The sequence below is a fragment of the Occultella gossypii genome (assembly GCF_019947135.1).
GTDB classification, from domain to species: domain Bacteria; phylum Actinomycetota; class Actinomycetes; order Actinomycetales; family Beutenbergiaceae; genus Occultella; species Occultella gossypii.
Genome location: NZ_JAGSHT010000018.1, coordinates 56434 through 234944, shown reverse-complemented (window position 1 = coordinate 234944; position 178511 = coordinate 56434). Strand labels below are relative to the sequence as shown.

168 protein-coding genes and 2 pseudogenes (1 of these 170 running past the window's edge) are annotated in these 178511 nt (G+C 71.1%); 95 read left to right on the top strand and 75 right to left on the bottom strand.

Annotated elements, in window-relative coordinates; genetic code table 11:
• Window positions 1–127, top strand: a pseudogene (locus KCQ71_RS19965) (IS630 family transposase); the annotation flags it as partial.
• 492 nt (window positions 128–619) lie between these two features.
• On the opposite strand, the gene KCQ71_RS19960 reads toward KCQ71_RS19965, so the two are convergent.
• The 3 genes from KCQ71_RS19960 to KCQ71_RS19950 form a co-directional block, all read right to left on the bottom strand.
• The gene (locus KCQ71_RS19960) at window positions 620–1111 is read right to left on the bottom strand and encodes an SgcJ/EcaC family oxidoreductase (RefSeq protein ID WP_223409236.1); all 492 of its coding nucleotides are present in this window, start codon (window positions 1109–1111) and stop codon (window positions 620–622) included.
• A complete protein-coding gene (locus KCQ71_RS19955; RefSeq protein WP_223409227.1) occupies window positions 1108–1614 on the bottom strand; it encodes a MarR family winged helix-turn-helix transcriptional regulator in 507 nt (168 codons plus the stop codon). Before KCQ71_RS19955 ends, KCQ71_RS19960 begins: the two co-directional genes overlap by 4 nt.
• 153 nt (window positions 1615–1767) lie before the next feature.
• Window positions 1768–3198 (bottom strand): ankyrin repeat domain-containing protein, encoded by a 1431-nt coding sequence (locus tag KCQ71_RS19950; protein ID WP_223409225.1) that lies wholly within the window; start codon window positions 3196–3198, stop codon window positions 1768–1770.
• A 369-nt stretch (window positions 3199–3567) separates the two neighbouring features.
• Between KCQ71_RS19950 and dnaK the strand changes: the two genes are divergently transcribed.
• From dnaK to KCQ71_RS19890, 12 genes are all read left to right on the top strand, one after another.
• Window positions 3568–5433: a molecular chaperone DnaK gene (dnaK, locus tag KCQ71_RS19945; protein ID WP_223409223.1), complete on the top strand. Its 1866-nt coding sequence runs from the start codon at window positions 3568–3570 to the stop codon at window positions 5431–5433.
• A complete protein-coding gene (locus KCQ71_RS19940) occupies window positions 5430–6062 on the top strand; it encodes a nucleotide exchange factor GrpE (protein WP_223409215.1) in 633 nt (210 codons plus the stop codon). Before dnaK ends, KCQ71_RS19940 begins: the two co-directional genes overlap by 4 nt.
• Before the next feature lie 25 nt (window positions 6063–6087).
• Entirely contained in the window at window positions 6088–7095 is a 1008-nt protein-coding gene (locus KCQ71_RS19935; RefSeq protein ID WP_223409213.1) for a DnaJ C-terminal domain-containing protein, read from the top strand.
• Window positions 7096–7101: 6 nt separating this feature from the next.
• Window positions 7102–7518 carry a heat shock protein transcriptional repressor HspR gene (locus KCQ71_RS19930; RefSeq protein ID WP_223409203.1) on the top strand — a complete coding sequence of 139 codons (417 nt, stop codon included), beginning with the start codon at window positions 7102–7104 and terminating at the stop codon, window positions 7516–7518.
• A 101-nt stretch (window positions 7519–7619) separates the two neighbouring features.
• The gene (locus tag KCQ71_RS19925) at window positions 7620–8297 is read left to right on the top strand and encodes a DUF4282 domain-containing protein (RefSeq protein ID WP_223409201.1); all 678 of its coding nucleotides are present in this window, start codon (window positions 7620–7622) and stop codon (window positions 8295–8297) included.
• A gap of 93 nt (window positions 8298–8390) precedes the next feature.
• Complete coding sequence (locus KCQ71_RS19920; protein ID WP_223409199.1) at window positions 8391–9503, top strand: LacI family DNA-binding transcriptional regulator; 1113 nt, start codon at window positions 8391–8393, stop codon at window positions 9501–9503.
• Between the two features lie 266 nt (window positions 9504–9769).
• Window positions 9770–11434, top strand: coding sequence for an ABC transporter substrate-binding protein (locus tag KCQ71_RS19915; RefSeq protein ID WP_223409197.1), 1665 nt, complete (start codon window positions 9770–9772; stop codon window positions 11432–11434).
• A 129-nt stretch (window positions 11435–11563) separates the two neighbouring features.
• Window positions 11564–12544 carry an ABC transporter permease gene (locus tag KCQ71_RS19910; RefSeq protein WP_223409195.1) on the top strand — a complete coding sequence of 327 codons (981 nt, stop codon included), beginning with the start codon at window positions 11564–11566 and terminating at the stop codon, window positions 12542–12544.
• Window positions 12541–13536: an ABC transporter permease gene (locus KCQ71_RS19905; RefSeq protein ID WP_223409194.1), complete on the top strand. Its 996-nt coding sequence runs from the start codon at window positions 12541–12543 to the stop codon at window positions 13534–13536. The genes KCQ71_RS19910 and KCQ71_RS19905 overlap by 4 nt, the downstream gene beginning before the upstream one ends.
• On the top strand, window positions 13533–15233 hold the full coding sequence (locus KCQ71_RS19900) for an ABC transporter ATP-binding protein (protein WP_223409191.1): 1701 nt from the start codon (window positions 13533–13535) through the stop codon (window positions 15231–15233). Before KCQ71_RS19905 ends, KCQ71_RS19900 begins: the two co-directional genes overlap by 4 nt.
• A 35-nt stretch (window positions 15234–15268) precedes the next feature.
• Window positions 15269–16474 carry a glycoside hydrolase family 1 protein gene (locus KCQ71_RS19895; RefSeq protein WP_223409189.1) on the top strand — a complete coding sequence of 402 codons (1206 nt, stop codon included), beginning with the start codon at window positions 15269–15271 and terminating at the stop codon, window positions 16472–16474.
• Window positions 16475–16507: 33 nt separating this feature from the next.
• Entirely contained in the window at window positions 16508–18091 is a 1584-nt protein-coding gene (locus KCQ71_RS19890) for a glucoamylase family protein (protein WP_223409187.1), read from the top strand.
• A gap of 109 nt (window positions 18092–18200) precedes the next feature.
• Here the strand turns inward: KCQ71_RS19890 and KCQ71_RS19885 are convergent, their stop codons facing one another.
• On the bottom strand, window positions 18201–19193 hold the full coding sequence (locus tag KCQ71_RS19885; RefSeq protein WP_223409186.1) for a GlxA family transcriptional regulator: 993 nt from the start codon (window positions 19191–19193) through the stop codon (window positions 18201–18203).
• Window positions 19194–19287: 94 nt separating this feature from the next.
• Between KCQ71_RS19885 and KCQ71_RS19880 the strand changes: the two genes are divergently transcribed.
• From KCQ71_RS19880 to KCQ71_RS19865, 4 genes are all read left to right on the top strand, one after another.
• Complete coding sequence (locus tag KCQ71_RS19880; protein ID WP_223409184.1) at window positions 19288–20052, top strand: NAD(P)H-dependent oxidoreductase; 765 nt, start codon at window positions 19288–19290, stop codon at window positions 20050–20052.
• A 131-nt stretch (window positions 20053–20183) separates the two neighbouring features.
• Complete coding sequence (locus tag KCQ71_RS19875; protein WP_223409182.1) at window positions 20184–20753, top strand: TetR/AcrR family transcriptional regulator; 570 nt, start codon at window positions 20184–20186, stop codon at window positions 20751–20753.
• Window positions 20750–21427, top strand: a complete 678-nt coding sequence (locus KCQ71_RS19870) for a pyridoxine/pyridoxamine 5'-phosphate oxidase (RefSeq protein WP_223409180.1) — start codon at window positions 20750–20752, stop codon at window positions 21425–21427. Before KCQ71_RS19875 ends, KCQ71_RS19870 begins: the two co-directional genes overlap by 4 nt.
• On the top strand, window positions 21424–22233 hold the full coding sequence (locus KCQ71_RS19865) for a maleylpyruvate isomerase family mycothiol-dependent enzyme (protein ID WP_223409178.1): 810 nt from the start codon (window positions 21424–21426) through the stop codon (window positions 22231–22233). The genes KCQ71_RS19870 and KCQ71_RS19865 overlap by 4 nt, the downstream gene beginning before the upstream one ends.
• A 7-nt stretch (window positions 22234–22240) precedes the next feature.
• On the opposite strand, the gene KCQ71_RS19860 is transcribed toward KCQ71_RS19865, so the two are convergent.
• The gene (locus KCQ71_RS19860; RefSeq protein WP_223409176.1) at window positions 22241–22828 is read right to left on the bottom strand and encodes a TIGR03086 family metal-binding protein; all 588 of its coding nucleotides are present in this window, start codon (window positions 22826–22828) and stop codon (window positions 22241–22243) included.
• A gap of 122 nt (window positions 22829–22950) precedes the next feature.
• On the opposite strand from KCQ71_RS19860, the gene KCQ71_RS19855 reads away from it, so the two are divergent.
• Window positions 22951–23352 carry an MmcQ/YjbR family DNA-binding protein gene (locus tag KCQ71_RS19855; protein WP_223409174.1) on the top strand — a complete coding sequence of 134 codons (402 nt, stop codon included), beginning with the start codon at window positions 22951–22953 and terminating at the stop codon, window positions 23350–23352.
• 72 nt (window positions 23353–23424) lie between these two features.
• The gene (locus tag KCQ71_RS19850; protein WP_223409172.1) at window positions 23425–23985 is read left to right on the top strand and encodes a DUF402 domain-containing protein; all 561 of its coding nucleotides are present in this window, start codon (window positions 23425–23427) and stop codon (window positions 23983–23985) included.
• An 85-nt stretch (window positions 23986–24070) separates the two neighbouring features.
• On the opposite strand, the gene KCQ71_RS19845 is transcribed toward KCQ71_RS19850, so the two are convergent.
• On the bottom strand, window positions 24071–25390 hold the full coding sequence (locus KCQ71_RS19845; RefSeq protein ID WP_223409170.1) for an FAD-binding oxidoreductase: 1320 nt from the start codon (window positions 25388–25390) through the stop codon (window positions 24071–24073).
• A 147-nt stretch (window positions 25391–25537) separates the two neighbouring features.
• Between KCQ71_RS19845 and KCQ71_RS19840 the strand changes: the two genes are divergently transcribed.
• A complete protein-coding gene (locus KCQ71_RS19840) occupies window positions 25538–26416 on the top strand; it encodes a sigma-70 family RNA polymerase sigma factor (RefSeq protein WP_223409168.1) in 879 nt (292 codons plus the stop codon).
• Between the two features lie 7 nt (window positions 26417–26423).
• Here KCQ71_RS19840 and KCQ71_RS19835 read toward each other — a convergent pair whose 3' ends face one another.
• Both KCQ71_RS19835 and KCQ71_RS19830 read right to left on the bottom strand, forming a co-directional pair.
• Entirely contained in the window at window positions 26424–27329 is a 906-nt protein-coding gene (locus KCQ71_RS19835) for an aminoglycoside phosphotransferase family protein (RefSeq protein WP_223409166.1), read from the bottom strand.
• Window positions 27330–27332: 3 nt separating this feature from the next.
• Window positions 27333–29363 carry a prolyl oligopeptidase family serine peptidase gene (locus KCQ71_RS19830; RefSeq protein ID WP_223409164.1) on the bottom strand — a complete coding sequence of 677 codons (2031 nt, stop codon included), beginning with the start codon at window positions 29361–29363 and terminating at the stop codon, window positions 27333–27335.
• Window positions 29364–29452: 89 nt separating this feature from the next.
• On the opposite strand from KCQ71_RS19830, the gene KCQ71_RS19825 reads away from it, so the two are divergent.
• From KCQ71_RS19825 to KCQ71_RS19805, 5 genes are all read left to right on the top strand, one after another.
• A complete protein-coding gene (locus KCQ71_RS19825) occupies window positions 29453–29863 on the top strand; it encodes a VOC family protein (RefSeq protein WP_223409162.1) in 411 nt (136 codons plus the stop codon).
• Window positions 29864–29978: 115 nt separating this feature from the next.
• On the top strand, window positions 29979–30188 hold the full coding sequence (locus KCQ71_RS19820) for a dodecin family protein (RefSeq protein ID WP_223409160.1): 210 nt from the start codon (window positions 29979–29981) through the stop codon (window positions 30186–30188).
• Window positions 30189–30343: 155 nt separating this feature from the next.
• Entirely contained in the window at window positions 30344–31252 is a 909-nt protein-coding gene (gene thpD, locus KCQ71_RS19815; RefSeq protein WP_223409158.1) for an ectoine hydroxylase, read from the top strand.
• Window positions 31253–31322: 70 nt separating this feature from the next.
• Window positions 31323–31715, top strand: a complete 393-nt coding sequence (locus KCQ71_RS19810; protein ID WP_223409156.1) for a YciI family protein — start codon at window positions 31323–31325, stop codon at window positions 31713–31715.
• On the top strand, window positions 31702–33015 hold the full coding sequence (locus KCQ71_RS19805) for an RNA polymerase sigma factor (protein ID WP_223409154.1): 1314 nt from the start codon (window positions 31702–31704) through the stop codon (window positions 33013–33015). The genes KCQ71_RS19810 and KCQ71_RS19805 overlap by 14 nt, the downstream gene beginning before the upstream one ends.
• Window positions 33016–33032: 17 nt before the next feature.
• On the opposite strand, the gene KCQ71_RS19800 is transcribed toward KCQ71_RS19805, so the two are convergent.
• Together KCQ71_RS19800 and tdh are read right to left on the bottom strand one after the other, a co-directional pair.
• Window positions 33033–34238 carry a glycine C-acetyltransferase gene (locus tag KCQ71_RS19800; RefSeq protein WP_223409152.1) on the bottom strand — a complete coding sequence of 402 codons (1206 nt, stop codon included), beginning with the start codon at window positions 34236–34238 and terminating at the stop codon, window positions 33033–33035.
• 44 nt (window positions 34239–34282) lie between these two features.
• On the bottom strand, window positions 34283–35335 hold the full coding sequence (gene tdh, locus KCQ71_RS19795; protein ID WP_223409150.1) for an L-threonine 3-dehydrogenase: 1053 nt from the start codon (window positions 35333–35335) through the stop codon (window positions 34283–34285).
• A 76-nt stretch (window positions 35336–35411) separates the two neighbouring features.
• On the opposite strand from tdh, the gene KCQ71_RS19790 reads away from it, so the two are divergent.
• From KCQ71_RS19790 to KCQ71_RS19765, 6 genes are all read left to right on the top strand, one after another.
• Window positions 35412–36095: a hypothetical protein gene (locus KCQ71_RS19790; protein WP_223409148.1), complete on the top strand. Its 684-nt coding sequence runs from the start codon at window positions 35412–35414 to the stop codon at window positions 36093–36095.
• A gap of 46 nt (window positions 36096–36141) precedes the next feature.
• Window positions 36142–36816, top strand: coding sequence for a hypothetical protein (locus KCQ71_RS19785; protein WP_223409146.1), 675 nt, complete (start codon window positions 36142–36144; stop codon window positions 36814–36816).
• Window positions 36813–37184 (top strand): hypothetical protein, encoded by a 372-nt coding sequence (locus KCQ71_RS19780; RefSeq protein ID WP_223409144.1) that lies wholly within the window; start codon window positions 36813–36815, stop codon window positions 37182–37184. Before KCQ71_RS19785 ends, KCQ71_RS19780 begins: the two co-directional genes overlap by 4 nt.
• Window positions 37185–37208: 24 nt before the next feature.
• On the top strand, window positions 37209–38651 hold the full coding sequence (locus KCQ71_RS19775) for an amidase (protein ID WP_223409142.1): 1443 nt from the start codon (window positions 37209–37211) through the stop codon (window positions 38649–38651).
• A gap of 122 nt (window positions 38652–38773) precedes the next feature.
• Complete coding sequence (locus KCQ71_RS19770; RefSeq protein WP_223409140.1) at window positions 38774–39289, top strand: NfeD C-terminal domain-containing protein; 516 nt, start codon at window positions 38774–38776, stop codon at window positions 39287–39289.
• Window positions 39290–39391: 102 nt separating this feature from the next.
• Window positions 39392–40957: a flotillin family protein gene (locus KCQ71_RS19765; RefSeq protein ID WP_223409138.1), complete on the top strand. Its 1566-nt coding sequence runs from the start codon at window positions 39392–39394 to the stop codon at window positions 40955–40957.
• Between the two features lie 87 nt (window positions 40958–41044).
• Here the strand turns inward: KCQ71_RS19765 and KCQ71_RS19760 are convergent, their stop codons facing one another.
• The 4 genes from KCQ71_RS19760 to KCQ71_RS19745 all read right to left on the bottom strand — a co-directional run bounded on the left by KCQ71_RS19760 (window position 41045) and on the right by KCQ71_RS19745 (window position 43868).
• Window positions 41045–41845 carry an LppM family (lipo)protein gene (locus KCQ71_RS19760; protein ID WP_223409136.1) on the bottom strand — a complete coding sequence of 267 codons (801 nt, stop codon included), beginning with the start codon at window positions 41843–41845 and terminating at the stop codon, window positions 41045–41047.
• A gap of 190 nt (window positions 41846–42035) precedes the next feature.
• The gene (locus tag KCQ71_RS19755; RefSeq protein ID WP_223409134.1) at window positions 42036–42506 is read right to left on the bottom strand and encodes an HIT family protein; all 471 of its coding nucleotides are present in this window, start codon (window positions 42504–42506) and stop codon (window positions 42036–42038) included.
• The gene (locus tag KCQ71_RS19750; protein ID WP_223409133.1) at window positions 42503–43075 is read right to left on the bottom strand and encodes a GNAT family N-acetyltransferase; all 573 of its coding nucleotides are present in this window, start codon (window positions 43073–43075) and stop codon (window positions 42503–42505) included. The genes KCQ71_RS19755 and KCQ71_RS19750 overlap by 4 nt, the downstream gene beginning before the upstream one ends.
• Window positions 43076–43094: 19 nt before the next feature.
• Window positions 43095–43868 (bottom strand): alpha/beta fold hydrolase, encoded by a 774-nt coding sequence (locus KCQ71_RS19745; RefSeq protein WP_223409132.1) that lies wholly within the window; start codon window positions 43866–43868, stop codon window positions 43095–43097.
• A gap of 206 nt (window positions 43869–44074) precedes the next feature.
• On the opposite strand from KCQ71_RS19745, the gene KCQ71_RS19740 reads away from it, so the two are divergent.
• The 3 genes from KCQ71_RS19740 to KCQ71_RS19730 all read left to right on the top strand — a co-directional run bounded on the left by KCQ71_RS19740 (window position 44075) and on the right by KCQ71_RS19730 (window position 47601).
• On the top strand, window positions 44075–45340 hold the full coding sequence (locus KCQ71_RS19740) for a sigma-54-dependent transcriptional regulator family protein (protein WP_223409131.1): 1266 nt from the start codon (window positions 44075–44077) through the stop codon (window positions 45338–45340).
• Between the two features lie 241 nt (window positions 45341–45581).
• A complete protein-coding gene (gene exaC, locus KCQ71_RS19735; protein ID WP_223409130.1) occupies window positions 45582–47108 on the top strand; it encodes an acetaldehyde dehydrogenase ExaC in 1527 nt (508 codons plus the stop codon).
• A gap of 85 nt (window positions 47109–47193) precedes the next feature.
• Window positions 47194–47601 carry a DUF779 domain-containing protein gene (locus KCQ71_RS19730; protein ID WP_223409129.1) on the top strand — a complete coding sequence of 136 codons (408 nt, stop codon included), beginning with the start codon at window positions 47194–47196 and terminating at the stop codon, window positions 47599–47601.
• Here the strand turns inward: KCQ71_RS19730 and thrS are convergent.
• Entirely contained in the window at window positions 47592–48866 is a 1275-nt protein-coding gene (thrS, locus tag KCQ71_RS19725) for a threonine--tRNA ligase (protein ID WP_223409128.1), read from the bottom strand. The two genes, KCQ71_RS19730 and thrS, sit on opposite strands and share 10 nt — an antisense overlap.
• Before the next feature lie 269 nt (window positions 48867–49135).
• Here thrS and KCQ71_RS19720 point away from each other — a divergent pair, with 269 nt between their 5' ends.
• On the top strand, window positions 49136–49579 hold the full coding sequence (locus KCQ71_RS19720; protein ID WP_223409127.1) for a CHRD domain-containing protein: 444 nt from the start codon (window positions 49136–49138) through the stop codon (window positions 49577–49579).
• Between the two features lie 25 nt (window positions 49580–49604).
• Here the strand turns inward: KCQ71_RS19720 and KCQ71_RS19715 are convergent, their stop codons facing one another.
• The 4 genes from KCQ71_RS19715 to KCQ71_RS19700 form a co-directional block, all read right to left on the bottom strand.
• Window positions 49605–50012, bottom strand: a complete 408-nt coding sequence (locus tag KCQ71_RS19715; RefSeq protein ID WP_223409125.1) for a DUF1801 domain-containing protein — start codon at window positions 50010–50012, stop codon at window positions 49605–49607.
• A 110-nt stretch (window positions 50013–50122) separates the two neighbouring features.
• Window positions 50123–50302, bottom strand: a complete 180-nt coding sequence (locus KCQ71_RS19710; RefSeq protein ID WP_223409123.1) for an antitoxin — start codon at window positions 50300–50302, stop codon at window positions 50123–50125.
• A gap of 200 nt (window positions 50303–50502) precedes the next feature.
• Entirely contained in the window at window positions 50503–51717 is a 1215-nt protein-coding gene (locus KCQ71_RS19705; protein ID WP_223409121.1) for a lanthionine synthetase LanC family protein, read from the bottom strand.
• Entirely contained in the window at window positions 51708–52643 is a 936-nt protein-coding gene (locus KCQ71_RS19700; protein WP_223409119.1) for a T3SS effector HopA1 family protein, read from the bottom strand. The genes KCQ71_RS19705 and KCQ71_RS19700 overlap by 10 nt, the downstream gene beginning before the upstream one ends.
• 294 nt (window positions 52644–52937) lie before the next feature.
• On the opposite strand from KCQ71_RS19700, the gene KCQ71_RS27735 reads away from it, so the two are divergent.
• The 4 genes from KCQ71_RS27735 to KCQ71_RS27395 are packed head-to-tail and all read left to right on the top strand — an operon-like array spanning window position 52938 to window position 58305.
• On the top strand, window positions 52938–54587 hold the full coding sequence (locus tag KCQ71_RS27735; RefSeq protein ID WP_223409117.1) for a S8/S53 family peptidase: 1650 nt from the start codon (window positions 52938–52940) through the stop codon (window positions 54585–54587).
• On the top strand, window positions 54584–55195 hold the full coding sequence (locus KCQ71_RS19690; protein WP_223409115.1) for an RNA polymerase sigma factor: 612 nt from the start codon (window positions 54584–54586) through the stop codon (window positions 55193–55195). Before KCQ71_RS27735 ends, KCQ71_RS19690 begins: the two co-directional genes overlap by 4 nt.
• A complete protein-coding gene (locus KCQ71_RS19685; RefSeq protein WP_154796076.1) occupies window positions 55192–55695 on the top strand; it encodes a carboxypeptidase regulatory-like domain-containing protein in 504 nt (167 codons plus the stop codon). The genes KCQ71_RS19690 and KCQ71_RS19685 overlap by 4 nt, the downstream gene beginning before the upstream one ends.
• Window positions 55696–55722: 27 nt before the next feature.
• On the top strand, window positions 55723–58305 hold the full coding sequence (locus tag KCQ71_RS27395) for a CHAT domain-containing protein (RefSeq protein WP_308116666.1): 2583 nt from the start codon (window positions 55723–55725) through the stop codon (window positions 58303–58305).
• Between the two features lie 16 nt (window positions 58306–58321).
• On the opposite strand, the gene KCQ71_RS19675 is transcribed toward KCQ71_RS27395, so the two are convergent.
• The gene (locus tag KCQ71_RS19675) at window positions 58322–59119 is read right to left on the bottom strand and encodes an SDR family NAD(P)-dependent oxidoreductase (protein WP_223409113.1); all 798 of its coding nucleotides are present in this window, start codon (window positions 59117–59119) and stop codon (window positions 58322–58324) included.
• 122 nt (window positions 59120–59241) lie between these two features.
• On the opposite strand from KCQ71_RS19675, the gene KCQ71_RS19670 reads away from it, so the two are divergent.
• Window positions 59242–60108: a helix-turn-helix transcriptional regulator gene (locus KCQ71_RS19670; RefSeq protein WP_223409104.1), complete on the top strand. Its 867-nt coding sequence runs from the start codon at window positions 59242–59244 to the stop codon at window positions 60106–60108.
• Window positions 60109–60191: 83 nt separating this feature from the next.
• Window positions 60192–62789, top strand: coding sequence for an ATP-dependent chaperone ClpB (gene clpB / locus KCQ71_RS19665; RefSeq protein ID WP_223409102.1), 2598 nt, complete (start codon window positions 60192–60194; stop codon window positions 62787–62789).
• Window positions 62790–62883: 94 nt separating this feature from the next.
• Here the strand turns inward: clpB and KCQ71_RS19660 are convergent, their stop codons facing one another.
• Window positions 62884–63687, bottom strand: a complete 804-nt coding sequence (locus tag KCQ71_RS19660; protein ID WP_223409100.1) for a septum formation family protein — start codon at window positions 63685–63687, stop codon at window positions 62884–62886.
• Between the two features lie 89 nt (window positions 63688–63776).
• Window positions 63777–65027 (bottom strand): DUF4190 domain-containing protein, encoded by a 1251-nt coding sequence (locus KCQ71_RS19655; RefSeq protein ID WP_223409097.1) that lies wholly within the window; start codon window positions 65025–65027, stop codon window positions 63777–63779.
• Between the two features lie 119 nt (window positions 65028–65146).
• Between KCQ71_RS19655 and KCQ71_RS19650 the strand changes: the two genes are divergently transcribed.
• Together KCQ71_RS19650 and KCQ71_RS19645 are read left to right on the top strand one after the other, a co-directional pair.
• Entirely contained in the window at window positions 65147–66427 is a 1281-nt protein-coding gene (locus tag KCQ71_RS19650) for a metal-dependent hydrolase family protein (RefSeq protein WP_223409095.1), read from the top strand.
• 67 nt (window positions 66428–66494) lie between these two features.
• Entirely contained in the window at window positions 66495–66926 is a 432-nt protein-coding gene (locus tag KCQ71_RS19645; protein ID WP_223409093.1) for a GNAT family N-acetyltransferase, read from the top strand.
• Between the two features lie 12 nt (window positions 66927–66938).
• On the opposite strand, the gene KCQ71_RS19640 is transcribed toward KCQ71_RS19645, so the two are convergent.
• Window positions 66939–67733 (bottom strand): exodeoxyribonuclease III, encoded by a 795-nt coding sequence (locus KCQ71_RS19640; RefSeq protein WP_223409091.1) that lies wholly within the window; start codon window positions 67731–67733, stop codon window positions 66939–66941.
• Window positions 67734–67789: 56 nt separating this feature from the next.
• On the opposite strand from KCQ71_RS19640, the gene pyrE reads away from it, so the two are divergent.
• Both pyrE and KCQ71_RS19630 read left to right on the top strand, forming a co-directional pair.
• Entirely contained in the window at window positions 67790–68365 is a 576-nt protein-coding gene (gene pyrE / locus KCQ71_RS19635) for an orotate phosphoribosyltransferase (protein ID WP_223409089.1), read from the top strand.
• Between the two features lie 87 nt (window positions 68366–68452).
• Window positions 68453–69250: a LemA family protein gene (locus KCQ71_RS19630; protein WP_223409088.1), complete on the top strand. Its 798-nt coding sequence runs from the start codon at window positions 68453–68455 to the stop codon at window positions 69248–69250.
• A gap of 199 nt (window positions 69251–69449) precedes the next feature.
• On the opposite strand, the gene KCQ71_RS19625 is transcribed toward KCQ71_RS19630, so the two are convergent.
• Together KCQ71_RS19625 and KCQ71_RS19620 are read right to left on the bottom strand one after the other, a co-directional pair.
• Window positions 69450–70223 (bottom strand): HAD-IIA family hydrolase, encoded by a 774-nt coding sequence (locus KCQ71_RS19625; protein WP_223409086.1) that lies wholly within the window; start codon window positions 70221–70223, stop codon window positions 69450–69452.
• 38 nt (window positions 70224–70261) lie between these two features.
• A complete protein-coding gene (locus KCQ71_RS19620; RefSeq protein WP_223409084.1) occupies window positions 70262–70927 on the bottom strand; it encodes a GrpB family protein in 666 nt (221 codons plus the stop codon).
• Between the two features lie 95 nt (window positions 70928–71022).
• On the opposite strand from KCQ71_RS19620, the gene KCQ71_RS19615 reads away from it, so the two are divergent.
• A complete protein-coding gene (locus KCQ71_RS19615) occupies window positions 71023–71640 on the top strand; it encodes a TrmH family RNA methyltransferase (RefSeq protein ID WP_308116665.1) in 618 nt (205 codons plus the stop codon).
• Between the two features lie 115 nt (window positions 71641–71755).
• Entirely contained in the window at window positions 71756–72778 is a 1023-nt protein-coding gene (gene fbaA, locus KCQ71_RS19610; RefSeq protein WP_223409080.1) for a class II fructose-bisphosphate aldolase, read from the top strand.
• 122 nt (window positions 72779–72900) lie between these two features.
• On the opposite strand, the gene KCQ71_RS19605 is transcribed toward fbaA, so the two are convergent.
• On the bottom strand, window positions 72901–73236 hold the full coding sequence (locus KCQ71_RS19605) for an STAS domain-containing protein (protein WP_223409078.1): 336 nt from the start codon (window positions 73234–73236) through the stop codon (window positions 72901–72903).
• 141 nt (window positions 73237–73377) lie between these two features.
• On the opposite strand from KCQ71_RS19605, the gene KCQ71_RS19600 reads away from it, so the two are divergent.
• The 3 genes from KCQ71_RS19600 to KCQ71_RS19590 all read left to right on the top strand — a co-directional run bounded on the left by KCQ71_RS19600 (window position 73378) and on the right by KCQ71_RS19590 (window position 77884).
• A complete protein-coding gene (locus KCQ71_RS19600; protein ID WP_223409077.1) occupies window positions 73378–75522 on the top strand; it encodes an ATP-binding SpoIIE family protein phosphatase in 2145 nt (714 codons plus the stop codon).
• 267 nt (window positions 75523–75789) lie between these two features.
• Window positions 75790–76638 (top strand): DUF222 domain-containing protein, encoded by an 849-nt coding sequence (locus KCQ71_RS27045; RefSeq protein ID WP_223409075.1) that lies wholly within the window; start codon window positions 75790–75792, stop codon window positions 76636–76638.
• A 4-nt stretch (window positions 76639–76642) separates the two neighbouring features.
• Entirely contained in the window at window positions 76643–77884 is a 1242-nt protein-coding gene (locus KCQ71_RS19590) for a hypothetical protein (RefSeq protein WP_249423260.1), read from the top strand.
• A 298-nt stretch (window positions 77885–78182) separates the two neighbouring features.
• On the opposite strand, the gene KCQ71_RS19585 is transcribed toward KCQ71_RS19590, so the two are convergent.
• Entirely contained in the window at window positions 78183–78497 is a 315-nt protein-coding gene (locus KCQ71_RS19585) for an STAS domain-containing protein (RefSeq protein WP_223409071.1), read from the bottom strand.
• A gap of 116 nt (window positions 78498–78613) precedes the next feature.
• On the opposite strand from KCQ71_RS19585, the gene KCQ71_RS19580 reads away from it, so the two are divergent.
• Together KCQ71_RS19580 and KCQ71_RS19575 are read left to right on the top strand one after the other, a co-directional pair.
• On the top strand, window positions 78614–79024 hold the full coding sequence (locus tag KCQ71_RS19580; protein ID WP_223409069.1) for a DUF3151 domain-containing protein: 411 nt from the start codon (window positions 78614–78616) through the stop codon (window positions 79022–79024).
• Window positions 79025–79081: 57 nt separating this feature from the next.
• Complete coding sequence (locus KCQ71_RS19575; RefSeq protein ID WP_223409067.1) at window positions 79082–80368, top strand: adenylosuccinate synthase; 1287 nt, start codon at window positions 79082–79084, stop codon at window positions 80366–80368.
• A gap of 59 nt (window positions 80369–80427) precedes the next feature.
• On the opposite strand, the gene KCQ71_RS19570 is transcribed toward KCQ71_RS19575, so the two are convergent.
• A complete protein-coding gene (locus KCQ71_RS19570; RefSeq protein ID WP_223409066.1) occupies window positions 80428–82065 on the bottom strand; it encodes a carboxylesterase/lipase family protein in 1638 nt (545 codons plus the stop codon).
• 307 nt (window positions 82066–82372) lie between these two features.
• Here KCQ71_RS19570 and KCQ71_RS19565 point away from each other — a divergent pair, with 307 nt between their 5' ends.
• Window positions 82373–84082: a BCCT family transporter gene (locus tag KCQ71_RS19565; RefSeq protein WP_223409064.1), complete on the top strand. Its 1710-nt coding sequence runs from the start codon at window positions 82373–82375 to the stop codon at window positions 84080–84082.
• Between the two features lie 31 nt (window positions 84083–84113).
• Here the strand turns inward: KCQ71_RS19565 and KCQ71_RS19560 are convergent, their stop codons facing one another.
• On the bottom strand, window positions 84114–85568 hold the full coding sequence (locus KCQ71_RS19560; RefSeq protein ID WP_223409062.1) for a helix-turn-helix transcriptional regulator: 1455 nt from the start codon (window positions 85566–85568) through the stop codon (window positions 84114–84116).
• A 141-nt stretch (window positions 85569–85709) separates the two neighbouring features.
• On the opposite strand from KCQ71_RS19560, the gene aceA reads away from it, so the two are divergent.
• The 5 genes from aceA to KCQ71_RS19535 all read left to right on the top strand — a co-directional run bounded on the left by aceA (window position 85710) and on the right by KCQ71_RS19535 (window position 93003).
• Window positions 85710–87047: an isocitrate lyase gene (gene aceA / locus KCQ71_RS19555; RefSeq protein WP_223409060.1), complete on the top strand. Its 1338-nt coding sequence runs from the start codon at window positions 85710–85712 to the stop codon at window positions 87045–87047.
• A 137-nt stretch (window positions 87048–87184) separates the two neighbouring features.
• Entirely contained in the window at window positions 87185–88759 is a 1575-nt protein-coding gene (gene aceB, locus KCQ71_RS19550) for a malate synthase A (RefSeq protein WP_443683128.1), read from the top strand.
• Window positions 88760–88844: 85 nt separating this feature from the next.
• Window positions 88845–90098 carry a phosphoribosylamine--glycine ligase gene (gene purD / locus KCQ71_RS19545; RefSeq protein WP_223409056.1) on the top strand — a complete coding sequence of 418 codons (1254 nt, stop codon included), beginning with the start codon at window positions 88845–88847 and terminating at the stop codon, window positions 90096–90098.
• Between the two features lie 312 nt (window positions 90099–90410).
• A complete protein-coding gene (locus KCQ71_RS19540; protein ID WP_504739607.1) occupies window positions 90411–92228 on the top strand; it encodes a bifunctional metallophosphatase/5'-nucleotidase in 1818 nt (605 codons plus the stop codon).
• A gap of 43 nt (window positions 92229–92271) precedes the next feature.
• The gene (locus tag KCQ71_RS19535) at window positions 92272–93003 is read left to right on the top strand and encodes a class I SAM-dependent methyltransferase (RefSeq protein ID WP_223409053.1); all 732 of its coding nucleotides are present in this window, start codon (window positions 92272–92274) and stop codon (window positions 93001–93003) included.
• 73 nt (window positions 93004–93076) lie between these two features.
• Here KCQ71_RS19535 and KCQ71_RS19530 read toward each other — a convergent pair whose 3' ends face one another.
• The 10 genes from KCQ71_RS19530 to KCQ71_RS19485 all read right to left on the bottom strand — a co-directional run bounded on the left by KCQ71_RS19530 (window position 93077) and on the right by KCQ71_RS19485 (window position 102762).
• Window positions 93077–94021, bottom strand: coding sequence for a GNAT family N-acetyltransferase (locus KCQ71_RS19530; RefSeq protein WP_223409051.1), 945 nt, complete (start codon window positions 94019–94021; stop codon window positions 93077–93079).
• A 119-nt stretch (window positions 94022–94140) separates the two neighbouring features.
• The gene (locus tag KCQ71_RS19525) at window positions 94141–95829 is read right to left on the bottom strand and encodes an AAA family ATPase (RefSeq protein ID WP_223409048.1); all 1689 of its coding nucleotides are present in this window, start codon (window positions 95827–95829) and stop codon (window positions 94141–94143) included.
• Window positions 95830–95860: 31 nt separating this feature from the next.
• Window positions 95861–96364, bottom strand: a complete 504-nt coding sequence (locus tag KCQ71_RS19520) for a hemerythrin domain-containing protein (protein WP_223409046.1) — start codon at window positions 96362–96364, stop codon at window positions 95861–95863.
• A gap of 28 nt (window positions 96365–96392) precedes the next feature.
• Entirely contained in the window at window positions 96393–96932 is a 540-nt protein-coding gene (locus KCQ71_RS19515) for a hypothetical protein (RefSeq protein WP_223409044.1), read from the bottom strand.
• 162 nt (window positions 96933–97094) lie between these two features.
• On the bottom strand, window positions 97095–97976 hold the full coding sequence (locus KCQ71_RS19510; RefSeq protein ID WP_223409042.1) for a hypothetical protein: 882 nt from the start codon (window positions 97974–97976) through the stop codon (window positions 97095–97097).
• Between the two features lie 83 nt (window positions 97977–98059).
• Complete coding sequence (locus KCQ71_RS19505; protein WP_223409040.1) at window positions 98060–98632, bottom strand: GNAT family N-acetyltransferase; 573 nt, start codon at window positions 98630–98632, stop codon at window positions 98060–98062.
• Window positions 98633–98732: 100 nt separating this feature from the next.
• Window positions 98733–99677: a 3-oxoacyl-[acyl-carrier-protein] synthase III C-terminal domain-containing protein gene (locus KCQ71_RS19500; protein WP_223409037.1), complete on the bottom strand. Its 945-nt coding sequence runs from the start codon at window positions 99675–99677 to the stop codon at window positions 98733–98735.
• Window positions 99664–100923, bottom strand: coding sequence for a F390 synthetase-related protein (locus KCQ71_RS19495; RefSeq protein ID WP_223409035.1), 1260 nt, complete (start codon window positions 100921–100923; stop codon window positions 99664–99666). The genes KCQ71_RS19500 and KCQ71_RS19495 overlap by 14 nt, the downstream gene beginning before the upstream one ends.
• Window positions 100924–101048: 125 nt before the next feature.
• Window positions 101049–101813, bottom strand: coding sequence for an MBL fold metallo-hydrolase (locus KCQ71_RS19490; protein WP_223409033.1), 765 nt, complete (start codon window positions 101811–101813; stop codon window positions 101049–101051).
• The gene (locus KCQ71_RS19485) at window positions 101803–102762 is read right to left on the bottom strand and encodes an NAD-dependent epimerase/dehydratase family protein (RefSeq protein WP_223409032.1); all 960 of its coding nucleotides are present in this window, start codon (window positions 102760–102762) and stop codon (window positions 101803–101805) included. The genes KCQ71_RS19490 and KCQ71_RS19485 overlap by 11 nt, the downstream gene beginning before the upstream one ends.
• A gap of 32 nt (window positions 102763–102794) precedes the next feature.
• Between KCQ71_RS19485 and KCQ71_RS19480 the strand changes: the two genes are divergently transcribed.
• Entirely contained in the window at window positions 102795–104012 is a 1218-nt protein-coding gene (locus tag KCQ71_RS19480; protein WP_223409029.1) for a glycosyltransferase, read from the top strand.
• Window positions 104013–104051: 39 nt separating this feature from the next.
• On the opposite strand, the gene KCQ71_RS19475 is transcribed toward KCQ71_RS19480, so the two are convergent.
• The 4 genes from KCQ71_RS19475 to KCQ71_RS27730 all read right to left on the bottom strand — a co-directional run bounded on the left by KCQ71_RS19475 (window position 104052) and on the right by KCQ71_RS27730 (window position 107433).
• Window positions 104052–104654, bottom strand: a complete 603-nt coding sequence (locus KCQ71_RS19475; RefSeq protein ID WP_223409027.1) for a hypothetical protein — start codon at window positions 104652–104654, stop codon at window positions 104052–104054.
• On the bottom strand, window positions 104651–105184 hold the full coding sequence (locus KCQ71_RS19470; RefSeq protein WP_223409025.1) for a sigma-70 family RNA polymerase sigma factor: 534 nt from the start codon (window positions 105182–105184) through the stop codon (window positions 104651–104653). Before KCQ71_RS19470 ends, KCQ71_RS19475 begins: the two co-directional genes overlap by 4 nt.
• Before the next feature lie 99 nt (window positions 105185–105283).
• Window positions 105284–106402, bottom strand: a complete 1119-nt coding sequence (locus KCQ71_RS19465) for a TNT domain-containing protein (RefSeq protein WP_223409023.1) — start codon at window positions 106400–106402, stop codon at window positions 105284–105286.
• Window positions 106403–106554: 152 nt separating this feature from the next.
• Window positions 106555–107433 carry a DUF2249 domain-containing protein gene (locus tag KCQ71_RS27730; protein ID WP_308116664.1) on the bottom strand — a complete coding sequence of 293 codons (879 nt, stop codon included), beginning with the start codon at window positions 107431–107433 and terminating at the stop codon, window positions 106555–106557.
• A 130-nt stretch (window positions 107434–107563) separates the two neighbouring features.
• On the opposite strand from KCQ71_RS27730, the gene KCQ71_RS19455 reads away from it, so the two are divergent.
• The 7 genes from KCQ71_RS19455 to KCQ71_RS19425 all read left to right on the top strand — a co-directional run bounded on the left by KCQ71_RS19455 (window position 107564) and on the right by KCQ71_RS19425 (window position 114122).
• Window positions 107564–108283 carry a helix-turn-helix transcriptional regulator gene (locus KCQ71_RS19455; RefSeq protein ID WP_223409021.1) on the top strand — a complete coding sequence of 240 codons (720 nt, stop codon included), beginning with the start codon at window positions 107564–107566 and terminating at the stop codon, window positions 108281–108283.
• A gap of 2 nt (window positions 108284–108285) precedes the next feature.
• A complete protein-coding gene (locus KCQ71_RS19450; RefSeq protein ID WP_223409019.1) occupies window positions 108286–111006 on the top strand; it encodes a multicopper oxidase domain-containing protein in 2721 nt (906 codons plus the stop codon).
• Window positions 111007–111054: 48 nt separating this feature from the next.
• Window positions 111055–111954: a phosphoribosylaminoimidazolesuccinocarboxamide synthase gene (locus KCQ71_RS19445; RefSeq protein WP_223409017.1), complete on the top strand. Its 900-nt coding sequence runs from the start codon at window positions 111055–111057 to the stop codon at window positions 111952–111954.
• Window positions 111955–111962: 8 nt separating this feature from the next.
• Complete coding sequence (locus tag KCQ71_RS19440; protein WP_223409015.1) at window positions 111963–112514, top strand: TOPRIM nucleotidyl transferase/hydrolase domain-containing protein; 552 nt, start codon at window positions 111963–111965, stop codon at window positions 112512–112514.
• A gap of 101 nt (window positions 112515–112615) precedes the next feature.
• Window positions 112616–112870, top strand: a complete 255-nt coding sequence (gene purS, locus KCQ71_RS19435; RefSeq protein WP_223409013.1) for a phosphoribosylformylglycinamidine synthase subunit PurS — start codon at window positions 112616–112618, stop codon at window positions 112868–112870.
• Window positions 112870–113553, top strand: a complete 684-nt coding sequence (gene purQ, locus KCQ71_RS19430) for a phosphoribosylformylglycinamidine synthase subunit PurQ (protein ID WP_223409011.1) — start codon at window positions 112870–112872, stop codon at window positions 113551–113553. The genes purS and purQ overlap by 1 nt, the downstream gene beginning before the upstream one ends.
• A gap of 14 nt (window positions 113554–113567) precedes the next feature.
• A complete protein-coding gene (locus KCQ71_RS19425) occupies window positions 113568–114122 on the top strand; it encodes a GNAT family N-acetyltransferase (protein ID WP_223409010.1) in 555 nt (184 codons plus the stop codon).
• On the opposite strand, the gene KCQ71_RS19420 is transcribed toward KCQ71_RS19425, so the two are convergent.
• Genes KCQ71_RS19420 through KCQ71_RS19410 form a run of 3 tightly spaced genes read right to left on the bottom strand, consistent with a single transcriptional unit; the run spans window position 114106 to window position 115741 of the window.
• Entirely contained in the window at window positions 114106–114387 is a 282-nt protein-coding gene (locus KCQ71_RS19420; RefSeq protein ID WP_223409008.1) for a DUF6510 family protein, read from the bottom strand. The two genes, KCQ71_RS19425 and KCQ71_RS19420, sit on opposite strands and share 17 nt — an antisense overlap.
• Complete coding sequence (locus KCQ71_RS19415) at window positions 114387–115127, bottom strand: ferredoxin reductase (protein WP_223409006.1); 741 nt, start codon at window positions 115125–115127, stop codon at window positions 114387–114389. The genes KCQ71_RS19420 and KCQ71_RS19415 overlap by 1 nt, the downstream gene beginning before the upstream one ends.
• Window positions 115097–115741: a molybdopterin-dependent oxidoreductase gene (locus KCQ71_RS19410; RefSeq protein WP_223409004.1), complete on the bottom strand. Its 645-nt coding sequence runs from the start codon at window positions 115739–115741 to the stop codon at window positions 115097–115099. The genes KCQ71_RS19415 and KCQ71_RS19410 overlap by 31 nt, the downstream gene beginning before the upstream one ends.
• A gap of 111 nt (window positions 115742–115852) precedes the next feature.
• Between KCQ71_RS19410 and rnhA the strand changes: the two genes are divergently transcribed.
• From rnhA to KCQ71_RS19395, 3 genes are all read left to right on the top strand, one after another.
• Window positions 115853–116314, top strand: a complete 462-nt coding sequence (gene rnhA, locus KCQ71_RS19405; protein ID WP_223409002.1) for a ribonuclease HI — start codon at window positions 115853–115855, stop codon at window positions 116312–116314.
• A 163-nt stretch (window positions 116315–116477) separates the two neighbouring features.
• Window positions 116478–117266 carry a TMEM165/GDT1 family protein gene (locus tag KCQ71_RS19400; RefSeq protein WP_223409000.1) on the top strand — a complete coding sequence of 263 codons (789 nt, stop codon included), beginning with the start codon at window positions 116478–116480 and terminating at the stop codon, window positions 117264–117266.
• A 125-nt stretch (window positions 117267–117391) separates the two neighbouring features.
• A complete protein-coding gene (locus KCQ71_RS19395) occupies window positions 117392–118669 on the top strand; it encodes an AI-2E family transporter (RefSeq protein WP_223408998.1) in 1278 nt (425 codons plus the stop codon).
• Window positions 118670–118694: 25 nt separating this feature from the next.
• Here KCQ71_RS19395 and KCQ71_RS19390 read toward each other — a convergent pair whose 3' ends face one another.
• The 7 genes from KCQ71_RS19390 to KCQ71_RS19360 all read right to left on the bottom strand — a co-directional run bounded on the left by KCQ71_RS19390 (window position 118695) and on the right by KCQ71_RS19360 (window position 122044).
• Complete coding sequence (locus KCQ71_RS19390; RefSeq protein WP_223408996.1) at window positions 118695–119387, bottom strand: class I SAM-dependent methyltransferase; 693 nt, start codon at window positions 119385–119387, stop codon at window positions 118695–118697.
• Between the two features lie 90 nt (window positions 119388–119477).
• Window positions 119478–120284 (bottom strand): class I SAM-dependent methyltransferase, encoded by an 807-nt coding sequence (locus KCQ71_RS19385; protein ID WP_223408994.1) that lies wholly within the window; start codon window positions 120282–120284, stop codon window positions 119478–119480.
• 63 nt (window positions 120285–120347) lie between these two features.
• Window positions 120348–120470, bottom strand: coding sequence for a type B 50S ribosomal protein L36 (gene ykgO, locus KCQ71_RS19380; protein ID WP_223408992.1), 123 nt, complete (start codon window positions 120468–120470; stop codon window positions 120348–120350).
• A 10-nt stretch (window positions 120471–120480) separates the two neighbouring features.
• The gene (gene rpsN / locus KCQ71_RS19375; protein WP_223408990.1) at window positions 120481–120786 is read right to left on the bottom strand and encodes a 30S ribosomal protein S14; all 306 of its coding nucleotides are present in this window, start codon (window positions 120784–120786) and stop codon (window positions 120481–120483) included.
• Complete coding sequence (gene rpmG / locus KCQ71_RS19370; RefSeq protein WP_223408980.1) at window positions 120786–120953, bottom strand: 50S ribosomal protein L33; 168 nt, start codon at window positions 120951–120953, stop codon at window positions 120786–120788. The genes rpsN and rpmG overlap by 1 nt, the downstream gene beginning before the upstream one ends.
• Window positions 120953–121189, bottom strand: a complete 237-nt coding sequence (rpmB, locus tag KCQ71_RS19365; RefSeq protein ID WP_223408978.1) for a 50S ribosomal protein L28 — start codon at window positions 121187–121189, stop codon at window positions 120953–120955. Before rpmB ends, rpmG begins: the two co-directional genes overlap by 1 nt.
• Before the next feature lie 48 nt (window positions 121190–121237).
• Entirely contained in the window at window positions 121238–122044 is an 807-nt protein-coding gene (locus KCQ71_RS19360) for a hypothetical protein (protein ID WP_223408976.1), read from the bottom strand.
• On the opposite strand from KCQ71_RS19360, the pseudogene KCQ71_RS27920 reads away from it, so the two are divergent.
• Window positions 122012–122212, top strand: a pseudogene (locus KCQ71_RS27920) (CobW C-terminal domain-containing protein); the annotation flags it as partial. The gene KCQ71_RS19360 and the pseudogene KCQ71_RS27920 overlap by 33 nt on opposite strands.
• 159 nt (window positions 122213–122371) lie before the next feature.
• Here KCQ71_RS27920 and KCQ71_RS19350 read toward each other — a convergent pair.
• Window positions 122372–123391: a GNAT family N-acetyltransferase gene (locus tag KCQ71_RS19350; protein WP_223408974.1), complete on the bottom strand. Its 1020-nt coding sequence runs from the start codon at window positions 123389–123391 to the stop codon at window positions 122372–122374.
• A 264-nt stretch (window positions 123392–123655) separates the two neighbouring features.
• Here KCQ71_RS19350 and KCQ71_RS19345 point away from each other — a divergent pair, with 264 nt between their 5' ends.
• The 5 genes from KCQ71_RS19345 to KCQ71_RS19325 are packed head-to-tail and all read left to right on the top strand — an operon-like array spanning window position 123656 to window position 131621.
• Entirely contained in the window at window positions 123656–127357 is a 3702-nt protein-coding gene (locus KCQ71_RS19345; protein ID WP_223408972.1) for a TIGR03773 family transporter-associated surface protein, read from the top strand.
• A gap of 52 nt (window positions 127358–127409) precedes the next feature.
• Window positions 127410–128936 carry an anchored repeat ABC transporter, substrate-binding protein gene (locus KCQ71_RS19340; RefSeq protein WP_223408970.1) on the top strand — a complete coding sequence of 509 codons (1527 nt, stop codon included), beginning with the start codon at window positions 127410–127412 and terminating at the stop codon, window positions 128934–128936.
• 8 nt (window positions 128937–128944) lie between these two features.
• The gene (locus KCQ71_RS19335; protein ID WP_223408968.1) at window positions 128945–129922 is read left to right on the top strand and encodes a choice-of-anchor M domain-containing protein; all 978 of its coding nucleotides are present in this window, start codon (window positions 128945–128947) and stop codon (window positions 129920–129922) included.
• Window positions 129919–130689: an anchored repeat-type ABC transporter ATP-binding subunit gene (locus tag KCQ71_RS19330; RefSeq protein ID WP_223408966.1), complete on the top strand. Its 771-nt coding sequence runs from the start codon at window positions 129919–129921 to the stop codon at window positions 130687–130689. Before KCQ71_RS19335 ends, KCQ71_RS19330 begins: the two co-directional genes overlap by 4 nt.
• Window positions 130689–131621: an anchored repeat-type ABC transporter permease subunit gene (locus KCQ71_RS19325; protein WP_223408964.1), complete on the top strand. Its 933-nt coding sequence runs from the start codon at window positions 130689–130691 to the stop codon at window positions 131619–131621. The genes KCQ71_RS19330 and KCQ71_RS19325 overlap by 1 nt, the downstream gene beginning before the upstream one ends.
• Before the next feature lie 53 nt (window positions 131622–131674).
• On the opposite strand, the gene KCQ71_RS19320 is transcribed toward KCQ71_RS19325, so the two are convergent.
• From KCQ71_RS19320 to KCQ71_RS19290, 7 genes are all read right to left on the bottom strand, one after another.
• Complete coding sequence (locus tag KCQ71_RS19320) at window positions 131675–134257, bottom strand: family 78 glycoside hydrolase catalytic domain (protein WP_223408962.1); 2583 nt, start codon at window positions 134255–134257, stop codon at window positions 131675–131677.
• 61 nt (window positions 134258–134318) lie between these two features.
• Window positions 134319–135791, bottom strand: coding sequence for a DUF8769 domain-containing protein (locus tag KCQ71_RS19315; RefSeq protein ID WP_223408960.1), 1473 nt, complete (start codon window positions 135789–135791; stop codon window positions 134319–134321).
• Window positions 135788–137701 (bottom strand): heparinase II/III family protein, encoded by a 1914-nt coding sequence (locus KCQ71_RS19310; RefSeq protein WP_223408958.1) that lies wholly within the window; start codon window positions 137699–137701, stop codon window positions 135788–135790. The genes KCQ71_RS19315 and KCQ71_RS19310 overlap by 4 nt, the downstream gene beginning before the upstream one ends.
• Before the next feature lie 68 nt (window positions 137702–137769).
• Window positions 137770–138477, bottom strand: a complete 708-nt coding sequence (locus tag KCQ71_RS19305) for a polysaccharide deacetylase family protein (RefSeq protein WP_223408956.1) — start codon at window positions 138475–138477, stop codon at window positions 137770–137772.
• A gap of 108 nt (window positions 138478–138585) precedes the next feature.
• Window positions 138586–140205, bottom strand: coding sequence for an extracellular solute-binding protein (locus tag KCQ71_RS19300; RefSeq protein WP_223408954.1), 1620 nt, complete (start codon window positions 140203–140205; stop codon window positions 138586–138588).
• Window positions 140206–140268: 63 nt separating this feature from the next.
• Window positions 140269–141195, bottom strand: a complete 927-nt coding sequence (locus KCQ71_RS19295; protein ID WP_223408952.1) for a carbohydrate ABC transporter permease — start codon at window positions 141193–141195, stop codon at window positions 140269–140271.
• Window positions 141192–142187 carry an ABC transporter permease gene (locus tag KCQ71_RS19290; protein WP_223408950.1) on the bottom strand — a complete coding sequence of 332 codons (996 nt, stop codon included), beginning with the start codon at window positions 142185–142187 and terminating at the stop codon, window positions 141192–141194. The genes KCQ71_RS19295 and KCQ71_RS19290 overlap by 4 nt, the downstream gene beginning before the upstream one ends.
• A 131-nt stretch (window positions 142188–142318) precedes the next feature.
• Between KCQ71_RS19290 and KCQ71_RS19285 the strand changes: the two genes are divergently transcribed.
• Window positions 142319–143317 (top strand): LacI family DNA-binding transcriptional regulator, encoded by a 999-nt coding sequence (locus KCQ71_RS19285; RefSeq protein WP_223408948.1) that lies wholly within the window; start codon window positions 142319–142321, stop codon window positions 143315–143317.
• A 23-nt stretch (window positions 143318–143340) separates the two neighbouring features.
• Here KCQ71_RS19285 and KCQ71_RS19280 read toward each other — a convergent pair whose 3' ends face one another.
• Window positions 143341–143946, bottom strand: coding sequence for a HEAT repeat domain-containing protein (locus tag KCQ71_RS19280; protein ID WP_223408946.1), 606 nt, complete (start codon window positions 143944–143946; stop codon window positions 143341–143343).
• 107 nt (window positions 143947–144053) lie between these two features.
• Here KCQ71_RS19280 and KCQ71_RS19275 point away from each other — a divergent pair, with 107 nt between their 5' ends.
• On the top strand, window positions 144054–144827 hold the full coding sequence (locus tag KCQ71_RS19275; protein ID WP_223408944.1) for a sugar phosphate isomerase/epimerase family protein: 774 nt from the start codon (window positions 144054–144056) through the stop codon (window positions 144825–144827).
• Between the two features lie 205 nt (window positions 144828–145032).
• On the opposite strand, the gene KCQ71_RS19270 is transcribed toward KCQ71_RS19275, so the two are convergent.
• The 3 genes from KCQ71_RS19270 to KCQ71_RS19260 are packed head-to-tail and all read right to left on the bottom strand — an operon-like array spanning window position 145033 to window position 148612.
• Window positions 145033–145953 carry a MaoC/PaaZ C-terminal domain-containing protein gene (locus KCQ71_RS19270; RefSeq protein ID WP_223408942.1) on the bottom strand — a complete coding sequence of 307 codons (921 nt, stop codon included), beginning with the start codon at window positions 145951–145953 and terminating at the stop codon, window positions 145033–145035.
• Window positions 145950–147299: a 3-oxoacyl-ACP reductase gene (locus tag KCQ71_RS19265; protein ID WP_223408940.1), complete on the bottom strand. Its 1350-nt coding sequence runs from the start codon at window positions 147297–147299 to the stop codon at window positions 145950–145952. The genes KCQ71_RS19270 and KCQ71_RS19265 overlap by 4 nt, the downstream gene beginning before the upstream one ends.
• Window positions 147296–148612, bottom strand: coding sequence for an acetyl-CoA C-acetyltransferase (locus tag KCQ71_RS19260; RefSeq protein ID WP_223408937.1), 1317 nt, complete (start codon window positions 148610–148612; stop codon window positions 147296–147298). The genes KCQ71_RS19265 and KCQ71_RS19260 overlap by 4 nt, the downstream gene beginning before the upstream one ends.
• 162 nt (window positions 148613–148774) lie before the next feature.
• Between KCQ71_RS19260 and KCQ71_RS19255 the strand changes: the two genes are divergently transcribed.
• Window positions 148775–149476: a TetR/AcrR family transcriptional regulator gene (locus tag KCQ71_RS19255; protein ID WP_223408935.1), complete on the top strand. Its 702-nt coding sequence runs from the start codon at window positions 148775–148777 to the stop codon at window positions 149474–149476.
• Window positions 149473–151560, top strand: a complete 2088-nt coding sequence (locus KCQ71_RS19250) for an acyl-CoA dehydrogenase family protein (protein ID WP_223408933.1) — start codon at window positions 149473–149475, stop codon at window positions 151558–151560. The genes KCQ71_RS19255 and KCQ71_RS19250 overlap by 4 nt, the downstream gene beginning before the upstream one ends.
• Window positions 151561–151677: 117 nt before the next feature.
• Here the strand turns inward: KCQ71_RS19250 and KCQ71_RS19245 are convergent, their stop codons facing one another.
• Entirely contained in the window at window positions 151678–152496 is an 819-nt protein-coding gene (locus tag KCQ71_RS19245; protein ID WP_223408931.1) for an MBL fold metallo-hydrolase, read from the bottom strand.
• An 81-nt stretch (window positions 152497–152577) separates the two neighbouring features.
• Here KCQ71_RS19245 and KCQ71_RS19240 point away from each other — a divergent pair, with 81 nt between their 5' ends.
• Window positions 152578–153435 (top strand): siderophore-interacting protein, encoded by an 858-nt coding sequence (locus KCQ71_RS19240; protein WP_223408929.1) that lies wholly within the window; start codon window positions 152578–152580, stop codon window positions 153433–153435.
• 44 nt (window positions 153436–153479) lie between these two features.
• A complete protein-coding gene (locus KCQ71_RS19235) occupies window positions 153480–154508 on the top strand; it encodes an LLM class flavin-dependent oxidoreductase (RefSeq protein ID WP_223408927.1) in 1029 nt (342 codons plus the stop codon).
• 52 nt (window positions 154509–154560) lie between these two features.
• Here KCQ71_RS19235 and KCQ71_RS19230 read toward each other — a convergent pair whose 3' ends face one another.
• Together KCQ71_RS19230 and KCQ71_RS19225 are read right to left on the bottom strand one after the other, a co-directional pair.
• Window positions 154561–155547 carry an aldo/keto reductase gene (locus KCQ71_RS19230; protein WP_223408925.1) on the bottom strand — a complete coding sequence of 329 codons (987 nt, stop codon included), beginning with the start codon at window positions 155545–155547 and terminating at the stop codon, window positions 154561–154563.
• Between the two features lie 30 nt (window positions 155548–155577).
• Window positions 155578–156906, bottom strand: coding sequence for a hypothetical protein (locus KCQ71_RS19225; RefSeq protein ID WP_223408923.1), 1329 nt, complete (start codon window positions 156904–156906; stop codon window positions 155578–155580).
• Between the two features lie 182 nt (window positions 156907–157088).
• Between KCQ71_RS19225 and KCQ71_RS19220 the strand changes: the two genes are divergently transcribed.
• On the top strand, window positions 157089–157955 hold the full coding sequence (locus KCQ71_RS19220; RefSeq protein ID WP_223408921.1) for an alpha/beta fold hydrolase: 867 nt from the start codon (window positions 157089–157091) through the stop codon (window positions 157953–157955).
• A gap of 54 nt (window positions 157956–158009) precedes the next feature.
• Window positions 158010–159056 (top strand): Rv2578c family radical SAM protein, encoded by a 1047-nt coding sequence (locus KCQ71_RS19215; protein WP_223408919.1) that lies wholly within the window; start codon window positions 158010–158012, stop codon window positions 159054–159056.
• A gap of 36 nt (window positions 159057–159092) precedes the next feature.
• Here the strand turns inward: KCQ71_RS19215 and pdxR are convergent, their stop codons facing one another.
• Entirely contained in the window at window positions 159093–160526 is a 1434-nt protein-coding gene (gene pdxR, locus KCQ71_RS19210) for a MocR-like pyridoxine biosynthesis transcription factor PdxR (protein ID WP_223408917.1), read from the bottom strand.
• A 68-nt stretch (window positions 160527–160594) separates the two neighbouring features.
• Here pdxR and KCQ71_RS19205 point away from each other — a divergent pair, with 68 nt between their 5' ends.
• The 5 genes from KCQ71_RS19205 to KCQ71_RS19185 all read left to right on the top strand — a co-directional run bounded on the left by KCQ71_RS19205 (window position 160595) and on the right by KCQ71_RS19185 (window position 166261).
• Window positions 160595–161563, top strand: a complete 969-nt coding sequence (locus KCQ71_RS19205; RefSeq protein ID WP_223408915.1) for an aldo/keto reductase — start codon at window positions 160595–160597, stop codon at window positions 161561–161563.
• 83 nt (window positions 161564–161646) lie between these two features.
• Entirely contained in the window at window positions 161647–162840 is a 1194-nt protein-coding gene (locus KCQ71_RS19200; RefSeq protein ID WP_223408913.1) for a pyridoxal phosphate-dependent aminotransferase, read from the top strand.
• Between the two features lie 4 nt (window positions 162841–162844).
• A complete protein-coding gene (locus KCQ71_RS19195) occupies window positions 162845–163705 on the top strand; it encodes a phosphotransferase family protein (RefSeq protein ID WP_223408911.1) in 861 nt (286 codons plus the stop codon).
• Window positions 163706–163725: 20 nt separating this feature from the next.
• Window positions 163726–164739: a GDSL-type esterase/lipase family protein gene (locus tag KCQ71_RS19190; protein WP_223408909.1), complete on the top strand. Its 1014-nt coding sequence runs from the start codon at window positions 163726–163728 to the stop codon at window positions 164737–164739.
• 34 nt (window positions 164740–164773) lie between these two features.
• On the top strand, window positions 164774–166261 hold the full coding sequence (locus KCQ71_RS19185; protein WP_223408907.1) for a gluconokinase: 1488 nt from the start codon (window positions 164774–164776) through the stop codon (window positions 166259–166261).
• A 31-nt stretch (window positions 166262–166292) separates the two neighbouring features.
• Here the strand turns inward: KCQ71_RS19185 and KCQ71_RS19180 are convergent, their stop codons facing one another.
• Genes KCQ71_RS19180 through KCQ71_RS19160 form a run of 5 tightly spaced genes read right to left on the bottom strand, consistent with a single transcriptional unit; the run spans window position 166293 to window position 168681 of the window.
• Window positions 166293–166850, bottom strand: a complete 558-nt coding sequence (locus tag KCQ71_RS19180) for a pyridoxamine 5'-phosphate oxidase family protein (protein WP_223408905.1) — start codon at window positions 166848–166850, stop codon at window positions 166293–166295.
• Between the two features lie 8 nt (window positions 166851–166858).
• Complete coding sequence (locus KCQ71_RS19175; RefSeq protein ID WP_223408903.1) at window positions 166859–167326, bottom strand: spore germination protein GerW family protein; 468 nt, start codon at window positions 167324–167326, stop codon at window positions 166859–166861.
• A 7-nt stretch (window positions 167327–167333) separates the two neighbouring features.
• Window positions 167334–167720 (bottom strand): fluoride efflux transporter FluC, encoded by a 387-nt coding sequence (locus KCQ71_RS19170; protein WP_223408901.1) that lies wholly within the window; start codon window positions 167718–167720, stop codon window positions 167334–167336.
• Complete coding sequence (locus KCQ71_RS19165; RefSeq protein WP_223408899.1) at window positions 167717–168154, bottom strand: fluoride efflux transporter FluC; 438 nt, start codon at window positions 168152–168154, stop codon at window positions 167717–167719. The genes KCQ71_RS19170 and KCQ71_RS19165 overlap by 4 nt, the downstream gene beginning before the upstream one ends.
• Window positions 168151–168681 carry a universal stress protein gene (locus tag KCQ71_RS19160; RefSeq protein ID WP_223408897.1) on the bottom strand — a complete coding sequence of 177 codons (531 nt, stop codon included), beginning with the start codon at window positions 168679–168681 and terminating at the stop codon, window positions 168151–168153. The genes KCQ71_RS19165 and KCQ71_RS19160 overlap by 4 nt, the downstream gene beginning before the upstream one ends.
• Window positions 168682–168843: 162 nt before the next feature.
• On the opposite strand from KCQ71_RS19160, the gene KCQ71_RS19155 reads away from it, so the two are divergent.
• The 4 genes from KCQ71_RS19155 (at window position 168844) to KCQ71_RS19140 (ending at window position 175017) form a co-directional block, all read left to right on the top strand.
• Window positions 168844–169068: a hypothetical protein gene (locus tag KCQ71_RS19155; protein ID WP_223408895.1), complete on the top strand. Its 225-nt coding sequence runs from the start codon at window positions 168844–168846 to the stop codon at window positions 169066–169068.
• Window positions 169069–169296: 228 nt separating this feature from the next.
• Window positions 169297–170118 carry an HAD-IIA family hydrolase gene (locus KCQ71_RS19150; RefSeq protein ID WP_223408894.1) on the top strand — a complete coding sequence of 274 codons (822 nt, stop codon included), beginning with the start codon at window positions 169297–169299 and terminating at the stop codon, window positions 170116–170118.
• Window positions 170119–170157: 39 nt separating this feature from the next.
• Complete coding sequence (gene purL, locus KCQ71_RS19145) at window positions 170158–172482, top strand: phosphoribosylformylglycinamidine synthase subunit PurL (RefSeq protein ID WP_223408893.1); 2325 nt, start codon at window positions 170158–170160, stop codon at window positions 172480–172482.
• Between the two features lie 102 nt (window positions 172483–172584).
• On the top strand, window positions 172585–175017 hold the full coding sequence (locus KCQ71_RS19140) for a polysaccharide lyase 8 family protein (RefSeq protein WP_223408892.1): 2433 nt from the start codon (window positions 172585–172587) through the stop codon (window positions 175015–175017).
• Window positions 175018–175092: 75 nt separating this feature from the next.
• On the opposite strand, the gene KCQ71_RS19135 is transcribed toward KCQ71_RS19140, so the two are convergent.
• Window positions 175093–175596 (bottom strand): FBP domain-containing protein, encoded by a 504-nt coding sequence (locus KCQ71_RS19135; RefSeq protein ID WP_223408891.1) that lies wholly within the window; start codon window positions 175594–175596, stop codon window positions 175093–175095.
• Window positions 175597–175937: 341 nt separating this feature from the next.
• On the opposite strand from KCQ71_RS19135, the gene KCQ71_RS19130 reads away from it, so the two are divergent.
• The 3 genes in view from KCQ71_RS19130 to KCQ71_RS19120 are tightly spaced (at most 3 nt apart) and all read left to right on the top strand, a layout consistent with a single transcriptional unit that may run on beyond the window.
• Window positions 175938–177491: an SDR family oxidoreductase gene (locus KCQ71_RS19130; RefSeq protein WP_223408890.1), complete on the top strand. Its 1554-nt coding sequence runs from the start codon at window positions 175938–175940 to the stop codon at window positions 177489–177491.
• The gene (locus KCQ71_RS19125; RefSeq protein ID WP_223408888.1) at window positions 177488–178327 is read left to right on the top strand and encodes a TspO-related membrane protein; all 840 of its coding nucleotides are present in this window, start codon (window positions 177488–177490) and stop codon (window positions 178325–178327) included. Before KCQ71_RS19130 ends, KCQ71_RS19125 begins: the two co-directional genes overlap by 4 nt.
• A gap of 3 nt (window positions 178328–178330) precedes the next feature.
• Window positions 178331–178511 carry the 5' end (the start) of a pyrimidine dimer DNA glycosylase/endonuclease V gene (locus KCQ71_RS19120; protein WP_223408886.1) on the top strand. Its footprint extends 272 nt past the window's final position, so the window shows 181 of its 453 coding nt (coding positions 1–181); it begins with the start codon at window positions 178331–178333; its stop codon lies off the right edge, out of view.

Genomic DNA, 178511 nt, shown 5'->3' with positions numbered 1-178511 from the left:
CAACGGCAAGCTCCGCGCCTACATCGAGGGCTGGAACAAACGCGCCCACCCATTCGTGTGGACCAAGACCGCAGACGAGATCCTCAAGAAGGCCAACCGTCCAACAACTTCAAATCCGCGCCACTAGGCGCGACCTTCGCGATTGGCGAGTAGATAAGGCTCCCGAGCTGACGCACCCTCCTAGCACTCACTTCGAGATGTTCCTCGGCGCCTGTGGCATCACGTTGGGTGAGTGCTGCGGCGATGAACCCGAGATCGGGTACGAGGTGGACCGGGCTCACCGGGGGATGGGATTCGGCCGCGAGGCGGCCGCTCGACTGCCACCTGCGAACGGCCGGTGCCGAATCCCAGAGTCGGGGCCAGGGTCGGAACCGACGGAACTCATGAACTCTTCCGAATCGTCGCAACAGGGCGCCGCCAAGGTTGCTCGTGGTCACGAACGAGACCGTGGCCAGGTGGAGCCTTGAGAGCGGGTCGGCATTGCGTTGCTGCGGCGGGCGGGAGCTCTCGGCAGACGGGTTGGAGCGGCGCTGTCTCGGCCTCTCCGAGCAAGCATGAGAAGCCGGGGCCAGAGAGGGCCCAGGACTTCCCGCGCGAAGGGCGACGCGCCCGACCTGGGTCAGCCAGAGGCCGTGGCCCGACCGATGCCGACGGCTCGCGCGATCCGGGACATCGTGCGCGATGCCTTCGACGGGAAGGAGTCGGGCTGAGGGACGGTGATCGGCCGGACCCTGCCATTGTGCAACGCCGCGATCCGCCAGCCGTTGTCCCCGTGCACCGCGACCAGAGTCTGTCGAGACAGGCGCCGCTTGGGTAGCGAACTGCGCCACGGCATCAGGACCGACCCTGTGGCATGCACCACCGCCACTTCGTTACCCACATAGCGGATCGACTCGATCTCCCCGACCAGCGCGGACCCGGCCAGCACGCCACGGAACAGCTTGTGGTGCGCGTCGACCATGGGCTGCCTACCTTCGGCACGTGTCCCGTCGTACGAGACGTAGTCGGAGTCTTCGGTGAAGCACGCGCCGTACCCGGGTGCATCGCCCCTGGTCCACGCCGCGAGCATGCCGTCGAACAGGTTCTGGATCTGGATGTCGTCGGTGGTCATGGCTCTCCTTGGGTCTTCCTGGTGCGGCCGCCACGGCCGAGCACCTCGGCGCGCAGCACGGCCGCACGTTCGCGGGCGAACTCGGTGGATCTGGTCAGGAACGTTGCGATGGCTTCCAACTGCTGGTCGTCGAAACCGTCGAGCAGGCCGGCCGCGGAGACCGCGATGCCCTTGAAGAGCCGCTCCGCCTCACCGAACCGCTCCGGCACCGGCCTGAGCAACTGCCGACGCCCATCCTCTGGGTCCGGCTCGCGCCGGATGTAGCCGGCCTGCTCGAGCCGGTTCACCACGCCGGTGACCGCACCGGACGTCAGCCCGGTCATCGCGGCCAGCTCGCTGCCGGTGACCGTCTGGTGCTCGACGACCAGGTCGAGGCACTTGTGGTCCGTGGGTCCGAGCCCGAGCCGCTCGGCCACCGCGTGATGGAACAGCACGGTTGCGGTGCTGTGGCGGCGCGCCAATGTACCCAGGATCCGCTCCGTCAACTCGTCCCGCCCGCTCATCGAATACCCCTTAGTAGGTTCCTTAGTTGCTAAGGTATATGCCTCGGTGTCGTAGGTCAACTGTGATCGAGATCCACACGGTGCTCATAAGGCCTGCGCCGTCGAGAGTGCCACCGACCTCGTTGCCTCGACCGGCTCGGCGTCGCGCGATGTTCACGAAACGCGGAGCTCCTCCGCTAGTTCCGCATGCCCGGCGTGCGCGGCCCAGTCCGATGGGGTGCCGGAGAAACGTTCGTCCTCGGCGGTCCGGTCAGCGCCATGGTCGACGAGCCACCGACATGCCACTGAATCGCCGCGGAGAGCGGCCTCGTGCAGTGCCGTGGCGCCCCACTGGCCGCGTGCGCTGACGTCGTACCCGAGGTCGATCAATCGGGCCAGGGCGGCGATCCCGTGCTGCGCGGCGGCCAGACGCATGGCGTCAGGCCGCCTCTCCGGTAGATCTGGCAACCGTCTGACCCTGTGCGTGTCACCGGCGAACGCCGCGGCCAGGGCCAGGTCGTAGTCGTCGAGTCGGTCGCTGCGGCCGCCCGCCGCCGCAAGGAGCTCGGCCGCCTCGCGGTGACCGTTGCGCACCGCGATCTCGTAGGCGGTCTGGTCTCCGAGGCTCGGGTGGTAGCCGACGGTGTTGGGGTCGACGCCGTGCTTCAGCAGCAGACGGACCCGTTCGGTGTAGCCGCGCTCAGCTGCCCTGCGCAGGTGCTCACCGACCATCTGCTCGGGCGTCGGGTAGGCCGCGCCGAGACGGTCGCGCCACACGCTTGGATGAGGGTGTCCGGCGCCGTGGGACAGCAGAGGTGGCAGATGGGAGTCGTCGCGGGTGAACATCCTGTTGTAGAACGCCTGGTTGTCGTTGGGGTCGGCACCCGCATCGAGCAGTGTCTTCGCCAGTGCGACGGCTGCCTGGTGTGGCGGCTCGCCGCGCTCACCGCCTCCGAGCACGCCGGTGAGCGCCGTGAACGGCGACGGGAACCGGCGCCACAGGAACCCGGCGTTGGGCTCGGCGCCGGCGTCGAGCAGCACCTGCACCGTCCGCACGGCATCGCCGGTCCCGAGCCGTGAGTAGCACGCGTACAGCAGCGGCTCCCAGCGGTGTGGCCCGCCCTGGCGGTCGACCTGTGCTGGGTCATCGCGCAACAGGTCTGCGAGTTCGTCAGCGCTCCCGCACGCGGCCATCGTGTACACGGAAGCCACGGCCAGGGTTGGATCCTCGGCCAACAACGCTCGGGCATCGGAGCCGTCGGACCATTGGCTGTAGTTCAGTGTGCCGAGGCGCAGCAGCCGGTCCTCGGGGCTGTCGTCCTCGGAGGTTGCTGCCATCGGTCGCCCGAACGTGGTCAGCGTCTCGAGGTGCTCACGCAGCCGTGACCATCCCGGGAAGCCGAACGCACGAGCGAGCACGCGTTGAGCCCGCGAGAGCTGGATGGCCTCGGTCGGCGGGCCCGGATCGAAGGCGTCGACGAGCTCAACGGCCAGAGCGTGTTCGTCGGCGTCTGGATTGCCGAACGCGCGGCGCAACTGCTTGGCCCGGGACTTGAGCCACTCCAGGCTCGGATCGTCGGGCAGATTCCATCGGACTTCGGGCATCACGCCCTCCTTCGCGTCGATCCCGATGTCCGCGCCGTCGGGGCGAAAGAGGCTAGGTGCTGCTCAGGTCTTGCAGATCAGGTGGGCTGTGCCCTGCCCGCGGACCGGAGGCGCCCTGAGCGCACTCCGACCGTACCCTCGGCCGGCGGTGTCCCGCTAGCCGTTGTCCCGGAGGGTTGGGTAGCGGGTCGGGCGAAGTGTCCATGTCCCGGCCGGGAATACTCTGCCAGCGGACATAGTTGAGCCATACAGACTCAAGTCTTGCCACTCTGGTTTGACAACCTCGGGCCGGCGAGGAAACTTGAGTGCGGAAGACTCAAGCAGATGTGGTCGTACCCACGGGGGGCGGCCCGGAAGGAGCACACGAACATGGCACGATCGGTCGGTATCGACCTGGGCACCACCAACTCCGTGGTCGCCGTTCTGGAGGGTGGCGAGCCCACCGTCATCGCCAACGCCGAGGGTGCGCGCACCACGCCCTCCGTCGTGGCGTTCAGCAAGACCGGCGAGGTACTCGTCGGCGAGGTGGCCAAGCGCCAGGCCGTCACCAACGTGGACCGCACGGTCGCCTCGGTGAAGCGGCACATGGGCACGGACTGGTCCGTCTCCATCGACGACAAGAAGTACACCGCGCAGGAGATCTCCGCGCGGGTGCTCGGCAAGCTCAAGAAGGACGCCGAGGCCTACCTCGGCGAGCCCGTCACCGACGCCGTGATCACGGTGCCCGCGTACTTCAACGACGCCGAGCGCCAGGCCACCAAGGACGCCGGGCAGATCGCCGGCCTGAACGTGCAGCGCATCATCAACGAGCCCACCGCGGCCGCGCTCGCCTACGGCCTGGAGAAGGGCAAGGAGGACGAGCTCATCCTGGTCTTCGACCTCGGTGGTGGCACGTTCGACGTGTCCCTGCTCGAGGTGGGCAAGGACGACGACGACTTCTCCACCATCCAGGTCCGCGCCACCAACGGCGACAACCGTCTCGGTGGTGACGACTGGGACCAGCGGATCGTCGACTGGCTGGTGACGCAGGTCAAGAACAGCTCCGGCGTGGACCTGGCCAAGGACAAGATCGCCGTCCAGCGCCTGCGTGAGGCCTCCGAGCAGGCCAAGAAGGAACTCTCCTCGGCCACCAGCACGAACATCTCCCTGCAGTACCTGTCGATGTCCGAGAACGGTCCGATCCACCTGGACGAGAAGCTCACCCGGGCCCAGTTCCAGCAGATGACCTCGGACCTGCTCGACCGCACCAAGGAGCCGTTCCACAACGTCATCAAGGACGCCGGCATCAGCCTGTCCGAGATCGACCACGTGGTGCTCGTCGGTGGTTCCACCCGGATGCCCGCCGTGACCGAGGTGGTCAAGGAGCTGACCGGTGGCAAGGAGCCCAACAAGGGCGTCAACCCGGACGAGGTCGTCGCCGTCGGCGCCGCGCTGCAGGCCGGCGTGCTCCAGGGCGAGCGCACGGACGTGCTGCTCATCGACGTCACCCCGCTGTCCCTCGGCATCGAGACCAAGGGCGGCGTGATGACGAACATGATCGAGCGCAACACGGCGATCCCGACCAAGGGCTCCGCGGTGTTCTCCACAGCCGAGGACAATCAGCCGAGCGTGCTCATCCAGGTGTTCCAGGGCGAGCGTGACTTCGTCAAGGACAACAAGCCGCTGGGCACCTTCGAGCTGACCGGGATCGCTCCGGCCCCCCGCGGCGTCCCGCAGATCGAGGTCACCTTCGACATCGACGCGAACGGCATCGTGCACGTGTCCGCCAAGGACCGCGGCACGAACGCTGAACAGTCGATGACGATCACCGGTGGGTCCGCCCTCCCCAAGGATGAGATCGACCGCATGATCAAGGAGGCCGAGGCGCACGCGGCCGAGGACGCCGCCCGGCGCGAGGAGGCCGAGACCCGCAACACCGCGGAACAGCTCGCCTACTCGACCGAGAAGCTCCTCACCGACAACGCCGACAAGCTGCCTGAGGACGTCGCCACCGAGGTGCGCGCCGCCGTCGACAAGCTCAAGACCGCGCTCGCGGGTGAGGACATCGAGGCCGTGAAGACGGCCCAGACCGAGCTCGCTGCCGTGAGCCAGAAGATCGGCGAGGCGCTCTACGCCCAGCCCGATGCCGCCCCCGCCTCGGGCGAGGGTGCGCCGGCTGCCGAGGAGACGGCCCCGGCCGCCGACGAGGACGACATCGTCGACGCCGAGATCGTGGATGAGGAAGAGAACAAGTGACGCCCGAGAACGAGTCCGAACCGGTCATCCGCGACAAGCGGCGACTCGACCCGAACACGGGCGAGGTCCGTAGCGAGGGAGGCGCCGCCGTCGAGCCCGACGGCGGTGCCTCCCGGGCGGACGCCTCGCCCGTCGAGCCGGTCGCCGAGGGCGACGCTGCGCCGTCGGTCGATGACGAACTCGCCAAGGCGAAGGCCGAGGCGTTGGACCTCGCCGACCAGGTGGCCCGCGGCAAGGCGGACCTGTACAACCTGGACCAGCGGTTCAACAACTTCGTCAAGCGGTCTCGCGCCGAGGCCGAGGCCGAGAAGACCCGCGGGGCGCACTCCGTCGTCGAGGCACTGATCCCGGTGCTCGACGACATCGCCGCGGCCCGTCAGCACCAGGCGCTCGAGGGTCCGTTCGCGTCCATCGCGGACAAACTCGAGACCACGCTGACCACCCGGTTCGGGGTGGAGCGGTTCGGCGCGGAGGGGGAGGAGTTCGACCCCAACGTGCACGAGGCCCTCATGCACAACCAGAGCCCGGACGTCACGGTGGACACCATCACCACCGTGCTCCAGCCGGGCTACCGTGCCGGTGACGTGGTCATCCGCCCCGCGCGGGTAGGGGTCACCGGCCCAGAATGACAGCACACGATCGAGGAGGTGAGGCATGACCGGACAGGACTGGCTCGAGAAGGACTTCTACAAGATGCTCGGCGTGTCCAAGGATGCCGACGCCGCCGAGGTCAAGAAGGCCTACCGCAAGCTCGCCCGCACCTGGCACCCGGACCAGAACCCCGGTGACGCCAAGGCCGAAGCGAAGTTCAAGGAGATCGGCGAGGCCTACGGTGTGCTCTCCGACGCCGAGCAGCGCAAGCAGTACGACGCGCTGCGGGCCATGGCCGGAGGCGGACCGCGGTTCGCCTCCGGCACCGGGGGCGCGAACACCGGCGGCTTCGAGGATCTCTTCGGGGGCATGTTCAACCAGGGCGCTCCTGGTGGCGGCACCCGGGTGAGGTACTCGACCGACGGTGGCGGCATGCCCGGCGGCGGCTTCGAGGACATCCTCGGTGGCCTGTTCGGCGGCGGCATGCCGGGCGGTGCGGGCGCCGGTTTCCGAGCCCCGCAGAAGGGTGGGGACATCACCACGTCCGCCACGCTGCCGTTCCGAACGGCGGTGCAGGGCGCCACGGTGTCCCTGACCATCGACGGTGGCAAGTCGATGAACGTGCGGATCCCCGCGGGTGTCACCGACGGCCAGAAGATCCGTCTGGCCGGCAAGGGGCAGGCCTCCATCAACGGCGGCAGCCCCGGTGACCTGGTGGTGACCGTGCGCGTCGAGCCGCACCCGGTGTTCGGCATCAACGGGCGCAACCTGACCATCACGGTGCCGATCACGTTCCCGGAGGCCGTCAACGGAGCCACCATCTCGGTGCCCACACTTGACGGGTCCTCCGTGAAGCTGAAGGTCCCGGCGGGCACCCAGTCCGGCGCGCGGCTGCGCGCCAAGGGCAAGGGTGTGGCCACGAAGAATGGCACCGGTGACCTGATCGTCACCCTCGAGGTCGCCGTCCCGCGCAACCTCAACAAGGACGCCCGGGCCGCCCTCGAACAGTTCGAGGCGGCCAGCGACGGTACCGACCCGAGGGCCGGGCTCGCCGCAGCAGCCAGGAGTTGATAGGTCATGGCCGCGACGTATGACGCACCGGTACTGGCGATCTCGATCGCGGCCGAGGCCGCCGGGATGCACCCGCAGACGTTGCGTCAGTACGACCGACTGGGGCTGGTGGTCCCGCGCCGCACGAGCGGGCGGGGCCGCCGGTACTCCCAGCGCGACGTCGACGTGCTGCGTGAGGTGCAGCGCCTCTCCCAGGAGGAGGGCATCAACCTCGCCGGCATCAAGCGGATCCTCGAGCTCGCTGCGGAGAACGAGCGGCTCGAGGCCGAGGTCGACCGCCTCAACCAGCTCCTCGGCGGCGGCCGCCGCGTGTTCCACGCCAGCCCCGGTGGCGACGTGGTCGCGGTGCCGCTGGGCACCCGGCTGCGCCGCGTGCGCTCGTCCGCGGGCGCACTCGTGGTCTGGCAGCCGCCCCGCCGCTGAGTCCGGGATCGCCCGGCTCGAGCGGCGGACTCACCGGCGGTTGGCTAGCGTGAGTCCCCGACGCAACCGATCCGCGGTCAGTCGATCAGATGGGGACTCAGATGACGCAGCAACCGCCGAGTGGATATGAACAGCCCGACCAGGAGCCGGAAGCCCGGTCCGGGCCGGGTGGCCAGCAATCGCCGCAGGGCTCGGCCGCAGGAGGCCAGGAGCAGCCGTACGGCCAACAGCCGCCGCAGGCGCCGGCCGGAGGCGGCCAGGAGCAGCGCTACGGCCAGCAGCCGCCGTACGGACAGCCCGCACCGTCAGGTCAGGCCGGCCAGCAGTTCCCGCCGACGCCACCCGCGGCGCCCGGCGGCCAAGCGGGTGCCTACGGTCAGGGCCAGGGGTACGGCCAGGGACAGGCGTACGGCCAGACCCAAGCCGCGGCCCAGTGGGGCGCACCGCAGCAGCGTGATCCAGGATTCTTCGCCTCGCTGTTCGACCTGAGCTTCTCCCACTACATCACCCTCCGCTTCGCGAAGGTCCTGTTCATCCTCGCGATCATCTTCGTCGCGCTCGGCTGGCTGGGTGCCGTGGTGTCCGCCTTCAACTTCGACCCGTACGGCGGCTTCTACGACGACGACGGCGGCGCCGGAGCGGTCCTCGGCGTGCTCACGTTGCTGTTCGGCTGGATCCCCGGGTTCATCACCCTGCTGCTGGTGCGGGTGGGCCTGGAGTTCGCGGTCGCGACGATCAAGACCGCCCAGAACACCTCCAAGCTGGCTGATCGCTCCTGACCCTGCCCGTAGGGCACGTCGGGCACCGGGCACCGCGCTATCGTCAAATGGCCGCGGTGCCCGTGTCCTGGCTGAGGGGGGTGATGGTGCCCGATGGTGGAGAAGACCCCGACGGTCTACGACGTCGCCGAGATGGCGGGCGTGTCCATCGCGACCGTCTCGCGCTACTTCCGCAACCCCGCCGCCGTCCGGGAGACCACCCGCGAACGCGTCCGGGAGGTGGTCCGGGAGCTCGGCTACGTGCCCTCGGGCAGCGCCCGCGGCCTGGCCGCCCGGCGCACCGGCACCATCGGCGTGTGCTTCCCCAGCTTCGACGACGTCGCCCAGATCGACGCCCGCCGGCTCGAGGGCGGACCGCCGGTCCAGGTGCGGGTGGACGCCGATGCCCACGTGGACACCGGCAGTGACCTGTACATCGCTGAGGTGGTCCGCGGCACCGAGATCGAAGCGTGGCGGCACGGGTTCGCGGTGATGATCGCGGTCCCGCGGGGTGCCGCCGCGCACAACGTCGTGGAAGGACTGGCCGGACGGGTTGACGGTCTCGTCACCCTCGCCCGAGCGATCGATGCCGACCAACTCGCGCACATCGCCCGCCGGCTCCCGGTGGTCGTGGTCGCCGGGCCACGCGAGGGTGACGTCTACGACCACGTCACCGCGAACAACCACGGCGGCATGGTCGCGCTCACCGACCATCTGATCGACGATCACCGGCTCACGCGGCTGGAGTTCGTCGGCGGGCCCGAGGACTCACCCGACGCCCAGACCCGGTTCGAGGGCTTCACCGAGGCAATGCTGCTCGCGGGGCTCGGTGTCCCGGAACGCCCGATCGCACGGTGCGACTTCACCCGTGCCGGCGGCCGCGAGACCGGCCGGCGGCTGCTCGCCGAGGGACTGCTCGACGACCTCGACGGACTCGTCTGCGCGAACGACCAGAGCGCGCTCGGCGTCCTCGACGAGCTCACGGCAGCCGGCGTGCGGGTGCCCCAGGACCTGGCCGTCACCGGGTTCGACGGGATCGAGGCGAGCAACGTCGCCACCCCGCGGCTGACCACCGTTCGGCAGCCGATGGTCGAGCTCGGACGGCTCGCGGTGGCGCAGGTCCTGCACCGACTGAACGAGCCGATGACGGAGCCGACCACCCGGGTCCTGCCCGTCGAGGTTCTGCTCCGGGACAGCTGCGGCCCCCACGCGGGCGACGTCGCCTGACCCATCGCCTGACCATCGGCTACTCCGGCCCGGCCTCTCGAACGTGCACCTACCCCGGGTCGGCTCGGAGTTGGAACGTGGCAAGTGCGCGTTCGTCGAGTGCAGACCGGGCCGGAGGGGTACTGGCCGGAGCCAGGGGCCACGGCCGGGTCGGGCGGGGCGTGCGGCCGCTTCGGGTTGCGGACCGAAATGTATGCGCATACAGTCGAACCCGGCGGCTGGGTGCCCGCCCGCCACGTGACGATGAAGACACGAAGGAGACCACCATGCAACGCCGACGCAGGTCCCGCTGGCCACTGTTCGGATCGGCCCTCGGGGTGGCAGCGCTGCTCGCCACGAGTGCCTGCACCGTGGACGTGCCGACCGAGGACGACAACAACGACGGCGGCGGGGCGGACGGCACGTCGATGCTGCTCGCCGCGGACAACGGCTCACCCACGTTCGACCGCAACTTCAACCCGTACTCGCCGGGCAAGCGGACCACCACCACGCTGATCTACGAGCCGCTGTTCGTCACGAACACCCTCGACGGCACCGAGACGCCGTTCCTGGCCAGCGAGAAGGAACAGCCGGACCCGGCCACGGTGATCTTCACCATTCGTGAGGACGTCACCTGGTCCGACGGCGAGGCGTTCACCCCCGACGACGTGGTCTTCACCTTCGACCTGCTCAAGGAGTTCCCCGCCCTGGACACGAACGGCGTCTGGGCCCTGATCGAGTCCATCGAGGTGGACGGCCAGGACGTGGTCATCCACCTCACCGGTGACAACGTGCCCGCCGCGGCGATCATCCAGAAGACGATCATCGTCCCGGAGCACCTGTGGGCCGACGTCGAGGATCCCACCACGTACACGAACGAGGATCCGGTCGGCACCGGACCCTACGCGCTCGGCGAGTTCACCCCGAACGAGTACACCCTCGAGCGCAACGAGGAGTACTGGCAGGTCGAGAACGTGGCCGCTCAGGAACTGATCCTGCCCGCCTCGAACACCCAGCTGGACGTCGTCAACAACGGATACGACTGGGCCTACGCGTTCATGTCCGACGTCGAGAACACCTGGGTAGCCGCGGCCGAGGGCAATACGTTCTGGTTCCCGCCGGGCGGCACCATCGCCCTGTTCCCGAACCTGACCATGGCGCCGTTCGACAACCCGGAGTTCCGGCTCGGCCTCTCGGCCGCACTGGACCGGGACCGGATCGCCGACGTCGCCGAGGAGGGCTACGTGGACGCGGCCGGGATGTCCGGCCTGCTGCTGCCGAACCAGGAGGCCTTCCTGAACCCGGACCTGCCCGACGGCGGCGCCGTCGCCCAGGACGTCGACGCCGCCCTGACACACTTCGAGGCCGCCGGGTACACGATGTCCGGCGACCAGCTCGTCGACTCCGCCGGCACGCCGCTCGCGCTGACCCTGACCACTCCGAACGGCTGGACGGACTGGCTGCGCGGCGCCACCGAGGTGCAGACCCAGCTCGCCGCGGTCGGCATCGAGGTCACCCTCAACCAGCCGCAGCCGGCCGCGTACCAGCAGGAACTCCAGAACGGGAACTTCCAGCTCTCGATGGGCTCCTTCGGTGGCACCGGCTCGATCTACGAGGACTTCAGCCGGCTGCTCTCCAGCGAGTTCCTGCAGCCCGTCGGCACCACCACCACGGCGAACTTCCAGCGCTACTCCGACCCGGACACCGATGCGCTGCTGGCCGAGCTCCGCGTCACCCTGGACGAGGCCCGACAGCTGGAGATCGCGCAGGAGCTGCAGACCGTCATGTTCGAGCAGGCGCCGGTGATCTCGATGTTCTACGGCGGCCTGTGGGGCCTGTTCAGCGAGGCCAACTTCACCGGCTGGCCCAGCGAGGAGGACCCGTACGCCTCGCCGGCCACCTGGGACGCGAACCCGCTCCTGGTACTGACGAACATCGAAGCCGCGGGCTGACCCCGGGGCCGTTCGGATGCGGTCCCGGGACGCCCGCCGGGGCCCGCATCCGCCCACCCCGGCCACGGCCCGGGCCGGGACGACCCGCAGCACCCACGTTCCGCCGTCGACCACCGAAGGAGGTGACCCATGCGCTACGTGCTCCGCAAGATCGGCCTGCTCCTGCTGACCCTGTGGGCGGCGGTGACCCTGAACTTCTTCCTGCCCCGGATGATGCCCGGCTCGCCCACCGACGCCGCGATCGCGAAGCTCGCTCAGAACGGCCCGGTGAGCCCGGCCACCCGCGCCGCGATCGAGGCCCAGCTCGGGGTGCCGACCGGCAACATCTGGGACCAGTACGTCACCTACCTCGGCAACGTGCTCACCCTGGACTTCGGCGTCTCGTACACGTTCTTCCCGCAGTCCGTCTCCGACCTGGTGCTCACCGCGCTGCCGTGGACGCTGGTGATGGTCGGCGTGGTCACGATCGTCGCGTTCGTGCTCGGGACCCTGCTCGGCGTGCTCGCCGCCTGGAAGCGGGGCACGTTCCTGGACTCGCTGCCGACGCTCACCGGCACGTTCACCTCCGCGTTCCCGTACTTCTGGACGGCGCTGCTGCTGCTGTTCTTCCTCGGCTACGTGCTGCAGTGGTTCCCGACCTCGGGCGCCTACTCCGCGCGCGCCACCCCGAACCTGTCCGCGGCGTTCATCGCCGACGCCGCGTACCACGCGGTGCTGCCGGCCGTGACGATCCTGATCACCTCCCTGGGCGGGTGGATCCTCGGCATGCGCAACACGATGATCAACACCCTCGGCGACGACTATGTGACCTTCGCCGAGGCCAACGGGCTCAAGCCAAGGGCCGTGGCGCTGAAGTACGCCGCCCGGAACGCGATCCTGCCGAACCTCACCGGCTTCGGGCTCGCCCTCGGTGGCGTGGTCGGCGGGTCCCTGCTCGTGGAGCGGGTGTTCAACTACCCGGGCGTCGGGTACCTGCTCTACAACGCGGTCACGAACCAGGACTTCCCACTGATGCAGGCGCTCTTCCTGATGATCACCGTCAGCGTGCTCGTCGCGAACTTCATCGTCGACGTGCTCTACGGCTACCTGGACCCGAGGACGCGGCGATGACCGAGAAGGAGGCCACCGCCCAGGGCGAGGCGCCCGAACCGACCCAGCCCCCGCCGTCGGGTCGGAAGAACGCCTACAACACCACGGTCGACGGCGGAGGTGGCCTCGTGCGGGTCGGCGCACCTCCCAGCCCGCTCACCGTGCTCGGCCGTGCGGCCGGCACGATCTGGTCGGTGCCGAAGGCGCGGGTCGGGCTGATCCTGCTCGCCGTGTTCGTCCTGGCCGCCGTGTTCGCACCGCTGCTCGCGCCGTACGCGCCCACGGACAACAGTTTCGCCCGCGCCGAGGGCGGCAGCCCCGCGCACCCGCTCGGCACCACGACCGCGGGTGAGGACGTGCTCTCCCAACTGATCTACGGGTCCCGGGTGTCGGTGCTCGTCGGCATGGTCGCGGGCTTCGGGGCAACCCTGATCGCGGTGCTGCTCGGGATGTCCTGGGGGTACACGCGCGGGTTCGCGGCGGACGTCATCAACTTCTTCGTGAACCTGTTCCTGGTCATCCCCGGGCTGCCGCTGATGATCGTGCTGGCCGCGTACCTGCAGGGCGGCGGGCTGGCGATGATCATCTTCGTCGTGGTGATCACCGGCTGGGCCTGGGGTGCGCGGGTGCTGCGCTCGCAGACCCAGTCGCTGCGCAGCCGCGACTTCATCACCGCCGCGCAGTTCAGCGGCGAGTCCTCGTTCCGGATCGTGTTCCGGGAGATCCTGCCGAACATGACCTCCCTGATCACCGGGAGCTTCTTCGGGGCAGCCACCGCGGCCATCCTCGCCGAGTCGGGCCTGTCCTTCCTGGGCCTGGGCGATACCGCCATGGTCAGCTGGGGCTCGATGCTGTTCTGGGCGCAGAACTCCAACGCGATCCTCACCGGCCAGTGGGTGCTGCTGTTCGCGCCCGGGCTGTGCATCGCGCTCCTGGCCACCTCCCTGACACTGATCAACTTCGGGGTGGACGGGCTGTCCAACCCGCGCCTGAGGGAGGGCAAGGGCCGATGACGCTGCTCGACGTGCAGGACCTGTCCATCGTCTACGAACCCCACGGGGCCGAGCCGGTCACCGCCGTCCGCGGCGCCACGTTCCGCCTGGAGCAGGGCGAGTTCGTCGGGCTCGTCGGCGAGTCCGGGTCGGGCAAGTCGACCCTCGGGTTCGCGCTCACCGGGCTCGCGAGGGCACCGGCCCGGATCAGCTCCGGGCGGATCGCGTTCGACGGCACCGACATCGCCCACCTCGACGGCGAGGATCTGCGCCGGCAGCGCCGCGGCGGGTTCGCGATGGTGCTCCAGTCCGGCATGAACGCGCTAAACCCGGTGCGCACCATCGGCAACCACTTCGCGGACATCTTCGCCGCGCACGAGCACGTGCCGCGGGGCCGGCGCCGCGACCGTGCGGTCGAACTCGTGGAGAAGGTCAAGCTGCCCGCCTCGGTACTGGACCGGTACCCGGGCGAGCTCTCCGGCGGCATGCGGCAGCGGGTCGCGATCGCGCTGGCGATGTCCCTCGACCCGCGGCTGCTGGTCTTCGACGAGCCCACCACCGCCCTGGACGTGCTCGTCCAGCGGGCCGTGATGGAGACGATCATCGAGTTGCAGCGGGAGGAGAACTTCACCGCGATCCTGGTCAGCCACGACCTCGGCGTGGTCCTGGAGTCCACCGCACGCGTGCTCGTGATGCACGAGGGTGTCATCGTCGAGGACGGTCCGGCGGCCCGGATCCTGCAGGACCCGCAGGACGACTACACGAAGATGCTGCTCAGCCACTACGCGGACCCGCGTGCCGAGGTCGTGGAACTGCCCGGGCTGCGCGTGGCCGGTTCGCAGATCAGCACCACCGGCGAAGGGCCGGCCGGGCCCGGGACCGACGCTGCGCCGTCGGGCGGTGCGAAAGCCCGGACCGGGCGCACCCGCGAGGCCGTGGTGCTCGAGGGGGTCGGCAAGGTCTACCCGCCGCCGCGCCGCGGCGAGGACCCGGTGGTCGCCGTCGACGACGTCTCGTTCACGATCGAGCCCGGCGACGCGCTGGCCCTGGTCGGCGCGAGCGGGTCCGGGAAGTCGACCATCGCGAAGCTGATCACCGGCGTCGAGAGGCCCACCGCCGGCACCGTGCGCCTGGGGGAGACCGACGTCGGGTCGCTGCGCCGGGCCGGGCTGCGCCGGCTGCGCCGCGACGTGCAGATGGTCTTCCAGGACCCGTACTCGGCGCTGAACCCGCTGCACAGCGTCGAGTACACGCTGATGCGGCCGGTCGTGAACTTCGGTGGGCTGCGTGGGCTGGAGGCCCGACGGCGGGTGCTGGATCTGCTGGACATCGTCGGCCTGACGCCGGTGGAACAGTTCGCGGCGAAACTGCCGCACCAGCTCTCGGGTGGGCAGCGTCAGCGCGTCGTGATCGCGCGCGCCCTGGCCTGCGACCCGCAGGTGATCATCGCCGACGAGCCGGTCTCGATGCTGGACGTGTCCCTGCGCGCCGGGGTGCTCGCGCTGATCGAGGGTCTGCGTGAGCAGTGGGGCGTGAGCCTGCTGTTCATCACCCACGACCTGCTCAGCGCGCGTCTGGTCACGGACAAGATCCTCGTGCTCAACCGTGGCCGGGTGGTCGAACGCGGCGAGACCGCGCAGGTGCTGCGGTTCCCGGAGGACGCCTACACCGTCGAACTGCTCGACGCCGTACCGCAGCCCGGCCGGGCCGCCGACTGACCCGCGCCACTCGTCGATCCTGGAGGCCGAAGACCATGACCGCAGCCGAAACCACCCCGCCGCTGGTGTTCCCCGAGGGGTTCCGCTGGGGTGCGGCCACCGCCGCCCACCAGATCGAGGGCAACAACATCAACAACGACTGGTGGCCGCGCGAGCACGCCCCGGGCACCTCGATCGCCGAACCCAGTGGGGATGCGTGCGACTCCTACCACCGCTACGGGGAGGACATCACGCTGCTCGCCGAACTCGGCCTGGACACCTACCGGTTCTCCATCGAGTGGAGCCGGATCGAACCCGAGGAGGGGTTCGTCTCCCGTGCCGAGATCGCGCACTACCGGCGCATGGTCGAGGCCTGCCAGGCGGCCGGGCTGACCCCGATGGTCTCGCTCATGCACTTCACCGTGCCGCGCTGGTTCGCCGACGACGGCGGGTGGCGCTCAGCGAAGGCGGTGGACCGGTTCCGGCGGTTCACCGAGTTGGCGCTTCCGATCGTGGCCGACGGGGTCCCGTGGGTGTGCACGATCAACGAACCGAACATCGCGGCCATGATCGCCGGTGGCGAGGACCCGGCGAACCTGGTCGCCTACGGGCTGCCGGCACCGGACCTGGCCGTCGCGGACACCCTGCTCGCGTGCCACCGGGCCTCCCGCGAGGTGCTCGCCGAGCACACCTCGGTCGCGTCCGGGTGGACCGTGGCGACCCAGGCGTTCCAACCCGAGCCGGGCTGCGAGGACGTCGCCCGCGAGTACGGCCACCAGCGCGACGACTGGTACCTGGAGGCCGTCCGCGGCGACGACTGGGTGGGCGTGCAGGCCTACACCCGCACCATCATCGGACCGGACGGGCCCCGGCAGGTGCCCGACGGCGTCGAGACGACCCTGACCGGGTGGGAGTACTACCCGCCCGCGCTCGAGATCGGGGTCCGCTCCGCCTGGGAGCTCACCGGCGGGGTGCCGGTTTTCGTCACCGAGAACGGCATCGCCACTGCCGACGACACCCGCCGCATCGACTACACCGCCGGCGCGCTCGCCGGCCTGCACGCCGCCATGGCCGACGGCGTCGACGTCTGGGGCTACCTGCACTGGAGCGCCCTGGACAACTACGAGTGGGCCAGCGGCTTCCGGCCCACGTTCGGGCTCATCGGGGTGGACCGGCAGACCTTCGAGCGCACCCCGAAGCCGAGCGCCGCCTGGCTGGGGGAGGTGGCCCGCACCAACACGCTGAGCACGCCACCGCAGTGATGGCAGCTGATGCATCGAGATGGGAGAGAACGCATGCGAAAGCGACTACTCGCCGCAGTCACCGGCGTGGTCCTCGTGGCCACCCCGGCCGCCGTGGCCACCGCGGCACCGCAGCCGACCGGACCAACGGGACCTGCGCCGTCGGGCATCGACGCCGACCTGACCCGCGCGGACCGCCAGGAGCTACGCCGCTGGGCCGCGGACACCTGGGCCTCGTTCGAGGCCATGACGGATGAGACCACCGGCCTGCCGGCGGACAACATCGAGGGCGACCTCGACCCGGCCACCCGCTCCGGGTACACGTCGCCGACGAACATCGGCGCGTACCTGTGGAGCACCGTCGCCGCCCGGGACATCGGCCTGATCTCCCGGACCGAGGCGCGCGACCGGATGGCGCAGACTCTCGACACGCTCGCCGGGATGGAGCGCCACGAACCCAGTGGCATGTTCTACAACTGGTACGACGAGGCCACCGGCGCCAAGCTCATCGAGTTCCCCGGCAGCGGCGAGGTGATCAACCCGTTCGTGTCCACGGTGGACAACGGCTGGTTCGCCGCGGCGCTGATGGTGGTCCGCAGCGCCGAGCCGCGGCTGCGCGCCCAGGCGCAGGACCTCCTGGACGGGATGGACTTCGCGTTCTTCCACAACCCGGACGCGCGCGGGGGAGACCTGCCTGGCTGGAACCGGGGCGGGTTCTGGGTCGATGAGCCCCCGGCGGAGCAGTGCAACGTGCCCGGCAACTACGGCGACCCGCAGGAGCCGCTGTACTACACCTGCCACCACTACGACCTGCTGAACTCCGAGACCCGGATCGCGGTCTACGTCGGCATCGCGCTCGGCCAGATCCCGCAGGAGGCCTACTACTCGCTGTGGCGGACGTTCCCGGACACCTGCGACTGGGACTGGGCGGAGCAGCAGCCCATCGGGACCACCCGCAGCTACCTCGGTATCGAGGTCTACGAGGGCACGTTCGCCTACGAGGACCTGCACATGGTGCCCACCTGGGGCGGGTCCATGTTCGAGGAGCTGATGCCGGACCTGTTCGTCCCCGAGCAGCGATGGGCGCCGGACAGCTGGGGCGCCAACCACCCGCTCGCCGTGCAGGCGCACATCCGGCACGGGCTGGACGAGGCCGGCTACGGGTACTGGGGCTTCTCGCCCGCGTCGAACCCGTTCGGTGGGTACAACGCCTACGGCGTGGACGTGATCGGGATGCAGTCGGACGGCTACTTCTCCGACGTCGAGGGCACCGACGTGGACGGCGGCTTCGGCGACTGCCGGGAGGGCACCAACCCCGAGCCGGAGTTCGGCGACGGCGTGGTCACCCCGCACGCGGCCTTCCTCGCCATCCCGTACGCACCGCGGGAAGCGGTGGACAACCTCGCCGGCATCGAGGACGAGCTCGGTGCCTACGGGCCGGGCGGGTTCTTCGATTCCGTCGCCGTGAGCGGGACCGCCGCCGAGCGGTACCTCTCGCTCGACCAGGGCATGATCCTGGGCGCCCTCGGCAACGTGCTCGGCCACGACGCCCTGCACCGGTACTTCGCCCGCGGCGAGGTGCAGCACGTGATCCGGCCCCTGATCGGGATGGAGGAGTTCTCCTCAGGAGTGTTCTGACCCGGCCGAGCGCGACATTGTTGGTCCCTCGCGCGACGATGGGGCCAACAATGTCGCGTTCGCGGCGGGGCTGCCGTGGCTGGGTCAGGCGCGGGCCCGACGGCGGAGGTCAGGCCGGCAGGGCGGGCTCGCTTCCGCGGAACGTGCGCCGGTAGGCGCTCGGGGAGACACCGAGGCTGGCATGCAGGTGTGCGCGCAGCGACGTGGCGGTGCCGAACCCGGCGGCGCCGGCGATCCGGTCGACCGGCAGGTCGCTGTGCTCGAGCAGGTGCCGGGCGTGCTCGAGGCGCTGTCGGGTCACCCACTGGCCGGGGGAGAGGCCGAACTCGGCCCGGAAGGCTCGGGTCAGGGTTCGCACGCTCACGGCCGAGCGCTCGGCGAGCTCGGCCAGCGTCAGCGGCTGGTCAAGGTTGGTCAGCGCCCAGTCCCGTGCGCCGCTCGTGACCGATCGGGGGCCGACCGGGACCGGTCGCTCGATGAACTGGGCCTGGCCGCCGTCGCGGTGCGGTGGGACCACGAGGTGCCGCGCGGCGGTGTTCGCGACCGCGACGCCATGGTCACGGCGGACCAGGTGCAGGCACAGGTCCAGCCCGGACGCCTCGCCCGCGGACGTGAGCACGTCCCCGCTTTCGACGTAGAGCACGTTGGGGTCCAGGTCGACGGCCGGGAACCACGCCCGGAACTGCGCCGCCGACTTCCAGTGCGTGGTGGCCTTGCGCCCGTCCAGCAGTCCGGCCGCCGCGAGGACGAACGAGCCCGTGCAGATCGAGGCGATCCGGGTGCCCGGGCGGATCCGGGCCAGCGCGGCGGCGAGCTCCGGCCCGAGGCGGCCGGTGCTGTCCGTCTCGGCAGGGGAGTGGGACGCCGGCACGATCACCGTGTCCGCCCACTCGAGGGCGGCCGGACCATGGGCCACCGTGATCGGGAAGTCGGCGTCCGTGCGGACCTCGCCGGGAACCGGGGCGAGGGTGCGGACCTCGTAGAGCGCCTCGCCGTCAGGGGTCTTCGCCTCGGCGAACACCTGGTGCACGAGGCCGAGTTCCATGGGGAGCACACCGTCGCGGACGAGCACGGCGACGCGATGGCGGGCACGAGTAGTCATGGCCCGATTCTTGCGCATATCGTCCAAAAGGTCACTGGTGCCTGTCCGAGCGAACCGGCAACGTGGGTGGTCCGCAACGAAAGGGACCGACCAGATGAACGTGCTGTGGGTACTCGCCCATCCGGAACAACGCTCGCTCGCGGGCGCGCTGCACGCCGACGGCGTGGCCACGCTGCGGGCCGCCGGCCATGCCGTGGAGGTGGACGACCTGTACGCGATGAAGTGGAAGGCGGTTCTGGACGCGGAGGACTACCCGGAGGTCGAGCCGGGACCAGTGCTGGAGGCGTCCGGCGAGGCCTACGCGCGCGGCCTGCTCAGCCCGGACATCCTCGCCGAGCACGAGAAGATCGCGCGGGCGGATGCGATCGTGCTGCAGTTCCCGCTCTGGTGGTTCGGCATGGCCGCGATCCTGAAGGGCTGGTTCGACCGGGTCTTCGTGCGTGGCTACGCCTACGACATGCCCGACCCCGACCGGCCCGGCCACACGATGCGCTACGGCCGCGGGAACCTGGCCGGCAAACGTGCGCTCGTGGTCGTGACCACGGGCGCGGGGACCGGGCCGTTCGGTCCGCGCGGCATCCACGGCGACCTCGACGAGGTGCTCTTCCCGCTCCTGCACGGCACCCTCTGGTACGCGGGGATCTCCGCGCTGCCGCCCGTCGCGATCCACGGCACCTCGGCCTTCAGCGAGTCCGACCACGCCGCCGCGGTCGAGCTCCTGCGGGGCCGGCTCGACGATCTGGCGACGATCGAGCCGATCCCGTACCGGTTCCAGGGCCCCGAGGACTACGACCGCGACCTCGCGCTCCGGCCCGAGCTCGCTCCCGGCCGGACCGGGCTGGGTGTCCACCGACACTGACCGCCCACCGTCCACCCGCGGCACGAGCGCGACATTGTTGGCACCACCCGCGACGACGGAGCCAACGATGTCGCGTTCGTGTGTCGGCCCAGCCCTTGTGACCATACCTAGAGGTAGGTAGGGTGCCCCTTATGGGCATCCCGAACGAGAGTCGCGAACGTCTCGTCGCCGCCGCCCGCGACCTCTACGCGAGCCAGGGCGTCGGCGCGACCAGTCCCCGCCAGGTCCTCGCGGCCAGCGGTGTCGGCCAGGGCAGCCTCTACCACCACTTCCCGGCCAAGCACGATCTTGCCCTTGCCGCGATCTCGGCCACCGTCGCCGACTCGCTGGCCGCCGCTGCCGGCGAGCTCCGCGGCGACCGGCCGGCCCTGGACCGGTTGCGCGCCTACCTCGAACGTCCGCGGGACACGACGAACGGATGCCGCATCGGCAGGCTCACCAGCGATCAGGCCGTGATGTCCGACGCCGAGCTGGCCGCCGAGGTCGGGTCCTACTTCTCGGGCTTGGTGGAGCGCCTCACCGAGGTCTTCGGCGAGGCAGGACTGCCCGACGGCGCAGCGTCCGATCGCGCGTACGCCGCCCTGGCCATCGTGCAGGGCGGGTACGTGCTCTCGCGCGCGCTCGCCGACCCGACCGCGATGCAGCGCGCCGTGCGCGGCTTCGTTTCCATGCTCAGCCCGGCCCTCGAGGAGAGGCAATGATCGCCGACCCGACCGACCTGCGCACCTGGCTGCGCGGCCTGCCCAGCTTCGAACGCGACCGGCTGCCGCCGTTCGACCCCGACGACGCCCCGGCGGACCCGGCCGACCTGTTCCTGGCTTGGCTCCGCGACGCCGTCGGGGCCGGCTCCACGGCGCCGCACGCGATGAACCTCGCCACCGCGGACGCGTCCGGTGCCGTGGCCGCGCGGACGCTCATCCTCAAGGACCTGGACGCCCGCGGCTGGCATTTCGCCACCGGTTCGCACAGCCCCAAGGCCGCTGCCCTCGCGCAGAACCCGAACGCCGCGATGACGTCGTTCTGGCCGGCGCTCGGACGTCAGGTCCGGCTCGCCGGGACCGTGCAGGACCTCGGCGAGGAGGCGGGCACGGCGGACTTCCTGGCCCGGCCGCCCCCTTCGCGGGCTGCTGCCCTGGTGGGCCGGCAGAGCGAACCGTTGGAAGACCGCCAGGACTACTGGGACGCCTACGCCGCTGCCCTGGCCCGGGTCGAGGCGGACATCGACGGCGTCCTGATCGCCCCTGAGTGGCGCGTCTACGCGCTGGCGCCGCACACCGTCGAGTTCTGGGCGGCCACGCCCGATGCCGGTCAGATCCGGCTGCGCTACCGACGATCCACGGACCAAGCCTGGACGAAGGGACTGATCTGGCCATGATCGACCCCACGCAGGACCCGAAGGAGGTGGCCGTCCTTGCGGCGACCGAGGGCGGCGACGCACTCACTCGGGTGATCGATGCCCTGGCGACCTTGGATGACCAGGCCGTCCGAGCGCCGTCGGCCCTTCCGGACTGGACCCGCGGCCACCTGCTCGCGCACCTGGACGGCGTCGGCAACGCGTTCGCCCGCCAGCTCGAGTTCGCCGCGCGCGGCGAGCTGATCGAGGTGTACGAGGGCGGCCGGCCGGGTCGCAACGCCCGCATCGAGCAGCTCTCGGTGCGCTCCCGTGATGAGCACCTGGTGGGGCTGGGGTCGTTGCGCGACCGGTTGGCGGCGGCGTGGCCCGCCCCGGGATCGCCGGGCTGGGATGCGTCCGTCACCTACTACGACGGCACGGTCGTGGACGTCGCGCTCGCCTGGTGGCGCGAGGCCGGGGTCCATCAGGTGGACCTGGTCGCCGGGATCGGCGTCGAGTCCTGGTCCGTCGCCCTGTGCGAGCACCTCCTGGACTTCCTGGGCGTGCGCCTGCCCGAGGGGGAGCCGGTGGTCATCAACGCCGACGACGAGGGCCTGCGGTACGCCGTCGGCCCCGGACTCGACGAGTTGGACGTCGAGGGCGGCGGCACGGGTGCGGATGACGAGACGGCCGTCGAGGTGACCGGTGCCCTGCGTGACATCACGTCCTGGCTCGCCGGCCGTGCCCCCGCCGTGGCGCCCGTCGCGACCAGGGCCGGCGCCGCCGTCGACCTCCAGGAGCTCGGCCCGTGGCCCTCGCCGCCCACGTCGGACCCGCCGCGCAGCTGACCGGCGCTCAGCCGGGCGGCGACCACCCCGGATCGCGACCGGCAAGCCCGAGCACGCGGTCGAAGAGCGGCGCGTCGGAGGGCACGGACACCGGCGGCCCGAACATGCCCTCGCGCTCGGCGGCGGCGACCTGCGGGTCCGGGTCCGGCGTGACGATCGGCAGCACCGCCTCCGCCTCGGCATCGGTGGGCCGGTAGTTCTGACCGGTGGCCCGGGCGAGGTCCCAGCCATGCAACAGCACCTCGTCGAGGGCGACCAGCCCGCACGCCTGTGCGGGGAACCGGACCGAGCCGGCCATCGTCATCCCGTCCCAGGCGGCCGGGTCCTGCCAAGCCACGGCGAGTTGCCCCAGCTGACCGGTGAGACTCTCGCGCCAGTCCTCGGGCAACGGGTCCAGGATCGGGGCGGGCGGTGTGGACGTCGTGGGTCCTTCGATCTTCGCGGCGGCGTCCCGGAACGCCACGGTCAGGCCGAGGAGATGGTTCAGCAGCTGCAGCACCGGCATGCCGATCGGCGTCGTCACGTCTAGGTGCTCATCACGTACGGCGGGGATCAGTGCGGCCACGCGAGTCGTGCTCGGGGTGAGATCGATCATCGGGCTCTCCTGGCTCGGGGTCATAGCACCGGTACCGACCTCCCCCGCCGCCGGAATTCATCGGTCGAGCAGGTCCACAGACGTGACGCGTCCGTGTCGCACGTGGATGGCACGATGGTCCGATGACCAGGACCGGCGCGTGGGCGCAGGCCGCCACGTGGTGCCACGGAGTGTGCCTCGACCTGCCGTCGGCCACGCTCGACCACCCGTTCGGCCCGGACTCGGACGTGCTGCGCGTGCACGGCAAGATGTTCGCTCTGGTCATGGGTGTGCCACACATCAGCGAGCACCTGCTGGTCAACCTCAAGGCCGATCCGGTCGAGGTCCCGCTGCTGATCGGCACCCACGACTACGTGCTTCCGGCCTATCACATGAACAAGAAGCACTGGATCAGTGTGGCCCTCGCCCCGGACGCTGACCGGGACCTCGTGGCCGGTCTGATCGAGGACTCCTACGACACCGTGGTCTCCAAGCTGCCGGCGCAGGCGCGGCAGTCCCTGAACTGGGCGCGGGACCGCGCGTGAGCCCGGGGGCCGAACCCGCTGACCTCGACTCGGCGGCGGCGATGACCCGGTCGGCGTGCAGAATGGGCCCTCGTGAGCACGCAGCGACCGGACCCGGGCACCCCGATGATCTTCCATTGGCGCAAATGGGACGGCACGCCACACTGGCGCCACGAGTGCGTCTACCTCGGCTCCGACGAGTGGGGCGACTGGATCGGCCAGCCGGTCGGCTGGCACAGCGCGCGTCCGGGTGCGGAGTTCCATGCGGAGGGACCGAACGTCGCGCTCCTGCCTGCGGGCGGCCCCGCCGCGGACTTCGCGCTCACGGTGAACCGTCACCACCCGCGCGGGCTGCGCATCTACATCGATCTCGGCTGGGACGTGCGCTGGACGAGCGACCCGCTGCTGGCCACGGGCATCGACATGGATCTGGACGTGGTCCGCGTCGAGGGTCCGCGTGGCACCTGGGTCGACGACCGCGACGAGTGGGCCGAGCACTGCGAGCAGTTCGGCTACCCGGTCGAGGTGGTCACCCGTCTGGAACTACTGGCACTCGACCTGGAGCAGCGCGTGCGTGCGCAGGTCCCGCCGTTCGACGACGCCACCCCCGATCTGTGGCTGGACCGACTGGAGGCCTTCGGGCTGCACCGCTGAGGGCGTTGGGTGAGGCCCCGGCTCGATGTTCTCGTGGTGGTCGCGTCCTTGGTCGGGTGCCATGGTTCGAACCTACTCGCCGGGATCAGTCCAGGATCCCGAAGTTGCCCCGGATGATCCCGTCGGGGTCGCGGTCTTCTTTCAGCTGGCGAAGGCGTCGCATCGAGGCGTCCGGCAGCGCGTCGGACAGGCGTTCTCCCGGGTTCAGGAACGTGATCGGCTTGCGCCCGCTGGTCGGCAGGGCGTCGGCGAGCGCTGCCTGCTTTCCTGCGATCGACTCCGCCACCTGAGCGGTTGCCGGAACCCCGAACATATACACGGCGTACGGCTCCGCGAGTGCGCCGTGCGGACTGTCGCTGGGCTGGGCCAGGGCGCCTCCGAGGTGCCGGATCTGCACCGTCATCAACGGCGCGATCGGATCGTCGACCAGTGCAGCCAGCGCGCTGTCGTCGAGGTGGGTGAGGAGTTCCCCGCGTGAGGCGCCAGGTCCAGGGTCCGTGGGTTCTGCGGTGATGGTGCCGAGGTCGGCGACGCTGATCGGTGCTCGGGTGTCGGACAGCGGCACCGGCAGCAGGCTGGTCTCGTGCATGAGGTTGCGGGCGGTCGCCTCGTCGCCGAGGAAGGTCGAGTCGATCGCGACCAGCGGTTCGGCTCCGGGGAAACTGAGCAGTTCGAGCCACAGGGTGAGCGCGCCTGGCGCCGTCTCGGTCATCGACCGGAAGACGGCCGCGACCTGGCCCGCGTGTGTCGCAGGCCAGAGCTGGCGGCCGCCGAAGACGCTGGGCGCCGGGCGCAGCTGCAGCTCCAGAGCGGTGACGATGGCGAGGTCGCCTCCGCCGCCGCGCAGGGCCCAGAACAGTTCGGGGTCGATAGCGGGGGTGACGCGCTGGGTGGTGCCGTCTGCTGCGACGATCTCGGCGGCGAGGATGCTGTCGGCCATCCACCCGAACGCTCTTCCGAACCAGCTCAGGCCACCGCCGAGCGCGGCGCCGGTCACGGTCACGGCGGGGGAACTGCCCGGGAGGGCGGTGAGGCCGTGCGCGGCGGCGGCGCGTTGCAGTTCACCGGAACGCACACCGGCGCCGATCCTCGCCGTCATCCGGATGGGGTCGATGTCGATGGTGTCGAGGCCGGCGGTGCGCAGCAGGATGGCATCGCTCGCGCGTCCGGTCGCGCCGTGGCCGCTCGGCTGGGTGGCGACCGGGATGTTCCGCTCCGAGGCGAATCGCACGAGCCGGGAGACGTCCGCGGCGTCGGCGACCTCCACGACGGCGCGCACGCGCTGTTCGATGGCGAGATTCCAGGGGCGGTGCACCTCGTCGAAGCCGGCATCGGCGGGCAGCCAGACGCGCCCACGGACACTGGCGCGAAGTTCTTCGGTGGTGGTCTGCGGGAGAATGGTCACAGTGACTCCTTCACTTTGGTGATGCGGGGGAGACGGGCCGGAACGTCCGTCTCACCCATGAGTCGGATCTGTGGACCGAAACGTGACCAGCGCTCGCCTGGAAGGAGTCCCGTGCTACCGCTACCGCCAACCCGCACCCTCGACGACGTGGCGGAGCAGTTCGTCACCCATCGCCCGAAGCTGTACGCGATCGCACACCGTGCCCTGGGGTCGCCGTGGGGCGCCGACGACGCCGTCCAGGAGGCCTGGCTCCGACTGCAGCGCACCGACATCGCCACCATCAAGAACCTCGAGGCCTGGCTGACGACGGTCATCTCCCGCGTCTGCATCGACATGATCCGGCAGCAGGCGAGCCGGCGCGAGGATCTGGACCGTGACTCCACCCCGGAGGCGGAATCTTCGGTCCGAACGCCTGCCGACGGCGACCCATCGGACAGCCTGATGCGCATCGACGATCTCGGTCTGGCGATGCAGGTCGTGCTGGACAGCCTCGGACCGCTCGAACGCCTCGCGCTCGTGCTGCACGACGTCTTCGCCCTGTCCTATGACGACATCGCCCCCATCGTCGAACGCACCCCCACTGCCGCCCGCCAACTCGCATCCCGCGCCCGAGCCCGGCTGCGAGCCGTCGACGTCGGCGGCATCCGCGAGCGACAGGACGCCGCGATCGGCGCGTTCCTCGACGCGGCCAGGAACGGCGACTTCGGCGGGCTCCTGCAACTCCTCGACCCAGAGATCGAGCTGCGCAGCGATGGCGCGGCCGTCGAGCTCGCCACCGCAGGCGCCGACCACGGTGCCCCGCTCCTCGAAGACAGCATCCGTGGCGTCGACGCGGTGGCGAGAGTGTTCGCCGGGCGCGCCGAGCTCACCCGCCTCGTGTCCATCGACGGCGCCCCCGCGGCCGCGTACGTCGCCGACGGCACGGTGCACGCGGTCTACCTGATCACCTTCGTCGACGACCGGATCGCCACCCTGGATGTCCTCGCTGACGCCGAACGACTGGCAAGCCTTCAGACGGTCATCTGAGCAGGGCTCAGACCCGCGCGAACGCCTCCAGCAGCCGTACGCATCGCGGCGGATCCTCGGTGAGACCGTGCGCGAGGCCCCAGAGCAGGTAGTCGAACGAGCGGTACACGATCCACGCCTGCGCGCGCTCGGCCTCCAGCCCGGCGGCGGCGATGACCCGGTCGGCGTGCCGGTGCATCGCGGCCGCGTCGTCCATCTCGTCCACCCGTGTCCACAGCACCCGGGCCAGGTCGTAGCAGGCATCCCCGCGCAGCAGCGCCGGGTCGAACAAGAGCCACGGCTCCCGGGTGGCGCGGTGCACCTGCGCGCCGTGCAGGTCCCCGTCGACGGCGGTGCTCGCCTCGGTCCGCCCGCACACCTCGGCCGCGGCGAGCGCCGCGCGCAGGAACTCCTCGCCGACGACTCGTCCGAGCCGGTCCCACTCGCCGGGGAACTCGGTGGCCCGGTGCCGCGCGATCTCGTCCGTGCGCGGCACATCCGGCGGCGCCGGGACCGCGAGGCGGCGCATGAGGTCGCCCGTCACGGTGGCCGCCTCGTCCAGCGGCACGGAATCGAGCGGCTCTCCGAAGAGCCGCTCCAGGAGCGTGACCCGGCGCGGCACGTCCGCCTCGAACAGGCGGACCACACCGCGTCCGTCCCAGAACGTCAGCGCCCGGACCTCGGCGGCGACGTCGTCACCCGGCGGCGCGAGCCGCAGGATGAGTTGCTCGCCGCCCCGGTGCACCGGCACGGCGAGCGCGTTCGACCCATGGCGAGCACCGCCGTCGGGTTCCAGACCCCACGCCGTGCACGCCTGCGCGACCAGACGCGGCAACTCGTCGAGCCACTGCACCAGCGGCGGCTCGCGGTTCCAGAACCGCGGCATCGACCGCAGCGAGGAGACCGCTGGGGCGACACCGTCGGGTTCCGGCATGGTTCAGGTGAGGCGCTCGGACAGGAACCGGTACGCGAGCGACGTCATGTGCGCCTGCTGCCCGTTCGTCGCGGCCCCGCCGTGACCGCCCTCGATGTTCTCGTAGTAGGTGACGTCCTTGCCGGCCGCGATCATCTGCGCAGCCATCTTCCGCGCGTGCCCAGGGTGCACCCGGTCGTCCCGCGTGGACGTGGTGAACAGGACCGGCGGGTAGTCGGCGTCGGCGTCGAACAGGTGATAGGGCGAGAAGTGCTGGATGTACTCCCACTGCGCCGGGTCGTCCGGATCGCCGTACTCGGCCATCCAGGACGCGCCGGCGAGCAGGTGCGAGTACCGCTTCATGTCCAGCAGCGGCACCTGGATCACCACCGCCCCGAACAGGTCCGGGTACTGGGTGAGCATGTTCCCGGTGAGCAACCCACCGTTCGAACCGCCCTGCACCCCCAGGTGCGCGCTGGCGGTGATGCCCCGCTCCACGAGGTCCTTGGCGACTGCGGCCATGTCCTCGTACGCCCGGTGCCGGTTCTCCTTCAGCGCAAGCTGGTGCCAGCGCGGGCCGTACTCGCCGCCACCCCGGATGTTCGCGAGCGCGTACACCCCGCCCTGCTCCAGCCAGGCACTGCCGAGCACCCCGGAGTAGGTGGGGGTCAGCGAGATCTCGAACCCGCCGTACCCGTACAGCAGGGTGGGCGCGGTGCCGTCGAAGGCGAGGTCCTCGCGGTGGATGAGGAAGTACGGGACCCGGGTGCCGTCGTCGGAGGTGACGAAGTGCTGCTCGGCGACGAGGCCGGCGGCGTCGAAGAAGACCGGCATCGACTTCAGCGGCTCAGGGGCCGAACCGATCTCCGCGATCGAGAGGGTGGTGGGGGACAGGAAGTCGGTCGCGTACAGCCAGACGGCGTCCGAGAGCCGCGAGTCGACGGCGCCGACGGCGACCGTGCCGACCTGGGCCGCACCCACGAACGCCGACCGCTCGAAGGTGCCGTGCGCCGTCGGCGTCAACACCTCGAGGCGGTTCTTGACGTCCTCGAGGATGTTCAGGACGAGGTGCGAGCGGGTCCACGTGGCCGAGGCGAGAGAGCTCGTCTCGGTGGGGGTGTAGAGCGCCTGCAGGTCACGCGAGCCGGCGAGGAACTCCTCGAGCCGGATCGCGAGCAGGGCACCGGCCGGGTAGGTGACGTTTGCGGGCGTCCACTCCTCACGCAGCTCCACGGTCAGCCACTCCCGCTTGATGTCCGGTTCGGCGGAGTTCGGTACGTCGATGCGGGTGAGCTCGTCGCCCGCGCCGAGCAGGTACAGCTCGCTGTTGTAGAACGCGATGGAACGGCTCACGAAGTCCCGCTCGAACCCCGGCGTGGAGTCGTGGTACGCGGCGATGTACATGTCCTCCGCGGCGCCCTCGTACACGGTCTCCGCCGCCTCGAGCGGGGTGCCGCGGTGCCAGCGCTTGGCGATCCGCGGGTAGCCCGACGGGGTCATCGTGCCCTCGCCGAAGTCGGTGAACACGAACAGGGTGTCCGCGTCGATCCAGGACGTCCCGCCCTTGGACTCGGGCCGGAAGAACCCGCCCTCCACGAAGGACCTCGTCTGCAGATCGAACTCGCGGGAGACGTCGGCGTCCGCGCCGCCGCGGGACAGGTCGATGATCGCGAGCCGGTACTCCTCGTCGCCGCGGAGCACACTCGCGCCGTGCCAGACCCAGTTCTCGCCCTCGGCCTCGTTGAGCGCGTCCAGGTCGAGGACGGTCTCCCACTCCGGTTCGGCGGTGCGGTATGACTCCAGCGTGGTGCGCCGCCACAGGCCGCGCTCGTGGTCGGCGTCCCTCCAGAAGTTGTAGTAGAAGTCCCCGATCTTGGAGACGTCCGGGATCTTCTCCTCGGAGTCGAGGATCCCGAGCGTGCGTGCCTTCATGGCTGCGAACTCGGGTGTGCCGGCCAGGGTGGCGGCCTGTTCGGAGTTGCGGGCGCGGACCCAGTCGAGTTGCTGCTCGCCCTCGACGTCCTCCAGCCAGGCGTACGGGTCCTCGTGGCTCACGCGCGTTCCTTCCGTTCGTAGGTGTGCCAAAGAACCCTAACCCGGCAAAAGCCTCGACGGCGGGGGCCGGGTCGACCATCGTGGTCGCCATGACCTCACGTCTGTCCCACACCAGCGTCGACGCGCGCGACGCGTACGCACAGGCCGCGTTCTGGGCCCAGGTCCTCGGCTACACGGGGGACCCCGACGACCCGGACGAGCCCGGCGACGAGGAATGCCTGATCGTCTCGCCCGACGGCCGCACCAAGATCCTGTTCATCGAGGTTCCCGAGGGCAAGAGTGTGAAGAACCGCCTGCACCTCGACCTCGTCCCGACCGACCTGACCCGCGACGACGAGGTCGCCAGGCTCCTCGGTCTGGGCGCCACCGTGGTCGCGGACCGGCGCGTCGCCGAGGGTAAGGGCTGGTTCACCCTGGCGGACCCGGAGGGCAACGAGTTCTGCGTGCTTCGCGGCGACCTCGAACGGCCCGACCCGTGGGCGCACCTGATCCGCACCTGATCCCGCGGCCGAGCCGCGACTGGCCAGGGGTCCGTGCTGTTGCGGGGCCCCCGCGACCGGTCCACCATGGCAGGGCTGCATCGGCAGCGGATCGACTTCAACGAGGAGGACGAACATGACCGCATCTGTCGCACGGGTCACCACGATCACCGCCCGCTCGGACACCAGCTTCGATGACGCCGTGAAGGCGGGCGTGGAGCGTTCCGCGAAGACCCTGCGCAACGTCTCCGGAGCCTGGGTCAAGGACCAGAAGGTCGAGCTCACCGACGGTGTGGTGACGGCGTGGCAGGTCGTGCTCGAGGTCACGTTCGTCCTCGACGACTGAGAACTGCCCGACGGCGGCGCTCGGCCGAGCGCGTGTGACGGCCTTGCGTCGGGCGCGGCTCCCGGGTGAGGGTGGGGTGGGTGCCGGGCGGGCAGTTCGCCCGGCGCCCGGGCGGTGCGAGCCGCTATGACAACTCAACGGATAGGAGAAGACCGATGACTGCCGCAGACGTGCAGAACAGAATCGACGCCTACCCCACCCGGAACAACGGTGAGGTCAAGGTCATACCCCGAGGAGCCCCGGTGGTCTGGGGGACGGCCGCCACGGGTCCGATGGACCAGGCGACCCTCGACGGTTTCGACACCAAGGGGTACCTGTCGATCGACCAGCTGGTCGGGGCGGACGAGGTCGCCGCGTTCCATCGTGAGCTCGAGCGGCTCTCGAGCGACCCCGACGTCCGGGCCGACGAGCGGTGCGTCATCGAGGCGAGCAGCCAGGAGGTTCGCTCGATCTTCGACGTCCACCGGATCAGTCCGGTGTTCGCGAAGATCGCCAACGACCCCCGCGTGGTGGACCGAGCCCGCCAGTTGCTCGGGTCGGACGTCTACATCCACCAGTCGCGCGTGAACTTCAAGCCGGGCTTCGAGGGCAAGGAGTTCATGTGGCACTCGGACTTCGAGACCTGGCACGCCGAGGACGGCATGCCGCGGATGCGCGCCGTGAGCATCTCGATCTCGATGACTGACAACCACTCCTACAACGGCCCGCTGATGATCATGCCCGGGTCGCACCGGGAGTACATCTCCTGTGACGGCGCCACCCCGGAGGACAACTACCGGAAGTCCCTGGTCATGCAGGGGGCCGGCACCCCGAGCAAGGAGGTCCTGCGGGACTTCTACGACCGCTACGGGATCGACGTGCTCGAGGGGAAGGCCGGCGGTGCCGTGATGTTCGACAGCAACTGCATGCATGCCTCCAACGGCAACGTCACGCCGACGCCGCGCTCGAACGTGTTCATCGTGTACAACTCCGTGGAGAACACCCTCGAGGAGCCGTTCTCCGCACCGAGGCCGCGCCCGGAGTTCGCCGGCTCGACGGACTTCACGCCCGCCGGCCGGGTGTAGAAATACTGATCGCGGCTCCGACGTCTCCTGTGACGGGCCCGCACCGAGGCCCCGATGAGAAGGAGAAGTCATGAAGTACGTCATCCTGATCCACTCGAACCCGCAGCCGTGGGGTCACCCGACCGGTGACTTCATCGCCGAGAGCCAGGCTCAGCCGGCCGCGCAGCGCGAGCAGCAGAACGCCGAGTTCGAGGCCGTCCTCACCGAGATGCAGGAGTCGGGCGAACTCGTCACGGGCGAGGCGCTGGGCGATCCGAGCACGTCCCGCCTGTTCCGGTGGAACGCGGGGGCCCCGGTCGTCACCGACGGCCCGTACTCGGAGTTCAAGGAGCACCTCGCCGGGTTCTTCCTGATCGACGTGGTGGACCAGGCCCGGGCCGAGGAGATCACCTCGAAGTTCTCCGGCCCAGGCGAGACCGTCGAACTGCGGCCCGCGATGTGGCCCGGCGGTGACGATCAGTGAGCCGTTCGAGGACGTGTGGCGCCGCGAGGTGCCGCACGTCCTCGGGGCGCTGGTACGCCGCTACGGCGACTTCGCGGCCTGCGAGGATGCCGTCCAGGAGGCCCTCCTGGCGGCGTCGCAACAGTGGCAGCCCGGGGCGGGGCCCGACAGCCCGCGTGGCTGGCTGCTGCGGGTCGCCTCCCGGCGGCTGATCGACGCCCACCGGTCCGAGACCGCCCGCACGGCGCGCGAGATGCGCGCGGCCGTCCGGGACCGTGTCGACACCGAACACGCTCCGGCCGCCGATCAGGAGATGACCGGCCCCGTTGCCGGGATCGCACTCGGCGCCGGGACGGCGGAGGACGACCAGGCGGGTGGGACCGGTCCGGAGGGTCACGATCCCGAGACCCTCCACCTGCTCCTGCTCTGCGCGCACCCGGCCCTGACCCCCACGGCGCAGGCCGCGCTCACCCTGCGGGCCGTCGGCGGGCTCACCACCGACCAGATCGCCTCGGCGTTCCTGGTTCCGTCGGCCACCATGGGCCAACGCATCAGCCGCGCGAAGGCGACGCTCGCGGCGGCGGGCGCGCGGTTCGCCGCACCCACGGCGAGCGACCTGCCGGACCGCCTCACCGCCGTCGGGCAGGTGCTCTACCTGATCTTCAACGAGGGCTACACCGCCAGCTCGGGCGAGCGGCTCATGGACGTCGCGCTCGCGAGCGAGGCGATCCGGCTCACTCGCGAGCTGCGCGCCGTGGTCCCCGACCACGCCGAAACTGCCGGGTTGCTCGCGCTGATGCTGCTCACGCAGTCCCGGGCGGCCACGCGCGTCGACGCCGGCGGCGACCTGGTGCCGCTCGAACACCAGGACAGGTCCCGGTGGGACCGCACCATGATCGCCGAGGCGACGTCGATCCTGGAGGTCGTGCTGCCACACGCCACCGTGGGGCCCTACCAGCTCCAGGCCGCGATCGCCGCCGTGCACGCCGAGGCGCCCACGTGGGCGGACACGGACTGGCTGCAGATTGTGATCCTCTACCGGATGCTCGACGGGATCGCGCCCGGCCCGACGGTCCGGCTGAATCTGGCCGTCGCCGTCGGGATGGCGCACGACCCGGCCGCGGGACTTGAGGTGCTCGAGCCGCTGCGGGATGATCCCGCCCTCCGGCGCGGCCACCGGATCCACGCGGTGCGCGCGCACCTGCTGGAGATGGTCGGGGACCGCCGGGCGGCGCGCGAGGAGTACCTCACGGCGGCCCGGATGAGCACGAGCGTGCCCGAGCAGCGGTACCTGAACGCACGCGCCCACCGCCTGATCTGACCGCCGGGGGCCGGGGCTCAGGCAGTGGCGGCGGCGCGGGCGGCCACGAACGCGGCCACACAGGTCTCCACGTCCTCGGGGCTGTGTGCCGCGGACAGCTGGACGCGGATCCGGGCCTTCTCGCGCGGTACCACCGGGAAGCTGAACGCGGTGACGTAGACGCCGTGGTCGAGCATCAGCGCGGCGACCCGGGAGGCGAGCACGGCATCGCCGAACATCACCGGCACGATCGGGTGCTCGCCGTCGAGCAGGTCGAAGCCCTCCTCGGTCATCCGGCGCCGGAACGCCTCGGCGTTGGCGAACAGGCGCGTCCGCAGGTCCGCGCTGCCGGCCACCAGGTCCAGCGCGCGCAGCGTCGCGGCCACGATCGACGGCGCCAGCGAGTTCGAGAACAGGTACGGGCGCGCGCGCTGGCGGAGCAGGTCCACGATCTCGGCGCGGCCGGAGACGTACCCGCCGGACGCGCCGCCGAGGGCCTTGCCGAACGTGCCGGTGTAGATGTCGATCCGGCTCCCGACGCCCGCGTGCTCGGGGGTGCCGGCGCCGGTGGCGCCCATGAACCCGACGGCGTGGGAGTCGTCGACCATGACCAGCGCGCCGTAGGCGTCGGCGAGGTCGCAGATCGCGGCGAGCGGGGCGAGGTAACCATCCATGGAGAACACGCCGTCGGTGACGATGATGGTCCGGCGTGCCCCGCCGTCACCCTGGGCCCTGGCCGCCCGGAGCTGGGCCTCGAGGTCGGCCATGTCACGGTTGCGGTAGCGGTACCGGACCGCCTTGGACAGGCGGATCCCGTCGATGATCGAGGCGTGGTTCAGCTCATCGGAGATGATCGCGTCCTGTGGCCCGAAGAGGGACTCGAACACGCCGCCGTTGGCGTCGAAGCAGGATGAGAACAGGATTGTGGCGTCGGTGCCGAGGAACTCCGAGACCCGGCGCTCCAGGGTGAGGTGGGTGTCCTGGGTGCCGCAGATGAACCGCACGGACGCCATCCCGAAGCCGCGATCGTCCAGTGCCTGCTTCGCGGCGGCGATGATCTCCGGGTGGTCGGCCAGGCCCAGGTAGTTGTTCGCGCAGAAGTTCAGCACGTCACGCGGGGGTCCGCCGGCCGCGGCGCTGATGTGCGCGGACTGCGGGCTGGTGATCTCCCGCTCCTGCTTGTACAGGCCGGCCTCGCGGAGCTCGGCGAGCTCGCCGGTCAGATCGCTGGAGAACGTGAACATGGTGCCTCCTACCTGGAAGGTGTCTGTGCGGGTGTCCGACGTGCCTAGTCGAACACGGTCCAGTCGAGCACGACCTTGCCCGAGGTGCCGCCGGCGGCGACCTCGAAGCCGTGCTCCCACCGGGTCGCGGGCAGCCGGTCGGTGATCACGCTGGAGATCGCGTTGTGCAGCCGCGGGCTCGAGGAGAGCATCGCGGCCATCGTGTTCCACGTCTCGAACATCTCCCGGCCGTAGATGCCCTGGAGCGTGAGCATGTGCGTGACCACGATGGACCAGTCGATGTCGATCGGGGTGCTCGGCAGCCCGAGCATCGCGATCCGGCCACCGTGGTTCATGTTCCGGATCATCTCCGGCAGGGCTGCGGCGTGCCCGGACATCTCCAGGCCGACGTCGAAGCCCTCCTTCAGGCGCAGCTGGCGCTGGGCGTCGGCGATCGGCGTGGTGGCCACGTTGAGGGCCAGGTCGACGCCCATGTGCCGGGCCAGTTCCAGGCGCGGCTCGGACACGTCGGTGATCGCGATGTACCGGGCCCCGACGTGCCTGACCACGGCCGCAGCCATCAGCCCGATCGGCCCGGCGCCGGTGATCAGCACGTCCTCGCCGACCACCGAGAACTTCAGGGCTGTGTGCACGGCGTTGCCGAACGGGTCGAAGATCGCGCCGAGGTCCGGGCCGATCACCTCGGGTCCCGGGTGCACCCAGACGTTCTCCTCGGGGATCACCACGTACTGAGCGAACGCACCGTTGCGCTGGACCCCGACGCTGGCCGTGTGGATGCAGAGCTGGCGCCGGCCGGCTCGGCAGTTGCGACAGATCCCGCACACCACGTGACCCTCGCCGGACACCCGGTCACCCGGGCGGACCTCGCGGACGTCGGCACCGACCTCGACCACCTCGCCGTAGAACTCGTGGCCCGGGATCAGTGGGGCGGCGACGGCGCCGGCGGCCCAGGTGTCCCAGTTCAGGATGTGCAGGTCGGTGCCGCAGATCCCGGTGGTCAGTACCCGGATCTTCACGTCCCGCGAACCGGGCTCCGGCTCGGGTGCATCGACCAGGTCCAGGCCCGCGTGTGGGCCGGCCTTGAGCAGCGCCTTCATCTGCACCGATCCCTTCGGTTCTCGTCTCGGATGGTGGAACGGTAACAGGGGAACGGGCTCCGGTAGGTTCGGCCCCATGACGCTGCAGGGGGCCGGCGGGCCGGGCGCTCACGGGCACTACCCGGCGCCCACCGTGAAGACCTCGACCAAGGGGCCGAAGATCCTCACGGTCGCCGGGATCGGCTGCCTCGCGATCGTGATAGCGATCGTGTGTGTCGTCGTCTTCGCATTCACGTGGAACCAGTCGGTGCTGTCCACCAACGGGTCCCCGGGGCCGACCGTCACGCTGGCGGTCGACGCGCCCGGTGAAGGGCTGGCGGAGGTGACCACCACCGATCGGCAGCGGGTCTACCTCACCTATCCCACGGGTGACCCGGCGCCCGGGCTGGACGGTGAGATCGTCGTCCACGCCCCGACCGGGCAGACCGTCGAGGTCCTGGTGCCCGATGGCGGCAGCGAGGTGAGCGAGGGCGGCACGACCGCCCACCTCATCGGCCTCTTCGACCCGACCGCCCCCGGCGAGTACCGGATCGAGGTTCCCGCTACCGCAGACGGCTCCGCGGCCACCGTGCTCATACAACCCACCACCAGCGACTACGAGGGTTTCGGCCAGGTCGTCTTCGCCGTGATCGCGATCCCGGTCGCGATCTTCCTTGGCGCGGTCGGTGTCGTGATGAGCATCTGCGGCGGCATCTGGTGGAACCGGCGTGCGGTCGCACGCCGACACCTCAGCGGCGGCGGCTCCGGCCGGCATCCCTGAGCCATTTCAGAACGACCGGGAATCACCGCCGCCTACGCTGGGCGCCATGAGCACGCCCCCGGTCAAGACAGCCGTACGCGGTCCCATCATCCTGACGGTGACCGGCGCGGTCGTGCTGATCGCCGCCATCGTCATCGGGGTGATCGTGGTGCGGCTGTTCCTGTCCGTGCTGCCGCTCGGTCTCGTGGGCTCCGACGGTGGTCCCGGCCCGGATGCGGCCGGCGGCGCCGAGGTGCCCGGGACCCTCACCCTCGACCTCGAGGCGGACTCCACGTACGTGGTCCTGCTCAGCTACCCGAGCAACGCGCCGGAGCCCGAACTCAGCGACTCGGTCACGGTCATCGGTCCCGATGGCGAGCCGGCGGCTCCCGCAGCCGGCGCGTCCCTGACGGTCACCACCGGTGGTGTCAGCGCGCGTGACATCGAGTACGTCCAGACCGGTGCGGCCGGGCCGTACACGATCGAGGTGCCCCCGCTCGCCGACCCGGCTGCCACGCCCTGGGCCCGCATCGTCGTTGCCGAGGTGGACGCGCTGCCCGGCTTCTTCGCGGGGGTCGCCGGCAGCATCGCGGGGGTCTTCCTGGTGTTCGGGCTCGGGATCGCCGGCGTCGCGATGGTCATCGGGGGCGCGGTGTGGTGGTCCAGCCGGGCCCGGGCCGGTCGCGCGCAGGCTGCCGGGCCGGGCCAGGGCGGATACCCGTCGGGTAGGTTCGGCCCATGACACAGCCGTGGCAGGGCCCGTACACCCCGGAGCCCTACCGTCCGCTGCCGGTGAACACCTCGACAACCGGACCGAAGGTCGTCACCTTCATCGGGATCGGCTGCCTGGTGCTCACGATCGCGATCGTGGCGCTCATGGTGTGGGCGTTCGCGAGCCTCTCGTCCAACGGCGACACCGAGTTCTACTGGTGGCTCGGCATCTCCGGTGCCGCGTTCGCGATCCCGGCCGCCATCCTGCTCGGAATCACCGGGCTCGGCCTGAGCATCGGCGGGGGCATCATGTGGGCAGTCCGGGCACAGGCCCGGCAGGCCTACGGCACCCAGGCGGACCACCCCGGCCCGCCGCCGGGCGGATACCCGCCCTTGTAGAGGTTCGCCGATACGCTCGCTCTCATGGCCGACCTGCATGATCTGACCGCACTCGAACTGGCCGCCGCGATCCGGTCCGGCCAGACGTCGCCGACCGAGGTCCTCGACCACACGCTGGACCGGATGGCCGCGCTCGACGAGACGGTCGGGGCGTTCATCACCCGCACCCCCGACCTCGCTCGCGAGCAGGCCCGCGCGGCGGAAGGACTCCTGGCCGCGGGCCGCGACGATCCCGGCACGCTGCCGCCGCTGCTCGGGGTGCCCTGCCCGATCAAGGACCTGAACCTGGTGGCCGGGGTACCGACCAGCTTCGGAAGCGCCGCGCTCGCCGGCTACCTCCCGGACGTCGATGACGGCGTCGTGATCCGGCTGCGCGAGGCCGGCACCATCATGGTCGGCAAGACCAACACCCCGGAGATCGGCCTGCCCAGCTACACCCAGCCGGACATCGCGCCGCCCGCGCGCACCCCGTGGGACCTGACCCGCTCCGCGGGCGGGTCGTCCGGCGGGGCGGCTGCGGCCGTCGCCTCCCGGATCGTGCCGATGGCCCAAGGGTCCGACGGCGGAGGCTCGATCCGTATTCCGGCTGCGGCGTGCGGGCTGGTCGGGTTGAAGCCCAGCCGGGGCCGGATCAGCACTGGTCCGTACGGCGTGCCCGGCCCGGGCCTGGGGACGAACGGCGTCCTCACCCGGGATGTCCGGGACACCGCGGCCGCGCTCGACGTGCTCGCCGTCGGCTGGCCGGGCGACACCTACTCCCTGCCACTGCCCGACGGCGGCTTCCTCGCCGCGTGCGACGCGGACCCGGGTGCCCTACGGATCGGTGTGCTCACCCAGCCGATCATCACCCCGGACGCACCGGTGCACGCCGAGGCGATCCGCGCCGTCGACCACGCCGTCCGGGTCCTGGAAGGGCTCGGACACCACGTGGACACCGCGCCCGTGCCGTTCCCCGCCGAGAAGTGGGAGCCGTTCCGGGACTTGTGGTCGGTGCTCGCGGCGAGCGCCCCGATCCCGCCCGAGCGCGAGCACCTGCTCGTCCCGTTGAGCCGCTGGATGCGCGAGCGGGGCCGCGGGGTCAGCGGCATCACGTACGCGAACGCCGTCAGTGCCGGCCAGCAGCTCACCCGCGATGCCGCCCGTACCTGGGCCGAGTTCGACGTGATCCTGATGCCGTCCCTGGCCCAGCCCGCGGAACTGGTGGGCAGTTCCCGCAACGACGACGACCCGGCCGCCGACTTCGAGGCGCAGATGGCGTTCACCCCGTGGACGAGCACCTGGAACATCATCGGGGCGCCGGCGATCTCGGTGCCGCTGCACTGGGCACCGGTGGAACCGGACGGACCGGTGCTGCCGTTCGGCGTCACGCTCGGCGCCCGCACCGGGCGCGAGGACCTGCTGCTCGCGCTCGCGGCCACGATCGAGCGCGCCGAGCCGTGGCTCGACCGCGTGCCCCCGATGGGCTGAGCGGCACCGCCGAACCCACGCTCCGCCGTCGGGCAGTAGTGCCCATACCCACGCACCCGGCTTTTCCAATTGATTGGTAAACTCCGGACAAACATCCGTCCTAAACCAGCAAGGCAGCGCACATGCTCGTATTCCTGATCATCGGCGGGGTCGGTATCGCCCTGCTCGTGGTCTCGCTCCTCCTCGGTGAGGTTCTCGACGGGCTCTTCGACGGGATCGGCGGGGACCTGTTCTCCGGGGCCGCGCTGGCCGGGTTCCTCGGCGTGTTCGGGTTCGCCGGTGCGCTCACGCTCAGCCTGACCGATTCGGTGGGTCTGTCGATCCTGTTCGGCCTGCTCGCGGGCGGTGTCGTCGGGTCGTTGACGGGCTGGGCGACCCTCAAACTCAGGGAGGGTGGCGACGAGGCGAACGTCCGCACGGGTGATCTCGTGGGGTCGAAGGCGTCCGTGGTCACCGCGATCCCGGAGGGCGGATACGGCGAGATCACGCTGGTGGTCGCCGGCCACATCACCCGCCTGAACGCTCGGGCACCTGGACCGGTCCGGTCCGGGGCCGCGGTCACCATCACCGCGGTGCTCTCCGCGACCGCCGTGATGGTCGAGGCGGACCTGCCCACCAACCCCTATCCGTATCCGTAGTCCGAAGCACCCCAGCAAAACGTAGTTCCGACCAGTACATCCATCGGGCCGGGCGAAACAGACGCGCCGGTCCCACGCCAGACGACCCGAAGGAAGATTCGCATGGACTTTGCTTCCCCAATCGTGCTCGTGATCGCCATCGTGGTGGTGATCGTGCTCATCGGTGGCCTCATCAGCTCGCGGTACAAGGTCGCCGGACCGGACCAGGCCTTCATCGTCACCGGCCGCAAGGGCAAGGCCGTCAAGAACCCCGAGACCGGAGTCATCTCCACCGACCTGTCCGGCCAGAAGGTCGTCATGGGTGGCGGTGTCTTCGTCTGGCCGTTCGTGCAGCGGATCCACACCCTCGACCTGTCCAGCCGCCGCATCATGGTCCAGATCCGGGGCGCGGTCTCCGGTCAGGGCATCAAGCTGAACCTCGACGGCGTCGCGATCGTCAAGGTCGGCGGCAACGTGGACTCCATCCGTGCCGGCGCGCAGCGCTTCCTGAGCCAGCAGAACGAGATCGACATCTTCACGCAGGAGACCCTCGCGGGTTCGCTGCGGTCGATCGTCGGCTCGCTCTCCGTTGAACAGATCATCCGCGACCGCGCGGCGTTCGCGCAGCGGGTCGCCGACGAGGCCGAGTCCTCCCTCACCGGGCAGGGCCTGGTGCTGGACACGTTCCAGATCCAGGACATCACCGACGACGGCTCCTACCTCGCCGACCTCGGTCGCCCCGAGTCCGCCAAGCTCCAGCGCATCGCCTCCGTGGCCGAGGCGGAGGCCCGCCAGGCCGCCGAGCAGGCCCGGATCAAGGCCGAGGAGGAGATCGCGATCGCGCAGCGGACCCTGGCCCTGAAGCAGGCCGAGATCCGCTCCGAGACCGACGCCGCGCAGGCGCAGGCCGCCGCGTCCGGCCCGCTCGCCCAGGCCGACCGGGACCAGGCCATCCTCGCCGAGCAGGAGAAGGTGGCCGTGCGGCAGGCGGCGCTGAAGGAGCGCCAGCTCGACACCGAGGTCCGCAAGCCGGCCGACGCCGAGCGGTACCGGGTGGAGACGGCCGCCGAGGCGAACCGCAACGCGGAGATCTTCGAGGCCGAGGCGAACAAGGCAGCGGCCATCGCCGCCGCCGAGGCCGAGTCCGAGAAGTCCCGCCTGGTCGGTGTCGGTGAGAAGTCCCGCCGGTCCGCCCTGGCCGAGGCCGAGGCGATCGAGGGTCAGAACCGCGGTGCGGCCGAGAAGGCGCGCCGTGTGGCAGAGGCCGAGGCGACCCGCGCAGAGGGTGACGCCGAGGCGGCCGCGATCCTGGCCAAGGGTCACGCCGAGGCCGAGGCGATGGACAAGCGTGCCGACGCGTTCGCCCGATACAACGACGCGGCCGTGCTGCAGATGCTGGTGGAGGTGCTCCCGCAGATCGCCCACGAGGTGGCCGCGCCGATGGCCAACATCGACAAGCTCACGGTGGTCTCCACCGACGGCGCCGGCGCGCTGCCGAAGCAGGTCACGAACAACATGGTCCAGACCATGGAGCTGCTGAAGAACACCACGGGCATCGACATCAACGCGCTCCTGGAGTCGTTCGCCGTCAAGATCACCCCGGACGGTGTGGAGCCGACCGACGAGGAACCCGCACGGGGCATCGTCCGGCAGGTTCCCACGGAGACCGACGGCGTCGGATCCCTCTGATCGGCCCGACCGGTCCGGTCACCGGCTGACGCGAAGGGCGGGCACCGACACGGTGCCCGCCCTTCGTGCGTCCGCGCTCGGCCGGATCTAGTCCTCGGTGTCGGGCGTCGCGGTCCGCTTCGGCTTGGCGTCGGTCTTGCCGGACCCGCCGAGCATGCTCTCGACGTCCGTGCTGGAGGGTTCCCGCGCGGCCTCACGGCGGGCCCGGAACCCGGCAGTGCGCCCCGCGGCCTCATCGGCCCGGCGCCGGCGCCGGCTCAGCCAGGTCAGGAGCACCGCGGCCGCGATGATCACGATGAGGGCCGGCACGATGAACCCGATCCGTTGCAGGAGCGGCGTGGTGGGGGCCGGGCCGACGGCGTGCATCGAGGTGGTGCCGGGCCCCAGTTCCCAGGTGACGGTATCGCCCGAGAGGGTGCCGTCGTGCTCGGTCACGCCACGGGGGAACGTCACGGACATGCGCACCGACCACGGGACCTCACCGGCCTCCTCACCGAGCACGGTGGGATCCAGTTCGGAGAAGTCACCGGTGACCACGTAGGTGCTGCCCACCCGTTCGATCCGGAGTGCATCGGAGGTGGCGGACCGGACCCGCTCGATCGGCACGTCCGTCAGCGTCATGCGGACCCCGGCGAACTCGCCGTCGTCGTAGCGCTCCCCGCTCACGCCGGAGTCGGGCGCCGCGGCCAGTTCCTCCTCGATCGAGTCGACCAGGCCCTCGGGGTCCTGACCGCTCGAGATCGCCCACGCGGTGCTGAACGCCACGAGGACCTCCCCGGAGACGGTGTCGCCGTCGTTGATCTGGAGGTCGCCGTCGATCTTCAGACAGCCCGTCAGCAGGGCCAGGCCGCCGAGGGCCACGAGCAGGCGCAGGAGGGTCTTCGTCACCGTACGAGTCTGGCATCGAAACCTGGTGAGTGACGTTCTGCAAAGGCTTGTGATGATCTCGTCGACGAGATCCAGCACCGTGAACCGACGGGTTGCCACCGATCGCATCCGGCCGATGCGCGACCCAGGCACGTTTTGACCTGGTGATCGCGCCGATCGCCGACACGCCGCGCGGAGCCGTCGGTTCGGTTCAGCCCGGGCAGGCCATCACCGCGCGCAACCGCTGCGCGTGGGCCGCGGCATCGCCGTCGTCGGCGTACTTCGTCCGGGGCCAGAAGAACCCGCGCAGCCCGTCGCCCTTGGTGCGCGGCACCACGTGGGCGTGCAGGTGCGGCACGGACTGGCTGACCACGTTGTTCATCGCCACGAACGTGCCCTGCGCGCCGAATGCGGCCGGCACCGCGGCGGCGACCCGTTGCACCGCCGTCAGGAACGGCTCGGCCAACGCCGTCGGGAGGTCCGTCAGGGTGACCACGTGCCGGGTCGGGACCACGAGCGTGTGCCCCTTGAACAACGGGCGGATGTCGAGGAACGCGACCGTGTCCTCGGTGCGGGCGACGACGTGCGCGTCCTCGGTGCCGGCGACGATGCGGCAGAACAGGCAGCCACCGGCGTCCGGCGCGCCGGCGGACCGATCCGCGCCGGTCTGCGCGGGGCTCATCGGGCTCGCCACTCCTCGGCCAGCAGGGCGTAGCCATAGCCGTCCATCCAGCCGCCGGTGCGGTGCAACGAGTCACCCACGTTGTGACTCTCGCGGCGCATCCCGACCCGCTCCATCAGCCGCCAGGACGGCGCGTTCTCCGCGAAGCAGAGCGCGACGACCCGCCGCAGGCCGAGCCCTTCGAAACAGATCCGGATCAGCGCGGTCACGGCCTCGGTGGCGTAGCCGTGGCCCTGGTGGGCCGGGTCCATGCTCCAGCCGAGCTCCGCCTGGACCTCCTTGGCGTCGGCGGCCACCTCGGTCTGGGCCCAGGCGTCCTCAGGGGCGAGCATCAGGTCGCCGATGACCTGCCCGTCACGCTCGATCATGAGGGTCTTGGCGAGGCGGCTGGGTTCGGTGAAGGACGCGGTGAAGCCCTCCTCGTCGGCGTGCAGCGTGGTCATCCAGCGGGCTACCTCCTCAAGGCGCCGGTACGCCCAGGCGCTCGGGGCATCCGCGGCGGTGGCCGGCCTGATGAGCAGGTGCTCCGTCCGGACCGGCCAGGTGAGGTTGTGGAGTGGGGAACTCATGGCGGCCATCCTGCCGTACCTAGCTCGGGTCGGACTGGAGCATTTCGGCGACCGCGCGGCCTTGGACCGGCGTGATCTCGTGCGGGCCGAGCAGCGTCTCGTAGCGCACATGGCGACGGTTGCGACGCGCGATCGCCTTCAGGTTCCGCTTGATCACGAACACATCGAGACGCCCGTAGACGAGCAGGGTGGGCACGGGCAGCCCCATCAGGTCGCGGTAGGTGCGCGTCTGCATGATCGTGTGCTGCAGGCTGGACCGGAACGCCGGCCAGGTCTCCTCGGTGATCTCCATCCCCTTCACCAGTGGCGCGAACACGTCGAGCCCCTTCGCGGCGGTGATCGTCAGGTCCGGGCTGTCGGCGATGGCGTTGAAGATCGCCGAGTAGCGGTCCTCGGCGACCCGGCTGCGGAAGCGACGCCGGGTGCGCCGGATCCGGCGGAACGTCGGTGCCCCGAGCAGCACCAGGCGGCTGACGAGATCGGGGCGCTTGCGGGCCACCTCAGCCGCGACGATGCAGCCCATCGAGTGGCCCGCGACCACGGCCGTGCTCACGCCGAGCTCGTCGAGGGTGGCGATCACGGCATCCGCGTGCTGCCCTGGCGTGTAGTCGACCTGTGGCTTCGGTGCGTCGCCGAAGCCGAGCAGATCCGGCGCGATGATGCGGTTGCGGCTCTCGTCGATCTCCCGGAGCACGTACGTCCAGCTCTCGTGGTTGTTGCCGAGGCCATGCAGCAGCACGAGCGCCGGCCCATTGCCCCGGTCGACCTTCACTGGGAGCGTGGGAGCAGTCATCACGGGCCTTCTCGGTCGGACCGCGCGGCGGCGGACGCAGGGAGCAGTTCGCCGCTCATCGTAAGGGGCCGCCCGGTGACGCCGCCGCTGCCGCCCCGGATGCTCGCCGTGCGGTGTTGCCCGACGAGACCGCCGAAGCGCCGCGGAGCACAGGCCCCGGTTACGCTGGGACCGTCGGGTGATGGCGCCCGGGCAGGGGGTGGATCGTGGATCGAAGCGCATGGGCCGCGTGGCCGAGCGGTTCCGACCCGATCGAGTTGGAGCGGGACGTGCACCGCGCCCGGGAGGTCTTCCTGACCACCGGTGCTCCCACCCCCGGCGTGCGCCGGCTCGTCCTGGAGTCCTGGCGCCGGTCCCTGCGCTCCGGGGTGGACCCGGACCGGGCCCTGCCGCGGGCGGACATCGCCGGTGCGGATCTGGCGGGCTACCGGCGCGAGCACCGGCTCTCCCTTGCGATCCCGGTGATCCGCCGGCTGCTGATGGACGGGCTCGGCTCCGACGGGATGGTCGTCGCTCTCGGGGACACCCGTGGGCGGCTGCTGTGGATCGAGGGGGACCGGGCGGCCCGCGCGGCGCTGGAGGGGATCGGCTTCGCGGAGGGCGCGAACTGGGCCGAGAACGCCACCGGAACCTCGGCGCCGGGGATCGCCCTGGCCCTGGACCACGAGGTGCAGGTGTTCGGCGCCGAGCACTTCGCGACGTCGATCCAGCCGTGGAGCTGCACGGCCGCACCGGTGCACGACCCGCGCACCGGGCAGCCCCTCGGGCTCCTGGACATCACCGGCGGCCCTTCGGTGGCAGCGCCGCACATGCTCGCGCTGATCCGGGCCACGATCGCCGCGATCGAGGTGGAGCTGCTGGCCGCACCGCTTCGTGAGCCGGCCGTCCGCGAGGTCGACCTGCGCGTGCTCGGGCGCCGCCGGGCCGGCCTGCGCCGCGGGCACGAGTGGGTGGACCTGTCCGCCCGGCACGGCGAGATCGTCCTGGTCCTCAGCGAGTCCACGGAGCCGCTCGGCGCCGCGGAGCTGGCGGCCGCGGTGTACGTCGAGGACACCGCGGAGGTCACCGTGCGGGCCGAGATCTCCCGGCTGCGCCGGGCGCTGCCCGGACTGCTGGCCGACGGCGGACCGTACCGGCTGCGCACGTCGTCCCGTTCCGATGTGGGACAGGTCCGTGACGCGATCCGCGCGGGGGACCTGACCGGGGCCCTCGCCGCCCACGGTGGGCCGGTGCTGCCCACGTCGGTCGCCCCCGCCGTTGAGGAGCTCCGCGCGGACCTGACCGGGCAGATTCGGTCCGCGGTGCTCGCGAGCTCCGACGCGGCGGCCGTGGAGCGGTGGACCTCGGACGCGTCCGGCCGCGACGACTGGGAGGCCTGGGCGCGCCTACGCGACCTCGTCCCGGCCGGCAGCGCGACCTGCCTGCGCGCGGACCTGCGCCTGGCGGCGCTCGACCTCGAGTTCGGGATCTGACCCGCCCGGGCTGATACCGCCGGCACCCCTGCCCTGGAACCACCCGAGCCTCCCCACCCAGCCCTACCCGTTGCGGTGTGGTTCCGACGTGCCGGGGACGTCGCAATCGCACCATTGACGCACAGGGGGCTGCCCGAGCGGCGTCGGTGCGTTGCAACGTGAATGCAACGCACCCGTTCGTAACGTGGCTCCCACGACCACCCGATGGCGGGTGGCGACCAGAACGCAAGGAGGCGCAGAGGTGACCGTCTACAGCGCACCGGGTCGTGAGGGCAGCCTGATGAGCTACCGCGACCGTTATGACCACTGGATCGGTGGCGAGTACGTACCGCCCGTTGGTGGCGAGTACTTCGAGAACGTGACGCCGGTGACCGGGCAGCCGTTCACCCAGGTGGCCCGCGGCACCGCGGAGGACATCGAGAAGGCCCTCGACGCGGCACACGCGGCCGCCAGGACCTGGAACAGGACCACGGCCGCCGAGCGCGCCGCGGTGCTGAACGCGATCGCGGACCGGATGGAGGAGAACCTCGAGAAGATCGCCGTCGCCGAGACCTGGGAGAACGGCAAGCCGGTCCGGGAGACCCTGGCCGCGGACATCCCGCTCGCGATCGACCATTTCCGCTACTTCGCGGCCGCCATCCGGGCCCAGGAGGAGCACGCCACCCAGATCGACAACGACACGGTGGCCTACCACTTCAAGGAACCCCTCGGCGTGGTCGGGCAGATCATCCCGTGGAACTTCCCGATCCTGATGGCCGTGTGGAAGCTCGCCCCGGCGCTCGCGGCCGGCAACACCGTGGTGCTCAAGCCCGCGGAGCAGACCCCCACCTCGATCCTGTACCTGATCGAGCTGCTCGGCGAGATTCTGCCCAAGGGCGTCATCAACGTCGTGAACGGGTTCGGCGCCGAGGCCGGCAAGCCGCTCGCGTCCAACCCGCGGATCGCGAAGATCGCATTCACGGGCGAGACCACCACCGGCCGGCTGATCATGCAGTACGCCAGCCAGAACCTGATCCCGGTCACCCTCGAACTCGGCGGCAAGAGCCCGAACGTGTTCTTCGAGGACGTCGCCGCCAAGACCGACGACGCGTACTACGACAAGGCGCTCGAGGGCTTCACCCTGTTCGCGCTGAACCAGGGCGAGGTCTGCACCTGCCCGTCCCGGGCGCTCATCCAGGAGTCCATCTACGACTCCTTCCTCGGCGACGCCATCGCGCGGACCGAGGCGATCGTGGCCGGCAACCCGCTGGACACCACCACGATGATCGGCGCGCAGGCCTCCAACGACCAACTCGAGAAGATCCTGTCCTACATCGACATCGGCAAGGCGGAGGGCGCGAAGCTGCTCACCGGAGGCGGCCGGGCGGACCTCGGCGGAGAACTGAGTGGCGGCTACTACGTGCAGCCGACCATCTTCGAGGGCAAGAACTCGATGCGGATCTTCCAGGAGGAGATCTTCGGGCCGGTGGTGTCGGTGACCTCGTTCGCCGACTACGACGACGCGATCGCAACCGCGAACGACACCCTGTACGGCCTCGGCGCCGGCGTCTGGAGCCGCAGCGGCAACGTCGCCTACCGGGCCGGCCGGGACATCCAGGCCGGCCGGGTCTGGACGAACAACTACCACGCCTACCCCGCGGGGGCCGCGTTCGGTGGTTACAAGAACTCGGGCATCGGGCGGGAGAACCACCAGATGATGCTCGACCATTACCAGCAGACGAAGAACCTGCTGGTGTCCTACAGCGAGAACAAGCTCGGATTCTTCTGAGCGGACCCGCTGCGCCCCACGTCCGGGCACCGGTGGTCCCGTCCCCACCGGTGTCCGGACGGCTCGCATCCAAGGAGAGGCGTCGATGACCGAGACGACCGGGCCCGCCGAACGGGTGGCCCTGACCCCCGCGGCCGGCGAGTTGCTCACGTCCCTGCGCCGACGCCACGGCGAGTTGATGTTCCACCAGTCCGGCGGGTGCTGCGACGGGTCCTCCCCGATGTGCTTCGCCGATGGCGACTTCATCACCTCCGACGCCGACGTGCGCCTCGGCGACCTCACCGTGACCGCCCCGGACGGCGAATTCACCGTCCCGGTGTGGATGAGCCGGTTCCAGTTCGACTACTGGAAGCACACCCACCTGACCATCGACGTCGTCCCCGGGCGCGGCGCGGGCTTCTCGCTCGAAGCCCCCGAGGGCGTGCGGTTCCTGATCCGGTCCCGGCTGCTCACCGACGACGAGCTGGAGCGGCTCGAGGCCGCTCAGTTGTGAGACTCGGTCCGGGCGCCCTCGTGATGGGGAACCATCCACTCCGCGTCCATGGCCGCCGCCGGTGACCGCCGGCCGATCTCCGCTGTCACGGACGCGATGAACGCCGCCACCCCGAGGGTGGTGCGAGCACCGGATCCCGGTGCGGTGACGGTCAGGGAGTCGGCCGCCACCTCGCTGTCGCCGAGCACTGCGAGGTAGGGCTCGCGGCGTTCCCGGGCGGCGCGGATACGCGCACCGAGGGAGGAGGCCAGGGAGACCTCGGCCCGGATCCCGGCGTTTCGCATCCGGTCCATCACGCGCGCCGCAGCCGGCCCGTGGGCGTGTTCGGCGACCGGCAACAGGCGCACCTGGACCGGAGCCAGCCAGGTGGGCAGGCGACCGTCATGCCGTTCCAGCAGCAGCGCGGTCATCCGCTCCATCGAGCTGAGCAGACCGCGGTGGATCAGCACCGGGCGGTGCTTGCGACCGTCCGGCCCGATGTAGGTCAGGTCGAAGCGTTCCGGGAGGTTGTGGTCCACCTGCACGGTGGAGAGGGTCTCCTCCCGCCCGGCTGCGTCGCGGACCTGGACGTCGACCTTCGGGCCGTAGAACGCGGCCTCCCCGATGCCGACCTCGTACTCCAGGCCCTCCGCGTCCAGGGCCTCACGCAGCTGGGCCTCGGCACGCTCCCACTGCGCATCGTCACCGAGGTAGGCGCCGGCCGGCCCGCGCACGGACATGCGCAGGTGGTCGATCTCGATGCCGAGGACGTCGTAGCAGCGCCGGATCGCCGCCAGCGCCACCCGTACCTGTTCGCCCACCTGATCGGGCCGGGCGAACACGTGCGCGTCGTCGAGGTTGATCTGGCGCACCCGGCTGAGCCCACCGAGCACGCCGGACAGCTCGCTGCGGAACATTGAGCCGAGCTCGGCGTAGCCCACCGGCAGGTCCCGGTAGCTGTGTTCCCGGGCGGCGAACACCTGGGCGTGGTGGGGGCAGTTCGCGGGCCGCAGCACGAAGCTCTCGCCACCCACGATCATCTCCGGGAACATGTCGGCGGAGAACTTGCCCCAGTGCCCGGACCGTTCGAACAGCTCACGTTTGGCGAGCACCGGGGTGTAGATGCGCCGGCACCCGGAGGCGAGCGCCTCCTCCAGGGCGAACGCCTCCAGCTCGCCGCGGATCACGGCGCCGTCCGGCAGCCAGAGCGGGAGCCCGGCGCCGACGGCGGGGGTGGTGTCGAACAGGTCGAGCCGGCGTCCGAGGACGCGGTGGTCGTGCGACATGCTGTCTCCTTCGTGGGTTGGGGAGCGCCCACGGAACGAGAAAGCCCCGGGGTGTTCTCCCCGGGGCTGGTGCGCTGACGGCTACGCGACGATCCGGAGAGTCTCCGGCGTCGTGGTGAGCTGTGCCTGGCGCATGGACCCACCCTAGGCCGCACCGACCCGTGGACGCGAGCAGATTTCCCTGGGCCTCGCGACCGCTGTCACAGTGGGCGGGCCCGGCGTACCCTGGAGGACGACAGAGTGGTCTGGAACTTCCCGTGAGGTGCGCCATGAAGCGTCAACTCGTCTCTCTCCTGTCCGTGGCCGCCCTCGGCGCGTCCACGATCGCGTTCGCCTTCCCAGCTGTCGCGGCCGACGGTGGGCGCCCGATCCTGGTGGAGCTGACCGGTGCGGCCGAGCGGCCCGGTCCCGGCGACCCCGACGGTACGGGCATGGCATCCTTCCAGGTCAACCCGGGCCAGGGCCGGGTCTGCTACACGCTCTCCGTCGAGAACATCGATGCCGCCACGGCCGCGCACATCCACGTGGCGGGCACGGACGTACCGGGACCGGTGGTGGTGCCGCTGGCGGCGCCCACCGACGGATCCTCCTCGGGCTGCGCGGACGTCTCACGCGAGCTGGCGAAGGATCTCGTCCAGCATCCCGAGGACTACTACGTCAACGTGCACAACGTCCTGTTCCCCGGCGGGGCCGTGCGCGGGCAGTTGGGCTGACCGCGGCGCACCACCCCCGGGGCCCTCATCCGCGGGCGGCCCGCACTGCCTCCTCCAGCAGTTGGCGCAACACGTCACCGTCCACCTCCGCCAACCGCTTGATGTACAGGCAGCCCTTGCCGGTGCTGTGCGGGCCGAGCTCGGCGAGCAGGTCCGCGGACGAGTCCAGGACCGCGTCCAGGTAGAGGGTGGTGGCCGCCTTCCGAGGGGAGAAGCCGACCTCGAAGTAGTCGATCTCCCGCCCGCTGGAATAGACGAGGTGGCGCTCGCCGAAGCCGATGATGCTGGGGCCCCAGAGCACGGGCTCGGTGCCGCTGACCGAGCGCATCAGCTCGACGAGACGCTCGGCGTCGGCGCGGCGGACGGGATCCGGCACGGACGCGATGAACGCATTCACGTCACCCGGACCGGGGCGGGTCTTCAACTCGGCCATGCGTGGATCCTGCCACCGCGGACCGACTTCCGCGCGGGATCCGCCCGGGCCGGGATCACACAGCACAACGGCCGGCCCCGTCCGGGACCGACCGTCGTTCGGACCAGCGGTCAGGCGTTCTCGTCGCCGACCTTGCCGTCCGCGAAGTCACGCCCCTGCTGGATCTTGTCGTCGTACTTGCCGCCGGTCCTCTCGTTGGCGAAGTTCGCTGCCTGGTCGAGGGCGTTGTCCGTCTGCTCCTCGTTGCCGAGCAACTCGCTGGCCTTCTTCCTCAACTCGTCGAAACCCATGAGCCTGCCCTCCCGATCGCCGAGCCGGGCAATCGCCCGGTCGGCCCCGATTCTGGTCCGGTTCGGCAGCGGGCGCACCCCGAGACGGCGCCGCGGTGTTGACGGAGTGTGACCGGTCGCGTGCGCGCAACCGGACCCTCACGCGCGCGGACGCGGGGTTCGTCGGACCGGACGACGTCGGTGTCCAGCGGCCACGGCACTCACCTCCCCGCGAGGAACAGGCGGCTCGCGGAGCCGGCCCGAGGGGTTGCCACTGCGGTGAGAGCGAGCGCGGTACCGGCGATGCCGGAGAGCAGACCGGGGCCGCCGTCGTCCCCCTGGTCCGGTGCCGCAGCGTCGTGCGCGGCGAGGGCCTCGTGCGCCAGGTCGACGGCGGCGCTGCGGTATTCCTGAGCGTCCAGACCGACTGCGGTCGAGGCGAGCAGGTCCCAGGTGCCTGCGGCGCCGCGGCCGAGGCTCAAGTCCGTGGTGGCCCGCGCGGCGCGGGTGCCCGCGCGCACCGCGGCGTGGACGTCGGCCACCAGGTTGGTCCGTGGCGTTGCCAGGTCGAGTCCCTGATCGCGCAGGGCGAGCAGGCGCAAGCGGGTCAGCCCGATGCCCACCGGCCCGGTCCACGGGTCGCCGGCCGCCTGCGCGTCGCGCTCGCCGGGTCCTGCCGACCCGCCCGACGGTCCTGACCCGGACGTGGCCCAGGCGTCGGTCTCCGGCTCGAACCAGGCCGACTCCCAGCGCAGGCCCCCGTCGATGAGCGGCACCAGGTCGGTGGCCAGCACGGGGTGGCGGGCGGCCGCCTCGGCCAGGGCGAGGATGACGCCGGAGGTCCCGTGGGCGAGTCCGGTCCGCGCCCGACCGTCGGCGTCCGGCCAGCAGACGGTGTCCACGCTCAGGTGTCGGGCTGCGGCACGCAACCGGCGGGTGGCCGCCGAGACGGCGGCGGCCGGGGCCTCGCAGACCAGCAGTCCGAGCAGGTGCCCGGCCGTGCCCGCGGCGAGGTCGTGCCGCCGCACATCGGTCCGTACGGAGGCCACGGCTCGGCGGGCCCGCTGCCGCAGCTCGGGGGAGGCCGCGGCCGACCCGATCCGGTGGGCGGCGCAGGCGACGCCGGCAAGACCGGTGAGCAGGCCCGGTCCACCACCCCGGACCGCGCCGTCCAGGGTGCGGTTCGAGGCGTCCACGGCCAGGTCGAGCAGTTCGGACCGGTCGAGTGTGCGGCCGAGCTCGGCCAGCGCCCAGGCGATCCCGGCGTCACCGTCCTCGACGGCGTGCGGCGAGCGGCCGCGGCCGGTGCGCCCCCGGGACGAGCGATCGCGCCAGGTCGGCCCGGTGCCGCCGCGCACCACGCCGGCGTGGAGTTCGTCCGCGAGATCGCCGGCGTAGGCCAGCAGGTCCGGTTCGGCGAGTGCTGTCACAGCCATGGTGCATCCCAATCCTGGGTGTCCCGGACCCGGTGGGGCCGGCGGGCGTCGATGCCCTCACGGGCGAACGCGGTTCGTGTGCGTCGGGTGAGTTCCGCGGTGGGCGGGAACGGGTCAGCCATGAGCGTCTGCGCCAGGAGGTGGCAGCGGAGTTCGCCGAACGTGGGTCCGGTGGCCGCCGACTGGCCGACGCCGACGCCGGGGCCGAGCCGCAGCGTCAGCGCCGGTACGGCCGGCCGGAGCAACGGGGTGAGGACGTCCACGAGTTCGCGGAGGAGGTCGGTGCCACGCATGAACGCGCCGACCGGGAGGATCAGGTGGGTGGCGTCCGGACGTGCGGTCGCCGACCGGTCGGTCGGGGCGTCCAGGGCCCACGGCTCGTCCCAGGTGCTCGTGCGGAGGGTGACGGCCCGCACCAGTTCGGGCAGGTTGTCCGCCGGGCAGTTCAGGTGGATCCGGAGCAGGTTCGTGCCCGAGCCCTGCAGCCGGGGCACCCAGCCGGACCCCCAGGTGCGCCAGCGCCCGCCCGCGGCCCGGGTTGCCAGCTCGCGTATCTCGACCCGGTCGGTGGGCGCCAGGTCGTCGTGGGCACCAGCACCCACGATGTTCGCGGCGACGGTGGTCCGGGGCCGGCCGCCCTCGGCGTGCCGCCAGGCATGGCCGGCGGACGTCGTGCGCCATCCGCTGGACGTCTCCCACCGCTCGAAGCCCGCGTGTGCGACGCGCAGCAGACCGGCCAACGGAGACTCCGCGGGATCGGCCGGCGGGACGGGGGTCGCCGGCGCGTACCAGTCCCGGAGCAGCTGCCCGGTGAGCTCGGCGGCGCTGCGCACCCGGCCGAGGATCAGCGTCCGGCGGACCAGCGTGATGGCAGCCTCGACCTCGTCCGCAGCGGTGGTCCGCGGCATCACGTCCGTGGTGTGCATCGCGTGCTCCCCTCGGGCCCCGGGTGGGACCGATGCCTAGCGATGAGGCACGCGACGTGGTCCTGATACACACCCTTCCGGCAACACCCCTCGGGCGCCTCGATCCCGGAAGATCCATGCCCGACGACGTGTATCAGGACACCGTGGTGCACCTCTTCGGCCATGAAGGTCCAGAGCCCGCTCAGACCCTGGTCGGCCACCCGGTGCCGCACTAGGCTCGAACTGCGAGCGTCCCCGGACCGCGGAAGACCCTGCCCGTCGCACCGCCCGTCGAAACAACAGGAGAACAAGGACGTGAGTCAGAACACCCCAGGCGAGGCCAACGTTCCGCTGGTATCGGAACCACCGATCGGTCTGCCGAACGCATCCTGGGAGCGCTACCGTGCCCGCGTCCTGGACCCCTCCAGCGCGGTCCAGCGAGCCGAGGAGGTGGCCCTGCACCCGACCGTCTACTCGGTGGACTCGGTCCTGATCCGCGGCGGCGCCGTCGAGGGGGCCCTGAAGGCCCTTGGCAGCATCGCCAGGGAGCTGGGCCTCGGCCTGGTCGAGGACGACGAGGCGAGGGCCGAACGTGAGTTCCTCGGCCGGCCCGAGTTCGGGCCCGAGGAGCGCGGCCTGATCGAGGAGAACTGGGTGGAGAGCGCCCGGGTGGTCCGACTGGACCCTGCCGCCCCCGCGGAACCCGTGGACGCGTGGCGCCTGGTGCAGGCGTACCGGGCCGCGACCGGCCGCGCCGATGAGGTGTCACTGGACCACCTCGTGTTCTCCGCGACGGACATCGGCGGCACGCCCTATACGATCCCGCACGTCGCCGGCGGCGCGCCGCACGACATCTCCTCCAGCGGCGGCGGCACGCCCTACACGATCCCCCACTCCAACAACGGGCTCTCGACCTATGCGATGCCGGGTTCCGGCGGACGCCAGCCGGTGGCCTGGCTCGGTCCCGAGCCCGCACCGCGCAACGATCCGAAGGTGCGCCGGCCGGTCGTGGCCGTGCTCGACACCGGGGTCGGCGAGCACCCCTGGCTCGGCTCGGACGTCGTCATCCGCGACCCCGAGGTCCTCGGTCTGCCCCTCGGTCTGCCCCGGCTCGTGCCGGACACCGAGGAGACCGGCACCGCGAACCCGCTCGTCGGCGGGCTCGAGGCGGACGCCGGGCACGGCACCTTCATCGCCGGGCTGATCCGCCAACAGTCCGCGGATGCGCGGATCCTCTCGGTCCGGGTGTTCCGGGGCGACGGCGTGGTGGCCGAGTCCCAGCTGGTGCGCTCGCTGCGCCGGCTGGTGCTGTGGCAGGTGGTCGCCATGGCGGCCGGCGACCCGGAGATGCCGCCCGTCGACGTGTTGTCCCTGTCTCTCGGCTATTACCACGAGCAGCCGGCGGACCTCGCTTTCGACCCGCTCCTGTGGCTGCCGCTGAAGGCGCTCGGAGCCCTCGGCGTGACGGTCGTGGCGGCCTCGGGCAACGACGCCACCACCCGGGAGATGTTCCCCGCCGCGTTCGCCGACTACCCGGGCGGCCCCCCGCGCACGGCACCGGAGGCGCTACCGCTGCAGGCCGTCGGTGCCCTGAACCCGAACGGCAGCACGGTTGCACTCTTCTCGAACGAGGGCCCCTGGGTGCTGCACCGCCGGGTCGGGGCCGGGCTGGTCAGCACCTTCCCGACCACGATCAACACCTCGCTGAACCCGGTGGCGTCGTTGGCCCACGAGGGCAGGACCAGGGCCAGCATCGACCCCGACGACTTCGCGTCCGGGTTCGCCACCTGGAGCGGTACGTCCTTCGCTGCGCCGGTGTTCGCCGGCGAGGTCGCGGCCGCCCTGGCCGACCTGTACGCGGGTGGCGCCGACTCGACCAAGGCGGCCGACGCCGTCGAGCGGGGTCGTAAAGCCCTCGCGAACCTGCCCGGGGCGCGCGCGGCGGACGGCGGGGGTTCGCGATGATCGAGGCCAGTCCGGGCGAGACCCTCGTGGTCCGAGCCAGCGCGGCGTTCGAGCGGTTCCGTGGTGGCGACCGGACGGCGTTCGACGACCTGGTCGGCATGCTCACCCCGTTGCTGTGGCACACGGCGCGCGGGCAGGGGCTCGACCGCACGGAGGCCGAGGACGTGCTGCAGACGGTCTGGTTGAGCCTGGTCCGCAGCGCGGCGTCGGTGCGAGACCCACGCACCGTCGTGAAGTGGCTGCTGGTGACCACCAAGCGGGAGTCCTGGCGGGTCTCCCGGGCGCGTGGCAACGAGCTGGCGCACACCTCGACGCCGCGGCCGGACGCCGAGACGGACGAGCTCGACCGGATCGCGGTGCCTGCCGAGGACCTGCCCGAGCACGTCGCCGTCCGCAACGAACGCGACCTGCGGCTGTGGGACCACGTCCGCGAGCTCTCCGACCGATGCCGTGAGCTTCTGCGCGTGATCGCCTTCGCCGACCGGCCCGACTATGCCGCGATCGCCGAGGCGCTGGGCATGCCGGTCGGCAGTATCGGACCGACGCGCGGCCGGTGCCTGGCCCGGCTGCGCGCGAAGCTCTCGACCGACCCGGGGTGGGCATCATGACCGACAAGGAACGCTGGACCGCCGCGGAGGTGGCCTCGGCCGCCGAACCACTCGACGACCGGGACGCGGCGATGCTCGCCGGCCTGCGCCGGTTCTACGAGGAGCAGGACCCGGTCCCGGACGGGCTCGTGGACCGGCTCAAGTTCGCCGTCGCGCTCTCCGAACTGATGACCGAGGTGGCGGAACTGACCAGGGTGCCCACCGTCGGAGCCGGGGTCCGCTCGGAGATGGCGGTGACCCGCACGCACACACTGACGTTCTCGGCCGAGTCCCTGACGGCGATGGTCACCGTGGGCCACAGCGGTACCAGTGCCCGCCTCGATGGGTGGATCGCGCCGCCGCGCGAGCTGGCGGTGCGTCTGCGGATGGACGGTCGCGAGCTGAGCACCCGGAGCGAGCCCACGGGCCGGTTCGTCTTCGACAACGTCCCCGAGGGCTTCGTGCAGCTCGTATTCGAGATCGGCACCACTACGGTGGTGACACCGCTCTTCGAACTGTAGGAGCCGAACCCCTCCGGAGGCCCGCAGGTGCTCGACCTGGACCTGGCTGAGCAACGACTCGCGGAGGGGCTCAGGCGCAACGCCGAGGGCCACTCCGCGGCTGCCGCGCGGATGCTCCGGGAGCTGGTCCGCACGGTCGAGACAGCCGCGGACGGGCGACCGGGTGCCGAGCTCGTGCTCGCCCGCGCGTACGTCGGCCTGGCCACCTCCACGTTCGACACCGATGCCGACCTGTCCGCGGCCCAACAGCACCTGCGCCGGGCCGCCGAGCATGCCGAGGCGGCTGGCGCGGACGCCGTGCGGGCCGCGATCCGTGGACAGCAGGCGCTGCTGCTGATGCGTTCCGGGCGGCTGGCCGATGCCTCTGACGCCTTCGGGCACGCGATGGAACTCATCGACGTCGCGCTCCCCCGGGATCAGGTCCGGATCCTGGTCAACAGGGGCACGCTCGCCCTCGAGTTCGGCCGGCTGGACCAGGCTCGCACGGATCTGCGCGCCGGCGTGGAGATCGCCGCCGCCGAGGGTGACGTGCTCGTCGAGTCGATGGCCCGCCACAACCTCGGCTACACCGACTTCCTCGCCGGGAACCTCCCGCGGGCGCTGGCGGAGATGTCCGCCGCGGCGGACATCGCGCCGGGCGGGCGCAACCCGGTGTTCTACCTGGACCGTGCCCGGGTGCTCCGGGAGGCCGGCCTGGTCCGCGACGCGGACGTCGCCCTCACCTCCGCGGCGGAGGAGTTCCGGGCGGACCGGCGCGGCCAGGAGCTGGCCGAGGTGGAACTGCTGCGCGCCGAGTGTGCGCTGGTCGAGGGGGCCCCCGACCGGGGCCGCACCCTTGCCCTGGGGGCAGCCCGGCGGTTCCGGCGCCGGGGCAACGTCATGTGGCAGCGGCGCAGCGAGTTCGTGGCGCTGCGCTGTGAGCGTGGGCTCGCCGCCGAGTCCCCGGCCCGGCTGTCCCGCCTGGCGACCCGGATCACGGAGTTCGTCGAGACGGTCGCCGGGGAGGGCCGGCAGGACCTCGCCGATGCCGGCGGGCTGCTGCTGGCCGGCACCCTGCTCGCCGCGGGCGAGGACCCGGCCGGTGGCGGGTCCGAGAGGCCTGCGGGGACCGCGGGGGTGCCGTCGCTCGACGCGGTGCTCCGGCTGCGCCCGGATGACACGTTCCGGACGCGTATCGAGCGGCGTGAGGTGCGGGCCCAGCTCGCCCTCGCGCGTCACGATGCCACGCGGGCGCGGCGTGAGGTGCGGGTGGGCCTGGCCGAGCTGACCGACCACCGGGCCAGGTTCGACTCCCTCGACCTGCGCACCGCGGCGGCCGTGCACGGGTCCCGCCTGGCCGGCCTCGGCACGGCCCTGGCCCTGGCCGATGGCGGCGCGGCACGACTGTTCGACAGCCTTGAGCGGGCCCGGTCGGTCCTGGTCCGGGTGCCGGGCGTGAGCGGGCCGGCGGACCCGGAGGGCGCCGAGCTCCTCGGAGCGCTGCGGCGCGCGGAGGAGGAGTCCCGGGACCTCATCGGCGAACCCGAGCACGCCACCCAGCGGGCCCGGCTGCGCGAGCGGGTCGCCGACCTGCAGCGGCAGATCCGGTCCCGGGCCTGGGAGCGCGACGGCGCGGCACCGGTCGACACCGACGTCGTCACCCTCGGCCGGGTCCGCGAGGTGCTGCGGACCGACCCCGGCGCCACGCTCGTGAACTTCGGCGCGTACGGCGGGCGGTGGTACGCCGTCGAGGTGTCCGCGGGCCGGTCCCGGGTCCGCGAGCTCGGGCCCACCGTGCGGGTGGCCGAGCTGATGCGGCGGGTGCGGGCCGACCTCGACGCGTTGGCGCTGCCAGTGCTGCCCGAGCCGATCGCGAGCACGGTCCGGACCGCGCTCGCTGACGAGCTGGCACAGCTGGACGAGATCCTGCTCGCCGGCTCCGGGGCCGGCGGCCCTCTCGTGCTCGCCACCGGTGGGAATCTCGCGGCGGTGCCGTGGACGCTGCTGCCGTCCCGGCGCGGCCTGCCGACCGTCGTCGCCCCGAGCGCGACGATGTGGTGGCGGGCCTGGCGGGCCGGGGTACGCCCGGACCGGCCGACGGTGCTGGCCGTCGCCGGGCCCGGCCTGGACCGGGCCGAGAACGAGGTCGCCCGGGTCGGCGCGGCCTGGCCCGGTGCCGAGGTCCTCGGTGGTGTCGGCGCCACCGCCGGCCGGGTGCGCACGGCCCTGGCCGATCACGACGTGGTGCACGTGGCCGCCCACGGGGTGCACCAGTCCCAGAGCCCGCTGTTCTCCTCGCTGCGGCTGGCGGACGGCCCGTTGTTCGCGCACGAGCTCGAGGACCAGCACCTGCGCGGCGGCTGCGTCCTCATCTCGGCCTGCGAGGCAGGCCTGGTCAGCGTCCGGCCCGGCGACCAGCCGATCGGCCTTGCGAGCGTGCTGCTGCAGTTGGGCACCCGCGCCGTGGTCGCAGGGGTGGCGAACGTGAACGACCGCGCCGCGGCGGACGTGATGGCGGACGTGCACACGCGCCTCGCGGCCGGTGCGGACTCCGCCACCGCGCTCGCCGCGGCCCTTGCCGAACACGACGGTCCGCCCGCCCCCTTCGTCTGCTACGGCAGCGCCTGGTAGCCGGCAGGCCGCCCCCTCACCACGGCACCACGCCGTGGCGGTCCGTGAACGTTCCGGTCACCCCGGGTCGGACCTGAGCCGCAGCCACGATGGCGTCGGTGCCCTCCATGACGGTCTGGGTGCCCTCGGGGCTCATGTCGGTCGCCGTGTACCCGGGGTCCACCAGATTGAACTGCACCTGCTCGATGGCGCGGGCGTACTGGGTGGTCACCATGTTCAGCGCCGCCTTGGACGAGGTATAGGCGAGCGCCTGGATCGCGTGCTCCATGCGCTCGGGGTCGGACGTGATCGCGATCGAACCCAGGCCGCTGGAGACCATGACCACCCGGGGGTGCCGGGCGGCGCGCAGCAGCGGCAGGAAGGCCTGGGTCACCCGGACCGGCCCGAGCACGTTCACGCCATAGGGGGCGAGGAAGTCCGCGGCGGTGGTCCGCGCCGGGTCGCCGATCGCACCGAGGACGCCCGCGTTGTTGATCAGGACGTCGAGGTGATCGTGGCTCCCACGCACCTGCTCGACGGCGGCCAGCACCGAGTCCTGAGATGTCACGTCGATCGCGACTGCGCTCACGTCGAGGCCCGTGGCAGCCAGGTCCGCCGCAGCGGCCTCGCCCCGGCCGGCGTCGCGGGCGCCGAGCAGGACCCGCCAGCCCAACTCGCCGAGGCGGCGGGCGGTGGTGAGCCCGAGGCCTCGGTTGGCGCCGGTGATCAGCACGGTGGTCGGCTCGTGCGCGGAGTCGCCCGCGCCCGTTTCATGGTCGACGGCGGAGGTCGGGTCGGTCGGTCGGCTTGCGGTGTTCGATTCGGTGGTTGTCATGGCTCCACGGTGGCTCCAGGTGCCAGGTCCTTCCAGGTAGAGCGGACCCTGGGACCCGCGATACCAGGATCCGCGGCCGCCGACCCTCGCGGCGGTGGCCGCCGGAGGGCATGCTGGAGGGCGTGAACCGCAATGAGTTGGCTGCCCTGCTGCGCCGAGCGCGAGAACGGGTGCGCCCCGAGGACGTCGGCCTGCCTGCCGGATCCCGGCGCCGGGTGCCGGGCCTGCGCCGGGAGGAGGTCGCACAGCTCGCCGGCCTGAGCGTGGAGTACATCGTCCGGCTGGAGCAGGGCCGAGGGCCACACCCCTCCACGCAGGTGCTGCAGGCGCTCTCCCGTGCCCTACGGCTGCCCGATCCTGAGCGCGATCAGTTGTACGTGCTCGCGGATGCGGCGCCGCCTCGACCGGGACAGATCCAGATGACCGTGCGTCCCGGCCTGCTCCGGCTGCTCGACCGGCTCACGGACCTACCCGGCCTCGTTCTCTCCGCGAAGAGCGACGTACTGGCCTGGAACCCGATGGCCACTGCGCTGCTCGGAGACCTGTCCCGGTGGCCCGACCGGGAGCGCAATATCATCTGGCAGCGGTTCATGGGCGCCGAGGCCGGCCGGGTCGCGATGGCCCCGGAGGAACTGGAGGCGGTGAAGGTCACGTCCGTGGCGACGCTTCGCACGGCGATGGCTCGCTATCCCGAGGACCTGCCACTGCATCGCCTCATCAAGGGCCTGCGCCGCGGCAGTGCGGAGTTCGAACGGCTGTGGGGCGAGGGACACACCTGCGACTGGCAGTCGCTGACGACCACGGTGGACCACCCGGACCTCGGCCGGATCGTGCTCGACAGCGACACCGTGTCCATGCCCTGCGCAGACCAGAGCATGGTGATCTACTCCGCGACCCCCGGCACGCCCGCGGCCCAGGCGCTCGCACTGCTGCGGGTGACCGGATCCCAGGACCTCGCGCCGACCGGTGCCTCGTACGGAACCCACTGATCAGGTTCAGAGTTGAGTGGAATAGACTCAACCTTGGGTGGCGTTGTCACTATCAGACACAGCACTGATATCCGGAGGTTCCCTTGGACACCAAACTCACCACGAAGTCGCAGGAGGCGGTCGCCGCTGCCCTGCAGGCCGCGACCGCTGCCGGCAACCCGCAACTGGAGCCCGCACACCTGCTCCAGGCATTGATCGAGCAGGAGGGTGGCGTCGCCGCGGCACTGCTCGACGCCGTCGGCGTGGACCGGGCCGCGGTCGCCGACCGCGTGCGCGCCATCGTGGTGGCCCTGCCGGCGGCATCCGGTTCGTCGGTGAACCAGCCCCAGATGTCCCGCTCCCTCGCGACTGCCGTCAAGGCGGCCGGTGACGAGGCGACCGCGCTCGGGGACGCCTACGTGTCCACCGAGCACCTGCTGCTCGGCCTCGCGAAGGACACCGGTGCCGTCGGGGATCTGCTCCGCTCCGCGGGTGCCGACCGGGACCGGCTGCTGGACGCCCTGCCGCGGGTGCGCGGCAGCGCGAAGGTCACCTCGGCGGACCCGGAGGGCACCTACCAGGCCCTGGAGAAGTACGGTCAGGACCTCACCCAGGCGGCCCGGGAGGGCAAGATCGACCCGATCATCGGCCGGGACGCGGAGATCCGCCGGGTGGTCCAGGTGCTGTCCCGGCGCACCAAGAACAACCCGGTCCTGATCGGCGAGCCCGGCGTCGGCAAGACGGCCGTCGTCGAGGGCCTGGCCCAGCGGATCGTGGACGGTGACGTGCCGGACTCGCTGCGGGACAAGCGGCTGATCGCCCTCGACCTGGCCGCGATGGTCGCCGGCGCGAAGTACCGGGGCGAGTTCGAGGAGCGACTCAAGGCCGTCCTCGACGAGATCAAGGACTCCGACGGCGAAGTGGTCACCTTCATCGACGAGCTGCACACCGTGGTTGGTGCGGGCGCGTCCGAGGGGTCCATGGACGCCGGCAACATGCTCAAGCCGATGCTTGCCCGCGGCGAGCTGCGGATGGTCGGCGCGACCACGCTCGACGAGTTCCGTGAGCACATCGAGTCCGACCCGGCGCTGGAGCGCCGGTTCCAGCAGGTGTTCGTGGGGGAGCCGTCCGTGGCGGACACGGTTGCGATCCTGCGTGGCATCGCACCCAAGTACGAGGCGCACCACCAGGTGACGATCTCCGACGGCGCCCTCGTGGCGGCCGCGCAGCTGTCCGACCGGTACATCCCGGGTCGGCAGCTGCCGGACAAGGCGATCGACCTGATCGACGAGTCCGCCTCCCGGCTGCGCATGGAGCTCGACTCCTCGCCGATCGAGATCGACGAGCTCCGCCGCGCCGTCGACCGCTTGAAGATGGAGGAGTCCTACCTCTCCGAGTCCGACGACGAGGCCTCCCAGGCACGGCTGGAGAAGCTCCGCGCGGACCTCGCCGACCGCTCCGAGGAGCTCGCCGCGCTGAACGCCCGGTGGGAGGCCGAGAAGGAGGGGCACAACCGCGTCGGTGACCTGAAGTCGCGCCTGGACACCCTCCGCACCGAGGCTGAACGGGCCCAGCGGGAGGGTGACCTGGAGAACGCCTCCCGGTTGCTCTACGGAGAGATCCCCGCAGTCCAGCGGGACATCGCCGCGGCCGAGGCGGCCGAGGCGAACGCCTCCGCCACCGCCGCCGAGCCGATGATCGCGGACCGCGTCGGCCCCGAGGAGATCGCCGAGGTGGTCGCCGCCTGGACCGGTATCCCGACCGGGCGGCTGCTCGAGGGCGAGACCCAGAAGCTCCTGCACATGGAGGACGTCGTGGGGGAGCGGCTGATCGGTCAGCGGGACGCCGTCCGCGCCGTCTCCGATGCCGTTCGGCGCTCGCGGGCCGGTATCTCCGACCCGGACCGGCCCACCGGCTCGTTCCTGTTCCTCGGGCCCACGGGGGTCGGCAAGACGGAGCTGGCGAAGTCCCTGGCGGACTTCCTCTTCGACGACGAGCGCGCCATCGTGCGCGTGGACATGAGCGAGTACTCCGAGAAGCACTCCGTGGCCAGGCTGGTCGGTGCCCCGCCCGGGTACGTCGGCTACGAGGAGGGTGGCCAGCTCACCGAGGCGGTGCGCCGGCGGCCGTACTCGGTGGTGCTCCTGGACGAGGTGGAGAAGGCGCACCCGGAGGTGTTCGACATCCTTCTGCAGGTGCTCGACGACGGCCGGCTGACCGATGGCCAGGGCCGCACCGTGGACTTCCGCAACGTGATCATGGTGCTCACCTCGAACCTCGGCTCGCAGTTCCTCGTGGACCCGGGCATGTCCGAGGAGGCCAAGCGCGAGGGCGTCATGGCCGCCGTGCGCGCCTCGTTCAAGCCGGAGTTCCTGAACCGGCTCGACGAGGTGGTCATCTTCGATGCGCTCACCGTCGCCGAACTCGGCGAGATCGTCGACCTGCAGGTCGCCCGGCTCGCGGACCGGCTCGCCGAACGCAGGCTCGCTCTCGAGGTGAGCCCGGCCGCGCGCGAGTGGCTGGCCCTGGACGGGTTCGACCCGGCCTATGGGGCGCGTCCGTTGCGCCGGCTCATCCAGCGGCAGATCGGCGACCCGCTCGCCCGGATGCTCCTGTCCGGGGAGGTCGCCGACGGCGATCGCGTCCTCGTGGACGTCTCCGACGATCCCGAGGCGCCGGGTCTGGTGCTGACCGCGGCCTGAGCGGAGCGAGACCGCACGGCCGCGCAACACGCGAACGCCGGTGGGTCGGCACTGCCGACCCACCGGCGTTCGGTGGTTCTGGGAGCGGGAGCGCTCAGCCGATCGCGGCATCCCCGGCGATGAAGCTGCCGGTGAACTCGAGCCCGTCCGTGGCCGAGGCCAGGCAGGTCAGCTTGCGGTCCCCGGCGTCCCAGGTGTCCTGGGACGGGTAGAACGTGTGATAGCCGACGTGCTCGGTGTCGAACTCGCTGGGGATGATCTCGCGGAGGGAGTCGTAGCAGAACTCGTCCGCGCGGTCCGGGAACTCATCGGAGAACTCGGTGTCGTCGACGACCTGCTCGGCGACGACCTCGAAACCGTGCACGTCCGCGCACGGGACCTGGTCCAGGAGGCGGTTGTCGTTGTAGTCCAGCGTCGCCAGGCAGTTGCCGGGGAGCAGGTCGACGTCGGCGATCTCGGTCGGCTCGGAGACGTCGTTCGGGTTCGCCTCGGTGCCACCACCGCTGTTCAGGCCCCGCACCACGAAGAAGCCGATCACCAGCAGGACCACGACGCCGATCGCGATACCGACGATCGCACCGGTGTTCCGGGCCGGCGGCGTCGGCCCGCCGTAGTAGTTGCCGGACCCGCCGGGCTGGCTGAAGTTGCCGAAACTCGGTTGGGAGGCCTGCCCGTAACCGGTCTGGGGCTGTTGCCCGTAACCGGGCTGGGATGCCTGTCCGTAGCCGCCGGCCTGGGGCTGTTGTCCGTAGGCACCGGGCGTGGGTTGTTGTCCATAGCCGCCCGGTTGGGGCGGCTGCCCGTAGCCTCCCTGCTGCGGGTGCTGGCCGTAGCCGGGTTGTTGCCCGTACCCGGGCTGCTGACCCTGCTGCTGGTAGGGGTCCCACGAGGTGCTCATGTTGCGAATTTTAGGGCTTCCGCGCTGATGCGTCATACGCGTTCCATGGGCACTTCGGCCCATTCGGGGCCGGCCGGCTCACGGGCGCCTCAGCCGTTGACCAGATCCCCCTCGACGGGTCCGGTCGCGCCACGCACCAGGCACACCACGGTGGTGTTGCCCTGTTCCCAGCCCTCCGCGCTCGGGGCCAGGTGCCAAGGCGTCACGTCCAGATCACCGGCGTCGATCCCGGCCGCGTCCGCGTCGCACATCTCGGTCGCCTGGGCCGCCACCTCCTCCGCGCCCGGGAAGTCCCCGGTGAGCTCGTGCGTGGAGATCACCTGCGCGATGTGGCTCTCCGCGCAGGGTACGAGGCGCACCTCGCCCACGGACTGCGCCGGCGGAAGGGTGTAGATGCAGTTGCCCTGGGCCAGGTTCGCGGCGGCAACGCTGCGCGCCGAGTCCACGTCGCCGGCGACCGGACGCTCGGTGGCCCGGGCGATCGTCCCGTTCAGGGTGAGCGTGACGGCGACCAGGATCCACGCGACGGTGAACGCGCCGCCGAGGACGATCCCGGCCCAGGCCAGGTTCATGCTGCGGCGGCGGGTGCGCCGTACCCGGGGCCGCGCGAGCAGTCCCAGCACCAGGCCGACGGGTCCGAGTGGGGAGGTCGCGACGGCGGCCACCGCCATCGGCTCGAGCTTCTGCTTCTCGAAGGCCGGGAACGTGAACTGGCCGTAACCGCCGGTCCCGGTCGGCTGCTGCTGGCCGGGTGCTCCCGGGGCCGGCCGGCTGCCGTACGGGCTCTGACCACGAGGCTGGGCCGGTGCCTGCGGACCCGCCTGCGGGATGGCCGGGATCGCATGGTCGGCGCCTGGCCCCGCGGGAACGCCGCCGGGCTGGGGGATGTAGTAACCGCCCTGCTGGGCAGTGCCGCCTGGTTGCTGTGGTGCGTAGCCGCCTTCTTGGGGCGTGCCGCCTGGCTGCTGCGCGTAACCGCTCTGTTGGGGCGTGCCGCCTGGCTGCTGCGCGTAACCGCTCTGTTGGGGCGTGCCGCCTGGCTGCTGCGGTGCGTAGCCGCCCTGTGGTGCGGATCCGCCTTGCGGCGTATACCCACCTTGCAGTGCGTACCCACGTTGCTGCGGCGCATAGCCGCCCTGCTGTGGCGCGGAACCGCCGGCCGGCGCGGCCGATGGCCCGCCCGGGTTACCCCAACCCGAACCAGGCTCCGCCCACCCGCTCGGCTGCGCCGTCGGGCTCTGCGGGCTCGACTGCGCCGGTGGGCCCTGCGGGTCTGGTTGCACCGCCGGATCGGGGGCGGCCGGCTGGGTGCCGTCGGGCCACGGCGGTGTCTGCGTCATGGACCGACTTTAACCGCCCCTCCCGGTGGTCTTCCCACCCGATGGCGGTGCTACTAGCGTCGGGTGTGCCCGGGGCCGGGCCGATCGTCGGCAGCAAGCCGACCGTACAGAGGGGTGCCATGACGGCTGTGACGAGCGAGACCCTGTTCCGCAATGTCCGAGTATTCGACGGGGTGTCCGCCCAGGTGTCGGAGCCTTCCGACGTCCTCGTCCGCGACGGCGTGATCGAGGCGGTCTCCAGGTCGCCGGTGGCGGCAGTGGCAGACGGCGCAACGCGAGCCGAGCTCGACGGCGGCGGTCGGGTGCTTATGCCGGGCCTCATCGACGCCCACTGGCACTCGATGTTCGCGACCCTGCCGCTGCAGGCCCTCACCACCGCGGACGTCGGCTATGTGAACATCGTGGCCGCGCGGGAGGCCGAGGCGACCCTCCAGCGCGGGTTCACGACGGTCCGGGAGGCTGGCGGGCCGGTCTTCGGGCTGAAGCTGGCGATCGACCAGGCCCTGGTGGCGGGGCCCCGGATCTACCCGGCTGGGGCGATGATCTCCCAGACCTCCGGCCACGGCGACTTCCGGTTCCCGTTCGAGCTCCCGCGCGGGGTCTGCGGCAATCTGGCCCACACCGAACGGATCGGTGCGGCTGTGATCGCGGACGGCGTCGCCGAGGTGTTGCGCGGGGTGCGTGAGCAGTTGCGGCTCGGGGCCACTCAGATCAAGGTCATGGCCGGGGGCGGGGTCGCCTCGTCCTACGACCCGATCGACGTCACCCAGTACACCGAGGCCGAACTGCGGGCGGCCGTCGACGCCGCCTCGGACTGGGGCACGTACGTGATGGTGCACGCCTACACGCCGGCTGCGGTCCAGCGTGCCCTGCGTGCAGGTGTGCGCTCGATCGAACACGGCCATCTCCTCGACTCCGAGACGGTCGCGATGATCGCCGAGCGCGATGCGTGGTGGTGCCCGCAACCCTTCCTCGACGACGAGGACAAGGTGTCGGTGCCGCCGACGAGCGAGTGGAAGCTGGAGCGGATCCTCGAGGGGACCGAACGCGCCTACGGCCTGGCCCGCACGCACGGCGTCAACCTTGCCTGGGGCAGTGACACCCTCTTCGACGCCCGGCTCACGACCCGCCAGGGCGCGCAGCTGGCGAAGCTCACCCGGTGGTTCGGGGCCGCGGAGGTGCTCACCCTGGCGACGTCGGCGAACGCGCAGCTGTGTGCGCTGAGCGGCGAGCGCAACCCCTATCCCGGCGTGCTGGGGGAGGTCCGGGCCGGCGCGATCGCCGACCTCCTGCTCGTGGACGGCGACCCCGTCGCCGACATCGACCTGCTCGCGGACCCGGCCGCCAACCTGGTGGCCATCATGAAGGGCGGCGTGATCCACAAGAACACGCTCGCCTGACCGGCCGGCACGAGGTTCCCGCGGCTTCGGTGGATACAACCGGACTCGCGCGCCTACCGTAGGCGGCATGCTGCGCGCCGGGATCGCCCTCGAATCGTCTCCAATGCTCGACATCGGCGAGGTCACGGCGCTCTATCGAGCGGTCGGCTGGACGGCGTACGCCGACGATGTCGCGACGCTCGAGGCTGCTCTGGCTGGTTCATCCCGCGTGGTGGCGGCTCGGCGCGATGGCCGCCTCGTCGGACTGGCGCGAGTGATCTCCGACGGCGCCACGATCTGCTACCTGCAGGACGTGCTGGTCCACCCCGACGCGCAGCGGGCGGGGGTGGGCCGAGCCCTCATCCTCAGCGCGTTGGAGCCCTACGCGGCCGTTCGCCAGAAGGTGCTCCTCACCGATGACGAGCCGGGCCAGCGGGCCTTCTACGAGTCGCTGGGATACCGCGAGACTCGAGATTACGACGCCGGCTCCCTGCGGGCGTTCGTTCGGTTCGACACCTGAGCGCCCGGGGGGTCAGGCCGGCGGGGCGTCCACCTCGAGCACCACGGGCACGTGGTCGGAGGCGCCCTTGCCCTTGCGCTCGTTCCGGTCCACGGCGACGCCGCGCACCCGCTCCGCCAACGCCGTCGACGTGAGCGCGAAGTCGATCCGCATGCCCTCGTTCCGGGGAAACCGGAGCCGCTGATAGTCCCAGTACGTGTACACCTGCGGCAGGTGCGAGCGGGTGACCTCGGCGAACCCGGCCGCCTCGATGGCGGCGAACGCAGCCCGCTCGGGCGCGGAGACGTGGGTGGCGCCCTGGAACACGGCCATGTCCCACACGTCCTCGTCGTGGGGCGCGATGTTCCAGTCCCCGAGCAGCGCGATGGGCGCCGTCGGGTCGGTGGCCAGCCAGTCCGTGCCCGCCTCGCGCAGTGCGGCCAGCCAGGCCAGCTTGTACTCGTAGTGGGGATCCCCGAGCGTGCGCCCGTTCGGGATGTACAGGCTCCAGATCCGCAGTCCGGCGCAGGTGGCTCCGATGGCCCTTGCCTCGACCGTGGGCGGATCCGCCCAGCCGGGCTGGCCGGGGAACGAGCGTTGCACGTCGGTCAGCCCGACCCGCGACGCGATCGCGACCCCGTTCCACTGGTTCAGTCCGTGGTGGGCCACCTCGTAGCCGAGGGCCTCGAACGGCAGGTACGGGAACTTGTCGTCGGCGCACTTGGTCTCCTGCATGGCCAGCACATCGGTGCCGGTGCGCTCGAGCCAGTCGGTGACCCGGTCCACGCGGGCCCGGATCGAGTTCACATTCCACGTCGCCACTCGCACGCCTCCCACCGTATCCGGCGGGGACCACCGGTCGGCGCGCCGATACACTCACGCCCGTGACCACCGAGACCACACCCCTGCAGCGACTGGCCGAACTCATCAACGAACTGGCCGTGGTGCACGGCCGGGTCACCCTGAGCAGCGGCCGCGAGGCCGACTACTACGTCGACATGCGCCGGGCCACCCTGCATCACGAGGCAGCACCCCTGATCGGACACCTGCTCCTGGACAAGCTCGAGGAGGCCGGCTTTGGGCCCGGCGAGATCGACGCCGTCGGCGGCCTGACGCTCGGCGCGGACCCGGTGGTGTGCGCGGTCCAGCACGCCGCGGCGAGCCGCGGGCTGGACCTGGACGCGTTCCTGGTGCGCAAGGAGGCCAAGGGGCACGGCATGAAGCGGCAGGTCGAAGGGCCGGACGTCGCCGGGCGCCGCGTCGTGGTCCTGGAGGACACCTCGACCACCGGGGGCAGTGCCCTCACCGCGGTGGCCGCGGCCCGGGCGGCCGGTGCCGAGGTGGTGGCCGTGGCGTCGATCGTGGACCGGGACACCGGGGCCCGCGAGGCGGTGCTGGGGGCAGAACTGCCCTATCTCTGGGTGCTCTCCGCAGCCGATCTCGGCCTCGCTCCCCAGTAGTATCGAACGCACGGGGGCCGCACAGGTACCTCGCCGCGGAAGGGGTCGGACCCCCTCCGGCATCGACGAGTACAGGAGGTGAGCGCCATGGATGCAGGCTTGATCGTCATCCTCATCGTGGTCGTCCTGGTTCTGATCGTGGTCTTCTGGGCCGTAGGCACCTACAACGGCTTCGTGAAGCTGCGGAACCTGGTGCAGGAGGCCTGGCGTCAGATCGACGTCGAGCTGCACCGGCGCTATGACCTGATCCCGAACCTGATCGAGACCGTCAAGGGCTACGCCGCGCATGAGCGCAGCGTCTTCGACGAGGTCACTCGGGCCCGCGCCGCGGCCGCTACGCCGGGCGCCACGCCGGCCCAGCAGGCCATCCAGGAGGACCAGCTCTCGAACGCGATCGGCCGGCTGTTCGCCGTCGCCGAGGCCTACCCGCAGCTGCGCGCGGCCGAGAACTTCACCCAGCTCCAGAACGAGCTGACGAACACCGAGGACCGGATCGCCGCAGGTCGCAGGTTCTACAACGCGAACGTGCGGGACCTGAACACCAAGGTGGAGACGTTCCCGCCGAACATCATCGCGAACATGTTCAAGTTCTCCCGCGCCGAGTACTTCGAGGTCACCGACCCGGCCGTGCGGACCGCGCCGCGGGTGTCCTTCCAGGACAACCAGGGCAATGTGGGCCACTACAACCAGAACACCCCGGCCGCGCAGCCGCGCCCCACGGACTCGCCGGTGCAGCCGGGGACCCAGCCTGGCGGCCCGGGCGGCTACCAGCCGAACAGCTACCAGCCCGGCCAGCCGTTCCAGCAGGGCCCCGGTCAGGGTGGCCAGTACCCCGGTCAGGGTGGCCAGTACCCCGGTCAGGGTGGTCAGCCCCCGCAGCAGTGACCCGATAGCAGTCCGAACGCCCCAGCACCCGCGCGGTGCTGGGGCGTTCGCTGCCTCCGGACCTCCCGCCGTGACCCAGTACCTCCCGCCCGAAGCAGGACTCTAGAATGTCCTTCCTCAGGCGTAGGGGACTTGATCACGGGCGAGTGGGCGCCGCACCCGCCCGTGTGCGGTCGGCGCAGGGCAACTGCCGCGGGCTCTAGAGCAGGCCGATCAGGTCGGCGATGCCGTCGTGCACCTCGCTCGGTTGGAACGGGTAGCCCTCCACGTCGGCGCGCTTCGTGGACCCGGTGAGCACCAGGTACGTCCGCAGGCCCGCCTCCATACCGGCCACGATGTCGGTGTCCATCCGGTCACCGATCATCGCCGTGTGCTCGGAGTGGGCCTCGATCCGGTTCATCGCGGTCCGGATCATCACCGGGTTCGGCTTGCCGACGAAGTAGGGCTTGCGGCCGGTGGCGGCCGTGATCATCGCGGCCACGGACCCGGTGGCCGGCAGCGGGCCCTCGGCCGAAGGGCCGGTCACGTCCGGGTTCGTGGCGATGAACCTGGCCCCGGCGGAGACCAGCCGGATGGCTCGCGTGATCGCCGAGAACGAGTACGTGCGGGTCTCCCCGAGCACCACGTAGTCCGGGTCGGTGTCGGTGAGGGTGTAGCCACGCTCGTACAGGGCCGTGGTCAGGCCCGCCTCCCCGATCACATAGGCGCTGCCGCCCGGGATCTGATCGGCCAGGAACGTCGCCGTCGCGAGGGCGGAGGTCCAGATCGAGGCCTCCTCCACCTCGATCCCGGACACACGCAGCCGGGCCGCGAGGTCCCGCGGCGTGAAGATCGAGTTGTTCGTGAGGATCTGGAACGGGATCTGCTTCTGGCGCAGCGTCGCGATGAACTCGGCAGCGCCCGGCAGAGCCGACTCCTCGTGCACGAGCACGCCGTCCATGTCGGTGAGCCAGGTGGTGATCTGTTCGGTCATCTCGGTCTCCTCGGCGCGCAGGGGCGGACGGCCTCAGCCTAGGCGTAGCCGCCCGGCTCCCGAGCCGTCCGGCCGTCGCCCTGTCCCGTCGCCGAGTCGGGTCGTCGCACGCCGAGGCCGAACCCTTCGCGCTCGTGCAGGACCTCCGGCCCGATAGCGGGCGTTCTGGAGGGACTGTGCGTGCTCCAAAGCCTCGCCCGCTCCATCAGTTCCGCGATCAGCGGCGCCTTGCCCGCCCGGTACCGAACCCGGTCGCGGTGGTCTGCGGCGGCAAGTTCCCTCTTCAACTCGGCGTATCGCCTCGCCGCCTCGACGTTGGTCCGGAGGTAGTCGCGGAACAGCAGCCAGTCGCGCCAGGCGCTGGAGTTGCGCTCGACGACATGCAGGTGGTGCGTGCGATGCTCGGCCGTCGGGAAGCAGGCGGACCACTTGCGCAGGTCTTCGTCACCGGGCTCCGGCGCCACGACCCAGTGCACCTGTTCGAGCTCCTGGCGTGCAGGCCCGAATGTGTCGTAGTCGTCGATCAAGGCGAGCATGTCAATGATCGGTTTGGCGGGAAGCCCTGGTACCGATGTTGATCCGATGTGTTCTACCCGGGCGACCAGCCAGCTTGCGAGTGCACCTTCGACTGCGGCCCGCTGCGTCTCGAATGCCTGTCCCCACTCAGGGTCGTGGGACTGGATGACGATCAGGTCCTGGCGCACCTCCGCAGCCTTTCACGTCATCGGTCGTCGAGCATGGCGTCGAAGGCGCTGCGTGGGCAGCCGGGGCGGTCGTGGCCCGGGGGATACTGCCTCACGTGGAGGACAACGAGGCGGTCGGGGTCGGGCCGTGGCCCGGCGACCCGGCGGAGTGGCCGGACGACCCGCGGCTGGACCCGGAGCTGCTGGCCGCGGGCGACGCTCGCAATGTGGTGGACGCCTACCGGTACTGGCGGCTGGAGGCGATCGTCGCGGACCTTGACACCCGCCGGCACCCGTTCCACGTGGCGATCGAGAACTGGGGCCGCGACTTCAACATCGGGTCCGTGGTCCGCACCGCGAACGCCTTCGCCGCCGCGCAGGTGCACATCATCGGACGACGGCGGTGGAACCGTCGCGGGGCGATGGTCACCGACCGCTACCAGCACCTGCGCCACCACGAGGACGTCGGGGCGTTCGCCGCGTGGGCGGCCGCCGAGGCGCTCCCGATAGTCGGGGTGGACAACATCGAGGGGTCGGTCCCGATCGAAGGGCGGCCCCTGCCGCCCGCGTGCGTCCTGCTCTTCGGTGAGGAGTCGCAGGGGCTGACGCCGGCCGCGCAGGAGGCCAGCGAGGTCATCGTCCACATCACCCAGTACGGCTCCACCCGGTCCATCAACGCCGGCGCCGCGGCGGCGATCGCGATGCATCAGTGGATCGTCCAGCACGCACACTGACGGCCCTCCCGAGCACGCGCCCGGGCGGGCGTCCACGGGAAGGGCGCGACCGCCGTCGGGCATGGGATCCGTGGGAGACTTCAGCGACAGCAGAAATCAAGACACAGGAGAGACCATGGGTATCGCCACCCCCGAGGTATACGCCGAGATGATCGATCGGGCGAAGGCCGGCAAGTTCGCCTACCCCGCCGTGAACGTCACCTCCTCCCAGACCCTCACCGCCGCGCTGCAGGGCTTCGCCGAGGCCGAGAGTGACGGCATCATCCAGGTGTCCGTCGGCGGTGCCGAGTACGCCTCCGGCTCCACCATCAAGGACCGCATCGCCGGCTCGCTCGCGCTGACCGCCTACGCCGCCGAGGTCGCGAAGAACTACCCGGTGACCGTCGCGCTGCACACCGACCACTGCGCCGAGGGCAACCTGGACAGCTGGGTCCGCCCGCTCCTGGCCATCGAGGCCGAGCAGGTCAAGTCCGGCAAGCTGCCCTCCTTCCAGTCGCACATGTGGGACGGCTCCGCCGTGCCGCTGGACGAGAACCTGGTCATCGCCGAGGAGCTGCTCGAGCTCTCCCAGGCCGCCCGCACCATCCTCGAGATCGAGGTCGGCGTGGTCGGTGGCGAGGAGGACGGCGTCTCCCACGAGATCAACGACAAGCTCTACACGACGGTCGAGGACGGCCTGGCCACGGTCCGCGCCCTCGGCACCGGTGAGAAGGGTCGCTACCTGACCGCTCTCACCTTCGGCAACGTGCACGGCGTCTACAAGCCGGGCGCCGTGAAGCTCCGCCCGGAGATCCTCGGCGAGATCCAGCGGGCCGTCGGCGCCGAGGTCGGCAAGGAGAACCCGTTCGACCTGGTGTTCCACGGTGGCTCCGGCTCCAGCGCCGACGAGATCGCACTCGCCGTTGACAACGGTGTCATCAAGATGAACATCGACACCGACACCCAGTACGCGTTCACCCGCCCCGTGGTCGGCCACATCTTCAGCAACTACGACGGTGTGCTGAAGGTCGACGGCGAGGTCGGCAACAAGAAGGCCTACGACCCGCGCGCCTGGGGCAAGCTGGGCGAGGCCGGCATGGCGGCCCGGATCGTCGAGGCGGCGCAGCAGCTGCGCTCGGCGGGCCAGAAGCTGAGCTGACCGCTCACGTCGACCCGCGATCCCTCGTCGATCCACCGGTTCGGTGGATCGGCGAGGGATCTCGTGCTTCCCGGCCCGACGGCGGAACTGGCCCGGTCCGGACCTGTGCGTCGGGCGGTGGCTCAGGCCGGGTCCGGCGGCGTCGCCGCCGAGGCCGGCACGGGCTCGTCGGTGTCGATGACGTCCACCATCTCCCCGATCCGGGTCACCTCGAGCAGGAACCGGACCACGTCCGGCGGCTTGATCAGGACGAGCCGGCCCGGGGTGCGGCTCGCCAGCCTGGCCAGCAGGGCGATCCCGGACGAGTCCATGAACGTGACGTGCCGTGCATCGACCTGCACCGGCAAGCCGGCCGCCTCCGCGTCGGCGACCGCCTCGGTCAGTTCGGCGTTCAGGGTCAGGTCGATCTCCCCGGAGAGCACCAGGCGGGTGCAACCGGACTCGAGCAGCGCATGCACCGATCCACTGTGATCGGGCACGGCAGGCGGGCGAGAGTCGCTGCTGTTAGCGTCTGCCACACGTGCCTCCTCAGGCCGAATTAGGACGCGCCCGTGCGCGCTCCTCCCAACAGGTCACACCGTAGACGATGGAGGATCCACGTGACGAACATCCCGGCGCCTTCCGCGGGTGTGGCTGCCGGGGCGACGGGCCCGGCCTCGATCTCCAAGGGCATGGTCCCGGCCGAGCGGGAGGCCGCGGCGGCGGCGGCCGAGGTACTCCTGACCGGCGACGTTGCGGTCGTCGTGCTGAACGTGACCAGCGTCGGCCCCGTGTTCACCTGGGGCAACGCGGCGTTCGAGCGAGCGAGCGGCTACACCCTGGCGCAGGCGCGGGAGCGGTACGGGCAGATCCTGAGCCCCGGCTACCAGCCGGTGGTGCGGGCCCAGTTCGCCGAGCACGCGATCGACGGCCAGCCGTTCACCATGACGCTGCCGCTGGTGCGCCGCGACGGCAGCGAGATCTCCGTGCCGGTGACCATCACACCGATGCGGGACGAGACCGGCACCCTGGTCCGGTTCGTCGCGGTGCAACAGGGCGGCCTCGAGCCGGTCGCGACGCCACCACCGGACCTCGGATATCACTCGCGCAACGCGCTGGAGACCGTGGCCCGCGTCTCGGACATCCTCGCCGAGGTCAATGACGAGCAGGCACTGGACGCGATCGTCCGCCTGCTCACCCGGCACCTGTACACGTGGTGCGGCTTCTTCGCCGACGACGGCGTGCTCAAGCCGATCGGCGGCCTCACCGCGGTCGGTCGTGGCGCGAAGCAAGGACCCCGGGGGCGTTCCGCAGCCGATCCCGAGGACCCGGTGGGGCGGCTGTTCGCCGCGACCTCGATGCGTCGGGCACGGATCGCGATGGACGCGGTCGAGGTCCCCGGCAGCGCGAGCGCCCAGCTCGTCGACCACGTGCGCACGCAGATGGGCGCCTCGCTGAAGCCGGGCGGCGAGCTGCTGGTGCTGCCGCTGCTGGTCCGGGGTCGTGCGCTCGGGCTGTTGGCCGTGCTGGTCGGGGGACTCGACGACGCGGAGGGCTCGGAGGCGGTCCTCGAGCTGGTCGCCCGGCGGGTCGGTCAGGCCATGGACCACCGTCAGCTCTACGAGGCCGAGCACCGGGTGGCCGAGGCCCTGCAACGGGCGATGCTGCCGGAGCAGGACCAGATCGAGGGCCTGGACGTGTGGACCTACTACGCGCCGAACGCCGAGCACGCCCAGGTGGGCGGGGACTGGTACGACGTGGTGCACCTCGACGACCGCACCGTCGGGACCGTGGTGGGGGACGTCGTCGGGCATGACGTGGAGGCGGCCGCCGCGATGGGGCAGCTGCGTTCGGTGGTGCGGGCGTTCGCGACCGAGCTCGTCGACCCAGGGCGGGTACTGACGAAGGTGGACCGGATCCTGGAGAACATGCGGATGCGCCGCCCGGCCTCCCTGGTCTACGCCAGCCTCACCCCGTGCGACGAGGACGCGGGCACCTGGTCCCTCGCCTACAGCCGGGCCGGCCACCTGCCCGGGCTGTGGATCAGCGACGGCGAGGTCCGCGAGCTCGACGGTGCGCCCGGGCGGCTGATGGGGTTCGGGATCGAGGAGCGCCAGACCGCGACGGTCCGGGTCAAGCCGGGCGACGCGGTGATGTTCTACACGGACGGGCTCGTCGAGCGTCGCTCCCGCACGATCCAGGAAGGCGTGGGTCTGGTCCGGGAGATCCTGGTGGACGTGGTCGCAGCCTCGTCCTCGGCCACGACGGCGGCGGACGTGGGCGAGGCGTTGCTGAGCCGGCTGTCCGAGCCGCCCGAGGACGACATCGCCGTCGTCATCATCCGGTTCCCGCAGCCTGCCGGGCAGGACGGCGCCGACGTGCCCCGGGAGGCCTACTGGCGGCTTGCGGCGGACGTCGACTCGGTGCGGATGGCCCGGCGCCTCACGGTGAGCACGTGCGAGGTGTGGGGTCTGGCGAACACGATGGCGGCCGAACTGGTGGTGGCCGAGCTGATCACCAACGCCGTCGTGTACGGGTGGGGCTCGGTGGGTCTGACGCTCAAGGACGCCGGTGACGGCCTCCGGATCGAGGTGCAGGACAACAACCCGGTGCCGCCCACGCCGCTCGAGGTGCATCCGGCGCGGGTCGGCGGTTACGGCATGCACATCGTCACCCGGCTAGCCGACTGGGGCTGGCGACCGTCCGGGGTCGGCAAGGTGGTCTGGGCGCGGATGCGCCCGGAGATCCCGCAGGATCTCGTCTAGACCCGTCCCGACCGGTCGCGTCGCCGTACCGTCTCCCACCGACATCTCCGCCAGCCGTCCGGGCACCCTGTGGATTGGCTGTCATCGGGGTGTCCCAGAGGCCTGGTTTGGGTGGTTGGGGATTGGCTGATGTCCCTGTATCCACAACGGAAATCGGGGTTCTTGCGCTGTCGGTGGGGCGTCCTAGAGTGGAGGTCAAGCAGGCGAACATACGTACGAAGCGGTAGGCGTTTCGGACCCGGGACTTCGATGGGGAGGTGAGCACACGTGGACGACACCACCACGACCACCGGCGGCCCCGGCAGCCCGAGCGGCGCCGGCAGCAGCGGTGGTGGCGCGGGTAGCGGTGGCGGGGGTGTGGCGCTCGCGTCCCGGATGCATCTGTCTCTGGCGGAGTTGATGTCGGGGTCGTTGGACCAGCTCATCGCGATCGATGCCCTGACCTGTTCGATCGCTGCCGGTGATCCGATCACCGAGTCCGACCGGTACGGGACCGCGTTCCTGGGCCAGGCGGCGCTGCGTGCGCACGTGTTCGCCGAACGCCTCACCGGGGCGAAGCTGGACTGGATGGGCATCGAGGAAGAGGCCGGTGCCTGGGATACCAGCAAGGGGTTCCGTACCTACGCCAATTACGTGGCCAAAACCCACGGCATCTCCGCCGCCAATGCCCGCCGCCAGGTGAACCTCGCCAAAGGGCTGCGTAACAGTCTGCCCGCGACCCGGACGTGGTTGCGGACCGGGCAGATCGGCCTCGACCAGGCCCAGATCCTGCTCAAGGCCACCACCACCCAAGCCGCCGTCGACGGCCTCCAGTACCCCGCCACCCCCACCGCCCCCGCCGGGGACAGCGGGACTTCCGAGGTCACCGAGGCCGAGGGCGGCACGGGCGGCACGGACGGCACCGAGGGCACGGACGGCACGGACGGCACGGACGGCACGGACGGCGATGGTGCTGCCGGCGCGGGTGGTGGGCGGGTGCAGACGGTGGAGGAGTTCCTCCTGAGTAATGCCGCCACGCGGTCTCCGGAGGACCTGCGCAGGCTGGTCGATCACTTCGTCGCGATCGCCGACCCCCGACGCCACCGACAAGACTCATCGGGCTGCGGCCGACCGTGAGTTCTTGAACATCGACCGGACCATGGACGGCTACCACGTGGCCGGGTTCCTCACCATCGAACACGGCCAATACATCCGTACCGCCCTCGAAGCGATCATGGGCAAGCCCGCCGCCGGTGAGACCCGCACCTCCGGTCAGCGCCGCGCCCAAGCCCTCAGCGACCTCGCCCACATGATGTTGGACCAAGGCAAGGTCGGCACCTCCGCCTCCGTCCGCCCCCACCTCGGCGTCCTGATCAGCTACCCCGAATTCCTCGACGCCATCAAGACGACCGAAACAGCAGCTGGCGACAATGCAGCGGAAGCCGCACCGGGCAACTCAGCGAGCGACCCTGCACCGGTCGCGACCCTCGAGCCGGTCACCGAGCTGCTGCCCGGCCTGGACACCACCAACGACCCGGCCGAGCGCAGCCCTCGCAGCAGCGGCGCGCCGACCACAGCGGACCAAGAGGCCGACCCCGCTAACTCGACCGGCGCTTGTGCGGAAGCGCCGGTCCCGTCGAGCCCCATCACCCCGCGGGACCTGGCGAATGAACGCGGCGCCGCGACGGAGGCGCGCACCCCGTCGAGCGCAGCGGCACCAGGAACCGGGGCAAGGGAGCCGGACCCGTCCGCGCAAGCGCCCATCTCGTCGAGCGCTCCGACCGGAGCCACCACCGGAGCGGCGCCCAACACGAGCGCTTCCGCGCAAGCACCCACCCCGTCGAGCACGCCGGACAGGGCCGGTCTGCCCGGCTGCCAGTCGCGGGCAGTCGGACCACTCGGCCAATCCACCACCGGCACTGCCCTGCCCGGGGCCAACGGCACCGCCCTGCCCGGTGCGACCGGCACCGCTGGGCCCGGTGCGACCGGCACCGCTGGGCCCGGTGCGACCGGCACCGCTGGGCCCGGTGCCAACGGCACTGCCCTGCCCAGCGGCACCGGCACTGCCCTGCCCGGTGCCCACGGCACCGCTGTGCCCGGTGTCAACGGGACCGCTCTGCCCAGCACCGGACGGGACTGGGCCGCGCTCCTCGCCGCGGGACCGGCGACCTTCATCGACAACACCGGCCCCGTCCCCCGCGACCTGCTCGACCGGATCATCGGCTGCGCCGGCGAGATCTACCGCATCATCTTCGGACCCGACAACGAAATCCTCAACCACGGCCGCGCCCACCGCCTCTTCACCGCCGCCCAACGCCGAGCCCACGTCGCCCGCGACCGCCACTGCGTCCACCCCGACTGCACCGTCCCACCCGAACGCTGAGAATCACACCACAGCACCCACTGGGCCAACGGCGGCAACACCGACCTCCACGACGCAGCCCTGCTCTGCTACTACCACCACGACTGGATCCACACCCACAACATCACCATGACCAGACGCCACGGGAAATGGCACTTCTACAAGCCAGACGGCACCGAGATCCTCCCCACCAACTCACCCTGGAACTGAGCAGGACCGGGCGCGCCGCCAGATGTGGGCCCGGACCATGTGCTGGGAGCCGACTGCCCGACGCGCATCCCTGGTCGGTGGACAGATGTATCGCGCGGCCGAACGGGCCCTAGCACCGGTGCGTCGTGTCGATCTCGAACAGGTCGAGCGCCCCTGCGACCTTGAGCACGAACAGGTCCCGTGCGCTCGCGCCGCGGAGCACGACAGTGCCGCCCCGGCGTCCTATCTCGTCGGCCAGGGTGATCAGCCAGGTAGCGCCGCTGGAGTCCATGAAACCCATGGCGCAGACGTCGAGGACGAGGCGGTCCTGCTTGAGATGGCTGACCTGTCGGAGCGCGACCGGTGCGCTGTCGCTCACGGACAGGTCGAGGTCGCCAGTCACCGTGACGAGGACCTCGGACACCGAGGTCGACACATCGATCACGCCGGACCTCCCGTCCCGCTCTCGTGCGAGGCTAGTGGCGGTACTGGTGACCCGCATGTCGAGCCGGCCCCACGCCGTCGGGCCTGAGCCCGGCTCGAGGGTGCGAGACTGGCACCATGGCCGAGAACCTTCTGGGTGGCCCCGCGCCCACCCTCCTGCCCGCCGACCACCCCGACGTCGCCGCGCGCGCCGCCCTCGCCGGCGGCGAGGACCTGCGCACCGTCGCCGCACGACTGCCCGCCGCCAGCTACGCGTGGGGCCTGCTGGCCCGCGAGGCCCTCGCCGGCAACGACCCGGTCGCCGCGTACGCGTTCGCCCGGACCGGCTACCACCGCGGTCTGGACGCGCTGCGCCGTGCCGGCTGGAAGGGCCACGGCCCGATCCCGGCCGACCACGAGCCGAACCAGGGATTCCTGATCGCACTGCTCTCGCTCGCGGACGCCGCCGAGGCGATCGGGGAGGCCGAGGAGGCCCAGCGCTGCCGCACGTTCGCCGACGATTCGGACCCGGCGGCACGCAACCTCTGATCCCAGTAAACTCGGGCGGGGCCCGACACGTGGTTCCGCTACGAAAGGGACGCTTCGATGCCAGCGGTGGTGGTCCTCGGTGCCCAGTGGGGCGACGAAGGCAAGGGCAAGGCAACCGACCAGCTCGGTTCGCGGGTGGATTACGTCGTCAAGTTCAACGGCGGTAACAACGCCGGCCACACCGTGGTGGTGGGGGACGAGAAGTACGCCCTGCACCTGCTGCCCTCCGGGATCCTGTCGCCCGGCTGCGTGCCGGTGATCGGCAACGGCGTGGTCGTGGACCTGGAGGTCCTCTTCGAGGAGCTGGACGCGCTCACCTCGCGGGGTGTGGACGTGTCCCGGCTGCTCATCTCCTCCAGCGCGCACATCATCCCCAGCTACAACCGCACCCTCGACAAGGTCACCGAGCGGTTCCTGGGCAAGCGCCAGATCGGCACCACCGGACGCGGCATCGGGCCCACCTACGCGGACAAGATGAACCGCGTCGGGATCCGTATCTCGGACCTCTTCGACGAGAAGATCCTGCGGGAGAAGGTCGAAGGGGCCCTGACGCAGAAGAACCAGGTCCTGGTCAAGATCTACAACCGCCGGGCCGCGGACATCGACGCCGTCACCGCCGAGTTGCTCGCCTACGCCGACCGGGTCCGACCGATGGTCGCCGACACCTCGCTCGTGCTCAACCAGGCGCTCGACGCCGGTAAGACGCTCGTGTTCGAGGCCGGCCAGGCCACCATGCTCGACGTGGACCACGGCACCTACCCGTTCGTCACCTCCTCCTCGGCCACGGCCGGTGGGGTGTGCACCGGCGCCGGTATCGGCCCCAGCCGGGTGGACCGGGTGGTCGGCGTCATCAAGGCCTACACCACGCGCGTCGGCGAGGGCCCGTTCCCGACCGAGCTGCTCGACGACATGGGCGAGCACCTGCGCAAGACCGGCGGCGAGTACGGCGTCACCACCGGCCGCCCGCGCCGCACCGGCTGGTACGACGCCGTCATCGCCCGGTACTCCGGCCGCATCAACGGCCTCACCGACCTGGTCCTGACGAAGCTCGATGTGCTCACCGGCCTGGAGAAGGTCCCGGTCTGCGTGGCCTACGACGTCGACGGCGTGCGTCACGACGAGATGCCCGTGGACCAGAGCGCATTCCACCACGCCAAGCCGATCTACGAAGAGTTCGACGGCTGGTGGGAGGACATCTCGCACTGCCGCACGTTCGAGGAACTGCCGGTCAACGCCCAGCGCTACGTGCTCGCCCTCGAGGAGATGTCCGGTACCCGGATCTCCGCCATCGGTGTCGGCCCCGACCGTGAAGCCACCATCGTCCGGCACGACCTGTTGGACTGAGCAGGTCCGGCTGGGCCGAGCAGGTCCGGCGCGCGTTCGGCTGAACGGAGCGCGGGAGGCTACCCGTTCGCGGGCTGGTGCCGGCGCCAGAACGCGAGGTGGTGCTCGGCGGCCACGTCCACGGCTTCGATTGCGCCGGGCGCCAGCGACTGCACATAGGGCGTGCTCGCCGCGCCGTCGAACGTCGGCCACACCGGTCCGTCGGCCGCTCCCGGGTCACCGGTGGCGGCGAAGGCCGCCCAGTAGTCGATCATCTGGTCCGAGAGCTGCTGCTGCTCCGCGGTGAAGGTCGGCTCCTCGCCACTCAGCGCGAAGAAGGACCACAGATCCGAGGTGTGGTAGGCCCCCATCGTCATCGGAGCCGGGCTGCTGAACGGCGGGGCCGGGTCCGAGAACTCGTACTGGTGGACGGGCACGAACCTCGACAACGCCAGCGACGTCTCGTACTGGCCCGACGCCCACTTGGAGTCGGTGGCGATGGCGGCCCACGCGGCCGCACCGGATTCGTACTCGCTCCTCGGGTAGACCTCCTCGACCGCCGCCCGGTCGTCGCCGAACGTCTCGGTCATCACCTCCTGGTAGGTCTGCTCGCTCATCGGGGCGGCGCCGCCCTCGTAGGTGACCACCTCCAGCGTGGACTCGTCGCGCGTGTGCCCGGAGAGCACCGGGACCCGGTTGAACGCCCCGGTGGCGAACGCCTCGCTCGGTTCGACGGGGAGCAGGTCGGTGCCGTACGCGGGCTGGATGAATCCGTCCATCACCTGTTTGAGGGTCTCGACCGGGAGGGCACGCAGGCACTCGAGGACCGCGGCCTGGTCATCGCTCACGCAGCCGAGATCCGTGGCGAGCGCCCGGCCTCGCTCCTGGATGGTCTCCACCGGGAGCAGGATGTTGTCCGCCGGCTGGCCCTTGTAGACGGTGTTGGCCAGCCAGGCCAGGTCGCAGGAACCACTCTGCATGATCGCCCGGTCGAAGAGACCCGCGGCGCCGGGTGAGGCGAGCTGCGCGCAGGTGCTGACGGCGCCCGCGGATTGCCCGGCGAGCGTGACGTTGTCCGGGTCGCCACCGAACGCCGCGGCGTTGCGCTGGACCCACGCCATCGCGGCCTGCTGGTCGGCGAGCCCGAAGGTGCCCGAGTCCGCGAGCCCGGGCAGGCCGAGGAACCCGAACATCCCGAGGCGGTAGTTGATCGTGACGACGACGGCGTCGCCCCGGGTTGCGAGTCGGCTCGGGTCGTAGTTGTGGCCGGCTCCCATGAAGAAGCCGCCGCCGTGCAGCCACACGATCACCGGCCGCGGTTCGTCGGTGGGTGTGGCCGGGGTGGTCACGTTCAGGTAGAGGCAGTCCTCACTGGCGCTGCCCTCGGGCAGTTCGCCCTCGTTCTGGGCGCAGGCGGGACCTGGGGTGGTGGCATCACGGACCCCGCGCCACGGGTCGGCGGGCTCCGGGTTGCGCCAGCGCAACTCACCCACGGGTGGGGCCGCGTACGGGATGCCCTGGAACGTCCGGGTGGCGCCGTGGTCGAGTGTGCCCCGGACCAGACCGACGTCGGTCTGCACCACGGTCCGGCCCGGGCCGGCCGTCGCGGGCGCGGCCACGCCCACCGCGGCGGCGACCGCCAGCACAAGGGCCATGATGGTCATCATCGAGAACGCCGGGCCTCGGCTCGGCGTGTGGATCGGCTGCGGGGTCGTCATCGGATGCGAGAGCTCCTCGGTCGGTGGCGCGCCCGGAGCGCGCCGTGGACCGTCAGTCCATCGGTCCGGTCGGTGCGGGACCAGCGGCCGAACGTCGTGAGCGCTACCGCCGAAGGTGGGTACCTTCGTACGCGGCAGGGAAGGCCACGGTCCATCTGGTCGCAGAGACTGATCGAAATGCCCGACGGCGTGGCGCGGGTCGGCGCGGGCGCGCATCCGCCGTCGAGGTGCTGGCCGCAGGGTCTGCGGATAACCTGCAGGGACGTTCTGAAGTGATCCTGAGCAAGCCGTCGAGGGGGACGTGCCCATGCAGCCGACCGAGTCCGGCGTCGCGCCGGACGACGCGCCCCCACCGGGTCCGCCGTCGGACCAGCCGCGCCTGCACTGGTACGAATCCATCCACCCGTCGGTCTTCTGGCCCGCCCTGATCATCGTGGTCTCGTTCGTGGTCATCGCGATCGCGGGCGGCGACGCCGTCACTGAGGCGATCGGGACGCTCCAGTCCGGGGTGGTGGGTGGCTTCGGCTGGTACTACACGGTCATCGTGACCGGGTTCGTGGTGTTCGCGCTGTGGTGCGGGTTCGGCCACTTCGGCGACATCAAGCTCGCCAAGGGTGACGAGGAGCCCGAGTTCACCATCGGGAGTTGGCTGGCGATGTTGTTCGCCGCGGGTATGGGAATCGGCCTCGTGTTCTGGGGGGTCGCGGAACCGCTGCACCACTTCGCCGGGATCCCGAACCGGGCGTCCGGCGTGGGGGCCATGGACGAGCAGGGTATGGAGGACTCCCTCGTCATCACGTTCCTGCACTGGGGTCTGCACCCGTGGGCGATCTACGTCGTGGTGGGACTGGCGGTCGCCTACGCCGTCCACGTCAAGCGCCGGCCGATCTCGATCAGGTGGACCCTGGAACCCCTCTTCGGCGGGCGGGTCAAGGGCTGGCTCGGCGACGTGATCGACATCGCGGCGATCGTCGGCACACTGTTCGGGGTGGCCACCTCGCTCGGCATCGGTGTCGCGCAGATCGCCGGCGGGCTGGAGTTCCTCGAGATCATAGGCACTCCGTCCAATCTCACCCTGGCCATCCTGATCGGCTCGATCACGCTGCTGGCGGTCATCTCCGTGGTCACCGGTGTGAAGAAGGGGATGAAGTGGCTCTCGAACATCAACATGGTCATGGCGATCGGCCTGCTCGTGTTCGTGCTGATCGCCGGGCCCACGCTGTTCCTGCTGCGTGAGTACATCCAGGCGACCGGGGCCTACCTGTGGGACCTCATCCGACTGAGTTTCTCGACCTCGGCGCTGGCCGTCACCGACGGCGCGGGCGTGGAGTGGCAGGGCTGGTGGACGGCCTTCTACTGGGGCTGGTGGATCTCCTGGGCGCCGTTCGTGGGCATCTTCATCGCGCGGATCTCCCGAGGCCGGACGATCCGGGAGTTCGTCCTCGGCGTGCTGTTCGTCCCGACGGTCTTCAGCCTCCTGTGGTTCACGGTCCTCGGGGGCACCGCGATGTACCGGGAGGTGTTCGGGGAGGGCGGCCTGATCCAGACCGACGCCGCGGGAGGAAACGTCGTGCACGAGTCGAACACGCTCTTCGGGATGCTCCAAGGGCTCCCCGGCGGGACCGTCGTCGCCGGCGCCTCGATCATCCTCATCGTGCTGTTCTTCGTGACCTCCTCCGACTCCGGGTCCCTCGTGGTGGACATGCTCGCCTCCGGCGGCGACCCGGATCCGCCGACGTGGAGCCGCGTGCTCTGGGGCGTGCTCGAGGGCGCCGTCGCGCTGGCGCTGGTGTTCGCGGGTGGTCTGATGGCGCTGCGCGGCGTCGCGATCGCCATCGCACTGCCGTTCAGCGTGGTGATGATCCTGATGTGCTTCGCCTGCCTGAAACAGTTCCGTCAGGAGCGGAAGCAGATGGTCGCCGTCCAACGGGCCCTGGTGCGGGACCGGTTGACCCAGCACGTCTCCCGGACCCTGATCGACGAAGGCCTCGTCGAGGAACGTCCGAAGCGGAAGTAGCCGACCTGATCGATCGAGTGCCGCGATCGGCTCACCGCGGCGCGTGCGACTCGAGGAAGGCGTACACCTCGGCGTCGTCGACACCGGGAAAGGTCCCGGACGGCAGCGCGCCGAGGATGTGCGTGTGCAGTTTCGCGCTCGGCCAGGCGGCGCCGCGCCACTTGGCGCTCAGGTCCGCGGACGGCTCCCGGCAGCAGGTCGGGTCCGGGCACCGGGACACCGAGCGGGACGTGGTCTCCCGGCCCCGGAACCACTTGGCGGCCGTGAACGGGACGCCGAGCGTGACCGAGAAGTCGCCGTCGGCGCCCTGGCCGGTCTGGGCGCTGCACCAGTACGTGCCCGACGGCGTGTCCGTGTACTGGTGGAACTCGCCGGCCAGGTCGTTGTGGTCGAACACGGTGCGCGAGGTCCAGTGCCGGCACACCGTCTGCCCCTCGATCGCGCCGGTGACGTCCGTCGGGAAGTCCACGTCGTCGTTCTCGTACCCCTTGAACAGCGTCCCGTCGCGGCCCACCCGCGCGAAGTGCACGGTGATGCCGAGCTGGGAGGTGGCCAGGTTCGTGAACCGGTGCGCCGCGCTCTCGTGGGTCACCCCGAACGCGTCCCGCAGGTCCTCCACGGCAAGGTCCCGGTTCCGCTTCGCGGCGAGCAGGAACTCGGTCGCCGCGTGCCGCGGCATCAGCACGCACGCGGCGAAGTAGCTGATCTCCAGGCGCTGGCGCAGGAAGTCGGCGTACGTGCCGGGGTGGGTGTGCCCGAGGACCCGGTGCGCGACCGCCTGCAGTGCGAGGGAGCGCAGCCCGTGCCCGCCGGGCAGGGATGCCGGCGGCAGGTAGATCCGGCCGTGCTCGAGGTCCGTGACCGTGCGGGTGGAGGAGGGCAGGTCGCGGGCGTGATGCAGGCTGAACCCGAGGTGGGAGACGATCTGCTCGACGGTGCGGTGCGTCAGCGGGCCGGAGGAGTACCCGACCGTGCCGAGCAGTTCCTCGGCGGCGTCCTCGATCTCCTCGAGGTAGTTGTCCCGGGCCCGCATCGCCCGGCGGAGCTCGGTGTTCGCGCGCCGTGCCTCCTCGGGGGTGGCACTGGCCTCGCTCGAGCGCCGGGCCAGCTCGGCGTGCAGGCCGACCAGTGCCTCCAGTGCCTCGGTCGGCAGCCGCTTGCCGGCCCGGACCCGCGGTAGCCCGAGCGTCGCATAGAGCGGCCCGCGCTGGGCGGTGTCCAGTGCGATCTCGAGGCCGTCGCGGCGGCTCGGCGGCTCGGCGTCCAGAAGGGCGGCGAGGTCGACGTCGAGGGCGGCCGCGATCGCCTGCAACAGGGTGAGCCGGGGCTCGCGGTGCCCGTTCTCGATCAGCGAGAGCTGGCTCGGTGCGGTGCCGACCTGGGAGGCCAGGTCGTCCAACGTCATCCCGGCGGCGGCACGGAAGTGCCGGATCCGCCGCCCGATGGTCAGGACTGTGGTCTCCGGATCGGTGATCTCGGTGCTCATTCCTTCACGGTAGCGAAAGAACAGCGAATCTTTCCAGTGATCGGCCGTGGAAGGCGGCTAGTTCTTACAGCAGAGTCGTCAACACCGCCGCACACCCGAGGCGGCCACCGAGTACCGAGCGACGCATCTGAGAAGGAGTGAATGACCGTGACGACCACGACCCACCAGTCCCCGAACCCGTCCACCCAGCACAGCGAGGAGGGCCGGGCCGTCCGGCTCGACCCGGCCGAGCAACTGCGCCGCGACTGGGCCACCGCCCCGCGTTGGAGCGGCATCGAGCGCAGCTACACCGCGGAGGACGTGGTGAGCCTGCGCGGCCGCGTCGGCGAGGAGCACACGCTCGCCCGCCGCGGCGCTGAAAGGCTCTGGGACCTGATCCACACCCGCGACTACGTGAACGCCCTCGGTGCCCTCACCGGCAACCAGGCCGTGCAGATGGTCAAGGCCGGGCTGGCGGCGATCTACCTCTCCGGGTGGCAGGTGGCCGCGGACGCGAACCTGGCCGGCCAGACCTACCCGGACCAGTCCCTCTACCCGGCGAACTCGGTGCCGGCCGTGGTGCGTCGTATCAACAACGCTCTGCTGCGGGCGGACCAGATCTCCTACAGCGAGGGCGAGGGTGACACCGACTTCCTTGCCCCGATCGTCGCCGACGCGGAGGCCGGCTTCGGTGGCCCGCTGAACGCCTTCGAACTCATGAAGGCGATGATCGCGTCCGGCGCGGCCGGCGTGCACTGGGAGGACCAGCTCGCCTCCGAGAAGAAGTGCGGGCACATGGGCGGCAAGGTGCTCATCCCGACCGCGCAGCACATCCGCACTCTGAACGCGGCCCGGCTCGCGGCCGACATCTCCGGTGTGCCCACCCTGATCATCGCCCGCACCGACTCCCTCGGCGCGAACCTGCTCACCACCGACACAGACGAGCGGGACCGCCCGTTCGTCACCGGCGAGCGCACCACCGAGGGCTTCTACCGGATCACCCCCGGCCCCGAGGCGGCGATCGCGCGCGGCCTGGCCTACGCGCCGTACTGCGACCTGATCTGGGTGGAGACCGGGAAGCCGGACCTGGGCTTCGCACGGGAGTTCGCGGAGGCGATCCACGCGCGGTTCCCGGGCAAGAAGCTCGCCTACAACTGCTCGCCGTCCTTCAACTGGGCGGCCGCGCTCGATGCGGACACCATCGCGCGGTTCCAGCGCGAGCTCGGCGCGATGGGGTACGCGTTCCAGTTCATCACCCTGGCCGGCTTCCACGCCCTGAACCACTCGATGTTCGAGCTGGCGCACGGTTACGCCCGCACCGGGATGAGCGCGTACGTGCAGCTCCAGCAGGCCGAGTTCGCCTCCGCGGATCGCGGCTACACGGCCGTCAAACACCAGGCGGAGGTGGGCACCGGGTATTTCGACCGGGTGGCCACGGCGCTGAACCCGACGTCCGGGACGCTCGCGCTCACGGGCTCGACGGAAGAGGAGCAGTTCTGATGACCACGCTCACGCAGCCACGCACCGACCGTTCCGACCAAACCTACGCAGGCGAGCCGACGCCGTCGGCCGCTTCGGAGAACCCGACCACCGACCCGGCCGAGCCGAACCGCACCAGGCTCCCTGCGCCGTCGGGCATGACGATCACCGCACGGCGGGTGCCGGGCGATGACGCCGTCCTCACCCCGGGCGCGCTCGCCACGGTGGTCGAGCTGCACCACCGTTTCGATGCCCGACGGCGGTGCCTCCTCGGGCGTCGAGCGCAGCGTCAGGCGTGGCCCGCCGAGGGCAACGAGCTCGGGCTGCTCGAGGAGACCGCGGACGTCCGCGCCGACCCCACCTGGCAGGTGGCGCCGCCGGCGCCCGGGCTGAGCCGGCGCACGGTCGAGATCACCGGGCCGGCGAGCCGCGCGATGGCGGTGAACGCGCTGAACTCCGGCGCGGACGTGTGGATGGCGGACCTCGAGGACGCGACCAGCCCCACCTGGGCGAACCTGATCGAGGCGCAGCAGAACCTGATCCGGTTCACCCGCGACGAGCTGGACTTCACCGGCCCCGGCGGCAAGGAGTACACCGTCGGCGCGCACACCCCCACGGTTCTGATGCGCCCCAGGGGCTGGCACCTGCCGGAGCAGAACCTGCTGATCGGCGGGCGGGAGACGTCGGCCTCGCTGACCGATGTGGCGCTGTACTTCCACCACTGCGCGACGGCCCTGATCGAACGCGGGCAGGGGCCGTACTTCTACCTGCCCAAGCTCGAGTCGCACCTGGAGGCCCGGCTCTGGAACGACGTGTTCTGCTACCTGCAGGACCGGTACTCGATCCCACGCGGCACGGTGCGGGCGACGGTGCTCATCGAGACGCTGCCGGCCGCGTTCGAGATGGAGGAGATCCTCTACGAGCTGCGCGAGCACTCGGCCGGGCTGAACGCCGGGCGGTGGGACTACCTGTTCTCGCTGATCAAGACGCTGCGGCACACCGGGGCGACCCTGCCGGACCGCGACTCGCTCACCATGACCGTCCCGTTCATGCGTGCCTACACCGAGCGTCTGGTGGCCACCTGTCACCGTCGCGGCGCCCACGCGATCGGCGGGATGGCCGCCTTCGTGCCGAACCGGGCCGACGAGCGGGCCACCGAGAACGCGCTGCGGCGGATCCGGGCGGACAAGGACCGGGATGCCGAGGACGGCTTCGACGGCTCGTGGGTGGCGCACCCCGGGCTGGTGGAGGTGGCGCGGTCCGCGTTCACCGGCGTGCTGCGCGGGCGGGACCACCAGCTCGAGCGGCAGCGGCACGACCTGCTTGACCCGGCGGACCTGCTCGAGGTGGACTCGGCCGGCTCCGGGGCCAGCCTGGTGGGGCTGCGCACCAACATCGCGGTCTCGTTGCGCTACCTCGAGGCGTGGCTGCGCGGCCAGGGGGCGGTCGCCATCAACAACCTGATGGAGGACGCCGCCACCGTCGAGATCTCCCGGTCCCAGGTGTGGCAGTGGCGTCAGGCCGGTGTGGTCCTCGAGGAGGGCATCGCGGTCACCGAGCCCCTGGTGCGCCGCCTCGTGGCGGAGGAGGCGGAGCGGATCCACTCGGGTGCCGAACCCGGTGGGCACCCGCTGCTCGCCGACGCCGTCCGGCTGTTCTGCGACGTCGCCCTCGGCGAGGAGTTCGAGGAGTTCTTCACCCTGCGCGGCTACCGCGAGCACCTGCGCGGCTGAGGAGCCCAGGCAGGAGTGCGCGCGATCACAGCACCCGTGATCGCGCGCACTCGCGTGCCGGGGTGGGCCGGTAGGCTCGCTGTCCGTGAAGATCCTGCTGATCGGCTCCGGTGCTCGTGAGCACGCCCTGGCCCGTTCGCTCGCCTCGGACCCCGCGACGACCACGCTGACCGTGGCCCCGGGCAACCCCGGCACGGCCGAGCTCGCGACCAACCGGGACGTCGACGCGAACGATCCGGCCGCCGTCGCCGCGCTCGCCCGCGAGGTCGACGCCGACCTCGTCGTGGTCGGGCCCGAGGCGCCGCTGGTCGCCGGGGTCGCGGACGCGGTGCGCGCCGCCGGGATCCCCGTGTTCGGACCGAACGGCGACGCGGCGACGCTCGAGGGGTCGAAGGCGTTCGCGAAGGACGTCATGGCCGCGGCGAGCGTCCCGACCGCGATGGCGCACGTGTGCCGCACCGTCGAGGAGGCCGAGGCCGCGCTGGACGCGTTCGGCCCTCCGTACGTGGTCAAGGACGACGGTCTGGCCGCCGGCAAGGGCGTGGTGGTCACGCAGGACCGGGCCGCCGCGCTCGCCCACGCCGCCGAGTGCGTGAACCGCAGCCGCCGCGCCACCGTGGTCATCGAGGAGTTCCTCGACGGCCCCGAGATCTCACTGTTCTGCCTCTGCGACGGTGAGAACGTGGTCCCGCTCGCACCTGCCCAGGACTTCAAGCGCCTCAGCGACGGCGACGCCGGCCCGAACACCGGCGGGATGGGCGCCTACTCGCCGCTGCCCTGGGCGCCCGAGGACCTCGTCGAGCAGGTCGTCGACCGGGTCGCACTGCCCACCGTGCGCGAACTCGCCCGCCGCGGCACCCCGTTCGTCGGCCTGCTCTACTGCGGCCTCGCGCTCACCTCGAGGGGACTGCGCGTGATCGAGTTCAACGCCAGGTTCGGGGACCCCGAGACCCAGGTGGTGCTCGCCCGTCTCGAGTCCTCCCTCGCCACCGCACTACACGCCGCCGCCACCGGGACCCTCGACCAGTTGCCGGACCTGCGCTGGTCCGACGGCGCCGCCGTCACCGTCGTCATCGCCGCCCACGGCTACCCCGCGCAGGTCCGCTCCGGCGACCCGATCACCGGCGTCGACGCCGCCGAGGCGCTCGCCGACGTGCACGTGCTGCACGCGGGAACGGCCATGGTCGACGGCGGCCTGGTCACCGCGGGTGGTCGGGTGCTGTCCGTGGTGGGTACCGGCGCCGACCTGCCGGCCGCCCGCGCGGCCGCTTACGCGGGCGTCGAGCGGATCGGGATCGACGGGGGCCAGCACCGCAGCGACATCGCCGCCGCACTCTGACGCTCCCGACGGGCGCTCCCGACGGGCGACGAACGCTCCCGACGTCACCGGTGGCCCGGCCGCCGTTCGTGGCAGGTCGAGGCCCAGTGGTCACCGGACGTTCACCGACGACCCCCCTGTGCAGGTGGGGCCGACCTGAGTAGTGTCGTCGCGGTCCGCCCCCCGACGGACGCCCCACCCCGGCGGCCCACGAGGCCGCCGGCGATTCGACGAGGAGTCCCCATGGCCCACAAGCCCACCCCCACCTCCGACGCGAAGTCCGCGCACGCCGCCCTCCTCGATTCGGAGGTGTCCCGGCGTCGCCTGCTCGGGATGGCCGCCGTCGGCACCGCCGGCGCCGCGGCCGCCGGCATCATCGGTGCCGATGCCGCCCACGCCGGCAACAACGGCAACCGTGGTCCCGGGCGCAACGACGCGCACCGGCGCCGCCTGACCGTGCTCGGCACCACCGACCTGCACGGCAACGTGTTCAACTGGGACTACTTCAAGGACGACGAGTACACCGACTCGGCGGGCAACGACATCGGCCTGGCGAAGATCTCCACGCTGGTCAGCGCGATGCGGGCCGAGCGTGGTGAGCGCACCACGCTGCTGCTGGACGCCGGTGACACGATCCAGGGCACCCCGCTCGCGTACTACTACGCCAAGATCGACCCGATCACCGGCGGGCACGTGCACCCGATGGCCGCGGCCATGAACGCGATCGGCTACGACGCCGCCGCGATGGGCAACCACGAGTTCAACTACGGCCTCGACACCCTGGCCACGTTCGTCGACCAGCTGGACTTCCCGCTGCTGTGCGCGAACGCCGTCGATGATTTCACGGGCGAACCCGCCTACGAGCCCTATGTCATCCACACGGTCCGCCCACGCGGGGCCCGCCCGATCAAGGTCGGCATCCTCGGCCTGGTCACCCCGGGCGTGGCGATCTGGGACAAGGCGAACGTGGAGGGCATCCTGCACTTCCCGGGCCTCGTCGAGCAGGCGCAGGTGTTCGTGCCCCAGATGAAGGCCCGGGGTGCGGACATCGTCATCGTCTCCGCACACTCCGGCGCGGACACGTCCAGCTCGTACGGCGACGCCCTGCCCTACCCGGAGAACGCCGCCACCCTGGTCGCCGAACAGGTGCCGGACATCGACGCGATCCTCGTCGGTCACGCGCACTCCGAGATCATCGAGCGGTTCGTCACCAACACCGCCACCGGCAAGCAGGTGCTGCTCACCGAACCGCTGCGCTGGGGCATGCGGCTGAGCGTCATGGACCTGGACCTGGTTCAGGAGCGCGGCCGCTGGCACGTGGAGTCCGCGCACTCCCACCTGCTGAACGCCAACTCGGTGCCGGAGGACCCGGCGATCGTCGAGATCCTCACCGCCGACCACGAGACCGTCCGCGACTACGTGAACTCGGTGGTCGGCACGAATCTGACCGCGATGTCCGCGCAGACCTCCCGGTACGAGGACACCGCGGCCATGGACTTCATCAACCACGTCCAGTCGGACGCGGTCACCCGGGCCCTGGCCGGCACGCCCGAGGCGGACCTGCCGGTGCTGTCCATCGCGGCACCGTTCAACCGGGATGCGTCCATCCCCGCGGGCGACGTGACGGTGCGGGACGTGGCCGGCATGTACATCTTCGACAACACCCTGTTGGCGATCACGCTGACCGGCGCCGAGGTGCTCGCCTATCTGGAGCAGTCCGCGGCCTACTTCAAGCAGGTCACCGGCACCGGCCCGTTCGCCCCGGACGACGTCACCAACGCCGTCACCCCGACGGCGCCGAACGGCACGCCCGACTACAACTACGACATCATGGGCGGCTTCACCGCACCGCTCACGTACGACATCGACATCGCGCAGGCCCCCGGATCCCGGATCGTCGGCCTGAGCTACGACGGCGCCCCGATCGACCCCGCGCAGCGGTTCGTCATCGCGATCAACAACTACCGGCAGTCCGGCGGTGGCAACTTCCCGGGCGTGGTGAGTGCCCCGGTGGTCTACAACGCCCAGGTGGAGATCCGCCAGCTCATCATCGACTGGGTCACGGCCATCGGCCAGATCGACTCCTCGGTCTTCGCCGCCACGGACTGGCGCCTGGTCGCGAACGGTGCACCGGTGATCATCCAGGCCTGACGCCCGGGTAAATCCGTTGGGCATGCCCGTTAGCGTGACGGGCATGCCCGATCCGATCTTCGACGAGCCCCGACTCGCCGCCGTCTACGACGCGCTCGACCCCGACCGCAGCGACCTCGACGTCTACGTCGCCCTCGTGGCCGACGAACTCGGCGCTCGCAGCGTCCTCGACGTCGGGTGCGGCACCGGTACCTTCGCGATCATGTTGGCCGACCGTGGCCTCCAGGTGGTCGGCGTCGACCCCGCCCGGGCGAGCGTCGATGTCGCCCGCGGCAAGTCCGGCAGCGACCGGGTCCGCTGGCTCGATGGGGACGCCACCACGCTGCCGGACCTGAGCGTGGACGTCGCCACCATGACGGCGAACGTGGCGCAGGTGTTCACGAGCGACGAGGACTGGTCCGCGACGCTCGCCGGCATCCACCGAGCGCTGCGGCCCGGTGGGCACCTGGTGTTCGAGGCCCGCCGGCCGGAGGTGCGCGCCTGGGAGGGCTGGACGCCGGAGGCCACCCATCAGATCGTCGACTGCGGCCCGGCCGGTCCGGTCGAGGACTGGACCGAGGTCGTCTCCTACTCCGACGGCGTGCTCGAGTTCTCCTCGCCCACCATCTTCCACGTCGACGGCGTCCGGATCGAGTCGACGTCGAGGCTGCGGTTCCGTACGCGCGAGGAGGTCGAGGCCTCGCTGGCCGAGACCGGCTACCTCGTCCGCGACGTGCGTGACGCACCGGACCGGCCCGGCCGCGAGTGGGTCTACGTCGCGCAGCGCCCGGAGTAGGTCTGCGGAGGAGCAGTGCCACGCGACCGCAACGCAAGAGCCCGACGGCGGCTGCGCCGTCGGGCATTGAACGTCAGCTGGCTCCGTCGGCCTTCGCGAACGTCGCCGTGGTGCGCACCGGCGTGAAGCCGACCGACTCGTACAGACGGCCGGCGCCCGTCGGGCTGACGGAGTCGACGTCGAGTTCGACCAGGTCGTACTCGCCGGTCGCCGCCGCGGCCGCCAGGCTCGCGGTCAGCACCTGGCGGGCCAGGCCCTGGCCGCGCGCGGACGGGCGGGTGCCGACGATGCTGATGTAGAGCTCCCGGTCCACCCACTGGCCGGTGATCACGTAGGAGAGCACCTCGCCGTCCGCCACGGCGGCCCGGGACGTCGCGATCCGCAGCGACCGGGCCTCCATGCCGTTGGCCCACTGCTCGGGCTCCTGCGGAGCGGAACCCCAGTGGCTGGCGAACGCGTCGTTGTGCGCGAGCCGCAGCGGCTCGGCCAGCTCCGGCGTGACCGGCCCCACCCGCGGGTCCGTGACCTCGGGCAGCGGGTCCCCAGGAAGTGGGCGCTGCATCGCGGTGAAGTACCGGACGATCTCGTAGCCGCGCTCGCTCAGCAGCGGGCGGGCCGGGTCATCCTCCAGCCCGCCGGACGCGCGGAGCTCGAACGGTTCGCCCGGGTGGCGCTCGGTGGCGAGTTCGCGCCCGCGGGGCTCCATCTCGTCGAACATCCGGGTGGCGATGCCCTGCCCGCGCCAGTCCGGGTGCACACCGCCGCCGATCATCGCCCGGGCCGTGCCCTCGTAGGTGAGTGCGAGGGAGACCCGGAGCTGGCTGTAGGCGACCAGCGTGTCACCGTCCCACACCGCGACCGAGTCCAGCTCGGGGTCGAATCCCGGCTCGCTGAGTTCCTCGGCCAGGTCCTCCGCGTCGTAGTACTCCTCGGTGCGGTCGACCTTGGCGAGCAGGTTCGTCAGCTCGGCCCAGGCTGGCACGGCATCGGTATCCAGGGTGCTCCAGCGCAGTGTCATTCGGGCGGCCTTCCAGGCGTGATCGGCGGACGGGACGCCCCAGGATGCCGTGGACCGCCCCTGCGGCGTCAAGGGTATTGACGCCCGCAGCGGCCCGCCCGACGAGCAGGCGCACCGACCTACGCGGGCGCACCGCCGCCGTCGGACCCCGCGTCCGGACCGCCGACGGGACCGCCGTCCGGCCTCCGGCGCGGGTCGGGGTCCACGACTCCCTCGGCGCCGTCCTCGGCATCGGCCTCGAAGTGGAGGTCCGCGGAGAACGAGGCGCTCGCGTGCGGGCCCTGCAGCCCGGGCCGGTAGACCCCGCCGGCCAAGGGGGCGTACGCGAACCAGCCCGCCCCGGTCCCGTCGCCAGACTCGCCCTCGTCGAAGACGTCGGGCACCCCGTCCGGTGCCGAGGCGCCGAGGGTCGCCCGGGTGATCGCCTCGCCGTCGGACATCATCTCGGCGACGGCGGACCGCAACTGTTCGTCACCGACCTGTTCCGGCGTGCCGGCCTCGGCGGCGAGCAGCACCGCGCGACGCACGAGTTCCTTGACGAAGCTCGCGGTGGCACCGGATGCGGCGTCCGCGACCTCCTCACGGGCCTGCGCGGAGAAGGCCAGGTCCCCGGCGTACAGATCGAGCAGGGCGCGCCGGGCGGGCGCGTCCGGCAGCGGGATCTCGACGGCGAGGTCCACCCGGCCGGGCCGCTGCGCGAGCGCGGGCTCGAGCACGTCCACCCGGTTCGTGGTGAGCAGGAACGTGACGTCGGAGTCGGCGGACAGGCCGTCCAGGGCGTCGAGGACCTCGAACAGCAACGGCGAGGACGTGTGTGGGTTGCGGGCCCCGGCCACCAGGTCGCAGTCCTCGAGGACCACGATCGCCGGCGCCAGGGTGCGGGCGGTCTCCGCGGCCAGGGACACCAGCGCGAGACTCTGCCCGGAGAGCAGGATCACGGTGGCGTCGTTCGCGGCACCCACCAGGTAGCGCACGGTCAGGGTCTTCCCGGTGCCTGGCGGCCCATATAGCAGCACCCCCCGCTTGAGGTGCTGGCCGGCGCGGGCGAGCGCCTCGGCATGAGCGCCGATGCCGAGCACGTGCCGCTCGATCCGACGCAGGGTCCCCTCGGGCAGCACGATGTCACCCGATCTGACGGCGGGACGGGCGTGGAACGTGACCCCGCCGGCGCTCGGCCCGTACTCGGAACTGGTGAACGTGACGACCTGCCTGCGCAGCACGCTGTGGCTGTTCATCGCGGCGCGGATCTGGGTGAGGAAGGCAGCCGCCACCTCCCGGTCCGGTGTCAGCACCTCCAACTTGGCCGCCGCGCCGAACTGCGGGTTGCTACCGCGCTGCAGGACCGCGACCGGGCTGCCATCGAAGGCGAACAGGTGCAGTCCGAACGCGACCACGGACCGCTCGGTCTCCGGGCCGACCGGGACGGTGCGGAACTCGACCGGCCCGATCGGGAACATGCCGTGCTGGCCGGCGTACTGCACGATCTCGCTGAGCGAGTTGTGCCAGCGCTGGTCCCCGCCCCCGATGCCGAGCTGTTCGCCGCCGCCGTGCGCCGCGATCACGTGCTCCAGGGCGACGTCCGCGTCCGCCGTGCGCAGCGGGCTGATCTCCTCGGTCAGCGTGGCAGGGGTGCGGGGGTCCACGCCGAGGTGCGCGGTGAGTGCCGGCAGCAGCGGCTCCCCGGAGGTCTCCGGCGTCGAGTGCTCGGCGGCGAGATTCGCCAGTGCGTGGAAGTCGGCCAGGAAGGAGGCCAGCGGCCCCTCGAGAGGGCTGGGGCCGGACGTCTCGGCGGCGGGCGGGATGCTCATCCGGTCATCCTGTCAGCCGCAGCCCACATCCTCAGGCGAGAGGTCCGAGGTAGTGCTGCCGATCGCCGTCGGACTTCTCGGCCTCGACAGCGGAGCCTGATGGACCGGGCAGCTCGAGGGCGTCCAGCGCCTCGATGAGTTGCTTCTCCTCGAACCGGAAGTGGGTCTCCATGACCGCATCGATGCCGTCCAGGTGGCGCAGCGTCTCCTCGCGTGGTGCTCCGGCCTCGAGGGTGCGGCCGAGCTCGCCGATGAGATGGTCGAGCATCGAGTGGTCCTGGGTGAGGCCGCGCAGCACCGGCGCCAGGTCCGGGTGGGCCGCCTCGATCTGCGGGAACAGGGCGGCGTCCTCGCCGCGGTGATGCCCGGTCAGCGCGGCGCAGAAGCCCCAGCAGTACAGCAGCAGGTCCCGCGTCGCGGGGCCGGCGGGATCGGCGTCCTCGACGCTGTCCCGCGCCGCGGCCAGCGCCTCGCGCAGCCGGGCGTGCACCGCGCGCAGTTCCGTGCCCCAGGAGAGCAGTCGGTCGGCGGACATCAGGTCCGCCTGGCCCGGACCGGCGCTCCTAGCCGCACTCGTCGCACACTCCGGATGCTGGGAGCTGGACGAAGCAGGTCGGGCAGATCTTGGGAAGTTCCTCGGGCGCCGTCTGCTTGCTGATCCGGGGTGTGCGGGTGCGGGATCCGGTGCGGCGCGCTCGGGTGGCCTCCTCGGCCTCGGCCTCCTTGGCGCGTGCCTCGGCGTCGGCTAGCGCGATGACGTCGGCCGGGATGTCGTCGGCGTAGCGGCGGTAGCAGGCGAAGCGGGCCTGCGTGACGCTCTCCTCGGTCTCGACGTCACCACCGGCCCGGTGGACCACCAGCGACGTCAGCGGTGGCAACGCTTCCGCGTGAGCGCGAGTGACCACCATGGCCAGGACGCTCCCGATCCAGGTGCGATAGGGGGAGCGGGTGCGCAGCTGGGTGCGCGACTGGACCTGCTCGGCGAGGTCGGCGCGGGTGATGACGGCGAGGTGATGGCCGGCCACCTGGGTGAGGATGTCGTGGGCCGCGTCCGCCCACGCGCCCGCAGCCTCGCTGACACCGACCCAGCGCTCGGCCGTCACCCGATCCTCACGATCTGGGGTTCCGCTGCACGACGGTTGCGCCGCCGACCGATCGTGAATGTCATCTGCACCGTTCGAGCATACGGCGCGGTCACCGCCACCCCGAACCGGGCGCGGGTGACCGTGCCCATACGCGGCACGCAGTGGCCGGTCGGCGGACGGTCAGGTCCGCCTCGCCCGGACGCTGGTGGTGCCCGCGTACTCGCGCCACACCCACTCGGGGATGCCGTCGTCGATCTCGGCGAGGAGCCGCAGGTGCGTCTCGAGCATCTGCGGGGTCAGGTTCGTCGGGGCGTGCGAGATCAGGTAGTCCCCACGCAGGTGGATCTCGGTGACCGAGTCGTCGGCGTGGTTGAGCAGTTCCATCAGGCGAGGATGCGTGAACGCCGACGCGTACCGCGGATCCTCGGCGTCGACCCGCCAATGGTGGTTGAACGTCGCGGACTCGAAGCGCACCTGCTGACCGGTGAACACATCGTCCTCGGCGCGGTCCACCAGACTCACCGGCGGCAGCACGTTCCGCAGCCGCCGCGCGATGATCTGCTCCACCTCGAGCAGATACCCGCTGCCCCGCTCGAAGTGGAAGGACAGCGCCATCCGGTCGCGGTACTGCCCGGTCGCGAGCTCGGAGAATCTGGCCCGCTTGTCCGAGTTCAGTTCCCGGACCGGCTGGCAGGCCCTCGCCGCGGACGCATGCTGCGCGGGGATCTGCTTGCCCTTGGCGAACCACGCCCAACCCACGCCCTCGGCCCACGCCCGCAGCCGTCGCCGGCGCGGGAGCCGCACCGCTGCCTGCCCGATCAGCACCACGGACGCCCAGATCGCGCCGACCGCCCAGCTGAGGAGCATCACCACGAGGAAGACCCCGAGAACCACGTCGACCGCCGGCACCCCGCCGGAGTACACCTCGCCGACGCCGCACGTGACGGCCGTCGACAGCACGCCGATCGTGGTCACGATGGTGCCGATGGTCCGGCTGACCCGCTTGCGGGCCCGCGTGACGGGCCGCTTGCGGCGCGGTGGTTTCGGTCGGGCGATGGACATCTCGGGTTGAGCCTAGGAGATGCCCGACGGCGGTGCTCGCCCCTGCGATGGGTCGTTCTGCCCCTGCGGTCGGTCCGGGCGCGTTACGGACGCGGGTCGGTGGCGAGGCGGGACATGAAGTGCTCGTCGATGCGCTCACCGTCGAAGATGGCGGCGTCCCGCTTGGTGCCCTCGAACACGAACCCCGCCTTCTCGTAGGCACGCCGGCCGGCCGGGTTGAACGAGAACACGTCCAGCCCGATCCGGTGCAGGCCGATCACGTCGAGCCCGTGGTCGGTGATCAGCCGGGTCGCCTCGGTGCCCAGGCCCCGGCCGCGGCCCGCCGAGCCGATCAGGATCCGGAAGTTGCAGGATGAGGCGTTCGGGTCGTAGTCGTTCAGGACCGCCTCGCCGACGACGGCGCCGCTCGCGTTGTCCACGATCGCCAGGTCGAGGCGGTGGGTTGCGGTGGTGTTGCCGAGGTAGAACTCCCGCACGTCCTCGACGCCGGTGCGGTCCGCCTCGAGCTCGGTGGTGCTGGTGTAGCTCATCGTCAGCCGACCCACCTCGGGGTCGTTCAGGACCTCGGCGATCGCGGGCAGGTCCGCCTCCTCGAACGGGCGGAGGGTGACCAGGGCTCCGGTCAGGACGGGTTTGGTGGCGAAGTCGTGGGTCATGCCTGGACGGTAGACGAGCCGGGTCGGTGGTGTCGACGTCGGATCCGGCTGCGCGCTCCGGCGCCCGGTACCGTGGCTGCCGGGCACCTGGCTGCGCCACCTACAGCCGCAGCGCCAGTGCGTTCGCGGTCAGCCCGGCGGCGGTGCCGCAGAGCAGGATGACGTCGCCGGTGCCGATCCGGCCCTCGTCCAGGCACCGGGCCAGGACGAACGGGACAGAAGCGGACACCATGTTCCCGTACTCGCGGACCCGGTCCACGTACTGCTCCGGCGGGATCCCGATCCGGCGCATCACCAGCCCGAGGGCGCGACTGGCCTGGTGCGGGACCACGAGGTCCACGTCCGCGAGGGCGAGGCCGGTACGGGCGGTCAGTCTGCCGAAGAAGGCCTCGAAGAAGCCGGGCAGCACCGTGGCCATGCTCCGCAGCGCCCGGCGGCCGTCCATGTCGAACCGGTAGTCACCGGGGTCGCGATCGGCGTACTGCTGCGCCGGCGCCAGCGAGGCGCCGCCACGGATCTCGGTGTCGTGGGCGTGGTCGGCCCAGGTCTGCTGCAGGCTGGTCAGCACGCCGCGGTCGGGCTGCGTGGACCGGGTCACCACGAACGCGGCGGCGGCGTCGGAGAACAGTTCGAAGCTCTCCCGCTGGTCCGGGTCGAGGAACCGGGTGCCCACGTCGCCGGAGACGATCAGGATCCGTTCGTACTCGCCGTCGGCGAGGTACCGGGAGGCGATATCCAGTGCGGTGATGAAGCTGGTGCAGGTGGAGTTGACGTCGAACGCGGCCACCGGCGTGTGCGGGGCGACCCGCTCCCAGACCAGGGCCGCGGTGCACGGGATCGGCTGGATGTCCCCTGCGCAGGCACCGATGACGCAGTCGATGTCGACCGGGCGCAGCCCGGCCCGGTCCAGGGCACCGTGCACGGCGTCGGCGAGCATGTCGACCTGACCCACGCCGTCGGCGATCCGGTACCGGGTCTGGTCACCGAAGGTGACCACCTGCGCGGGTAGGTGCGTGCCCCACCCTGCGATCTCACACGGGCGCATGGGCCTCCTCCTGCCAGTCGCGCCGCACCCGGCGCCGCTTCACGGTCGGGTCGGTCGTGTACGGGGCGAATGTCAGGTGCGGTTCGGTGATGCCGAGGCGTTGCCACAGCAGCGACAGCTCCCGGCGCACCCCGGCCTCGGCGGCGAGGTCGTCCAGGTGCACCTCGAGCCGGTCCGGGCCGGTCTGGACCACCCGGTACTCGCCGAAACCGTCGGCAGCGATCACCGCGCGGGAGACGAGGTCGGCGAACACCCGTACCCCGTCGAGCAGCAGCGTGTCGTCCGCGCGGCCCTCGATCCGATCGATCGCGGCGAGCACGCTGCCGCACGGGCAGGGTCCCTCCCGTGCGATCAGCACGTCGGTGAGCCGGTACCGGACGATCGGCTGGGCGCGGCGGGAGAAGTCGGTGACGACCGGGACGAAACGACGCTCGTCGAGCCACTCCCGCTCGATGAGCACGTGCTCCTCGTTCAGGTGCAGCACACCCGCAGCGCAAGTGTGCCCGAGGAAGCCTTCGGTGCACTGGTACAGCTGGTGGGTCACGTCGGTACCGAAGGCCCGGGCGAACCGCTCGGCCTCGCCGGAGTCGAGAACCTCGGCCACCGAGTACACCCGCTCCGGGCGCGGCCGGGCGTCGGAGTCGGCGAGGACCCGCAGCACAGACGGAGGCGCGACCAGGATCGTCGGTCGGAAGTCCGCCAGGTCGGCCAGGTGGTCCTCGATCGGAACGGTGAGGTCGAAGTAGCGGAAGTCCACCACCCGGGAGCGGACCGTCTCGTACAGTCCGTTGTTGGCGCGCAGGAACAACGCGATCCGGTGCCCGGCCAGGCGTCGGGGCGGCAACGTGAGGGCCAGCACCGTGCCGGCCCACGCGTCCCGCTCGGCGGGGCTGACGAGGAACAGGCCCCGGTGCCCGGACGTGCCGCTGGAGAGCCCGACGGCGATCGGTCCGAGGGTGGGGCTGAAGTCCCGGCTGCGTTCGGCGGCCAGTGCGACCGTCTGCGCGTCCGCGCGGCGCACGCGCACGGTGTTCAGGTCGTCGAAGCGGCGCATCATGGTCGGCTTGTCCATCGGCGGGGCGCCGGCGAGGGTGCGCACCCCGGCGAAGTAGCGGGAATGCCGGCGTAGATAGCGCAGGTGTCGGCGGATGCGTCGGCGCTGCCGCGCCTCGAGCCCGGCGCGCGTGCGCGGCGGTGGCGCCCAGCGGGCCCTCGCGAAGGCGACGACGGTGCGCAGCCGGCTCACGCGCCCGCCACGGGCGCAGGTGGTGGCGGGGGAGGCTGTGGCATGGACCGATGGTAGGTGAGCACTTCCGTTCCGTCCGGTTCGATGGCTGCTCGCGGGTGGGGAGGTCTGCCCGGCCCGGCGCCCTACAGGAGATCGACCCCGGTCGGGTGTGCGTCATGGGAGAACAGCAGTCGGGCGCCCCGGCGCTCGGCCTCCAGCAGGTGCCGCGCGGTACGCCGGTGAGCGGCGCCGTCGGCGGTGATCAGGCGCGGCAGGGTGCGCATCCGGTCCACCTGGTCGAGGAGGTCCCGGCCCCACGCGGCATCGCCGGCGAGCAGCGTGCGCCCGGCGACGAGCGCACCCAGGTGGCCCCGGGCATGCCCGGGCAGATCGACCAGGTGATAGCTGTCGTCGCCGAACAGGTCGTAGGTGGCCAGACCGAACGGCCCAGGGGTGAACTCGCCGACCACGATCCGCCGGGCATGGTCGAACCAGTCCGGGAGCAGACCCGGGAGCACACCGTCGGTGAGCCGGGGCCGGGCCAGGGTGGCCAGCAGCGCCGGGTGCAGGACCAGGGTGGCGTGCGGGAAGTGCACGAGTCCGCCGATGTGGTCGGGATGCAGGTGGGAGAGCACCACGTGGGTGACGCCGGCCGGGTCGATCTGGGCGGCGACGTCCGCCCCCGGGCCGATCACCGGCGGCAGCAACCTCCGGTAGGCGCGCCCGGCGAGGCCGGTCCGCCACGGCGGTGGGGCGTAGCCGGTGTCGTACAGGATTCTGCGGCCGGTGTCGGTGTAGCAGAACACGTTGGAGGGGAAGGTGCGGCGCTCGCGGCGCGCACCGCGCACGAGGCCGCCGATGTCGTGGTGGGTGTGCCCGCAGGCGTAGGCGCGCAGGTCAGCCGGCATAGCTCGCCAGGGCGTCGTCGATGGTGACCCGCGGCCGGTAGCCCAGCATCCGGCCTGCCTTCGAGATGTCCAGGGTCTGCGAGTAGGCGATGGTGCCGACGGTGTACCGGGTCAGTGGGGGCTCCGGACGGCCGGGCAGCACGCCGAACGCCGCCTCGAGTACTGCGCCGGCCGCGTAGACCGGCCGGACGGGCAGTCGCCGGAACCTCGGCGTCCGTCCGAGCGCGGCGAACAGGGAGTCCATCAGGGCCCGGAGGGTGCGGGGGTCGCCGTTGGTGAGGTTGAACGCCTCGCCGTCGACACCCGGCGCCTCGGCCGCCAGCCGCAGCCCTTCGGCGACGTTCTCCACGGCGGTCAGGTCCACGAGCACCCGCCCATCGCGGAACAGCGGCACTCCGATCCGATCGTGCACGTCGAGCAGGCGCGGCACGAGGCTGGGGTCGCCAGCGCCGATGAGGCCACGGGGTCGCACGATCACGACCTCCGGTGCGCCGTCCCGGCTTCGGCTGCGCTGCACCAGGTCCTCGGCGGCGATCTTGGAGCGGATGTAGGAGTTGAGCCGGTTGCCCGGGTCCACCTGGTCCTCGGTGATGCCGATCCGGTCCCGGCCGGCGGCGTAGATGCTCGGGGAGGACACGTGCACCACCCGCCGCACGCCGTTGCGCCGGGCGTAGGTCAGAACCCGGTCGGTGCCGGTCACGTTGGCGTGGGCGAAGTCCTCCCAGCGGCCCCAGGGCGTGGACAGGCCGGCGCAGTGGATCACCACGTCCGCGGGTTCGTCCGCGGCCGCGAGGGCGTCCAGGTCGCCCACGAGCGTCGGCCCGCCGCTCGGCAGGGCGGCGGCGTTGCGGCCGGCGGCGATGACCCGGTAACCGTGCCGCCGCAACTCGGCGACCACGTATCCCCCGAGGAACCCGCTCGCCCCGGTGACCAGGGCCGTCGTCGTCATGGGTCGGATCCTACGGACGATACGCTCGCCGAATGCGGGTAGCCCTCGTCACCGACTACTACCTGCCCACGCTCGGCGGGGTGCAGACGGCGGTGAAGGCGCTGCGGGAGGGCCTCGAACGGGCCGGCCATGAGGTGGTCGTGTGCTGTCCGCTGGCTGGCCCGTCGGAGGACCCGGGCATCGTGGGCCTACCGATCTCCGGGGTGTTCCGACCGGATGGGTATCCGTTCGCGTGGTCGCCGGCCCGGGTCCGGGACGTACTTCGGCGCGAGTTCCGCCGCCGGGGCGTGCAGGTGGTGCACACCCACTCGGAGATGTTCGCGGCGTTGGGCGGGTTCCGGGTGGCGGATGAGCTCGGCCTGCCGGTGGTGCACACGATGCACGGGCGGATCGACGTGTACACGGCGTCGGTGCTGCCGGCCCCGGCGCTGAGCACGCCGCTGCTCGCCTGGCTGCACCACCGGCAGCTGCCCCACCGCGGTGTGCGGGTCGCGGGCACCCAGCCCTACACGCAAACCCGCACGGCGCGACGCATGTGGCGGCTGATGGCGGCGCAGGCCCGGGCGAGCGACCACGTGGTCGTGCCGTCCGCGCACTTCGCTCGCAAGCTGACCGGGGTGGGCGTCACGACCCCGATCACGGTGGTCTCCAACGGGGTGGAGCCGAGCGTGCTCGAGCGGATCGGGGATGCCGCCCTCCGGGCGCCGGAGCCGGGGGCGGAGCTGCGGCTGCTGTGGGTGGGCCGGCTCTCCCCGGAGAAGCGGCCGGAGGTCTTCGTCGAGGCCATGCGGACGGCCGGTGGGGGAGTCAGGGCGGACGTCTACGGCGACGGCGTGGCGCGTCGGGCGGTATCCCGGGCCGCGGCCGGGCTCCCGGTGAGCCTGCACGGGGCGGTGCCGCAGGAGGAGGTCTTCACCGCGATGCGGCGCAGCCACCTGCTGGTCTCCTCCTCGGTGGACTTCGACAACCAGCCGATGGTGATCCTCGAAGCGATCGCCGCCGGGCTGCCGGTGCTCCACTGCGACCCGGACCTCGCCGAGGTGGTCCCGGACGGTGCCGGTTTCTGCACCCCGACCCCGGACGCCGCCGGGATCGTGCAGGTCCTTGACCGGCTGCGTGCCCACCCGGGCGAGGTCACCCGCGCCAGCGCGGCGATGCTGGCCGCACGCTCCAGCGCCGCGGTGCCGGTCCGGGCGATTGAGCAGGTCTACGACGCAGCGCTCCGGGGCGCGGCCGAACCCGCCGCCTGACGGTGTTGCGCGGTCCTCCTCGCTACGGTGGCGGAGACCCTAGTCCTCCAGGTAGAACTGGACCAGGGGGAGCGAGCGGCACGTCTCGGGCAGGTCATCGGGCAGGAGCGTCTCCGCGAACGCCCGGTCGTTGTACCAGCCGCCCCCGCCGACCACCTGCGTGCCGACCGGCACACCGGTTCCGCTCGGGAACGTCACGACGAGGGCGTCACCCTCGAGGCCGATGGTCGTCCCGGTGGGGAACGCGGCGAGGGAGAAGGAGCCGATCACGTCCTGAATGCCGACGCACCCGTCGTCGCTCACCTCCAGAACCCCCTCGATCCGGGCCTGCATGCGGATCTGGACGGACGCCGGCTCTTCCACGACGATCACGGGCAGGGCCGGACTCTCGTCCGACGGGGAGCCCGTCGGCAGCTGACTCGTGGACGGGTCCATCGTGCCCCGAAGGATCGTGGGGGTTCGGTCGCCGAGCTGAAGGGCGCCCACGATCACGGCCGCGACCAGAACGGTGCAGGCGGCGCTCACCACCAGGGCGGACCGGTGCCGCGAGCGGCGAGCACGCACCCGGATCGCCGCGGGGTCGAGGTCGGGCTCGGGCAGCGCGGCGGGTACTTCACGAAGGAGTTGTTCGACGTTCTTCATGATTCCTCCAGGATGGTCGGGGTCCGGTCGGCACGCATGACGGCGAGTGCGCGCGAACACGTGGTCTTGACGTTGCTCTCGCTCATGCGCAGTTCCCGCGCCACCACCGCGACGGGAAGATCCAGGACGTACCGCAGCACCACGACGCGACGCTGGGGCAGCGAGAGGCGGTCGAGCAGGCCGGCCAGCTCGGCGCGGTCCTCGACGCCCGATGCCACCTCCGGCACTCGCCTGTCGCTCACGTACTCGCGCAGCGTCGCGGACTCCCGGCTGCGCCGCCGCCAGCGATCGACCCGGAGGTTGACCAGGGTCCGGCGGGCGTACGCGAACGGGTCGGTGTCCGCTCGCCGGATCCGTCGCCAGTGCCGGTAGGTGCGGGCCAGGGCCTCCTGGGTCAGGTCCTCGGCGTCGGCTCGGTCGAGCGCGAGCGCCCAGGCTGCCCGGTACAGCGCGGGGCCGCGTTCCCGGACGAATACCTCGAAGGCAATGTCCGGGTCCTCGTCGGCGAAGGCGAGTTCGGGCCCGTCCATGACACCTCCGTCTCGCATGTGGTCCACACCCACTCACACGCACACCGGTCGCGAAAGGTTACAGCCGGGCCGATCCGTCGGATCAGGCAGCGGGCGTGGTCAGTTCACCGGCAGGACCCGACGCAGCACCCCCGCGCGGACCAGGTCGCGCACCCCGCGGCCCTTGCCCTCCACGTGGAACCGGATGCCGCCGCCGGGCTGGTCGAACCACGGCGGCACGATCTCGGCCTGCACCTCGACCGGCTGCATCGCCATCAGGATGATCTCCTGGGCGCCCTCGCCCGCGGCAGCAGGCGGCAGTGAACGATGCTCCCAGGGCGTGCGCCAGGGATAGAAGTACAGGCCGTCGAGCACCCCGATCCGGTCGTAGGGCACCCCGCCGGCGAGGTTCGTGATGATGCCACCGGGCCCCGCCTGGATGAGCCGAGCGTGCAGATCGGTGTAACTGCGCTGGGCGGCCTGCGCGCGCTGGGCGAGTTCCGCCGTCGGGATCTGGAGCGGTTGCGGCATCGGCGCGGTGAGGTAGCCCCAGACCGTCGCGCAGGCGTCGCGCTCGGTGAAGTGTTCGGCGAGCAGTTCGTGCTGGCCGTAGTCCTCGATCTGCACCCCGTAATGGCGGGGGCCGTAGCGGATCACCTCGATCGTGCCCTCGAGCGCAGCGTTCGGGTCGTCGCCGGGCAGCACGACCCCGCGCTGCGGGTGCCCGATCGTGCCCAGCGCGGCACGCAGCCGGGCCGACTCCTCGCCCTCCACCTGATCCGGGGTCAGCCAGGCGGGCACCAGGTCGCGCTCCCGCGGGTGGCGGCGCAGATCCGCCAACCACCTCTCGTCGGTGGGCACCGGGGGCTCATCCGGCACATCCAGCATCGAGCCGGTGGTCGAGTTCCAGTACGGTCGGCGGTCGTAGTTGTAGCTGACGTCGAGCGATCCCGGCGAGGTCATCGACGCCGCCACAGACAGCCACGTGCCCTTGCCGGGTGCGGTCATGTGCGCGCGCAGCGCGGCCAGCGCCCCGACGGCGGCGTCCGGCACCCGCACGGGTCGCGGGGCCGCGTGTCCGGTGTCGGTCAGGAACGCCCGCCCGCTGTGTTGCGTGCCGGCCTGGGACCACTCGACGTCGAACCTCAGCCAGGACCGGGTGCCCGCCTCGACGGTCGCTGCGGTGACCAGCGCCCGCCCCAACTGCTCCGTGAGGTCGGAGATGGCGTCGAGTTCCATGCCAGGCATTATGCCGCCCGGACCCGGGGCAGACCGGGGCCGGGGTGCGCTGCTGCGTCACTGACCCGTCACGCGAATCAGTGACGCAGCGTTGGTCGGAGCACGGTTGCGCCGGTGACGCCGGATACGGCCGGGGCGCGCCGCGGAATCGCTCAGTTCCGCGTGAACCGCAGCCGCCAATCCTGCGGACCCTGCTCGATATAGGCCACACCGAACGCGCCGGGCCGGCGCCGCTCCAGCTGGGCGAGCAGCGGCAGCGGGTCATGGGGCGCGACGAGGATCATCGACCCACCCGGCTGCACCGCGTCGAGCGCTCCGAAGACGGTCGCGTGCCGGATCGCGTGCGGCACGGCCCGCGCATCCAGTTCCGGCTCCGGTGCCTCGGTGCCGCCGCACGCGCAGCTGTGGCCATGGCCGGTTGCCGGCTCGACGGCGGGGGTCGGCTCCGCAGGGTCCGGCCCGACGGCGAGGGCCGGGTCGGTCCCCGCGCTCTCGTCGGCTGTGGCCGGCTCCGGTGCTCCGGTGCCGGTGGTGGTCGTGGTGGGCGTCGGCAGGGCCGCGGCCAGGTCGGCGAGCGACACCCCCGGCAGCGCAGCCAGGGCGGGCAGCAGATGGTCGTCGACGTCGGCGAGATGGGCGGTGGTGAGCGCGGTCAGAGCGCCCGCCGCCGCGACACCGGCGATCGGGTCCGGCGCGTGGGCGAGCGACTGTGCCGCGCCGACGATGCCGGCCTGCTGGGCCGCGAGGCTCTGCGCCAGGAGTCGGGTCTCGTCATGCTCGCGGGCCTTCGCGAGGGTGTCGGCGGCCAGCCGGGTCAGATGGGGCAGCACGGTGGCGGCGGTGAACTCCTGCACCTCGCGCCGGGCGGCCTGGGCGTCGGTGGCGGCGCCCGCGGTGGCGCCACCTGCGGCGGCGGCGAACAAGGCGTCGGTGCGCCCCCGCAGCGCTGCCCCGAGTTCCGCGTGCCGAGCGCGGATCTCCTCGACGGCGGTGGCGTCGGCCTGGGTGCTGGCGACAACGAGCGTGGTCATGACGTCCTCCGGGAGTGGTGTGTCGTGGCTCCAGAACTTTAATACACTGTATTCCGTGATAATTAATCGAGGTCGGCCGTCGGACCTTGGACCGCGGCCGGTGACGCCGCCGGCGACGGTGCACAGACCGATGAGCGCGGCTCGCGGAACCGTGCTCGACCTGCTTGCGCAGCAGTCCGCGCCGTGCACCGTCGGCGCCCTCGCTCAGGCGTTGCACCAGCACCAGAACACCGTGCGCGAGCACCTCGACGCCCTCATCGACGTCGGATTGGCCACGCGCACGCGGGCCGCAGCGAAAGGGCGGGGTCGGCCGGCCTGGCTGTATGCCGCCACCGAGCCGGACGCGCCGATGGCGACGCAGGAGTATGTGGGCCTGGCGACCGCGCTCGCGGCCCAGATCGCTCGGACCAGTGCGGATCCGCAGGCGGCCGGGATCACGGCAGGCCGGTACTGGGGTCAGGACCTGGCACGTCGATCGGCGGCTCGTCAGGCGTCCGCACGTCCGTCCATGGCGCTCGGCCTCGCCGACGCCGGTCCCGCAGACGCCGGTCCCGCCGACTCCGGGGACGCCTACGACGACGTGCTCGACACGCTGGACGGACTCGGCTTCGACCCCGACCCGGCGCATGGCTCGGATGTGGTCCGGCTGCGCCGGTGCCCACTCCTGGAGGCCGCCCACCGCCACGAGCACGTGGTCTGCGGCGTGCACCTGGGCATGGTCCAGGGTTTGCTGGAGGAGTCGGGTGCGGACCCGGTCGGGGTGAGTCTCGAGCCGTTCGCCGAGCGGGGGGCGTGCGTGCTCCACCTGCCCGAGCAGCTGCCCGTGCGTGTGCCCGGGTCCAAGGACTGAGCGTGCGGTCACGACCCGCTCCCCGGCTCCCGGCCGCCCTCGTCGGCCCTCCACCGTCCGAGGACGGGCGTGGTGGCCGCGCGCCGCTGCCGCCGCTACCGGACCGCTCCCGCCACCACCTGCGCGCGAACGCGCCGGTCGCGTTCTGGCTGCTCGCCGTCGTGGTCGTCGCCATCGCGCACCGATGGATCCCTGAGCAGCGCTGGCTCCTCGTGCACCTGCTGCTGCTCGGCGCCGTGACGAACGCGATCGGAGTGTGGAGCGCCCACTTCACGGACGCACTGCTGCGCCACCGGCCGACCTCCCGGCGCTGGCAGACGGTGCGCGCCGTCGCCCTCAACATCGGCGTGGTGGCCACCGTCGCCGGGGTGGTCGCCGGGATCTGGCCACTGGTGCTCGCCGGCGCGATCGTGGTCGGCGCCGCGATTGCCGCGCATGGGACGGCGCTGGCGCTGCGGGCGCGGCGCGCCCTCTCCTCCCGGTTCGCCTCCACGATCCGCTACTACGTGGTCGCATCGTGGCTGCTGCCGGTGGGCGCCGGCTTGGGCGCGCTCATGGCCCACGGCCTCGCCGACGAATGGCAGGCGCGCCTGCAGGTGGCGCATGTGGCCGTGAACCTCCTCGGCTTCGTCGGCCTCACCGTGCTCGGAACGCTCGTGACGCTCTGGCCGACGATGCTGCGCACCCGGATCGACCCCGACGGCGAGGTCGCCTCACGGCGCGCGTTGTGGATCCTGGCGGGCTCGGTCGTGGTGATCGGGGTCGGGGCCGCGGCCGGGTCCAGGGTGGCGGTCGTGACCGGGTTGGTCGGCTACCTCGTCGGGATCGCCTGGATCGGGGCGCCGATGGTCCGGGTGGCGCGCACGAAGGCGCCGACGGCGATGCCCACCATGTCCGTGTTGGCGGGGATGTGCTGGCTGGTGGTCGGCCTCGTCCAGTTGGTCGTCATCGTGGCGCGGACCCCGGGCTGGGCCGAACTGGCCGACGCCGTCGGCGCGGTGACGGTCCCGTTCGCAGCCGGGTTCGCCGCACAGGTGCTCATCGGCGCGATGACGTACCTGGTGCCGGTGGTGCTCGGCGGTGGCCCGGCGGTCATGCGCGCGACCATGACCGCGATCGAGCGCGGCGCCGGGTGGCGGGTGGCCGTCGCCAACGCGGGACTGGTGCTCGGCGTGGCACCGGTCCCCTCGCTGGTACTTGTCGCGGCCTCGTTCGCGGTGCTGATCGGGCTCGGGTCCTTCCTGCCGCTGCTCGTGGCCGCCGTGGTGACGAACCGCCGGGCGCGCTCGGCTGGACGGACCCCGCCCGCGACCGGTCCGGTCACGCCGGTGCCGCACCGGTATCGGAGCCAGGCCGTGGCCGGTCTGGCGGTTGTGGCGCTCGCGGTCGCCGGGGCGGTCGCCGCGGACCCGTCGGCCGTCGGGGCGGGCGCGGGAGCGGATGCCGGGGCGGGCGGCACAGGGCAGACCACCACCGTGCTGGTCGAGGCCGCGGACATGCGGTTCACGCCGGACGTGATCGAGGTACCGGCCGGGAACCAGCTCGTGCTCGAGGTGCAGAACACCGACGAGACCCAGGTGCACGACCTGGTGCTCGACAACGGCATGAGTTCGGGGCGGCTGGCCCCCGGAGAGTCGGCCACGATCGACGTCGGCGTGGTGGGCCGGTCCCTCGACGCCTGGTGCTCGGTGATCGGGCACCGGCAGATGGGCATGGTGCTCGCCATCCAGGTGACCGGCGGCGCCACGGACGCGGGTGCCGCGACGGGCGACACCGACGCCGACGGCGCGGCGGGGCACGGCGGCCACGACATGACCGGCACCACCGGCGCCGGTGCGGCCGCCGACCTGGACCCGAGCGCGACCCCCGCGCCGGGCTGGGAGGCGCCGGACGCCGTCGTCCCCCCGATACCACCGGGCACCACGCACGAGTACACGTTCACGGTCGGGGAGGCCGAGGCGGAGGTCGCGCCCGGCGTCACCCAGACGCTGTGGACGTTCAACGGGACGGCGCCCGGCCCCACGCTGCACGGCCGGATCGGGGACACATTCGTGATCACGCTGGTCAACGACGGCACCATCGGGCATTCCATCGACTTCCACGCCGGGGCGCTGGCGCCGGACGAGCCGATGCGCACGATCGCGCCCGGGGAGTCGCTCACCTACACGTTCGCGGCCACCCGGTCCGGGATCTGGATGTACCACTGCGCCACGATGCCGATGAGCGCCCACATCGCGAACGGCATGTTCGGGGCCGTGATCATCGACCCGCCGGACCTGGCGCCGGTCGACCGCGAACACGTGCTGATCCAGTCCGAGTACTACCTCGGTGAACAGGGCGGCGAGGTCGACACGGCGAAGCTCGCGGCGGGGGAGGCGGACCTGGTGGTCTTCAACGGGTACGCGAACGCCTACGACCACGCGCCGCTCGAGACCGTCGTGGGGGAGCGGGTGCGGATCTGGGTCCTCGCGGCGGGGCCGAACCGGGGCACCTCGTTCCACGTGGTCGGTGGCCAGTTCGACACGGTGTTCGCCGAGGGCGCCTACCTGCTCACCCCGGACGAGGCCACCGGGGGTGGCGCGCAGACCCTCGCGCTCGGCGCCGCGCAGGGCGGGTTCGTGGAGCTCGTGATGCCCGAGGCCGGCCGCTACCCGGTCGTCAACCACGTGATGAGCGATGCCGAACGTGGCGCGCACGGGTTCCTCGAGGTGACCGAGCCGTGAGCGGGCCGCGGCGCCGGTGGCCGCGGTGATGGTGCCAGACTGGTCCCCGTGACCGACACCGCGACCACCCCACCCGCGCTGCCCGGCTGGCGGCACACCTACTCGGGCAAGGTCCGCGACCTGTACGTGCCGGACGACGGCGCTACCGACGTCGTCCTGGTGGTGGCCAGCGACCGGATCAGCGCCTACGACCACGTCCTGCCCACGACGATCCCGGACAAGGGCGCCGTGCTCACCGCGCTCAGCCTGTGGTGGTTCGACCAGCTGAGCCCGCTCGTGGCCAACCACGTGGTCTCGCTCGAGGTGCCCGAGCAGGTCGCCGGCCGGGCGATGATCTGCCGCCGGCTCCAGATGTACCCGGTGGAGTGCGTGGCCCGCGGCTACCTCACCGGTTCCGGACTAGTGGAGTACGAGGCCACCCGTGAGGTGTGCGGCGTGCCGCTGCCGGAGGGCCTCGTGGACGGTTCGCGGCTGCCCGAACCGATCTTCACACCGGCCACCAAGGCGGCCGTCGGCGAGCACGACGAGAACGTCTCGTTCGAGGTGGTCGCCGCCCAGGTCGGTCAGGACGTCGCCACCCGGCTGCGGGACGTCACCCTCGCCGTCTACGCGCGCGCCGAGGAGATCGCGGCCGATCGCGGTGTGATCCTGGCGGACACCAAGCTCGAGTTCGGCACGGATCCGCATAGCGGCGAGCTGATCCTCGGTGACGAGGTGCTCACCCCGGACTCGTCCCGGTACTGGCCCGCCGACCAGTGGCAGCCCGGCCACGCCCAGCCCAGTTTCGACAAGCAGTTCGTCCGGGACTGGTTGACGTCGCCGGAGTCCGGGTGGGACCGGCACTCGGACACGCCCCCACCGCCGCTTCCCACGGATGTGGTGGCCCGCACCCGGGACCGGTACGTCGAGGCCTACGAGCGGATCACCGGCCTGACGTTCGGCGCCTGACCCGAACCATGCGGGCAGCCGTGCTGGTCGAGGGGCGCAGCGACAGTGCCGCGCTCGAACGCCTCGCAGCCCGCCGCGGCCGGGACCTGACCGCCGAGGGCGTCACCGTCGTTGCGATGGGTGGCGCCACGAACATCCGCCGCTATCTCGAGCGACTCGGCCCGCGCGGTCTCGGGCTCGACCTCGCCGGCCTGTGCGACGCGGCGGAGGTGGGCTACTACCGGCGCGGGTTGGCCGCCGCCGGACTCGGCGCGGACCTGACCCGAGCGCAGATGGAGCAGTGCGGGTTCTTCGTCTGCGTGGCCGACCTCGAGGACGAACTGATCCGCGCGCTCGGCACCGACGCCGTCGAGGCCGTCATCGACGAGCGCGGCGAGCTCGGCTCGTTCCGGACGATGCAGCAGCAGCCGGCCCAGCGGGACCGGCCCCTGGACGCCCAGCTCCGCCGGTTCCTGGGCACCCGCGGCGGCCGCAAGATCGCTTACGCGCCGGCGCTCATCGACGCGCTCGACCTGGGCCGGGTGCCCGCGCCGCTCGACGGGGTGCTCGGCGCTGTCTGAGCCGCGTGCCCGCTCTGCGGGCACCTCGCCGGACCGGCGACGGCGGCCGGTAGGATCGGGGCGTCCCGTCACCTTTCGTAGAACCAGGGAGTCCCGCTCAGATGGCACGTGTCGTCGTGGAGATCATGCCGAAGCCGGAGATCCTGGACCCCCAGGGCAAGGCGGTCGCGGGTGCGTTGCCGAGGCTCGGGTTCACCGGCTTCGCGTCGGTGCGTCAGGGCAAGCGGTTCGAGCTCGAGGTGGACGGGGAGGCGACCGAGGAGGTCCTCGCCGCGGCCCGCAAGGCCGCCGAAGAGGTGCTTTCCAACCCGGTCATCGAGGACGTCGTCTCGGTGCATGTCGCCAAGGAGGACTGATGGCCCGCATCGGTGTGATCACGTTCCCCGGCAGCCTCGACGACCGGGACGCCGCCCGCGCGGTGCGCCTCGTCGGCGCGGAGCCCGTGCGGCTGTGGCATGCGGACGACTCCCTCGCCGAGGTGGACGCGGTGATCCTGCCCGGCGGCTTCTCCTACGGTGACTACCTGCGCGCTGGGGCGATCTCCCGGTTCGCCCCGATCATGGGCGCCGTGGTGGCCGCCGCGAACGGCTCTCTGCCGGTCCTCGGGATCTGCAACGGCTTCCAGATCCTGTGCGAGACGCACCTGCTCGCCGGCGCCATGATCAAGAACGAACGCCTCGCCTTCGTGTGCAAGGACCAGACACTGCGGGTGGAGAACAACACCACCGCCTGGTCGAACGAGTACGCGGCCGGCGAGGAGATCGTGGTCCCGCTGAAGAACCAGGACGGACAGTTCATCGCCGACGAGGCCACGCTCGACGAGCTCGAGGGCGAGGCGCGCGTCGTGTTCCGCTACGTCGGCAACCCGAACGGCTCCCGCCGGGACATCGCCGGCATCACGAACGCCCGCGGCAACGTGGTGGGCCTGATGCCGCACCCCGAGCACGCGGTCGAGGCCGGGTTCGGCCCCGAGGGCGCCGGCACGGACGGTCTGCGGTTCTTCACCTCCGCGCTCTCCTCGCTGCTCGCCAGCACCTGACCTCCGCACTCGCCGTGCAGCCCATCCCCGACGTGACGGTCGGCGACTGCCGGGCCGAGGATGTTGCCGACCTGGAGGCCGCCCTGCCTGCGGGGCGCGCCCACGAGACGCAGCACGCGCGGGCCGCGGCCGGACTCATCGACTATCTCGTGGCCAAGGTCGCGAACGGCGACCCGGTGGGCACCGCCGTCATCCACTGGGACGGCTACCACGACGGTGACGTCGCCGACCAGCTCGGCCCGATCCCGGAGATCGCCACGGTGCACGTGGCCGAGCGGGCCAGGTCCCGGGGCGTCGGCACCGCGCTGATCGCCGAGGCGGAGTGCCGGATCGCCGGCCGTGGGCATCCGCGGGTGTGCCTCGGCGTCGGGCTCGACAACGCACGGGCGCAGGCGCTGTACGAGCGGCTCGGCTACACCGACACCGGCCTGCGATCCACCGTGACCTACACCTGGACGGACGCCGTAGGGGCCGATCAGGTGGCGACCGAGACCGATCGGGCCATGGTCAAGAGCCTGAGCACGCACCCGGCCGCCCTGGAGCGAAGCCAGGTCACCCGCCCGGGATGACGAGCAGGCGCGTGCCGGTCATGTCCAGGCGCAACCGGCCCCCGGCGGTGGAGTAGCGCAACACGACGTGGTCGCAGCCCTGGCAGCGGATCACCAGGCCGGGACCATCGGCATACACGTCGTACCGGGCCAGGTCCGTGGTGTTCGAGCAGCCGTCGCACTGGACCGTGGCCAGCGTGAGGTCCACGGCGAACAGCTCGGCCAGCGGTCCGGCGGCCGCATTGATGTCCAGCCGTCTGTCCGGCGGGTTCGGTGGCGTGCTCATCAGGGTCCTCCCGTGGCTCCGAAGCGTTCGGTCTTGATCCGAGACTGGTCGTGACCGAGGCTGAGCATTCCGGCTGCCACGGTCTCGACGAAGGCCGTCGGCCCGCACACGAACACCAGCGGCGAGCGTTCCGGTGCGAGTGTGTGCTCGGCGAGCATCGTCACGTCCACTCGGCGGCGCAGGCCCTCCCAACCGGGCGGTACGGCGCGGGTCAGGGTCAGCGTCGTCGAGATTCCGGGGCCGGCGAGCTCACCGGTACCGATCAGGTCCGCCTCGGTCCTTGCCGAGTACAGCAGCCGCACCTGGATCTCGCTGCGGGTGGCGCGATGGTGGCCGAGCATCGACAGGAACGGAACCACGCCGGAGCCACCAGCGATGAGCTGGACCGGGCCGGCCGCCGTCGCCGGCCACACGAAGTAGCCACCGATCGGCCCGCGCAGCTCGAGTAGGTCACCGCTGCGCAACTCCTCGGTCAGGTACTCCGACACCTCACCGTTCTCGAGTCGCTCGACGACCAGGTCCAGGTGCGGCGCCTGCGGCGGCGACGCGATCGAGTAGCTTCGCTGTGCCGTGTAACCGTCCGGCGCGGTCAGCCGCACGTCCACGTGTTGTCCGGCGGCGTGCCCCGCCCAGTCGTGCACGGCGAGGCGGAGCCGCCTCGCCGTCGGCGTCTCGGTGGTGACACTCAGCACCTCGGCCAACTGCCAGTTCAGTCGCCGGCGTAGCGCTGCTGGCGCCATGGGTCTCCGTATCGGTGGTAGCCGAACCTCTCCCAGAAGCCGAGCTCCTCGACCTCGCCCAGGACAAGTCCGCGCACCCATTTGGCGGACTTCCAGAAGTACAGGTGCGGCACCAGCAGCCTGGCCGGGCCGCCGTGCTCGGGTCGCAGCGGCGCGCCGTCGTAGGTGTCCACGACCCAGGCGCGGCCGCCGGTGATATCGGCCAACGGCAGATTGGTGGTGTAACCGCCGTCGCTGAATGCGAGCGCGTACTCGGCCCCGGACTCGACGTCCCCGAGCAAGGTATCCACGGAGACGCCCTCCCACCGGGTGTCGAACTTGGACCAGCTCGTGACGCAGTGGATGTCGACCTCGACCGGTTCGCGTGGCAGCGCTCTGAAGTCCGCCCAGGAGTAGTGCCGCACCCGATCCACCTGGCCCTGGACGGTGAAGTCCCAGCGGGACAGGTGGGTATTGGGTGTGGGGCCGGCGGAGAGCACCGGGAACCCGCTGCCTACGTCGTACTGTCCCGGCGGGAGGCGGGCCGAACGTGGCCGGCGGGCCCGTCCCGTGAAGCCGCGCGAGACGAATCGCGGCGCGGTGCCGGTGTCCGGATCGATGTCGTTCGTGCCCATGGCCACATCCTGTCTCGATGATGCCCAACGTAGACGCCCGGCCGGGCCGGGCACCAGTGCTGGCGGCCGCCGGTATGACTCGACCCGCTCCGACGATCTAGGGTGCCAGTCATGGCTGAACCCGAACTCCCTGCGGTGTCGATGTGGACCGACGGTGCCTGCAAGGGCAACCCGGGAGTTGGCGGGTGGGGCGCCTGGATGCGCTTCGGTGAACACGAGCGCGAATTGTTCGGTGGCGAGGAACTGACCACGAACAACAAGATGGAACTCACCGCCGTCATCGAGGGCCTGCGTGCGCTGAACCAACCGTGCGAGGTGACTGTGCACGTGGACTCCTCCTACGTGATGAACGGGATGAAGACCTGGCTGGCCGGCTGGAAACGTAATGGCTGGCGCACCGCGGACAAGAAGCCCGTCAAGAACGTGGAACTGTGGAAGTCCCTCGACGAGCAGGTGGCCCGGCACACGGTGCATTGGGTCTGGGTCAAGGGCCACTCGGGCGATCCGGGCAATGAGCGTGCCGACCAACTCGCCAACCGCGGGGTGGACGCGGTGCGTGCCGCGGCCGGGTGAATAGTTCGGGGAACCGAATTCATCATTTTTCGCAGAGGCGAACATTCTCACCATTCGAGAATTCGGTTATGCGAATACTTCGCGGGATTTGATTCCGCGTCGAACGCGCGCGTAATGTCATTGAGCGCGGGGCATTCCCCGCGATCGATGAGGGGTTTACTTCGTGCTGTCTGCGCTCGTGCTGAGTTTCGCCGTGATCTTCGTCGCCGAACTGGGGGACAAGTCGCAGTTGATGGCCATGACGTTCGCGCTGCGCTACCGCTGGTGGGTGGTCCTCGGCGGGATCACGGCCGCAACGGCCCTGGTGCACGTCGCCTCCGTCGGCCTCGGCCACCTCCTCGCGAACGCCATCCCGACCGGCCTGATCGCCGTCATCGGTGGACTGGCGTTCATCTTCTTCGGGTTCTGGACGTTGCGCGGTGACAGCCTCAGCGACGACGAGGGGGCCAAGGCCGCCCGCGTGAAGAAGTCGGCCTTCATCGCCGTCGCCTCCGCGTTCTTCCTCGCCGAACTCGGCGACAAGACGATGCTCGCCACCGTCGCGCTCGCCACCGACCACGACTGGGCCGGGGTCTGGATCGGCTCCACCCTCGGCATGGTCGCCGCTGACGCACTGGCCATCGTCGTGGGCGCCGTTCTCGGCAAGCACCTGCCGGAGCACGTCATCCAGCTCGGCGCTGCCGTGCTGTTCTTCGCGTTCGGTGGCTGGCTGCTCCTCGACGCGATCGTGCCCGGCACCCCGGCCGGCCCGGTAGGCGCCGTGCTGGTGGTCCTCGGTGCCGCCGCGGTCTGGATCGCCCAGCGCAACCGGCCGTACGTCGCCGGCGCGGGCGAGGGTGCGGCCGAAGACGTCGGCCCGGGTGCCGAGCCTGCCGCCGTCGACCCATCCGCCGCGATCGAACCGGCCGTCGACGCCGAGGCCACCGAGGACACGCTGGTCACAGGTCGCTGACCGGCGGCAGTTGCCTGGCGGCCGCCGGGCGGCGCTTCACGAAAGCAGAGTCCCGGCGTGGAAGACTTGCCGCGCGGGGCAGCCCTCGCCGCGTCATCGTCAGCGGGTCACAGCACAGGAGCAGCATGTCCACCCAGTCAGGAACGGGCGTCCTCGAGGTCAACTCGCGGCCCTCTCTGCAGACCACGGCCCTCGTGCTCGGGGGGCTCACGATTGCCGCGGTCGGCCTGCACTTCGCGTCCAGCATCATCGCGCCCACGTTCTTCGCGCTCACGCTCATCGTGTCCGCCCGGCCCCTGCAGATGTGGCTGACCAGGCACCGGGTCCACCCGATGGTCGCAGCGATCCTGGTGTTGCTGTTCCTGTACGTGATCCTCGTCGCGCTGGTGATCATGCTGGCCCTGTCGATCGCCCGCCTCGTCGCCGAACTGCCGGCCTACTCGTATCGGTTCCAAGCGATCTACGCGGACCTGATCGAGTGGCTGAGCCAGTTCGGGGTCGACGAGCGGACGCTCGAAGGGGTGCTCGGCGACTTCGACCTGAACCGGATCGTCGGGCTGCTCGGCACCGTGCTGGAGGGAATGTCATCCGCAGGCGGCCAGGCGGCTCTGCTGCTGGTCGTCATGTTCTTCCTGGCCATCGACTCGACCAACGTCGGGCGCAGGTTCGAGCTGTCGGTCTCCCAACGTCCCAACCTCACCGCCGCCCTGACCGACTTCGTCACCGGCGTTCGCAAGTACTGGATCGTCGCGACCGTGTTCGGCCTCATCGTGGCCGTTCTGGACGTGATCGCACTGTCGATCATCGGGGTGCCGATGGTCCTGGTGTGGGGCGTGCTCGCCTTCGTGACCAACTACATCCCGAACGTGGGGTTCGTCCTCGGCCTGATCCCACCGGCGCTGATCGCCCTGGTCGACGGCGGGGTGAGCCAGATGATCTGGGTGATCGTCGTCTACTCGGTGCTCAACTTCACCGTGCAGACGATCATCCAGCCGAAGGTCACCGGCGACGCGGTCGGCCTGAGTCCGGTGGTCAGCTTCCTCAGCCTGACGTTCTGGACCCTGGTGGTGGGCCCGCTCGGCGCCATCCTCGCGGTCCCACTGACCCTCTTCGCCAAGGCGGTCCTCGTGGATGCCCACCCCGCGTCCCGGTGGATCAGCGCCTACCTGGTCACCGACTCCGAGGCGCGAAAACAGCTCGCCCGGTTCCGGGACGCCGCGGCCGACGCCGATCCGCAGCCCGAGGCGGTCGGCCCGGACGAGGTCGACGGCGAATCGGGGCTGGAACCGGCCGAGACCGAGGTCACCGTGAGCACGACCGGCGGGTCCGTCGCGGACGGCCCCGAGGAGTCAGGTGCCGGTCGCGATGACGATCCGGGTGAGGAACGGCGCCCGCAGGCGTGACGTCCGGCGCGGACCTTCGGATGAGTCAGGCGGTCCGGCGCGCGCGCAGCACCACGTCGTCCACATGGCCGACGCCCGCCCCGCTCGTCGGGACCACCCGCGGACGGGTCTCCAGCGTCTCGACCTGCCAGCCCTCGCCCAGCGTCGCGGCGAACTCCTCCGGGCGCAGGAACTCACTGGGATCCGGCCCTCGCCATTGCCGTGACGGGCTGCCGCCGTCCGGATCGGCACCGGCGGGCGCGTCGTGGTCGTGGTTGTGGCCGTGACCATGGCCGGGCCCTGCGGCCGGCTGGTCCGCAGGTGCGCCCAGGTCGTGCCCGACCATGAGGAACAACCCACCCGGGGCAACGGCATCGGTCAGGGCGCGCATCGCCGTCGGGCCCTGGCTGCGCAGCAGCGGGAAGTACATCAGGGAGACCAGGTCGTACCCGCCCGGCTCGGGAGCTTCGGCGGTCAGGTCGACGTGGACCCACTCGATCCGATCCCCGTGCTCCGCGGTCACGGACGCGGCCGCGCGCTCGAGTGCGACCGGGGAGATGTCCGTCGCCGTCACGCGCCATCCGCGGGCCGCGAGCCAGAGCGCATCCCCGCCCTCGCCGGAGCCCACATCCAGCGCCCGTCCCGGTTCGAGGCCGGCGGCCTCGACCGCCAGGGCGCCGTTGACCGCACCGCTCCAGTTCCGCTCGGCGTAGATCTCGTCCCACATCGCCTGGTCCACCCGGGCTCCTCTCGTCAACGCCAAGCCTGAGGTCCCGTGGGTGTTTCGACAACTCCCGTTGCCGGACCGGCAAAACGTCGAGTGCGGTCGCTATCCGAGGGACGGTCCGGCCCGCCTCGGTGGGACCGTGCCACTCACGACCATCGTGCTCGCCTGGACCGTCTGGACGCCGCGGCGCCCGAGCTCGTCGGCGAAGGCCGCTCGCAACCGTTGCCGTCCCGCGGCAGGGAGCGACTCGACCAGGCCCCGCCAGCCGCTACCCACGACGATCAGCCACGCCTGCTCCGCGTCCACATCGAGGTGCAGCGAGTGCTCGGTGACGATGACGTCGGACAGCCCGCGGTCGACCGACCACGCGCGCAGCGCGTCCACCTCGTCGATCGCCGCGATCGGGGAGTGCGGCCGATCGACATCGGTCCCGGTGGTGCGCCGGTACGCCGTCAGTAGGGCCTCGCCGACCTCGACCAGGGAGCCCCGTCGCCAGACCGACAGCACGACCCGCCCCCCAGGGCGGGCCAACGAGATGAGGTGCGCGACGCCGTCGGCCATCACGGGGAAGAAGAAGATCCCCAACGCGCACTGGACCACGTCGTACCCACCCGAAGGGCGCCGCCAGGTCGTGACGTCGTGCAGATGGGGATGCAACCACGGCGGCCGCTCCGGCCGGTGGCGCAGGATGTCGACGAGGGCCACGGACGTGTCGACGGCGTCGAGGCGACCGTCCGGGCCGATCGCGACCGCGGCCGGGAGGGCTGAGGACCCGACACCGCAGCAGGCGTCCAGGACCCGGTCGCCCGGCTCCGGTGCGGCCACCTCGACCAGAGCCGCCGACGTAGGGTCCCACAGCAGCGGCGCGAGCCGGAGGAAGTCGGCGCCGGCGGCATCGAACGGGTTCATGCGTAGCCGCGGATGTTGTCACGTCGCGTCGATCGGTCGGCCTCGGTCGGCATGTGCATGACCTCAGCCCTGGCGACCCTTCCAGCGCGGGTTGCGCTTGTTGATCACATAGGTCCGACCGCGACGCCGGACCACGATCGACCCCTCCTTGTTCTTCAGGGACCTCAGTGACGCACGTACCTTCATCGTCTTCTCCTTACCAACTCGACTTGGTGATGCCGGGGAGTTCGCCACGAAGGGCGAGCTCGCGCAGTCGCACCCGGGAGAGGCCGAACTTGCGCAGGTGGCCTCGGGGCCGACCATCGGTCACGTCGCGGTTGCGCACCCGGGTGGGGCTGGCGTCGCGGGGCAGACGCTGCAGGGCCCGCATCGCGGCCTCCCGTTCCACGGCCGGGCGATGGGGATCGACCGAGGCGTGCTTGAGCTCGGTACGGATCGCGGCGTACCGGGCGACCGTCTCGCGGCGCTGGTCGTTGCGGGCGATCTTCGATGTCTTGGCCATCAGCGGGACTCCCGGAGCTCGACCTTGCGGCGCACCACTGGGTCGTACTTCATCAGGACGAGTCGGTCGGGGCTGTTCCGGCGGTTCTTCTCGGTGATGTAGGAGTAGCCGGTGCCGGCCGTGGAGCGCAGCACCACCTTGGGGCGGACGTCGGTGCGCTTGGCCATCAGATCCGCACCCCGCGCGCCCGGATGCGCGTCACGGCGGCTTCGATGCCGATGCGATCGATCGTCTTGATGCCGCGCGCGCTGAGCCGGAGGCTGACCCGCCGCCGCAGCGAGGGAACGAAGTAGGTCTTGGTCTGGATGTTCGGATCGAAGCGGCGCTTCGTGCGTCGGTGCGAGTGGGAGATCGAATGGCCGAAGCCGGGTGCGGCACCGGTGAGTTGGCATTGTGCAGACATGAGACGCATACTACGACTGAGAATCATTATCGTCTACCCTAGATGGACTCATCCATGGCCGAGCCGCTCATCCCCATCGTCCTGATCTCCAGCATCGACCCGGTGGATCGCGAGGTGGCACTGATCGGAGCGTTGATGGATCGGCCCGACGTGGTCGCGGTCGCACACGACATCGTCGGCGGCCGGCACGGGACGCGGTTGCGCCGCCGCGTGCTGCACGCGGGTGGGGTCCTGGCGGACGAACTCGTCGATCTCGAACACGTCTGCCCCTCCTGCGCGGTCCGCGAGGACGCCGTCCCGACCATCGCCGCACTCGGGGAGTCCGGTCGGTGGGCCGGGGTCCTGCTGCTCCTGCCGCCGGCCGCCGAGATCCTCCCGGCGAGCCAGGGCCTGACGGCGCAGCTGGCCCCGGGCGGTGAGCTGCATCGCTTCCGCCTGGGGGCGACGGTCTCGATCGTCTCGGCCGACCGGATCGTGGCCGACCTGCTCGGGGAGGATGACCTGTCCGAACGGCGGATCGCCCTCGTCGAGGGCGACGAGCGCACCGTGGGTGAGGCCCTGCTCGGGCAGGTGCCCGTCGCCGACGTCGTCATCGTCGCCGACGGTGAAGCTGGTGAGGCTGCCGCCACCGAGCGTGCCCGAGCCCTCGTGGACGCCGTCCGGGCCGCCGATGGGCGGCGCTGGGACGGCGTGCACGGGTCTTGGGTCGAGTCGGCGCTGGCCTTCCGGCACCGCGAGGGCATCGCCGAGCGGCGTGCACACCCTGGCGCGTTCGAGGCCGGTCCGGCCGCGAGTCCCGGCGAGAATCTGCGTGACATCTGGGTGCTCGACCTCCGCTCCGACCTGCCGCTCCATCCGGAGCGGCTGTTGAGTTGCGCGGAGGTGATCGCGGACGGACCTCACGCGGTCCGGGGTCGGTTCTGGGTGCCGAACCGCCCGGACTCGCTGTGCGCGATGCTCGGGGCGGGCCGGCAGGTCACGGTGGGGCTGGCCGACGGCTGGGGCGACGCCGCGCCGGAGACCCGGCTCGTCGTGGTCGGCACCGGCCCCGGTGCCGATGAGGTCGAGCGCGCCTTCCGCGACGGCCTGCTCACGCCTGAGGAGGTCGCCGAGGGGGCCGCGGTGGCTGGCCCGGGCGGACCCGCTGGAGCCCTTCCTCGGTGCCCGCTCCCCGGGCGCCGCCTAAGCGGCGTCGGTCAGCAGCGTGAGCGCAGGGGCGAAACCCCGGCGCTGCCAGAACGGTGCCGCCAGCACGTTGTCCGCCACGTAGTGGAGCCCGACGGCGTCCGGCGGGTCCGGCAGGCTGCGCGCCCACCCGAGGGCGTGCGCCGTGAGCGCCGTGCCGGCGCCGGTCCCGCGTGCGGATGCGGCCACCGAGGTGAGCCCGATGTAGGCGTAGCGGGACGGGAGCAGGGCGGCGGAGGACGATCCGCCGGGTGCCGTGAGCACGTGCGCCGTGGTGACGCCGACCGGGCGGTCATCGCCGTCGACGGCGACGAACGCGCGCTCGCGATCCTCTCCGGTGCCGTGGTCGAACCAGGCCGAGGCGATCCGCGCCGCGGTGCCGGCGTCCTGGTCGGCAGCCAGGCCCGACCCGGTGTGACGGGCGTGGTAGGAGTACTCGTCCAGGCACAGTCGCACCACTGCGTCGAGGTCGGACGGCAGCGCAGCCCGCACCCTGGGTGCCGTGACCGGCGCGTGCATCGGAGCGGCCAGAGGGCGCAGCGCGAAGGAGGTGTCGGGACGCAGGTCGAGCGAGCGCCACAGGCCCACGGACCACCAGTCGCCGTCGAGCACCTGCACGTTCAGGCGTGGGATCGAGGCGGCGTCGAGGCTCGCCCGGGCGGCATCGAGCAGGACCGGCAGGGCATCGACGGCGGAGCGTGGGTCGCGTGCGCACCACGCCGAGAGTGGGGCGAGTGCGTGCCGCGGCGCCAGGTAGGTGTACTCCGCGTCCTGAGGGCCGAGCCGGGTCACGATGCCTGCGAGCAGTGCTTGGACCTGCCCGTCGTCGTCGAGGGCGACGTGGGCGAACCGGTCGTCGCCGTCAAGATACGGCTCGAGGGAGGTGCGTGCGATGTGCGCCGGATCGGAGGGTGGCGTGGACCCGGGCCCGGCCAGGCGAGTCCGGTCTCGCAGTGCCGCGACCGCGAGGTCGACGACGGCGTCAAGGTGGGCGGGCGTCAGTGGGGTGCAGCGCATCCTTTCATCATAATGAGAACGACTCGCAGGTACGGCCTCGCGGGGAAGTCGGTACCAACCTTGTTCGAGCAAGCTTGCCTGCGATTGTTGCGAACGACTCTCATTACAGTATAGTGCGGAATCGTCGCCGATGCCCGCCGTTCGGGCGTCACCTCCCCGGCGCTCCCAGCGCCCAGATCGAGACCCAGGTGTTCGCCCATGCCTCCCGTAATTCCGCGTGTCGGTTCGCGTTCGAATACGGGCCCACGCCCGTACTCGGCCACGGTGTTCGCCGTCGTCACGGCGCTTGTGGCGCTCGTCGGCACCCTGGTCATCCCGATGGCGCCGACCGTGGCGGCCGAACGGGCACTCGTCCTCGACCACGGGCACATCGACACCTTCAACGTGGCGCTCGATGAGTCCGGTGCGCCGATCCTGAACCTGAAGGAGGACGTCACCGGCTCACACGTAGCCCATCCGCCCGAGGACGTGACGTTGGTGGTCAAGGAGGCGGCGTTGACGGCGCTGCCCGATGTCGCCAATCTGCCGGAGGGCGTGCGCGGAGTTGAGGCCTACTACCTACCGTTGTCGCAGAACCACGACCTGGTTTGGCCAGGCTGGGACAGCCAGAGCCTGGCCGGTACGGGCTATGACCAGGTCGATATCGAGGTTCAGTCGGTGGATGGTCCCGGAGAGGTGTTCCTCTGGTCCTCGGGCGCCTTCGGCGGACTGACGTCACTGCTGACCGATGGCGGCTTCGTGCTGCCCAATACGATCCACCAGTCCTACCTGGCTCATGTGCACGCGAACTGGGCCTTCACCCAAGCCGGCGAGTACCACTTCACGGTTCAGGCCTTCGCGATCAACTCCACCACCGGTGAGCGCGTCCCGACGAACACCGCGGACTATCACTGGATCGTGGGTGACGTGCCGGAGCCGGCGCCGGTCCCGGCATCGCTGAGCGTGTCCGGCTTGACGAACCCCTATGAGCAGGGCGCGTCCGTCGAACTGCTGGCGACCCCGGACGTCGAGGCGGAGGGGGCGGTCTACGGCTGGGAGACGCTGGACGTCACCGGGGTCTGGGTGCCGGTCGCGGGGCAGGCCACCAGCACCTACTCGGGCGTAGCCGACGCCGACGGGCAGCAGTTGCGTGCCCGGGTCAGCCTCGGTGAAGTCACGGTGACGTCCGACCCGGTCACCCTCGAGGTGAACGCCGCCCCGCAACTGCCGACCACCCTGACCATCGACGGCCTGGAGGCGTCGTACGAGCCGGGGGCGACGGTGAGCCTGGAGGCGAAACCCGACGTGCTGATCGAGGGCGCCACCTACCGGTGGGAGACCTCGGATGACGGATTCGCCTGGCAGGACGTCGAGGGCACCGTCGGCTCGGTCTACTCCGGGACCGCTGACACCGACGGACAGAGGCTGCGTGCGACCATCATCGTCGACGGTGCGGACGTCCTGACGTCCGAGGCGGTCACCGTGAACGTCGCCGATCCCGGACCTCCGGTGCCCAGTGCGGTCCGGATCGACGGGCTCGCCGACGAGTACGCCGAAGGCGATGCGGTGGAGCTCACCGCGGTGCCCGACGTCGAGGTCGCGGGTGTTTCCTACCGGTGGGAGACCTCACCTGATGGTGCGGACTGGGCCACGGTGGCCGGCCAGACGACGAACGAGTACTCCGGCACCGCCGAGGTCGATGGTCAGCAGATCCGGGCCGCTCTTCTACTGGGCGATGACAACGAGGTGACGTCCGAGGCGGTCACCGTGAACGTCGCCGATCCCGGACCTCCGGTGCCCAGTGCGGTCCGGATCGACGGGCTCGCCGACGAGTACGCCGAAGGCGATGCGGTGGAGCTCACCGCGGTGCCCGACGTCGAGGTCGCGGGTGTTTCCTACCGGTGGGAGACCTCACCTGATGGTGCGGACTGGGCCACGGTGGCCGGCCAGACGACGAACGAGTACTCCGGCACCGCCGAGGTCGATGGTCAGCAGATCCGGGCCGTCCTGGTGCTGGATGGCCAGGACATCGCGACGTCCGGGCCCGTCGCGGTCGTACTCCGATCCGAGGCGCCAGGGGTCTGCTGGGCTCTCGACATCGCTCATGGCCACGTCGACGCCTTCAACGTCACGCTCGACGGTGGCGCCCCGGTGCTGACCCTCAAGGAGGACGTCACCGGTTCGCGCGTCCAGCATGCCCCGGACGAGGTGAACCTCGTCGTGAGGGACGCCGCGCTGCAGTCCTTCCCCGACGCGGCGTCGATCCCGCAGGCGCTGCGCGGGCTGCCGGCGTACTACCTGCCCCTGAACCAGGACCAGAACCTGCTCTGGCCGGGCTGGGACAGCCAAGGTCTGGCCGGCAGTGGCTTCGATCAGGTCGATATCAGCATCCTCGAGGTCGACGGACCCGGCGAGGTGTATCTGTGGAGCACCGGATCCTTCGGCGAGCTCGACTCGCTGTTGGTCGATGGCGGCTACACGCTGCCGGGCACCATCCATCAGGAGTATCTTGCGCATGTCCACGCCAACTGGGCGTTCACGGATCCCGGCGCGTACCACCTCCGGGTCCAGGCCACTGCCATCAACTCCGAGACCGGCGCCCGCGCGGAGACGAACATCGGCGACTACCTGTTCTCGGTGGGTGATTTCGAGCCTGCCCCCGATGACCTCGACTGCCGGACCGATGTCCCCGAGGTCCCGCTGTTCGCCCCCTCGGCCCCCGATGAAGGGGACCTGACCGACGCTAGCCGCGGTGACGTCAGCGTCAGCCCCACCGAGGTTGTTGCCGGCGAACAGGTCACCGTCGATGCCGGCGAGGCTGTCGCCGGTGACTACGCGGCTGCGTTCGCCTTCTCCGAGCCCACGCTGCTGAACTCGACCGTCAGCAGCGGCTGGAACCTGACCAGCCAGACGGGGTCGTTCCAGGCGAGTATCCCGCGTGATACGGAACCGGGCAGCCACAAGATTGCCGTGGTCGACCGCAACAGCGCGCTGGTCGGTTGGGCCGACGTGGTGGTCACGGAGCCGGCTGACCCGACGCCGACCCCCACGCCGGGTCCGAACCAGACGACGCCCCCGAGCGCGACCCCTCCGCGATCTGGTGGGACGAGCCCGGGTGGTACCCCGCCGGTGTGTCGTCCGGTGCCCGGCCCGGCGGCATCGTCGCCCGGAGCCGCTGCCGCGACTCCAGCCACGAGCGGTGAGGTGGCGGTCGGCTCCGAGGGACACTTCGACTTCGGCCCGGTCGTCGAGGACGGACAGTTCACGCTTCTCGTGAAGGATGACCGCACCGCGCCACCGGTGTGGCGTGACCCTGCCACCGTCGTCTTCAACCTCGGCGAGGCGGCGTTGCGCTCGGCCGCGGAGATCCCGGACGACCTGTCGTTCATCGCTCCGGCCGGCGAGGACGTCTACATGATCCAGCAGATCCAAGAGCCGGGCGTGCCGTGGCTGGGCTGGAACACTCAGCACGAGACCGTCGTGAACGGACCCGGTGCGAGCGGCGTGCAGATGACGCTCGTCGGCGTCGAGGGCCCCGGTGAGCTGGCCATCTTCCTCAACGGGAACTTCGGTCAACTGGTCGGCCAGCGAGTTGTGGACACCGTCGGTGGGCCGACGAGTTACACGATCCCCGGCAACACCCACCAGCACGGCAACTGGGTCTTCACCGAGCCAGGCGTCTATGCGGTGACGTTCACCATGAGCGCCGACGGCGAGAGTGTCACCTCGACCCTGCAGTTCTTCGTGGGTCAGAGCGACCCGGCGGCGGCTGCGACCAGTACTGCGGCGTCCTCGGCCGGCGCGCAGAGCGCATCTGCCCCGACGGCCGCGGGCACCGGGGTCACGGCGAGTGGACAGCCGTGCACCCTGGCAGCCACGGGTGCGGACACCGAGCTGGGCCTGCTGGCGCTGGCCAGTGCGCTCGTCGTGCTGATGGGGGTCTTCGCCGTGAGGGCTTCACGGCGTAGGTTCGATGTCGGACGCTGAGCCTCGCGCGGCGGGGCCCCACAGGCCCCGCCGGACGGCGGGAGTGCCGGCCGTGGTCGCTGCACTGACGCTGCTGGTTGCCGGCTGTGCCGGAGTCCGGGACAGTGGAACGGACCCCGATCGTCCCTCGATCGTCACGACAACCGGCATCATCGCCGACCTCGCTCGTAACGTGGTGGGGGATCGGATGGATGTGCACTCGTTGGTCCCGGAGGGTGGGGACCCGCACTCCTATGAGCCATCGTTGCGGGATGTGCGGGCCGTGGCCTACGCGGACGCGGCGTTCTCCAACTACGTGCTGCTGGAGGCGCACTCCATCATCCGGACCCTGGACGCCAACCTCGCCGACGGCGTCCCGAATGTGCCGCTCGCCGAGGCCGGCGTCAGGTACGCCGCCGAGATCATCCCGCTGGTCGAGAACATCTCGCTCGACACCGTCTGGCTCGGCATGCGGGTGCGTGGCACCGGCGCGCAGTACGGAGCAGACCGCACCTCCTCGGTTGCGTTGTCCGCCACGGACGTGAGCGGGCCCGGTGACATGTTCGCCTACTTGACCGAGACGTTCGGGAACCCGGCCTTCTCGGTGAACTCCACCGATGGCTTCGATGGCGGCGATACGACCGTGCTACCACCGGACGCCCACACCCACATGAGCTGGGCGTTCACCCGGGTTGGGATCTACGAGGTCACCTTCGCCGCGCACCTGGATCTGACCGAGCACGAACGAGTCGAACTCGGCGCCCCGACGACGGTGACGTTCGCCGTCGGGGTCGACCCCCATTCGGTACCTGGGATGGAGCACGCGACCGTGCTCGACTCCGGGCATGCCGACGTCACGGTCGACATGGATGCGCCCGGCGGCGACCTCTACCTGTATGTGGATCCACACGGCGGAGGAGAGCAGACCCAGGAGGTCTACCCGGCGCAGGACGTCGTGGTCTCGGTGCCCACGCGGGCGCTGCATGAGATCCCCGGGGACCCGCAGTTCCGGTTCCTGGGACGCGCCGGTGACGAGGTCTACCAACTGCCGCAGGCCGTCCTTGGCGCGCACGTGCACGGGGAGATCGATCCGCACCTGTGGCAGAACGTGCGGAACGCGCAGGCGTATGTGGAGATCATCCGGGACACGGTCATCGAGGTGGATCCGGCGGGTGCCGCCGAGTATCGCGCGAACACGGCTGCCTACCTGCTGGAACTCGAGGCACTCGACGACTACGTCAGAGCGACGATCGGGTCGATCCCGGTCTCGCAGCGACATCTGGTCACCACTCACGACGCGTTCGGCTACCTGGGTGCCGCCTACGGCCTCGACATCGCCGGATTCGTCACCCCCAACCCAGCAACCGAGCCGAGCATCGCCGAACGCAGACGACTCGTCGAGACCATTCGCAACCTCCGGGTGCCGGCGGTGTTCCTCGAACCGAACCTCATCTCCCGCTCGAGCACGCTGCAGGAGGTCGCCCGAGAACTAGACATCGAGGTCTGCCGGATCTACGGGGACGCCTTCGACGCCGATGTGACCACCTACCTCGAGATGATGCGCTTCAACGCGGACTCTCTCCATGACTGTCTGACCTGAGGAGTTCCGTGCGCCCCCCGAATGACCGCCGCCGGCGGCTTGCCCTTGCCGCGACCGCCGTGGCACTGATCGTTGCCACCACCATGACCGCCGCCGCCGCCGACACCAGCGACGACCTGGACCAGACAGTCGATTCCGATGAGGCACTCGAGCAGGGACAGGTGGCGGTCGAGGCCGGCCACTTCGACATCGGGCCACGGCTGCCGGACGGTACCTGGCGGATACAGATCCGCGACGACTCCCAGGCACCCCCCGTGTGGCGAGACCCGCAGGACGTGGTCTTCCATCTGCTCGACGACGCGATCCTGCCGGCACCGGCGGATGAGCAGTTCGAATTCATCGACGCCGAGCCGGAGTCCGATGTGTACGTCGTTCCGCAGACCCAGCTGACCGAGGTCGTGTGGGTCGGCTGGAACAGCCAGGACCCCGAGGTCGTCTCGCGACTCTCCGGTGGGATGACCCTGCGGTTCCATGGTGTGCAGGGCCCGGGTCAGTTCACCCTGTTCATGCAGAACGGGAACTTCGACCCCGCTCAGTTGCTGTGGACGTCCGACGACCCGGAGCCCCAGGACATCTGGGCGGACGCCAATACGCATGTGCACGGCAACTGGGTGTTCACCGAGCCCGGCGCCTACCTCATGGATGTCGAGGTGCTTGCCGAACTGGCTGACGGCACGTCCGTCAGCGACCGCAGCCTGCTCCGATTCGCGGTCGGCACAGACACCGAGCCCGAAGCCGTCTTCGGAGCGCAGTGGGACGGAGCAGCTGACGCGGATAGCACCTCGAGCACGGCCACCACGGACCCGGACGCCCCGGACCCAACCTCCGCGGGGACTACCGAGGCAGACACTGACGACGGCGGGAGCGGGCCTCCGATCGCCGTGATCGCCGGGGCCGGGGCGCTGCTCGTCGTGGCCGCCTTGGTCATCGCCGGGGCCTTGCGGTCGCGGCGAGCGCGGCGCCTGGCCGAGTCGGAGTCGGAGTGAGCACCGGGCCCGAGCGCCACGCCGTGCCCGCATTGCAGGTGCGCGGCTTGGCGGTGGATCTCGGTGGCCGTCCGGTCCTGCACGACGTGGACCTCGACGTGGACGTCGGCGAGCTCGTCGGGCTGGTCGGCCCGAACGGGGCCGGCAAGACCACATTGCTGCGCTCCGTGCTGGCCCTCGTGGGCACGCGGAGCGGAACTGTTCGCATCGACGGAGAGATCTCCCGCCGCGCACGGACCCAGGTCGGCTATGTGCCGCAGCGCCACGAGTTCTCCTGGGACTTCCCGATCAGCGTCGAGGGTGTGGTGCTGACCGGTCGCGTCGGCACGATCGGCTGGCTGCGCCGAGCCGGCGTCGATGACTATCGGGCCGTGCGCGAAGCGCTCGAGAAGGTGCGGATGACGGACCTGCGTCACCGCCCGGTCGGCGAGCTCTCCGGTGGGCAGCGTCAGCGGGTGCTCGTGGCCAGGGCACTGGCCCTTCGCCCGAAGCTGCTGCTGCTTGACGAGCCCTTCACCGGCCTGGACATTCCGACGCAGGAACTCCTCATGGACCTGTTCCTCGAGCTTCGGTCCGAGGGCCAGGCTCTGCTGATGACCACCCACGACCTGACCGGCGCGATGCACACGTGCTCGCGGCTGTGCCTGATCAACCGGACCGTCATCGCAGACGGCCCACCGGAGGAGCTGACCGATCCGCAGGTGTGGATCCGCACCTTCGGCTTCCGCGAGGGTTCACCTCTGCTGACCCACCTGGGGGCATCCTGATGTTGTCCATCGGAGAGTTCGTCGCCGATCTGTCCAATCCGCTCCTGACGTTCCTGCCCAAGGCACTGTTGATCGCCGTCATGTCCTCGGTCGTCTGCGGGGTCATCGGCTGCTATGTGGTCCTGCGTGGGATGGCATTCATCGGTGATGCGGTTGCGCACGCGGTCTTCCCCGGCCTGGCCGTCGCGTTCGTGCTCCAGGGATCATTGGTGCTCGGCGGGCTGGTGGCGGGTGTGCTGACCGCGGTGCTGGTGGCTGTCTTCTCCCAGAACCGTCGCCTCAAGGAGGACAGTGTCATCGGGATCTTCTTCGCGGCTGCGTTCGCCCTGGGGATCGTGATAATCTCCCGGGCGCCGGGCTACGCCGGGTCGCTGCAGAGCTTCCTGTTCGGGTCCATCACCGGGATCCCGGACGAGGACGTCTACACCGTTGCGGGCGCCGGAGCGATCCTGCTCCTGGTCGCACTCGGGATCCACAAGGAGATCGTGGCTGCCAGCCTTGACCGCGAGATGGCCAGGTCGGCCGGTCTACCCGTGTTCGCTATCGACCTGACGCTGTATGTGATGGTGACGATCGCCGTCGTCATCTCCGTGCAGACCATCGGGAACATCCTCGTGCTCGCGCTGCTCATCACACCCGCTGCCACGGCCCGGCTGCTGACCGATCGCCTCGGCCTGATGATGGTGCTCGCGCCGGTCATCGGGGCGTTGGCCGCGCTCGTCGGCGTCTACCTCTCCTGGTCGCTCGACCTGCCCACTGGCGGCACGATCGTGCTCACGGCGACCCTGCTCTTCCTGCTCATCTGGGTGCTCGCACCGAAGCACGGCATGCTGGGCCGAGCGCTGGCGGGCCGTTCGGGCCGCGGCGCCGTGGCCGCGCCTGCGGAGGACACAGAGACCGGCGTCGTGCAGCAGGCGGCGACCAGAGTGTGACGGCGTGCGCTTGGCATGCCGAGCGTGCCAGCCCGCCCGAGCACCGATGCCGGTCATGCGTCCCTGTCGCCCCAACGGATGTTCACATCGCCCACGGGAGCGTCCGTGATCTCGATCCGTTCGGGTGTCCGGGCGACGGCGGAACCCGCCGGAGCCTCGACGGTGACGGGCTCGGCGAGGCCGAGTTCGGCCCGGTGGACGATGAGGTGGCCGGTGGTGTTCGGCGGCGTCGCGACGTGCAGGGTGCCACGGGTCCGGTCGTAGTCGACGGTGACCGCGCCTCTGATGGTTGGGACAGTCCCGGACATCCGGCTGAGGGGACCGGGACGCGGTTCGATGACGACTCGCGCCGCCCCGGGCGACTCCGAACGCACCCCGAGTATCCATCGAGCCACCACGTTCACCGGAGCCGACCCCCAGGCGTGGGAGTACGTCATGTTGGGCTTCAAGGACGGATCCCAAGCCTCGGGAACGATCGTGGCCCCGAGGCCGTCGATCAGATGCAGCCAGCTGTTCGGCCCGGCCGCGGACATGAGCGCGAGCGCGTGGTCGCTCCGGCCCGCTTTGCACAGTGCCTCCAGAAGGAACTGGGAGCCGTAGACGCTCATCCGGATGCCGCCGTGCCGAAGCCAGTCACCGAGCCCCGTGAGCCGGTCGGCGGGAGCGAGGCCGAGAGCGACCGGGAACGCGGTGGCGTGCTGGGCGTGATGGGTCGACCCCAGCCCGTCGCGGTAGGCGGACGCGTCGAGCAGGAGGGAGTTGAGGGCGGCGCGCATCCGGTCGGCCAGGTCACGGTAGTGGGCGGCGTCCCGCGGGCGGTCGACGACCTCGGCGATACGGGCGAGGGCCGCATAGGCGGCTGCCTGGAAGGCGTTGAGGACCGTGTTCACCTCTGTGAACTCGTACCCGTCCCGGTATGTGGCCGGCCAGTCGACCAGATCGGCGTCCCAACCGCCGGCAGCAGGACCCGGGTCCTTCCGCAGGAGACCGTGCTCACCGAGGAAGCGGTCGTAGTTGAGACCTTCCCAGTGCTCGAAGTCGGTCCGAAACTGCCGATCGTCACCGGTGGCGAGGTAGTCCTCCCACGCCATCAGGACCGGCATCAGGTGGTACTCGGACGGCCACGTGGGCCTCCGGGTGAGGTACTCGCCGGAGTAGCGTGCCAGCGCATAACTACGCTCGACCGCGTACTGGGAGAGTTGGTTCACGTACGCATCCCCCTCGTACGCGCCGCGCTCGCGGGCCGGGGTGTCGACGTACAGGTCGAGCGAGGTCGCCTCGATCGTGTACCGACACAGTTCCCACACCCGGTCCAGGTCCGGATCGGAGGAGGTGAACGCAGCACCGCCCACGTAGGGCGAGCGGAGCACGAGGGGCCGGACCGCGTGCGTCAGGTCGAGCGCCGGGTCCGCCTCGAGCTCGATGTAGCGGAACGCCCGGTACCCCCAGTGCTCCACGGACTGAGGTCCGTCGCGCAGGGTCCAGATGTCCTCGTAGACGTTGTGAGTGCGCATTCGGAACCGCACGCGCCCATGCTCCAGCTCCTCTCCGACGCGAACGTGCACGCGTGCACCCGAGGTGCCGTCGACGTCGAGACGGATGCCTCCGACGATCTCCCGCCCCAGGTCGATGAACCAACGGCCGTCGGTCTGCCGAGCCGCCTCGGCGACCTCGCCGAGGCTCTGCTCGATGCTGACGGTCGCCGGGGCAGGATCGGGCGGAGCCTCGCACGCGAGCGCCGGCGCCCAGTCGCGGTCGTCGAATCCGGGCTCGGTCCAGCCCACGGGCTCGTGTCGCAGGTCCCAGTCCTCGCGGGGGGCTCGGTACCACCCGCCGCCGATATCGGCCGTCCCCGGTAGTAGCCGCGCCCCGCTCGCGGCCTTCCACCGGGTGGAGGTCGGTATCTCGACGCGATGGCCGTCGGCGAGCACGACGACAAGGCGTGCGATGAACTGCCGACCGTGCTCGGCCCAGCACAACGCGGCAAGTGCGTTCCGGCCCGGCCGAAGCGCTCCTGAGAGATCGTGGGTGTGATATCGAGCGCGGGTGTCTGAGGCACGTACGCTGCCCCGCCCGGCCACGCGACCGTTGGCCCACAACTTGTAGACGTACTGCCGTCCGCCCCGCGGCCCGGTCTGCGACGTCTGCCCGCCCTCGGGCGAACGCCCCGCAGCCTCGACGAATGCCACCAACGCGGGCGAATCCGGGAGGTCGAACTCGTACCGCAGGAGCACCCATGAGTTCTCGACGCCCGAGTCCTCGACAACGGCGGGCCCCCAGATCGCGGCGCCGCCCCACGAGTCGGCAGCCGTGATCAACCGTGACGGCGTCGCCCAGTCTCCGGCCACCGACGTGTCCGCACGCACGCGCCACCAGTACGGCGTCGATGCGGACAGCCGCGGGCCCGTGTACGGCACGGCGGTCGAGGACGCCGACGTGACCGGCCCGCTGTCCCAGAACGGTGTCCCGAATGAGGAGGGCGATGCGGCCACCTGGATCCGGTACCGGACCTGCATGCCGTCGCCGAGCGCCGGGACAAGCCAGGAGAACCGGGCGTCGGCGACGTCCACGCCGACCGGCTCCGACTGCAGATCGACCATCAGTCCGGACGGCCGGTCCGGGGAGTCGGCGCTCATGCCGGGCACGGGCTGGGCTTCGCGAGCCCAGGGGCTCGAGAGTTCGGTGCGCGCAGACGGTTCAACGGGCCTCGCCCTGGCGGGACCATTGCAGCATCAGGCCGGCTCCGCCGTCGGCATCCGACGGCGTCCGATAGTGCAGCCACCACGTTCCGTCCGGGGCGGACTCGACGCGCTCCAGCGCGGCGGTGCCGGTGACGGCGACCGCCAGCCCGGGCAGCCACCACCGCTGCGCCGTCACCGATCCGCCGTCGAGCCCGTCCACTCGGACCTGGAACGCGAAGGAGCCACCAGCCGGCCACCGCAGCCGGACCTCGGCGGTGTCGCGCCCGGCAGATGACGCGGCGACGTCGATCGTGAGCTCGCTGACCAGCCGGAGCCAGCCCACGCCGGTGCCGAGGCGCCAGTGTGCCGTCAACGGATGGAACTGGTCGCCGAGGCCCCCTCGGTCGCCGCCGAGATGCTCGGCGCCGACCATCACGTTGACGTCGAGCACGGTCGACGCGACGCGACGTCCGTCGATCGGCTGCACGAGAGTGCGTGGACCGGGGAAGGACCGCAGCGCCGCGCGCACCTGCGACGGCAGGTCGGGGACACCGAGCACGGCCACCGAAGGAGCGAGCGCGAGATCCCAGAAGTGCTCGAACGGGCCACTGATGTCCGGGAACGGCGCGTCGCCACGGCCCAGTGCCTGCCACAGCCACAACCCGGTCCCACTGGCGTAGGCGTCCAGGTCCATCCCGTAGGAACGGTCGTACGGCCCGGCCAGGTTGCGCAGTCCTGCGTGGTAGTGGTCGGCGACGTCGCGCCAGAGCGCGAGCTCGACGGCGCCTGCTCGCTGAACCGTGCTCGTGTCGCCCCCGTAGCGGCGCCAGAGGGCAAGCGCGTAGAGATCGATGCCGTAGTAGGTCGGCGAGTTGTACTCCTCGAACGCACCGCGAGCCTGGAACGCCTCGAGCACCTGCCCCATCAGCTCGAGGCCATGCGCGTCGCACTCGCGATCCCGCCGGCGGCGTCCGACGGCGTGCATCAGGAATCCGGCCATGAGCGCGATGTTCGAGTAGCGCGGGTCCACGCCGCGCGCGAGCGTGCCCGCCACGGCCAGATCGAGCGCGTGCTCCATCCTCGCGACGAGCTCGGCAGGGAGATGGTGCTCTCTCTCGACGAGGAGTTGCACGAGGGTGCAGCCGATGAACTCCCGCCAGTTCGGGTCGTAGTCGCGGAACGCTCGCGCACCTTCGACGGGCGTCGGCTCGTCGGGCCACCGCAACCAGGTGCCGTGCCAGGGCGTTCCCGGTTGATCCAGCTGGTGGTCCAGCACGGCATCGATCGCGCGCACAGCACGCACGGTGTCCTCGGAACCGCCACGAGCGAGCAGCCCGAGCGCGTACCAGCAGGTCTCGCGCACCCGAGCCCGCCGCTCGGTCGGCGACCAGGCCGGATCGACGAGCAGGTCGATGCCGGGATCCCACCACTGGTCCAGGACCGCCATCGAGGCAGCCGCGAGTCCGCTCTCGCCCGCCGGGCTGCTCATGCGTGCGGCACTTCCCGCGTGAAGGCCGCGCGCAAGGTCGTCGTGCCCTCCGTGACGCCCCGTACGGCGATGACCCCGAGCGGTAGCCCCGTCGGGTTGGCGGGCGCGCTGGCACGCAGTGCCGTCCATCCCGGCGGCAGCGCGATCTGCAGGGTCGGTGCATCTGGGTGGTCCCACGTCACGGTCACGATGCCATCCGACACCGTCAACGACCGGACGTCCGTGAGCCAGCCGTGCCCGAGGTCGTCGGCTGGGAGGTCGATCGCCGGGCCGGCCGGAGCGACGATCGTGCCGTCGCCGTGGAACAGCCACTCCAGCGCCGTTCCCGGGATGCCCGCGACCTGCATCTCGTCGGTCCAGCCCGACGCTGTCAGGTGCAGGCTGCGGCGGACCTCGGCGCCGTTCCAGCTGGACTGCGCAACCAGCGACCGGTCGTCGGCATGGACGAGCAGCCCGTCGTGTCGGGGCTGCGGCCGGTCGCCGACGATGAGCAGGTTATGTGCAGCCTGCGAGCGCATCCACACCGTGATGTCCGCTCCGTACCCACTGGTTCCGAGGTCCAGGCTGCGCCACCGGCCACACTCCACGTCCACCGCCAGCTTGTCATGGTGGTCGTGCCAGCCCGCATCCGGACCGAACCGCATCGCCAGCCGAGCCAGCGGACTCCCCAGCACCCCGATGCCCGGCCCACGCCAGACGAACGAGGCCGGCGTCACGCCGTCGTCGGTGCCAGGCAACGAGTCCGCGCCGAAGACGAGCGCCCCGACGCTGTAACGGCCGGCGCGCTCGGGCGCCGGGCCGGACACGCGACCGGCTCCGAACCACAGTTCGACGGCCGCCGGCGCATCGCCCAGGTACGACGACGCGAGGTGCGCACTCGCTCCCGGCAGCAGCATGGAAGCGACCTCGGCGGTCTGGGCGAAGTCGCCGAGGAAGCTGTCCGGCCAGCCATCGCCGTAGGCAGGCACACGCCCGTCGGAGTAGGCCAGTCTCGCCGGCGCTTGCACGGCGCGAAGGAGCCGCTCGGCGTGCTCGTCCGCGAGCGCGCCCGGCCCGGCGACCTCCACGAAGGACAGCAGAGCGTTGACCGCGTAGAAGTGGTAGTGCGGGTTCACCTCGAACCACAGGCCCTCCGGGTGGATGCCTTCGAGGATCTGGCTCCGGGCGCCGAAGGGTCCCTCGGTCACGGTGCTGAGCAACTCCTCGTCGCCGATGGCGACCGCACACTCGGCCAGCGCCGCGACGAGCCAGCAGTGGATGTTGTGGATCATCCCGAGCTGGGGTGTCAGCACGGCAGCGACCTCACCGGCAAGCCGCCGGGCCGCCGCCCGTGTCGATTCTGCGAGCAGCGGCCCCGCCCACCGGACCGAGCGCAACAGCCCGATCGTCCACACCGCCTCGTCCAGGTTCTGAGGCAGCACTCGCCCTTGCCCGACGTTGACGCCGTGCAGCGCGTAGGAGTTGTAGTCGCTCGCGTAGCGGTCCACGATCTCGGCGAGGGCGTCGGCGGCGATGCGTCGACGACCTTCGTCGTGATCCAGCCGCGCGAGCAGCGCCGCCCGTTGCGACTGGGCCGCGGCCATGTTGTGCATCCGGGTTCGCCACGCGCCGTCCCAGGGTTCCCCGCGATAGGCCCGCCCACATACGGGGCACACGTGCTCGTCCGGGCCGGCGGGGTCGAAGCGGAGCGGCTCACCGTCGTCGTCGCAGAAGTAGTGGTGCGTCCACGCACTGACCTGGTCCGGTCCCGGCAGCCGCAGGTGCGGCTGCCAGTACTCGAAGTCCTCGCGCACCGCCTCGAGGACGTCTGCGGCCCAACCGGGCTCGACGACGCGGCTGCGTACCTGCTCCCAGTCCGGGACGACGCTCGCTGCCATCGCTGGGGCTGCCGCCCGCTCATCGTGAAGCATGCATTCCTTCTGTCGGTGTTCGTGTCAATCGGTCCAGCGGAGCGCCGCTCCGGTCCTTCTGCCAGGTGTCAGTCGGGCAACCCCTCAAACCCCTCGGCCGCAAGCCCCCGTTCCTGCGCCGCGGTCAGCACCTCGCGCAACCGATCGGGCGTGATGAAGTTTCGACCCTCGGCCAGTCCCTGATGAGAGTCGGCGATGTCGTGCGCGTACAGGCACACGCCCGCTCCGGTGCGTGCCGACTCGTCAAGGACGGCGAGCAGCGTGGCCCGGTCGTCGAGGTTTGCGACACCGCGCCGTCCCACGTCGATGCCGCGGGAGGGCAGGACCCGCGTCCGGCCGTCGAGGTCGACGAGCACCTGGGTGGCGCGTCCGTCGAGGTGCCTGACTGACGTCGTCCGCACCCAGGAGAACCGTGCCGTCAGGGCATCGTCGGTCGCCCGGTCGTGCCGGCCGTATGGGTAGGCGAAATCGCGATGGCCCAGCCCGCGCTCCGCGAGCGCGGCGGTCGACGGTTCGATCTCATGCTCGAGATAGGCCGCGAGACCATGCTGAGCGACGTAGTGCGGGCCATCCAGATGGCGCAGGCCGTGACTAGCGATCGTGTGACCATCGCGCTGAAGTGCCTGCAACTTGTCGGTCTCGTCATCGGTGAGCCGGTCGACGTGGGAGACGAAGAACGTGACCCGCGCCGAGGCGTCGTCGAATACGCCGCGGTGAGCGAACCAGTGATCGACCGTGCAGTCGTCAAAGGTCATCAGCAGCTGGGGCTGCGTCATCGTCCTCCTCGAGTCTCCTGGACCGGCTCTGAGCGCCTGGTTCGACGGGTCCCGACCGCGCACCGGCCGGCACGGCCCGGACGGGTCCGCGTCGGCCGGCTACGGCGGTCAGCCTTCGGCGGCCGCGGCGAACTCGTCCCGCATGGCGTCGCCGCCGTCCTGTTTCCAGGTCGCCACGGCGTCGGTCCATGCCGAGACGGGTTTGCGACCCTGCAGGATGTCGACCTCAAGGTCGGAGAGCGCACTGCCGATCTGTGGGCCCTTGCGTGACTCGGTCTCACTGAACAGAGTGGACGAGGGGTTGGCGATCGCCGTCGGGACTGCCTCGGTCTGCACGTCGTAGAGCGACTGCGCGATGTCGGGCCGCCCAGGCATGTAGGTCACCCACGGCCCTTCGGCGAGGTACCTCAGGGCGAGCTGGGTCTCGCTCTTACCCTTGTCGTTGAGCACCGGGTCGCCGTCGACGAGAGTGTGGTGCACACCCTCCAGACCGTAGTTCTTGAACAAGTGCTCAGAGCTGCCGAACGGAGCCGCGAGGTAGTTGAGCACATCCAGCAGCGCCTCGGCGCGGTCCGCCGACTTCAGGCTGATCCCGGTGAGGTTGTGCGTCGGAGCGGCCCGCCAGATCGGGGCCATGCCACCGCCCTCGGCCAGCGGCGGCAGGATGACGTTGAGATCCACGTCCTGGTCGCCGGACAGGTTCGCGAACGCCGGCCACGCGCTGAAGGTGTCCTCGACGAACCGGGTGGTGCCCGCGATCGTCCAGGCCTGCCGCTGCTGGTTGTCCGCGGACGTCGTGTCCGGGTGCACCAGAGAGTCGGCGACGAGCTTGCGACCCGCCTCGAGGACGTCGAGCTGCCGCTCGTCCTCGTACGCGCTGACCCAGGTGTCGCCGTCCACCGACCACCCGTTGGGCACGCCGAAGGACTGCCGGATGATCTGCAGCGGGACGTTCGCGAGTGCCCACGTGTTCGTGGAGCTCAGTTCGGCGAACATGCTGTACAGGTCGTCCCAGGACTGGGCGGCCGGGTCGATGCCCTGCTCCTCGAGCAGGTCGTACCGCCCGTAGAGCACCACGCTGCTCTGCGCGCCACGTGCGATCGGGATGCCGTAGATGCGCCCGCCGTAGACACTCGACTTCCAGCTCTCGGTGGGGATGCTGGCGAGGAACGGGTACTTCTCGATCGCGTCTCCGCTGAGCAGGTCTGTGAGGTCCGCGGCGCGTTCCCGCAGGAGCGACGGCAGACCGGGGATGCCCTTCGGCCAGAACGTGAACAGATCAGGGAGTCGGTCGCCGGCGACCGTGGTCTGGAACCGGTCGGTGTAGTCGCCACTGGGGACCAGGGAGACCGAGAGCGTGAACCCGAGCCGCTCGTTCAGCTCCTGCCAGAAGGCGTTCTGGTCCATGGCGGGCGGCACCGGGTTGTTGGTGAGCGCGAACGCGGAGACGTCCTGCCCGTCACCGGGAGGGCCGTCGGTGAGCGGCTGTGGGTCGGCCGGGTAGGTCAACATGGTGTCGCTGACCCCGTTCTCACCCGGCAGATCTGCGGTGAACCCGGCATAGGGGATATAGGTGGGCAGCGCGACCGCGCTGTTCTCGGCCTGCGAGCCGGCGTCACCGCGGCCCTCGTTGCTGCAGCCCGCGGCGAGGCCACCGAGCGCGGCGAGGCCACCTAGGGCGAGCGTGCTCTGCAGCAGCTGCCGCCGTGCGATCCGGATCTCTGACATGTGGTTACTCCTTTGTCGTGGTCACGTCCGCAGCGGTGCGGACGGGTGCGGCGGTGGGCCGGCTCAGCCCTTGACGGCGCCGGTGAGCATGCCCTTGGCGAAGTGCCGTTGCAGGAAGGGGTAGACGATGAGGATGGGGATGATCGAGATGACGAGGATCGCCATCTGGATCGTCGTCTGCGGTGGCAGCGACATCTCGGCGCCGAGGTCCTGGGCTCCGAGTTGGGTGCCGTCGACCACGTAGGTGCGGAGCACCAGTTGTAGCGGCCACAGCGCGGAGTCGCTGAGGTAGAGCATCGCGTTGAAGAACGCATTCCAGTAGCCGACCCCGTAGAACAGTCCGACGACGGCGAGCACCGGGCGTGCCAGCGGCAGCCCCATGTACCAGAACAGCTTCCATTCACCCGCGCCGTCGATGCGCGCGCTGTCCATGACCTCCTGGGGTAGCCCCACGAAGAAGGCGCGCACCACGATCACGTTGAAGGCCGACACGGACGTCGGAACGATGATGGCCCAGAGCGTGTCGAGCATGCCGAGCTGCTGCACGACCAGGTAGCTGGGGATGATGCCCGGGTTGAAGAGCAGGCTGACCAGGACGAGCAGCAGCAGCTGCCGGTTGCCGATCGTCTGACGGCGTGACAGCGCCCAGCCGAGCATCGCCGTCAGGGTCAGGCTCAGCACGGTGCCGACGGCGGTGACGCCGGCGCTGATGAGCAGGGCCCGGGTGACGACGCCCCCGGTCAGGATCGAGGCGTACGCGGTGAGGTCGATGCCTTCGGGAAGGAGCACGAAGCCACCGGCCGTGTTGACCTGTTCGGCCGGCGCGAGGCTCGTCGAGATGATGCCGACGAACGGCAGGATCACCAGAGCGCAGGCGATCGTCAGCACGATCGTCTTGACGACGTTCTCGACGCGGCCGGGGCGCGGGACGCCGTCGATCAGGGTTCCGGTGCCGGCCTTGCGCCGGCGCGGTGCCACGGTGGTGCTCATGCGCGATACACCCCTTCCTCGCCGAGGACGTGGGCGATCTTGTTGGCCACCAGGACCAGCACGAGACCGACCAGCCCTTTGACGAGCCCGACGGCGGCGGAGACACCCCAGGCGCCGCCGATCACACCGTTGTTGTAGACGTAGGTGTCGAGGACTTCCGAGACGTCTCTGCCGACAGCCTGTTGCTGCAGGAGCAGTTGCTCGAAGCCGACCGACAGCGAGTCGCCGAGCTTGAGGATCAGCAGCAGCACGATGATCGGCTTCATCCCGGGCAACGTGACGTGCCAGATCTGGCGCCACCTGGTGGCGCCGTCCATCGCCGACGCCTCGTACAGCGACCGGTCGATCTGCGAGAGGACCGCGAGGAACAGGATCGTGGCCCAACCGGTGTCCTTCCAGATCACCTGTGAGGTGATGAGCGCGTAGAAGGCGTCCGGGTTGCCGATGATGTCGACCGTGTCCCAGCCGTGGCTGCGCAGGAAGTTGTTGATCATCCCTGCGCCGCCGAGCATCTGCTGGAACACGGCCACGACGATGACCCAGGACAGGAAGTGCGGGAGGTAGAGCACGGACTGCACGGCCTGCTTGACCTTGTTGGAGACCAGGCTGTTGAGCAGCAGCGCCAGGATGATCGGGGCCGGGAACACGAAGATCGTCTGCAGCAGCGTGATGTAGAGCGTGTTGCTCAGGGCGCGCAGGAACTCCGGATCGCCGGAGAACAGGATCGCGAAGTTCTCGAACCCGACCCACAGGCTCCGACCGATGCCGAGGTAGGGCTGGTAGTCCTGGAACGCGATGACATTGCCGCCCAGCGCCACGTACTGGAACACGATCACCACGGCGATGCCCGGCAGGGCCAGGAGCAGCACCGGATGGTCGCGGCGCAGTCGCGCCCAGAAGCCCTGGCTCTCGCGACGCTCGGGCTTGCTGCTTCCGCCTGGTTCCGGGATGGGTGCAGGGGCCGACGTGCGCGTCTCGCGCGTCGCCGTCATGAGACGCGCCGCTGTGTGGCGCGGGTGCGTGAGCGTGGTGAATATGCCAACTCTGGCGCTCCTTCGGGCCTAAGTGATCGATCACTCGGACTTTAAGTGATCGATCACTCTGCGTCAACTACAGTGGCCGCATGAGCCAATCGCGACGACGCCCGACGATCCGAGAGGTCGCCAAACTCGCCGGCGTGTCCCACCAGACGGTGTCGCGCTTCCTGCGCGACGACCCCACTCTTCGCCCGCAGACCCGCAAGGTCGTCGAGGGCGCGGTCGCGGAGCTCGGGTACCGGCCGAATCTCACTGCCCGCTCCATGCGCACCAGACGCTCCGGCGTGGTGGCGATCGTGCTACCCACGATGACGGGGCCGGAGCGGACCGTCGCAGCCGCCGTCGAGGAGGCCCGCGCCAGCGGCTTCCGCGTCGAGATCATCATCGGCGTCGACGAGAGTTCCGCGGCGCTGAGCGCACGAGCACGCGACCTGCTGGACAGCGGCCAGGTCGAGGGGGTGCTCTCGGTGGCGCCGATCATCGCCTCGACCAACCGCAGCGGTGCCGTGATCGACACCGGCGAGTACGACCAGCGGATGCGTGCGGTCGAGGCTGTCGCCGGTGACGTCGACACGATGGCGTCGCTCGTGCACGCTCTGGCCGATCTGGGTCACCGTCACTTCCTGCACGCCGCCGGGCCGCTGGACTGGAACTCCGCCCAGCTGCGGTTGCGGGGATACCTGACCGCGATCGACGAGCTGGGGTTGACCTCGCACGGCGAGCCCGATGGCGACTGGCACCCCGAGACGGGGATCGCGGCGATCGCGACCCTTGCCGTCGACTCGCCGGTCACCGCCGTCGTGGCCGCGAGCGATCGCATCGCGGCCGGCGTGCTGTCCGCGGCCGCGCAACGTGGCTGGGATGTGCCGGGCAGGCTCAGCGTGACGGGCTGGGACGACATGCTGCTGATGCGCTACGCGACACCGCCGCTATCCACCGTGGTCGTCGATCGGGAGAGCGCGGGGCGTCATGCCATGCGGCGGCTGATCGCCGCGATCCGTGGCGAGGCCGAACCGAAGCCTCCTGCGAGCACGCTCACCCGGATAGCCCTGCGCGGCACCACCGGACCGCCGCCGCACCCCTGAGGCGGCAGCGCGCGCTGGAGGTGTCAGTACTCGTCCGACGGAAGGTCCACCCGGTCCGCGATCGCGGACCGTGCTCGAACGGACGCTGCGCGTACCGCGCGGTCCGGGTCGGAACGTGTCACATCGGCAAGCCGGCCCATGTGCTCGTGCTCGCCCACGGCCCCCAGAGAAGTGGCGGCGGCCGCGCGGACCCGGGGGACGCCGTCGTCCAGGAGAGCGGCGAGTCGGTCCGCGCCGGCGCCGACCTCACGCAGCCCGACTACCTTCGCGGCCATCTCCCGGACCCGCCACGCGGGATCGGTGAGGGCGCCCACCAGAGCCGCGGCGGCGCCGTCGGCAGCCGGTGTGCCCTCCGCCCAGCAGTACTGCATCGCCCGGGCCGCCCACACGCGCGACCAGTGCTCGAACATCGCGCCGCGGGCACCGGTGAGGTCGCCCGGCAGTGCGGACCCGGGCCGGCCGCCGATCCACGCGAGCGAATGGCGGCTGGTCAACGGGTCGGCGCCGGCGAGCAGGTCGGTGCACCAGTCGAGCACCTCGGAAGTGCCGAACTCACGCTCGGCCTGGGCAACCCAGACACTGGGATGGGCGCTCGGGTCGTCGGGGCCGTCGTCGCTCGCCTGACTCATCCATCCAGCCTGACATGGCTCGCATCCCGGGCAAGCCCGCGCGTCGGTGCCGCGCCCACCCGCCGGATCGGCAAGGATCGGGACATGGGAATCCTGAGGAGCATGCAGTGACCGATTTCGGAGTGATCGTGGGGACCGACGGCGTCGGTGCCGCCTGGTCGGCCGGCGTGGACTACGTGGAGCCGACGATCGTGGGCAATCTCGTGGTCCCGAGCCAGGACGGGGGGTGGATGCGCTCCCCGCACTACGACGGGGCTCCGAGCCCGTCGTTCGCGATCCTGTTTCCCGGAGAACTGCAGTTGGCGGATCCGAGTTTCCCGACCGAGCGCATCGACGCATATCTGGAGTCGGCGATGGCGATCGTTGGCTCGGCGGCCCAGCCCGGTGCCAAGATCGTGTTCGGCAGCGGTCGGGCCCGGACGCTGCCCGACGGCGTGGACGAGGCGCAGGGTCGTGCGCTGCTCGCGCGGGTGCTAACCCGGGCGCGGGACGTGGCCGCCCGGCACGACCTGCGGGTGCTGCTCGAGCCCCTGCACACCGGCGAGACCAACATGATCAACTCGATCGCCGAGGCCGTGGCGTTCCTGGACGAGTTCGGCATCACGGGCGTCCAGGTGGTGGCGGACCTGTTCCACGTCATGACCGCCGGGGAGAGTCTCGACGTCGTGCGGGACCAGGGCGCACGGATCGGGCACGCCCACATCGCCGACTCGGGCCGCATCCCGCCCGGGCAGGGGAACTGGCCGTTGCCTGAGTTCCTGGCGGCGCTCCGTGAGGGTGGTTACGCGGGGCCGGTGAGCGTGGAGTGCCACTTCACCGACCTCGAGCCGGAGCTCCGGGACTCCCTCGCCCATCTGCGCGCGCTCGACGCGGCGGCCTGAGCCCGCTGCGCCCAGCAGACCGTCGAGGCCGCACCTGTCGCCGCTGAGTTGCAGCGAGCAGGTGCGGCCTTCGGCTTCCGCAATCTGCCAACGCATCGGTGGCGAGGAACTTCGGCAGGATCAGCGGCAGGAACGTGTTCACCATCCCAAGGTCCGATCTCTCGGATCGCTGGGAGGGCGCGTCCGTCCGGGCGTGGATGCGGGGTCAGGGCAGCGGCCGCACCGACCCGGAGAAATGCACCTTGCCGCTGCGCGGGTCCCAACCGAGGTAGTCGGTGCCGCCCTCGGTCGGGGTCAGGTTCAGGGCCACCTGACCCGGGAGGAGGACAGGCTTGGCGAACTCCACGTCCCACGCGAAGGTGTCCCCGCGGGCGGGGCCGACGGCTGCCAGTGCGCGTGATGCCGTGTACATCCCGTGCGCGATGGCCTTGGAGAAACCGAACAGCTTCGCACTGAGGCTGGTGAGGTGGATCGGGTTCCTGTCTCCGGACACGTCCGCGTAGCGGCGCCCGGTGGACGCGCCGAGCTTCCAGTTCGCCGTCACGGCAGGCAACGGCGCCTCGGGATCCCGCCCGCCCGCGGGCCGTGACCCGTCGGCCGCCTCGACGAGCGCGAGCCCCTTGAGCGGCTTGCCCTTGGCCAGGTAGGTGGACACCCCGCGCCAGAGCACGTCCAGGCCGTCGGCCTGGCCGACCTCGGTGACCAGGTCCACCTGCGTCCCCGAGCGGTGCGCGCGCAGGTTCTGGGCCCACGCCCGGACCGTCAGGACGTCCTGGGCGTGGACCGGATGACGCTGCTCGACGTGGTTGGCCACGTGCACCATGCCCATCAGCGGCAGCGGGAAGTCCTCCCGGGCCATCACGGCCATGGCGACCGGGAACCCGAGCACGTGCACGTAGCCGGCGGGCAGGGTGTCCGTGCCGGCTTCACCGAGCAGGTGCTGGTAGGCGGCCAGCTGGGACTGGTCGACCCGAACGTCGTCGACCCGGTAGGCGATCTCGGGCAGTCGGGCCACGATCGGGCCGGGCCGGCGCACCATCAGGCGGGCGGACCTGGCCACCGCCTGCCCGTACAGCGAGGTGAGCGAGGGAACCTCGGGCAGGATCTGCTCGCGGCGGGCGCTCACTGGCCCACCAGGTTCTGCCCGCACACCCGCAGTACCTCGCCGTTGATGCCACCGGCCTGCGGCGACGCCAGGAACGCGATCGTCTCGGCGACGTCCACTGGTTGCCCGCCCTGCTGCAGCGAGTTCAGCCGGCGGGCGACCTGGCGGGTGAGCGCGGGGATCCGCGCCGTCATCTCGGTCTCGATGAAGCCCGGCGCGACGGCGTTCGCGGTGCCCGCGCCGTCGGCGAGACGTGGCGCCAAGGCGCGGGTCATCCCGATCACGGCGGCCTTGGAGAACCCATAGTTCGTCTGACCGCGGTTGCCGGCGATCCCCGACGTGGACGCGAGCGAGACGAGCCGCAGCCCGTCCGGGCTCAGTCCGTCGGCGGCCAGGAACGCCTCGTTCATGCGCAGCTGCGCCTCGACGTTCACGGCGATGACCGAGTCCCAGTGGTCCGGCTTCATGTTCGCGAGGAGCTTGTCCCGCGTGATCCCGGCGTTGTGCACCACGATGTCGATCCTGCCGTACCGGGACCTGGCCCGCTCGATGATGCGCGCGGCGGCGTCGCCCGAGGTGATGTCGAGCTGCAGCGCGATGCCGCCGACCTGGTTCATCACCGTGGCCAGCGACTCCCCGGCCGCCGGCACGTCGACGCCGAGTACCTGCGCGCCGTCCCGGTGCAGTACTCGCGCGATCTCCGCGCCGATGCCGCGCGCGGCTCCCGTCACGACGGCGACCCGCCCCTGGAGCGGACGCGTCCAGTCCGCCGGTGCGACGCCGTCGGCGGTGTTCACGTGGACGAACTGGCCGTCCACGAACGCCGAGCGGGCGGACAACAGGAACCGCAGGGCCCCGACGGCGGACGGCGCGTCGGGACTGATCTGATCGCCCAGCACGATGCCGTTGCCGGTCGCACCGGCGCGCAGTTCCTTCGCGATCGAGCGGAGCAGACCGTCCACCCCGGTGCGCACTGCCGCGACGGCCGGCTCGTCGTCCGGGCCGGCCGCCCGGGAGACGGTGACCACACGGCCCCCGGGGGCGAGCGAGCGCAGCACCGACCCGAGCGCGAGGACCCGCTGAGAGGCCTGCTCGGGGCGGGTCAGGTCGGTCAGGACCACGACGACGGCGCCGACCGGGGAGTCCGGGACGTTGCGGTGCACGTCCAGGTCCCAGCCGAGCAGCGTACGGGCGATCGCGTCCGTGTCCGGGCCCTCGCCGATGACCAGCGCCCGGCCCGGGATGAGCGGGGTGTCGACGGCGGCCGGGTCGGTGCGCCGCAGGTGTGCCGGGCGCGGCAGTCCGAGCTTCTTCGCGAGCGTCTTCGTGACGCCCGAGTTCACGAGCTCGAGGTAGGCGTCGCTCATGCTGCTTCCAGGATCATCGCAACGGCCTGGCCACCGGCGGCACAGACGGAGATGAGTCCGCGCACCGGTCCGCCGTCCGGCCGGGACTGCTTCGCCCGTGACAGCAGGGTGGCCAGGGTGCCGACGATCCGGGCACCGGTGGCGCCGAACGGGTGCCCGGCGGCCAGCGAGGAACCGGCCACGTTGAGCACGGCCGGGTTGAGCCTGCCGAGCGGGGGGAGGCCGACCTTGGAGACCATGAACTTCTCGTCCGCCCACGCGGCCGTGGTGGTGAGCACGGTGGAGGCGAACGCCTCGTGGATCTCGATGAAGTCGAAGTCGGCGAGAACCAGCTTGTTGCGGTGCAGCAGCCGCGGCACGGCGTAGGCGCCGCCCATCAGCAGGCCCTCCTCGCCGCGGACGAAGTCGACCGCGGCGGCCTCGGCGTCGACCACGTGCGCGAGCACCGGCAGCCCGCGCTCGGCGGCCCACTCGTCCGTGCCGAGCAGAACGGTCGCGGCGCCGTCGGACAGCGGCGTGGAGTTGCCCGCCGTCATCGTGGCGACGCCCTCACCGAGGCCCTTGCCGAACACGGGCTTGAGCTTCGCGAGCTTCTCCGCGGAGGTGTCCGAGCGCAGCGACTCGTCCCGGACGAGGCCGCGGTAGGGCGTGATCAGGTCGTCGAAGAGACCGTCCTCGTAGGCCTGCGCAAGGTTCTTGTGGGACGCCAGAGCGATCTCGTCCTGGGCCTCGCGGGTGATCTTCCACTTCAGCGTGGTGAGCGCCTGGTGCTCACCCATCGACAGCCCGGTGCGGGGCTCGGCGACGTCCGGGGCCACGGGAGCCAGGTCTCCGGGCCGGATGCTCGCGACCAGCTTCAGTCGGTCCGGGAGGGTCTTGGCGCGGGAGAGCTTGATGAGGGTGCGGCGGAGCCGGTCGCTGACCACGATCGGAGCGTCCGAGGTGGAGTCCACACCGGCGGCGATCCCGGAGTCGATCTGGCCGAGGGCGATCTTGTTCGCGATCGCGGTCACGGTCTCGAGGCTCGTGCCGCAGGCGCGCTGGACGTCGAACGCCGGGGTCTGCGGGGACAGTGCCGACCCCAGGACGGCCTCGCGGGTCATGTTGAAGTCGCGGGAGTGCTTGAGCACCGCGCCGCCGGCCACGTCCCCCAGCCGCTCGCCCTGCAGCTGGAACCGGGCCACCAGTCCGGAGAGGGCGGCGCCGAGCATGTCCAGGTTGGTGGCATTGGCGTACGCGCCACCGGCCTTCCCGAAGGGGATGCGGTTGGACCCGATCACCGCGGCGCGGCGGGGGCTGGAATTGCTGGGCATGGAACTCCTCGTTCTGATCGTTGCGACTCGGAACTGATGGTCGTGGTCGTGCTCTGATCGTGGCCTGATCAGGCGCCGGAGCGCATCCGGAGCCCGGCGTGTCAGGTGCGGTTCCCGCATCGACACGTGCCTACTACCAACAGTACCTGATACTGTCAGTACGTGAGTAGGGCAACAGTCATCACCACACCGGCGGAGCCGCAGGGCTCCGATGCGGACGGCCGCTCGCGCCGATGGGACACCCACCGTGCCGAGCGCCGGGCCGAGTTGTGCCACGCCGCGCGCCGGGCCGTGCACCACGGCGGCGCCGAGCTGTCGATGGATGAGATGGCCGCCCAGATGGGCACCTCGAAGTCGATCGTCTACCGCTATTTCACGGACAAGGCCGGCCTCCGGTCCGCCGTCGGGGCCATGGTCCTGGCGGAGATGTCCGGTGCGTTCGAGGAGGCCGCGCACGGCGCCGGCAGCCCACAGGACCGGCTCCGCGCGATGGTCGGGATCTACGTCGGCACCCTGGCGCAGTCGACGAACGTCTACCGGTTCGTGACCCGGTCAGGTGACGGTGCCCCCGGCCCGGACGCGGACGTCTCCGACTTCCTGACCACCCTCACCGACTACGTCGCGGCGCCCCTGCGAGAGGTGCTGACCGGATCCACGTCCGACCCGCGCCTGGCCGACGCCTGGGCGGCCGGCGTGGTCGGGTTCGTACGGGGGTCGGCCGAGTCCTGGCTCGCTCTGGACCCCGCGGACCGCTTGGACCCGGACCGCCTCGTGGTCCTCATCAGCAACTGGCTCTGGGCCGGGGCGAGCGCCCCGCTGCCCGGCATCACCCGGATCTCGACAGTTCCAACGGAGGAAGCATGAGCAGCACCGCCAAGCCCACCACCCCCGCGCGTCTGCAGTTCGACACCGCGGTCGTCGCCGATCTGGTGGACGGCCGCTGGGCCCATATCCGCCGCGAGATGCGCGAGTGGATGCTGGACGAGCGGTTCCGCAAGATCGAGGGTCAGCCCTACCGTGAGCACCGCGCACGGGTCCTCGAGCAGGCCAAGCTCCTGGTGGAGCACGGACTGGTGCAGCGGGCGTTCCCGGCGCGACTGGGCGGCTCGGACGACCCGGGCGGCAACATCGCCGGCTTCGAGGAGCTCGTGGTCGGGGACCCGTCCCTGCAGATCAAGGGCGGCGTCCAGTGGGGCCTGTTCGCGGCGGCGATCCTGCACCTGGGCACCGACCACCACCACGACACGTTCCTGCCCGGCGCCATGGACCTGACCGTGCCCGGCTGCTTCGCGATGACCGAGATCGGCCACGGCTCCGACGTCGCCGAGCTCGCGACGACCGCGACGTACGACCCGCAGACCGAGGAGTTCGTCATCAACACCCCGTTCCGCGGGGCGTGGAAGGACTACATCGGCAACGCCGGCGAGCACGGCACCGCCGCGGTGGTGTTCGCGCAGCTGATCACCGGCGGCGTGAACCACGGCGTGCACGCCTTCTACACCCCGATCCGGGCCACGAATGAGGATGGCACCACCGGGGACTTCCTGCCCGGCGTGCAGGGCGAGGACGACGGCCTCAAGGGTGGCCTGAACGGCGTCGACAACGGCCGGCTCGCGTTCGAGAACGTGCGGATCCCGCGGACCAACCTGATGAACAGGTACGGGGACGTCACGCCCGAGGGCGAGTACTCCTCGCCGATCGACAGCCCCGGACGCCGGTTCTTCACTATGCTCGGCACGCTCGTCCAGGGCCGGGTCTCGCTCGGCGGGTCCTCCGTGGCGGTGTCCAAGATGGCACTGGCCACGGCGATCCGGTACGGCAACGAGCGCCGCCAGTTCACCGGCGCCGATGACACGGTCGAGACCGTGATCATGGACTACCAGCAGCACCAGCGCCGGCTGCTGCCGCTGCTGGCCCGCACCTACGCGGCCCAGTTCACCCACAACCAGCTGCTGCAACGCTTCCACGAGGTGTTCTCCGGGGAGTTCGACACCGACTCCGACCGACAGGACCTCGAGACCCTCGCCGCCGCGTCGAAGCCGCTGAGCACCTGGCTCGCGATGGAGACCATCCAGACCGCTCGCGAGGCCTCCGGTGGCGCCGGGTACATGGCCGAGAACAAGCTGGTCGGCCTGCACCAGGACATGGACGTGTACACCACGTTCGAGGGCGACAACACGGTGCTGCTGCAGCTCGTCGGCAAGCGCCTGCTCACCGACTACGGCCGGTCCATGGCGAAGATGGATGTCGCGGGAGCGGTGCGATACGTGGCCGACCGGGCGGTGGACATGACCCTGCACCGCACCCCGTTGCGCCGCGCCGCGCAGTCCATCCAGGACTGGGGCTCCAAGGCCCGTTCGGCGGGTGAGCTCCGCGATCCCGAGGCCCAGCGCGAGCTCCTCGAGGACCGCGTCGAGACCATGATCGAGGGCATCGCGACCTCGCTCCGGGCTGCCAAGGGTGCCTCGCCCGAGGTCGGCGCCGAACTGTTCAACGACAACCAGCACGAGCTCATCGAGGCGGCCCGCGCCCACGGCGAGCTGCTGCAGTGGGAGGCGTTCACCGAGGCGCTCGCCCGGATCGAGGACCCGGACACCCGCCAGGTGCTGACCTGGCTGCGGGACCTGTTCGGGCTGGTGACCATCGAGAAGAACCTCTCCTGGTACCTGATCCACGGCCGGATCTCCACCCAGCGGGCCGCGACCGTGACCTCCTACATCAACCGCCTGCTACCCCGTCTGCGGGTGCACGCCGGCGACCTGGTGGAGGCGTTCGGCTACACCGACAAGCACATCGGCGCCACCATCGGGACGGGCGTCGAGGCCGAGCGCCAGGCCGAGGCACGCGAGTACAAGCGTGAGCAGCGGGCGAGCGGCAACGAGCCCGTCACGGAGAAGGCGCTCCGAGCCAAGGAGAAGGCGGAGCGCAAGACCAAGGTCAACGCCTGACCGGGGTCCCGATCGCGCGGTCCGGCGACGCCCGGGCAGCAAACGCTCCGCCCCCGCGCGCCGACCCAGTCGCCAAGCCCTCGAGTCAGTCAGTTTGATCTGATTGACTCGAGGGCTTCACGACGTGGTCGGTGGCCCGGCGCCACCCACGTCCGCTCGTGACGCCCGGGTGGCTCGTCGGTTGGCCTCGTGCTCCTCGCGCAGCCAGGGGGGACCGGCGGCCAGGCGCGGGTCGTCGTCGCCACCGTCCTCGGCCGGCCCGGCCAGCTCGTCCAGGTAGGCGCGGTCCGCGCGCAGCCGGGCCGTGGGGGAGTCGGCGGTACCGGCCAGGGCCGGATGCCCGTGCCCCGGGATGAGCACCGCCGCCTTCTCGACGTACGGCGCGAGCCGGTCCAGCCCGCGTGCGTACGCCTCGAGCCCAGTCTCGCCGGCCAGGGGGATCTCGAGGTCGGAGAGCATGTCCCCGGCGATCAGGACGTCCACCCCGGGCACCCAGAGCGCCCCGTGCCCCGGCGCGTGCGCATCGTGCACGACGACCGCGGCGACGCCTCCTGCCCAGGGCAACGCCCCGCCGTCGAACGCCGTGACCTGGCCCGCGAGCGGCCGCAGGTCCGCCGTCAGTGCGGCGCGTACCTCGTCGATATGCCCGACGGCGGAACTCGCCGCCGCGGTCGTGGCAAGTCGCGGACCGGTTCCGAAACGCTCGTGCCAGAGCAGGTGGTCGTGGTGGGCATGGGTGGACCAGCCGAGGACCACGCGCAGCGATCGCGCGGCGAGGAGGTCGGCGATCGCGTCGAGTTCGTCGGCGTGCCAGGCCGGGTCGACGAGGACGGCGTCGTGCCCGTCGTGCAGCACCGTGGTGGTCGTGTGCATGGTGCGGGAGGTGAGCACGATGATGCCCGCGACCGGTTCCAGCGGGTCGGCGGCATGCTCCATCGGATCAGTGTGACGCAGGCGCCACCACCCGCCCTCCAAGACCGGGTTAGGGTGGCCTTAGTCAAAGTCAAGGAGTTGGTCATGTCCCAGCCTGAGCCGAGCCGCCGCGGAGCGTCCGCGATCCGGGCCGAGGTGGTCTCCGCCGAGAACGTCACCCCACACATGCGGCGGGTGGTGCTGTCCGGCCTCGGGGGGCAGCCGCTGCCGATCGAGTTCAGTGGGTTGACCGACGCATACGTGAAACTGGTGCTGCCGCGGCCGGGCTCCGGGGTGAGCGAGCCGTTCGACCTGGACGAGCTCAAGGGGACCCTTCCCGCCGAGCAGTGGCCGGTACTGCGCACCTATACGATCCGCGCGTGGGACGCCCAGACCGGCCGGATGACCCTGGACTTCGTGGTCCACGGCGACGAGGGGATCGCCGGGCCGTGGTCGGTCCTGGTCGAGCCGGGGGACCAGGTGCAGTTCCGAGGTCCCGGCGGCGGGTACGCGCCGGATCCCACGGCGGACTGGCACCTGTTGATGGGCGACGAGAGCGCGCTGCCCGCGATCGCGGCCGCCCTGGAGGCGATGCCGACCGACGTCCCGGTGCGCGCGTTCATCGAAGTCTCCGACCCGGCCGAGGAGCAGCCCCTGCTGACGGCCGCTCAGGCGCAGGTGCGGTGGATCCACCGGGAGACCTCGCCGCGCCCACCGGGGGTGGAACTGGTGGAGGCCGTGCGGGAGCTGGAGTTCCTGCCGGGCCGGGTGCAGGCCTTCGTGCACGGGGACGCGGACGTGGTCCGCGAGATTCGCTCGCACCTCCGCTTCGAGCGGCGCCTGCCGGCCGAGGGCCTGTCCATCTCGGGATACTGGCGCCGAGGCCTGGACGACGAGGGGTGGCGGGCTGCCAAGCGCGAATGGAAGGCGGCCGTGGACGCCGAGGAGGCGGCGCACGCCTGAGCGGAGGCGAGGAATACCGCCGATCGGTGCGAGGTTGACTGGCGATGAGCTCCCGCAAGAATGTCGGCTTCCTGTCCTTCGGGCATTGGACCCCGCATCCCACCTCGGCCGTCCGGACCGCCGCTGACGCGCTGCTGCAGAGCATCGACCTCACGGTTGCCGCGGAGGAGCTCGGCGCGGACGGCGCCTACTTCCGCGTGCACCACTTCGCTCGGCAGCTCGGCTCGCCGTTCCCGCTTCTGGCGGCGGCCGGAGCCAGGACGAGCCGGATCGAGATCGGCACCGGCGTGATCGACATGCGCTACGTGAACCCGCTGACCTTCGCCGAGGACGCCGGTGCCGCGGATCTCATCGCCGGCGGCCGGCTCCAGCTCGGGATCTCCAGGGGTTCACCGGAGCAGGTCGTCGACGGATGGCGCCACTTCGGCTTCGCGCCCGACGAGGGTGAGACGGACGCCGACATGGCGCGCCGGCACACCGAGCTGGCGCTGACGGTGCTCGCCGGCGAGCAGTTCGCCGAGCCGAACCCGCGGCCGATGTTCCCGAACCCGCCCGGTCTGCTCCGGATCGAGCCGTACTCCGAGGGCCTGCGGCGGCGCATCTGGTGGGGTGCGGGTTCGGATGCGACGGCACGCTGGACCGCACAGCAGGGCATGAACCTGATGTCGTCGACGCTCAAGTTCGACGAGTCGGGCGAGCCCTTCCACGTGCAGCAGCGCAAACAGATCGATGCCTACCGCGCGGAGTGGGCCGAGCACGACCACGGCTTCGAACCGCGTGTGTCGGTGTCGCGGTCGATCTTCCCGATCGTTGACGACCGTGACCGCAGCTACTTCCTCGGCAGTGGCGACCGGGCCGATCAGTTCAGCCAGATCGACGGCACCCGGGCCGTGTTCGGCCGCTCGTACGCCGACGAACCCGAGGCGCTCGTCGGGCAGCTCCGGGGTGACGAGGCGATCGCAGCGGCCGACACGGTGCTGCTGACGGTCCCGAACCAGCTCGGCGTCGACTACAACGCGCACGTCCTGGAGTCGGTGCTCACGCACGTCGCACCCGGGCTGGGCTGGCGCTGAACGTCACCGCCGGGCGCGGTGGAGGTCGCGCCCGGCGGTCCTGTGCCGCCCGTCAGATGCCGACCATGGCCATGCCGGCGTCGTTGTAGCGGTTGCCGCTGACCGGGATGCGGTCCGTGAGGGCGTCGAGATCGGCGACCTCGTCCGCGGACAGGCCGACGGCGGTCGCGGCGGCGTTCTCCTCTACGCGAGCGATCCGCCGGGTGCCCGGGATCGGGACGATCCAGGGCTGCTTCGCGAGCAGCCATGCCAGCGCGATCTGACCGGGGCTCACGCCCTTGGCCGCCGCCAGCGTCCGGACGTGGTCAACGATCGCGGCGTTCGCGGCCAGGTTGCCGGCCTCGAACCGGGGCACGCGGTTGCGGATGTCGCCCTCGGCGAAGCTGGTGGATGTGTCCACGGTGCCGGTGAGGAAGCCCTTGCCGAGCGGGCTGAACGGGACGAACCCGATGCCGAGCTCGGCGAGCGTGGGCAGCACCTCGGGCTCGGGGTCGCGGGTCCACAGTGAGTACTCGCTCTGCACGGCGGTGACCGGGTGCACGGCGTGGGCGCGGCGGATCGTGCCGGCCCCCGCCTCGGAGAGGCCGAAGTGCCGGACCTTGCCGGCCTGGACGAGTTCGGCGACGGTGCCCGCGACGTCCTCGATCGGGACGTTCGGGTCCACCCGGTGCTGGTAGAAGAGGTCGATGACGTCGGTGCGCAGCCGCTTCAGTGACGCGTCGGCGACCCGGCGGATCTGCTCCGGGCGACTGTCGACACCGGACGACGTGCCGTCGACGATGTTCCAGCCGAACTTGGTGGCGATGACGACGTCGCCGCGGATCGGCTCGAGGGCTTCGCCGACGAGCTCCTCGTTCACGTAGGGGCCGTAGACCTCCGCGGTGTCGATGAACGTGACGCCCCGCTCGACGGCGCCGCGCAGCACGCCGATCATGTCGTCGCGGCTGCCGGGGTTGGGCCCGTAGCTCTGGGACATGCCCATGGCGCCGAGGCCGATCGCGGAGACCTGCAGGTCCGGTCCGAGGGTGCGGGTGTGCATGGTGGCTTCCTTCTCGTTGGGGTGATTCCTTCAGGGCAGCAGGTTCGCGAAGAGACGCTTGCGAATGCGCTCCAGTTCCGACTCGTCGTTGGTGAGGGCGATCGTGCCGCTCAGCTCGACCGTGAAGATGTCCGGGTCGGCCTCGGCCGCATCGATGAGCCCGGTGACCCAGGAGCGCTGATGCCGGTAGACCGCTACCCGGACGCCCTTGCGGACCAGTGCGAGGACGACGCCGGCCAGGTCCGGGTGCGCCGGACGTGCCTCGACGTCCGTGATGGTGGTCGGGTCCTCCGCGGTGGAGCCGCCGGACAAGCGCAGGCGCTCCAGGCCTGGCATCCGTAACAGGAACGAGCCATCGGCGCCGTCCAGGTCGAGTCGCATCCGCCGCACGGCCAGACCGACGAGGGGGGTCAGGTCCGCGTTGCGGGTGATCCGGGTCAGATGCAGTTCGGTCAGCTCGGGCAGGCCGAGGATCGGTTCGACCCCGAGCAGGCCGGGCGCTCCCTCGGCGCCCACCCGGAGCGTGCGCAGGGCGGTGCACTCGGCCAACGGAGACAGGTCGGCGCCGTCGGTGAGGACCACGTCCAGGCTGGTCAGGTCGGGTACGGCGCCGATGCCCTCGATCGAGGGGGCCACGCCGAGGTCGAGCGTGTACGGCGACTGGCGGAACATGGTGGCCGCGAACTCGCGGCGGTCGAAGTTGCCCCACGCCTTGTGCAGCTCGCCGAGCACGGCGTCGGGATAACTCTCCTGCGCGTACTGCCCGAGCACGGTCAGCGCCTGCGGGGTGGCGATCGTGCCAAGGGCACGGATCGCGGCGTTACGGCCCGCCGCCTTCTGGTCCGGATGCAGGGCGAGGTCGGTGGGGTCGACGTCCGGGTGTGCGGCCAGCCACCGCTTGACCTCAGAGACCTTCTGCGGGAGGTCGGGGCCGGGCGCCGCAGGAGCGGACGGCTTCGCGAGGTCGGCCGCATGCTTGGCCGCGGCGCGACGGATTGTGGCAAGTTTCCTCGCGACGTTCGCATCGTCGTCGAGAAGGCCGGCCACGCGGTCCACGACGCCGACGTCGACGCGGGCGGCGAGCGTCAACAACCCCCAGAACTCCTGGGGCTGGGACGTCAGGTACCTGATCTCAACGTCGGGGGACGGGGCCAGGCCCAGGGCCACGGCGAGCCCGGCGTCCTCCACCAGCGCCAGCGCCGCCCGCTCGGCGGGCGGGTCGCCGGCGGACTTGGCCATGCCCTTGATGGCATTGGGCTGGTTCGAGAAGTTGTTGATCCGGTCCAGCAGCGCTTCGGCGGCGTCGGCGCCGAGATACGCGCTCAGGCCGGTCAGGATCGGGTCGTCGAAGCTGTCCATCGGGGTTCCCCTATGAGTCGCGGGTGTCGGTTCCGGGCCCATCGCCCGACCATGCACGAGGCTAGGGGCCTTCCGCCGTCCCATCGACCCGAACCGCACCGCACCGGACCGGCCAGATGCTGCGGGTCCGCGCAGACCACAGTGTGGCTCGAGCACGCCGCCGACGAGGAGTACCGCCCGGCGTGAGCTCGGCGGGTAGCCTGCGCGTCGTGGAGTTCGTGGAACTGACCGACGGCGCGCAACTGGCCACGTGGACCGTGCCAGGTCCCGAGTTGGACGCCAACCGCCCCGCCGTGATCCTCGTGCACGGCGGCCCCGGGCTGTGGGACTACCTCGAACCGCTGGGCGCACTGCTCGCCGACCTGAGCACGGTGCACCGTTACGACCAGCGCGGCTGCGGTCGCTCCTCGGCGTCGGAGGAACTGACGATGGAGCGGTTCGTCGCCGACCTCGAGGAGTTGCGGATCGCGTTCGGGCATGAGCGGGTGGTGGTCTTGGGGCACTCGTTCGGCGCGACGCTCGCGCTCGCGTACGCCGGCACGCACCCGGACCGGGTGGCGGGCCTGGGCTACCTCGACGGCACCGGCATCGGTGACTGGCGGACGGCGTCGCGGGCCGAGGCGGCGCGTCGCCGGGCGCCCTGGGCCGAGCGGTTCGCCGCCCTCGACGGACGCGAGCGCACCCGCGCCGAGGAGACCGAGTGGCGCCGGATCCAGTGGGCCAGCGACTACGCCGACCCGGTCGCCGGCTACGACCTGGCGCGGGGGATGGCCGAGGCGCCGCATCAGATCAACCACGCCGCGAACCGGAGCCTGATGGCTTTCGGCGACGCGGACCAAATCGCTTGGGCTGCCGCGGCCCGCTGCGCGATCGCGTTCGTCCACGGCACGGCGGACCCGCGGCCCGCCGAGAACGTCGTGGCGCTGGCCGGCTACGCCCACCGGCCGCGAAAGCGCATCGTCTCCGACGCCGGTCATCTGCCGTGGGTCGAGCAACCGGAGCAGGTCCGCGAGATCCTCCACGAGATCGTCCTGACCGCGCAACCGTGACGGCCCGCGTGTCATGCCGTCGACCAGCGTTCGAATGTATGTTCGAATGGGGAGATGCGATGGGAAGCGCGGGAACTCACGACCACCGATGACACGGCGCTGCTGCCGCTCAAGGGCCTGGTGCGCAGCGTCTGCACGCCCGAGTTCGCCGGGGTCACCTTCCACGAGGTGCTCTGCCGCAGCGCCCTGAACAAGGTGCCGGGCAACTCCGAGATGCCGTTCGGGTGGACGATCAACCCAACCCGAGGTTGCCTGCACCGGTGCACCTACTGTTTCGCCCGCAAGACCCACGAGTACCTCGACCTGGACTCCGGCAACGACTTCGACACCCAGATCATCGTCAAGACGAACCTCGTCGAGGTGCTCCGCAAGGAACTGGCCCGGCCCTCCTGGAAGCGTGAGCACGTGGCGTTGGGCACCAACTCGGACCCATACATGCGCGCGGAGGGTCGCTACCGGCTGATGCCCGGCGTGATCGAGGCGCTCGCCGGTTCCGGCACCCCGTTCTCCGTCCTGACCAAGGGCCCGCTGCTCAAGCGCGACCTGCCGCTGCTGGTCGCCGCCGCCGAGCGGGTCGAGGTCGGCCTCGGGGTCTCCCTGGCGTTCGTCGACCCCGACCTGCAGCAGCGCGTCGAGCCCGGCACCCCGACCCCGAAGGCCCGTCTCGATCTGGTCCGCGCCATCACGGGTGCCGGGCTCGACTGCACCGTGATGGCGATGCCGATCCTGCCCTGGCTGACCGACTCCGATGCCCACCTGGACGCGCTGTTCGGCGCCGTCGCCGAGGCCGGCGCCACCTGGATCACGGCCGGTGCCCTGCACCTGCGCCCCGGTGCCCGTGAGTGGTTCCTAGCCTGGCTCGGCCGCGACCACCCCGAGCTCGTGCCCCGGTACCGCACCCTGTACGACGGCGGGTCGTACGTCTCCGTCGAGTACCGCGAGTGGCTCACCGGGCGGCTTCGCGCCACCCGGCGGCGGCACGGGTTCGTCTCCCGGGAGAACCGCCAATTCCCGCTGCGCGGGACCATGCCCGACGGCGGTGCCGCCTCGGTCCCGACGCTTGAGCCCGGCGGTGGGCAGGAGCAGCTGGCGCTGTTCTGAGGCGGTGAACGCGGTCGACCCGGCCCGCGGCGGGTGTCACTCCCGCCGCGCGATCACCGCGGCGAGGCGCCCGACAGCGTCGTCCACCCGCGCGTCGGCGAGGTTGCCGTAACCCAGCACGAGCGCCTGGGGCGGGGGTTCGCCGTGGTCGTCGGGCGCCGCGGGAACCCGCTGATACCGGCCGAGCGAGACGACGGCGACGCCGCGGGCACCGGCGCGAGTGACGACGTCGTCCGCCACGACCCCGGGCGGCAGCTCGAGCACGAGGTGCATGCCCGCGGCGAGCCCGGTCACGGAGCAGCCCGGAAGGTGGCGCGCGAGTGCGTCGACGAAGGCGTCTCGCCGACGCCGCAGCCCCGTGCGGACGGCCCGGAGGTGACGTTCGTACCAGCCCCGTTCGATCATCTCGGCGACGGTGAGTTGAGTGAGCACCCCCGGCGTGAGCGGCGCGCCGCCAGGGGCGGTGACGTCATCGACCAGGGCCGGCGGGCCCACCAGCCACCCCAGCCCGACGGCCGACGACAGCGACTTCGACAGCGACCCGAGGAGCACGACGTGAGCCGGGTCGAGCGCCTGGAGCGCTGCGGAGGGCTTGCGGTCGTAGCGGAACTCGGCGTCGTAGTCGTCCTCCACGACGATGCCGTTGCGCTCGCGGGCCCATGCCGTCACCTCCGCACGTCTGGACGGCGACATGGCGACGCCGGTCGGGAACTGATGGGCGGGGGTGAGCAGGACGGCGCGCACGTCGTGGAGCTGCTGGAGGCGGTCGACCGCAAGCCCGTCCGAGTCGACGGCTATCGGCACCGTGGCCAGACCCGCTCGCCGGGCGAGATCCGGCAGCACGGGCCAACTCGGCTCCTCGATGGCGATCCGCCGGTGTCCGGCCGCAGCGAGGCGCGGCGCGAGCCATTCCATGGCGCTGCCCGCGCCCGTGGTGACGACCAGCGTGGCCGCGGTGGTGTCGACCGTGCGGGAGCGGCGCAGGTAGGCCGCGAGCACGTGGCGAGCGCGCGGGTGCCCGCCCGGGATCGCGCTGGCGAGGTCGGTCGCGGGCAACTCGGCGAGCATCCGCCGCGTCGCTTCGACCCAGCGGCTGCGAGGAAAGGCGCGAACGTCCGCCACTCCCGGGGCGAGGTCGTACGGGAGGCGAGCGGCGCCGTCGTGGACGTGGCTCCTCGTGCCAGCCGGGGCCGCGGCGGCGACGCCGGAACGAACGCGCGTCACGGAACCGGATCGTGACGTGAGGTACCCCTCCATCGCGAGTTGCGCGTACGCCTCCGTGACGGCCCAGCGGGAGCAGCCGAGGTCACGCGCGAGCGCACGACTCGGCGGCAGGGCGGCGCCGTCGGGGATGACGCCGGACGTGACCACGGTGCGGATCGCCGTCGTCAGGCGCACATGCAGGGGACCGCTCTCGCGCTCGAGGTCGAGAAGCGTCTCCCACGCCAGATCGGTCTGGATTTCACCCATCGATTCGGACCGTATCACCGGGCCGTCCCGGCCGTAGCGTGGAGACTCCGAAACGAGAGGACATCCCCATGCACGAGTTCACCCTCACCAGCGGCGACACCAACCTGTCCGTCAGCGCCCTGTGCCTCGGCACGATGTTCATGGGTACGCGGACGGACCCGGACACGTCGTTCGCGATCCTGGACGCCTACTACGAGGCCGGCGGTCGCTTCCTGGACACCGCCAACAACTACAACGCGTGGCTCGACGGGCACGGACGCGACAGCGAGGAGGTCCTCGGTCGCTGGCTCGCCGCCCGTGGTGTGCGCGACGAGATGACGATCGCCACGAAGGTGGGCGCCGCGAAGAAGGACCCGGCGCTGCCGCTCTCGGTAACGCCGCCGACGAACTACCAAGGGCTCGAGGCGTCGCTCGTGCGGCGCGAGGCCGAGCAGAGCCTGCGGACGCTCGGCGTGGAGCGGCTCGATGTCTACTACGCGCACGTCGACGACCGTGAGCTTGCGATCGAGGAGATCGCCGGCACGTTCGGCGAGCTCGCGAAGGCGGGGACCATCGGCGTCGGCGGGATGAGCAACACGACGACCTGGCGGTTCGCGCAGGCGCGCGCCGAAGCCCAGCGCACCGGCGTCCCCGCGTTCGGTGTCATCCAGCAGGAGAGCACGTACCTCCAGCCGCGTCCCGGTTCGCGCGCCAGCAACTTCGTGAACGGCGAGCTGCTCGACTACGTCGCTGCCCATCGGGATGTGACGATCGTGGCGTACGCACCGCAGTCCCAGGGTGTCTACGCGAACCCCGCGAAGCCGCTTCGCCCGGAACTCGACCACGCGGCGACGCCGTCGCGTCTGGCGGTCCTGGACCAGGTGGCCGAGGAGCTCGGAGCGACCCGGAACCAGGTGGTCCTGGCGTGGCTGCTCGGCGGCGACGTGCCGCAGCTTCCGGTGTTCGGCGCGAGCAGCCTGGCGCAGCTCCAGGAGGCACTCGGAGCGCTGACGGTGGAGATCCCGACCGAGCTCCGGGCTCGCCTCGACGCCGCCTGAGCGCGCTCGCGCCGGTGCCGGGCGTTGGGACCGGGCGCTCCGGGTGTGCGCCGGTGTGGGATCGTGGCCGCGGAGGTGATCCGATGAAGGTCTCGAAGCGCGCCGCGGTCCCACCCTTCGAGGTGATGAGCATCCTGGACCGGGTCGCCCAGTTGCGTGCCACCGGCCGCGACGTCATCTCGCTGTGCGCGGGGGAACCGAGCGGGGGCGCGCCCGCCGACGTGAACGCCCGCGCCGTGGCGGCGTTCAGCAACGGCTCCGACCTCGGCTACACCAGCGCGCTCGGCCTCCGCGAGCTGCGGGACGCCGTCGCCGGGCACTACCGGCGCTGGTACGACCTCGACGTCACCGGCGACGACGTCGCGATCACCACCGGCTCCTCGGGGGCGTTCGTGCTCGCGTTCCTGGCCGCGTTCGACCCCGGCGACCGGGTCGCCCTGGCCAGCCCCGGCTACCCCGCCTACCGCAACATCCTGTCCGCCCTCGGCTGCGAGGTGGTCCAGATCGAGTGCGGTCCCGAGCAGCGCTTCCAGCCCACGCCCGAACTGCTCGAGGAAGCCGCACGCACGCACGGGCGCCTCGACGGCCTGATCCTCGCCTCGCCGGCGAACCCGACCGGCACCATGGTCAGCCGGACGGAGCTCACGGCATTGACGCAATGGTGCCGGGCCAACGACGTCCGCCTGATCAGCGACGAGATCTACCACGGCATCACCTACCCCGCCGATCCGGCCCACCCCGACGCCCACGGCGTCAGCGCCTGGGAGCTCGATCGGTCGGGCATCGTCATCTCCTCGTTCTCCAAGTACTGGGGCATGACCGGCTGGCGGCTCGGCTGGGCCCTCGTGCCCGAGGACCTACGCACCGCCGTCGACGCCCTGGCCGGGAACGTCGCGCTGTGCCCACCCACGCCCGCCCAGCGGGCCGCCGTCGGGGCGTTCACCGACCGTTCCTACGCGGAGGCGGACGATCGGGTCGCGTCCTTCGCCCGCACCCGCGAGGTGCTGCTCGGCGAGGTCCCACGGCTGGGCTGGGGGCCGATCGCCCCTGCCGACGGCGCGTTCTACCTCTACGCCGGCCTCGGGAGCAGGCTCGGCAACCACGCCGATTCGACCGCGTGGTGCCGCGCCCTGCTGGAAGAGGCCGGGGTGGCCGCGGTGCCGGGCAGCGACTTCGACCCGATCCACGGTCACGAGTACGTGCGCCTGTCCTTCGCGGCCGGACCGGACGCCGTCGCCGAGGCGGTGCGGCGCATCGCGGCGTTCCAGGAGGGTTGAGCCCGTGGCCGCGCCGCCGGACGTCCGCGACTGGGCGGCCCGCGCCTGGCCAGGGCACGACTGGTCCCGGGCCCGTCTCGCACACGGCGCGTTCCACCGGATCGCCGTCCTCGAGCAGACCGTGGTCGCCCGGGTGGCGTTCGGCGCCGACGCGATCGAACGCACCGAACGCGAGGTGCGCACACTGCAGGTGGTCGCCGACCTCGGCCTACCGGTGACCACCCCGTGCCCGCTCGGCGAGATCGTGCGCCTGGACGGCGCGGCCGGGATCCTGACCACGTTCGTCCCGGGGACCTCCTCCGAGGCGCTCTGGCCCGAGGTTCGCGAACCGCTCGTGGCGCTGCTCGACGGGTTGCGCCGCGTCGTCCCGGGCGACGCCGGACTCCCGGGCGCACGGGCCTGGTGCGGTGGTCCGCGGTGGCCGCGGGTGGTGGCCGAGTTCCTCGCGCCACGGCTCCCGACGGCGGTCGCGGCCGAGGCGGTCGCGCTCACCGAACGGGTCATCGCCGTCGAGGCCGGCGTGCCGCCGGTGTTCGTGCACGGCGACTTCGGCATGCACAACCTGCTCTGGTCCAATGGTCGGGTCACCGGGATGATCGACTTCGACCACGCGGCCTGGGCGGACGCGGCGATCGACCTGGCCCCCCTGATCGGACAGTTCGGCGCCGCGCAGGTCGCCGAGATCGTTGAGCCCGAGGTGCTGGACCGGGCCATGCACCACCGCGCCACGCTGTCCCTCCAGGTCGCGGCCGCGGCGGAGCTGGCCGGGGACGCCGAGCTGCGGGACTTCGCCCTCGGCAACTTCGCCCGCCGCCTGGCCGACGGCACGAGTCACGATCCGGGCGGCGCGCGGCCACGGGATTGAATGGGACTAGGCTCTGCGCCGTGACTGCTGAGGATGTCAGTTTGACCCCGTCCACCGAGAGCCCGATCTGGCGGGGAGCCGTCGATTGGGTGGCTACCGCCGACGGTCTCTGGCAGCCGTGGCGGCTGCTGCCTGGCCGGGCGGCCCGGGCGCATGCCCCCGGTCTGATCAACACGGCCCTGATGGCCGCCGGGGTGCGGGCCGAACTGCGCACCGATGCCAGCGCCGTCGGGCTCCGGATCCGCGCCGACGAGCCTGCGCTCCCCGTCGACGTGCTCGTCGACGGCGAGCGGGTGGCCCGACTGCCGGTCGAACCGGGCGCCCACGAGGTGCAGGTGCCGCTGCCCGAGGGGACCCACGACGTCGAGGTGTGGCTACCGCAGGGCGGCATCATCCAGGTGGGGGACCTCGTCCTCTCCGACGCCGGCCTGGTCGAGGCCCCGGCGCCGGCACTGCGCTGGACCACCTACGGCAGCTCGATCACGCAGGCGCAGGCCGCGTACGGGCCGAGCGAGACCTGGCCCGCGCTGGTGGCGCGCCGCCTCGGCTGGGACCTGACCTGCCTGGGCTTCTCGGGCCAGTGCCACCTCGACCCGATCGCGGCCCGCACGATCGCCGCCGTGCCGGCCGATGTCATCTCGTTGTGCCTGGGCATCAACATCCAGGGCAACGGCAGCTTCAACGAACGCTCCCTCGCGCCCCAGGTCTCGGAATTCGTCGAGCGGGTCCGCGAGGCCCACCCCGACGCCGCGATCGCCGTCCTCACCCCCATCGTCAGCCCGCCCCGCGAGGAGACCCCGAACACCGCCGGCCTGACTCTGGAGGCGGTCCGCTCGGCGGTGCGCGCCGCCGTCACCGAACTGCAGGGCGAGGACGCGAACCTGCACCTGTTCGAGGGTCCGACGGTGATCGGCACCGAGGACGTCCACCTGCTCCCGGACGACCTTCACCCCGACGGCGAGGGCTACCGCCTGATGGCGGACCGGATCGCACCGATGCTGTCGCGGCTGCCCCTGCCCGTCGGCGTGCGCTAGCGTCGGCACCTCCGGACGGCAAGGAGAGCGGACGATGGCGTCGACCCAGCACAAGATCAGCCCATCGGAAGCGATCGACCCGCTCGTCCTCGGACTCGACGTCGGATCCACGGCTTCCCGCGGTGGGCTCTATGACGCCGCCGCCCGTCCGCTCGAGGGACCGAAGGCGAAGATCCCGCACGCGTTCACCACGGCAGGCGATGGCACCAGCGAGATCGATGCGGACGCCGTCGTCGGTGAGATCGAGCAGATCCTCGACCTGCTCGCGACGCCGGACCTGAAGGGGCGGATCGGCGGCGTCGCGATCGACACGTTCTCCGCCTCGCTCGTCGGCGTCGACGCCGGTGGCCGCGCCGTCACGCCCTGCTACACCTACGCCGACTCCCGCTGCACCGAGCAGGTGCGCACCCTGCGCACCGAACTCGACGAGCAGGACGTCCTGCAACGCACAGGCACCCGGATCCACAGCAGCTACCTTCCGGCCCGGCTGCGCTGGCTGGCCGCCACCGACCCGGCGAGGTTCAACGCCGTCGACCGCTGGATGTCCCTCGGCGAGTACATCCACCTGCGGATCATCGGCACCGCGGTGATCGGCACCGCCGCGGCCGCCTGGACCGGTCTGCTCGACCGGCGCACCGGCGCCTGGGACGAGCAGCTGGTGGCGATCTCGGGCATCGACGTCGGTCAGCTCTCGCCGATCCACGACCCGGACGACCCGGTCCGTGAGGTGCCCGCCCGGGTCGCGCAGCGTTGGCCGGCGCTCGCCGGTGCGGCCTGGTACCCGGTGATCGCGGACGGGTTCGCCTCCAACGTCGGGGTGGGGGCGACGGCGGAGGGAACCGTCGCGCTCGCCGCCGCCACCAGCGGAGCGATGCGGGTGCTCCTGCACCAGATCCCCGAGACGATCTCCAGCGGGCTGTGGTGCTACCGGGTCGATGCCCGCCGCAGTCTGCTCGGCGGCGCGCTCAACGACGTGGGCCGCGTGGTGACCTGGCTCGACGCCACGCTGCGCGCGCCCGAGGACCTCCGGGCCACCCTCACCGCCGATCCCGACCCGGCCACGCCGACGGTGCTCCCGTACCTCAGCGGGGAACGCAGCACCGGCTGGGCCGCGCAGGCCCGGGCGACCATCACGGACGTCGGCGCCGCGGCCACCGCCGACCTGATCTACCGCGGCGCGATGGAAGGCGTCGCGCTGAGCTACGCCCGGGTCGCCGACGAACTCGCCGGCGCGGCAGGGGGCCACGCCCGCGAGATCCGTGCCGCCGGCCGGGTGGCCGCGGACCTGACGCCGTGGCTCCAGGTGGTCGCGGACGCGCTCGACGCGGACGTCCGGCACGTCACGAACAAGCGCACCACCCTGCGCGGGACCGCCCTGATCGCGCTGGAGTCCCTCGCACCGGACGTGCCCCGTGCCGAGCCGGACGTCGGCGCCACGTTCGCGCCGGTGCCGGCCCGGCGCGGCTACTACGACGACCGCGCCCGGCGGTACCAGGAGGTCTACGCGGCACTCGTACGCTGACGCGGACCCGACGGGCGGGTGTGGGTTGTTCTCACGCCTCCAGCAGGGACTCGGGCAGGTGCGCGTCGAAGCCGTCGATCGAGCGGGCGTTCTTCTCCCGCTGGTAGCGCGCCAGGCCGTCCGGGCCGCGCCGGTCCGCCCACGAGTGCATCAGGTCCCGCTGGCCGACGTGCTCGTACAGGGGCACACCGAAGCCGCAGGAGGTCTGGCACTCATCCACCTCGATGTCGTACACCTGCCGGGCGCCGAGCAACGGCGGAAACAGGCCGGTGAGCTCCTCCCAGTCCGGATCGCCCGGTTGCACCATTCGCGCGCGCCCGTAGAGCCGCAGGATCCACGGCTTGCCCTCGAACGCGCAGAACATGACTGTGATGCGAGGGTCGATCGCGGTATGTGCGGCCGTCTCGTTCCCGGACCCGGTGCCATTCAGCCAGGCGACCCGGTTCGGCCCGAGGACCCGGAAGGTGTCAAGGCCCTTGGGGGAGACGTTCACCCGTCCGTCTGCAGCCGCCGTGCCGACGAAGAACATCTGCTGGCGCTCGATGAACCGGAGGAGTTGAGGCTCGATTGTGTCGTAGAAGGTAGCCATGCGCGGCGCTACCGGCGGCGGCGCAGGCGCGCCCGCAGCACACAGGCGACCGAGACCGCGACGATGCCGCCGAGGATCTGCCCACCGAGGATGGCCCGGTTCACGTCGACCGCGGGCTGCCAGGACACCTTGCTGTCGCGGATCACATAGGCACCGGCCGGGCGGGCGATCACGCCGAAGCCGCCGCCCCCTCCGGATCCCTCGGCATGCGGAGCGCCCTCGCCGGCAGGACCCTGGCCGGTGCCGTCCCCGTAGCCCATCCCGGAGCCGCCGTAGACCTTGGCGACCGGGATCACCGTGACGCCGTCGGCCACGTAGGCGTCTCCGAACACCCGCTTGACGGTGAGCGCGTCGCGAGCCGCCTCGATCGGCAGCCGCGGGTCGCCATGCGGCGGGCGGGGCTCTCGGCGGTGCGGGGCGTGCCCGCTCTGTTCTGCGCGATCATGATCTGCCGTTGATTCCTCGGGAGAGTTCATCTCCCCATCATGACCCGAACTGCAACCCCAATACGAGGCCGAGCGTCGCCGCGATCACGGTGACCGCGAGCGTCCCGAACGCGTTCACCACGCCGCGGCGCAGGTCGCCGGAGGCGACCAGGCGGACCGACTCCACCATCGCCGTCGAGAAGGTCGTGTAGCCACCGCAGAAGCCGGTGGCCGCGATCGCGTACACGTCGGCGGAGATCGCGCCCGTGGCCAGCGCACCGGCGAGCACCCCGATCAGCGCCGAGCCGGTCACGTTGATGGTGATCGTGGCGACCGGCAGCAGTCGCGACCACCGGCCGCGGATCATCCCGTCCACTGCGAACCGGGTGGCCGCTCCGATACCGCCGAGCACACCGACTAGGACGGCCAGCAGGACCGGGCTCATGTAGCCGCCCCGGAGCCGGGTGTCCGGCGCCGATGCAGCGCACCGGCCAGAGCCACCCCGAGCAGGCAGGTCGCGAACCCGAGGACCACGCTGCCGACCCCGTAGGCGAGGCCGAGCGCGACCTGGCCGTCGGCGAGCAGCTGCTGGACCTCCAGGGCGAGGCTGGAGAACGTGGTGAAGCCCCCGAGCACCCCGGTGCCGAGCCCGAGGCGCACCAGCCGACGGGTGCGGTTCTCGGCACCGCGGCGCACCAGCGCCTCCAGCAGCAGGCCGAGCGCGAACGCGCCGACGAGATTCTCGACGGCGGTCGCGACCGGCAGGCCGCCGTCGCGGGGGATGAGGTGGGTCAGGCCGTAGCGGGCAAGGGTGCCGACGGCGCCGCCCAGGGCCACCACAGCGAGGAAGTGCGGGTCGGCGTGCAACGGCCGGCTCAACGGGCCATCAGCTCGCCCTCGTGCTTCGTCGGGAGCACCAGTACCGGCACCGCCTGGGTATGCGCGAGACGGCCCGCCACGGAGCCGCCGATCATCTCGTTCATCCAGCCGCCGAACCCCGGCCGGCGGGCGCCGACCACGATCATCGCGGCATCTCGTTCCTTCGCCTCCGCCGTCAGGCCCCGAGTGGCCTCGCCGACCCGGTAGGCGAAACACCACGGTACGTGCAGCGGGTCGAGGACCTCCGCGAGGCGGGCCACCAGGATCGCGGCGGGCTCCTCGGCGCCGGCGTCGTCGTCGACGCTGTCGGGATCCAGTGGGGCGGTCGGGACCGTTCCGTCGATGCCGGCGACACTCTCCGCGACCGGCACGTGGGTGGTGTCCACCCAGGTGCACACGACGCCGGTGCCCATCCGGGCGGCGACACGCGCGGCGCGCACCACGAGGTGACGGTCCTGGTCCGGCTCGACGCCCAGTACCAACGGGGCCTCGGGAGCCGGTCCCGGCCACGGTCGTGACGCGCTCATCTGTGTACCTCCCGCCGGGCGCCAACTCTACGCGCGCGGGGCCTGGTCCGCCGAGCGGCTGTGGGGTCCGTCACAGCCGTCTGGTTGCGGAAACCCCGTCGCAGCGGATGATGGTTTCCCACCGGTCCGACGTGGACCGGAATGTGGAGGGAAGTGGTCACGATGGGACGTCATGTACGCGAGGGCGTCGAGGTGGACGCCACTCCCGAGCCCCAGCCGGACGAGGAGTCCGCACCGTCCGGCGAGGACGTTGACGCCGCTGACGGCGACGCAGAGGACGACGAGGCTGAGGGCGCCGAGGAATCAGAAGGCGCCGAGAGTCTGGCTGCCTCCGAAGACGCGGATGCCGATGGGCAGGACTCCGCCGACGAGGATGCCCGGGCCTGAGCCGCCGCCGGACATCGTGACCGGTCAGCACCACGGGGACAGCGCTCGCGGCTGTGAGGGGACACGTCCTCGATGCGATCATGGACCGCTCCGGCGGTCGGTTCCCCGACCCCGAGCGCACGCCGCAGCGCCCCGACGGCGATCGTCGGGACGACCCAGGTTCTGAGGTGCACGCCGACGCGGGCATGATGGTTCCCGCCACCAACCCGATGCCACTCAGGAGCGCACGTGCCGCAGGCCGACCGCAACGACCGCCCGATCGAGCACTACGACGCGTACGTCTTCGACATGGACGGCACCATCTACCTCGGCGATGAGCTCCTGCCCGGCGCGAGGGAACTCGTGGAGGGCCTGCGCGAGCGTGGCCTGCCCGTGCGGTTCCTGTCCAACAACCCGACGAAGGACCCGACCTCCTACGCGGAGAAGCTCGAGCGCCTCGGCCTGCCGACTCCGGTCGAGGAGATAGCGAACACGGTCGTCACGACGACCCGGTGGCTACGCGCGAACGCACCGGACGCCGTCGTCTTCCCGATCGCCGAGCGACCGGTCGTCGACGCGCTGCACGCCGCCGGCATCACGACCTCGGAGGACCCGGCCGAGATCGACATCGTGTTGGCCAGCTATGACCGCACGTTCGACTACGCCAAGTTGCAGATCGCCTTCGACGCGATCTGGTTCCACAAGCGGGCCCGGCTGATGGCGACGAACCCGGACCGGTACTGCCCGTTCCCCGGCGGACGGGGCGAGCCGGACGCTGCCGGCATCGTCGCCGCGATCGAGGCGACCACGGGAGTGACCTGCGAGCGTCACTTCGGCAAGCCCGACCCGGCCATGGTCGAGGTTGCGCTGGCCGGTCTGGACGTTCGTCCGGAGCGGGCGCTGATGGTCGGCGACCGGCTCGCCACGGACATCAAGATGGCGGTCGACGGCGGAATGGCCTCGGCGTTGGTGCTCACCGGAGACTCCACGGCGGCCGAGGCGGCGGCGCTGTCGCCCGCGGAGCGTCCGACCTATGTGCTCGACCGTCTTGACACGCTCCTGCCCGGGTAGATTTGCCCCAGATCCCTCTGCGCCTTCCTAAGGACCATCGTGACCAACGCGCCCGCCGCCGGCAGCACCGACACCGTCGAGAACGCCGCCGCCACCCCCGACGTCGAACTTCCCTACGCCGCACTCGGCCTGAAGGACGACGAGTACGCGCGGATCCGCGACATCCTCGGCCGGCGTCCCACGGCCGCCGAGCTGGCGATGTACTCGGTCATGTGGTCCGAGCACTGCTCCTACAAGTCCTCCAAGCGTCACCTATCCCAGTTCGGGGACAAGACCACCGAGGAGATGCGCAAGCACCTGCTCGTGGGCATCGGCCAGAACGCCGGTGTGGTGGACATCGGCGACGGCTGGGCCGTCACGTTCAAGGTCGAGTCGCACAACCACCCCAGCTACGTGGAGCCCTACCAGGGCGCGGCCACCGGCGTCGGCGGGATCGTCCGGGACATCATCTCGATGGGCGCCCGGCCGGTCGCGGTGATGGACCAGCTCAGGTTCGGCGCGATCGACCATCCGGACACCCAGCGCGTGGTGCACGGTGTGGTCTCCGGCGTCGGCGGGTACGGCAACAGCCTCGGTCTGCCGAACATCGGCGGCGAGGTTGAGTTCGACGCCTCCTACCAGCGCAACCCGCTCGTCAACGCCCTGTGCCTCGGTGTGCTGCGGCACGAGGACATCCACCTCGCGAACGCCGAGGGTGTCGGCAACAAGGTGGTCCTGTTCGGCGCCCGCACCGGCGGCGACGGCATCGGCGGGGCGTCGATCCTCGCTTCGGAGACCTTCGACGCGGACAAGCCCTCGAAGCGCCCGAGCGTGCAGGTGGGGGACCCGTTCATGGAGAAGGTCCTCATCGAGTGCTGCCTCGAGCTCTACGCCGCGCGCGTGGTCGAGGGCATCCAGGACCTCGGCGCCGCCGGGATCTCCTGTGCCACCTCCGAGCTCGCCTCCAACGGGGACGGTGGCATGCATGTGGAACTCGAGAGCGTGCTGCTGCGCGACCCCACGCTGACGGCGGGCGAGATCCTGATGAGCGAGTCCCAGGAACGCATGATGGCCGTGGTGGCCCCGGACAAGCTCGATGAGTTCCTCGCGATCACCGCGAAGTGGGACGTGGAGACCTCGGTCATCGGTGAGGTCACCGGCACCGGACGGCTCACGATCGACCACAACGGGCACCGGATCGTGGACGTCGACCCGCGCACCGTCGCCCACGACGGCCCCGTCTACGACCGCCCCTACGCCCGACCGGCCTGGCAGGACGCGCTCAACGCCGACGACGCCGCGAAACTGCCGCGGCCCAAGACGCCCGAGGAGCTGCGCGCCCAGGTGCTCGCCCTGATCGCCTCCCCGAACCTCGCCTCCAAGGCGTGGGTCACCGACCAGTACGACCGCTACGTCCAGGGCAACACCGCGCTGGCCCAACCCGACGACGCCGGCGTGATCCGGGTCGACGAGGCGAGCGGGCTCGGCGTCGCCCTGAGCACGGACGCGAACGGGCGCTTCACCAAGCTCGACCCGTACACGGGCGCCCAACAGGCCCTGGCCGAGGCGTACCGGAACGTCGCCACCGTGGGCGCCACTCCGCTCGCGGTCACCGACTGCCTGAACTTCGGCTCACCCGAGGACCCGGACGCGATGTGGCAGCTGGTGGAGGCCATCACCGGCCTGGCCGACGCCTGCGTGGAGCTCGGGGTGCCGGTCACCGGCGGGAACGTGTCCCTGTACAACTCCACCCTCGCGGGCGACGTCGGCAAGGGCCACATCGACGCCTCCATCAACCCGACCCCGGTCGTCGGCGTGCTCGGCGTGCTCGAGGACGTCGCCCGGGTCACGCCGTCCGGCTGGTCCAAGCCCGGCCAGCACGTCTACCTGCTCGGCGCCACGCGCACCGAGCTCTCCGGGTCGGTCTGGGCCGGAGTCGTGCACGACCACCTCGGCGGCCACCCGCCGGTGGTGGACCTGGACGCCGAGCGTGCCCTCGCGCAGGTGCTCATCGACGTCGCCCGGCAGTCCCTGGCCGCGGCCGCGCACGACCTGTCCGCCGGTGGTCTCGCCCAGGCGTTGACGGACGCGGTGCTGCGCTACGGTGTCGGCGCCCGCGTCTCGCTGGCCGAGCTGATGCCCCGGGACGACATCGATGCCGCCACCGCACTGTTCTCGGAGTCCGGCGCGCGAGCGCTCGTGGCGGTCGAAGCTGAGAACGTGGCCACGTTCGAGGCGCTCGCAGCCTCGCACTCCGTGCCGCTGCTGCGGCTGGGCGAGACCCTCGACGGCGGAGCGGGCCTGGTCGTCGACGGTGCCTTCGAGATCGGGCTGGACGAGCTCCGCGAGTCCCACGAGGGCACACTGCCCCGCGTCTTCGGCTGAGTTCTCCGGCCGGGCGCCGGGACGCCGGATTGACACCGGTGCAGTGCCTCCTGCTTGACTACGCGTGTTAGCGATTTTCAGCGAGTCAACGGAGACCTGAACATGCCTTTCACGCCCTCTCGTCGTCAGTTCCTGCTCGGGGCCTCGGCCGCCGCAGCGCTCTTCGCCAGCGGTGGCCTCGCCCTGCCTGCCTCGGCCGCCGACCCCTACGAGGATGTGCTGGCCCGGCGGCGTGAGTTCCTCACCGGCGGGGCGGTGGCGGCCACCCATGTCGGGCTGGCCGCCAAGCGGGCCGCGATCGACGAGACGGTCGCCGGCCTGCTCGCCACGTTCAACCGGGCCGTCGGGCGTACCTACCTGTGGCCGGAGCTGCCGGTGAACGCGGCCGGCAACACCGCGGAGGTGGGCAACATGGGCGTCACCGCCAATCAGCTCACGATCCTGGCGACCGCCTGGGCCTCCGCGGGCAGTCGGTACCACGGCGATCCCGACCTGCTCAGCGACCTCCAGGGCGGGCTCGCGTTCCTGTCCGGCCAGTACCGGGCCGACCGCACGCGACCCGGCAACTGGTGGTTCTGGGAGATCGGGCTGCCCCGGCAGCTGGCGGACACGCTCACCCTGCTCGGCGTGAACGTGCCGCCGGAGACCTTCGACAAGCTGATCGCGGCGGTGCGCTTCCACGCCCCGAATCCGAACGTGCGCCGGGGCTCCACGCTCAAGGAGACCGGCGCCAACCGCGTGGACAAGGCGCTGTCCTGCATCGTCCGGGGGCTGCTCACCACGTCCGACGCCGATGTCATGCTCGGCCGGGATGCCCTCTCCGATATGGCCGACGGCGGCCGCAACAGTCTGTTCCGGGTGGTCACCTCGGGCGACGGTTTCTACGCCGACGGCTCCTTCGTGCAGCACGGCTACCTGCCCTACTCCGGCACCTATGGCGGCGTGGCCATCACCGGGGTGGCCGAGGTGCTGGCGATGCTCGCCGGCAGCCAGTGGGCGGTGACGGACCCGAACCTGGCCAACCTGCTGGGCGCCGTGGACACGACCTTCGCACCGTTCCAGTGGGACGTGCGCACCATGGAGAGCACGCGTGGCCGGGCCGTGTCGCGGGAGGGGGAACACGACTACGACTCCGGCTTCGCGATCGCGTCGGCGATCCTGGTGCTTGCCGATTCCGGCCCGGCCGATCAGCGCGCCCGGCACCGGGCGCTGGTGAAGGGGTGGCTGGAGCGCACCACCGATCAGACCGTTGCCACGAACAACCAGACCCTTGCGGCCTCCGCGCGGAGCCTGGCCGTGGTGGAGGACGCGGGCGTGACGGCGGCCCCGCCTCGAGTTGGCATCACCAACACCTACAACCAGGAACGGATCGTCCAGCACCGCGGCGACTGGGCCGCCGTCGTGAACACCTCCTCGAGACGGATCGGCCGTTACGAGTGGGGCAACAACGAGAACAACCTCGGCTGGTACCAGGGCGACGGTGTGCTGTTCGTCTACCACCGCGCGGATCCGGCCCAGTTCTCGGCCGATTTCTGGCCCACCGTGGACCCGTACGCGCTGCCCGGCATCACGGTGAACGGCGAGACGCGAACCAGTGGGGAGGCGGCCGGCACCGGCATCCCGCGGGCGAACAACCAGTACGCCGGCGGGTTGACCATCGACGGCGAGATCGGCACCACGGCGATGGATCTGACCAACGCCACCGGCACCCTGACGGCGAACAAGTCCTGGTACTTCCTGTCCGACTCCGTCGTCTGCGTGGGGTCGAACATCGCCGACACGTCCGGCACGCAGGTGCGCACGATCGCGGAGAACCGGTCGTTCGCCGTCGACGCCCTGCCGCTCGTGCGGATCGACGGCCGGCCCGCCCAGCTCACCGATGGGTTGGTGCCGGCGCGGAACGTGCATGTGGCCGGGCACGCCGGGTTCGTGGCGCTGTCTGCACCGGGGCGCGACGATCAGAGGTTCGGGGTCCGTTCCGAACGCCGCACCGGCACCTGGTACGCGATCAACTCCGGTGGCGATACTGCCGGGTCCGCGGACGAGGTCACCCGCGACTTCGTCCGGATCGAACGCGCCCACGGGGCCGACGGCGGCTGGTACGCGTACGAGGTGCTCCCGCTCGCGTCCGTCGGGGAGACGATGCGGCGGCCCCGGGTCAGCGTGCTGCTCGCCGAGGATCAGGCGCATCTGATCGAGGCGCCCGACGGTGCCCGGATGGGACACTTCTTCGCCGCCGGCGCTTGGGCCGGGTACACCGTGAGTGGGCCGTGCGCGGTGGGCCACCGCCAGGTCGCGGCCGGGCCGGGCCAGGCCGGAGCGGCCCAGTTCCGCACAGAGCTGGTGATCTCGCAGCCGACCAAGACCGGTGGCACGCTGACCGTGGAGTTCCCCTTCGACGCGCCCGGCACCGTGGCCGGCGGCGACGACTCGGTGACCGTGGTCAGTGAGTCGCCGCTGCGGGTGACCGTGGACGTCGCAGCCCTTCGCGGCGCCGAACACCGACTGACGTTCGTCGGACGCCGGCGCGGGTGAGGGTCTGATTCGCCGAACCTCCCGTCGCCCGAATCAGGATCTTGCACGGTCCTGATTCGGGCCGGAGGTTCTACCTCAGCGGGTGCTGCGGATCTCGCGGACGAACTGCTCGGACCGCTCGCGCAGCCCGGCGATCCGACGGCTCACGATCAGCTCGCGGCCCGCGGCGTCGTTCGCCTCCACCGCGGTCGGGGTCCTGCGCACGTTGGCCGAGCAGACGAACTGCCGGCAGATCAGCGTGCCGATGGTGTTGCCGCGGCGGCCGGAGTCACCCCCGCGGCGGGCGACGTAGAGCACCACGTCGCCGGTGTCGATGACGTCCTCGCACCAGGCGCACATGGCTTGCCGCCGCACCCGGCCCGTGCGGGCGTCACCGGACCGCAGGAGGATGGCGGTGGGGTCGCCGTCGAGCTCGAGCACGACGTACGCGGACAGCGGTGACTTCGGGTCCTGCCAGCCGAGGTAGTCGAGGTCGTCCCAGGCGATCGCGCCCAGATCGGGCAGGACGGCCCGGTTGGCGTCGCCACGGCTCGCGTTGATGAAGGACGTGCGGATCTGCTTCTCGGTCAGGGGTTTCATGGTTGCGGCATCTTCCGGCTGGTCTGGGTCAGGGCATGACGAAGCCCACGCCGTCGCCGCCCCGTACGGAGCCTTCGGTCCGAGACCGGCTCGATTCAGGGAAGCTTGACGCGGGTCAGAGCTGGGCCTGAGCAGGCCAGGGCGGCCACCCCGCATTCGGCGGTGAGATCCCGCATCTGCTCGCTCCTCATCCGGTCGTCACGGCCCCGCCGGTGCGGACCGCCTCATTGAGGATACGACCGTTGTCCAGCCATTCTCATCCGAGCGGCCCGCGTGGCCGGCCGGGTCGCCGACGGCCCCTTGCGTTCGCGCACGCAAGGCTGGCGCCGGAGACTGGGTCGATGACGACGTCTGCGCAGGTCCTGGTCACTGGGGCGAGCGGGTATATCGGTGGCCGGCTGGTACCCGAGCTGCTTGACGCCGGCCATCGCGTGCGGACGATGGCCAGGCATCCCGAACGACTCCAGGGGCGGCCGTGGGCGGATCGCGTCGAGATCGTGCAGGCAGACGCCCAGGACGGTGACCAGATCGCGAGGGCGTTGGCCGGGGTCGACGTCGCCTACTACCTCATCCACTCGCTCGGTTCCGGCTCGAGGTTCGAGCAGCGGGACCGTTCCACGGCACTGCGCTTCGGGGCTGCCGCCCGCGAGGCGGGTGTGCGCCGCATCGTCTACCTCGGCGGGATCCACCCCGATACCGAGGACCTCTCGCCGCACCTGGGGTCCCGGCGGGAGGTGGGCGAGATCCTGCTCGCCTCGGGGGTCCCGACGGCGGCGCTCCAGGCAGCCGTCATCATCGGCTCCGGCAGCGCCTCCTTCGAGATGATGCGTCACCTCACCGAACGGCTGCCGGTGATGGTGGCACCCAAGTGGCTCGACAACCGGATTCAGCCGATCGCGGTACGCGACGTGTTGCACTACCTGGTGGCTGCGGCAGATCTCCCGCCCGACCTGAACCGGACGTTCGACATCGGCGGGCCCGACGTGCTCACGTACCGGCAGATGATGCAGGGTTACGCGCGGGTGGCCGGGTTGCCGCCCAGGGTGGTCCGGACGGTGCCGGTCCTGACGCCCTGGTTGGCCAGCCACTGGGTCGGACTCGTCACGCCGGTGCCGGCCGGGATCGCGAAACCGCTCGTCGAGTCGCTGATCCACGAGGTCGTTGTCAAGGAACACGACCTGGACGGACTCGTGCCGGCCCCGCCTCGTGGGCCGACCGAATTCACACACGCGGTCGAGCTGGCCCTGCAGCACCTCGAGGACATGGACGTCCGCACGTCGTGGACGTCCGCGTCGACCCCGGGGGCACCGAGCGATCTCCTACCCGCAGATCCCGACTGGGCGGGCGGGAGCCTCCTGGTCGATGCCCGAGAGACCGTCGTCGACGCAGCACCGGAGGAGCTGTGGCGGGTGATCGAGGGCATCGGGGGCGCCCACGGGTGGTACTCCTGGAAGTTGGGCTGGGTGGCGCGCGGACTCATGGACCGGGTCTTCGGAGGACCCGGGTTGCGGCGCGGCCGTCTGCACCCGCACCGGCTCGCGGTGGGCGACGCCCTGGACTGGTGGCGGGTGGAGGCCCTCGACCCCGGCTCGATGCTCCGCCTGCGTGCCGAGATGCGCCTGCCCGGCCTGGCCTGGCTCGACCTGGCCGTCGACCGCGACGAACAGGGTCGCACCGTGTTCCGGCAGCGGGCCAGCTACCACCCGAAGGGTCTGCTCGGGTGGCTCTACTGGTGGGCGATCTCGCCATTCCACGGCATCGTCTTCGGGGGCATGCAGCGCAACATCGCCGCTGCCGCCTCGGTGGCGGGCCAGGCCGAGCCCGGCCGCCGGGATGGTGGTGAACGGGACCGCCGAACCACCGGTGTGAACGGAACGCCGCCGGTGCAGGCATGACGCCCGTCGTCGCACGAACCGACCCGGACGACGAGCGGCCTCGGCGCCACTGGCCGCGCAGGCTGGCGGTCAGCGCGGCGTTCGTGGTGTGCGTGCTCGGATCGATGATCGGTGTCGGGGTGTTCGGTGGTCCGCCGATCTCGCAGGCGGCTGACGGGCTCCTCGCCGCGGACGGCACGCACCTCGCTCCGGGTGGCGGCGCGTTCTCCATCTGGAGCGTCATCTATGTTGGCCTCGGTCTGTACACGGTGTGGCAGTGGTGGGACGGGGACTCACGCGGCGTGGCGCTCCCCGCCATCGCCTCGATGCTGCTGAACGCGACGTGGATCCTGGTGGTCCAGGCGGGCTGGGTGTTCGCGAGCGTCGTCGTCATCACCGCACTGCTGGCCGTGTTGGCAGTGCTGTTCGTGCGCTGCCGCAGGCGCCGCCCGGCCGGCTGGATCGAGGCGTTCGTGACCGACGGCGTGTTCGGCCTCTACCTGGGCTGGGTCTGCGTGGCGATCTGTGCGAACATCGCGGCCGCGCTCGCGGGCGCCGGCTTCGACGGGTTCGGCGTGCCGCAGTGGTGGGCGGTCGCCGTGCTCGCGGTCGTGGCGGCCGTCGGGGTGGTCCTGGCCCACTTCGGCGGTGGCCGCCTCGGTGTTGCCGCCGCACTGACGTGGGGGCTGGCCTGGATCGCGGTGGGCCGGACGGCCGGCGAGCCGTCATCGACGGTCGTCGCGGTGGCGGCCGGTACTGCGGCCGGCCTGGTCGCGCTCGCGTCGGTGTTCGCCCGGCTGCGTGGGACACCGCACGGCGGCCGCACCCGGACCGGACAACGACCGGCCGTCGGCTGACTCATGCGCCTGTGGTCGGTACATCCGCGCTACCTGGATCGGCAGGGCCTCACGGCGTGCTGGCGCGAGGCGTTGCTCGCCCAGGCGGTTCTCGCCGGGGCGACGCGTGGGTACACCCGCCATCCGCAACTGGCGCGCTTCCGCGATCACGGTCAGCCCCTGACGGCGATCGGGCGGTACCTGG

Bases quoted from the DNA above. Each gene is read 5' to 3' on its own strand.
- KCQ71_RS19960 (WP_223409236.1), bottom strand. From the start codon at position 1,111: ATGACCACCGACGACATCCAGATCCAGAACCTGTTCGACGGCATGCTC.
- KCQ71_RS19955 (WP_223409227.1), bottom strand. From the start codon at position 1,614: ATGAGCGGGCGGGACGAGTTGACGGAGCGGATCCTGGGTACATTGGCG.
- KCQ71_RS19950 (WP_223409225.1), bottom strand. From the start codon at position 3,198: ATGCCCGAAGTCCGATGGAATCTGCCCGACGATCCGAGCCTGGAGTGG.
- dnaK (WP_223409223.1), top strand. From the start codon at position 3,568: ATGGCACGATCGGTCGGTATCGACCTGGGCACCACCAACTCCGTGGTC.
- KCQ71_RS19935 (WP_223409213.1), top strand. From the start codon at position 6,088: ATGACCGGACAGGACTGGCTCGAGAAGGACTTCTACAAGATGCTCGGC.
- KCQ71_RS19930 (WP_223409203.1), top strand. From the start codon at position 7,102: ATGGCCGCGACGTATGACGCACCGGTACTGGCGATCTCGATCGCGGCC.
- KCQ71_RS19925 (WP_223409201.1), top strand. From the start codon at position 7,620: ATGACGCAGCAACCGCCGAGTGGATATGAACAGCCCGACCAGGAGCCG.
- KCQ71_RS19920 (WP_223409199.1), top strand. From the start codon at position 8,391: ATGGTGGAGAAGACCCCGACGGTCTACGACGTCGCCGAGATGGCGGGC.
- KCQ71_RS19915 (WP_223409197.1), top strand. From the start codon at position 9,770: ATGCAACGCCGACGCAGGTCCCGCTGGCCACTGTTCGGATCGGCCCTC.
- KCQ71_RS19910 (WP_223409195.1), top strand. From the start codon at position 11,564: ATGCGCTACGTGCTCCGCAAGATCGGCCTGCTCCTGCTGACCCTGTGG.
- KCQ71_RS19905 (WP_223409194.1), top strand. From the start codon at position 12,541: ATGACCGAGAAGGAGGCCACCGCCCAGGGCGAGGCGCCCGAACCGACC.
- KCQ71_RS19900 (WP_223409191.1), top strand. From the start codon at position 13,533: ATGACGCTGCTCGACGTGCAGGACCTGTCCATCGTCTACGAACCCCAC.
- KCQ71_RS19895 (WP_223409189.1), top strand. From the start codon at position 15,269: ATGACCGCAGCCGAAACCACCCCGCCGCTGGTGTTCCCCGAGGGGTTC.
- KCQ71_RS19890 (WP_223409187.1), top strand. From the start codon at position 16,508: ATGCGAAAGCGACTACTCGCCGCAGTCACCGGCGTGGTCCTCGTGGCC.
- KCQ71_RS19885 (WP_223409186.1), bottom strand. From the start codon at position 19,193: ATGACTACTCGTGCCCGCCATCGCGTCGCCGTGCTCGTCCGCGACGGT.
- KCQ71_RS19880 (WP_223409184.1), top strand. From the start codon at position 19,288: ATGAACGTGCTGTGGGTACTCGCCCATCCGGAACAACGCTCGCTCGCG.
- KCQ71_RS19875 (WP_223409182.1), top strand. From the start codon at position 20,184: ATGGGCATCCCGAACGAGAGTCGCGAACGTCTCGTCGCCGCCGCCCGC.
- KCQ71_RS19870 (WP_223409180.1), top strand. From the start codon at position 20,750: ATGATCGCCGACCCGACCGACCTGCGCACCTGGCTGCGCGGCCTGCCC.
- KCQ71_RS19865 (WP_223409178.1), top strand. From the start codon at position 21,424: ATGATCGACCCCACGCAGGACCCGAAGGAGGTGGCCGTCCTTGCGGCG.
- KCQ71_RS19860 (WP_223409176.1), bottom strand. From the start codon at position 22,828: ATGATCGATCTCACCCCGAGCACGACTCGCGTGGCCGCACTGATCCCC.
- KCQ71_RS19855 (WP_223409174.1), top strand. From the start codon at position 22,951: ATGACCAGGACCGGCGCGTGGGCGCAGGCCGCCACGTGGTGCCACGGA.
- KCQ71_RS19835 (WP_223409166.1), bottom strand. From the start codon at position 27,329: ATGCCGGAACCCGACGGTGTCGCCCCAGCGGTCTCCTCGCTGCGGTCG.
- KCQ71_RS19825 (WP_223409162.1), top strand. From the start codon at position 29,453: ATGACCTCACGTCTGTCCCACACCAGCGTCGACGCGCGCGACGCGTAC.
- KCQ71_RS19820 (WP_223409160.1), top strand. From the start codon at position 29,979: ATGACCGCATCTGTCGCACGGGTCACCACGATCACCGCCCGCTCGGAC.
- thpD (WP_223409158.1), top strand. From the start codon at position 30,344: ATGACTGCCGCAGACGTGCAGAACAGAATCGACGCCTACCCCACCCGG.
- KCQ71_RS19810 (WP_223409156.1), top strand. From the start codon at position 31,323: ATGAAGTACGTCATCCTGATCCACTCGAACCCGCAGCCGTGGGGTCAC.
- KCQ71_RS19800 (WP_223409152.1), bottom strand. From the start codon at position 34,238: ATGTTCACGTTCTCCAGCGATCTGACCGGCGAGCTCGCCGAGCTCCGC.
- tdh (WP_223409150.1), bottom strand. From the start codon at position 35,335: ATGAAGGCGCTGCTCAAGGCCGGCCCACACGCGGGCCTGGACCTGGTC.
- KCQ71_RS19790 (WP_223409148.1), top strand. From the start codon at position 35,412: ATGACGCTGCAGGGGGCCGGCGGGCCGGGCGCTCACGGGCACTACCCG.
- KCQ71_RS19785 (WP_223409146.1), top strand. From the start codon at position 36,142: ATGAGCACGCCCCCGGTCAAGACAGCCGTACGCGGTCCCATCATCCTG.
- KCQ71_RS19780 (WP_223409144.1), top strand. From the start codon at position 36,813: ATGACACAGCCGTGGCAGGGCCCGTACACCCCGGAGCCCTACCGTCCG.
- KCQ71_RS19775 (WP_223409142.1), top strand. From the start codon at position 37,209: ATGGCCGACCTGCATGATCTGACCGCACTCGAACTGGCCGCCGCGATC.
- KCQ71_RS19770 (WP_223409140.1), top strand. From the start codon at position 38,774: ATGCTCGTATTCCTGATCATCGGCGGGGTCGGTATCGCCCTGCTCGTG.
- KCQ71_RS19765 (WP_223409138.1), top strand. From the start codon at position 39,392: ATGGACTTTGCTTCCCCAATCGTGCTCGTGATCGCCATCGTGGTGGTG.
- KCQ71_RS19755 (WP_223409134.1), bottom strand. From the start codon at position 42,506: ATGAGCCCCGCGCAGACCGGCGCGGATCGGTCCGCCGGCGCGCCGGAC.
- KCQ71_RS19750 (WP_223409133.1), bottom strand. From the start codon at position 43,075: ATGAGTTCCCCACTCCACAACCTCACCTGGCCGGTCCGGACGGAGCAC.
- KCQ71_RS19745 (WP_223409132.1), bottom strand. From the start codon at position 43,868: ATGACTGCTCCCACGCTCCCAGTGAAGGTCGACCGGGGCAATGGGCCG.
- KCQ71_RS19730 (WP_223409129.1), top strand. From the start codon at position 47,194: ATGACCGAGACGACCGGGCCCGCCGAACGGGTGGCCCTGACCCCCGCG.
- thrS (WP_223409128.1), bottom strand. From the start codon at position 48,866: ATGTCGCACGACCACCGCGTCCTCGGACGCCGGCTCGACCTGTTCGAC.
- KCQ71_RS19720 (WP_223409127.1), top strand. From the start codon at position 49,136: ATGAAGCGTCAACTCGTCTCTCTCCTGTCCGTGGCCGCCCTCGGCGCG.
- KCQ71_RS19715 (WP_223409125.1), bottom strand. From the start codon at position 50,012: ATGGCCGAGTTGAAGACCCGCCCCGGTCCGGGTGACGTGAATGCGTTC.
- KCQ71_RS19710 (WP_223409123.1), bottom strand. From the start codon at position 50,302: ATGGGTTTCGACGAGTTGAGGAAGAAGGCCAGCGAGTTGCTCGGCAAC.
- KCQ71_RS19705 (WP_223409121.1), bottom strand. From the start codon at position 51,717: ATGGCTGTGACAGCACTCGCCGAACCGGACCTGCTGGCCTACGCCGGC.
- KCQ71_RS19700 (WP_223409119.1), bottom strand. From the start codon at position 52,643: ATGCACACCACGGACGTGATGCCGCGGACCACCGCTGCGGACGAGGTC.
- KCQ71_RS19690 (WP_223409115.1), top strand. From the start codon at position 54,584: ATGATCGAGGCCAGTCCGGGCGAGACCCTCGTGGTCCGAGCCAGCGCG.
- KCQ71_RS19685 (WP_154796076.1), top strand. From the start codon at position 55,192: ATGACCGACAAGGAACGCTGGACCGCCGCGGAGGTGGCCTCGGCCGCC.
- KCQ71_RS19675 (WP_223409113.1), bottom strand. From the start codon at position 59,119: ATGACAACCACCGAATCGAACACCGCAAGCCGACCGACCGACCCGACC.
- KCQ71_RS19660 (WP_223409100.1), bottom strand. From the start codon at position 63,687: ATGAGCACCTCGTGGGACCCCTACCAGCAGCAGGGTCAGCAGCCCGGG.
- KCQ71_RS19655 (WP_223409097.1), bottom strand. From the start codon at position 65,027: ATGACGCAGACACCGCCGTGGCCCGACGGCACCCAGCCGGCCGCCCCC.
- KCQ71_RS19650 (WP_223409095.1), top strand. From the start codon at position 65,147: ATGACGGCTGTGACGAGCGAGACCCTGTTCCGCAATGTCCGAGTATTC.
- KCQ71_RS19645 (WP_223409093.1), top strand. From the start codon at position 66,495: ATGCTGCGCGCCGGGATCGCCCTCGAATCGTCTCCAATGCTCGACATC.
- KCQ71_RS19630 (WP_223409088.1), top strand. From the start codon at position 68,453: ATGGATGCAGGCTTGATCGTCATCCTCATCGTGGTCGTCCTGGTTCTG.
- KCQ71_RS19625 (WP_223409086.1), bottom strand. From the start codon at position 70,223: ATGACCGAACAGATCACCACCTGGCTCACCGACATGGACGGCGTGCTC.
- fbaA (WP_223409080.1), top strand. From the start codon at position 71,756: ATGGGTATCGCCACCCCCGAGGTATACGCCGAGATGATCGATCGGGCG.
- KCQ71_RS19580 (WP_223409069.1), top strand. From the start codon at position 78,614: ATGGCCGAGAACCTTCTGGGTGGCCCCGCGCCCACCCTCCTGCCCGCC.
- KCQ71_RS19575 (WP_223409067.1), top strand. From the start codon at position 79,082: ATGCCAGCGGTGGTGGTCCTCGGTGCCCAGTGGGGCGACGAAGGCAAG.
- KCQ71_RS19570 (WP_223409066.1), bottom strand. From the start codon at position 82,065: ATGACGACCCCGCAGCCGATCCACACGCCGAGCCGAGGCCCGGCGTTC.
- KCQ71_RS19565 (WP_223409064.1), top strand. From the start codon at position 82,373: ATGCAGCCGACCGAGTCCGGCGTCGCGCCGGACGACGCGCCCCCACCG.
- KCQ71_RS19560 (WP_223409062.1), bottom strand. From the start codon at position 85,568: ATGAGCACCGAGATCACCGATCCGGAGACCACAGTCCTGACCATCGGG.
- aceA (WP_223409060.1), top strand. From the start codon at position 85,710: ATGACCGTGACGACCACGACCCACCAGTCCCCGAACCCGTCCACCCAG.
- aceB (WP_443683128.1), top strand. From the start codon at position 87,185: ATGACGATCACCGCACGGCGGGTGCCGGGCGATGACGCCGTCCTCACC.
- KCQ71_RS19540 (WP_504739607.1), top strand. From the start codon at position 90,411: ATGGCCGCCGTCGGCACCGCCGGCGCCGCGGCCGCCGGCATCATCGGT.
- KCQ71_RS19535 (WP_223409053.1), top strand. From the start codon at position 92,272: ATGCCCGATCCGATCTTCGACGAGCCCCGACTCGCCGCCGTCTACGAC.
- KCQ71_RS19530 (WP_223409051.1), bottom strand. From the start codon at position 94,021: ATGACACTGCGCTGGAGCACCCTGGATACCGATGCCGTGCCAGCCTGG.
- KCQ71_RS19525 (WP_223409048.1), bottom strand. From the start codon at position 95,829: ATGAGCATCCCGCCCGCCGCCGAGACGTCCGGCCCCAGCCCTCTCGAG.
- KCQ71_RS19520 (WP_223409046.1), bottom strand. From the start codon at position 96,364: ATGTCCGCCGACCGACTGCTCTCCTGGGGCACGGAACTGCGCGCGGTG.
- KCQ71_RS19510 (WP_223409042.1), bottom strand. From the start codon at position 97,976: ATGTCCATCGCCCGACCGAAACCACCGCGCCGCAAGCGGCCCGTCACG.
- KCQ71_RS19505 (WP_223409040.1), bottom strand. From the start codon at position 98,632: ATGACCCACGACTTCGCCACCAAACCCGTCCTGACCGGAGCCCTGGTC.
- KCQ71_RS19500 (WP_223409037.1), bottom strand. From the start codon at position 99,677: ATGCGCCCGTGTGAGATCGCAGGGTGGGGCACGCACCTACCCGCGCAG.
- KCQ71_RS19490 (WP_223409033.1), bottom strand. From the start codon at position 101,813: ATGCCGGCTGACCTGCGCGCCTACGCCTGCGGGCACACCCACCACGAC.
- KCQ71_RS19485 (WP_223409032.1), bottom strand. From the start codon at position 102,762: ATGACGACGACGGCCCTGGTCACCGGGGCGAGCGGGTTCCTCGGGGGA.
- KCQ71_RS19480 (WP_223409029.1), top strand. From the start codon at position 102,795: ATGCGGGTAGCCCTCGTCACCGACTACTACCTGCCCACGCTCGGCGGG.
- KCQ71_RS19475 (WP_223409027.1), bottom strand. From the start codon at position 104,654: ATGAAGAACGTCGAACAACTCCTTCGTGAAGTACCCGCCGCGCTGCCC.
- KCQ71_RS19470 (WP_223409025.1), bottom strand. From the start codon at position 105,184: ATGGACGGGCCCGAACTCGCCTTCGCCGACGAGGACCCGGACATTGCC.
- KCQ71_RS19465 (WP_223409023.1), bottom strand. From the start codon at position 106,402: ATGGAACTCGACGCCATCTCCGACCTCACGGAGCAGTTGGGGCGGGCG.
- KCQ71_RS27730 (WP_308116664.1), bottom strand. From the start codon at position 107,433: ATGACCACGCTCGTTGTCGCCAGCACCCAGGCCGACGCCACCGCCGTC.
- KCQ71_RS19455 (WP_223409021.1), top strand. From the start codon at position 107,564: ATGAGCGCGGCTCGCGGAACCGTGCTCGACCTGCTTGCGCAGCAGTCC.
- KCQ71_RS19440 (WP_223409015.1), top strand. From the start codon at position 111,963: ATGCGGGCAGCCGTGCTGGTCGAGGGGCGCAGCGACAGTGCCGCGCTC.
- purS (WP_223409013.1), top strand. From the start codon at position 112,616: ATGGCACGTGTCGTCGTGGAGATCATGCCGAAGCCGGAGATCCTGGAC.
- purQ (WP_223409011.1), top strand. From the start codon at position 112,870: ATGGCCCGCATCGGTGTGATCACGTTCCCCGGCAGCCTCGACGACCGG.
- KCQ71_RS19420 (WP_223409008.1), bottom strand. From the start codon at position 114,387: ATGAGCACGCCACCGAACCCGCCGGACAGACGGCTGGACATCAATGCG.
- KCQ71_RS19415 (WP_223409006.1), bottom strand. From the start codon at position 115,127: ATGGCGCCAGCAGCGCTACGCCGGCGACTGAACTGGCAGTTGGCCGAG.
- KCQ71_RS19410 (WP_223409004.1), bottom strand. From the start codon at position 115,741: ATGGGCACGAACGACATCGATCCGGACACCGGCACCGCGCCGCGATTC.
- rnhA (WP_223409002.1), top strand. From the start codon at position 115,853: ATGGCTGAACCCGAACTCCCTGCGGTGTCGATGTGGACCGACGGTGCC.
- KCQ71_RS19395 (WP_223408998.1), top strand. From the start codon at position 117,392: ATGTCCACCCAGTCAGGAACGGGCGTCCTCGAGGTCAACTCGCGGCCC.
- KCQ71_RS19385 (WP_223408994.1), bottom strand. From the start codon at position 120,284: ATGAACCCGTTCGATGCCGCCGGCGCCGACTTCCTCCGGCTCGCGCCG.
- ykgO (WP_223408992.1), bottom strand. From the start codon at position 120,470: ATGAAGGTACGTGCGTCACTGAGGTCCCTGAAGAACAAGGAGGGGTCG.
- rpsN (WP_223408990.1), bottom strand. From the start codon at position 120,786: ATGGCCAAGACATCGAAGATCGCCCGCAACGACCAGCGCCGCGAGACG.
- rpmG (WP_223408980.1), bottom strand. From the start codon at position 120,953: ATGGCCAAGCGCACCGACGTCCGCCCCAAGGTGGTGCTGCGCTCCACG.
- rpmB (WP_223408978.1), bottom strand. From the start codon at position 121,189: ATGTCTGCACAATGCCAACTCACCGGTGCCGCACCCGGCTTCGGCCAT.
- KCQ71_RS19360 (WP_223408976.1), bottom strand. From the start codon at position 122,044: ATGGAGCGGCAGGTCGGAGCGGAGGTCGAGCACCCAGATGTCACGCAG.
- KCQ71_RS19350 (WP_223408974.1), bottom strand. From the start codon at position 123,391: ATGCGCTGCACCCCACTGACGCCCGCCCACCTTGACGCCGTCGTCGAC.
- KCQ71_RS19325 (WP_223408964.1), top strand. From the start codon at position 130,689: ATGTTGTCCATCGGAGAGTTCGTCGCCGATCTGTCCAATCCGCTCCTG.
- KCQ71_RS19320 (WP_223408962.1), bottom strand. From the start codon at position 134,257: ATGAGCGCCGACTCCCCGGACCGGCCGTCCGGACTGATGGTCGATCTG.
- KCQ71_RS19315 (WP_223408960.1), bottom strand. From the start codon at position 135,791: ATGAGCAGCCCGGCGGGCGAGAGCGGACTCGCGGCTGCCTCGATGGCG.
- KCQ71_RS19310 (WP_223408958.1), bottom strand. From the start codon at position 137,701: ATGCTTCACGATGAGCGGGCGGCAGCCCCAGCGATGGCAGCGAGCGTC.
- KCQ71_RS19305 (WP_223408956.1), bottom strand. From the start codon at position 138,477: ATGACGCAGCCCCAGCTGCTGATGACCTTTGACGACTGCACGGTCGAT.
- KCQ71_RS19300 (WP_223408954.1), bottom strand. From the start codon at position 140,205: ATGTCAGAGATCCGGATCGCACGGCGGCAGCTGCTGCAGAGCACGCTC.
- KCQ71_RS19295 (WP_223408952.1), bottom strand. From the start codon at position 141,195: ATGAGCACCACCGTGGCACCGCGCCGGCGCAAGGCCGGCACCGGAACC.
- KCQ71_RS19290 (WP_223408950.1), bottom strand. From the start codon at position 142,187: ATGACGGCGACGCGCGAGACGCGCACGTCGGCCCCTGCACCCATCCCG.
- KCQ71_RS19285 (WP_223408948.1), top strand. From the start codon at position 142,319: ATGAGCCAATCGCGACGACGCCCGACGATCCGAGAGGTCGCCAAACTC.
- KCQ71_RS19280 (WP_223408946.1), bottom strand. From the start codon at position 143,946: ATGAGTCAGGCGAGCGACGACGGCCCCGACGACCCGAGCGCCCATCCC.
- KCQ71_RS19265 (WP_223408940.1), bottom strand. From the start codon at position 147,299: ATGAGCGACGCCTACCTCGAGCTCGTGAACTCGGGCGTCACGAAGACG.
- KCQ71_RS19260 (WP_223408937.1), bottom strand. From the start codon at position 148,612: ATGCCCAGCAATTCCAGCCCCCGCCGCGCCGCGGTGATCGGGTCCAAC.
- KCQ71_RS19250 (WP_223408933.1), top strand. From the start codon at position 149,473: ATGAGCAGCACCGCCAAGCCCACCACCCCCGCGCGTCTGCAGTTCGAC.
- KCQ71_RS19245 (WP_223408931.1), bottom strand. From the start codon at position 152,496: ATGGAGCATGCCGCCGACCCGCTGGAACCGGTCGCGGGCATCATCGTG.
- KCQ71_RS19240 (WP_223408929.1), top strand. From the start codon at position 152,578: ATGTCCCAGCCTGAGCCGAGCCGCCGCGGAGCGTCCGCGATCCGGGCC.
- KCQ71_RS19235 (WP_223408927.1), top strand. From the start codon at position 153,480: ATGAGCTCCCGCAAGAATGTCGGCTTCCTGTCCTTCGGGCATTGGACC.
- KCQ71_RS19230 (WP_223408925.1), bottom strand. From the start codon at position 155,547: ATGCACACCCGCACCCTCGGACCGGACCTGCAGGTCTCCGCGATCGGC.
- KCQ71_RS19225 (WP_223408923.1), bottom strand. From the start codon at position 156,906: ATGGACAGCTTCGACGACCCGATCCTGACCGGCCTGAGCGCGTATCTC.
- KCQ71_RS19215 (WP_223408919.1), top strand. From the start codon at position 158,010: ATGCGATGGGAAGCGCGGGAACTCACGACCACCGATGACACGGCGCTG.
- pdxR (WP_223408917.1), bottom strand. From the start codon at position 160,526: ATGGGTGAAATCCAGACCGATCTGGCGTGGGAGACGCTTCTCGACCTC.
- KCQ71_RS19205 (WP_223408915.1), top strand. From the start codon at position 160,595: ATGCACGAGTTCACCCTCACCAGCGGCGACACCAACCTGTCCGTCAGC.
- KCQ71_RS19200 (WP_223408913.1), top strand. From the start codon at position 161,647: ATGAAGGTCTCGAAGCGCGCCGCGGTCCCACCCTTCGAGGTGATGAGC.
- KCQ71_RS19185 (WP_223408907.1), top strand. From the start codon at position 164,774: ATGGCGTCGACCCAGCACAAGATCAGCCCATCGGAAGCGATCGACCCG.
- KCQ71_RS19180 (WP_223408905.1), bottom strand. From the start codon at position 166,850: ATGGCTACCTTCTACGACACAATCGAGCCTCAACTCCTCCGGTTCATC.
- KCQ71_RS19175 (WP_223408903.1), bottom strand. From the start codon at position 167,326: ATGAACTCTCCCGAGGAATCAACGGCAGATCATGATCGCGCAGAACAG.
- KCQ71_RS19170 (WP_223408901.1), bottom strand. From the start codon at position 167,720: ATGAGCCCGGTCCTGCTGGCCGTCCTAGTCGGTGTGCTCGGCGGTATC.
- KCQ71_RS19160 (WP_223408897.1), bottom strand. From the start codon at position 168,681: ATGAGCGCGTCACGACCGTGGCCGGGACCGGCTCCCGAGGCCCCGTTG.
- KCQ71_RS19155 (WP_223408895.1), top strand. From the start codon at position 168,844: ATGGGACGTCATGTACGCGAGGGCGTCGAGGTGGACGCCACTCCCGAG.
- KCQ71_RS19140 (WP_223408892.1), top strand. From the start codon at position 172,585: ATGCCTTTCACGCCCTCTCGTCGTCAGTTCCTGCTCGGGGCCTCGGCC.
- KCQ71_RS19135 (WP_223408891.1), bottom strand. From the start codon at position 175,596: ATGAAACCCCTGACCGAGAAGCAGATCCGCACGTCCTTCATCAACGCG.
- KCQ71_RS19130 (WP_223408890.1), top strand. From the start codon at position 175,938: ATGACGACGTCTGCGCAGGTCCTGGTCACTGGGGCGAGCGGGTATATC.
- KCQ71_RS19125 (WP_223408888.1), top strand. From the start codon at position 177,488: ATGACGCCCGTCGTCGCACGAACCGACCCGGACGACGAGCGGCCTCGG.